This window comes from uncultured Paraglaciecola sp. (assembly GCF_943787955.1).
In the GTDB taxonomy this organism is placed as follows: Bacteria; Pseudomonadota; Gammaproteobacteria; order Enterobacterales; family Alteromonadaceae; genus Paraglaciecola.
The window spans coordinates 461,374-670,248 of record NZ_CALSOK010000002.1; the positions used below are offsets into that span (position 1 = coordinate 461,374).

A 208,875-nucleotide genomic window follows, 5' to 3' on the forward strand; every position below is an offset into this window, starting at 1 on the left:
GTAATAGTGGCGTAGCGGTTCCACGGGCAAATAAGTTGACAGTCATCACAACCATAGACACGGTTACCAATTAAACTCCGATATTGCTCAGGAATAGCACCTTTTTGTTCTATAGTCAGATATGAAATACAGCGCCTAGCGTCAACAACATAAGGTTCTACTATTGCTTGAGTGGGGCAAATAGTCATGCAAGCGGAACAATTACCGCAGTTTTCCTCTACCGCCTTATCCACAGGTAAGGGAATATCCACAAACAGCTCACCTAAAAAAAACCAAGAACCGGCTTCATTGTTGATAGTGAGTGAATGCTTACCTGTCCAACCGATACCGGCTTTTTCGGCAAGTGCGTGTTCGAGAACTGGGGCTGAATCAACAAAAGGTCTGAAATTTAATTCTTTACATTCTGTTTTGATTTTTTCGCCCAGTTTTTTCAAACGAACACGTAACAACTTGTGATAGTCGCGGCCCAGAGCATATCGGCTAATATAAGCTTGATGTTTATTTTTTAAGGTATGAGCAAATTTTGCATTGGGGGGCAGATAATCCATTCTGACACTGATAACGCGCATCGTACCGGGCATCAACTCAGCGGGTCTAGCCCTTTTCATACCGTACTCTAGCATATAGTTCATTTCGCCAGCATAGCCTTTTTCCAGCCACGATTGCAGGTGAGATTCATGCTGTTGTAGATCAACATCACAAATACCCACTTGCTGAAAACCTAGCACTTTACCCCAAGCCTTGATATTTTCAGCTAATAATAACAATTCAGAAGTGTTTAAAGATGACATTGACAAACCTGTTAACCCAGCAAGCGGTTGCAATTCTAGCACATAAAATTGTGCGTTCAGAACAAGTCAGAACAATAGAGCCCAAGGCAGCCCAGATCGCTGGGTGTACTATGTTTGAATTGATGCAACGAGCAGGCGAAGCTGCGTTTAACGTGTTAAAACGAGAATGGCCTGAAGTACAAAGTATTATAGTGGTTGCTGGTAACGGTAATAATGCGGGTGATGGTTATATATTGGCTAAACTTGCCAAACAGCAAGGTATCAATGTTGTCATTACTTGTGAGCAGCCTAAAAGAGAATTAATCGGTGATGCCAAACAAGCCCAACTTGAGTGGCTAAAACTGGGGGCTAAAACACTGCAGTTTTCTGAAGTGGATTTTACTGAATTTGATGTATTGGTAGATGCATTATTAGGCACGGGGGTAACGGGCGAAGTCAAATCGGCCTTTCAAGATGTTATCCAACAAATAAATCAAACCGATATTCCAGTACTCAGTATTGATTTACCATCTGGAATGCAGGCTAACACAGGGCAAGCTCTACCTGTTTGTATCAAAGCGAATGTGACTGTCACTTTTGTTGCCACCAAGCCAGGATTAGTGAGCGGTATTGGAAAAGCATTTTGTGGGAAACTCACTTTTGCTGATTTAAAAATTGGTGCAGAATTTTTTGGTATCACCCACAGTGAAGCACAGTTAGTCGACTGGTCTATGTTGCAACGGCTGCAAGCTAGACCTGAGCATAGCAATAAGGGCTCTTTTGGAAAATTATTGTGTATAGGAGGTAACCAAGGTATGGCAGGGGCAATTCGACTCAGTGCCGAGTCAGCTTTGCGCTGTGGCGTAGGTTTAGTGAAAGTCTATTGTCATGAGTCAAGTAGCATCGGTATCTCTGCTGGTCGTCCAGAAATAATGCTGATGCACAAAAACCTTGAGACAGCCCTAGATTGGTGTAGCTGCATAGTTATAGGGCCTGGATTAGGCCAAGATGATTGGGCTCATCAGCAATTCTCCCGTTTATTTGAATACCTAAAACACCATCCAAAGCCATTGGTGATTGATGCTGACGGTTTAAATTTGTTAGCCTCTGTGGCAGATGATTCAAACATACAGAATACTTTGGCAGGTTTACCCTCACTAGTAATAACACCTCATCCAGGTGAAGCGAGTCAATTATTGAACTGCACAATTGCTAAAATTGAAAACGATAGATACTTGGCTAGCCAAAATATTGCTCAAAAATATCAGTCTACTTGCGTTCTAAAAGGTGCGGGCACTGTTATTCAAATGGATGGATCACATCAAGAGCCTCAATGCTTTGTATGCAAAGGGGGTAATCCAGGTATGGCAACAGCAGGTATGGGCGACTTACTCACCGGTGTTATTGGCGCTTTTTTGGCACAAGGATTCACCTCACAAAAAGCCGCTGTATATGGTGTATGTGCTCATGCTGAAGCAGGAGATAGAGTTGCCATACAGTATGGTCAACGTGGTATGATTGCCTCTGATTTATTGCAACCTTTACGAGCTATAGTTAACGGATTATGAGTTTTTCTTTGATTACCCCCATATTTGATTTATCCCCAACCCAGTATAACTTAGCAGATGAAGTAGCCACAGTCGCTTTAGCTAGAAAACTTGCTCAGAACTGTCATCAGGGTATGGTGATATATCTTGAAGGGGATTTAGGGGCGGGTAAAACCACTTTTAGTCGAGGTTTTATTCAAGGATTAGGGCATATAGGTCATGTCAAAAGCCCTACCTATACCTTAGTTGAACCTTATGAAATAGCTGACTGGCGGGTGTTTCACTTTGACTTATATCGTTTATCTGATCCTGAAGAATTAGAATTTATGGGTATTCGCGATTATTTCGATGCTGATTGTATTTGTTTGATTGAATGGCCAGACAAAGGTGCTGGCCTCTTGGCATCTGCGGATTTACACATTAGTATTGAGTACAAACAAACGGGACGTGTCTTTACAATGCAGGCCAAATCTGCAAAAGGCTCGGATTTGCTTAAGCAATTAAACTAGAAAAATATTAATGCAAACGTTTTGGTCCAAACAACTGAATGTAATACTTACCAGTTTTTTACTGATGGCTTTTACTACAGCAAGTTTTGCTAACAATACCATCGAAGGACTGCGTATTTGGCCTTCTCCAAACACGACACGTTTAGTTTTCGATTTAGCTGATACACCTACATATACTTACTTCACATTAAAAAATCCGCAACGATTAGTGATCGATATAGAAAACACACCCAGGAATTTCGATTTTAAAAAGGTTGCGAATGAAAGCAAGCTAGTCAAAAAAGTACGCTACAGCACAGCCAAAAACCCTCAATCCGTTCGAGTAGTTATTGAGTTAAATAAAAAACTTAAAAAAAATATTTTTGCTTTACCTCCCACCGCACCCTATGGCAATAGATTAGTCATTGATCTAAACGACTCAGACTCTGCAGCACAAAAAATTGTGTTGAATTCAAAATCTACGACAGACAGGGACATCGTGATTGTTATAGACGCGGGTCACGGTGGAGAAGATCCGGGCTCAATTGGTCCAAGTGGTAGTTATGAGAAAGATGTCACTTTAGGTATAGCTAAAAGATTAGAATCTCTAATTGGCAAAGAAAAAGGTATGAAAGCGGTGATGACACGTGCCGGTGATTACTATATTTCACCGAATAAGCGGCCTCAACTTGCTAGAAAACACAAAGCAGATATGTTTGTATCAATCCACGCAGATGCTTTTACCACACCTGTTCCTAGAGGAGCGTCTGTGTGGGTTTTATCAATGAAAAGAGCGAACACTGAACTGGGTCGCTGGCTGGAGAATACCGAACGGCATTCTGAATTATTAGGCGGAGCCGCTGAAATTATTCAAGATACTGCAAATGAACGTTATTTAGCTCAAACGTTTCTCGATATGTCTATGGACCACTCTTTGACCACTAGTTATGACGTGAGTCGTGATATGCTTAAACACTTAAAGAATGTAACATCATTACATAAAGATAAGCCACAAGGGGCTAGTTTTGCGGTGTTAACCTCACCAGACATTCCGTCGATTTTAGTAGAAATGGGCTTTATCTCTAACCCTCAAGAAGAGAAGAATCTGAATTGGTCTAAGTATAGGCAGAAAATGGCTCAATCATTATTTAACGGGCTTAAACAACATTTTAAAGGTTCCCCACCGGACGGTTCTTTGTGGGCGAAATGGAAGCAAGAAAACCGCACCCATAGAGTGCGCAGTGGTGAATCATTATCTTTGCTGGCTCAGCGTTATAATGTACAAATCAGTACTCTGAAAAAAGCCAATAATCTAAATACTGATGTGGTGCGTATCGGACAAGTACTGACGATCCCCAGCACCTAACTTACTCATTTAGCATTTACACCAAGGTCATTGTTTTGCCAATTCAAATTCTTCCATCAAGATTAGCCAACCAAATTGCCGCTGGGGAAGTCGTTGAACGCCCTGCTTCTGTGGTAAAGGAAATAGTTGAAAATAGTCTTGATTCGGGGGCTAGTTCGATTGAAATTGATATTGAAAAGGGCGGGCACAAACGTATATTAATCCGTGATAACGGTAGTGGCATTCCCCATGACGAACTTGCGTTAGCCCTTAGCCGCCATGCCACTAGTAAGATAGCCAAGTTAGACGATTTAGAAGCCATTTGTAGTTTAGGGTTTCGTGGTGAAGCCTTGGCTAGTATTAGCTCAGTTGCACGCTTAAGTTTAAGCTCAAAGCCCAAAGATCAAACGCAAGCCTGGCAAGCTCACTGCGAAGGCCGTGATATGCAAGTACAACTCAATCCAGTTGCACACCCCGATGGCACTAGTGTTGATGTCGTCGATTTGTTTTTTAATACACCCGCCAGACGCAAATTTTTACGTACCGAAAAAACCGAGTTCGCACATATTGACGAAGTAGTCAGGCGCATTGCACTGAGTCGTTTTGATGTGAGCTTTAGCCTTAAACATAATGGCAAGTTACTGCGTAAATACCCAGCAGTGAAGGCACAAGACACTGAGTTAAAACGTATCGGGGCTATATGCGGCAAAGAATTTTCTGCGCAAAATATTGAATTAAATAGTCAATATCAACAATTTGAGTTAAAGGGTTGGTTGGCCCAACCAGAACAAGCCAAAACCCAAGGCGACTTTCAATATTTTTATGTAAATGGCCGTATGATGCGTGATAAGTTAATCAATCATGCGGTTCGCCAAGCGTTTGAAGGGCTTATCGATGCCGATTTATATCCAACTTATGTGCTGTATTTGACCCTTGAGCCAAACCAAGTCGATGTAAATGTTCACCCCGCCAAACATGAAGTGAGATTTCATCAAGCACGTTTAGTGCATGATTTTATATATAGAGCACTAACGGATTCGCTGAATCAATATTTTCAACAAGGACAGCAGTCAAATCCTGAAGTAAACGTATTGCCACAAGCACAGCCCAATCATGATTATATTCAACCTCTGCAAAGACCAAAATCTGAGACTGTTGACGAAAATTTGCCCAACTATACGGGAATAGGTTCTCACTCTTCTGATGTTACCGGCTTTCTGGCAAACAAAAGCATGTCTGAACACCTAGTCAACTCTTCACAAGTTATCAATCAATCTTCAAAAAACTATCAACAATTGATGACCCCAACAGCACCTGTTAATTCATTGTCCAGTTCTGTAGAACGTTCAACTATATTGACTGGGCAATGGCTCCAAGTAACAGATAAGAAAATTTTGCTCAAAATAGAGCAACAATTTTATTTACTCGAGACAAGGGCATTACATCTTAGCGTGATATCAAAACTCTACTCAGAAGCGATGCCAGTTAGCCAACCTTTATTGATGCCTATCTCGATAAAAGCCACAACTGATTTACTGACGCAAGCCAAAATACTCTATCAGCCACTTTTGGAAAACAGCGTAGAAATTGGCTGGACACCCAATCGGATTATTTTACGTAAAGTACCTGCAGGGTTAAGACAGTTTCGATGGGTCGAGTATCTAGAGGATATTTTGAGATGTATAGAAACAGACAATAAAAAAGTACGTGAACACTTGTTAGCTAGTATAGTTTCAAGTGAAGAAATATCTCTTAGTCAAGTGCAAGAATTGTGGCAACAATTTGTTCTTTCATCTGATAACTTAGAACATGATATTGCTCTGATAGGTAAACAAGTGCATTTAGATGATTGGCTCAATGCAAATGCATGAACATAAGATCATAGGCCCCGCCCCTAATTCTTTGCCACCTGCGTTATTTTTGATGGGACCTACCGCGTCTGGAAAAACAGGCCTAGCAATTGAGCTTTGCGAAAACCTGCCGTGTGAAATAATAAGTGTTGATTCTGCATTGATCTATCGTGACATGGATATAGGTACGGCTAAACCTAGTGCAGCTGAATTAATAAAAGCCCCTCACAAATTAATCAATATTTTAGACCCTTCACAACGTTATTCAGTGGTCGAATTTCGTAAAGATGCTCTATTGGCCATGCAAGACATCACAGCAAGAGGAAAGATCCCACTATTAGTGGGCGGCACGATGATGTATTACAAAGCCTTGATTGACGGACTTTCACCATTACCAGAATCAGATCAAAGTGTGAGAAAGGCTATAGAAGCAAAAGCTGATGAATTAGGTTGGGATAAATTACATCAACAATTAGCCCAAATAGATCCTACTTCAGCTAAACGTATCCACCCCAATGATCCTCAACGCTTAATCAGGGCTATCGAAGTATATCAACTTACTGATCGCTCTATGACTGAGTGGATGTCAACCAAGTCTGAACCTATACCCTATAACATAAAACAATTTTGTATTGCTCCAAACGATCGCAAAGAATTACATCAACGTATAACTCAGCGTTTTCAACTAATGCTCGATACAGGGTTTCAGGCCGAAGTAGAAAAATTAAAAAATAGAGGTGATCTACATTTAAACCTAACCTCTATTAGATGTGTCGGCTATAAACAAATGTGGCAGTATCTTGATGGCGATTATGATTTTAACGAAATGTTCGAAAAGTCTGTTGCAGCCACTCGACAGCTAGCCAAAAGACAGTTAACTTGGCTAAGAGGTTGGGAAAATATTCACAAATTAGATACGTTTTCGCCAGACAACCTGATGGAAGTCATTAAACTGAGTGAGTTTCAATCCCAAGGCGGTCTATACAGCTATATGTTTTAATGTATAATCTTGCATAGATTAGAAAAATAATATTAATAAATAAAGGATTAATCATGGCTAAAGGGCAATCATTACAAGACCCCTTCCTTAATGTGCTTCGTAAAGAACGTATCCCTGTATCTATTTACTTAGTCAATGGTATTAAACTTCAAGGGCAAGTAGAGTCATTCGATCAATTTGTGATCTTACTTAAAAATACTGTAAGCCAAATGGTTTATAAACACGCAATTTCTACTGTGGTTCCATCACGCGTAATTCCGATGCCTACTTCAGGTCAAACGGAAGCAGACGAAGAGTAATATGGTTTTAGGAGAGCGGCTTGTTTGACCGTTATGAAGCAGGTGAACAGGCTGTTTTAGTACATGTTGATTTTGCTGATGAAAATAGCAAAGAAGATTTATTAGAATTACAGCTCCTTGTGTCTTCTGCTGGAGTTAATGCTATAGACATTGTCACAGGTTCTCGGCAAGCTCCACAGGCACGTTATTTTGTGGGTAGTGGCAAAGCCGATGAAATTGCTAGTGCAGTCAAAGCCCAGCAAGCTGATGTGGTAATTTTCAACCACAGTTTATCCCCCTCACAAGAACGTAATTTAGAACAATTGTGTCAATGTAGAGTCCTCGATCGCACAGGACTCATCTTAGATATTTTCGCCCAACGCGCCCGTACTCACGAAGGCAAGTTACAAGTAGAACTGGCTCAGCTTCGCCATATCAGCACTCGGTTGATTCGTGGGTGGACTCACCTAGATAAACAAAAAGGCGGCATTGGTCTTCGTGGCCCTGGTGAAAGTCAACTTGAAACTGATAGACGATTGCTCAGAGCAAGGATAAAGGCGATTCAGCGACGTCTGGATAAAGTACAAAAACAACGTGAACAGGGACGACGCTCCAGAATTCGTGCAGAAATTCCTACAGTGTCTTTGGTGGGCTATACAAACGCTGGAAAATCCACTTTATTTAACACTATGACACAATCTGCAGTGTATGCAGCAGACCAACTATTTGCCACACTTGACCCAACACTTAGAAAGATTCAGTTACAAGATGTCGGCTCAGCAATTCTTGCTGATACGGTTGGTTTTATTCGTCATCTACCCCATGATCTAATAGCTGCATTTAAGGCTACATTGCAAGAAACTCAGCAGGCAAACCTATTATTGCATGTTGTAGATTATTCTGATGAGCAGTTTCGAGATAACATTGGACAAGTAGAAGAAGTCCTTGAAGAGATAAAAGCTAACGAAATTCCACAATTGATGGTGTGTAATAAAATTGATCGAATGGATGGGGTCGAACCGAAAATAGTCAGAAACGAAACAGGTACGCCAATTCGTGTTTGGTTATCTGCTCAGCAAGGAGTGGGGATTGATTTACTGCTTAGCGCAATTACTGAATGTTTATCAAAAAACATGGTACAACATAGTTTATTGATACCTCCGCAGAAAAGTATTTTACGTGGTGTGTTTTTTGAGATGAATTGCATTGCTGCAGAAAGTTATGCCGAAAATGGTGATTGGCAAGTTAATGTTCGCATGGAACAAAGAGATTGGAACAGATTAGTGAAACGTGTAGACGTTGATTTAGAGTCATATATAGTAAAATAGAAGCAACAAGTAACAAGTAACAGATCAAAAATTTAAAAAAACTCGTAAAGGTCTACAGACCTATTTATTGAATTAACTAGTTGGAGAGACATAATGGCTTGGAATGAGCCCGGTGGAAATAATAATGATCCTTGGAAGAACAAGGGTGGTCGAGATCAAGGCCCGCCTGATTTAGACGAGGTGTTTAAAAACTTGATGAGTAAACTCGGCAAGTTCGGTGGTGATGGCGGCTCTTCGGGTGGTAAAAGCCTGGGTGGCATAGGTGTAGCTGTTATCTTTGGAATATTGGTTATTGGTTGGGTGTTTAGTGGTTTTTATACTATTCGCGAAGCCGAACGTGGAGTCGTGTTGCGTTTTGGTGAGTTTAGCCATTTTGTTGACCCCGGCTTGCAGTGGAAGCCGACTTTGATAGATGTTGTTATACCGGTAGATGTGAAGACAATCCGCTCTATGCCATCTTCGGGTTCGATGTTAACTGAAGACGAAAACGTAGTTCGTGTTGAAATGGAGGTTCAATATCGTATCCTTGAACCTTATAAATATAGCTTCGCCGTAACCAGTCCTGAAGAGAGTTTAAGTCAAGCGTTTGATAGTGCCATTCGTTATGTTGTAGGTCATTCAAAAATGGATGATATATTAACAAGCGGCCGTGAAGTAGCGAGACAAAGCGTCAGGGATGAATTAACGGGTATCATTGAATCATACGATATGGGCATAGCTGTTCTCGATATGAACTTCAAAGATGCAAGGCCACCAGAGGAAGTAAAAGAAGCTTTTGATGATGCCATTGCAGCGCAAGAAGATGAACAACGTTTTATTAACGAAGCAGAAGCTTATTCTCGAGAATTAGAGCCTCGCGCCCGTGGACAAGTCAACCGTATGGCACAAGAAGCTCAGGCTTACAAAGAGCGTGTAACGTTGGAAGCACAAGGTGCAATCGCAAGGTTTGAAGAATTATTACCACAATACATGGCTGCACCAGAAGTGACTCGTAGTCGTATTTATCTTGAAACTATGGAAGAAGTGTACGGTAATACTAGTAAGATATTGGTGGACACAGAAGGCACCGGAAACATGATGTATCTGCCCCTGGACAAAATACTAGGTAATCAATCTGGGCCCACTATCCCAGCGAATATCCGCAGTACTTTAGAAGGTTTACGTAATCAGGAAGCTGATCCACAGCCTGTCAGCAGCAACTCCAGAAACAGCCGTAGTAACGGCGTTCGTAGTGGGAGGAACTAAGCTATGAAAAATTTTATTACCTTAATAATAGTAGCCTTAGGCTTGCTTACCTTTAGTTCTTTGTTCGTAGTTGAGGAAGGTAACAAAGCCATCGTCATCCAGTTTGGTAAAGTCCAAAGAGATAGCGAAACAGGTGACACCACAGTCTTTGAACCAGGTTTACATTTTAAACTTCCTTTCTTTGACCGTGTGGTAACACTCGATGCACGTATTCAAACACTGGATGAAGCACCCGATCGATTTGTGACCTCAGAGAAAAAGGATTTGATTGTTGACTTATATGTTAAGTGGAAAATTGAAGACTTTGCTAAGTATTACCTAGCCACTGGTGGGATCAAATCTAGTGCGGAAATACTGTTACAACAAAAAGTGAATAACGGACTGCGATCTGAATTTGGTACCCGTACTATTCAACAAATTGTATCAGGTGAACGTTCTGAATTGATGGATGAAGCCATGGCACAAGCCTCCACTAGTTCAGATGAATTGGGTATAGAAATAATTGATGTGCGTGTTAAACAAATTAACTTACCACTTGAGGTTCGGAACTTTATTTTCCAACGTATGCGGACAGAGCGTGAAGCAGTTGCTAGAGAGCATCGCTCTGAAGGTAAAGAAAAAGCTGAGTTTATCAAAGCCGATATCGATGCCAAAATCACTGTTATGTTAGCTGATGCTGAACGTAACTTGCGCAAACTTCAAGGTGAAGGTGAAGCACAAGCAGCGCAGATTTATGCCGAAACTTACACAAAGGATGCTGATTTTTATAGGTTCTTACGTAGTATGGATGCTTACAGGAAGAGCTTCAGTAGCAAGCAGGACGTCTTGGTTGTCGAGCCAGACAGTGACTTCTTTCGTTACATGAAAAATCCATCTGGAAAATAACCAGATATTCCAATATCATTTGAAAGCGCCTTATGGCGCTTTTTTTTGATAAACTATTTGCTCATAGGTTGGTGATTAATTAAAACAGCAGTATTAACATCATCCATTGCAACTCAAGTCAATTTACCACACTATAAAAAATCATATTTACAACAAAGCATTCTAGGTATTAAAATATATGAAGTTTTTTGCGGGTTTTATGACTTTTTTAGTCGCACTCTTGCATCTTGGTATAATGGTGTTAGAAATATTTTTCTGGAATCATCCTGTTGGAAAAAAAATATTCTCTATGACAGCAGAGGTAGCACAATCTTCAGAAGTATTGGCTATGAACCATGGTTTATATAATAGTTTTTTTGGTTTTGGTTTACTTTGGGGCTTAATCAGCAGTAATCAAAGTTTAAAAGTGTTTTTACTCATATGTATCACTATTGCTGGAATTTTTGGAGGACTCACAACTGCGATCAGTGTTTTATATATACAAGCATTGCCTGGCTTCATTACACTTTTGTTAGTCATAAAATCTAAAAGACGCCACGCCGGTGAAGCACATCTGTTCTCTTAGAATGAGCGAAACAAGAACCTCTTTCAATGCATCGATTACTAGCGGAATCGCCATGAAAGGTATGTCAGTATAAGAAGAAAAACTATATTTCCCAATATGGCATGTATTAAAGTCTGGATGGCTTCACAGAGCCTAGTTTTTATTGATTAAAGAGCAATGAGTAAGTTATAGCTTTGTAATTATCAGGCTTGGCAATGTTACTCGGGCCTTGAACAGTTTGACTTTCCTTTGGAAGCAAACACCTTAAACCAGAAGAAACTATCAGATATACTGACTGAAGTTTGTATTACTTTATTGGCTTGCCTGCAAGCAGTTAGATTGTTAAATACCACTCTACTTTTCTCATAAACAAAATTTTTGTCCAATAAGTAAGATATCTAATAAGCCTTGAGCTGCGTATATAACTCGTTATATACGCAGCTCAAGGCAACAATATCATTTTGTAAGAGCATCATGTGACACACTAAAAAGCAGTACCATACTTGTGCTGATACCCATGGGATACAATCAGTTATCTTGTCCAAGCCCCATCAGCTTTACGGGAGCTTTATTTACACCCGGTTACAATCAAAAAGGCCACAGTGTGTGACCTTTTAATAATCATTATTATCTTAACTTCAACTAAATAAACTTAGTCTCTTAATAAAAATGGGGGTATAAAGTGCGCTATTCGATATCAAAGTCAGCTCTTAGTTTTGCTGCTCTAGTAATAGATATCTTTTGTTTCAATTCTCGCTGGTCAAGTTTGCGTTTAGCTAAAAATTTATTTTCTGCCAATAACAGCGCTTCAACGTAATTCAGATAAATTTCCTCATTTTGCATAGCATCGGTTATCGCTCGATCATATAAATTTAACGCCTCTTTATAGTCTTTTTCCGCCACATATATTTGCGCTAAGGTATCTAACGCAGCCGGATTATTTGGTTTAAGTGCAACGGCTTTTTCCCCGTAAGGCATAGCCTTATCAATATCACCTTTTTGCAAATACAAATATGCTAAGTTATTACTGGCAATGTAATTATCTGGATTTTGTTGCAAAGCCACCTCATAAGTCGTCATTGCAGCTGTTGCATCGCCTACCATCTGCCTTTCTGCCAGTAACATCTTGGCGCCCAAATCTGTAGATTGTTTCTCAACATGCTTTTTAAGCAACTCCATACTCTCGTCAGTCTGCTCTAATAAGTCGTAAGTAAATACCAGAAGTCTTAGGTTTCTATTATTTGGCGAAGCATTATAAGCAACCAAAGCGTTTTCCAATGCTAATTCCGGTTGTTTATTGTTTAACTGAAAGCGAGCCATAAAACTTTTGGCTAAAGGTAACCCAAGTAAATTTACTGGCAATGCATCATAGGCCTTTTGGGCATCTGAATAATTCCCTTGCATAAGTAAAAAGTGGACTTTCAACAATTGCATCTGCACATCGTCACGATTGTTAAGATATCCTTGAGTTAATAATGATGCCTCTGCAAACTTATTCTGACTGTCGAGTAATAATAATTTGCCTACTACAGCGTCTTTATTATTTGGTTCTATTGCAAGCCATGCATCATAGTGCGAAGTCGCGGGCCGCAGTTGGTTAGATTTAATGAAACTTTGTCCCAATATTTTCCAATAAGCAGTTGGTAAATCATTTTGATCTTTTACTTCAGTCAACAAATCAATAGCAACTTGGTAATCACTTTCAACCACCTGAATGCGCGCTAAAAGTAAGCGTATAGCAATGTTTGAGGGCTCAAGGTTAAAAGCGGATTGAATTTTTTCAATACCTGATGATTGTTTATTGACTTGTTTATTGACCAAGTAATAGGTCGCTAACGTGGGTATATTATTTGGAAAATCGAACAGTAGTTGTTCTAATAAAAGAAGAGCCTGTGACATTTCTTTTTGTGCCACTGCCACATTAACCAATGCTAATCTTGCTGAGGGTCTTTTGCTGTCTTTCGCTATTGCTTTTTCAAATTCTAATTTTGCTTCAGTAAATTTCTGTTGTCTTGCATACACATCGCCAGCTAACAAATAGGGGATTGGATCATTAGGACTATTTTTTTTCCAGCTACTTGCCAGTTCCAAAGCTTTACCATATTGCTTAGTAACCAAGTATGCTTTTCCAAGAGTAGTTTGTGCACTCACTAACTCAGGTGACTTACTCACCGCTTCCTCTAAATTGACGATGCCATCAAGGTTGTTAAGAGAAAGTTGTAATAACCCTAAGCGGGTTAAATCTTCAGCGGTACGGCTAATATCTGTAGATTTTTCAATTAATACTTTGGCTTCTTTTTCAAAACCATCACGTAATAGTTCATAACTTGCCTTGGAAAATAAAGCGGCATCTTCGTCTGTCAATTGGTCTAGTCTCTCTAACACGTCACCTGCTTCTGAACTGAGTCCTAATTGAAGTTGACTTGCAGCAAGCAACCTGATACCAAGGTGATTATCAGGCAACATTCCAGCTATATATGACAAATGACGATTTGCACTTGTGTAGTCTTGTATCTGATAGCTGGCATACCCTGCGACCAAGCGCAGAGATAGCGTATCTATACCCCCTGTAATAGCTATTTCTGCTCGTTCTAGAGCATTTTCATAATCACCTTTGTGCGCATAAGTAGCAGACTTTAATTGATTCAATATTGGGTTTAGGTCATTAATCAAAAGAAGCTCATCGATGTAAGGTTCAGCATCAGTTAATTCGCCTACATCTACTAACAACTTTGCCAATACAAAGGTTGTTTGTTTATCTTCAGGATAAAACTGGACATAGTCTTTAAATATTTCAGCGGCTTCGCCTGGTTTACCAAGGGATAATTTCAACTGAGCTAATAACTTCAGTACTTCAGCATTTTGCGGAGCTTGTTCACGCAACTCAGATACTGCTGTGGCAGCGGTTTCATAATCTTTATTTAACACCTGCATATAAGCTGCAGTCAGACCTTTGAAAACTGAGCTTGTATCAATTTCCTTCAATGCTTCAATCAATACACGGGCATCATCTATTTTATTTAATCGGGCTAATGCAACCACTTTGAAATAGCCTATTTCAGCTCTTTCGACAGCGGTTAATCCTTTTTGCTCATGCTCTAATTTACTGATGGCTGAGTAGGCGCCGGTATGCTGGTAAGCTTGGGTTAATAGTGGTAATACTTTTGAGGGTTCAAATCCATATTCCAACGCACGATTAAGCTCTTTCTCAGCACTTTCAAACTGTTTTTGTTGAATATAAAACAGTCCAAGTTCAAATCTAGCTTGGGCTGACTTTGGCGCAAGTTGCGCCGCAATTTTTAGTGCTACAATAGCAGCGTCAGGATTATTTTCTGCAACATATTGGTTAGCTTCTTGAATATATTCATCGCTAGTTTGTTTACTGCAACCAGATAAAATGCATAATGCAACAAAATTCAATGTATATTTTAAAAATGTTGAATTCAAAACTTCCATATTGATTATTCCTTGTATAAATAATTTAGACATATTTTACGTTATGCGATCAGCGTTCACGGTATATTTGCAGATTAACACCCACTCTGACAATAGATTTTAAAAAATCAAATACTCCCTCCCACTGAGCATCAAGATCTTCTTTTGCCGCGCTTATGAGTAATTAGTGTATTGACCGTCATTAGAAACATCAATACAAAATCACTCTAATTCAGCTAAGGCATCGGCGATATTATAATCAATCTGAAATTAAAATTGTCAAATGTGTACCAGTTAAGGTGTAACAACTCAGATCAAAAGGTACGTAACTGTCCTTTTATTCCAAAAAAATTTGAAATATTACAAAATGTAAGGCAACTACTATCAGCTGAGAAGACGTTTTGAATGCACCAGGTTGATAAGCATATAAACCACCATCACATAAACAAATTGAAATTAAATCTTTTTTTTCTCAATCGGAAATAGTTATCATTTTTGATAGCTTGCTGGATAAGGTGTGTAAATTTTAAATTTAATTTAATAAAAAGTTTTTTAAAATGAATAAGACAATCTTTTTATGTTAATAAATAAACAAATAGATAACAAATTAGACGCATTGGTTACAATAAAGTACAAAGATTAGCATCGAAAAATGGCATTTTTAATAATAATGCAATTAAACATAGCATTACATGGAGTAAATGTTGGATATCGAATATAATTTCTACTTTGAAACCGTGCCGGCTTCGCCTTAAATAATTGTTTTACTGATTTTAGAAATTGTATTACCGATTCAAATAACGCTGTGCCTGCCTGTACCCTGGGAAAATTGATGACAACCACCACATCTGAAATAACATTTAGAGATTTAAACCTACCCGAAGAACTGCTGCAAGCATTAGATAAAGTCGGCTATGAAAAACCAACACCTATTCAAGCAGAATGTATTCCACTTATTTTACAAGGCCATGACCTTTTAGGTACAGCACAAACAGGTACCGGTAAAACCGCTGCTTTCGCTTTACCCATGTTAGCGAATATTGATCCTGACGATAAAAACACACAACTATTGGTATTAGCTCCAACTCGTGAACTTGCTATTCAAGTAGCAGAAGCCTTCCAAGTGTATGCTGGTTTCTCCAAGAAAATTAACGTATTGCCTATTTACGGTGGTTCATCTTACGATAACCAAATTCGCCAACTTAGACGTGGCACACAAGTTGTTGTAGGCACACCTGGCCGTGTGATTGACCACATCAAAAAAGGCACACTTAAGCTCGACAAACTGAAATTTTTGGTACTAGACGAAGCTGATGAAATGTTGCGTATGGGTTTCATCGACGATGTAACTTGGATATTAGGTCATGCACCTGCAGAGCGCCAAACAGCTCTTTTCTCTGCGACAATGCCTGACCCCATTCGCAAAATAACTAAGCGTTATTTAAATGATCCTAAGTCAGTCAAAATCGAATCAAAGGTGGCTACAGCCAGCACGATCCGTCAACGTTACTGCCAAGTAGCTGGTCACCATAAATTAGAAGCCTTGACTCGTATTTTAGAAGTCGAAAGCTTCGATGGCGTCATTATTTTTGTTCGTACCAAAACAGCCACCATGGAGTTAGCTGAAAAGCTTTCTGCTCGAGGTTATGCGGTTGAACCACTTAACGGCGATATTCCACAAAACTCACGTGAACGAACTGTTGACCGTTTGAAGAAAGGCAAAATCGATATTTTAGTTGCCACAGATGTCGTCGCCCGTGGCCTTGATGTTGAACGTGTTAGTCATGTCATCAACTTTGACGTTCCTTACGATACAGAATCATATGTTCACCGCATCGGCCGTACTGGTCGTGCTGGTCGTGAAGGTGATGCAATATTGTTTATCTCACATCGTGAAAAACGTATGCTGTTTTCTATTGAACGTGCCACAAGACAGACAATCGATGCGATGACTATCCCATCCATTTCACAATTAAACGAAACACGCTTATCTCGTTTTAAAAGCAGTGTCATCGAAGCGATAAGTGATGCATCAATTGAGACACTTATTCCTATCGTCGAGTCAATTCAAGCAGAGACTGAAGCTGCACCTGAAGTGATCATGGCGGCATTGGCTAAAATCGCTCAAGGTGATGAACCCCTAATTCTTAGAGACAGTGATCGTCCCGATTTAAATGCAGCTCCTCCAAGAAATGATCGCAGCGACAGAAATGACCGTGCACCAAGAGATCGCGGCGCTCGTCCTGAACGTGGCGGTGGTGAACGTGTAAAACGCGAACGCAAATCTGGTCCACCCAGTGAAGGGATGCAGCGCTATCGTATTGAAGTAGGTCATACTCATGGTGCCAAACCTGGCAATATAGTAGGCGCGATTGCTAACGAAGCTAATATCAGTAGTAAAAATATTGGTTCTATCGAAATTTATGATAATTTCAGCACTGTAGATTTACCTAAAGATATGCCCAAAGCAACTCACGACACCTTGCAAAAAACGCGTGTTGCAGGCCGCAGTTTAGGTATGCGCGAATGGTCAGAACAACCACCCAAAAAGCGTGGTAACCCGGCTAATCGTGATTGAGCTCAAAGCTTAAATAATAAAAAAGGGGCTTTATTGCCCCTTTTTTATGCACCTGACATTATTTTAATTGCTTATTAATAACCTAATGGAATATCAATTCTGTTTTAATTGGTTTTCACTTCCAGTCTGAAAGGGCACACTAAACATTCAGACCTAACGAGTAATAACACATGCAATACTTCCCGATATTTTTAGATACCACAGACTTAACCTGTTTGGTTGTGGGCGCTGGAGAGGTAGCCGCACGTAAAGTGGAATTACTGTTAAAAACTTCTGCACATATTACAGTCGTAGCACCTTGGGTGTGCGATACAGTCCATCGATTTGCCAAAGAAGACAAGATCCAGCTTTTCGAAAGGCCTTATAGCGAGACAGACCTGACCGATAAACAAATGGTCTTTGTGGCCACAGACAACAGCAAATTAAATGAACAAATACACAATCAAGCACGTGTACAAAAAATATTAGTCAACGTGGTAGACAACACCCCCCTTTGCCAATTTATTACCCCATCTATTGTTGACCGCTCACCTATCATTATAGCGATGAGTAGTGGTGGCGTAGCGCCAGTATTACTTAGATATCTAAGACAAAAACTCGAATCTGTGATCCCCCAGAAAGTCAGTTTATTAGGACTGTTTTCTGAGAAATTCAGAGAGTCTGTGAAAAAACGTTTTAAATCTGTGACCGAACGACGCTATTTTTGGGAAGACGTATTAGACGGAGACATAGCTGAAAACGTATTACAAGGTAACGAAAAAGTCGCTGAAAAAAAGTTTTTAGAAAAGTTAAACGCGCCCGATGCAAGTAAAGCTATAGGTGAAGTGTATCTAGTAGGCGCTGGCCCCGGCGATCCAGACTTATTAACATTTAGAGCCTTACGTTTAATGCAAAAGGCAGATGTGGTGGTTTATGATCGCTTAGTCTCTCCGGAAATACTTGAGCTGGTAAGGCGTGATGCCGAAAAAATTTATGTAGGCAAAGCGAAAAGTAAACATACCATTCCGCAAGATGAAATCAATTCGCTTTTGGCCAAAGAAGCCTTAGCAGGTAACCGCGTAGTGAGATTAAAAGGCGGTGACCCATTTATTTTTGGTAGAGGCGGTGAAGAGCTTGAAACCTTAGTAGAACATGGTATTGATTTTCAGGTAGTACCCGGTATTACTGCTGCTAGCGGCGCAGCCAGTTATGCAGGCATACCCCTCACCCATAGAGATCACGCAAAATCAGTTGTCTTTGCCACAGGTCATTTAAAAGACAATAGTATCGAGTTAAACTGGCAAGGATTAGCACAGCCAGACCAAACCATAGTGTTTTATATGGGACTAACTGGTTTACCCATTATCTGCGAGCAACTCGTAAAGCATGGACTAGCACCCACTACTCCGATCGCCATGGTGCAATCTGCCACTACTTCACAACAAAAAGTCGTGATTGGCACCCTAGAAAATATTCAGCAAAAAGCTGAATTAGCAAACATCAAACCACCAGCTTTGATCATTGTTGGCTCGGTGGTGAGTTTGCATCAGAAGTTGAATTGGTTTGGTAAAGGTAGCGATTAATATCCAAACTTTTAAGAATATAAAGTTAAGACTTAAGATCAATGGTATGAGCTGTTAGCACCAATTTCCAGGTCACCCAATTTTAACTAATCTCCTCAGTAAAAGTGTAAGAATTTGACGAATAGCAATGTTAATATTCAAAGCTTAAACTTTTGGAGAGAGCTCATGGAAAAAGCCACCAGTAAACATGCCGCCTTTAGCGATATGTCACAAAGTACCGCTGAAGATTGGGCCATTATTATAAAAGAACAGACCCCATTTGCGTCAAACGGGGGTCAGCGAGTACTTGAGCATTTACGCCTACTGAAAGGCGATTATGGCGGTTTTCCAGTCGACCGACTGAGTCATTGTTTGCAAACTGCCACTCGAGCATACCGCGACGGTAGAGCAGCTGATTATGTGGTCATGGCTTTGCTCCATGATATTGGTGATACCTTGGGGCATATAATCATCCGGATATTGCTGCTGCCATTATCAAGCCTTTTGTTTCAGAGAAGTTGCACTGGATTGTGCAGCATCACGGCATTTTTCAGGGTAAAAATTTCTTCCATCACATTGGACTAGACCCTGACATGCGCGAACAATTTCGAGCACATAAATATTTTGCCGCTACCGAGGAATTTATAGATAAATATGACTGCCCGGCTTTTGACCCGGAATATGACACATTGGCAATAGAATTCTTTGAACCCATGGTCATGGAACTCTTCGCGCGACCGCTGGACAGCATCTACAAAGCAGCGATAGTCAAAACTTAAAGCCGCCCCCACATACATCAAAGTTCATCATTATCAACACAATGTAAATTGGCTATTGATAAAGTGAGCACCCTCAATATTTCCGTCAGGCAGAAGGCTTAAACTACCAATAACGCTCCAAGGATATCTGCCCCGGCGAACGCCTGAGGTGTTTAGATAAGCCCAATTCACCCAAGGTTTGCGTGGCTTCTTCGATCATGGCTGGGTTGCCACATAACATCACTTGGCTGTGAGTGGCATGAATATTTAAGCCTACTTGTTGTTGAATAGATAATGTTTTCAGTAATGTGGGGATACGCCCGTGTAATCTATCAGCCTTATGTTCACGGCTTACGATTGGCACAAAGTGAAACTTACTCGCATATTGCTCAGACCAGCTTTCAATCAGTGGTATATAGGCTAGGTCCTGCTCATAACGTGCACCATAGACGAGTACTATATTTTCATAACTCTGCCAAACCTGTTCTGTGGCTAACATAGATAAGAAAGGCCCCACACCGGTACCCGTTGCCATTAACCATAAATCTCGGCTTTTGGGTACTTCGTCAAGGGTCAAGAAGCCTGTTGCGGGTGACATGATTTTTAAAGAGTCACCAATTTTTAATGTGTGGAGCTTGGGAGACAACAAACCATGCTCAACAGGGACAGCAATAATCTCTAGCTCATTATCATCAGGTCCACTGACGAGTGAATACGGGCGAGAGAGTATTTTGCCATTTTGATCAACCCCTAGTTTAGTGAACTGCCCTGCCTTAAATTTAGGAAAGTCAGCACAAGAAAAACGTAAACTAAACAAATGATCATTCCAGTCTGTTCTACTCACCACTTTTGCATCTAACCACTGTGCCATACAATTATCCACGTTTGGTATATAAGTTCATATCACAATATCATATGCACGTTTGAATAAAAGTGAGTGTGAATGCGAAACAGTCAACGATAGACAATATACTGACCATTAAAATGCATAAACATTGGGTAGCGCGCAGATACTAAATCCAAACACGCATTGTGACTTTAACTTATGTTATTTCTCTTAAATCAATTTCCAGCCTATCTAGTTTATCTAGTTTATCTAAAAAATCATCGTTCAAAAAAATGCTAATCATGAGCCCATGAGTGAAAATGATCAACAATATGAAATTGAGAACAATCAGGAAAGGTGCAAGTGACGTGATACACCGCATATTGTTCGTTTTTGCTCAATTTGTTACTGCCCCAACTATCTACGAAGAGCTCTTGGCTTATAAAAGTTTAGATGCATGTTTATTTAATTTTTTCAGCGCTAAAAATATGCAAATTTGGTGGTGCTGACACTAGTGTTCTCACTTCTGCAACAAAAGCCTGAGAACTAGGTAAAACAAAATGAGCGTCAATGGCAGCCTGATCTGCCCATTGTTCATAAAAAAACAAACGTAAAGCATTCTCAGGATCTTGGTACACGGCATGACTGATGCAGCCAGGCTCAGTGCGTGAGTGAGCAACATGCTTTTGCGACGCTTGTATGGCTTGCAGCATATGGCCACCTTTTATTAGCAAATCACCGGTAATAATAATCATAACTAACCTTCCCCCTTTTAAAATAATAATCAGTATAAGTTGATAGATTAAAGCATAGGGTCTGGCATAATCATAATGAAGGCACTCAACTACATATCTGATGAATCAAGACTCACATATATCCTACAAAAACTGGCAATTCTGGATTGATCGCGGCGGCACTTTCACCGATATCGTTGCAAGGCATCCCGATGGCACACTAATGTGCAGAAAGTATTTATCTGAAAACACAGAAGCCTATGCCGATGCTGCCGTTTACGGCATTAAATCCATTTTAGATATTCATCCATCTGATCCTGTACCTGATGGTCTTATAGACAAAATTAAAATGGGCACCACAGTAGCGACTAATGCCTTGTTAGAACGCAAGGGTGACTCAGTTTTATTGGCTATCACTCAGGGCTTTAAGGATGCACTTGAAATTGGCTATCAAGCGCGACCCGATACGTTTGCCTTAAAAATTGAAAAGCCCGATATTCTCTACACTCAGGTCATCGAGATAAACGAACGAGTCACAGCTAAAGGTGAAGTTGTGCAAGCCCTAGATATTGAACTCAGTAAAAAGGCATTGGAAACAGCTTACAGCCAAGGTCTAACAGCCATTGCTATAGTCTTAATGCATGGCTATCAACACACCCAACACGAAAAACAATTGATGCAATTAGCTAAGAAAATTGGTTTTAGCCAAATTTCAGCTAGCCATGAAGTCAGCCCTTTGCAAAAGCTCATTTCCAGAGGTGAAACCACCTTAGTCGATGCTTATCTCACCCCCATATTATTGCAATATATACAAAATATTAGCCAAGGTTTAAACCAACACACCCCCGCCCAATTGTTATTTATGCAATCATCTGGCGGCCTGACTAACGCTGACACATTTCGTGGCCGAGATGCCATATTATCTGGCCCCGCTGGCGGCATAGTCGGTGCTGTACACACCGCCAAACTAGCCGGTTTTGATAAGATCATTGGTTTTGATATGGGCGGCACCTCAACTGATGTGTCGCACTATGCAGGCGAATTTGAAAAAGCCTACGAAACCAAAGTTGCTGGGGTACGTATGCGTGTGCCTATGCTGCACATTCATACCGTGGCGGCCGGTGGAGGATCAATTTTACGTTACCTAGATGGGCGTTTTCGGGTGGGTCCTGAATCTGCTGGCGCTATGCCGGGTCCTGTTTGTTATCGGCGTAATGGTGAACTGGCGGTAACTGATATTAATTTATGTTTAGGCAAAATTCAGGCTGATTTTTTCCCCAGTATATTTGGTCCAGAGCAAAACCTACCTCTAGATAAAACGAGCTCCGTAAAAGCTTTTACTGACATTGCGCATAATATTGGTGATGGACGAAGTGCTGAAGATGTTGCCGAAGGTTTTCTAGCCATAGCGATTGAACACATGGCACAAGCCATTAAAAAGATATCCATCGCGCGGGGTTACGACGTGTCTAAATATGTGCTGAATTGTTTTGGCGGCGCAGGTGGGCAACATGCTTGTTTAGTGGCTGAAAAACTCGGTATAAAAACTGTATTTTTACACAGTTACTCGGGTATTTTGTCAGCTTACGGTATGGGTTTGGCCGATATAAAAGTAGAACGTCAAAAAGTCGCGTGCCCACTGATTCAAAGCGGTGATGCCTCGGCAATGCAAGTTGCTATTGAAAATCTTAAACAAGCCAATATTGAAGACTTAACCAGCCAAGGTTTAAGTAACAGCCAAATTCATCATCAAAGTACCGCGTTGATCAAATACTTAAATACCGATACCAGTTTACACATTCCATTAGACTCATATTCGGCGATGGAAAAAAAACTTTATCCGCCAACATGAACAACAGTTTGGTTTCAGTGGGACCGCCTCCGGTGCCGACAAACCCATAGTGATTGATACCTTAATTGTTGCATCCTATGGCGGCGCTGAAAAAGTGGTAGAAGCCACACACTCACTGGCCAAAGACTTATCAATCAAAATACACAGTGTTAGACAAATTTATACTCAGGGTCAATGGTTAGAAGCGCAGGTCATACACTTATCATCGCTGACATTTGGCCATGAAGTATTAGGCCCAGCGATAATAGTTGAACCAACCGGCACCATCATTGTTGAAAATAACTGGCGAGCAAAAGTGAATGTCAATGGGCATTTGGTGCTTCACTTTGAACCACTTAAAACAGCCTTACGTTCAGATCAGATTATAGAAGAAAGCGCCCAAACCAAGGCAGATCCTGTCACCTTAGAATTATTTAACAGTGCTTTTATGAGTATCGCCCAGCAAATGGGCATAGTGTTACGTAATACCTCTCAGTCGGTCAATGTGAAAGAACGATTGGACTTTTCCTGCGCCATTTTTGACGCCACTGGCAACTTAATTGCTAACGCTCCACATGTGCCAGTGCACTTAGGCTCGATGGATGCCAGTGTTAAAGTGATTATCCATGGTACACAATCTATTAATTCAGGTGATGTGTTTGTACAAAACAACCCATATAACGGTGGCTCCCATCTCCCCGACATTACGGTTATTACCCCTGTATTTGACGCGGCTAATACTCACATTTTATTTTATGTGGCCAGCCGCGCCCATCATGAAGACGTAGGCGGTATTGCACCGGGCTCCATGTCTTCTTTAGCGACTGACATTCATCAAGAAGGCATCCTACTCGACAGTGTGAAACTGGTTGAACAAGGGCAATTTCAAACCGCTAATATCGAAAACTTATTTTCTTCAGGTGATTATCCTGCAAGAAATGTCGCACAAAACATGGCTGATTTAATGGCGCAAACGGCGGCCAATAAAACAGGTGTGAATGAACTACTAAAACTAGTCGACCAACACGGACTTAAAACCGTGTATGCCTACATGCAACATATCCAAGACAGCGCAAAAACATCAGTGCAAAAAGTGCTAGCTAGATTAGAAGATGGAGAGTTTAGCTATCCGCTAGAATCCAGTTCAACCATAAAGGTCAAAATTAGCATTGATAAGATTAATTTGCGGGCATGTATTGATTTTACTGGCACCAGCGCACAACAAAACAACAATCTGAATGCACCCAAAGCTATTACCCAAGCCGCTGTGATGTATGTGTTTAGATGTTTAGTGAACGATGATGTCCCCCTTAACGCTGGCTGTATGCAAGCACTGGACATTATTGTGCCCCAGGGCTCGTTGCTTAATCCGCGATTCCCTGCTGCAGTGGTAGCGGGTAATGTTGAAACCAGCCAAGCAGTGACCAATGCTTTATTTGCTGCCTTAGGTATGTTGGGTTCAAGTCAAGGCACTATGAATAACCTCACCTTTGGAAATCAACGTTATCAGTATTACGAAACCATCTGTTCTGGCAGCCCAGCGGGAGTCGACGCTCAAGGCAATGGTTTTAATGGTGTAGCCGCAGTGCATACCCATATGACGAACACACGTATGACCGACCCCGAAATTTTAGAGCAGCGATATCCAGTGATGCTCAAGGAATTTGTTATTGATCGTGATTCAGGTGGTAAAGGCAAATGGCATGCCGGTGATGGTATTACGCGCACGATTACTTTTTTAGAAGACATGCAATGCTCTATTTTGTCAGGACATCGAATCTCCCCGCCCTATGGCCTAAGAGGCGGTGAAGCCGGAAGGATTGGGCGTAATTGGTTAACTAAAGCCAACGGTGAGCAACAAGAACTCGCCGGATGTGACTTTACGACAGTGGCAGACGGAGACAGTATCTCTATTCAATCACCCACAGGAGGCGGGTTTGGAAAAGCTAATGAATGATGTAACCCAGTATCTCAGAGTCAGTGAAAACCTATGTTAAAACGTATTAAAAACATCGGCCCAGGTGCCTTAATCGCGGCTGCCTTTATTGGTCCAGGCACCGTTACTGCTTGCACCTTAGCTGGCGCAAATTATGGCTACACTCTGCTATGGGCTTTACTTTTTGCTACTGTTGCCACTATTGTTTTGCAAGAAATGTCAGCTCGGTTAGGCTTAGTCACTCAACAAGGTCTAGGCGAAACATTACGTATTATGCTGAGTCAGTCTATCTGGAAATGGCCGTTGTTTGGCTTAATTATGGTGGCCTTGTATCTGGGAAATGCTGCATACGAAGCGGGTAACTTATCAGGTGCGGCATTAGGAATTGAAGCATTAACAGACCAGAGCCAATCTGTTTATCGTATCTCTGTATTACTTATTTCACTTTTAGCCGGTATTTTATTGTGGCGCGGATCATATAAACACATTGAACGTATATTACTGATGTTAGTGGCACTTATGGCACTCGCCTTCATAGGTACTTTTATCTCAGTAGGACCAGACCTAGGTGCTATTTTTAATGGGCTCAGCTCACCCAAAATCCCAGACGGTAGCCTATTAACCGTGATCGCACTGATTGGCACAACAGTCGTACCCTACAACCTTTTTTTGCACGCATCGGCGGTAAAAGCCAAGTGGTCATCGGTTAACGATTTAAATCACGCTAGAGCAGACACCGCCACCACGATTGGGTTAGGTGGGGTAATTACCATATTGATAGCCTCCACGGCCGCTGCCAGCATTTTTGGTAGCGGGTTAAATATATCTGGGGCGGGAGACATGGCAACCCAACTAGAACCACTGTTCGGTTCATTTGCAAAAACCATGTTAGGCGTAGGTTTCTTTGCAGCGGGTCTAAGCAGTTCAATCACCGCGCCTTTAGCGACCGCCTATGCCATGACGGAAATATTAGGGATCAAAGGCGGCACTTCATCACGAATCTTCAAGCTGATTGCCCTTAGTGTGATTTTAAGTGGTGCAGGATTGGCTTTAACGGATATCAAACCCATTAGCATTATTTTAGCCGCGCAATTTTCTAATGGATTATTGTTGCCTATTATTGCAATATTTTTACTGGTGGTAATGAACCAGAAGAAACAATTAGGTCAATATGTCAATAAATGGTTAGGCAATACGCTGGGAGGTATTGTGGTGATTATCACCGCAGGCTTAGGCATTCGGCTGATAATGAACGCAACGGGGATACTTTAATCCTGTTTCACGAATCCGAAGTTGAGCGCTATAAGTAATCATTAACTTCATGCTTTATTGGTCATGAGTGGCGTAGTTTATGACATAGATAACGAAGCCACGGATGAAAACACATCCAAAGCATAACTATCTTAAAATAGACGCGGTCTCTTTTATTTTTACTCTTATCTAGAAATAAATACCGTAATTGACGGTCTAGTTATACATAATTTATAAAAAGAGGCATCTTATGAACCGCAGAAAATTTATCACGTCAACTATTGCAGTGACCGCAAGCCTGGGATTAGGCAGCACCATGTTTTCGGCTTTTAGTGAGCCCGCATTTAAAAAAAGTAGAACTGCACTCGCAATAGAGCAACAATGGCGCAAGTTTCTACCTAAAAGCTACAGTGGCAGCTTAGTGTTGACACCTCTGAAACTGAGTAAACAAGAATGGCAACAGCGACTTAGTTCGGCTGCTTTTAGAGTGCTTCGAGAAGAACAAACGGAGCGCCCTGGATCTTCCATCTTAAATGAACAGCATGGTAAGGGCATATATGCCTGTGAAGGTTGTGATTTGCCGTTATTTACGTCAGCGATGAAGTTTGAAAGCGGCACAGGATGGCCCAGTTTTACTACCCATATCCCTGGGCATTTAGCGACCAAAAAAGATTATAAAATGATTTGGCCACGCACCGAGTATCATTGTATCCGCTGTGGTGGACATCAGGGCCATGTGTTCAATGATGGTCCTAAACCCACCGGTCAACGCTGGTGCAATAACGGCGTGGCACTGAAGTTTGTAGCGATGAACCCCAGCTAAGTATAATTGATTGAACTAAAACTAGGTTTTTACAAGCGAATACCGTGGCATTAGCTTATTGAAAACGTTACCCGAACGATACTAAAATGAACAGTGTCGGTAAATAAACCCTTTAAACATTGCAAAAATGATGTTCGGGTCATCTACATGTTACTGACGTAAAACCGGTCACGTGATTAATCAAACACCACGCACCGATCATCGGTAAGTGGGGCAATTAGTCTATCATAAAGCTATGAACTTATTAATATTACTTAAGATAGGGGGATATTTATATTTTCTTAGAAATATGATGAGGTGGATATAAACAGTGCTGCTGAGAACTATTTATATCCTCAAGGTGAGGTTTAATGCTATCTCATCGAGATGAGGTAGCATTAATGAGTATGGTTAGCTGCAAATAATCAGCAATTTAATTTTTGTATCTGGCTATGAACAGCTTACCACCCACACTGACGGTCAGCGTTTTGCTCATCTAACCACACTTTCAGAGGGGCAAAATACGCCTCAATAGTGGATGCATCCATATCTCGGCCACCCGTCATTGTTTGCATAGCCTCTTGCCAAGGCTGACTCTTACCCATTTCAAGCATGTCATTTAAGGCTGTTCCGGCCTCTTTACTGCCCACAATTGAACAGCGATGCAATGGCTCTTCACTGCCAGCAATATCGCACAATGCTTTATGAAATTGGAATTGTAGGATATGTGCTAAAAAATAGCGTGTGTAAGACACGTTGGCCGGTACATGATATTTAGCACCGGGATCAAAAGCATCAGCATCTCTGCTCACAGGTGCAGCTACACCCTGATAGGTTTCACGCAGTTCCCACCACAATTCGTTGTATTTATCTGGCGTGATGTCCCCTGCTAAAACCTGCCAGCGCCATTGATCAACCATTAAGCCAAAAGGAATAAACGCAATTTTATCAAGCGCTACTTTTAATAACATACCTATGTCGTTTGACGCGTCAGGAATGTCATCGATTAATCCGAGTCCTTTTAAATACGTAGGAGTCATCGACAAAGCAATAGTGTCACCAATCGCTTCGTGGAAACCGCTATTGGCAGAGCCACGATAAAGAATGGGGAGGTCTTTATATGCCCGTTGATAATAATTATGACCTAACTCGTGGTGAATAACGTTAAATTCTTCACCGGTAATTTGAATACACATCTTAATACGCAAATCTTCTTTACTGTCTATGTTCCAGGCAGATGCGTGACATTGCACATCGCGGCCGGGTGGCTTTTGAAACATTGAACGTTCCCAGAACGTTTCGGGCAATGATGTAAAACCTAAGGATGAGAAAAACGCTTCCGCTTCTTTGACCATTCTAATTTCATCATAGCCTTGGTCAGCCATTGCTTTTGTCACATCAGGGACATTCATTTCTTGTTCTGGTTTCACAATGTCGTAAATATTACCCCAGCTTTGTGCCCACATATTTCCTAAAAGATGTGCCGGTATAGGCTGGTCTAACGGCACAGTCTCTTCACCATAATGCTCAGATAACTCAGCTCGTACATGGCATTGCAAGGCTGCATAAAAAGGTTTTACCTGGCCCCAAAGTCGGTCCAATTCTTTTGGGAATTCAGCGGCGGGCATGTCATATTTAGCGCGCCATAGTTCAGAAGTATTTACAAAACCTAGCTCTTTAGCACCTTCATTCGCAATCAGCACTTGCTCCGCATAAACGTCTTTCATGGGCTTTGAAATTTCGCGCCACCCTTGCCAATATTCTTGCAGTAATTCAGGATCACGACTTGTTGCCATTTCAGCGCTCATTTGCACTAAAGACAAACAAGTCCCATCTTCTCTACAATACTCACCCGCTCCATAAATGCTGGTCATTTGGGAACCAATGGCAGCCAGTCGTTCGGCTTTTGCAGGATCTGCAGGTGGTGCTATTTCAAGCGAGGCTTTTAAGAGCTCTAATTGACGTCTAGTATCCGCGCCTACTTCTATATCATTAAATTTGGCTGCTGCAACGGCATACCGAGCGCTCAAAACCGATGTTTGCTCGTTAAAATATGCGTTGACTTTGCCAGTATCGAAATTGATGTAGGTTGCATAAGCCCATGAAGCATGAGCTGCAGGTGTTTCTATCTTTTCCATTTCACTGGCATATTGCTCTAAAAATTCATTTGCGTCTGCAGCCGTTAAGGTCACAGCGCTGGTAGCTGTATCAAGCTTGTTTGCCGGCGCGCAAGCAACGCAAGCAGCCAAAACGGCTACAGATAGTAGGGTTTGTTTTATTATTTGCATTATTTTCCCTGTCGTTTTTTATAGTCATTAGATATTAACAAAACAGAAAGGACAATCAATGAAACCCTACTTGGTAAGCGTCGCATTGATGGTTTCTGTTACTAACAATTTCCCAGTCATTGTTGAACAAAGACTGCAAATGGGTCAAGTCATTTGATCATTAAAACTATTCAAAAAACCTTAAAGATATTGATGTGTTCTGAATTTAAAGCAGTGGAATTAAAGATTGCATAGGCAATGTAAATAATAGTTTTCTCGCCAATCTGCGAGATTTTAAGAGAAGTTAAAATTGATATTGCTCAAATTAGATATCAGGTAATATTTGTCGTTAAACAACCGCTAGCAAGTGATACCGATGAACTCAATCAGCGATCTAGCACATGTTTTTTTGTCGAAATGTCCATACGTTTCAATCTTGCAAAAACCCTGACCGTGGGCAGTAATTTAAAAGAGCTGAGCGTTGCATTGACCGTTTGATCTCACAGCCATAATTGGTCATTGGGCACCTTTGATTGTTACTTTGGCTATATGCCCTTAGCGGACGTAAAGAAATAGACAGAACTGACTATAAGACTTAAGTTAACCCTGACCCTGAGGGATCCCCACGAATATTCAATCATTAGAATTGCCTGCAATCATAGTTCTGAGATTTAATACCGCTGTTTCAAATTGCTCGCAGAGCAATTTGAAACGCTTATCTACGAAGCCCCGCAATCCTAAATAGTGAAACGATAATACTCGTCTAACCTTAACTGTGTTTGCTTGATAACGACGGTGCAAACCGCCCATGAACATGGCCAAACCTATAATGTTAGCTAGAATACTGGCAAGTGTGGCGATGAGGATAAGTACTGCAATGCGGTGTACACATCGGCTTTTATGATGTTCAAACCCCAACCCAAATAAGCTACTTTTGATATCTCTAAACTCTTCTTCAATTTGCATGCGCAGCCGATAAATAGCGACTATCTTTTTACCTAAACTCTTGGTTCGAGGAAGTGAAGTAGCAATCAACCAAGGGTCTGTAGCGCCTCTTGCATGGTCCTTTGAACACTTAGATTGTCGGGTAAGGTTGTGTCGCGTTAAACTATGTCGCCCTTTGTTTTTGCCTTTAAATAACACCAAGGTGCATGCTAAAGGTTGGCTGCGACAAATATGGCTAGTAAACCCTATAGGTTGACTGGTAGCTCGTTTATATAGCTCAGAGGTATGCTCCCAGTCTTCTTTCTGATTAACATACATCATTGGCTTTCGGACTCTTCCTGCAAAGTCCCACCCCAGAGCAATGACTTCTCTAAACCAGGTCGTTTTATAGCCTGCATCTGTCACAATTATCGGTTTAACATCGTCATCGATAATTGTATTTAACTTTGCTAAGAACGCCTTATGTGTACACCGTTTCTCTTTCGTGTTCATACCATGAACTTCTTGATAAATAGCTACTCCTCGACCATTAAAAGCCACTGAAGCCCTTAGCAAAAAGCAGCCTTTATGTGTATCTAAATCCGACCAGTCAATCAGAATAATAGGACGTAACGAAGCATTCGCATATTGCGTGTAGATTGCTTGATAGATAGGTAATTGTTCGTTAATAATATGTTTATTAGATAACAATCGGTCGGCTTGTTTGATGCGATGCTTTTCATATGCTGAAGATGATATGCCGCGTCCTATACCAGTTACAGTGGCTTTGGCTCCATTTAGCAAACTGCTCACACAGCTGGTTAATGACGCACGTCTAACTTTATGCATTTTAGGCGTGACAGTTGTAAGGAACTTCTTCAAAATAACAATTGCATTCATGGTATTTACCGGTTAGAGATGTTTGGCGATTGATCTGATCACCAAATACCGTGAATGTTCCAAACTCTTTTAAAATTACTTACCGTTTATTTCGTGGGGATACCTCAGACCCTGACCCCAGTTTTACAAAGATAAATGGATTGAGAATACCGTGCGGTGCGTCAGCAACAGGCACAGGTGAATCCAGCGGTGTACTAATGAAGAATGAAAGTGACTTTAGCGACAACCAAAATAACTGACGACCTAATTGAGTTAAACTTAACCGATAAGCTTGGTCTTAACCCGCCGTACAAACTGACCGCAGTCTTGGCTAAATAAGCGCAAGGTCAGTGCTGATGAGGTCATTTTATGCAACAGCGGGTAACGCTGCTGTGGTATTGGACCTTCGTTGAAATAACGTTGATCGCCAAAACCTAAAATACGCTCTTGCTCTTTGGTTAAGTCTTTTAAAAACGCGGCGTTAAGCAACAGTGGGGCATAACGGTCGTATTCAACGTCAGTCGCTTGAATAGGCGCTGATGGGTCGTGAAAGTTATACAAAATTGCTCTGCGCGGATCTAACACTGGAGAGTTTTGACGGTGAATACCCGATGTATCAAAGATAAACATGCTGCCCGCTTTGGCCATAACATGATTAACCTTCATTCCCATGGCTTCGACCTGCTCCATATTCCAATGATCTGGCTTAAGCTTTTGGCTGTGCGACTTTTCGACATAACAAAACTCACCGGACTCAACATCAGTTAGGTAAACTCCAAGTTTAAGCTGTGATGGTGGCTCGGCGCATTTATCAACGTCATACCAACCATCGTTATGATAACCGTGGAAATTACGATTAGTCTTAATGGTTTCCCAGCCACGAGCTTCGGTCATTTGAAAGCCATCACCAATATATTCTCGAAATACCGACATTAAATCGTCGTTTAATACCGGATATAAAAATGCTGGCGACAGAGTGAGCAAGTCTTCAATCAATAAGCGCCATTTTTCATTTTGTTGGTAACCGCTCCAAGTATTAAACTGGGGGTGAGCCAATTGACGCTCAAAGGTTTGTTGCATTTGACTGAGCACTTCGGCTGGCAATTGATTTTCGAGTAGCACAATGCCTTTTTCGTCGAGTTCCTGTTTAAGCTGTTTAACGTTCACTGTCGTCCTCCCTTAATTGTCTGATCACCTTGGCAGGGATACCACCAGCCAATACATTAGGGGGTAAATCTTTGGTTACTACACTGCCACTGGCGACCACGGTGCCTTTACCGATACGCACTCCAGACATAACATTCACACCGGTGGCTAACCACACATCATTTTCTAAAATAATGTCGCCCACCTGATGGTCGTCTTCTGGCTCACCGGCGGCGCGGCGTTTGGCGTCGAGTGGATGTCCGGGGTAACCGGCCAAGGTACTGCGACCTGCCAAACGGACGTTGTCACCGATGATCACCCGGCTGCCCACCGAAATACCAGTTTGCCAACCGATATCACAGTTTTTGCCAATTTTAAGCAATGGAGTGGTTTTGGCCGCTGAACGACCTGAAAATGTCGTCGCACCCGAGATGCGACTGTCTTCGTCAATTTCAATATCTAGCTTACCCATGATCATTGGCATACCACCATACAGCAGCAATTGCTTGGGGATTTGCTTGAGTTGGCTCTTAAACATTGGGGTGTAATAAAATATCCGTACCAGTTCATGCCAAATGGTTTTTATATTTTGGTGTATATGCCACACCACCCGATATAACCAAAGCATATTGGGGCCATTAAAATACATAATCGCCTTGCCAATACGAAATAGTTTTTGTGCTATAGGATTATCGCTGTTCTTGAGTTTGTTCTTTAAACTCATTGACGAGTCGCTCCGTGTTGAATCAATTTCCCTGATTTGTCAGACTCGCTACAGTTAAAAGATGATTTTGAGAACAAGTCTTGATAGTGATCAAAAGTTTTACTGACCATGGTATTTAGAGAAAAATTTTCCAATGCGTATTGACGGCCATTAATACCCATTTGTCGGCGTTTCTTGTCGTCTTGCAATAAAGTACGCAGCGCTTGTTCGAGTTTGTCTTGGTTACCAGGAGTGACTAATAAACCTGAATGGTCGTGGCGGATAACCTCAGGAATACCACCAATGTTATTGGCAATAACTGGTACACCTGAAGCGCTGGCTTCAGCGGCGATATAACCAAAGGCTTCTGTCCAAAGTGATGGCATTAACAGCACTTCGGTAATACGCAAAATTTCGTTAACGTCAGAGCGGCGGCCAACATAATGGACATAATCTTTAAATGGCGTGTCGGCGCAGTATTGTTCAACATCTGCACGGGCTGGGCCATCACCGATGATCACAAAATGACATTTAATTTGTTCGCTTAACATTTTGTACATTACCTTCATGCACATTCGAATGCCTTTTTCTTCTATTAATTGGCCAACATAAATCACTATGGGACGGTCGTCGTTTACCCCGAGCAAGCCAGTTTTAATTCGGACTTTATCTTCATAGTTGGCCGCAGGATGAAAGCGATCGGTGTCGATACCGTTGTATAACAGTTTGACTTTTTTGCCAGCGACAGGGATATTGCCAATAATACGTCTTTTAACAAATTCTGAAACAGGTAGATATAAGTCAACGCAATAACTAAAACCTGAACGCTTGGTGTTGCGGAAGGCGCTTTTGATGAAATTGCCTGGGGCTTGTTCGATTAGATCGCCAGAGCTATGATCGGTGAACACAATTTTACCCTTCCAAAAGCATCTACACAGTAACAGCACAAAATCTGTGGGACCAGCAAAGTGGGTATGTAAAATATCAAACTTATTCGTTCGTAACAGGTTAACCAAATGCCATGGGGCATCGGCTTGTTTTTTGGTCATTTTAAGCACTTCACAACCTTCGTCGAGTAGTCGTTGGTGCAGTTCGTCTTGAATTGGATCGATAATGCAAATGACATAGTGCCAGTTGCGCTTTTTGGCTTCTTGGCACATGTGCCACAAATAGTCTTCGTAAGAACCTTTTTTGTTCGGACTAATTAATGCACAACAAAGAACACTTATTTTAGATTGATTATTTTGAGTACTCAGTTGACTGCTCACTTTTATTTAGTATATGCCTATATCAATGCCGCCTATATTTCAAGCAAAAACCATGCCTAAAGTTAATTGAAGACCTGTCTATAGTAATTCCCGCTGATGCTGTGCTTTATATGCAAATCTTACCGGCTAAATTTAGCCGCTTGTTTTATTTGCAAGGCAAATTGCGAATTCTTATTTTGCGACACATAATCAAACGTTGCAAAGGTATAAAATGGTTTTGAGTATAGGACAAATAAACGCCCATTTTTGTGCATCACTGATACTAAGACAGCTGGTTTTACCTGCGCTACCCAATCAAAACACCACCGGTGACCGTCGCAGTCATAATAGGTCATTGGGCACCTTTGATTGTTACTTTGGCAATAAGCCTTTAGTGGACGTAAAGAAATAGACAGAACTGACTATAAGACTTAAGTTAATCCTGACCTCAGTTTTAAAACGTTTATGAACAATGAGAATATTTAGTATGTGATGCTTATTCGGAGTTCAGGACAACTATACATTTTCACTAACTAAAATGTTTTCAATTTTAGTTTAGCTTGTAGCACAAAAGATATTCTTACGTTTTATCAACGGTTTTTCAATAAAATAAAAGGAAAAACAAGCAAAAAGAAACGTTAATATCAAATTGGTTGGCCAACTCGAATTCCACTTAGTCACCCATGAATTGAGGAATGGTTCCTGCCATAGATAAAGTGAATAGCTCATCCCGCCTAACCAAATAGCTGGCTTTGAATTAAGTACTTTAAACGAGAGCCCTTCACAAACAGACATGTAACGCAGTACATAATCGCTGCAGTTAAATTAATGTAGCTTTTTCCAATGGTGTAAAATAAACCATTGTCAATTTTATATAGTGCACTCGGTAAAATAATCATTGAGATGGGTACAAGAATAAAAAGCCATGAGCCACACCACTCAGGTAGTTTAAATCCTTCTTGGTATAAATATGCCAATAGGCAGCCTGTCGCTAAAGCATCCGCGGTAGCTTCAAATTGTCTAGTCTTTCCTGGTGGTGATACGTCAAATACATACCACATAATAAACCCAACGACGGGGATAATTAAGATCGCCGCGATAGCGATATTTTTGGCGCGTAACATGCCAACAAGACAGATCAAGCTAGGCAAAATTAAATAAAATTGCTCTTCTACTGCAAGTGACCAAGTATGATTTATTAACCACCACGACCTTTCTTCATGATAATTCATAGTATAGGTCGCCGCATGTAACAAATCACCAGAAAATAAGGATAACCCCCAACCTATCAGTCAATGCCATGCACAAAATATAAAAGTAAAAAGCAGGAAATAAACGTATGCTTCGGCGAATATAGAATTGTTTTAAATCAATACTCCCTGTGCGACTATTTTCTTGTAGTAGTAATAAAGTAATCAAAAAACCGGAAATAACAAAGAATATTTTAACTCCAAAATTACCAATTTTATGTAGAGGCAACAAAAATTCAGGAAAATTAACAGTACCCGCTAAGTGCCCTATACATACAAGAAAAATTGAAACAGCCCGAAGGCTGTCGAGCGAATGAATCCTTGCTGATTTTTTTAATATTTAAAGCAGTCAGCTCTTGCTTCCTTATTTTTTACAAATAGTGCCACGGAGACCGATAATGCAAGTAAGGTATAAAATGGCCATGTAAACCCTTGAGTCAGAAAGGTACCTGATACACAAAAGGTCAGCAGACCTGAAACGTTATCTTCAAATATAGCACGGACAATGCTCGGATAATTATTTTCGCTAAAATTAACAATTTTAAGGTGTTGTGTGAAGCTTTAGTCGTAATAGTCACCATGGTTAAAAGCACCCCCAAACCTAAAAATCTAGTCTCTCCTAAAACACCAAACAAGCGCTTGTTCTAAATTCTGAATTATGTGAAAACAGTTGATTAATAGACGAAGAATAACCGACTCTCATTCCCTTAAGAATATAAATTAGGTGTCAATATGGAAAATATAAGGCATCATGAACTTTGTGTTCAGGAAAAAAGATGTTTTTTTACCTAAACTCTATAGTTTTTATCTGTATCAAGAGCTGGTTTCAATGCACTCAAGGCTGCAACTCTATATTCTGTTTTTACTGTTTTTATCGCCCAGCCTCGCTGCGAGGGCGTCGATCGATTTTATCGATGCCGTCAACATTGGCGATGATGTGCCAATTTACGCCCACACCTATTTTCACTGGGAAAAAGACCACCGTTTAAAAATCGATGAAGTCATATCTTCGCTAGAAAACGGTAAGGATAGAGATTCCAGCGAGGGTGAATTTTGGCATAGTTTTGACACTCACCAAGCTCGCCCATTCGCTCAAACCCCAATGTGGGCCTTCTTTCGAGTAAGAAATTCAAGCGCCAAAAGCGTAAGTTTATTAGTACAGACCAAATACACGATCACATCAGAGGTACAATACTACCTATCTAGCACTCATTCTGAGCTACAACTATTTACGGTGGGATCCGGTCACCCCTATTCAACCAGGCCCATCGCTAACCGCAACTTCCTTATACCACTCGAAATGCCACCTCAGAGCGAGACGACAGTCTTTCTACGTAGCAATCAATCGCCGGGCGTGACCGTTAGAATGTCGTCGGTTATTTCACCTGCTAAGCTGCAATTTATCGGTAGCAAAGCCGTTCTATTGGATGGAATCTATATAGGCGCTATCGCTCTGCTGGGCCTTATAGTGCTGTTACTTCGTATTAGAGTGGCCGATAGTAGTCTGGTCTTCTATGCGCTGAATTCCTTTGGCATGGTCGTTGCCTGGCTGTGTGCAAAAGGTTATGGGTACGAACTTATTTGGGGGGAATGGCCCTGGTTTGGCGAGCGTGCATTTTATCTGGCTTTGTTGCTGTTTCCGGTAGCCCAGTCACTATTTGCTAATAGCTTTCTGGACCTGAACAAGAATCTATATAGATTATATCAGTTTAATATATTCATCGCCATAATCACTGGAGTTGTAATTCTTATTGTACTTTTTACGCCAATAGAATTTGCCTTCAAGCTCACTCATTACACATTCGTGGCGTATTTTCCAGTCCTCATCGTTAATCTAATGTCAGCTTTAAAACTGTTTGTAAATAGCGATGTTCGCGCGGGGCATTATGTGTTGGCGTGGGGGGTGTATTTTGCAATGTTAATCAAATCCCTCTATATGATTTCCATATCTTCTATAGATGTAGATTTTAGCCCAGTGTTCAACAGCTATTTGATTGTTGCTGCCGTGTTATTTTTCGCTATTCTCGGGAGGCTGAATAATCTGCGCAAAGATCGCGAACGAGCGTTAGCTGAAAGCAAGGCTAAAAGCGACTTCCTTGCCAAAATGAGCCATGAAATTCGCACGCCCATGGGTGGTGTGCTCGGCATGACAGAGCTGTTGACCGATACGGATCTCGATCAAACCCAAAGGGACTACTTAAATATTATTCAGCGCTCCGGTGAAAACTTACTTAGAGTCATCAATGAAATCCTCGATCATTCCAAGATTGCCGCTGGCAAGATGCAATTGGACAACATAGATTTTGATATCCACAAGCTGGCACAGGACTGCGTTAGTCTGTTTAGTGGAAATACCCGTGAAAAGGGTGTTGAGCTGATTTGTCGAGTAGATCCCAATTTAGTTCGGGTGTGGCATGGCGATGAGAAGCGTATCCGGCAAATACTGATCAACCTTCTGGGAAACGCTTTTAAATTTACTGATTCGGGTGAGATTAGTATCAATATAGAGTACAACGACAATCGACAGGCTCTCGAGTTTTCCGTGCGTGATACGGGCATAGGAATCAAAGAGGAAGACTTTGAAAGACTGTTCGAGGAATTTAATCAAGCCGACGAGTCTACTTCCCGCCATTACGGAGGGACGGGATTAGGGCTCACGATATCGAAACAGCTTGCTCAGTTAATGGGAGGCTCGATTGAGGTCAAGAGTCACCTTGGGATTGGATCCGAATTTAAACTAAGCTTACCTCTCGAGGAAGGGGTTCAATCGGTACAGATTGCAGAAATTGACCAAATAGTTTATGGGCTGGCTGGCATTTCTATCTTACTCGTTGAAGATAACATGACCTACCAGAAGGTCGTTTATGAGTTTATGGTAAAGCTAGGTGCAATAATTGAAACAGCCAATGACGGCCAGATTGCCCTGGAAAAAATCAAGACTCAAGAGCGGCTGGGCAACTATTTCGACCTGATATCGGTTGATCTGGACATGCCCGTGATGGACGGCATGAGCCTGGTTAAGAATCTCCACGAGCAAGGTTATACAGAATACTCGAAAGTTATAATCTTATCTTCTACGAGCAGCTTACCGCAACGCGAACAATGTCGGCAATGGGGAGTTGAGCTTGCAGCGCAAAAACCTGCCCTAGCTGCCAGAATCGACAGTATATTTGCTCGAGCACTTGGCCTGCATATTGAACCACAGCGAAAGATAAAAGGCTTAGGCAATAATGTTGAGGCGCCTGTCAATGAGCAAATTATCCTAGTTGCTGAAGACAACGATGTGACCTATCAAGTCGTTTCGATAATGCTAGGGAAAAATGGCTACGATGTCAAAAGAGCCAAAAACGGATTAGAGGTTCTAGAGCAATATAAACGGCATAACATCAACAGCCATCGACGCAGTTTTGCGCTGATATTGATGGATTGTGAAATGCCTACAATGGATGGCTTTACCGCTACCAGCGCATTGCGTAAAATAGAGGAAGAACTTAGTTTGAGGCGTGTGCCCGTTGTTGCGATCACCGCACATGTAGTCGAGGAGTACCGGGTTCAATGCGCTGATTCAGGCATGGACGATATCATTACCAAACCCTTTACAATGAAAAAGTTAAATGACGTTATTGATCAACTTATTCTTTGAGTTCTACCTACCATTTTCTCTATTCAAATTGCTTACAGTTTAAAAAAATGTTGGTACCGGAAGTCGGATTTAACGGGGGCGCCTAGCTCGGCACTCCATTGCTGAAGATGGATTTTGTTCGTATTGGTCGAGATGAGGGGAATGGTTACAGCAAGATAGTCCATAGCTAGCCTCGCTGTCGCTCAGCATTTTCAAAGTGCAAAACATTTTTCGCTAAAAGCACTTTAAAAATTCTACCAATTTTGCAGCACTCTGACGTGGTTGAATAGATACGACCGCCCTAGTTAAGACATAATAGCCTTAACTGGAGATAGATAATGACAGCGCGTAAGACATATTCAAAGGAATTCAGACTAGATGCCGTCGCCTTGGTGGTAAAGCAAAAATATAGTCGAGCAGAGGCGGCTAAGAATTTAGGGCTGAGGGCTGAGACCTCAGATACTCTGTCGTTGGCTCAAAGAGGCCGAAGATGACGATGTTCATGCTTTTCGAGGTAATGGCACACTGACACCTGAGCAAGCTTTGGAGGCTTACCATTGGGTCCAAAAGCTGGTGACGCCCGGTAAGCCCCAGCTTTATTGGTTTAATTCAATACTGCTACTGCTCGCGTTGCTGTCACTTTTAGTTGCTGGAGTTGATAACCAATTCTTTCGTAAATAATGACGTGCAGGGTTTTCCACCAATTTAAAAAACATAGTCCCAGCGATAAGCGATGCACTAATATAAACGAAATAGAAGCTGATGAGATAAAAAAGACTGGCTTCACTATTATCCATCAGTCGCGACATCACCTGATTAACCACCATAAGAAACGTGGCATGGATCAGATAGACTGAATACGACACTCTACCAAGAAACATCATCAATTGAGTTGATACTAATCGCTCGTAAATACCTTGTGCTTTACTCAAGAATAAAATTAAAAAGGCAAAACATATCACCACTAAGCCATCATAAATGGATGATAATGGCAGTATGCACACTGCAATAATAATTAAGGTGGTGATCATAGCCAAGACATCAAATGCTTTATGTACAGTCATCTTTTCGTGGATATTAAACAGTGCGCAACCCACTAAAAATGCAGAAAAGACTCGGAATAATGTAAATTGTTCTAGCGGATTATACTGCAGAAAATTATTGCTCAAAGCCGCTAGCGTAAACATTCCCATGAAAACCACAATAATAATCAACACGAAATTGCCTATCGATTTTATTCGACTTAAACCAAAAGCAATGAATGGGAAGCAAAGATAGGCAAACCACTCAGAGCCTACTGACCACGAAGCGACATTCCAACCACTACTATTGAGTATTCCTCAACCATGGGTTAAAATTAAACTATGTAATAAAGGCCAAAGACTATAATGCTCTGACATATGTTAGGGCGAGCTTAATTGGTAAAACATATTTCAAAGTGATAAGTTTTTTACTTCCTCGCTTATACAATTCTATTAATTTAAATTTTTTACGTTCGGTTGGTTTTTCTTCTACTTGTCCGTTGTATTTCTTCTCATTATTACCTGCCTGATATTTTTTGGAATATCAAAAATAACTTAATCAAACAGGGTTAGTAAATAAAATTTACCGACCGTATGTGTTATGTGTTCGTTTTACACACAATAAATATTTTTACATATGGATCATTTTAATAGACATAAAACAACTAAAAAGAAACAAAAGTCATGGACGAAGTAATTCCAAGTACAATGATATTCGTAAGTGTTTCAATAGGCATGAATCGATGATCCGTAGCGATTAAAATCATAACCGGAACAGGAAGGATTACACAACGAACCTTAGAGGGGTCAGGAAGCTTTGGATGGGCTGGAAGACGATCCGATGTTGCAAATTCACGGGTATTCAATAACCTACCGTATCGCTACAGGCAAACAGCAAGGACGAAAGGTCTTTACCTTGCAAACCATTGCACCTATGGCAGAGCAGGGGTTTGCGTCAGGCTGTAACGCAAATGTGGTAGGTCTAAGTCTCCGTCATGAGCAGCTCACAGAATAGGGGTAAACTCGAAAGGCTGTACCGTTGCTTATTGTGAAGAGAGTCCCGCTCTGGGGTATCAGAAAAAAGGTTGGCAATAACGACTTACCCTAAGGTGCGTTACAAACTAAAAACACCCTACTGTGACGGCACCACCGTTGACCGGCGCAGTCATGTGCTCTTTGAGCCGCTGGATTTTATTGCCCGTTTAGCAGCCTTGGTACCCAAACCCCGCATAAATCTGAAGCGCTTAGATGAGAAACGCTCCTGTTTTTCACCCTACGGGCAACCTCTGGTTGGCTTAATTCATTCCCGATGAATTAGTCATGGTGTATTTGTGCGGGGTGGCCCTCCACGGGGTGGCCCTCCACCAAACAGTCGGCACCGCGTGACAATAACGCCGTCTTTCCGAAATAAGACTAAACAAGCCTTGCCGACAGGGCAGGAAAAAACACGGGCACAAAAACACCAATCGATGACCTGGGCGCAAAGACTTAAACGGGTTTTTAACATCAACATTGAAACCTGTGAGCAATGCGGTAGTGTGGCTCAAGATCCTCCTCTCGAGCCTGCGCTGCCAGCACATCGTGACGCATGGATGTGTAGAGCACTCTTAATGTACGCCTTATAAATAAGTCTTAAAAGTCCTGAGGCGGATATATAAAGCCATTAAGGTCTAACGACATAACGACCTCTCTTTAGTTTTAGCGACATTTAACTGGCCAACAAAGTTTGTTCTCAATTTAATGGATTATTTTACGTTGTCGTTAATAAGGTGAACGAGTACTTAAATTCGCAATTTGCAGCTATGGTGATTTACTGTTGCGATTTGCAGCTATTTTTGGCTATTGGCTAGGATAAACCACGTAAAACACGGCAGGCATTGATCTTGCATTGTACATAATAATACTAATACGCTTTGCTAAGGAGCTGAACCTGTGGAAAGAATCAATAGTCCACTGTGGCTTTTATTAGATAGTCGACATTCAGGTGGCATTGAAACTCATGTGCTAGAGCTGGCCGCTGGGTTAAAACAATACAATATCAATGTCCAAGTTGTTTTCTTAAATAACTATGGAACCCACCCTTTAAGAGTCGCCTTACAAGACAAGCAGATTAAAACTATTTCACTTGATGGTTCGATACGTTTACTATGGAATGAAATCCGTAAAGTATCTCCCGTGTTGATCCATACTCATGGTTATAAAGCAGGAATATTCGGTCGGCTATGCGCACGATTAACCTCGACTCCAGTTGTATCAACTTATCATTCGGGTGAACGCCTTTATGGCAAGCTAGCGTTATCCAATCTTCTAGATCGATACAGTGCTGGCCTAGCAAATAAAGTGTATGTTGTTAGCCCTCAAATAGGACAGCGTTTGAAGGTTGATGCAGATATCGTCAAAAACTTTATTGCGACTAAAACGTTGGAAATATCTAAAGGTAAGCAAGTGGCCTTTGTTGGCCGGTTAAGCCATGAAAAAGGACCCGATATTTATCTACAATTAGCTCGTTGCTTTCCTAACGAATCCTTTCATATTTATGGCACTGGCACGTTAGAACCAGTATTAAAAAAATCAGCATCAAACAATGTTCACTTTCACGGACAACAAGATAACATGACCTCAGTTTGGTCTGAGATCGGACTGTTAGTTATGCCTTCTCGTTTCGAAGGGTTGCCTATGGCCGCACTAGAAGCCATGGGCCGAGGCATACCCGTTATGGCCTTTGATGTTGGCGCCTTGAGTCACTTAATAAAATCCAATGAAAATGGATGGCTTGTAGAGCCGACAAGAATTGAACCGTTATCACAATATTTTCAACAATGGCTAGAGATGAATTCAAGCAAAAAAGAGCAATGCAAACACGCAGCGCAAAGTACGATTAAGCAAAGATTCTCTACGCAAGTGGTCATGCCTGAATTAATTCACTCATACCAAAAAATCTCCAAACTTGAGATAAGTCATAACGCAGATCTAGACATTTAATGAACACGTAAATAACAGCAGAATTATCGCTATGATCAGTCGATTACCTAGAGGACTAAAACATACATTAATGTATGGGTTCAGCATTGCGTTAATGAAAGGCGTTTCATTAATTATGCTGCCAATTTTCACTTATTTTCTTACAGCAGATGACTTTGGTCGACTTGAAATTATTAGTAGCCTAGCAGTCATTGGCAGTGTTTTGGTTGGCATGGGCTTAGAAGCAACCCTGTTTCGTTTTGTGAGCGGATCAGAGGACCCTAACGAACGTAAACGTATAGCTGCAAATATTTTTAGCCTAGCTATTTTTATTGGTCTCTGTGCGGCTTTATGTGGATGGCATTTAGCCAGCATAGTGGCGAATTATCTACCGGGCAATCCGAGTGTTTACGAAATACAATTAACTTTTTTAGTCCTTTCTTTAGAAGGCTGTATTGCCATCCCACTAGGATGGCTAAGACTGCATGATCGTGTCTATAAATTTTCAGCTATCACCTTAGGTAGAGCCTTGTTACAAGCACTCTTGGTCGCATATATGTTGTGGCTAGGTGGCGGTGTAACAGAAATTTTAGAATCGACACTTGTTGCTGCTGTTCTAACTGCTGGGATCCTTATTTATTTACAAATAAAAGATACCCGACTCAATGTGAACTTAAAAAATATTTATCAACTCTTAATCTATAGCACGCCATTAGTTGCTAGCGGCATTGTCGCGTTTGGATTTAATGGATTAGATCGTTGGATCCTAGCTGATCACGCCACATTAACCGATGTCGCTCATTTCAGTGTCGCGGCAAAATTCTCTATAGCCTTAGTATTGCTATTACAGCCTTTTAACATGTGGTGGTCGCCTCGACGCTTTATTGTGATTAAGCAGCAAGATGGTCCACATGAAGTGGCTAAATTTGTCACTATAGGCATCTCATTAACGCTCATCCTTTCTGTCCTTGTTGGCTTGTCATCACCATTATTAATTGCTTGGCTGTTGCCCGACACCTATGCCATTTCAGCACACTATGTAGTGGGTCTTGTTATTGCAATGGCATGCAAAGAAATCGCTGAATTAGTTAATATTGGTTGCTTTACCGGTGAGACAACCTCGTCTCAATTGGTGATCAATATTATTGCTGCCAGCATTGGTATTTCAATGATGCTGTTATTGACACCCAATCATGCGGTATGGGGCATCATTTATGGATTGCTCGCGGCACAAATAACACGCCTTCTATTGTTTTTTTACACCAGTCAATATTTTCTACCGCTGCCCTATCCTAAATTACCTTTATTACTTTTGAGCTGTTTGAGCATTGCAGTCATTGTCTTGGGCTCAATGACATCAGAGTTTTTCTTGCAAATAATATACTTACTCACCGGCACATTAATAGTCGGCTTAGCGGCCTTCCTACTCAAATTACTTTCCCTTAAAATGAGCGCGCAATGATTCAGATTAACGTTAAAGACCAGCTTCGACAGCCTCTAATAATAATTCTAACAGCGTGTATTCCTCTTGCTATCACCTGGGTTTTTCTCCCTCATCCGGCGATTGCTATTGCAGTGGGAGCTTTGCCTTTAGTCATTTTATTTGTTTTGAAGCAACCGTTTTTAATGGTGCTATTATTTGTATTATTTTCCTTCTTTCGGCTTCATGAAGTCTTTCCTCAATTGGAGCCATTCAGGATACCTCTCTTACTATCCATTGCATCCTTAACGGCCTTAATCTGGCAAGTAGCAGTCACCAAGAAACTAACAATCTATTGGACACCTGAGCTTAAAAAAGCATCGCTGTTTTTTGTTTTCGTTATACTGGGCATCGCTTTAGCGACAAATAGACCACTGGCTTTAGATTATTTCACCAGCACCTACTGGAAAATTATTGTCATGACATTTGCTATAGTGTGGCTAACACGTACAGCACGTGATTTCTCACTGTCATTGCATTTGGTCACATTCTCAGGATTACTCGTTGGCCTAGCCGCCCTTTACAATAAGTTCTATAGCATTGGTCTTGTTGAAGGAACACGAGTCACGATTGGTCGGGATTTCGGATCTGTTTTAGGCGACCCCAATGATCTTTCACTGGTGCTGTTATTTCCTTTTTCATTTGCGTTAGCTTTAATATTATCTCCCGGCCTATCAAAACCTCAGCGTCTATTTGGCGTTGTAACCGCTATCGTGCTTATTCTTGCCATTATTGCAACCCAAAGCCGTGGTGGTTTACTTGGTGTTGCCGCTGTTATCACTGTATTTGTTTGGCGAAGAGTCGCATCAAAAACACTGCTAATAATATGTGGCGCGCTCGTATTAGCTTCACTGTTTTTGTTTGCAGGTATCAGTGACCGTCAATCAGGTGGTGCTGCCGAAGTTGGGATTGATGAATCGGCAATGGGAAGACTATACGCTTGGGAAGCCGCATTCGATATGGCCCTCGACAACCCAATAAGTGGTGTTGGCATCGATAATTTTCACCCTAATTATTTTTTCTATAGCAACTATTGGGATGGGCTTAATCATGCGGTTCACAGCACCTGGTTTGGAGTGTTAGCAGAAACTGGATTCATAGGCTTATATCTATTCCTGGTATTGGTAGTTGCCGTCATACGCTGTGCTAGTAAAGCATTACACACCATTAAGGATAATCCTGATAAATTTCCACCGACCATATTAGCCATTGCCGAAGGTAACCTTATTGGCTTAGTGGGATTTTGTGTTACCGGCAGCTTTCTTACCCAGACCTTCACTTGGCCTTTATATATTTTGCTGGCCTTTACCGTGGCCATCGGTCATTTTATATCAACCAATAACAACCAAAAAAGCAAATGAATATGCAATTTAAGAAATATTATCGAGCTCTTATTTTATTATGCAGCATTTCAAAAAAATAATATTTTATAGCCTTTTGGCTATACTCGTGTATTTCTTGTTTAAAGTAGGCGGAGGCCAAGAACAGCATCGTTTAATAAAAGATATGTGGAATTTAGGTCATATTATTTTATTTATGCTTCTGAGTATTATTATTTTAAATATGAAGCCTCTTTATAATAAAAGCCTTATTTTTAAGTTTTTTATTATCACACTAGTCAGCTTAATATTAGGGCCGGCAACTGAAGCTATCCAGTTATTAGTGCGACGTGAGTTTTCTATTCACGATATTGCTAATGATTTTATAGGCGCCTACCTAGGCTTATTAATTTATATTATTAGCAATAAAACGAAGACAACGACTACTCGTTTTGGCGCAGGTATGCTGGCCTTATTTCTTCTCAGTATTGGTTTTCGTGACATTGCTCCAACGATTGTTGATGAAATAGCTATTTATGATAGCTTTCCCGTTTTAGCGGGCTTTGAGAGTGACGCCGAAATAAATCGCTGGGAACTTGTAAACGTACGCACTGTGCGCGATGAGCAACACCCTATCTCAGGAAGCCACTCTCTTAAGGCTGAATATTTGCCAGCCACATATTCATCATTATCTTTACTGCACATGAAGTCTGATTGGCGTGGTCATGAGCAATTACTTTTTTCGATATACAGTGTTAATCAACAAAATATTCCGTTTGAAATAAAAGTGCATGACCAATATCACTCGCGGACTGGAGGGGGCTATGGTGACCGATTTAATAAAAGTATTATATTAAAGCAGGGCTGGAATTTTATTAACATTCCTCTAGATCCAAATCGCTGCATCTCCTAATGGACGCATTATGGATATGAGTAAAATAAATAAACTCAGCTTATTTACCTATAAACTATTAAAACCAACGACGTTTTATATTGATGATATTCGCCTACTATAATTTAGCCGCTGCGCGGGTTTGAAACATCAGAGCGTGAACTTGCAGTACAAGCAACGCTGAATCATCCCTTACCCGTCCTTCAACAAGACTTTTAAATAACAGATACAGAGTGGTTCGCTTATTAAGCCTGCCATTGTCTGCATAGATGCCATCCCTCTCACTATTTTATAGATTGACCTTTTCTAACACTAAAAACCATGTCTTTTAGTGTGTTGCAATATGCAAAGCGATTTGCAATATGTACTTTATTGCAAGCGGAAAAATAGGTATAGAAAAACCATAACCTACTGATTTTACTCTAATTAAAATGTGGCCCGTTTCATGCTTATTCTTGTTCAATTCAACTTGCAAGTGTGATAAGTATGTTCGGGATATTTACAATTCATAATATTACTAGCGTAAAAGACAATCTGTTAGAGGGACTTAATGCGTTGTCATATCGCCACTGCGACTCTGTGCCTAATGAAAACCATAGACTCAACAATCCATTAAACCCCCTACTCCCTATGTCAACGCTGCAATCATTGGTCTATCACATCGCCACTTTAAAAGTCTCCAATGTCGACCAGACTCGTCACTCAGTCAATTCAGTGATTGGGGAATGACCATAGGAAGTCTTAATTTAAATCAGCTTAAACAAGTGGTTAATAAACAGTGAGCACCCGATAGCTCGCAGCACTTTCAAAATACTAAGAGCCCTACTTGGCTTTTCTTTACCTGCCCCTCGCCTGATCACAACACCACTTTATTATGCTTACTGCGGCACACAGAATTTTATTTCAACATTAATGCGTGTTTTTTGGTGGACACCTCTACTTAAGGGACGCTTAGAGCATGTTGGTTTCAATCTTTATTTATATGGCGGCCTTCCTTTGATCAGTGGGCCAGTTCAAATAGAAATCGGAAGCGATTGTCGCGTCTCAGGCCAAACAACATTCACTGGTCGCACTTGCGCACCCTCTCCGCCTAAATTAATTGTCGGTGACAATGTTGATATTGGATGGATGACAACCATAGCCATCGGTAAAAAAGTGGTGCTTGGTAATAATGTTCGCATTGCCGGCCGTACTTTATTAGCAGGCTATCCTGGCCACCCACTGGATGCTGAATCTCGCGCTGCAGGTTTACCAGAAACAGATGAGCAAGTAGGCGATATAGTGCTTGAGGATAATGTTTGGTTAGCCACCGGCGTCTCAGTAATGGCTGGCGTTCATATTGGTTGTAATACTGTCGTTGCCGCAGGAAGCGTTGTCACTCACGATTTACCTGCTAATGTTTTATGTGGTGGGACACCCGCAAAGGTTATTTACGCATTGGATGTAATGTCGAAAAAACACATGACTGATGCCAATGATGAACAATAATATGACTCGCGACCTTTTAGTGTTCGGCGAAGACTGGGGCGCTTTACCCAGTAGCACACAACACCTTATTCTTCATTTATCAAGCGCAAATAAAACGGTTTGGGTAAACTCAATTGGCCTGCGTCGACCTCGAGTATCTCTGCATGACATCAAGCGTATATGGCATAAAATAAATTCTGATACGCATAGTATTTCTCATCAATCCGGCTTACCTAATGATAATTTCCATATAGTAAATCCAAAAACTATTCCAGCACCGCATTACAAACTAGAACGTAAAATTGCACGTGAGCTTATAACTGCGCAAGTTAAACCGGTAATAAAAAAAGCTAAACTGCACGCACCTATTTTATGGATGTCATTACCCACAGCCATTGATGTGGCTGACAATATTGAGCATTCGGCACTGATTTATTATTGCGGCGATGATTTTTCAAGTCTTGCTGGCGTTGACTATAAAAGCGTCCGTCAACATGAAAAAAAACTTGTAGAAAAAGCTGATTTAATTATTGCCGCTAGCGAAACCTTAGCGGCTCACTTTCCAGCTGAAAAAACCAAAATACTCCCTCATGGCGTTGACTACCCCTTATTTTCTACACCTACCGAGCGAGCTAAAGACTTAGTTGATGATGGGCGGCCTATTGCCGGCTTTTATGGCAGCATATCAAAATGGTTAGACCTAGCGCTATTAACTCAAGCAATTGCTAGGCTCCCCCATTGGCATTTTGTCTTTATTGGCGCTGCAGTCATTGATATAACTGAGCTTGAAGGATTCGACAACGTCACTTTTTTAGGGCCAAAACCTCACCACCTGCTTCCCAGTTATGTTCAGCATTGGACAGCCTGTTTATTGCCTTTTATAAAAAATCAGCAAATTGAACACTGTAACCCATTAAAGCTTCGTGAGTACCTTGCTTCAGGGCGCCCGGTTATCAGTACAGATTTTCCAGCAATATCACCCTATTTAGAATTTGTTACTGCAGTCAAAACTGCAGAAGAATTGGTGCTAGCGTTAACCAATTCAATACCTAAAGACATCAACCCTCATCAACAACTAGCCGTTAGCGACCAAACATGGTCGTCGCAAGCGGATCAAGTATCAAAATGGATAGATCTTTTATGAACCCAATTACCCACATAGTATTTAACATTTTAACAGGCGCCTGGCGTCACCGTTATGTGATTGCATTACCTATACTGATTTTGCCTCTATTGGGTCTTGCGGTGGGCACTCTAAGCCCCAGGCATTACTCATCTCATACCAGTATGTTGATTCAAGAAACCGCCAATATGAATCCTTTTTTAGAAGACTTAGCCGTGTCATCTAAGCTGAAAGAGCGAATGAATGGCTTACAAACACTATTACATAGTCGACGTATTCTAGGGGCAGTTGCTGAAGAGCGTGGCTATATTGCTGCTGACGCACCAACAAAGGAATACGACAAAGCTATTGTCGAATTATCAAAAGACCTTTCCATAGAGTTAGCAGGCAAGGACTTGATTCGTATTGAGTTGAAATCTCAACAACCTGATGGCATGAAAGAAACGTTAGATACTGTGAGTCGTCATTTTATTGAACAGCTACTAGCACCTGAACGCTCATCAATGAAAAGCTCAAGCTTATTCCTTTCTGAACAGTTAGAGACTCGCCGCCTAGCGCTTGATAAATCCGAGTTCGCACTTGCCGAATTTAAAGATAACAACAGTGACGACTTACCTGAAGCGCATATCGCCAATATAGCTAGACGCGCCCAATTAGAACAGAGACTTTCTGAAAGACAAGCTGAATTAGCAGGTGCCACAAAAATCCTTAGCACTTTGGCTAACCAACTCTCTAAAACCAATCCTATTGTTGGAAACATTGAAGATAAAATTATCAAAATCCGTAGTGATTTAGCATTATGGAAAACTCGCTACACTGATTCACATAGCAAAATACAAGGCGCTATGAGAGATCTCCGTCGTGTAGAGAGCGAACGTCAACAGACTTTGGATAGCACAAAAGGTCTCATCAATACTGATCAATTATGGGATATAGCTACAAACGCGTCAGTGAACCAAGATAATGAAAATCAAACATTACTCATCTCACAACTCACCAATTTACAACTGGCACAAAGCAAAGATGAATCACTTAAAGCCGAGATTGTTAGCCTTCAGGGCATGATCGATAAATTAAAACAGCAAACTCAAGATTTTGGTGACCACGAACGTAAATTTAATAAATTAGAGCGTGATCTGGACGTGAACCGTGCACTCTATAAAGAACTGTTACAGCGTCATGAAATGGCACGCGTTACAGGCTCTTTAAGCATGTTCCAACAAGAAAAACGCGTCCAAATTGTTGATATACCTTATACCCCTGTTTATTCATCTAACCTGCCTCTTTTCTTTTTTATTATTGCTGGATTAATAGGTGGAGTATTTTTGGGCAGCGGTTTTGCCATCTTGCTTGAGGTTACCGATACACGCTTACGTCGATGCGATCAGCTACAGTCATTAACCAACGTACAAGTCATCAGCCGCATCCCTGGTGTATTGATACCTAAGAATCCTGCATTGTGACAACAGTCGTTCATGTCGTTCAACACTTAAAGCCAGGTGGAATTGAAACCATGGCCTTAGATTTGATTGATTTCGGCGGCGTAAATGAGCGTACTTATATTATTAGCTTAGAAGGCAAAAAAGTGCATGCTATAGAGCAATGGCCACGCTTAAAACCGTATGCTGAAAATATTATATTTTTTAATAAACAGCCTGGTATAACACCGTTATTAATTGTCAAGTTGGCGCGTTTATTAAATAAGTTAAAAGCAAATGTTGTGCATACCCACCATATTGGTCCATTACTCTACGGTGGTTTAGCAGCAAAACTGGCAACAACAAACTGCCTTATTCATACCGAACATGATGCTTGGCATTTAAATGACTCGCGTCGCTGCTCTGTACAAAAAACCTTATTACGGTTGATACAACCGATATTGGTAGCCGATGCTCAAACTGTCGCCGAAACTATTCGACGAAAGCTGAACATTGATGCCATAAAAATCATACCTAATGGCATTGATACTAGTAAGTTTATACTCGGTAATAAAATTAAGGCACGCCAAGAACTGCAGCTACCAACACAGATAAAATTAATTGGCTGTAGCGGACGCTTAGAGCATGTAAAGGGTCAACACATACTGATTGATGCATTGCATGAGCTTTCAAGTGAGGTCCATTTAGTCCTTGCAGGTTCTGGCACCATGGAAGCTAACTTACATCAACAAGTGTCTCAGCTTAAGTTAAATGAACGTGTCCATTTTCTTGGCCGCATTGACAATATGCCGACTTTTTATCAATCGTTAGATCTATTTTGTCTTCCCTCGTTAAATGAAGGCTTTCCGCTCTCGCCTTTAGAAGCACAATCCTGTGGTATCCCCAGTTTAGTGAGCGACGTCGGTGGCGCACGAGAAACTTTATGCGTTGAATGCAGTGAATACGTGCCCTCTAATAATGCGACGTTAATGGCCAAGTCCTTATTCACCATGCTGAATAAGCATTACTCCACTAGCCCAAGAGATTTCATTCTGAAGCATGGGGATGTTCGATTAATGGCGGAACGTTATGCCGCTCTTAGACCCGTTGGTAATCAAGTATGATTAACCTTCTCCTTAGCGGCATAATCATTATCTGTGTTGTGTTAATTATTTATCATCACATAGGCTACCCTTTGTTTTTAAAGTGGGCTCAGCCCGCTCAGCCCGACAATGTCACCCCTATAGAACCTAGGCAATACACTAGTCGATTATCAGACCAGGCATTACCGACCATTACCTTAATTATTCCCGCCTATAACGAACAACAATGGATTACAGATAAGCTACTTAATTGTGCCGCTTTAGATTACCCGTCAGAAAAGCTCAACGTTATTGTGGCTGTAGACGGCTGCAAAGATAACACACTCGTGTTAGCGCAGCAGATGACTCAAGAAAAATCATGTTTAGGCTTGAATCTAGAGATCCGTGAATTCAAAAAAAATCGCGGAAAAGTAGCCGTATTGAATGATGTAATCAATACGGTTGATACAGAGCTGGTTGCACTTAGCGATGTCTCTGCACTTATTTCACTTGATGCATTACTGATTGCTGCTGCCCAGTTCACCAACCAACGACTTGGCGTATTGAATAGTCATTACTGCTTACTCGAACCCGGCTCAGAAGGTGAAGCAAGCTATTGGCAATATCAAAGTAAGATTAAAATAGCGGAATCATCATTTGGTTCAACGCTAGGCGCCCATGGGGCGTTCTATCTCTTTAGACGCAAGTTATTTCAGCCGCTTGCCGGTGATACGATTAACGATGATTTTATTTTACCTATGCAAATTGTAGCTAACGGATATATAGCTAAACAAGACAACCGCATTGTCTCGCTAGAGCTTGAACAGGCAAACAACTCAATGGACTGGCAACGCAGAGTCCGTATTGCAGCGGGTAATATGCAACAAGTATTACGCTTAAAAAGAATGCTTCACCCGCACTTTAAAGGTATTGCATTTACCTTTGCATCCGGTAAAGCCCTTCGCGTGGCAATGCCATTTTTAATGTTAATCGCTTTAATCGGCTCGATCTCGCTTGCAACCTACTCCTTGGTATTTTTATTATTAGCTGTCGCCCAAGGCTCGCTCTACTTGCTTGCTTTGATACAACTCGTTTTAAAATTCGATAACAAATTACTGAATGTTTTAATCTACCTAGTCAGCGGTCATGTAGCCGGGATAATTGGCGCTCTAACTTATTTATTAAATAGTAGTAAAAAGCCTTGGCAACCTGTTAAGTCAATTACCTCATTAAAAGAAAGTAACCATGAAAAATAGTTTCGAAATCGACCCTTTCACCAGCCGCGCAAAACGTCTATTTGATATAGTCTTTGCAACCATCCTATTATTGTCTGGCGCACTGGTATTCCCTTTTATTTCGATCGCTATAAAATTGAATTCTACTGGGCCGGTTTTCTATCAACAGCTACGTGTCGGTCGAACATGTCCCAACTATACCCGACTATTTAAAATGATAAAATTTCGCACCATGAATAATGATGCTGAAGCTAAAACAGGGGCTGTATTAGCAAAAGATAATGATCCGCGTATAACCAGTGTCGGTCGATGTTTACGTAAAACGCGCCTTGACGAATTACCACAATTGATCAATGTCTTAAAGGGAGAGATGTCATTAATTGGTCCGAGACCTGAGCGACCTGCTTTCTATAAAAGCTATGAAAGTGATATTCCATTTTTCACAGAGCGCACCTTCGGTGTTTCTCCAGGTATTACAGGGTTCGCACAAGTTAAACAGGGCTATGACAGCAGCATAGAAGATGTTCGTAACAAGGTCGGTTATGACCATTCTTATGCACTGGCGCTATCGAAGCCTTCCACTTGGTTAAAAATGGATCTATACATAATTCTGGCCACCATTGCAGTTATTTTCAAATGTAAAGGGCAGTAGATTGAATATCTAACCTGAGATCTGCTTAAGCGATAACCTTAGAGTTCAACTCTACATTAGTTAAATTAAGGCTTGGTTTATTTTCCTTTAAACAGTAAGCGACCAATCCCGCGAGTAAATTTAGCATAAAGCCTTTCATACTCCGATGCCTTGAGTGTTCGATATAAGAAATATTCTTAAGTGGGTCGTTTATTGTTTCAATTATATAGCGCCTTGAAAGCATGGTCCTATCCCAAAACGATATAGCTTTTGCTTTTATATTTTTGCGAACGGTTGTGACGAGACTTACACCTTTGTCTAATAAATCCGCTTCCAAAGCTTTACTCAAATAGCCTCTGTCTCCATACAATTTATCAGTCAAACTTCCTGCTAATTCACGCACGGGTTGGGTGTCATGTACATTGCCGGTCGTGACTTTCGCAGTAACAATTTCACCGTGATGATTGATGACTAAGTATTCGGATGTTATGACATACCTTGATGCTTGTAGAGTCAATGAATTCAAGTCCTGTGGGCATTCCTTTAAGCGATGTGAGGTAGGCACACATGGGCACGATAACCCTAGGCATGGCCGCTAGAAATCGCGAGTAACTCAATATAATTAGAAACGCATTTTGCTAGACAAGAGATACATACCCAAGATAGTAGTTTTTGAAATTACGGTAATGTGACATATGAAAACTGACGACAATTGTCATAATTTCACTGGTTGTCATTTGTCCTTCTCTTTGACGTTTTCGCATCCCGTCTTCGAGCAGTTTTTTACGCCATTGAAGGATGAATACTTTGCAAAATCATCGAAATCACAAAACAACTCAACTAATTTACTCATGCCTGTTCCTCTATAGATTCATCTCTTTAAATCGAAAGATCGGCTCTTGGAACAGGCATTTAGTCCAATTTCTTAAACAGGAATCAGGTTATCTAATTTAATGAATAGAACTTGCTAAAGGCGCATTGCTACTTTTATCCATACCAGCTGCCTTGCATTTTGCAAGGCAGCTTGCAAAATGCCAAAAGACTCACCTAAATATAATTAAAATTTACTCAATATATCTATAGCTTATTGATCCATATGAGATTATGTTAATAAAAATATTTGGCACACTCCATGCATATCCTGATCAATATCATTTTTTCAAAACAATGCGGTAAATATCATGAACGTGATGAATGTTGAATATATCGATAATAAAAATAGTGGCTTCTATATTATGATTACTGGTGAGATGGATGCTAGTGGTTGTAGTGCTAGCCAAATTGCCGATGATCTCGAAAACCTACTGACACCAGAAACGGAACAACATATCTCACTTGATATTGGTAACGTCACCTTTCTTGATTCATCAGGTATCGGTATTATCGTATTTCTATTTAAACGCCTCAAATCATCAGGCGGCTCGTTAGAAATCATTAACGCTAACGGTCAGCCTAAAGATCTTATCAATTTGCTCCGAGTAGATAATGTTATTTCCGTTAAATTTAATTAAACATTCGACAGCAAAAATTAGGATAGTTGACTCACACTAAAATGATAAAATGTTATTCTCAAGCCATTGGTATCCGCCCTCACCTTTTTGATATCAAGGCTATGTCTACCGGTAGTTCTATCGCTGAACAGTATGTAATAGCTAATAAACACATTCAACGTAGGTTTACCTTCGAATCTTTTGAGCAAGACACGCCCGTGACATATACAGGAAATTAACATCATGTTATTAAGAAACTTTAAGTGCCTTATTTTATTAATATTACTTTGCATATCAAGCAATAGTTTTTCAGCTGACGAGCAAGTTGAGTCAGGTGATTTAATTCAGGTATCGCTGCCTGGGGAGGATTCACTTATAGAGCCCTTCTCAGTCAATCGCTTGGGTCAAATAACACTACCGGAAGTCGGTGAAGTTTATGTAGCCGGTTTAACGGAAGATCAATTGGCAACTCATATTACTGAAAAACTCAGGATTGCTTATCGTGACTTAACGGACATAAATGTTTATATCTCTAAAAAGCAATTACTTGTTTCTGTACAGGGTTACGTGAAAGAACCTGGAGAATATATCCTCCCCTCTAATGCGTCTGTTCAGATGGCTTTACAGGCGGCTGGAGGCCTCCGTAAAGATGCACAGTTAAATAAAATGCAACTCGAACGTAATGAAAATCTTACTCTATTTAATTACAAACATTATCTAGACAGTGGCAAAATGTCTATACTGCCGCCGCTACTCACGCTTGATAAAATTTTTGTGCCCGCATCTCCGAGTACCGGTAATAATGACGATAACGTGCAGTGGGTGAGTTCATCATCTGAAAAATCAATTTATGTTTTAGGTCAAGTTGGTTCACCCGGTCGATATATGTTTACCGATAAAATGCGGTTCCTAGATGTTTTATCTGCAGCTGATGGCCCTAATATGAAAGCCGATCTTAAAAACGTACGTGTCACCCATCGTAATGGCGGTAATGAAAAGGTTAGCAAATTAGATCTAGCGCTCTATTTTGAAACGGGGGATGAAAATCTTCTACCCGAGGTAAAAGATGGAGACACTATTTTCATTCCCAATAAAGATGATAGTACAGTAGCAAAAATCCGCGAAGGACTTCGCGATGTCTTTCAACTGCTAACAATAGCATCAGTATTATTGGTTCTCTAATGCATATTCAAAAAACCATTGTAGAGATTGAACGTATCCATTCTCTACTGTCAGAACAAAATATTCGCAGTATCGCAATCACATCTTCAAATTCCGGCGAAGGTGTTACTTCAATAGCCATGGCGCTAGCTCAACATAGCCTGCTGGGCGGCTATTCAACATTGCTGATTGATCTAAATATGTATCGCCCTAGCATTAAGACTGCGCTTAAGCTCGATGACGACACATTAAAACCAAGCCTATTCAATGCTCCTGATCTAGTGTGTTTAGAAGACACTTCCATTGTTGTCACTGGCATCACGGCACCTACCGAGCGAGCTACCGCCATGAAAATTCGACAGCACGGTGTATTTGAACAATATATTCAAGAATGGCAAAAATCTTTTGATAGAATTATTATTGACACCTCGCCTATCAATAGAGTTAATGCCAATAATATCCCGGCCGAACGTGTTGCTGCAGCCTGTGATGGATGCTTAATCGTTGTACTTGCCGGTAGTACAACAGAGTCAATGATTATCAGTGCAACAGATAAACTCAAGAATACATCTGCACGCATCATTGGGACTGTATTTAATGACCGAGATAATCCAAACTTAAAAAATCAATTGCTTAGTGCCATAAAACGGTTGAGTCCACGTTTTAAGTCGCAGGCGAAACGTTTAGAAGTCTGGGTCCGTAATAATAGGTTCCTAGACTTAGAAATATAGTTCATTATGTATCGACTAATTTTTGAAACAGATATTCCCGCTACACTTGCAAAAGTAAGTGAGTCACGCTTTTTACTTGAGTCCGTTCTCAGCTATTGCATCCATAGTAATAAATTACAACAAACCATTTCAATCTGCTCGTCTGAATCATTAACAAACCTCGTCCAACATAACAGTACAAACGCAATAACAATACGCTTTAGCAAAGATAATCAACGCTGGTTTTTAGAGGTCATCGATAATGGCTTCCCATGGGATCCAAGCATCAAATCATCAATAGATATTAATACGATGACATTAGATGAAGGTGGTAGAGGCATTCCATTGATGCAATCCTTGTGTCAGCATATAAGTTACGAATCAAATAACATTAAGAACACTTTAACATTAAGCTGGCCAAGACCTAACAGCGCAACAAAGCCAACCGTCCTTATTGTCGAAGATGATGCTAGCCTTGGCCGACTATATCGGTCATATTTGTCTCAAGATTTTAATATTAAAATGGCAATTAATGGGTTGGAAGCATTAAATCTACTAAAACATGATAACATTCATTTAGTAATTTCAGATATCAATATGCCAGTTATGGATGGATTCGCTTTAAGAGAAAAATTATCTCAACAACGAAAAAACTCTTTAATTCCTTTCATATTTTTAACTTCAAACCATAACCCTCTCATGCTAAAACAGGCTACAGATGTGGGGATTGATGATTATTTAAAAAAACCGATTAATAAAACTCAGTTAACTCAATGTATTAAGCGTGTTATAAAACGATCGCAACAAGTTCATCAGCAAGTAACTGATAGAATTGACGAAGGTATATCATCTATATTAAAACCCGAGTTATCTGATTTATCGGAAGATTGGAAATTAGTCGTTGCGTCGAGAAACGCCGGGGTTGGAGGTGGAGATTTATTGCTTCACAAGACCAGTGATGAAAATACAATCCTGATGCTAATTGACATTATTGGCCATGACGACAGTGCAAAGTTTTTTTCTTATGCATATATGGGTTATCTGCACGGTCTTTTACAAGGTACTAAGCAGGAATTGACACCAGCAAATTTTCTTGAAGAGCTGTCAGAAAATGCATTACAGGGAAAGCTACTCTCCAAAACACTGTTAACTTGTTGTGTAGCAAAAATTTCAAAATCGGGCAGTATAGTACTTGCCAGTGGTGGCCACCCTAATCCTTTGCATATTACCGAATCGGGCTTAAAGCGTCTTGACGTCGGGGGTATGTTACCTGGCCTAATATCCAAAACACGCTATCAAGAACTCAACATAACGATACAACAAGGTGAGCGAGTAGCATTTTATACCGATGGTTTGTTTGAGTCGGCTAATGATCAGGAAAGTCGAAACAGACTTGAGCAAGGGTTATGCGACCTTCTCTTATCGACATTAAAAGAACCTATTGATGTTGCACTTGCAATCGTTATGGAGCGGTTCGATCAACTTACCGCCTATACAGCCAAAGATGATGTCACGCTGATATTGTTAGAACCAATAACTATTTTAAAAGAGCAGCAGAAGTCACATAGCATAGATACGATCTTATAACGTTTGAACGCTGTTTTGATTAGGCATTATAATGATTGAGTGTTTTATTTACCGTAACTGGTTATCCTTAAATAGCATAAGAATAAAAAAATAAACTATGAGTTTCTCACAAAAAAAATATTTCAGACATTGGCCGTTATGGTGGCAAATTTTTGCATCACTATTAACTACACTTGTGCTCACCTCCCTCCTCACAACCCATTTCACACGGCAAATAGTCATTGACAGAGAGCTAAGCCACATATCCGATCAAGTAGAAAACTCTTATACTTTACTGTCAGCATTAGCTGAAGATGCCGTTATCAGCGAAGATCTTCTTTTCTTATCCAGCTTTGCTAAAAAGACATTGCAACACTCCCGCAACATGCAAGGAATTTCCATAAAAAATGAGCACGCTGAATTACTCACTCAACATTTACGCGTCCACGATATACCCTCAAAATTTCTTCACAGCTTCAAGCATTCCTTTGTTATCGAAGATGAATCATTGGGCTCAATCGAAATATTATGGGATAGTCAAGAAATGGAAGAGGAAATCGATCAGAATTTCCAACAAATAAAACAAATTTTACATACTATTTTACTGACCTTTACTGCGCTGTCCTTAATACTCATTCATCGGATAGCAGTGAAACCCCTCAAACGAATCACCGAACACCTTACACAATTATCAATCAATGATAATCGACCAATGCTTATCAATTTGTCAAACAACACTAATCCAGAAATGTTACTTTTATCCAATGCCGCCAATGCTCTAAGCCAATTAATGCAAGAGCAAATCATCTATTCTGCCAAATTAAAAAACACTATCGAGGATTACCATACTAGCCAAGCAAAAAATAATGCCATCCTTTCTTCATCACTCGATAGCATTATTACAATTGATATTAATGGCTTCGTTATTGATTATAACAAGCTAGCTTATAAAACTTTTGGTTGGGCACCTGAAGAAGTCATAGGTAGGCCTATAGTAGACTTTATTATTCCTCATGAAATGCGAACCTCACATACAGAAGGTATACAGAAATGCATGCTTACAGGTGATGGTTCGGTTCTGGGCCAGCGAATGGAGCTCACGGCATTACGCAAGAATGGTGATACTTTTCCTATTGAAATTATTATTTCAGAAATAAATACCAGCAGTAATATTATTTTTTCAGCATTTATACGTGATATATCCGATCAAAAAAAATATGAGTTGATTTTAGAAAAAGCAAAACAAGTTGCCGAATCAGCTAACAAGTCTACATCAAGTTTTCTTGCAACTATGAGTCACGAAATGCGTACGCCTTTAAATGCAATCATAGGCGTTTTAGAACTACTATCACACACACCTATGATTCCTGAGCAAAAGCAGCTGGTTAAAACCGGACGTAATTCGAGTGAGCTACTTCTCATTGTCATTAATGATATTCTCGACTTTTCCAAAATGGAGGTCGGTAAGGTCACGTTAGATGACATATGCTTCGACCTTCATTATTTACTCAGAGATACTCTAGAAATACTGCAAGCGCTTATCGGTGAAAAAAGCCTTACTATTAAACTCAATATCGACCCCGCACTGCCAGATTTTGTCATGGGAGACCCTGATCGATTCCGTCAAATACTGACCAATTTAATCCATAACGCTATTAAATTTACCCTAGAAGGCTCGATTACAATACAAGCAAGTGGAATACACATAGAAAATGAGTTTTTCGATTTTAAATGCGTCATTCAAGATACCGGCATCGGCATTTCTCGAGAAAACCAATCAATACTCTTTGAGCCATTTACGATGGTAGACCAGACTCACTCACGCTCTTTTAAGGGGACAGGACTCGGCTTGGCAATATGCCAACGACTAAGCTCACTGATGGGTGGCATTATCAATGTTGATAGTGAGATTGGAAAAGGCAGTACTTTCACTTTTATGGTTCGCTTAAAAGAAGGCATAAAAGAAGACTGCTTATACCGAAATGAATCAAACAATAATATGAGAATTCCAAAAAAGAATACTCGTATTTTACTCGCCGAGGATAACTGGGCTAATCAAATCGTCATCAAAAAGATACTTGAGCTTGCCAATCAAAAGGTTGATATTGCTAACGATGGTTTAGAAGCGTTAGAGTCGGTCTCCAACAACGATTACGACCTGATTTTGATGGATATCTCGATGCCTAAAATGGATGGTATAGAATGTGTACGTAGAATAAAGCAATTACCCGAAAAAAATAAAATTCCAATCATTGCTCTTACCGCGCACGCCTTAGAAGGCGACCGAGAGCGTTTTCTAGCTACCGGCATGGATAATTATTTAACCAAGCCCATTCAGCGAGCTTCGCTACTCGACAGTGTTGCACGCTTAACAACGCCTGAAAAAACAAAAAACAAAGAAATTGAGGGTGACTCTCAGCTCAAACTAACTGATAATGAAACACAAGATGAATTTGTTGACGAGCTAATACTACAACAATTACTAAAAGACACTTCAGCAGAAGTTATGCCACAGCTCCTACTTTCCTATATTTCGGATGCCAAGGTGAGACTGGACAAGATTCAACAGGCCGTTAAACACTCTGATGCCAAAGCACTAGGATTTGAAGCACATACGTTCAGCGGCAGCGCTATTACCTATGGTAACCGCAAATTATACACACAACTCCTCAAGCTCGAACGTGTGCGTAATGACATGAATATTGAACAAGCATCTTTGCTTGTAATCCCGCTGCTAGAAATAGCTGAAGCCTCTTTTTTAATGTTAGAAAAAAGAGTAATAAAAGGATTTGATTGAAAACTTAGAAAAGAGCTTAAAATGACAACAAAACTGAGCGTTTTATTAGTAGAGGACTCAAAGCCTTTAGCAGTTCTTTATCAACAATATCTTAAAGATGTAGAAATCAATTTAGTCTGTGTCCACTCTGGAGAAGAAGCAAAAACCTTCATTGCAAATAATATTCCTAACCTTGTATTGTTAGATCTAAATTTACCCGACCTGCAAGGCAGTGAAATCCTGCAATGGATTTGTGACAAAGAATTCCCCACGTCAGTTATCGTTGTAACAGCAAGCAACTCCATTAATATTGCGGTTGATATGATGAAGATTGGGGCTATTGATTTTCTAACCAAACCGATTGATGCCCACCGCTTACAAACAACTGTACTTAATATTCTCGAAACTAATCGATTAAAGTACATAGTTGAAGAGTATCATCAAACATTTGACAGAGAGCATTATTATGGGTTTATTGGCGCTAGCCTCCCCATGCAAGCTGTTTACCGTATTATTGACGCTGTTGCTCATAGTAGAGCCTCTATATTTATAACCGGAAAAAGTGGCACAGGAAAAGACGTCTGCGCACAAGCCATTCACAAACATGGCTCTCGCTCTGAAGAACCTTTTATTGCTTTAAACTGTGGTGCAATCCCTCATCATCTAATGGAAAGTGAAATTTTTGGGCACGCTAAAGGGGCATTTACCGGTGCCACTTCTGACCGAAAAGGTGCCGCGAGCCTAGCCGACGGCGGCACTTTGTTTTTAGATGAAATTGCTGAAATGGATTTAGATTTACAAACTAAATTACTGCGCTTTGTACAAACAGGTAAATTTCGAAAAGTGGGTGGCAATAAAGAAGAAGCTGTTGATATCCGTTTTATTTGTGCAACCAACCAGGATCCGCAAAAGGCAGTGGACGCTGGGACTTTTAGAGAAGACCTTTATTATCGCTTGCATGTTGTGCCCATACATCTTCCCGCGCTCAATGAACACAGCGACGACATTCTAGCTATCGCAAAACACTTTCTTTTGACCTATGCCGATGAAGAGAATAAAAGTTTTAAACACTTTTCAAATGAAGTGAAAGTTGTATTGATGAATTATGCTTGGCCAGGAAATGTCCGCCAACTTCAAAATGTCATCCGTAATATTGTTGTGCTTAATGAAGATGAGACCGTTAAGATTAGCCATCTACCGCCACCGCTAGACGCGGAATTAAATGGGTTGTCTAATACTTCATTCGAAAGTGCTAGCCTCAATATTTCAGACAACACGCTTTATAATAATGCAGACATAAGACCTTTATCACAGGTTGAACAAGAAGTTATTGAACATGCTATTGCTATTTGTGGTGATAACATTACAAAGGCTGCAGCGCTTCTCAAAATTAACCCTTCCACTATTTATAGAAAAAAACAAACGTGGGAACTAGACTAAACGCTTGAGATCATTATCGTAGGCTAAAAGAGCTGACACTGAATGCTTAAAATCAGACTCTATTTTATTTAAAAAACCAAAAGGCTCAAGCTAACAAACAGCTTGAGTCTTTTTTCTTTAACCTTTCGTCTGTTCTAACTCAACACCCTAGGTTTCATAAACATAAACAAAACAAAGATAGCTGAAATAGCGGCGCTTAATGCGTAAAAACCATAGGCACCGCCTAAGCCAACCTTCGCCAGTAATATCGGGAACGTCATAGTAATCGGTAAGCGTCCGGCAATCCCACCTAGTCTTTAGCAAATCGCCATGGTAGCAGTGGCTCGATATCGGTGTTTTGAACCGAGACTTGTTCAAGTAAATGCATCATATAGTCGAACGGCGTTAGTCCGTTTGCCTTTGCAGTTTCTATAATGCTGTACAGTATGGCACTGGCCTTAGCGCCTTTGGCCGTTTGACTAAACAACCAGTTCTTTCTGCCTATGACGAAGGGTTTTATCGCGCGCTCAGCGCGGTTATTATCGATGTTCAGGTGACCATATTGGGTGTAAGTGTTGAGTTTACTCCACTGATTTAAGCAGTAGGTGATGGCTTCGCCTAATTTGCTTTTTGCCAATACCTGCGACTCTGATTTTATCAGCCACGCTTCGAACTGTTTGAGCAATATAGTGCTCTTTTCCTGCCTTACTTTCCGCCTGTTATCAGGTGCACTCGCTTTTATTTGCGTTTCAATACGATACAGCTTTTGAATATGGTTAAGTGCCCAATCGGCTCTGCCGCTAGATTTTTTGCCCTGTGCGGTTTTGGCTTCAACGAATTTACGTCTCGCATGGGCCCAACAGCCTGCGAGTGTCGCTTGGGTTTTGTGGTAACCCGCATAGCCATCCACTTGTAGATACCCGTTGTAACCCTGTAAATAATCCACGGCACATTGACCCGCGCGACTCGATTGATAGTCGTACAGCACGATATTTGGGATGTCAGTATTGGGTAATTTCCCTTCAGGTGAGTCGGCGCCTGAGGTATACACCCACATATAGCATTTCGCTTTATCTTCGCTGACGACTTTTAAGGTGGTTTCATCAGCGGCAATGACGCCTTGCTTAAGTATCAATTCGTGTAAATGGTCATATAGCGGTGTGAGCAAGTCAGCGCACCTCAACATCCAATCGGCCATAGTTTTGCGGCTCAGTTCAATACCGTATTGTTTGAACATCGCTTCTTGACGATACAGTGGCAACCCAAATTGATATTTACTGGTGATTACCTGACTAAGTAAGCTTGGTGTCGCATAACCTTTAGGGATAACTGAAGGTGGCACCGGTGCTTGTTTGATGTGATTGCTAATGCCGTCCTTTTCACATACACGACACGCATACTTAGGACGAACATGCTCTATCACTTTAACTTGAGCAGGGATGAATTCAAGCTTTTCAGTCTTGTCTTCACCTATCTTGTGCAATTCATTGTTACAGCAAGCACAGACTTTATCTTCCTGTGCAATATCATGGATAACCACTTCACGAGGTAATGTTTTTGGTAATGGTTTACGCTTAGGTTTATTGCGTGTGTAGCTGATGTCTTCTTTTTCGACAGGTGTTTCAGCAACCAGCTCTTCTGCTTCATTAAACAATTCACCTTGACCAGGGTGACCTTCGCTACTCGCCCCAAATTGTTTTTGTTGGGCAAGACGAAACTGCTCTTCAAGAAACTGATTGCGACTTTCTAATCGTTCAACTTGCTTGCTAAGCTCGGCTATTTGTTGGCGTAGTTGGGCTTTATTCATGTCACTTATTATAACCCTAAGTGACTGTTTTCAATTAGATTAAAACGTGATCGTTAAATGCTACTTATGATCGTACGTTATAACCCAGAGGCCGTGTAATCCAAGCTGCGATGTCCAACGACATCATAGCCACCGAGCAACCATGTTAACTGCTGCTCACTCAAATTAGTGTGTTTGAGTTGGCCACACTTAGGCCATTTGAAGCGTTGTTTCTCCAACCGTTTGTACCATAATGCAAACCCGGTTTTATCCCAGTATAAGAGTTTGAGTTTGTCTTGTTTTTTGTTACAGAAGATAAATAATGCACCGGAGAATGCGTTTAATGTTAATTCACTTTCGATAATCGCCAGCAAGCCATTAATCGACTTTCTAAAATCAACATGCTCAAGGTGCAAATAAATGTCATCTGGCTCAACGAACATTCTCATGATTGCAGTGCCTTAACGAAACTTGCCAACCAAACAGGCTCGCAAGACGTCGAAAAAGATAACGAAACCTCGCCCAATCTGACAGATACTGATGGTTGAATAGTCGCGTCGATAGCAGACTTGCTAGCTTTTACAAAACGAGGCGGGTTAACTTGCTGTTGTAATCGCCCACGAAATTTATAAAAACTTGATGTGCTAACTCTGTGCTCTTTACAGAAATCAACAATGGCTAACCCACTCGTTTGTTGTTGGCTTATCAATTTCTGCCATTCATCTAGTGTTTTATGCTTCATAATACCTCCCATTACAGTGAGGAAGTATTTTCGAATGAATAATGGATGACTGCTAGGCGTGGATCACCGGACGCTTACAGTAATCGCAAAGTTAGCCGACCACTGAAACAATCCAGTAACCGCCAGACCCGAACCACGAATTTAATTTGGAAAAATTTCGTCCAACATAACCTACATCAATGTGCCCCATGACATATTGAAAGTAAAGACATAGGCATTGGCCGCAATCAACGCCAACGGCCCCCACTCTCCGGCATTAAGATCACCAGTTGGGCCAACATCGGCATTAACGAATGCAAGCACCATTAAAGCGAGTGATACTGCCATGCCTATAGAGCCCCATTGAAGCAGCGGCTTACGTCCGATTTTGTCGACCAATAAAACCGTTATGATACAAGCGATAATACTGACAGCACCACTGATCACATTAATCAATAAAGCATCAGCGATGCCAGAAGAGAAGGGACGGTAAAGTATCAACGTCATAAAACAGAGCAGACACTTCTTTTCAAATTATTGAAAAACATTACCCACAGTTTCTGACCCTCATGGGGCATCAAGATAAAGGTTTACCCAAATATGTGCGGTCAGAATTTGAAGCGTACCTCAAGTGCGGTCGTTTGGATTATGGGTTTTTACGAATACGTCCAAGGAATTTGTGCATCCTACACATCACCATGCAGAAGATTTTGGTCTCGAGCGGCCAATTCTTCGGTGCGCGGCGAATAGAAAAAGCATTCCACTTGTGAGAAAAATAGAGTGATAAATATTGATTTAGTAAGGAATTTTAAGAACAACTAAAAAATTAAATCAATCGTTTGGTAACACTATAAGCGACTGTACTATTTGCTAAAATTTTAACAAGGATGAATTAAAATATTTAACAAGACATATATCATAATAAGCAGCTTATTGATGTGACCCCATTAATGCTCATTTCCCACCGCAGCTTTAATCCTACAAAATTGCAGTTTTACCAAGTCATATATGACGCGGTAAATTTTCTGAAGCTACACCATAAAACGGCTGTCGTTACTCACCGGTTCTTTACTTCTCAATGAGATGTACTAGCCTAAATATGTTGTATTTTGGCAAAGTTCTTACTCATTAAGGAAAAAGAGATGAAACTAATAATCAATGTAATGCTTTAGCGGTGCTCACCGGGAGTGTTAGCAGTGCCCCAAAAAGTAAAGCCCCACGGGGGCTAAATCAAGAAGCCATGGAGGAGCTGCATGATTCTGGAGTGGATAAATATATTGGTCAGTATACCCCTGTATCCTCCACGGACGTGGGTGATGGGTGGACCAAACACACCTTCGACCCCTATGGAGGTAACGGGCCTATCTGCGTCGCTGGCACCCCCTACTCTGTATTCACAAGACCAGGAATTCCTTCTAAGCTACTAATTTTAGAGCAAGGAGGAGGTGCTTGTTGGCAGGACTTCTACAACTGTAATGTGCTTTCTGAGGCGCAGGAGCCCCCTGCACCTGATGTTGGGATCTGGGATTTCAATTCCAAAGATAACCCGTTTGCTGATTACTCTGTGGTTTACATGCCTTACTGCGACGGGTCAGTCTTTTCGGGTGACAACGACGTATTCGACCCAGCCTTTGGGCCGGCGATTGGAGTGCCTACTGCCGTAGTCCGCTTTCACCGCGGTTTGCGTAATCAAACGGCGGGTATGGACATAGCTAAAGCCACATTCCCAAATGCCAGCAAGATCACAGTTGCAGGCTCCAGTGCTGGCGGCGTAGGGGCAACCGGATTTGCGCCGTTTCTGGTGAGAGTGCTCTATGGAAACCAGACTTATCTCATTGTATTTAACGATGCGGGGCCAGTGACGGTCAACCTGAACGCTACGGATGACATTAACGCACGAGCTGCAGACTGGCAAATTGGGCAGTTTTATCCTGCGAGTTGCACCGATTGCGATGACTTGGGGCAGACCACGCCTCTCATAATGTGGCGCCTCGACAACGACTCTACAATACGAGAAGCATTCTAAGAAACGGATATGGATCTTACTAACCGCTTTTTCATGGATCTTCTTGCAGATCCGTTGGGCTTTAGGGATCTTATTGTTACTGAACATGGCATTCTGAACGAAGCCCATCCGAATCGTTACAAACGCTTCATCGTAAATGGCGACATTTCTCACACGGCGCTGCAATCCCCGCTGTTTTATAGCCAGGATGCGAATGGTGAACTACTCAACGAATGGACCGACGACTTTATTTCGAACAGGCCGTTCTGGAAAGATATTGTCGAAGATATTACGCAACCACTGTCTCGGTAATCCTATTCTTGGATGGATCCCCGCGGGTACTTATACCCGCGGGGATTGATGTGCAGAATATCAATATCATCAAAACAACTTTAATGAAGTAAGAGCTCAGATTGAAGCGTGATAAAAAATACCAGAACATCCAAAATAAGATACCTGTTAATAACAGCAAATCGCCCCACCTTTGAGCGACTGAATTTCATACTTATGAGGCAGTAAACCTATTTTTTTCTTATCAATGGCCCTCTGATTTAGTCAGAATTTGACAAGATTATTTGATTTACTGGGTTCGCAGATGAGACTCGCCACCCTCATTGAAGTGTTGGGATTTGAATCGTTATTTAGGCTTGTGTTGTTTGTCTTTCCTCGCTTATATCAGCCCTAGTAAGCATTAGACCCTCTCACACTAGATAAGTCATCTAGGTAAATAAGAACTGAGCATCAAAATGCTCTGTTCTTAAGTAGTATTGTTACTCTCCCTGCCAACTTTTCAAAAGTTGCTCATAAGCTACTGTCTGGCCTTGGGGTTTTTCATTGGCCAATTTGGCTTTTGGAGAGCCGGGTTGCGCTAACCAATATTCGGGGTCTCTTGGTTTATTCAATTTGGGACCACACTCGCCTTGCACCTTGGCTCGCTCCAATCGTTGCATCACTTTATCTTGGGCAGCGGCTAGCCCGTCTAAGCCTTTTTGTGCTGAACTCTCACCACTGGCAACTTCAGAAATATACTTCCACCATAGTTGGGCGAGTTTGGGATAATCTGGCACGTTAGTGCCAGTGGGTGTCCACTGTTTACGTGCTGGGCTGCGATAAAACTCAACTAAGCCACCCAGCATTGGCGCCACATCGGTCATTTGTTGTGAGTTAATATCCGACTCACGGAATGGCGTTAAACCGATTAAAGTCTTTTTCAGCGATACCGTTTTAGAAACAGTAAATTGTGCATACAACCAAGCGGCCAAACGACGTTTGGCTGGTGTTGAATTTAAGAAGGTCCAAGCACCTGTGTCTTGGTAGCCCAGTTTCATACCTTCTTCCCAATAAGGTCCTTTAGGAGAAGGCGCCATACGCCACTTAGGTGTGCCGTCGGCATTCACTACCGGTAACCCTGGCACATTCATACTGGCAGTGAAGGCGGTGTACCAAAAAATTTGTTGCGCAATCGCACCTTGTGCCGGTACTGGGCCTGATTCAGAAAAGGTCATGCCCTGTGCTTCTGGCGGTGCGTATTGGCGTAACCAATCCACATATTTTTGGGTGGCATACACGGCGGCAGGACCATTGGTGGCGCCGCCTCTGGATACACTAGAGCCTACAGGTTGGCAGCCTTCTACGCGAATACCCCATTCATCTACTGGTAATCCGTTAGGTATGCCTACATCGCCTGCACCCGCCATTGAAAACCATGCATCGGTGAATCTCCACCCAAGGGATGGGTCTTTTTTACCGTAATCCATATGACCATAAACAGGCTGACCATCAAGCACTTTGACTTTTTCACTAAAGAACTCAGCTATATCTTCGTAGGCAGACCAATTAACTGGCACGCCTAATTCATACCCATATATTTCTTTGAATCTACTTTTTAGATCTTCACGCTCAAACCAATCGGCTCTAAACCAATACAGGTTGGCAAATTGTTGGCTGGGTAGCTGATAGATTTTTCCATCTGGGCCTGTGGTAAAACTTAAACCAATAAAGTCATCTAAGTCTAACGTGGGCAAAGTGAAGTCTTTGCCATCACCGGCTATCATATCGGATATAGGCACTACTTTTCCGTAACGAAAATGGGTACCAATTAAGTCAGAATCATTCACGTAAGCATCATAAATATTTCGACCCGATTGCATTTGGGTCTGAAGTTTTTCGACTACATCACCCTCTTGGATCAAATCATGAGTAATATTGATGCCGGTAATTTCACTGAATGCCTTGGCTAATACCTTGGCTTCGTATTCATGCGTCGCGATAGTCTCTGAAGCAACATTGATGCTCATACCGGCAAAAGGTTTAGATGCCTCGATAAACCAACGCATCTCCAGTAACTGCTGGTCTTGAGTCAAGGTAGAGTCAGTAAATTCACTCTTTAACCAACGCTTTGCCGCATCTTCATCGGCCTTAACAGGTTGCACTGATATGCCAATGGTTAACATCAAACTGGCTAGTTGTATTTTTTTTTGCATACTATCCCCTAGATTCCATTTTTACGATTGACCAGCTTAGTGGCAATACATAGATTGAATAAACGATAACACTGAGGTCAACCCCAGCGAAGTAAAGTCGCCATAAGTAATACCGAAATACCCAAGGCTACCCACAAAGTTACATCAGTTAAGCCCAAAAAAAGTAAGTGCACAAATGCACTGCTTAATAGACCGATAAATAATCTGTCACCACGAGTAGTGGATATAGGCAGCCAACCTTTGCGTTCAACACATGGCTTACGGATTTCCAAAACAGTCATGACCAACAATAAACTGGCAATACCAAGAAAAAACAAAGCACTGGGCATAGTCCATGCCATCCAGCTCAACATGTTTTTTCTCTGTATTTTAGATGAAAATTCATTTATACCCTCCCCAAAGCAAACCCTTTGGCAACATGGTTACGCACAAACCAAATAACCAATATGCCCGGTAAAATAGTCAGCACCCCGGCAGCAGCTAACACCCCCCAATCGATTCCTGCAGCGCCAACAGTGCGTGTCATAATCGCAGAAATGGGCTTGGCATCGACCGACGTTAACGTGCGTGCCAACAATAGTTCTACCCAAGAAAACATAAAGGTAAAAAAGGCGGTGACACCGATGCCAGAGCGGATCATCGGGATAAATATTTTGATAAAAAAGCGCCCAAAACTGTAACCGTCTATATAGGCAGTTTCGTCAATTTCCCGAGGTACACCAGACATAAAACCTTCCAAAATCCATACCGCTAAGGGGATAGTAAACAAACAGTGTGCTAACGCTACCGCTAGGTGTGTGTCGAAAAGCCCTACTGATGAATACAATTGAAAAAACGGCAATAGAAACACTGCGGGTGGCGCCATACGGTTACTCAACAACCAAAAAAACAAATGTTTATCACCCACAAATTTGTAACGGCTAAAGGCATATGCCGCTGGTAGTGACACCAGCAAGGTGATCACCAAATTCATTGCCACGTATGTCATGGAATTCACATATCCCATATACCAGCTAGCATCAGTAAAGATGGTGATGTAGTTATTAAGCGTAAAGTCTGTTGGCCATAATGTTAACTGCCCCAAGATTTCATCATTGGTTTTAAACGACATATTTAACAACCAATAAATAGGCAGCAGTACAAAGATGAGATACATGAGCATGCCTAAGTTGCGTTTACTTATCATGTTTGTTGCCATTATCAGATCTTTCCATATGTGTGATAGTGGTAAAAAATACCCAAGACACCAGCAACACAATTAAGAAATACACCAGAGAAAATGCCGCAGCGGGACCAATATCAAACTGACCTATGGCCATCTGGGTAAGGGTTTGACTTAAGAAGGTGGTAGAGGTGCCTGGGCCGCCACCAGTTAACACAAAGGGTTCAGTGTAAATCATAAAACTGTCCATAAAGCGCAACAACACGCCTATCACCAACACATTTTTTAAGCGTGGTAACTGGATATAACGAAACACTGCCCAAGGTGAGGCGCGGTCTATTTTAGCCGCTTGATAATAAGCATCAGGGATAGCCCGTAGCCCTGAATAACATAACAAGGCTACCAGCGAGGTCCAATGCCATACATCCATTAATAACACCGTTAACCAAGCATCTAAGGGGTTAGAGGTGTAGTTATAATCAATGCCCAAATTGTTTAAGGTCCAGCCAAATAAGCCTATGTCACCCCGAGCAAAGACTTGCCAAATGGTGCCCACTACATTCCATGGAATAAGCAATGGCAAGGCCAATAAAATAAGCACAGCAGATGCTTGCCAACCGCGCGTAGGCATCATTAGTGCCACAGCAATACCCAGGGGAATTTCAATAATGAGTACTGAAAACGAAAAACCAAACTGACGCAATAAAGAATCATGTAAACGTGTGTTACGTAACGTTTCTTGGTACCACTCAACCCCCACGAAATAAACAGTGTTTTGGTCAAAAATATCTTGTAGTGAATAATTCACCACTGTCATCAGGGGAATAATAGCCGAAAATGCCACCAGCAAAAACATCGGCAACACTAACCACCACGCTTTGTTGTTGGGTATCTTATTCATGGTTGTCACCCTTGTCTTCGCGCTTACTTTCCCACTGTGTTTCATGCCCGTTTTCAAGAACGGGCTCACCCACCAAATACTCATCTATATACAGTTTTAACCATTGGCTAGGGAAAACCAAATACACGTTAGTACCAGTAAACTGCATTTTTTCTGGCACACGCACTTGGAGTTCTAGTCCTGCAAAGTCTACTAGCACAAGTTGATAACTACCTAGATGTTGCACTGATAAAACATTAGCAGCAAAACTATTAGGTGTAGACGTTTCACTCAACTCAATAAATTCTGGCCGAATACCTAGTTTAAGATTAGCCGAATGACTGAATTGCAAAGCAGCTTGCTGTAATTCGCTGATAGCCAAGTAAATGTCCTGATAACACACTCCCTCACCACTCTTTTCAATCGGAATAAAATTCATGCCAGGGCTACCAATAAAATATCCAACAAAAGTGTGATTGGGCTGCTCAAATAATGCTTGTGGGCTACCAAACTGCACAATTTTTCCTTGGTACATCAGGGCTATTTCATCAGCAAAAGTGGCAGCTTCTAGCTGATCATGTGTGACGTACAGCATGGTGATATTTAACTGCTCGTGGATTTGTTTGAGCTTGCGTCTTAACTTCCACTTTAGATTGGGATCAATCACAGTAAGAGGCTCGTCAAACAATATGGCAGATACATTTTCACGCACCAGGCCTCTTGCCATTGATACCTTTTGTTTCTGATCCGCACTTAAGTTTTTAGCTTTTTTATCAAGGAAGTCTGTCAGTTCCAACAAGTCGGCAATTTCCCGCACCTTGATGTTTATTTGCGCTTTGGGCATCTTTATATTTTTAAGGGGAAACGCCAAGTTTCCTGCCACTGTCATGGCATCGTACACAACTGGAAATTGAAACACCTGAGCAATATTGCGTTTTTCAGGACTAAGAGTGTTTACTACTCGGTCGTCAAATAATACTTCGCCTTCAGACGGACTGAGCAAACCTGACATTATATTTAGCAGTGTCGACTTGCCGCAACCAGAAGGGCCCAACAACGCATAAGCCCCCCCTTGTTTCCACACATGGTCTATGGCTTGAATAGCATAATCTTGAGGGTGCATTTGTACATTACGGGGCTGTGCCAAATAACTATGAGCCAAACCTTTGAGTGTAATTGTGGCCATTACAATACCGTCACAGAATGTGTGGCTGGCCAGCGAATGGCGTTACCTTCTATGTCAAACACAAAAAGATCTTCTAAGGGTAAAAAAATGTCAAGATCACTGCCGGTGCGAAAGCTCATAATCGACAGTATATGCACAATCCAGCTCAAGCTTATTTGCTCTGAATCGACACTAGTTTTGACATGTAAGTAGGTTTCAGAGGCGCTAATTTCAGCTAATGCAACTTTAGTTTTTAAGGCAATATTCGTGGCACTGATTGTGTGCAAAGCAATATGATTAGGGCGGATTGCAAACTGATACTGACCGTTTGGCAAATCCGCTAAATGTGCGGTACTCGCCAAATTAATCGGGTTTTGAATTTGCAGTACGCCATTGCTCACGTAGGCAGAAAAAACGTTTAAAGGTGGCTCATTGTATAAGTCAGCGGCAAACAAATTTATTGGCTTAGCAAACTGTTGTTGCGCCCCGCCAGTCTGCAATACTCGTCCTTGGTGGAGTAAAGTTGTGGTGCCACCCAAAGCCAAGGCTTCATGGGCCTCGGTTGTGGCATAAATAGCAATGGTTTCTCGGGTTTTAAATAGGGCTTTTAATTCACTTCGAAGCTCTTCTCTAAGTTTGTAATCTAAATTCACCAACGGTTCGTCGAACAATATTATACCTGCATCTTTCACCAATGCTCTGGCCATAGCACAACGTTGTTGCTGACCTCCCGAAAGCTCCAACGGCAGACGTTGCATATATTCTCCAATATGCAACATTTCGGAAATCTTTTTTACGCGTTTGTTTATTTCGCCAGAGGATACTTTTGCAAGCTGTAAAGGAGAGGCAATGTTTTCCCACACAGTCAAATGAGGATAATTAATAAACTGCTGATACACCATGGACAGACCACGTTTTTGAACGGCAACACCTGTTACATTCTGATCGTTATAAAATACCCGTCCGCGACTGGGTTTATCTAAACCAGCAAGCACTCTAAGCAGAGATGTCTTTCCAGCCAATGTCCGGCCTAATAGTACATTGAAAGATCCCGCTTCAAATTTAAGAGAAACGTCGTTGAGGTAAGATTGCTCTTCCACTAGCAAACTGACATTTTGTAATTCTAACGCCAACAGACACTCCTTAACCTCAACTTATCTAACAAAAAATAACATAATCCATACGCCAACAAGATGTTTTTTATTGATAGATATTTATATCATGTCTATGAAGGCATCGACAAAACGTTGCGGAGACTCGGGGTCCATATTGAAATATAACGAAGGCTCAATCAGCTCTATTTCCATTACCGCAAACTCATTTTTGTGTCGCACTAAGTCTATCCTGGCATACAAAACATCTGCAGGTAACGCCGCTAAGCAGTGTCTTGCAGTCGTCAGCATCTCTTCGTTTGGTTGAATGGATTTGAGTTGCCCACCATGTTCTTCTTGTACTCGAAAATCACCTGCTCTGGGCTGTTTTAAAATACTGTGGCTATAATGCCCAGCAAAATAAAACAGTGAGTACTCACCTTCATCTACAATTCCAGGTAAAAATGGCTGTAGCATAAATTCACGGTGAGCAAAAACGTCTTTTAGTCCGTCAGCTTGAACTTTTAGGTTTTCTGGCGTCAATCTATAGGTATGGTCTGCGTTAGCACTAACCAAGGGTTTTAGAACTATTTCTGATGTATCAAAATGACTGAATCCGGCCTGCAATTCAGTCAACACAAAAGCCTTAAACCAAAGTGTAGGCACAATATTGATACCTTGGTTTTGTAAATCACTTAAATAGCGTTTACTAATATTCCATTCGACAATTTTCAAGCCATTTTGTAATTGAGCTGACGAGGCTTGAATGCGTTGCAAACATGCCATAAACGCCTCAACATCATCCTGATAATCCCACGTTGTGCGGACCACCACCACATCGTATACATTCCAATCAACATCCATTTTTCGCCAGGACACTTCTTCAGCTAACCAACCCACCGCTTTCAATGGTTCAAATAACATTTGGTCGTAAGCAAAAAAGTCTTCTAGACTGTCCATGGATAAAAATGCACAACGTTTCATAGGTCTCTTCATTGTTAAATAATTCAGTAATTAGTCACTATAATCAATCCAGTATTTTTTATACACTACAGCGTGTGACACTTTCATAAAATGTCGGGATAAAATCACACATTTTTACAAATGAACTTATGGTATCTTGGTTTTTGTCAGTTATTATTAAGAATGAAATTGCAGTTGAGGAAAAGCAGAATGAAACAGAAGTGGTTTAAAGGAATATTACCCTTAGTAATACTGGCGATAGGTTTTGGTGGCATGAGTGCTATAAAGGCTTCTGGCGAAAAAGATGTAGATAAAGAGCCCGTAGACGTTCGTCCCACGGTAAAAATTGAAACAGCCATAGCTGAAGATTACCAAGTTAGAATAACGAGCTACGGGGAAGTAAGTCCTTTAGAAAGTACCATGATTTCTGCCCAAGTATCCGGCGAAGTACTCACATGGCATCCTAACTTCGTGCCTGGCGGTTTAGTTTTGCGTGGTGACACCCTGTTTACCATTGAACTTGACACTTATGAAGCGGCCTTATTGCAAGCCGAAGCTGACCTTAGTTTGGCTAAGGCAAACCTCATTGAAGAACAAGCTAAAGCAGTTGTCGCAAAACGTGAAGCAAAGGGAAGGAAGGTATCTGACTTATATTTACGTAAACCACAAATGTTAGGTGCCCAAGCCTCTGTAAAATCATCTCAATCAAGATTAAAAATAGCCCAACGCGACTTAGATAATTGTGCCATCAAAGCGCCATACGACGCTTTAGTTATCAGCCGTGATTTGGGTGTTGGACAATACGTGAATAAGGGGTCTCAAGTAGGTGAGCTTTATAATATTGAAACTGCAGAAGTCTCTTTTCCTATTGCAGGTTTTGACAGAGAATTTTTACCCACTGACATAACCCAACAAATAGCCACTATTAGCACCAAAGGATACAACACTATTGTTCGTAAGGGTATTGTGAGCCGTGATTTAGGCATTATTGACCAAAGTACCCGTATGAGTCAGCTAGTAGTGAGAATAGAAGACCCATACGCTTTAAAGTCTTCTCTTCCAGTATTAAAGTTTGGTCATTATGTGGAAGTGAGTTTTGCCGGAAGAACGCTAAACCAGGTATATCGTTTACCCCAAGAATTAGTTAACAATAGAATCATTTGGTTGTTAGATGAAAACCAAGAAATGCAGCCTCAACGAGTTGAAATCTTGCGTGAAGAAGGTGCTTACTTTTTAATTAGTGAAGGCCTAAACAATCAAGACACATTGATTTTGACCTTACCTGAATACCCACAAAAAGGCATGAAAGTGAAAATTGCTGAGCCTGCTGAAGATTTAGTAATAAAGCAATCACTATAAGGTTTTAACTATGTCCAGTAAAAATGAAAATATCCTTGTAGAGCCAAAACAAACAGGTTTAATTGCTTTTTTTGCCAACAATTCTGTTGCCGCCAACTTAATGATGATGTTTATTATTATTATGGGGCTGTGGAGTTATAAAACCATTCAAAGACAAATGTTTCCTAATTTTGAAATTAATTACATCAATGTTAGTGCCGTTTATCGGGGTGCTTCGCCCCAAGAGATTGAACAAAGCATTATCATTAAAATGGAGGAAGCACTCAAAGATATTACTGAGATTAAAGAAAGTACTTCCCGAGTCCGGCGCGGTAGCGGTTCAATTTCACTAGAGATAGACCCTGGTAAAGACTTGTCTGAGGTGTTAGATAAAGTGAAAGCTAGAATAGATAGTATTGCTAACTTTCCTGCTGACATGGAACCTCCTAATATATCTCAAATTGAATTTCAGCAAGACGTGATTGCAATGGCTCTAGTAGGTGACCTGCCCATCAATGAGTTGAAGCCTCTTGCTAAACAAATTGAAGATGAATTGAGGGCACTGCAAAACGTATCTTTGGTCGAATTAGAGGCGCCTGATGATGAAATTGCCATAGAAATTAATCCGGAAACATTACGTAAATATAATTTATCTATTGCCGATGTAACCCAAGCGATCAGACGTTTTTCTACCGATATCTCCGCAGGACAGTTACGAACAGATTCAGGCATTGTTGCTGTGAGAGTAGAAAACCAGCTCTACAGTGGCGATGAATTTAGAAAGATACCCGTCAAAATTGGTAAAAACGGTAGCAAAGTATTACTTGAAGATGTTGCAGATATTAAAGATGGTTTTACCGAAGGTGAGCGATATTTTAAATATTCTGGCGTCAATGCTATGTCTCTGGACGTCAAAGCCACCAAAGATCAAAGCACTGTGCCCATTGCTGAGTCGGTGCAATCCTACGTAGAAGCACGCAACAAAACGTTGCCTCAAGGCCTTGAATTAAAAATTTTGGTGGACATGACGTTTTATTTGAATTCACGTCTGGACATGATGCTCAAAAATTTGTTTCAAGGTGCGCTTTTAGTGGCTTTGATGCTAACTATATTCTTACGCTTCAGATTAGCATTTTGGGTGATGTTGGGCCTGCCTGTGTGTTTCCTAGGCGCCATAATGATGATGCCAGTATTCGGTGTAACCATTAATGTTTTATCTTTATTCGCTTTTATTATGGTTCTGGGCATAGTAGTTGACGACGCTATTGTAATAGGCGAAGCCGCTTATACCGAAATTGAAGAAAAAGGGGGGGGCGTAGAAAGCGTGGTTCGGGGCGCCAAAAAAGTCGCCACACCTGCTACCTTTGGCGTGTTGACCACCATTGCTGTATTTACTCCGACTTTATTTGCATCAGGTCCACAAGCCGCATTTTTTACTAATATCTCAATAATAGTGATTTTATGTTTGGTCTTTAGTTTGATCGAGTCTAAGTGGATTTTACCTGCCCATTTGGCCCACATGAAATTTACGCCAATCAAAGAAACGAGTTGGCGTGCACGATTTAATAAACGTTTTTTTGGGTTTGTAAACGGCCCCTACAAAAATTTTATCACTCGTTGTATTGAATGGCGCTGGTTCGTATTTGCTACTTTTATAGCGATTTTGGTATTGAGTACTGGTTTAATTCAAGGGGATTACGTCAGAACAGTTCTGACGCCAAAAGTCGCCAGCGATTTCCCCGGCATCAATATTAAAATGAATGATAATGTCTCTGACGAAACAACATTAAACGCGCTCAAAACTATAGAAGCTATGGTTTATGATGTGGATGAAAATATTGTGACTGAATATGGTAGCAGTTTAATGAAAGACATTATGGTGTTTAACCAGGGTCGTACTGCAGGGCGAATTTTAGTGTCTTTAGTAGACGAAGAAAAACGACACTTTGATGCGTTTGAGCTAGCCCGAAGATGGCGCGCAGATATGCCTGTTATTCCGGGTATGAAGTCTATTACCATTCAGGATAATCTCATGGGTGGAGGAGGTGGTGGTGGTGGTGGTGATGGTGAATTTGGTTTCATGCTGTTTGGCGCAGACATTGAATTACTAAATGCTGCCGGACGTGAATTCATCTCTATGTTACAACAGCAAGAAGGGTTATTTGACATCAGCTCAAGCATCGACCCAGCCAGTAAAGAAATTCAAATCGATTTGTTACCTGTTGCTTATGATTTAGGCTTAGACTTATCCAACATCGCCAATCAAGTTGGTGCTAGCTTTTTTGGCGGCGAAGCTCAAAGGATAATCCGTGACGGAGAAGAAGTCAGGGTGATGGTGCGCTATCCTAAACTTACCCGTGAACGTTTTTCCGAATTAAAATATGCAGTCATTACCACCCCCCAAGGCCAAGAAGTCATGCTTGGCGACGTAGTCACGCTAACGGAAACACCGGGTATTAACTATATACGTCGAGAAGAAGGTTACAGAAGTGTTTATATATATGGGTCAATTGACGAAGAAGTGGTGGAGCCTAATACTATTATTAAACAAGTAGAAGAAAACCTGTTGCCACAACTAAAATCTAATTTCCCCGGCGTAAAATCTGAATTAGGTGGGTCTATTGAAGAAGAGCAAGCTCAAGAAAGTGAGTTTGTCACATTCTTGATTGCCGGTTTATTAATGATTTATATATTACTGGCTATACCCTTAAAAAGTTATGGTCAACCGTTAATCATTATGTCAGTCATCCCCTTCAGTTTAACTGGAGCGATATGGGGACATTTTATCTTCGACATAGATTTAAGCATATTATCTCTGTTTGGATTGATTGCAGCGGCAGGGGTAGTCATTAACGACAGTTTGGTGATGACAGACTTTATTAATCAAAGAAGAAAACAGGGGCATGCTATATTAGCTGCCGTTACAGAAGCTGGGTGCGCTCGTTTTAGGGCTATCACGTTAACCTCAATTACTACTTTTGTGGGTGTTTTACCCATTATGTTTGAAACCAGCACCCAAGCTAAAATTGTTATACCAATGGCAGTCGCTCTAGGTTTTGCCATACTTTACGCCACATTTGTGACTCTGATATTAGTGCCTTGTTTGTATATGATACTAGAAGACCTTAAAGCCAAATTTGTATGGCTCTTTGGCTTATTTGGAAAACTTTTCAAACGAAACGAGACCAGATCTATAGAGACATCACCAACAAAAGCCTAGGTTTTCTAATGATGTTCAAAAGCGCCAATTGAGGCGCTTTTTTCGTTTAAGTGATGCCAATGTATCGCTAAGTATTATGAGTGTTCCACGCCTTGAGATGTCATCCATATCAAGCATCACCTTTTATGTGGTATTGACTCTTTTTCAGTAGGATTTCTGTGTTTTAAATTAGGTCCGTCTTTATCGAATAACTGTATACAGATAGTGCCATAATCGAATAACGTTATTTTGATAGCATCTTAGGCGAAATTGATTTGTAGCGGATAATATATTGACTGTTGCCTAGATTACTTTACAGGTTTTGAACATATTGCCCCCACTTAAAATGACAAGTCTAAAAGTATAGCCAGTGAGAGTAGCTTTAGGTCCGAGTGTTTGCTAACTAACTTAGAGAATGTATATGAAGATTGCTGCTGATTTTAGTCGACGAGAAGTAAAGCATAGTGCCACTATGCTATGGGCTGACTCACCTATGCCCGGTGTGGCAAGAAGACCATTAGACCGAGTGGGAAACGAAGTGGCACGGGCGACTACAGTTGTGCGCTATGCACCGGGCAGTCATTTTTCAGCACATGCACATGCAGGTGGAGAAGAATTTATAGTGCTTGAGGGGGTATTTCAAGACGAACATGGTGACTATCCAGTAGGCTCATATGTCCGCAATCCACCTCAATCTAGCCATACTCCGGGCTCAGAGGCGGGGTGTGTCATTCTAGTTAAATTGTGGCAATTTCAACCTGAGGATAGAACGCCTGTGCGGTTAAATATTAATGAGTTGGAGTCTTTACCTCACACCAGCAAAAAAGGCGTATCAGTTACCCCCCTTTTTGAAGATAAACACGAACAGGTCTGTGTTATTGATCTTCTACCAAACACCTTTCTTGAAATTTATCCCGAAGGCGGAGCAGAACTATTTATTTTACAAGGTAGCGTGAAAGAACAGCAGGATACATTGGTAAAACATACTTGGTTACGTGCCCCTATAGGTTATCCATTATCTCTAAAAACAGATGAGGTAAGGGCTAAAATTTGGGTGAAAAGCGGACATTTATCCGATGTGGATCAGCAAATTCAAAGGGTAAAAGAAGCGACTAGATAAAATTGAGTAAGATTTCATAGTTTTCACCAAACTAACATTTCAAACTTGGGCATCGATCCTTACCGATGCCCAACGACGTGGTTGTGTCTTTATGCGTTCTTTTTGCTTTGAAAAGTGAGGGAATAATTATATTGCTTGTTCTCAAGCAAATATTTTTTATGGGTACTCGGACTCCAAGAGTCATCACCACCTACCCCCATATGTTGATGGTCTATGTGCACATGAACCATCGCATCGACAACTAATTCGTTAGTGTGTTTAGCGAGTGCTAACTGGCTTTGCGAATATTCGCTAGCTGCAAATGAAAACTTTCCCTGTACCCGTAACTCACCAATTTCAAGCAATTGACAATCACTGCGCTGACCGTTATCGGTAGGGAAAATATAAGGAGTATGTATCTCATTTAAGCGCAAATCATACTCACCAAAACGTGCTGCCGATTTACGATCTGCGTAGTTTTCAAATGGTCCCAACCCTAACCATTTAACCTGTAAATCATCTTGTTTTTCTACTCCGAAACTGATCCCTACGCGCGGCAGTGGTGGTAAGTTTTCATTTAAAAGTACCTCAACATTAACGTTGACTTCACCACTATTGTTGATGGTATAGGTCCATTGAGTTTGCGCGCACAGCTCGCCCTCATATTCATAATCAAAGACACAAGTAATACGCACGTCTTGGTTTGATGCTATGGCATTCGTCTGGTAACACTTTCGTTGCCATTTACCAACGCCTGCTTTTATCCAGCGTGCTTCCCAGGCATTGGGATCAGGGCTATCTACCTCACTTACGCCAATATCATTGTCAAGTGGGGCACGATAAAAATTATCAACTAGTGGACTCACTATGATGTGTTTATCATGTTGCTGCCAATTCTCAATCAGTCCTGTTTTGCCATTAAATATGAGCGTTAAGCCTGCTCCTTGAACAGTAATAGCATCATTATTTTCATACACGCTAAGGCACTCTTGACCACTTTTATTAGCAAAAGTAGTACTCAATAAACTTTGGCTATTTACCAATGAAAATTGCTCGGTAGCCATGACATGCCCAGCTGATGCGAAACAGCAATCGTCAACAAGTTCGACGTCTATGTTGACATAATATTGAGCGCCAGGTAAAAATTGTGTAGTAGGTGAGATAAGGATCTTGACTGAGCTTTGCGGTGCAATATTCAGGGTTAAATCGCCTTGTTCAACCTCAACACCATTTTGCATCAGCCGCCACACTAGTTTTTCGTTGTCTGTGGCCCTAAACACATAGTCACTAAAAATAGACAGTGAATAGTCATTTGGGATGGGCTGTGTTGCTTTTAACTTTGAAGACACAGGTTTGGAGATTGGCTCTAGTGTAAATGACAAATGTTGTTGGCAATATTTAGCTTCAAACAAACTGGGGTGAGCACTACGGTCAGGAAATAATAGCCCGTTGATACAAAACTGTCGGTCGTTTTGCGTATCACCAAAGTCTCCGCCATATGCCCAATAATGCAATCCGTTTTCATCTGTTTTTGATAAACCTTGGTCAACCCAGTCCCAAATAAACCCACCCTGCAAGCGAGGGTATTCTTTAAAAGCTTGCCAGTAATCATCAAAATTACCCAAGCTATTCCCCATCGCATGGGCATACTCACATAAGATAAGGGGACGGGTTTCGCCTGGTAAACTGAGCCATTTTTTAATGGAATATTTAGGCACGGCTTCGTCTTCAATATCATAGTCAACTCGCGCATACATGGGACAAATAATATCCGTGGCTGTGGTATTAGCGCCGCCACCCTCATATTGTACTGGCCTTGACGGATCGAAACTTTTTGACCAACCGTACATAGCATCGTGATTGGCACCATGACCACACTCATTTCCCAATGACCAAATAATAATACAAGCATGATTTTTATCCCGCTCTACCATTTGTGTATAACGCGACATGAATGCACCAGCCCATTGTGGATCAGCCGCTAATCGTCCCATGGGAAACATACCGTGCGTTTCTATATTGGCTTCATCCACCACATATAGCCCAAACTCGTCACATAGCTCGTACCAGCGAGGATGATTCGGATAATGGGCTGTGCGCACCGCATTAAAGTTATTTTGTTTCATCAGCTTAATATCAGCAATCATGTCTGATTCGGCGACCACATGGCCATTTTCTGGATGATGTTCGTGTCGATTAACCCCACGTATCAGCAGTGGTTTACCGTTTACACATAATTGCCCGTCGATAATTTCGACCTTTCTAAAGCCAACGTCGTACCCTTCTACATCCACAGTATTGCCTTGCTCATCCTGCAGACTCACCACACAACGATAAAGGTTAGGGGTCTCAGCGGTCCACTTTCGAGGATTCTCAATCGAAATATTTTGAAAAACCACATCATCCCAACCCCCTTTCTCATCAGCTCGTTTGTTATTGGCACTTTGCGTTTGGGGTTCACTGATGGCGGTGTCACCATCAAATACTTGCACCCTAACCTTGTAATTGTTGGGTGCATGAATGGTCGTTTTAATGGCCAGCGTGGCATCGCGATAACAGGCGTCTAAATTAGGCGTGATAAATACGTCGCAAATTTGCTGTTGCGGCTTGGTGAGTAGTATCACATCGCGAAATATACCGCTTAACCACCACATATCCTGATCTTCAAGATAGCTGCCATCACTCCAACGTATTACCATCACTGCTATTCTGTTTTTACCTGCCACTAAAAATGGTTGTAAATCAAACTCGCTGGGTAAACGACTGTCTTGTGAATATCCTACCCACTGGCCGTTACACCACAAGTGAAAGGCTGAGTTGACACCTTCAAAAATAATATGATTACGCAGCACTAATTGCTCTTGGGTCACTTCGAATTCAGTTCGGTAACAACCGGTTGGATTATCACTGGGAACAAAAGGTGGATTGACCGCAAAAGGATATTTTACGTTGCAATAAATGGGTTTATCAACGCCCTGAAGTTGCCAATTTGAAGGAACGATGATGGTTTGCCAATTTTCTTTAGTGTGTTCGTTAAGAAAAGAGACATCAACTGCTTCTGGTTTATCAAATAGCCTAAATTCCCAATTACCGTTTAATAATTGCCTTTGTGGCTGTTGTTTTTGACGAGCATCAGCAAGGTTTTTGTAACCATTAAGTGGGCTATGCCCTGGCACTGTATTTATGTGCGTAGTGAGTGGCGTTTCCCAATCGCGGCGTAAAATAATGTGATCTAATGACGTCATGGTATTTCTCGTAGGCATATCAATGCATATTATGTGTATTACTGATGCTACACAATATAGCTAAAACGTACTCTTTATATTATGCTTTAAACTATCAAATACTTATCCAAAGCTATCATTTAACCCATGAAAAATCATATCAATGATATGTTAGACATCGGTCCCAATTGTTCTGAACGCTTCATAGATGCTGATGTATTAGCCAAAATGAATAATCTGGATATCACGTTAGCTGGATGCTCTAACCTATCAGGGCGATATTGCGTAGCGCGCACCGCGCCCCTTGAACATACCTTATTTTATACCCTTAGAGGACAAGGCAAGTTAACCACTATAAGCAAAGAATACCCACTCGTTGCAAATACTCTGGCTATTTTGCCAACCAAACAGAGTTTTGAGGTAAGTATTGCTTCACAGCAGTGGGATGTTATTTGGCTAAACCTCGCCAATACAAAACGTTGGCAACACCTTGCCATGGAAAAAGCCTTTATAATTGAGGACCAAAAACTTGAACCATTACATCTTGCCATGGAGCTTTTGTATAGTGAGCCAGATGCGACTTTACGGGAAGGTATCATACCAATACTAAGCTATTATCTGAATGCTACTTTGCGTGGTGACAATCAAAATAAAACAAATAATCGACTGCATAACTTATTTCAAGACATTGAAAAGCGTCTCCAGTATGACTGGACGATAGAGGCTATGTGTCACCAATTGCACTACTCTCCTCCCCACTTGCATCGCCTGTGCCAAGCCCAATTTGGCAAAAGTCCCATACAAAAACTCATTCATTTGCGTATAGAGCGCGCCAAAAGTTTATTACTCAATACCCGCTGGCCGGTGCAACATATCGCTACTTATGTTGGGTACACAAATATTTTTAATTTTTCAAAAAGTTTTAAAAAATTAGCAGGTGTTTCACCCAGTAAATTTAGACGCGGTCAAAATTAGAGCTAAATCAACACACTCTAAATCAACACACTAAGCGTGTAACAAGGAATTGGCTATCCTCCCACCCACAGTACCTTCACTTACACCTGCAGATAATAATCGAAATGTAATTAAGATTGGGGATGTCAGCTGTTGAAAGGTCAAACCGCGTTCAGCAAATTGCGATCTAAAATACCGATGAGGAATATTATCAGTGCTACTTTTAGGTCAACGTAAGTGCATTAAATGTTGAAGCAAAGACGCTGTCACTCGCAATAGTATTTGTTGGCTGTGCAGCAATAGTTAGTTTTGGCCAAGATTAACAGGTGAAAGGACTGTCCTCAAAGCCTTCAATAACCCTATCATCTGCTACATTGAGTCCCTTTAAGCGAACCGCAAATACCCCTACGGCTATTTCATCATGATAGGTAAATTATCCCAGTAGGAGGCACGCCTGCAGATTCAGCAACATCTTTCATAGTGGTTTTTGTTTTCATTTTTTATCCAGTAACATTTTATGTTCAGTCACCAATACTCAACCCAAATATTAAAATTAAGTTTAAGTTTAAGTTTAACTCATTCAATTTCAGTGACTTAGATAGACTTTCATTCCTTATTTTTATGGACAAAAATAAGCGGTGGATTGATTGAACAGATACCTTGTCTGATGTTTATTTTGCAAAAGATGTTGTAAAGTGAACTGATTTAAATTTAGATTCATTTAAAATGACAGCGCTGTTACTTACTTTAGTTGAACATCACTTACGCTGTCATTTATCTATCATAAGTTTAACGTAGTGCTAAAAATGGGGATTATTTTTGACTTATGCAACAGACGTTTATCTGGGTATAGATGGCGGTGGCACAAAATGCAAAGCGCGCTTAGAAGATGCACAGGGAAATCTTTTGGCAGAAGCTATCGCTGGTCCAGCTAATGCCGCACGTAATCTAACAGGTTCAGTCAAGGCTGTACTTGAAGCCAGTGAAAAAGCCATCGCCAAAGCGAATATTAAAGGATTAACGCTAAACCAGATCCATGCAGGTATTGGCTTGGCAGGTATTAATATTCCTCAAGTGAAACAAGCCTTTCTAAAACAGTCCCTGCCCTTTGCTAGCTGGCACATAACCACTGATTTACATATTGCTTGTCTCGGTGCCCATTTAGGTCAAGACGGTGCCATTGTAATAGTCGGAACTGGGTCATCTGGCGTCGCCATTCATAATGATCAACAGTTTGAAATGGGAGGTCATGGTTTTGTAGTCGGCGACAAAGGCAGTGGCGCTTGGCTGGGCAAAATGGCGATCAGTCATTGCCTTGAAACACTAGACGGTATTACCCCTAACAACCTACTCAGCAAACAAGTAATCAACCTACTTGATTGTGACAGTGCATACGACCTAGTTAATTTAACCTTAGAAGCAAAACCGGTACTGTTCGCCTCAGTTGCACCACTTATATTCCAGTTAGCGGCAAATCAGCAAGAAGATGCATTATTACTGGTTAATCAGGCTGCCACTTATATCAACAAAATTTGCCACCGATTATTAAGCGGTAACCTACATCGCTTGTCTTTGATTGGCGGCATTACGCAACCTTTGACGCCTTATTTGGATAGCCAACTACAGGCTATTATTCGTCCCGCCCAAGCGACGCCAGAGCAAGGGGCAATTCTATATTCCAAAATAAAGTTAGCTGGTAGTGTTTTATTATGAACATCACATGATTGCGCAAGAAGTGTTAAAAATAGGGGATATGATTTCACACAAAATAAGGCGACAACCTAATAAATCACAGACTTTTAAAACAATCATCAACACATTATAGAGGCACAGATGCAGCGTTTTTTTGCAAAAAAATTATGTGATGGAAACACCATTAAACACAATCAAATGATGACTGTTGATGATGGCAAAATACACTCAATTGAATCTGCGCAGTTTCCAGGTGACGCTATTCAGTTGTCTGGGTTAGTCGCACCCGGTTTGATTGATGTTCAAGTCAATGGTGGTGGCGGAGTATTATTTAATAATCAGCCAAACCTCGACACTTTGATCACAATGAGCCGTGCCCATCAACAATATGGCAGTACTGCCATCATGCCTACGCTTATCACCGATGACTTAGTGACGATGCAATTGGCAGCTGATGCAGTGGCGTCTGCCATCGCTCAAAATGTAAAAGGCATAATAGGTATTCATTTTGAAGGGCCTCATTTAAGTCAGCCTAAAAAAGGGATTCACCCGACTCAACATATTCGACAAATTAGCCCTGAAGAGATGGCACTGTTCACACGAAAAGATCTTGGCGTGGTCTGTGTAACCTTAGCCCCTGAGAATGTACCTGTCGAAATAATACAGGAGTTAGTGCAAGCTAATGTAAAAGTCTGTTTAGGTCACTCTAATGCAAGTGACACCCAAACGTTTGCAGCACTGCAAGCGGGTGCACAAGGTTTTACCCATTTATTCAATGCCATGTCGCCTTTGCAAAGTAGAGAAGCGGGCATGGTGGGAGCGGCATTATTCGACGCATCCAGCTATTGTGGGTTGATTGTTGATCATGAACATGTGGATATGACCAGTTGCAAATTGGCGATTAAATGTAAAACCCACAGCCGTATCATGCTGGTTACTGATGCTATGTCACACGTAGGAAGCGAGCAGATTGAATTACAATTTGCAGGCATGCAAATTAGTCGAAAAGATAATAAATTAACCATTGAAGGCGGCAGATTAGCTGGCTCAGCACTTGATATGGCCAGTGCCGTTCGTAACTGCATAGTAGATCTACAGTGCACTATTCAAGAAGCCATATATATGGCTTCAAGTACTCCAGCTACATTCCTAGGCTTGCAGCAACAAAAGGGCTATTTGGCTCCAGGGTGCGATGCAGACTGGGTGGTATTCACCGACCAGTATTATGTCAATGCGACTTATATAGCTGGCGAGCAAGTATCCGCTCAAACCATACCCAACATTCAAAACAATTAGAAGGTGACCATGCAAACTATTAATACCCAGCAACCTAACCCAAGTGCACTTCTACCTATGTTGATTATAGGTATGTTGTTCTTCGTGTTTGGTTTTGTCACCTGGCTTAACGGCGCCCTTATCCCATTTTTACAAATAGTCTGTGATTTAACTGAGTCACAAGCGTTACTCGTCGCCTTTTCCTTTTATATTGCCTATGTTGTTATGGCTCTACCTATGTCTTGGGTGTTAGACAAAGTAGGTTACAAACATGCCATGTGTTTAGGCTTAGTAGGCATAGCCTTAGGATGTTTACTGTTTATCCCAGCGGCATACTCTCAAGAATTTGTCGTGTTTCTTTTTGCTCAGTTTATTGTGGGTACGGGACTCACTATTCTGCAAACCGCATCCAACCCCTATATTGTAAAAATTGGTCCACAGGAAACCGCAGCCGTGCGTATCTCTATAATGGGTTTATTGAATAAATTTGCCGGTTTTCTTGCGCCAATAGTTTTTACCGCATTAGTGCTAGGTGAATTTACAGGTGTAAGTGCTCAATCAGTAGCGTTATTATCAGAAGCAGATAGAGTGACCCAAATTACCGCTTTGTCCAATGGATTAGTCTTGCCTTATATCTATATGGCTATGGCTTTATTAGCATTAGCTATTTTATTGAAATTTTCTTCACTACCCGATTTAGTCTTTAAAAAGCCAGAATTCGCTGGGGCAGAAACAGACAGCTTAAAGGCCTATCCACAATTAATACTAGGCGTAGTAGTGCTATTTTTATATGTAGGCGTCGAGGTAATAGCAGCAGATACGATTGGCTTGTTTGGTTCGCATTTAGGTGTAGCCAATGCCACGTCTCTCACCTCTTATACTATGGCCTTTATGGTGCTAGGCTATTTAATAGGTTTAATGCTGATCCCACGTTTTATGGATCAGGCTCAGGCATTAGCAGGCTCTGCCATTTTAGGTTTAGTATTGAGTCTGGCGGTGGTTCTTGCCGATGTGCAATCCACATCAATCTCCGTATTCTTATGGGGATGGATGGGTATAGCTGAACTACCCAACGCCATTACCCTTATTGCAATATTGGGTTTGGCGAATGCTATGGTATGGCCAGCAGTTTGGCCTCTAGCCTTAAAGGGTTTAGATAGCTTAACCGCTCGCGGTTCAGCATGGTTGATTATGGGCATATCTGGCGGCGCTGTTTTACCACTTTGTTACGGTTTCTTGGCTGACCATTTTGATAACCAGTCTGCCTACTGGATGATGCTCCCTTGTTACAGTTTCATCCTATTTTATGCCCTCAAGGGACATAAAATTAGGCAATGGTCTTAATACTTTTTGCAAATAATTGAGCCTAAGGTGAATGACTTTAGGTATGTTCATCGTATAATTATGAATGTATGACAATACAATCAATCACCCCTTTAACTGGAAGTATTCATGACTAAAATGCTCTATCCCGTGCCAGAACACGCCAAGCAAGATTCTTTCTTAAGTCCCGAAAAATACCAAACCATGTATCGTCAATCGATTGAGTCTCCCGATGTATTTTGGCAGCAGCAATCAACTATTGTGGACTGGTATAAGGCCCCCACTATCATCAAAAATACCCATTTTGATAAAGACGATCTGCGGATTAAATGGTTTGAAGACGGCCAGTTAAATGTTAGCTACAACTGTATCGATAGACATTTAGTCAAACAGGCACAACAAACCGCGATTATTTGGGAAGGCGACGCTCCTGACATTAGCCAAGATATCAGCTATCAACAATTACATGATGAGGTGTGCCGCTTAGCCAATGGCTTAAAAAAGCTCGGGGTCACTAAAGGGGATCGTGTAGCTATCTATATGCCGATGGTGCCCGAAGCAGCTTATGCGATGTTGGCTTGTACTAGAATTGGGGCGGTTCACTCTATAGTCTTCGCTGGTTTTTCACCTAATGCCATAGCTGACCGTATCAACGACTGCGATGCAAAAGTAGTGATCACCGCAGACGAAGGGCGTCGTGGTGGCAAAACTATTCCCTTAAAAGTCAATGTAGATGAAGCCCTAAAAGATAACCGTTGTCCAAGTATTAAACACAGCATAGTGTTTCAAAATACCCGTGGTGAGGTAGCAGTTAATCCACAAGACCAGTGGTGGCATGAATTGGTTGCAGATTGTGCATCAGAGTGTATCCCTACTGTCATGGATGCTGAAGACCCATTATTTATTCTCTACACCTCTGGCTCTACAGGCACACCCAAGGGTGTGGTGCATACCACCGGGGGATATCTAGTATATGCAGCGCTGTCTCACAAATACGTTTTCGACTACCATCCCGGCGAAATATACTGGTGTGCAGCAGATGTAGGCTGGATCACTGGCCACAGTTATATGGTATATGGACCATTAGCCAATGGTGCCACTACATTATTATTTGAAGGGGTGCCCACTTACCCTGATGTTAGACGAATTTGCCAAATAGTAGACAAACATCAGGTCAATGTTCTTTACACAGCGCCTACCGCAATTCGCGCATTAATGGCTCACGGAGATTATCCCGCCCAAGGTACCCACTGTAATTCACTGCGTCTATTAGGCTCGGTAGGCGAACCGATTAATCCCCAGGCTTGGCAGTGGTACTATGAAACCATAGGCAAAAGTCGCTGCCCCATTGTGGACACTTGGTGGCAGACCGAAACCGGGGGCATCATGATCACCCCGTTACCAGGAGTCACCGCTTTAAAACCTGGCGCCGCCAGCATGCCATTTTTTGGTATCCAACCTGCCATAGTCGACAAACACGGCCAAGAGTTATTATTAGCTGCTGAAGGTAACTTGGTGATCCGCGATAGTTGGCCAGGCCAAGCTAGAACAGTTTATGGTGACCATGCCCGTTTTATCCAAACCTACTTTAGTACCTATGAAAATCAATATTTCACAGGCGATGGCTGTCGCAGAGATGACGATGGGTACTATTGGATCACCGGTCGAGTGGATGATGTACTCAACGTATCGGGTCATCGTTTGGGCACCGCCGAAATAGAAAGTGCGCTGGTATCCCACCCTGCTGTTGCCGAGGCGGCAGTTGTGGGTTACGCTCACGACATAAAAGGCCAAGGCATTTATGTTTTTGTTAGCCCTGTTGCAGGACAAAGCGTTAATGATGAACTCACTAACGAACTTAAAAAGTGGGTACGTAAAGAGTTAAGCCCTATTGCGACCCCTGATATTATTCAATGGACACGAGATCTGCCTAAAACCCGCTCGGGTAAAATTATGCGCAGAATATTACGTAAAATTGCCGCCAATGAATATGAGCAGCTAGGCGATATCTCGACCTTGGCCGATCCGAGTGTGGTTGAAAGTTTGATAGCCAACAGGTTGAATCGCTAAGATCATTAAACTACCGGTCGAGGCGCTTCGACCGGTAGCTTAATGAGGCCAAGTCAAATGTATAGCGCCCTCACCTTCAGTGTTATTAATGCGATATTAAAATCTCTGACGCTTTTAATATTTTTTGACTCTGACAATTTTAGACTGATTAGCTTCATATAATACAAAGGTATAGCCACTTCGCCCAAGAATATTCTAATCCATAACAATACTGAGGCGATATTCGTGTCTGATAATAAAGTCATATTTGAATTTGAAAAACAGAACAAAAATAGTATTCGATACAAAGAAGTACCAGAAGATGGCATGCCACCAGTCATAGGCAGTATCTATGTCCAAAAATGGTTTGCAGGCAATAGTAAAAATATTGAAATCACTATTAGCAAAAAGGATTAAAACTCGGTAACTCCGACCTTAATGGGCTCTGTGATTATTTACTGGGAAGGTTAATCAATAATTACTCTGCTAGCAGCAATGTATTCACTCCACGTTTTGGTGTTTTGGAGAGTGTTTGGATTAATCTAAAGGGTACGTCTTGTGCTGTGATTATTTGAGAAATGTCGTCCAGCATAGTCATCCACAATTTTGCAGTCATTTCTGAGTCGAATAAGGCTCTATGAAACCCCCCACCCGATGGAATATTTTTGTAGGTAATTAACGCACCTAATTTATGACTAGGAGCGTCTTGATATAAACGTCTTGCGACAAGTAAAGAACAAGCAAAATCACCATGATACGACTTATAAATTCGACCTAATTCAGCATCTAAAAAACGTTTATCGAATGACGCATTATGAGCAACCAGGTTGTGGTCACCCATAAAGTCAGCAAACTGCTCCATCACTTCATCACAGGGAGCAGCGTGGCTTAACATACGGTTAGTGATCCCAGTATAATTTTCAATAAAAGAACTAACGCGTTTTCCTGGATTCATTAATGCTTGAAAACGCTCAACCACACGTCCTTTTTCAAGACGAACCGCCCCTATCTCTATGGCTCTGTCTCCCATGTCGGGTGACAGCCCAGTGGTTTCAAAATCAAGTACAACAAGGGAGTCGGCGCAGGTTGGTGTCATATTTAAATTACCTGTGTGGTATCAACAAGGTTTTTTAACAAACAAACAAACAAATACGCATTAGCCGAAGACGTATTGGGTAAATAAAACACTTATCGACAGCCTTGACGTTATGCCAGAAAAAAAGCGTCGTGAATATTGAGAGAAACCTGAGTAAACAGCATGCATGACGAGACATTGAGTTTGCACCCATTAGTCTAAGCTGAGTTGGGTATGACTCAAAAAGTGTCTTACTTGTTGTGTCACAGGGTCAATAAAACGCAATTGTTGTGCTAACAGTTGCAGCGGTTGGCTGTAATCATCTGGCTTACTCGGCTGTAACTCAGGATAGTAAGTATCATTTAATAGCGGCCAGCCAAGGCTTTGCATATGCACACGTAATTGGTGAGTTTTGCCTGTTATGGGATTCAGCTCAAATAAGGCTTTGTCGGCCGTATATTGCAGGCAACGGATCCGCGAATGACTGTTAGCCAGTCCTGGGACAATTCGCATCAAAAATCTCGGTTCAGATTTTTCTAATCGATTTTTAATTTCCCATTGCTGGTTGTCCATTGGGATACGTTGATTAATACAGGCAATAGCCTGATAGGTTTTAGTAACTTGATGGGTTTCAAACAGACCATGATAATATTGACGTGAGTGGGGGTTAACCGAAAATAATACCAAGCCCGCTGTGCCATTATCAATGCGATGCACGGCTTGTAATTGCTGATTACCTGTTTTACGACGCAAACGATTTTGTAGGCATTCTTCAACATATTTTCCACCAGGCATGACCGGTAAAAAATGCGGCTTATGTGCCACCAAAATTAACTCATCTTCAAACACAATTTCCTCTGCAAAAGGGATCACAGGCTCACGTGCTACTTCACGATAATAATACACCCGCTGCTGAGCCGCATAAGGAGTAAGTGCATGTATTAAGCTTCCGTCATGCCAATGCACCTTGCCATCCAGCATACGTTGTTGCCACACATCAGCCGAGATGTTTGGAAACTGACGAATAAGAAATGCTAGGACAGTCGTTACACCAGGATTATGCTGGGGTAAGCTGAATTTAGACGGGGTAATTGCTATCGCCATAATGGCACTCGTAGTTGATATTATAAGGCGCTTAAAGATCTCAATTGAAAAAAGAAAAGCATGGTGTACTCGAACGCCAAATAAACAGTGCATTCATTTATTCTAAAGCGATGTCAGCCTCAGAGGATTCAAATAACCACTAAAATCCCCACTCACCGCTTCTTGGCATCAACCTAATCAGGCTTTAAATAAGCGATATCTTCTTGATCGTCTAGGCCAAAATCGTAGCACCCCTCAAAATCATCATTCAATTCGTTGGTGACATTGACTGAGAGCTCTAAAATCTCTGGGATATACACAGCCATGTTTTTTTGTGAGGTGATGATGGTCTTAAATTCATGAAAATCCAATAAAGACGACTCTTCAAGAAAATTTCTTATGCTCATTGACTGATTTTCAGAAAAGGTTGACACACATACCGCAAATTTTTCGAGCGCAAGCTCCACATCTGTAGTACACAGATAAGTTATCAGTTGAGTGTAGCGCTCATGATTAAAAGTATTCTGCTGGGAATCGATTAGCAGCAGTGCCACAGCTGAATTAAGCAGTTTTTGCAGCTCAAATTTTAGGTAGTCTTCATCTGTTTCATGTATGACTACATTGGCAGCATATTTTGACGAAATACTTCTGTACAAGTTTAATAGCTTTAAGCTGTCTTGGCCTTTTTTGACTAAATCTGCATGTATGCTTGTGATATCAGAAGTGTCGTTGGCTGCTAATGCGTAAGTAGAAAGTTTAATTTGTTTAAAATATTCAGCTGAAATATCTTTTATGCCAGCATATTTTGCCCAACCCGCTCTAAAACAATACACAATACCTTGGGTCTTGATAATTTCTTTTGCTTTTTCGGTACTATTATCACAATGACTTAACAGCCCTAGATTGATGATCCCTAGGACTATTTCACAGGCTTTTTTAATGTGATCAGCATAAATAATAGATAAATTGTCAGAAGCGATCCGTAGCGACATATCTGACAATTGTTGCTTAGTCTTATGCACAAATGCTTCAGAAAAATAGCCCTCAGCCAGTCCGTCTTTTAGCACCAACAGGATGAAGGGTTTGTTCCTCAACTCTGCTATTTTCATGATATTGTCCTTATCATCTTATAGAGGGGCAAACATATCGTCTGTGTCCATTTCCACAGCCGTCACTCTTTGTTTATTAGCATTGTTTTTTAAGGCCGCTTCTATATTGTCCAAAGTGCCATTAGTGCTCACAGTCATCACTTCACAGTACGATTCTTCATCAAGATTTTTTATTTTCAGAAGCAACTCTTCAATGCTGCCAGACACAGGTTCTTCATCGTATTCGAGCTCAGAAAAATCATGACCGATAAAAGGCAGTGATAAATACAACAAGCCAAAATCATCTCCAACAATAGCCTTGAGGATTTCTCGTTGTTTTTCATCATCTTCATAAGACAGAAATATTTGTGCGAGCAAACTGTGGGCTTCGGTTTGTGCACAAAATAACGACTCTTCATCCAAATTTTGCCAATATGAAGGTTCGACATTTAATAATTTTTTAATGGAATCCGCATCCATCAGCCAAGTCGCAATAGAGGGTATAGTCGCATCATGCTCGCGCACAATTTTAGCCACGGTTAAGATATCCATTTCAGCAAATACCGCTAACATCGCGTTATCGCCCTGCTCAGATGCAATTTGTTCTAAGGAGGTACCCGCACGTCTGCCGCTTTGTTGGGCTTGTTCCGTAATATCGGTGGCGAGAATCAGTGCTTTACTAGTCAATTGGAATTCCTCAAAAATAATTTAATATTATTCATCATAGCCGTAGGTTGCGTAGGGTTGTTCTGTGTCATCGTCAGCTTCCACGTCCTGGGGTAAAGCAGGTAAAGGGGTGGCATCATAAGTATTATAAAAATGAATGATCAGCACTGCCGTTTTCAACTCATCCTGTGAATGATTCATTAATTCTGTAATCGTGGCTCTGGCATCAGCATGTACACCCACAAAAGGTTTAACGTCATCCCATGCGGGTTGCTGAGAGACATCTAACTTAGCGAGATTTTTTGAATCTATTCTGACGCTGCGGGTAATGGCCATGGCCAATTGGTCGACTAGGCCATTAAAAACCGAGCTGTTTGAAGTTAATTGAGCTGACAAAACCTTTAAATAATTACTCAACAGTTCAGGGTTTTCTGGGTCAGTCAACGACTCCATATTTTCTAAATACATAGAAAAGTCATCAGATAGATAAGAAGGTATGGGTGTTTCAAATGACATTTAATGGCTTCCTATAGCAAGGCATTGTGCCAAAAAGAATCTGCGATTTCTCTTGGGTCGGTGATAATAGTGTAATGGCTCTTAATGTATAAAGAGCGCTTTTGAGGATCGACAATGACTTCGTACGCCTTTTGGATTAATTGAAACTGTTCTTTTGCCTCTGCTGCATCATTTCTATCGGGATGATATTGATTGGCCAGTTTTCGATACGATTTTTTAATTTCGGTGGTCGAGGAGGCTCTGGTGACCCCCAATAGCTCAAAATGGTCCATAAAATATAAAGTTAACCTTGTGCATACAATTCAACTAGACGTTGCCTGTGTTTTTCTGTTTGTCATTTTACCTTTACCGTTGTTTTTTAACAATGCCGGAAGGGGGATTTATCACATCGGTGCCTTGTTCCTAAAAATAGAGCTAATACAACGCTTTGCTCAATAACTTAACCAGACATCTAACTTGAAAATCTGCTTAATATATTTTTCGTAACAAGATAAAATTATTTAGAACCAAATAATTAGAAAAGTGGTGCACCCGGCGCGATTCGAACGCGCGACCCTCGGCTTCGGAGGCCGATACTCTATCCAACTGAGCTACGGGTGCATATAAAATCGTGTCTGCCTTTAAAAGACTGCGCTTTTTATAGCTGTTATAGGGATCCCTTCGGTCTGTTTAGCTGCATCAACGCGCCGACTGCTCAACTCGGCAAAGGTGTCAAGTTGGGGTACCCATCATCATGGATGATGTTTGTGACCAGTCAACATCAGACGCCACGTTTGAAACACCCACTAAGCTTGAATAAGCGAGGGCTGATTTTAAAGAATTATGTCACTTTTGCCACTGTTATTTGCTTTTATTATGGGCTTGCCTGATAAAACCAAGCTAACATCAGCGTCCTATATCTCTCATCATTTAATACTTAAAACTTAATTAAAATAATCCCGGATGTTTTTAACATCTGAATTATTTCATTTTTTAATAACATATTGAAAATAATATACTTACCTCAATTAAAATATGATTCTTTGTCCCTGTTTTGCCAGTATAAAGTTGAAGCCTAACGTATTGCCTTGTTGCAGCTCTTGTTGAATTTTATCTCTAGGATCAAGACCACTTTTTAGACTGTATTTAATATGGCTGATGATGACTTGAATATTCTGAAATTGTTGTTTGTTGTCAACCAACGAATAAAAGTAAGTAAGTTCTGACATTAACCATTTTGGTGTAAGGTGACCAAATAGTAGATTATCAGTTTGCCGATTATCGAATGACACTTCTATCACTAATCCTTTAAGCTTTTTCGTTTGCATTTGCTTGGCTAGATAACGCCAAACCGTCGCGAGTTTCCCTTGTTCCTCAACTTCATCTGGGCCTGTGTCGCCAAAGTAAACAAACAAATTATCTTGGTATTCAATTACAAACGCGGTGGACTCAAGAGGATGGCTTAGGCTGAATGCTGTCACTTGTAGCTGGGTATTTTTCAAACGTAAACTTTTCTGGGGTGCTAAGTCAATGACTTGGTATTTATTTAAAAGTGGTGGTGTGCCTCTATCTGTGAAATTCGCCCAGGCTTGCCAATTGAAGTAGGTATCGCTCATAGTTTGATTGACGGACTTGAGCGCATAAATGGGTTTTTCATTGTCATCAGGTGAAGCAATCAATAGGCCTGCCACGTGGTCGAGGTGACCATGGCTAATCAAATAACCTTTGATGTGGTGATGTAAAATGTTACCAGGGGCAGATAAAGTTTTATCTGTTATGACTGGCAAGGCTTCGAAAGCGTTATTGGACAAAGCAACGTTGATACCATTGACTAAGGTGCCAGCATCTAAGGCAATATAATTGGGTTCTGATAAGGCACGTAATAAAAAAGCACTCAGATTACCATCTTGAATACCACCAGCATCACCTAACGTGACCAGCTCAAACACAGGTGACGTGTCAGGTGGTGTTAACGTTTCAGGTGATGTTATAGGTTGCGCACTATGTAACCGACACGATAGGACAAATAAAAATACACAACTGCATATTTTTTTAAGCTGAGTACCAGCAAAAGTATATTTATTTAACTGCAACAATTTAACCATCGGTTAATCTTCATTAGCTTGCATACTCTGCTTATACAACTGCAGCGCTTGTTGTGGAAAGTCTTGCGACTCTTTTATGTTTGCCATTAAAACTAAATCTTCTTGTCGATTACCTAACTTAATTGCCTTAGCTAACGCTTTTTCTGCTAACAATTTGTCGTTTGCGTTAAACGCAATATGCCCTAAAGCGGAGAGTAGTTCGACATTTAAACCATCTTGTTTCAGCCAGTTTTCTAGTATTTTAATGGCTGGTGTGGGGTTGGGCAATGTAAGTAATTTGAACATAGGGATCAGGAGTGGATGAGGTGCAGATTTTTGGTATTCCACCAGAGCAAGCTCCGCATCCTCATGCATGCCTTGGTCAATAAGTTGCTGTATATAAGCGGCTTGCTGCGCAGGATCTTGACGGGTGTTTCGGGGTAACGATTTCCAGTTTTGTTTTAGCTGACCAGCCCCTTCTTTACTGGCAATTTCTGCAAAGTGTCCTTTTGACGCCTGCTGCATTAAGGGTTCGTAATCATTGCCTAACGCTTTTTTCCAGCCTTTTAACTTATCTTTTAACTCTTGCCATTTACCTGCTTGGCTCAGTGCTTGTGCCCACAGTTTTAATACAACTGTTTGGGCTTGCTGTTTCTCATTTAGGCTTTGTATAAGTGTGATTGCTTCATGTGACTGATAGTGTTGCAACGCATCACGAATTAAACACAAGTTAGCTGCCAAGATAGATTTTTCATAGGTTGCAGCCAAACGCCAATAACGTTTAGCCAGTAAAGGTTGCCCCAGTTGCATTTCAGCTTCTGCTGCGGCTAACAAATTAATCCCATCGAAATCTTCATTTTCAATCTTCTGGAAATTTTTTCTGGCCATCAGATAATTTTTTTCAGCCAAGGCTATCAAACCAGCAGTAAAAGCGTTTTGCTTTTTACGGTTACCCCATTGACCTAACCAACTTTTCGATCCAGAAGCCGCAACCAAAGAGGCTTTAACCAATAAGTTGGTTAGCATTAAACCGACAAATATTACAATGAACGATAAGCTAAGTGACCAGACATTCATCTCCACTACCCAGCCATTGAATTCGACCATGACATAACCACTATCGTCGAAAATCATTGCGGCAATGACGACGCCAATCAGCAAGATAACCAGGACCAAAAAAATTCTAATTAGATGACTCATAGTTAGTTATTTCCGTTTATAAAACGGCTATTTAAGCGTTGTTCTATGATATCTTGCAGTAAAGGAGTGACAGTAAACTGATTAGGATACGCGCTTTCAAAGTCAGTCCTTTGTAAGTTGCTTAAGCTGTCAGTAAATTGAGCAACACTGTCTTTTTCAGTGTCAAATGATTCAATTAATATTCCAAAAGCGGTTTGTAGTGACTGCTGATAAAGTGTTGAATTTTCTTGTAGCACTGCAATTTTCGCTTGATGCAACGCAAACTTGAGCTGCTCTTTGGATAACCATTGTTGTTGCTCAGACATAAAAGGTTTGATGTCGGTCGTCACCTTTTTAAAACTAAAAAAGTGTTGCGTGGCCTGTTGCCAGTTGCGTGCTAAGTTTGAGCGCCAATCATCAATAGACTCTGTGACGGTTTCATCCATTGCTTCAACTTCAGGCTTTTTAAAGAAAGCTAAGGGTAGGTTATCTACTTGTTTTAGCATGGCACCTAAGGCTAATGCGATAGAGCTAGTTGATACTGGATTAATTTGCTGCAGGGCTTGTAAGTCCTCTGCGAGTTTTGCACGTAAAGGTAACAAACTAGGGTCGTCTAAATCTTGAATACGACTATCAGCAGATTGCAACATCATAATGGCAGTTTTGACATCATGCTCTAACCAGAGTTTGCGCCCTGCCATACGTATCAGGAAATCAGCCTCGGCCAATAACCAATCCGCAGGTCTACGACCCGATACATCGGCCAAGTTACGCTGATTGGTTTTCACTTGTGCACTGGTAAGTTGAAGTTGTTCAATCACACTTTGGATACTGGCTTGTAATGCTTGGTTTTGTTGTTCTAGACCAGCTTTTTCCAGTTGGTTGGAGGCAATAGATTCAGAAATCTTCATTTGCTGTTGAACCATACGCGTTTGCTGCTCAGCTATACTCGTATCCTGTGCAGCTAAGGCATCAGTGTGTTGTTGGCTTTGTGTTTGCCACCCAAGCCATGCCCAGTAACCCGCGCCAATAATGGCGGCCAGTAATAATAAGTTAATCATAGTGAAAAACCACAATACCCCGGTTTTCACTTTAGATTCAGTAGCGGGCCTACGTGGACTCAAAGACGCAGTACTTTTACTGCTTTGATAGCTTGTTTCTTTGTTTAATAAATCAGCAGGTGTTGTTGACTGTTCCTCAACATTTTTGTGGCCTGTTGCTGAGGCATGCTTTTTTTTTGTTAAGGGACTAACCGCCTTTTCTTTAGCTAATGATTTTTCCAACTCTGCTAGCTTTGCCACATCTGACGGGGTTAATTTGTCCTGACTGTCTGCCATTTAATACTCCGAAGAATGTCTTGCGCGGGTAACCCACTGCTGTGCGCATTGAATAAGTGCCTGATCACTAGCATCACGGCTAACGTCAATCTGGGTTACACCCAGTTGCGATGCAATGTCTGCGGTTCGTTGGCTAACGACTATCCAGTTTACGGTCTGAAGCCAACTCGCTTCAAAATATTCAAAAGCCGCTTGAATAACCTCACCACTAGTAGCAATAATGCAACGAATTTGCTTTGTACGCCAGTCTTGTGTGAAAACGGGGGAGTCGAGTTTGACGCGTTTATACACTTCCCACTCTGCCACTTTTGCACCCCGGTTGATCAAAACGTCGCGCAGTAATTCTCTGCCGCCAAAACCTTTCATAATAATAATACTTTGATTCACAACTTGGGTAAGTTGAGGGAGGGCAAGCAGTCCTTCAGTTCTGGCTTCCTTAGGAACCGTAACCGCAAGGCCTGCTTTTTGTAATATATTTCCAGTACTGGCTCCCACAGCAAAAAAACACACGTTTTGTGGCCATTGGTTTTTCATCAACACACATTGCTCAGCAGCCACTGTACTGGTTACTATCACATAAATCTTTTCACCATCATGGCTATGCAAACCAGCTATTTTGGTAGGTAATTGGCCAATTGCATCATCATCCACAACAGTATCAATTAACCCGCAAGCAACTGCAGATAATCCTGCATAACTAAATGCTTGTGCACTGGCTTGGCATTTAGCTTGAGGCCTAAGGAGTAAAAATGTCACAGACTAATCGGCTTGCAAAGCACTGAGGATCTCCTCTGCCCCTTGGGCAAGCAACAATTCTGCGACATATTCGCCCAGCTTCTCAGCATTGTCTAGCACGTCAGTGTGCTGAGCATACAACATCACTTTACCATCCACCGACCCTACCAAACCCCGTAACGTAATATATTGACCATCTAACTCGGCAAAACTACCAATAGGCACTTGGCAACCACCATTTAATTTGGCGTTCATAGCTCTTTCAGCCTTGACCCTAATGAATGTTTCAAAGTGATTCAAGGGGGCTAGTAGCGCAATCAAGTCTGCATCATCATTGCGACATTCAATACCCACTGCCCCCTGCCCCACAGCGGGAAGTGATAATTCAGCCTGCATCTCAGATTGGATCCGCTCACGCATACCCAATCGGATCAAGCCTGCCGCAGCCAACACAATGGCGTCATATTCGCCTGCATCTAGCTTCGCCAATCGGGTATTCACATTACCCCGTAAATCTTTGATCACCAAATCAGGTCTGACTTTACGTAATTGACACTGACGTCTCAAACTGGATGTGCCTACCACTGCATTAAGTGGTAACGCTTCGAGTGAATTGAAGTGATTAGACACAAAGGCATCAAAAGGATTTTCACGTTCACAAATAGCGTGAAGGCCAAACCCGTCAGGAAAAGCAACAGGTACGTCTTTCATAGAATGCACAGCAATATCCGCACGACCTTCAGTCATTGCGACTTCTAGCTCTTTAATAAACAAACCTTTGCCACCGATTTTAGCCAAAGGGGTGTCTAAAATCTTGTCGCCCTGAGTACTCATAGGCACAAGATCAACCTGCAAATTATTATGGGCGTTAAGTAACGCCGCTTTAACGAACTCTGCTTGCCATAACGCTAAGGCACTTTTGCGCGTGGCGATACGGATAATGCGTTTTGACATGAAATTTCCTGAACAAATAATGACACTGACTATGTTATCAGAAACATAAGTCGTGTGAGAGCTTGGCTATAGACATATTTCGAGTAAAGGTAAAAAATGCCACAATTCCAAACAATTTTTTAGCACAGCGTTAATTCACTCAACACCGACACTTTTTTCAGCGATACAAAAGGTCTAGCGTGCTTATTGCTCATATTTAATTTAGATAGCCCACTTCAAAGTGCTGACTAATTTGTTCATGAGTTAATACGGTGATTTACATCAAAAAATAAATACGTTTCACTTTGTTATTTTGACCCTGCACAAAACCTTTAAGGATATCGGTGGGCGTTTGTTTTCTATACTGCGGCTCTGTTGACTACGTTCAACTTGTGCAGATAAAAATTGGCTCAACAAACCTAACGTTAAAATAATCAATAGTTGAGTGAGTTTTTTCATGGTGTTGCCCAGTTGTTCTATTGAATGCTTTAGGTACTTACTTTGGACATTTATGCAGGCAAAAAAAAGCTAGGGTTAACGGGCTTCTAGCTTTAAAAGCACCGCTAATTACTTTGGAATTTGCTTGCGTCAGTAATGTCAGGATAGCTTTTATTGGCTTGAAAAGCGCCATAGAAATTGAAAGGCCTTTACATCTACTCACATAATTTTTCTTGTAACCAAGCTGAAATATCATTTAACTGTTGCATACACACGTTATGTTGCATCGCATATTCATGCCAAGTAGCTTGATAACCGTTACTTTTTAACACTTTAAACGCAGTATTGCCCATAAAGATAGGCACAACATCGTCATGGGTACCATGGGCAACAAAAATCGGCGTATTTTTATTTGCTGAGTGCCCCTCGTCAATGAGTTTTTCTGACTCACTCATATAGCTAGACATAGACATCACACCGGCCAAGGTTTTTTCGTAACGAGTGCCCAGATGCAAGGCAATCACTCCACCTTGAGAAAAACCCGCTAAGACAATTTTATTTGCTGGTATACCTTGAGAAATTTCTTTTTCAATTAGATTGGCGACCAGTTCCGATGATTCTTTTACACCTTGGCTATCTGCCCTGTTATTAAAATCTAAGCTGGTAATATCATACCAAGCACGCATCAACATACCATTATTGATGGTGACAGGACGTGTAGGAGCATGGGGGAAAACAAACCTAATACCTAGTTCATCAGGTAATTTTAGATCAGGTACAATGGGGGCAAAACCATTACCAGAGTCGCCTAAGCCATGGAGCCAGATGACTGTGGCTCTTGCTTTACTTTTAGGATTGACTTCAACATAAGGTAAAGTTTGTTCGCTCATTGACATTATCTCGCTGGGTTATATGGGCTTATTTTTTTAGGGCTATTTTTTGAGAGTAATGGCTTGTTCAGCTTGCTTGGAAACCGCGTTATCTAAAAACGACCAAAACTCTACACCTGTGCGTTCATCTATCCATTGCTCATCTTGAAAGTTAAAATGATGGCCATTAAACTTAGTCGCTACCCATAATTGCTGTAAAGGTGGCTGTTTATTGATGATGATTTTGGTACCGTTCAGAAAAATCATGGTTAATATACTGCTGGCTGACTCATAATCGATATCGACTTCACACTCGTCGAGCATTTCTTCAATGTTAATTAACAAGTCATCACTCATTTGATGATATTGGCTATCTTTCATGTTGCTTCACCTATTTGATAATCTGGCTGTGGAATTTAATGATTGTTTTATTACCAATACACTGCGCCATATTGCATACAATTAGAATATGCTAACATTGCAAATCGATCGCAACATAATAATTAATTATTAAAAGATAAAAAAATGCCTCAAACTCTTGGAAATTTATTTATTTTGGCGGCGCCATCTGGAGCCGGAAAATCTAGCTTAATTAAAGCCCTATTAGAAAGACACCTATCTACAGATGACCATAATAATGCTATGCAAGTATCTGTTTCTCATACCACAAGGGCACCACGCCCCAGAGAAATTGACGGTGTGCATTATCATTTTGTTGACCACACAGAATTCGAATCATTGATTGAGCAAGGTGCTTTTTTCGAACATGCGGAAGTGTTTGGCCATTATTATGGTACTTCTAAGGTCGTCATAGAAAACACTTTGCGACAAGGCATAGATGTTTTCCTGGATATTGATTGGCAAGGAGCAAGGCAGGTCAAAGCACAAATACCCGATACCGCGACCATTTTTGTTGCACCACCTTCAAAAGATGAACTAAAAAGACGTTTAACACAGCGGGGACAAGACTCACCTGAGGTTATTGAGCAACGCATGATCAAAGCTGTTACTGAAATTTCCCATTATCATGAGTTTGATTTTGTGGTTGTGAATGATAATTTTACTGCGGCATTGTCTGAGCTAGACGCGATAGTGACCACTCGCCGTTTACGCAAAGAAAAACAAATTATTCGCCATCAGCAATTATTTAATAATTTATTAGGATCGTAATTGCTATTCATATAAGTATTGATGGATATTATTGCTTTTAAACTGCTGTATTAACCAGTATACTACGCGACCTATTTTTTCATATTACACCCGACGGAGATCATCATGGCCCGCGTAACAGTTGAAGATGCTGTAGATAAAATTGGCAACCGATTTGATTTGGTTTTAGTTGCTGCTCGTCGTGCACGCCAAATTGCTATTGAAGGTAAAGAACCCTTAGTAGAACGTGGCACAGATAAGCCTACAGTAATTGCATTACGGGAAATAGAACTAGGTTTAGTGAATGCTGATACGTTAGAAGCTGAAGGTATTCGCGATCAACAAGCACATGATCAGGCTGAATTTGCTTCTGTAGCAAACATTCTGCAAGAGCAATAAAACGCTCAATTTAAGCGGCTTTTCATCAATCTGATGTTTAGCCGTTGGCTTCCCGCTAAATTCCCCGTATTCTTAGTTTATTATTTATTTTATAAGCGTTTAGTGTGTATCTTTTTGAAGGTTTAAAACAAAAGCTAGAAGCATATCTACCGCCTAATAAGGTGGCTGACACTCAGCGTGCATTTATTGTTGCCAGAGATGCACACAGTGGACAAATGCGTTCAAGTGGTGACCCCTACATTACCCATCCTGTTGCTGTAGCTGGCATCTTAGCTGACATGCGCCTTGACCATGAAACCTTAATGGCGGCTTTACTACATGACGTGATAGAAGATACTCATCACAACAAAGAAGATTTGAGTGAACAGTTTGGTGAAACAGTAGGCGATCTGGTTGAAGGGGTTAGTAAGCTAGAAAAAATTCACTTCAGTAGCACTCAAGAAGCCCAAGCAGAAAATTTTCGTAAAATGATGATGGCCATGGTCCAAGATATTCGTGTCATTCTCATCAAACTGGCCGATCGCACTCATAACATGCGCACCTTGGGTTCATTACGCCCAGATAAACGTCGTCGTATTGCCCGCGAAACATTAGAAATATATGCGCCGATAGCCCACCGCTTAGGTATTCACCAGGTTAAAAATGAGCTAGAAGACTTAGGTTTTCAAGCGATGTACCCAATGCGTCATCGCGCATTAGGCAGCGCTGTGAAACAAGCCCGTGGTAACCGCAAAGAAGTCATCGAAAATACCCGCAAAGAAGTTGAAACACGTTTGGCTGCCGTTAAAATAAATGCCACTGTCACCGGGCGCGAAAAACATCTGTACTCGATTTATCGTAAGATGAAAAATAAAGAATTGATGTTCAACGAAGTCATGGATATTTATGCTTTTCGGGTGGTAGTAGACTCGATAGATCACTGTTATCGGGCATTAGGTGCTATGCATGGCTTATACAAACCTATCGAGAGTCGTTTTAAAGATTATATCGCTATCCCTAGAACTAATGGCTATCAATCATTGCACACATCCTTAATTGGTCCGCACGGTATTCCGGTAGAAATTCAGATCCGTACCAACGACATGGATCATATGGCTGATAAGGGTGTGGCCGCTCACTGGGTCTATAAAGACTCCAAAGACAGCAGTGATACCGCTGCACAAGTCCGTGCCCGGAAATGGATGCAGTCTCTGATTGAGTTACAACATAGCGCCAGTTCTTCTTTTGAATTCATAGAGAATGTGAAAACAGATCTATTTCCAGACGAAATTTATGTTTTTACACCAGATGGTAGGATCATTGAGTTACCTCTTGGCGCAACAGCAGTCGATTTTGCCTATGCGGTACATACTGATGTGGGCAACTCTTGTGTGGGGGTAAAAGTAGAAAGGCGTACATTTTCACTGAGTAAACCATTGGAAAATGGCCAAACAGTTGAAATCATCACCTCTCCCAGAGCCAAACCCAATGCTAATTGGTTAAATTTTGTCGTCAGCGCCAAAGCACGTTCACGTATACGACATTATTTGAAAAATCAACGATTTGAAGAAGCGGAAGTCATGGGTAATCGCTTACTCAGGCATGCTTTAGGCAAAGTGAAACTAGATACACTCTTGCAAGCAGATATTGATCGCGTTGTGCTCGAAACCAAACATAGTAGTTTTGCTGAACTACTGGCAAACATTGGCCTAGGAAATGAACTTAGCGCAATTGTAGCAAGACGATTATTAGGTGAAAATACAGATTTATCTGATAAACAAAGTAAGATTGCGATCCGTGGCACCGAAGGTTTATTGGTTTCCTACTCGCGCTGCTGTCATCCTATCCCTGACGATGAAATTGTTGCCGTATTAAGTCCAGGAAAAGGCATGACTATTCATCAAACTGGTTGCAGTAACATTCGCAAACTCAGTCGAGAAGAGCCTCATCGAGTTTTAGTCATGCAATGGGGAAATGATGTGCACGGTAATTTTCACGCTGCGCTGCGCATTGAGCTAATTAATCATCAAGGTACCTTAGCAACATTAACCAGCACTGTTGCGAGTTGTGGTTCAAATATTGTTGGATTACAAACCGAAGAGAAAGAAAGTAACGTTTATTATATTGATATTGAGCTAACCATTAAAAATCGTCTGCAATTAGCCAACGTTATGCGTAAAATCCGTATCATGCCAGAAGTACAGCGAGTATCCAGGCATAGTCAAGCCAAGCAGAATTAGGGCAACCCTTAATTCAATCACCCATCTACCAATAGAAAAGGTCACTATATATGTCTAAGTCCGTTATTTATACCGACAAGGCCCCACAAGCTATCGGCACTTATAGCCAAGCGATTAAGAGCGGCACCACAGTCTATCTTTCTGGGCAAATTCCCTTAGTACCAGAAACTATGTTAGTCATATCTGAAGATTTTACCGAACAAGCCCATCAAGTATTCAAAAATGTGCAAGCTGTATGCAATGCTGCTGGCGGCACAACCGATCATCTTGCAAAAGTGAATATATTCCTCACCGATTTATCTAATTTTGCTACCGTAAATGAAATCATGAGTCAGTATTTCAAACAGCCTTATCCTGCTAGAGCTGCTGTGCAAGTCAGCGCTTTACCTAAGGGCGTACAAATTGAAATAGACGGTGTGATGGAGCTGCCTGAGTAAATATTTACCTAACATTTATACAGGATTTATAATGTCAGCAGAAGCCTTTATGTCCCCTGAGCGTTATGCTCGGATCAGGGATTTTCTCAGTTTGCGTCAACCTAGTTTAACGTTGTGTTTAGAACAGCTCCACAAACCGCACAATGTCTCTGCCATTGTGCGCAGCTGTGATGCTGTAGGTGTGTATGAAGTGCATGCCGTGTGGGATAAAAAACCAGACATCCGCAAAAGTACGGCTATGGGCAGCGAAAACTGGGTGTATACCAAAGAACATTTATGTATTGAGGACGCGGTAAGCCATTTAAAAACACAAAAAATGCAGGTGCTGGTAACAAACTTATCTGAAAATGCAGTAGATTTTCGTGACATCGACTACACCTTGCCTACTGCCATCATTCTGGGCCAAGAAAAATATGGCGCAACACAAGAAGCCATAGCAGCCGCTGACCAAGATATCATTATTCCTATGGTAGGCATGGTGCAATCACTGAATGTGTCAGTGGCGGCAGCACTTATCTTGTATGAAGCCCAGCGACAAAGGCAATTGGCGGGTATGTATAATGTCCAGCAATTAACAGAAAAAGCCTGCCAAAAGATGCTGTTTGAAGGTGGTTTCCCTAAATTACGAGAAGTATGTGACCGAAAAGGGTTACCTTATCCGCATATCGACACAAACGGCCATATTGACGCAGATAAAATATGGTGGAAAAAAATACAGTTAGCGGATATTAGCATTTAAAAATTATCCTAGGGCTATTTGTTATCGGGTCGATGCCATTCGACTCGCTAAACCTTGCGTAATGTTGTTAAATCTTCGAGTATACTCAACCCTATGAACTTGTTATGACCCGGACCTATATTTGTTAGCTATTGTGACTACACCTTTCTATAAGTATGACTTAACACATCTGGGGTCTTGGTTATGAAAGGTCTAGCCCAAACATCAGTCACTGAATTAAAAGGTGTGGGCGCCAAAGCTGCAGAAAAGCTAGCGAAGCTGGCCATTGTTTCTGTGCAAGACTTGCTGTTTCACTTACCTCATAGATACGAAGACCGCACTCGCATTTATCCAATATCAGATTTACAACCTCACTTACATACCAGTATTCAAGGTGAGGTCATGTCGTGTGATATCCAGTTTGGTCGCAAACGAATGTTAGTTTTGCGGCTCAGCGATGGAACGGGGACTGTCACTTTACGTTTTTTCCATTTTTCAGCCGCGCAAAAAAACAATCTTGAAATAGGCACCACCATTCGCTGTTTTGGTGAAGTCAAAGCGGGTAAATATGGTCTTGAGATCATACACCCAGAATATAAATCGATTAATCTCGATAATCCCCAGGCCATGCAAGAATCACTCACGCCGGTTTATCCTGCCACTGAAGGCATCAAACAAATCACACTACGAAATTTAACTGAGCAAGCACTTAAGTTATTGAACAAAGGCGGGTTAGCGGAACTCTTACCAGAAGGCTTATATCAACAACAAATTTCGTTAGTTGATGCGTTACATCTTGTCCACAGACCCCCCTCCGACGTAACACTGTCATTATTTGAAGAAGGTAAACACCCCGCTCAACAACGTTTGATTATGGAAGAGCTACTAGCCCACCACCTAAGTGTATTGAAAGTCCGCCAGCAAAGTAAGCAGCAAGCGACGTATCCAATCAAACCTAGTACTGACTTGCTTAACCAGTTTTTAAAAAACTTACCCTTTAAACCTACAGGCGCACAACAGCGTGTAGTAGCGGATATACAAAACGATATGCAACAACATTGCCCTATGATGCGCTTGGTACAAGGCGATGTAGGATCGGGTAAAACTCTAGTAGCCGCCATGGCGGCATTGTCTGCCATTGGCGCAGGTTATCAGGTGGGACTGATGGCACCCACTGAGCTATTAGCCGAGCAACATTTTAATAATTTTCGACAGTGGTTTGAACCATTAGGCATCGAAGTAGGTTGGTTAGCAGGGAAATTAAAAGGAAAAGTCAGAGAAAAGGTGTTAGCTCAATTAGCCAATAATGAAGTGAAAATGTTGGTAGGCACTCATGCTATTTTTCAAGAAGCGGTCACGTTCTCTTCTTTAGCCTTGGTAATAGTGGATGAACAGCACCGCTTTGGAGTGCACCAACGTTTAGCGCTGCGTGAAAAGGGTGAATCTCAAGGAGCATTTCCCCATCAATTAATTATGACCGCCACCCCGATTCCTCGTACCTTGGCTATGACCGCCTACGCTGATTTAGACACCTCAGTCATTGATGAGTTACCGCCTGGCAGAACACCTGTCAAAACGGTTGTTTTACCAGATACTCGCCGCGATGAAGTCATTACAAGAGTGCGTAATGTCAGCGTTGAGCAAGGTAGGCAAACCTACTGGGTCTGTACTTTAATTGACGAATCTGAATTTTTGCAAAGCCAAGCTGCCGAGGATACCGCGATTTTATTGCGAACAGCACTACCAGAACTTAAGGTTGGCTTAGTGCATGGCAGACTTAAATCCAATGAAAAACAACAAATAATGGCAGACTTTAAAGCCGGTGAGCTGGACTTATTAGTAGCAACCACTGTGATTGAAGTGGGTGTCGATGTGCCTAATGCTAGCCTGATGATTATCGAAAATCCAGAACGTTTAGGGCTAGCACAATTGCACCAATTACGCGGGCGCGTAGGACGCGGCTCAGTAGAAAGCCATTGTGTCTTGATGTATCAAAATCCCCTATCTAAAACGGCTAACAAGCGTTTAGCCGTGCTCAGAGAGTCTAACGATGGCTTTTATATTGCCCAACAAGATCTGGAAATTCGTGGCCCGGGTGAGTTGCTAGGCACCAAACAAAAGGGTTTAGCCGATTTAAAAATAGCTGACTTGATCCGTGATGCGGAGCTTATCCCCCAAATACAGAATATTGCTAACCACCTTTGGCTGCAATACCCATCAAACGCCCAAGCCATAGTGAATCGATGGTTAAGTAATAAAGAGCATTTTGGTCATGCATAAGCCTGTTTTGGATAGTCCTTTCTTGCATAACACCCCAGTCACTGTGCCCCCAAACGCAACGCCTGAATTAATCATACTCGCCCAACAAACCGCTGCAAAATGGGGACTCGTTTATTGTGAAAGCACCGGCTCAGGTTTAGCGTTGCTACAGCAAGCGTATCACTTAGAATTACGCCAATTAGACGAACCCAAAGTTGGCGCCATTGTAGTCGATTTCACTTCAGATGCGCTGACGTTCAGACGTTTACATGGCGGCGGTAAAAAAGAAGCCATTGCCAAAGCGATTGGCTTAAAAGGTAAAAACAGCTTGCACGTACTTGATGCCACAGCAGGTTTGGGACGAGATGCTTTTGTGTTAGCTAGTTTAGGTTGTGTGGTTGATATGATCGAACGCTCTCCCGTTGTTGCTGCGTTACTTCAAGATGGCCTAGACCGAGCTTCGTCTGATGAGGAACTAGGTGCTTGGGTACCAAACCACATGTGCTTGTTTCATGGAGCAGCACTGAATCTGTTGCAAAGTTGGCAAGATACAAATCCACCTGTGGCACGTCCAGATGTGGTGTACCTTGATCCTATGTTTCCTCATCGAAAAAGAAATGCAGCCGTCAAAAAAGAGATGCGATTATTTCAACAGTTACTTGGCCCAGACGAAGATGCCGACCTATTACTGGCACCGGCTTTGGCATTGGCGAAAAGTCGGGTGGTGGTTAAACGTCCAACTGGCGCACCATTTTTGGCAAGTAAAAAACCACAGATTGAAATGTTAGGTAAAGCCAATCGCTTTGATGTTTACCTGACGCAAATAATAAACAACTGAAAACATTTTCAGTTGACTAACACTGCTCAGCGACCAGAGATGACACTAAGATTAATGGTAAGGTTTGTGACGCATAGTTACAAAAGCAAAGCCGCACTTAGACGGCTTCAATCAACAAGATTAATGTGCGCTGATATGCTAGTGGTTAATAGAAAGCCTGAATATCAGTGATGGCGCGGCCTAAAATGAGGGCATGAACATCATGAGTACCTTCATAGGTATTCACGGCTTCTAAATTCATGACATGGCGTATCACGCCATATTCATCACTGATACCGTTGCCACCATGCATATCACGTGAAACACGGGCAATATCCAGAGACTTTCCACAGTTATTTCGCTTCATGAGAGAAATTAATTCAACTGGGCATTGATTTGCATCCATCAAACGTCCCATTTGTAAGCAGCCCTGTAAACCAAGCGTTATTTCAGTTGCCATATCAGCCAATTTCTTTTGAATTAACTGATTGGCAGCCAAAGGACGACCAAATTGTTCACGATCTAAAGTATAAGTTCTAGCAGCATTAAAACAAAATTCTGCCGCGCCTATAGAGCCCCAAGCAATACCATAACGGGCTTTATTTAAACAGCCAAAAGGCCCAGCTAACCCTTTAACTTCCGGGAATATATTGGCATCTGGCACAAAAACATTATCCATAACAATTTCTCCCGTTATCGAAGCACGTAAAGAAAATTTACCTTCAATTTTCGGTGCAGATAAACCCAGCATACCTTTTTCAAGCACAAAACCACGAATTTTACCTTCGAGTTTGCCCCACACAACAAACACATCAGCGATGGGTGAATTAGTGATCCACATCTTATTGCCGGTTAATGTATAACCACCGTCGACTTTTTTGGCATGGGTGGTCATGGATGCTGGATCACTACCTGAATTAGGCTCAGTCAAACCAAAACACCCCACCCATTCACCAGAAGCCAGTTTAGGCAAATACTTCATACGTTGTGCTTCAGTGCCGTAAGTATATATTGGGTGCATCACCAGTGACGATTGCACACTCATGGCGCTGCGATAACCACTATCAACACGCTCTACCTCACGCGCAACCAACCCATAACTGACATAATTAACATCACTGCCTCCGTATTGTGAAGGTAAGGTAGCGCCCAACAGTCCTAATTGCCCAAGTTCATTCATTATTTCGCGATCGAAGTGTTCATGTCTATTGGCTTCGAGTACACGAGGAAGTAATTTTTGTTGGCAATAATCATGAGCGGTATCACGGATCATGCGCTCTTCTTCAGTGAGTTGGCCATCAAGAAACATCGGATCTTGCCAGTTGAAAGGGGTTAATGTTTGGCTCATTAATTGGCTCCGTTTTTATATTTTTTTAGGTAATAACCTAACTGATAGGATTACTCTATGCTTAAAACAAGAATAAATATAATATATAGTTTTTATATTTTTCATAACTTTTTATTATTAAGTGTTTTGCATGAATTTGAAACGTCTTGAATATTTCTGTCAATTGGCTGTTTTAGGTAACTTTACTCGGGCTGCCCAGGCAGTAGGCATTGCACAACCGGCTTTAACCGTTGCTATTCAAAAGCTAGAGCAAGAAGTGGGGTTAAAATTAATTAATCGTGCTGACAAAAACTCACTACTAACCGCTGAAGGTGGAGTGTTATACAAACTGGCTACTCAACTATTAAGCCAAGCCAAACAAGTTGAATTAGAGCTAGAAGAACTAAAAGAGCTAGAGAGAGGCACGATTCGCTTTGGTGTGTCCTCTATGATGGGCTCTTATTACTTTCCCAAAATATTGACCAAATTTCAGCAAAAATATCCAAAAATAAAAATCCACTTAGTTGATCAAGGCACTGCAGCCCTTGAGAAAATGTTACTGAATAGTGAATTGGATTTAGCTTTAGTACGTGGTGATTTAGAAAATCCACAACTGCGATACACTGAACTGATAAATGAAGAAGTCGTTGCTGGCATGGTTAGCTCACATCACCTAGCCACTGAACAAACCATATCACTCGCACAATTTTGCCAGCAGCCTCTAGTGTTATTTCATGAAGGGTATTTTTTACGAGAAGTTGTTAGTCAATATGCAAAAAAATATCACTTATCATTAGATATTCGAATGGAAACGAATCTTATCGAATTACAAAAGTCATTAGTTAGAAATGAGGTAGGCATTACCACCTGTCTATCGCGTATTTTAGAAAACGAAAAGCAAATGACATCCACTCCCTTTGATCCGAAGATTGAATTTAAACTGAGCTTGGCATGGAAAAAAAATCATTACCTATCTAAAGCCAGCAAAGTATTCATGACGTACTTAAGCTCAACAGTTAAGTCTAGTGACTAAGTTTATTGCCGCCTGAGCAAACCCAGTTTTTGCTCTGTATAGGGTTTTAGGAACAGCCATAGATAAAATAATCAGGTTATTATTTTTAAATAACATATCGGCAATTACAACAAGTCAATACGCCTAAGGTGATAAACAATTGAGTCGTTTATTATGAATACACTGACTGGTTTACCAAGAGATAAAAAAGACGAAGTAAACCGTAAGTTTTCCGAAGCCCTTACCATAGGACTGAATATATTAAGAGCATATGATCCGATAGACTTACTTTTTGGCAAAAAAAGAAATTGCGCAACGCACCGGATTGAATATGATTGATGTTGAACACTGATCTAAAAGACATCATCACTTTCAACAAAGAGATCGGTGATAAAATTTCAATAGCCACTTCAGTAGCTGGTCGAGCTTATTAAGTGGTTTTATCAGAAGAAGAATGAAAATTCTTTGTGCGGCATTTTAAAGAAAAAATTGGGGGAATAACTGTGATGCTGTTAAAGGGGGTGTCGGTCAAGCGTTGGATACCTACAAAAAATTGGTTATTGCTATTCGTGGGGTGATTAGGTCTGGGTATGCCTTTATTCTAAGCGACAGCCTTTATTTTCAGCAACCGCGAATATTAAACCTTACTATGCGAACGAATGGATGTATGAACGAATGGATGTGTGAACGAATATGTGAACGAACGAATGTTTAAAACTCAGACCATGCTGGTAGGCTAACTATCTGAAATGAACCCAAGCACAGAGCCAAGGCTTTTTACCCATTTGGCGCTTTGGGCCGTTGCACTGCCTATCCATTATCCTATAATTTTGACCTGCTGCTTTTTATTAACTCATCACACTTTTATTATTCTTCATCACGGCTCAAAAACCGTAGCTGCTGAGCAAGCATTTTAGCAAGTTTCATGTTTGCACCCGATAGCGCAGCTCGGTCGATCATCGATTGGTATATAGCATGAATTTCTAAGGGTCGATTGTGTGCATAGTCTACTTTCATACTGGGCGAGTAATCCTGCATATTTGTCTCGGTATTTACGAGCATTGACTCAGCCAGTGAGGCACTAAGGGGCTGCCCACAAGTATTTGCAGCGGCAATCACTTCTAGCATGATAGCTTTAATTAATTCACGGGTGTCATGCTGACGTAGAAGTTCAGCCGTACCACTGTTGAGCACAACGGACAGTCCGTTAAAAGGTACATTCCAAACCAATTTTTGCCAGCGTAAAAAACACAAATTTTCAATGGGTTTTACATCAATACCACAAGCAAGGAAATCCTCAGTAACCAGCCCAAGCTCTGGAGTGATGCCGGCCGCAGATTCGTCCTTCTTATAATGCCCCAGATTAACCATCCCAAAATCACTATGGTTAATATGACCGGGGCCAATTTTCGTGCTACCAATAAAACACAAACCACCAATAATGCTCGCTCGGGGTAAAATGTCTGCGGCGACCTGCTCCACTCCAAGGCCGTTTTGCATGATCACGACAATCCCAGTCTGTTTTACGACCTGAGGCAGCAACACTTCAAGCAAATGATTATTCGTTGTTTTTAAAGCCACAATGGCAACATCGCACAGTGGTATATCTTCAGGCTTGGCATATGCGTCAACATTAACGTTGAAGTTACCGTTGATAGAATCTATCCGTAATCCCTGTTCATTGACGTGTTGATAATCACTGTGAAGCAAAAAATGCACATCCGTACCATGCTGGGCCAACATACCACCGTAATAACCACCAATAGCGCCAGTACCAATTACTGCATACTTCATAATATTCTCCACAGACAGGGTAAAAAATTGTGTAAGTGTGTTTAGGTGGGTTAATTTCTCGTTTACCCCATCGCGGCCTAAATTCGTATTTATAAGAATAAAAAGGGGCAGCTCCAAATGAAATCGATAATAATTGGTAGTTTCTGATCCCCATACATCTATTAAAATGATATCAAATTTTTGGTTTTAACTACGTATGCTGTGGCTTTTGTTACCCATTATTGTTGTTGACAACTTGCCGCATTCAATGTGTCCATGGTGGCACAAGAGTCAATCAATAGACTTATACTATTTGAAAGTGAGACCTAAGTCTTACTCGCTCAAAGCGAAAATAATGAACACAAACTCGAGCATTCCTTAAGGCGACTCCTTTCAGTTAAGAGTGTAATGGTGTTGTTAATAATGAGTGAAAAAACCAAACAAATCATAAAACAACAGCCCCTTGAAAGCCGGTTCATAATGCTGATGTAAGTTTCAAACATTAACATCCAGTTTCACACTTTAATCTATTCGGACACTTACATCATAATGTTAGGCAATAACAATGACAGTATTGGAAAAAGATAATCGCAATCAGTATTACAACATTCATTATTAAAAATCTTGCCACACCCATAAAACCGTCATATTACGCAACCGAAGGTTTATTGATACTGGCGTTAACAAACACATTTAATCCTACCGGCGGGATAATCAAGCTTATCTCAAGCAATTTTATAACTACCACCCCAAACCAGATCAAATCCGTAACCATCTAACATGGGTATGAAGTGGTCAAGTCATTTTGGCCACGGGTTTGTAGTATTTTCGATACCGATATTCCGATTCATTTGGTGTCAATCCACCATTATATGAATGCGGCCTAAACTCACTGTAATAGCCAATAATATAATCATTGATACCGTGCTTAGCTTCACTAAAACTACAATAGCCAGTTGTTGGTATCCATTCTGTTTTTAAGCTTCTAAAAAAGCGTTCCATTGGACTATTATCCCAGCAGTTTCCTCGTCGGCTCATACTTTGCGTTAATCGATATCGCCATACTAGCTGCCTAAATTGGCGACTTGTGTAGTGACTTCCTTGATCGCTATGGTACATCACCTCTTTAGGTCTTCCACGACTTTCAAATGCCATGGTCAACGCCTGACAGGTTAAATTACTATCAGGCGAATGACTCATCGCCCAACCAACGGGTTTTCTTGCAAATAAATCCATGACGACCGCTAAGTAAGCCCATCGGTTGCCTGTCCAAATATACGTCACATCGCCGCACCACAATTGATTAGGCTCAATGACGGCAAATTGCCTATCCAATATGTTCGGGATAGCCACATGCTCTTTAGTCGCCTTCTTGTAGGCATGTTGCGGTAGTTGGCAACTGACTAAATTCAACTTCTTCATGATATTACTGGCACGATAACGAGATAAAGGGAAACCATTGTCGGTTGCCATAATCGCTATCGTTCTTGCGCCCGCTGAGCCGTTGCTTTGCCGATGCACTTCTTTCACCTGGCCGTACAATTTAGCGACCTCTGGTGATAAGCGTCTATCTCGCCCAAGCCAATATTTGTAGGTGCTGCGGTGGACTCCAAATACCTCACATAGCACTTTTATCGAATAACGGCGTTCATCACTCTGACTCAGTTTCTCTACTAGAGAGAGTTGTTCATGGAGTCCGACATCAACAGAGCGGTAGCCTTTTTTAATATTTCCTTCTCAAGCTCAGCTCGCGCAAGCTTCTTCTTTAAATCCTTTATTTCTAGCTGGTCAGGCGTCATTGGGGTTTGCTCAACTCTCACGCCTTTACGTTCTTGTTGAAGTTGTTTTACCCACTTTCCTATCGTTGAAAAACCAACCCCCATTGCCTTAGCGGCTTCGTCGTGAGTGTAACTTTGATCAACAACCAGTTGTGCTGTTTCCAATCTAAATTCAGGACTAAAAGTCCGTCTTGTTCTTTTGCTCATCTTTGGCACCTAATCTTGCTATGCAAATAGCATAACATCTCTAGTTAGGTGGCCAAATTAACTATGCCACTTCAGTATTAAGAAAGGTAGGATAAGCATCATAATACCTAATGGATCAAGAAACATCCCCAACAACACATATACACCTGCAATCATAACCATTTATAGCCATAGAGATACATCTGCATCCTCGACAATTCCACCCAATGTGGGTGCCATGCCAGTTAATGGCACAAACCCAACAAAAATATTGGCAGATGCAGTAGTAAAGAAGATAGAAGTGGTTTGTGTAAAAATATCCTTAATGGATAAAGTAAAGTGCGACCAAGTAAGTCTTTTTTGTAAAGAACCAATAACGATGACTGCAAAAGCACTGATTGCTGCAGCTTTCCGGAGTTCTCCCTTTTCAAGTATGCTGTGATCGTCCTGTACAACTTCAATCCTGGGCAGTTCAAAGATAAATAATCGCGTATGTTACTTTTTAGAGACATCACATCTCGCTGTTTTTATTAGCTATTTAATTTATACCCGTTCGCACTGTCGGCTAGCACAGACAGCTAACCGGTAACATTTCACATTAAAGCAGCTTCAATTCGTGTTATTTATTTTACATTCTTGTTTTAAAAGGATTATTTTTTTCTGGCCCAGTTCTTGTAATTGCTATAACTACAATCCAACCATTAGGGGTGGGTGTTTCGTTAATCAGGAGGTGGTTACCTTGTCTATTACATTCGAACTATGCCGAGAAAGCATGCTGCTTGAGCAATATTACGACCTGCGTGAAAAATGTTTCCGAAAAGAACTGGGTTTACCAGACTTTGACGGTGGCGAAGATGAGCGCGACCTGCAGGGGGAAATAGTAATCGCCCGCCAAGGTGGTCGTTGCGTGGGCGGCGCCCGTATCGCTAATGGTTCTCCACTGGATGGCCAGTTGCGGGATCTAGCACTCAATCCAGGGGCCTCCTGTATGTGGGAACGTTTTGTGATTGACCCAGCTTTGCGCTCACTACAGTTAATACGAGACTTTGTGGGGCACCTGATTGAATATTCCCGAAAAGCGGGCTACCAATATGCGGCGATATTAAGTTCCCTGCGAAATGCCCGCTTCTACCGTCAGTGCCACTCGGCTCTGAAAGTCGACTTCAAGATACATGACCACGTACCAGATTTTTCCAAGGGCGCATTTTCCGGCCTTGAGCACTACCTTTCGGTATCATACCTGCTGGGTAGTCAGAAAATGAGAATAGCGGCCTAAACGCGACATCATTCTTTCCAGCCTTGATTGCTGTCAATCCTTTTTAAAACGCACTTCATTGGAAGCTCGCATCTACATCTTTTCCCATCGTTTTTATGAGGCTTCATTTTTTGGGATATTTATTACTACTCCCTGAAAGACACTACAACCCGATCGAGTGTTACATAATTAACAACAAAATGACGCAGTAACAATAATAGAATATATTTTTTCTGCGATGAGACTCATGCTTGTTGTCCAGGAAGCATGGGCGACCTGATTCTGGGTCTAAGAGTGTAGGTAAAATAAAACGTCACTTTTCATATATCTCCTTCTTTTATAAACTTGAAGACGAGAAAGTCATACAATATTACTTAACTTTTCTAACAAAATTTAAAATAGAGACAAACGCCTTTTGCTGTTGTAGAGCCAGCTCTATAGGCTGTTGATTTATGACGATAAACGTATTTATTCAAACCGACTTATATTTGGCTGATACCACTAATTAACACTTATATAGCCTTTAAAATGACTACACTTCTTATAGGTGCATGTTCACTGTGTTTCTGTCTGTTAACATTAATGCTTTATTGTCTATATCTAAATACTCCTTATACACAAGCTATCACTTTAACAATGGCATAGAGTTTGTTGGACTGTGCTTGTCCTAAAAATTGATGTTTAACCATAACGTCAGAGCTTTTCTATATTCAATCTGGCATCACTATATGCATAAGGTGTCATTTTGGTGCTTATATTTTTTTTCTTGCGATTTGTGACTCTTCGCTTTGCAGTAACTCAGAAAAAATCACTAACTCATCTTCAATAATTTGACCAAGAAGTGTCTGTTGCGGTGCTTTTAGTAATCTTTTAGTGGTTCGCAACGCATTTTGAGGCTTAAGTGCCAATACTTTTGCTTTAGATAAGGCAAACTCAAATACTTCAGATTTGTCTATTTGCTGGTTGACAATACCCATATTAATAGCTGATTGCGTATTGAAAGCATCACCCAGCATTAATACTTCTGCGGCTTTACGATGACCTGCCAACAAGGGAATAAGCAGACTTGAGCCGCCTTCAGGGCAAGCACCTAAATCGACAAAAGGCATTTTAAAAGACGTGTCTGATGCATAAACCAAGTCAAAGTGCAGCAGCATAGTGACGCCTATGCCAACAGCTACGCCAGATACCGCCCCGACAATTGGCTTAGGAAAGTGATTTAGTTCACGTAATAAAATGGATGCCGGTGAGGGTTGATCAAAATCACGAGTGTTAAAATCGTTTAAATCGTTTCCCGCTGAGAACGCATCTTGAGTGCCGTGGATCAACACCACTTTAACACTGTCATCGGACACACTGTCTTTTAGTGCTTTAGCCATAGCAAGATACATTGAGCGGGTTAACGCATTTTTTTTCTTGGGACGATGAATCCCAATATGCAAAACACCACTATCAGTGTATATGAGTACGTTTTCTTCAGATTCCATATTTGTTGTGCCTATCTATTGCACTAGTTAATTACAAGTGCTGACTGCACTTATTGATTATTCAGACCATTTAAACGGGATAATGCTAGGTCGTATTCTGTTTTGAAGCGGGCTACAATAGTAGCCACATCAGTAATATCCACAATTCTACCTAGTCCTTGACCTGCACCCCAAATATCTTTCCAAGCCTTAGACTTACTGCCGCCTTCAGAGCCAAATTTCATTTTGTTTTTATCACCCTGTTTTAAATCATCAGGATCCAGGCCTGCATTACTGATGCTGGGTTTAAGATAATTGCCATGCACACCCGTAAATAATGAACTATACACAATATCTTTAGCGCTACTTTCAACCAACATAGTTTTATATGCTTGCTCGGCATTGGCTTCTTTGCTGGCAATAAAGCGCGTGCCAATATACGCAAAATCAGCACCTAAGGCTTGTGCTGACAAGATAGCGGCACCATTAGCAATCGAGCCTGATAACGCAATAGGGCCATCAAAAAATTGTTTAATTTCACTCACTAAAGCAAAAGGACTTAACGTTCCCGCATGACCACCAGCACCAGCGCACACCAACACTAAACCATCAACTCCGACTTCTATGGCTTTTTGGGCATGACGCACATTAATAACATCATGAAAGATGATGCCACCGTAAGCATGAATACGTTCAACCAAATTAGGATCTAAGGCGCGCAAGCTGGTAATAATAATCGGCACCTTGAATTCGATGCAGGTGTTCACATCATCCTCTAAACGGTCATTGCTCTTATGCACAATTAAATTAACCGCATAGGGTGAAACGATAGCCTTAGGATTGGCTGCCTGATATGCGCCTAACTCAGTTATGATGGTTGTAAGCCACTTACCAAGTAATGATTTTGGGCGAGCATTGAGTGCGGGAAAAGAACCGACTATACCGGCTTTACATTGTGCAATAACTAATTCTGGTCCCGAAATAATAAACATCGGCGCACTGATGATAGGCAAAGATAATGTATTTTGTAATGTCTTTGGAATTGACATATTTGTCCTCTAAAAGGTATTCGATGTAATCAACAAAAAATACGTTATATCATAAGACCAACATAACGCATTTTAAACTTATTTAGTCATTGGCCCACTGAGTTAAGATTTTCCTTCTATGAAAAGGTGCTTTAATAAAAAAGTGGGTTCCCAAAATTGTTCACCGCAGGTGTCGCCAAATTCACTGATGGTACTAACATTTCTTCCTAATCCAATGCTATCCGCATAATACATGGGCCCTCCTCGGTAGGCTGGGAATCTATAACCAAAAGCGTAAACCACCCACCTTCGACCCATGTACCCGCATTATCACTTCCATTCAGATAGCCTTCAAAAATATTAGGTTCTTTCACCAAAATAATGCCCGATTCAACCAATACACAAACACGGCTAATTTGGTAGCCAAAAGTTTGCTGCAATCACGCGGGTGTTTGCTATACCTTTACCCACGGCGAACTCCACAATCTCAGAGACAGGTAATACTTTAGCAATCAAACAAGGAAACTCAGTCATGCCATAACCATTAGTCACATTGCAATTAAATCGACGTCGAAAAGATAATTTCAACTCAAGGGGTTAATATGCTGATCCACAAGCCGCATATTCAAAACAACTGAAATCAATTTCTTCATCCGGCTGCAGCAGTAAAACAGACGTGATGGTAGGGATAGTAGGGAACCAACACACCTGATATTTATTCACAAAATACCACCAGTTCTTCACTGTATTAGAGTTTCTAAACCCTTCTGGGGTCATAATCACCACAGTACGACCTGCAATGAACATGGCCAAACTAGCGGCAATCACACCAAATACAAGGAATAATGGTAATGCATTTAATATTGCAGATTTACCATGGTAAGTATTAAACCCTACATACACCTGCACCACAAAGCTTATCTAGGCTTGTCACCAATACCTGCTCGAATTGAGCTGACTTAAAAGTTTGCTCTGTTATCAAAGCTTTCAATGATGACCCACTCAATGAATTGTGAGCAGTTTTATATCTAATACTATTAACATTGCCCTGTTCTGATTAATTTTCTCAATATATTCTATGCCTATATTTTACTTAGTTCGTCAGCTTAACACTGCGGACAATATGCATTTATCCTATAATGTCTAAAAAGTGACACGTTTATTTATAAGTGAGAAATTTTGTTAGCATTTGAGTACAACAAATTCAACGGTATCATAATCAACAGCGATCAAATTCCTGAAGACATAGAGGTTTTTTTACCACAGTTAGACGCTTTACTGAGCCATGCCAAGCAACAGAATAAGGCGGTTATCTGGTTAACCTTACCCATTGATTTAGCTCATTTGATAACAATAGCCACCACCCAGGGCTTCACTTTTCATAATTGTTTACCCAACGAAGTCACCCTGACATTTAAATCTCAACCACAAGATTTTGTGCCTTTTGTTCCCACACATTCACTTGGGGCGGGTGGTTTAGTGCAAAATTCACAGGGTGAAATATTGGTGATCCGCGAACGCGGCGCCACAACTTATAAGTTACCCGGTGGCCATATTGAATTAGGTGAAACCATTGAAGATGCCGTGATCAGGGAAGTACTAGAAGAAACAGGCATTCAGACCACCTTTAGTTCTATATTAGGGATGGCCAGTACCCACCCTTACCGATTTGGAAAATCCAACATATACATAGTGTGTAAACTTGACCCGCTAACCACCCAAATCAATATTCAAGATACCCACGAAATTAACGATGCAAAATGGGAATTACCCCAAAATTACTTGGCAGATAACCACAACAGTGTATTCAACAAGTATTTAATTAAAAAATTACTTAACGCCACAGGATTAGATAAATCAACGCTAGACCTCAGTCAATTTTCCAAGCTCAAACATGAGGTTTTTTTGGCCAATAATGATCCTGAATAAATATTGTTCCATGCTAGGTTATTAGCCCAAAACGCTTTTTTATTTTTCTAATAAGCCCAGTGCCTATTTTATGTGGGTATGATAAATGGGTTTGTTGATTTAAAATGATGTGTCAATGAATTGTGAGTGATAGTCTGAACAGGCGTTAAACCTACTCAACAAATGGGCAGTGGGTAACGACTGACTGTAGTAGATGAACAACCGCAGACTTTAACCTTGTTTTTAAGATATCGGTGAGATTAGAAATTTGTAATTATATCGATATCTGCCTTACAATAGACTATATTTGACTTCACCAAGACGCTAAAATGACCAGTCCACTTGCATCCCCTATTTCCTTACCAAATGGCAGCGTACTTCCAAATCGTTTATGTAAAAGTGCCATGACAGAGGGTCTTGCTGACAAGTTTGACCTACCCACGCCTGCACTTATACAACTTTATAAAACTTGGTCACAAGGTGGAACAGGCTTGCATATCACAGGCAATGTGATGGTTGACCGACGTTACCTCGAACGGGCTGGAAATGTTGTGTTAGAAGATGATAAAAACTTGGATCTATTTCGCACCTGGGCCAAACAAGGCACCACAGGAGGTAACCATCTGTGGGTGCAGCTTAATCATCCCGGTCGTCAATGCCCCAAAATGGTATCTACAGAACCTTTATCCCCTTCAGATGTACAGTTAGCTATGCTTGGAAATTTTGCTAGGCCGCGCCCTATGGATCAAAGTGATATAGAACAGGTAGTTGAGCGTTTTATAACATCGGCTCGACTAGTAAAAGAAGCGGGCTTTACCGGTGTGCAAATTCATTGCGCCCACGGCTATTTACTCAGTCAGTTTTTATCACCTAAAATTAATCAACGTCAGGATCAATGGGGGGGCTCTCTTGAAAACAGAGCACGGATTATTCGCCGTATTATTGTCGGTGTGCGCGCAGCCGTAGGTGCTGACTTTCCCATAGGTGTAAAACTCAACTCAGCAGATTTTCAAAAAGGCGGTTTCAGCCTTGAAGATTGTATCACCGTCGCTAGCTGGCTGGGTGAAGATGGGGTCGATTTACTAGAAATATCAGGTGGCACCTATGAACAGTTAAGCTTAATAGGAGTTGAACCCACAGACGTGCGAGAAAGCACTCGCAAACGTGAAGCCTACTTTATCGAATATGCTGAACGTATCAAACAGTCCGCGCAAATTCCTGTGATGATCACAGGAGGTTTTCGTAGCCGTGATGTCATGGAACGGGCAATTGAAAGTGGCGAAGTAGACGTCATTGGACTGGCGAGGCCGCTGTGTACCCAACCTGATTGCTCAGCAAAGCTTATCCAACAGACGATTCAGAGTATCGACTGTTATGAGGATAAATTGGTTTTAGGTACCGGCTTTTGGGGTAATAACAGCTCTTCAAATCTGATAAAAGCCATCAATAGTTTTGGTCAGGTAGGGTTTTATTATTGGCAAATTATTCGGTTATCCAAAGGGTTAACCCCCGAGCCTCGATTAAGCACATTTAAGGCGTTTTTGAGGCATATGACAAATGATTTCAAACTTAATATGAAAAGAAAATTTGGCTAAATGCATCCTACTTTGTAGTAGAAAAAATAATGCAGTTTAAATGCGGTTTTTGAATTATCCATGCGAATTTTTAAGGCCGCAGTAGATCTTTTTCAATACCAGCTGACCCACATATAATAGATGACAACCATGGCTCAAACACGATATTTTACTCACTATTATTAGCATTTAACTCTAATTCCAGTGGGGATATCAAGAATAGCGATGCATTCACCATTGCAACTCAAGGCACTCAGCCTACAGAAAGCTTGGGTGACCACCCTTTTTTGTAATAAATTGACACGATTTATGGGATTTGTATCAAGATTACCCTCCTGAGCCCTGGATGAAACAAAAATTAACCCAGTAATACAGGTGAAGTATTGCTATTTTCTTGCTGAAGGGTAATTACGGAGAAGATATTCAATTTCCTGTTAAAAAACATTCAATATATACCAGTTTTCAAAACTATAAAATTTTTAGACACCCCCATTTTTGCCTTGATAGTACTTGGGCTGCGTTATGGCTACAGATTAGATTTTTATGCTAAGAGGGATGCTGATTGATTTGCCTTATTTAAGGCCGGCCATATTTAGTTACCTTCGACACCTTAGTCTCCTTAGTCACCTTAGTCACACCCGTCTATACAGTTTGCTATACCTCGTATAGACGCCCTTATTGTCGACTTGAACATTTACTGTCTGATCGCGAAGCAGATGCAAACCATGAACTAATACTCTCGTATTCGCATGCGGGCAACCCATTAAGCTCTGTCCGTTTTGGACTTACCACTACCTATACTCATTGCTATGCATAGTGATACTGTGGTCACTTTTTTTGTTCTCGCTTGGCAATGGGACAACTAATTCCCTAATTTGGTGAGCAATATTTGGCTCTCACGTTGTAATTTTTGTTCCGCCTCGGAGTTATTATTTTTTTGCGATAGTATTTGTTTCAACAACATTCTGGCTGTTGCTTTATCGCCACCTTGCGCCGTGGCCTGTGCCAGATAATATTTGGTCTCAAGGTTATCAGGCATTTTTTTATTGGCCAGTCTCAGCATCAACTTAGATCTTTCATACTCGCCTTGGTCAAGCAATATTTGTCCCAAAGTATCGACTATCATTGGCGAATCAGGGAAGGCTTCATAAGCCAGTTCTGCATGGATCTGAGCTTGAGAAATATCTCCCTCTTTATATAGCAACCAAGCAAGATTGTTTTGAGCCAATGGGTTTTCAGGGCTTAACTCTGATATGACGGTAAAATATGCCTTAGCTTCGGGCAGTTGGTTCCGGTTCAGGTATTCGTTGGCCAACACGTTAAGTACCAGCAAATCATTGGGATACTTTTTAAGCCAGCCGCCCAGTTGCTCTAGAGCTTTTTCATCTTGCCCACTGATAACCAACGCATTAGCCCACTGGACTAAAACAAAGTTAGTTTCATGGCGCTCGAAAAGTGAGCTAAATAAGGATGCGGCTTTTGCATATTCGCCGTTTTGCAATGCATACTTTGCCTTTAGTTCCTCAACAACGACATCTTCGGGAAAGTTTGCCATAAGTTTATCTATTATTGGCTTCGCGACGTCAAGGTTGTCACTTTTCAATGATAAACGCACCACCATGATTTGAATTAGCTTGTCTTCGGGTAGGATCTTTAACGCTTTATTGGCAGCGACAAGAGCTTTGTTGGTATCCCCCTCCTTTTCAAGTACCAATGCCGTCCAAAAATGATTGGTTGGATCTTTTGGTGATAATTCTCCAGCTTGGGTGAATTGCCTCAAGGCAGATTCAGCATTACCGGCTAAATAATAAGCTTGTCCAAGAAGAAGGCGTATTTTAAGCACATTGCCTAAGTCTTTTTCTACTGGTTTGAGCAATCGAACTGCGGAGAGGTAGTCCTTCTCGAGAATGTAGTGCTCTGCCAAACCTATATTGACAGCAACGTCGTTTGGATTTACCTCAGCTGCTTTTTCTAACCAATATATTGACTGAAGATCATTACCCAGCTTTTTTTCCAACAACCACATCTGCTTCATTGCCCGTAGATTGTCCGGTTTGGCCACTAATATTTTCTCATAACGAGATTTTGCTGAAACAAAATCATTGTTAACAATATCTATGATTGCTAGATTGTGATTGGCATTTTCCTCATTTGGATTTAGCCTTAGCGCTCTTTCGAAAGAAGCAACAGCCGATTTTGTGTTGTTCTGATTGAGGTATAATAATCCCTGAAGCGCATATCCATCAGGTTTGGTATCATCACTGGCTATTAATTCTTTGATAGCAGTTTCAGCCTTTTCCAATTGATTATTTCTTATGTAACTTGATATTAGCGCGGCCTTAAAAACCAATGAGTCAGGCTCATTTTCTAGTGCATCCGATAAATATTGATTACCCTCTTCACCATTCCCTAGAGAATAGGAAGTGACTGCTAATCCCCATCTACTCGTAGTGTCTGTTGGATCTGCATCGGCGGCCCGCAGATACAGTTGTTTTCGAGCTAATAGGTCTTTTGTATCTGATAGCATATTGGCTGCCGCAACAAAAAGCGAAGCGTCCTTCTCATCTAACTTCTCATTATTGATCCTGCCCAGTGTCGCTGCTGCATCTTGGTGTTGTTTGAGTTTAAGCTGGTTTGCCGCCAATAATTTTAATATGGAATTGTCCCTAGGATAGGCATTGGCTAATTTTTTGGTAAAACGAAGGGAAGTTTCAAATTGCTTTAAAAAATATGCCGCCTGTGCTGCAATATAGATTGATTCATCATGACCTGGGATAAGTTTTAGGACTTTTTTTGCATAAATTAGCGCTGATTCATAATCTTTACTTTGCAATTTTACAAACGCGTAATAATAATTTGCTTCATGAAATAAAGGGGCGCGACTTACCACCTCACGTAGAATTTTTTCTGCCTGTGAAAATTCTTGTTTCCCAATTAGTGCTTGTACAAGCTTGATTTTAAGACGGAGGTTGGACTGCTGTATATCAACCGATTTCTGATAATAGGACAGTGCATTATCGTAGTCGTTAGCTATATAAAATAGGTCCCCTTGAAGTAATAATCCTTCGAGATGGTTTGGCTTTTCTTCCAATAACACTGCGACCCATTTCTGGGAATTCTGAAGTTGATTGTCTACCCGATAGAATAAGGCCCTTGCATAGATAACTTCCGCCTCTTTCCCCTCCATAAACTGAGGTGTGTTAACTATTTTTTTAGCAGCTTCCTCTTTATTTTGTTTGATATAGGATAATAATCGAATACTTAGCACCAGATTTTTTTCAGTTTCATTCCAATTTTCTTTGCTCTTCAATACGTCTTTCAACTGCTTAAAACTATCAAGTCGCAGCAATGTATTTGCATAGGATAATATTATCTCTGCGTTTAAAGTGTCCAATCGGTGTGCTCGTTCCAGTTCTTTTTCGGCGTCTAAAAACTTTCCTTGTTGGAAATAAATATCGCCTAAAAGCTTTCGTGCTGCAACGTTGTTTTGATCGACCTTTGAAACATTTTTCAATTCAATTATCGCACTTGAAAATTCTCCAGCTTCATAATGCTGACGGGCTTTATTTAAATAGGCCGCACTATTATCGGAAGGTTTATTGCATCCCCCCAATAAGCCGCCGACAAGTATAAATACAGCAACAAACTTTAGTTTTTCTCGAGTCAATATATTAGGTGCCATTTCCGCACGCTCCTTATGTCAATTTATTATCCATACAACCAGTCACGCATCCTCATAAAAATAAAATTTAATGAGAAAGCATGTGTTCTACTCGTTACTCTATACCATAGCGCCCTGGTGACACAATACTATTAGGGTCGAGTTGTTTTTTTACCGCTGTTATTAAATTTTGGTGTTCCGGAGAGAGTTGTTGATAAAATAAATCCCAATGTGCATTGGCCACACGGTAGGGAGGAAAGCCGTCATCAATGCAGTTTTGTAATGCCATTGCAGTACATTTTTGCGCTCTTGATATTTCATTATCGTTAGTTACGTCAAATATTGGATTACATATAATCGCAATTGAACGGTCATTTATAAAAGAAAGGGTCGCATACAAATGAAAGCCTTGGGCTTCAAATGTCTCTTTCAACATGGACAATAACTGATTAACGCTCTGTCTGTTTGCTGAGCTTGTAGGTGATACCCAAATAAGTCCGCACCCATCCTTTGCAATATTCAACTTTTCATCAAAGGTGTTAGGAAACCCTTTTGGGTGGAGATGGTAGCAGCTTTTTAAAAAAATATTGGTCGGCTTCCCGGTGTGTATGTCTATCAAGCCCTGTGCAAATTCGAGTTGACTCTTGAGAGTTATTAGCAAGTTTCTTGGTAACCGATTTAGCAAAGCCGATACCTTCTTTATCAACTGCGGCTCTAGAAAATTTATTTTCACGTCGCCACTGGCTTTGAGTTGTTTTATCAGCTCTTTTTTATACACCTTAACCATGGCGCGGGTGCCATACAAGGCACCGGACATTACCCATTGGCCGATGCCTAATTTTGTAAGTTGCATATTGATTTCTTCTTCTGGCACGATACCCGTAATTCCTTGCCAGCTAACATTAGAAGATAAAATTCGCATGCTGTTGCCAATATGTATGGTGCTATTAGCAACGCCAAGTGATTTCAAGCGCGATATGGGTTCAATCGCACTGAGAAAGTCCTCGTAACTTTTAAATAGGGCAATGAAAGGAAGAACTTTTTGAGGTCGTGGCATTAACCAAATACACAACTTACTTACGATACCGAAGTTTGATTGGCTAAATAAGCCTTCGATCATGGGACCCGCTGTTCTCTGAGTATGACAGGTGTCAGGTTTATGGACATTGAGTTGATTGTAGGCCAAGGAACCGGTCTGTAATATCGTACCATTCCCCAGTATTATTTCATAAGAACATGAATGGCCGAAGCGATCACCGAACGGACTATAGCCAAAGCCGCGTTCAAGAATGTTACCCACTACGCTAGAGTTTGTAGACGATCCGGTGCAGTCCATAAATAGTTGTGTATTGGCTAGCGCTTCGCTCAGTTGTTTTTGTGTTACCCCAGGTTCGATAATGGCAAATTTATTGATTTCGTCAATCTGCAATATTTTATTTTTCTTAGATAAATCTATAACAACACTATTATCACAGGAAGGTGTCGCATCGGTGTATCCCCAATTTTTACCACAACTAATGGGCTGTAAGGGTACAGAATATTTATTTGCCTGCTGCACGATAAATTGTATTTGTTTGGTGCTGATTGGGAACAATCTAGCGACGACTGACTTACTAACGCCGGTCGTAGTGGTAGAAAACGTCCCCTGACCATCGGCACTACAATCTATTGTATACCCTTCTTGTTTGGCATGAATTTCAATCGTCTTGTAAAAGCTGATAAAATCACTGACCTTTTTCATCATAGAAATGTCTCCTTATATTTCTGTTTTAGCAGCAGTGACATTGCTTAACGAACAGCAGGGTCTGCAAGCCTAGACGTTTCTTTAAAACGCCCTCTAGATAACTTCTGCAGACCAAACGTTTGTACTTTTAGACTATCCACGCAGTGCACTTCGAAAGGTTTTACTTTTGCAAATTCATAGAGAGGAGGAGTGACGACAGGGACACAACGGGCATAGGTTTCACTGACCTTGTGTTCCAGCACACAATGATAAGCAGGCTCAGAAAAATCATCAGCTTCGATTTGTTTGCTTATCATATCTTCCCACCCTAACTCATTGCAATAGACCTTATGTCTAATCTTGCAAGCATGTCGACGAAGGGCTTTACTATTAGCAAACTGTAAACGGAAATATCGATGAAAATTTTCAGATGATGAGGTAGATGTCGGTTTTTTTGACTGGCTTTGCCGATCATTACTTTTCTTAGTGCTGGCCATAGGGGATCCACTTATAACAAATATTCATGATTTCGAAGATAAATATCAATAATAGTTATTTACAGTAGTGACCACTGTATTGGACTGCTTTGTTAACAAAACCCCCCAACACACACCAAATTATTTACATCTCCATATACAAGATATAATATATCAAGTTCTAACATTAAAAGATGAAAGAATAAATTGCAAGCCCCCCATCGGTTCAAGCACAGCAATTCTCGGTGAAATAAATCAATGGCCTGTCGTCAGCTTTTTACCTCTGCGTTCTTAGCGCCTCTGCGAAAGGAAAAAGATAACCGAATTTCGGCGCCTCTGCGAGAGAAAAAGTTAGTCTATTCATTTCACTGGTATAATTAAAAAAAATCTCGCAGAGGCACAATAACGTAGAGAAAACATAACGTAGCGGCTATTTCATTAAGACTCACTCACCCCCTTCACTTAACACACCATGCTTCTAATCTAAGAAAACTCCCTCATTATAGGGATGTAAGATCCAGTATCGACACACTAAAAGCGCAAATTTACAGGGCCTATTGCGGTGAGTGATAGTTAAATTCTCTACTGGATCGTCAAAAAACTTTACACATTAAGTTAGCCAAAAATAGTTGAATCATTCAAATAATATATATTTATTTATTAATCAATCACTTAATCAAATATAGGAGTTTTTTGGCATGAACTGTGCTTATAATTTTACGTAGGTTAGTAGTCGTAGGGGTAATAATACTGCCGCAGCTTTTGTAGGTCAGTAGTAGGTGTAATAATAATGACCCGGCTTTTAAAATTTTAGTTTTCGGAGATTTAAAAAATGAAAAAATTTGCAAGAAATTCACTGACGTTAGCGACGCTGGCAGTGATGGCTTCGGGGTTCGCTGGTGTGGCACAAGCAGGCTCACTGGCTTACTCTAACCTAAACGTACTAGGCCTCAAATTTGTTGACTCAAATGGGGTTATATTTGATGCTACGCCAGGTAGTGGGAACATCATTGTGGGAGGTATCCTGCTCGGCACAACTAATGATGCAAATTTGTTTAGCGTCCCGGGCAGCAATATCAACAACACTTTCGGCGTGCAAGCTTGTCAAGGTCCTGCTTGTGGTGGGGTGAGTGGTTATACTGAACAAGCGCCTATTGGCACACAGCACTTCGCTCGCGCGCTTTCCGACCTAAGCGGTACCATAGTAGATGGGCTTGGTCAGGGTGCAGGTGGTGCGACGGCGCAAACAGTGGGTGAAACCCAGTTAATTAAAAACGACCAAGCTATTGCCAATTCCAACATTCAATTGAATGCGGGTTTCGACTTCACACTGGCAGGCGCTGGGGTCGTTGGTTTTACATTCGATACTACTGGTGGCTTGCATGCAATGCAAAATCCAGAAAACAATGTGCCACCATCTAACGCCCAGGCGTCAGTGAACCTTACCATCACCATTATCGATAATGACAACAATGGTGATATAGTATTCTCTTGGTCTCCTGACGGTAAAATTAATAATGCTACGTTTGCCAATGATAGTGTGGATGGCGCTAACCTAAACGATACCTTGCCCGCTACATTTGCAGGTAACGACTTCACACGAAATTTAGGAGGTGCTTTCAGTGCCACAAGTTTAGGCGCGCTGACTGCCGGCGTAAGCTACAGCTTAGCTATCAACCACACCAGTGATGTTCAGGCAGTAAAAGAGGTACCAGAGCCAGGTTCACTTGCCTTGCTTGGACTAGGATTACTCGGTTTGGGTGCTAGAAAATTTCGCCGCTCCTAATATGCACGTTATATCCTGTCTATGTAACTGAGGTCATAAGTTGTTAAACTCTGTAAAGTAGAGTTAATTTGAACGAGTTGAATAAGTTGGATGTGTGTAGTCGACTTATTCATTATTAAAGGATATGGAGGTTAAGGATTTTGAAATACCTTGTCGTGCCTCCGCTGTCACTTGCAAACTCTCCTGCAGGCCTTATTAGCACCAATAAACAAGCAATACCGACTGTAAAAAGTTCATCGCAGTGCATTTTGTTATGCCCTACGACCTATGATGCGCAGCTCTGAATTTGATGCAAGCGACTTCATAGATGCCTTTGTGTGCACTACACATCATCTAAAAACTCTACTAAACGGCATCAGAACTACTGCTCAATGTGTAGTATGAAGGGAGTGATGGAATGATATTGGCCAAACGCAAAGTGTTGTTTGAAGCGGCTAAAACGGTAAACGCCTTACGATGCTCAAAAGAAGTAAAAAACTGCCACCCAATCGCCCCGATCACTCTATACCCAAAAGCATTGGAAATGCAGGTAGGCGGTAAGTACGCGAGCCCCCTTGAGCATAGATCCACTTTGTGATTGGGGCGAGCGAACGCAGCCAACAAAGCTGCAGTTTCAAGGATAACGGGTATAAATCTAGATGGTGTGCGGAAGAAGGCGGCATAAAACTAACTAAGGGGTACAACTATCTTGAAAAACATCGGCAGTATCAATAATGTGTCGATATTTTTTACAGTTAGTATGTCGACGTCGACAATGATTATTAACGGGCTTGTACCTGAAAATAAAGTTGAAAATCGTGTCAATATGCCTTTGGTGACTGTTACGAAGAGAAGTGGCTGACTATCGCTCTTTCATTGAAATGAAAAAGAGGTGAAATAGAAAACTTTAGCTAAATAATATATTAGAATTTATGTAAAATTATATTCTGTATTACCTATACTCATTAATGACAATTGATAACGACATTATGGCAGAAAAAATTAGCACACAAGCTAAATTTTATTTTGGCAGAGCTTAAAAGAGTTCAACCAAAAGCTTGAATTATACGGCTCGAATGTCAAAGGTAGTCGATTGTTAAACATAGGACTTTAGGCAAAAGGGATTTGTTCTTGGCTTAGGGAAGCCATTGTGTTGCCCTTAAGATTAGACGCATATGTCACATTGAAAAGGTGAAACTATGAACTTAAAAATCGATATAATTCCCTATACAGAATTTGATTATGATGAATATTTAACCAAGTACATTCATACTTCGACGCCCGTTGTGATTAGAGGTGTATTCACCTTTGATGAAGAAAAAGTCACGCCTGAGTATGTTAAGAAGAAATTTTCAGATGTAAATAAGAAAGAAATTGGCTGGTTTGATTCGAACTTAGTAGACGATGACATTATCGCGATCCCCGACTTTGTTAAAAAAATAATGAATCGAGATGAATTTGCAGTAAGAGAGACACCTATGCGAGTATTCATGCAACCTGGTGGACATATTACCTTACCTCACTATGACGGGAATAGTTTACATGGTCTAAACCAGCAGCTACTTGGCGAAAAACGCTGGATTATCACCTCTCCTAATACGCCTCTGCCCTGCACACCTTTTATGTTCACAGCCCTTGTTGGAACAGATTTTCATTATGATCCTGAACAATATGACTTTTATGATTTTGTCACTAAACCCGGAGATATTGTATTTGTCCCCAGATACAATATGCATGAAGTCCATTCACTCGGTAAGGTAAACTGTAACGCTAATTGGGTATTCACCCCTAAAATACCTGATGAGTCGACAATTTTAGGTAAACGTGAAGTTGAAATCGTTAAGCTACGAAAGTCATGGCCTATTGTGAACAAAGCCTTTTTCCCAGATGAATTTTCTAATTATGGTGGCCAAGGAGAAGAGCTTATCGCTGCTTATAGTGATAACGTTAGTATGTTTAGAATGATAAAGCGCTTCTTAATAGAACTGACTGGCTACCCTCGATTATTCATGCTTGGGCCGCAACTTAAAAAGCGTGTTAATGAGTTTTCCAAAAATAACTTCAATGTCTGAGTGTAAAATTTTACTTGGAATGTAGACAAGTTAAGTTTTGTGGTGAGGCTTGATAGCGGTTGCATTCGTCGAAAGGCGATTAATCACCTATTGAATATGAACATTCCTTTAGAAAAGTGTCAGGTTGGACTTGAAGTGTCTGCTTTGAACGAACTCGTCCCTGCACTTCATTACTGGCACTATTTGATAGTTCAATTGTAAGCGTCCGGCAATCCCACCTAGTCTTTAGCAAATCGCCATGGTAGCAGTGGCTCGATATCGGTGTTTTGAACCGAGACTTGTTCAAGTAAATGCATCATATAGTCGAACGGCGTTAGTCCGTTTGCCTTTGCAGTTTCTATAATGCTGTACAGTATGGCACTGGCCTTAGCGCCTTTGGCCGTTTGACTAAACAACCAGTTCTTTCTGCCTATGACGAAGGGTTTTATCGCGCGCTCAGCGCGGTTATTATCGATGTTCAGGTGACCATATTGGGTGTAAGTGTTGAGTTTACTCCACTGATTTAAGCAGTAGGTGATGGCTTCGCCTAATTTGCTTTTTGCCAATACCTGCGACTCTGATTTTATCAGCCACGCTTCGAACTGTTTGAGCAATATAGTGCTCTTTTCCTGCCTTACTTTCCGCCTGTTATCAGGTGCACTCGCTTTTATTTGCGTTTCAATACGATACAGCTTTTGAATATGGTTAAGTGCCCAATCGGCTCTGCCGCTAGATTTTTTGCCCTGTGCGGTTTTGGCTTCAACGAATTTACGTCTCGCATGGGCCCAACAGCCTGCGAGTGTCGCTTGGGTTTTGTGGTAACCCGCATAGCCATCCACTTGTAGATACCCGTTGTAACCCTGTAAATAATCCACGGCACATTGACCCGCGCGACTCGATTGATAGTCGTACAGCACGATATTTGGGATGTCAGTATTGGGTAATTTCCCTTCAGGTGAGTCGGCGCCTGAGGTATACACCCACATATAGCATTTCGCTTTATCTTCGCTGACGACTTTTAAGGTGGTTTCATCAGCGGCAATGACGCCTTGCTTAAGTATCAATTCGTGTAAATGGTCATATAGCGGTGTGAGCAAGTCAGCGCACCTCAACATCCAATCGGCCATAGTTTTGCGGCTCAGTTCAATACCGTATTGTTTGAACATCGCTTCTTGACGATACAGTGGCAACCCAAATTGATATTTACTGGTGATTACCTGACTAAGTAAGCTTGGTGTCGCATAACCTTTAGGGATAACTGAAGGTGGCACCGGTGCTTGTTTGATGTGATTGCTAATGCCGTCCTTTTCACATACACGACACGCATACTTAGGACGAACATGCTCTATCACTTTAACTTGAGCAGGGATGAATTCAAGCTTTTCAGTCTTGTCTTCACCTATCTTGTGCAATTCATTGTTACAGCAAGCACAGACTTTATCTTCCTGTGCAATATCATGGATAACCACTTCACGAGGTAATGTTTTTGGTAATGGTTTACGCTTAGGTTTATTGCGTGTGTAGCTGATGTCTTCTTTTTCGACAGGTGTTTCAGCAACCAGCTCTTCTGCTTCATTAAACAATTCACCTTGACCAGGGTGACCTTCGCTACTCGCCCCAAATTGTTTTTGTTGGGCAAGACGAAACTGCTCTTCAAGAAACTGATTGCGACTTTCTAATCGTTCAACTTGCTTGCTAAGCTCGGCTATTTGTTGGCGTAGTTGGGCTTTATTCATGTCACTTATTATAACCCTAAGTGACTGTTTTCAATTAGATTAAAACGTGATCGTTAAATGCTACTTATGATCGTACGTTATAACCCAGAGGCCGTGTAATCCAAGCTGCGATGTCCAACGACATCATAGCCACCGAGCAACCATGTTAACTGCTGCTCACTCAAATTAGTGTGTTTGAGTTGGCCACACTTAGGCCATTTGAAGCGTTGTTTCTCCAACCGTTTGTACCATAATGCAAACCCGGTTTTATCCCAGTATAAGAGTTTGAGTTTGTCTTGTTTTTTGTTACAGAAGATAAATAATGCACCGGAGAATGCGTTTAATGTTAATTCACTTTCGATAATCGCCAGCAAGCCATTAATCGACTTTCTAAAATCAACATGCTCAAGGTGCAAATAAATGTCATCTGGCTCAACGAACATTCTCATGATTGCAGTGCCTTAACGAAACTTGCCAACCAAACAGGCTCGCAAGACGTCGAAAAAGATAACGAAACCTCGCCCAATCTGACAGATACTGATGGTTGAATAGTCGCGTCGATAGCAGACTTGCTAGCTTTTACAAAACGAGGCGGGTTAACTTGCTGTTGTAATCGCCCACGAAATTTATAAAAACTTGATGTGCTAACTCTGTGCTCTTTACAGAAATCAACAATGGCTAACCCACTCGTTTGTTGTTGGCTTATCAATTTCTGCCATTCATCTAGTGTTTTATGCTTCATAATACCTCCCATTACAGTGAGGAAGTATTTTCGAATGAATAATGGATGACTGCTAGGCGTGGATCACCGGACGCTTACGTTCAATTGTGGCACTTTTAAGCTTGTTTGCAAATGAAAGGGCTGTGTGTGTAGCCTCTTTTCCTACTGTAATTTGCACCTTTTCTATCCACTTTTTAAGCATGATTGTTTCCCATTTTTTAGTATGCTCAGAATAAAAAAGCCTCCCATGTTGCAACAACTCGCAAACCATCTTAATTCAGCCAAAAACCTTTGCACCCTGGCTGTATTGTTTGCCATGCAAAGTCTTGTTTATTAGGTTCAACTCGTTGTTTAACCCACTTAAGCGTCTCAGGTACGCGAGTTATCTAGATAGTAGGTTGCATCGAGCAACGTATCTTGCACATAAATGCTGAATCTGCGATCACTACTATATATGAGCTTTCTTCTAGCGTTCCTCTAAATAGAATGATCCGGGCTAAGGTTTAATGAAAAATAGTTTTATCCTAACTATTACCATTGAGACTTCTAACCAAGTGAGTTAGCTGGGCCATTGACAGTAAGGGATAGCATTATTTGCTTTAAGTTATGACAATGCTATTTTGAATGTCCATTCATAGGCAATGGGGGCAACTTTTCATTGTTACTGTCATTATCTTTAACGTCATAATCATCACTGAGTTTCGACTTGAGGATTAATATCAGCTAAAAAATTACTAATAACATCTATTTTTGCACGCCCAACCGTTGACATCATCGCACCAACTTGGCGATTGAATTTCTCAATACCAAACTCCTCAAAGCCCATAAAATGAAGTTTTCCAAAGCCCAGCCATGGTCTGTGAGAGAATTCCTGCGACTCCTTCACATCCGGCGATATCGACTTCTTTGCTTGTTAATGTGACTTATTCAGTAGACTAGCCTGTGTTCCGTGAAAAATTCTTGTTGTAGTCAAATTTTTCAGTCATAGGATACTTCTGTTGATTACTGGCTGTTAATATTTAGTATATAAATTGTTCAAACTAAACGGGGTTTGCTTGTGGCGGTGGTTTACAGAGCTAGTATTAATAAGGGTAAAGTACTAACTGTTGCGCTAACTGCTTTTCAAGTAATTGGTACAACTCAAGCACTTCGGGGTTTAAATTTCCGGTAAAATCTTTGCGTTCCAGAAAAAATAGGGCACGTACTCCGTGATAGTCCATGTCTTCGCCACATTGTTGAAAATGTAAACCTAGACGCCTTAGCCGTTTGTTGAGCCGGGGCTCTACCACCACAAACATATGGCTGTGATTACACATATTCACCATGGCAATAACGCCTAAATATAAACCAATCGCTATATTGGGAAAATTTCGTCTTTCTTGTTCGGAAAATATATCGCCTCCCAAAGATTCATTTAAGACAAAGGGTTGGTTATTTTCACTTACACGGCGTCTAAACTGGTTTGGCACAGATAGTCTGGAAATTTCACTGAAACTGCCCCGTTTGATAGTATCAGGATCAACAATGTCCCGATTTAAGCTTTCTGCGCAATGCAATTCAAATGGTAGTTTGCTGTCGGGCTTTGAGCTGGGTGGGATGACCAGCCTTGCGGTTCCAGCAAACTTTCCAGTTCTTTTATGCACAAGCAATATAGAGAAGGCATAGGGATCGCATTCATCAATCTCCATTCCATTTGGACTGATGGGTTCCCATCCTAACTCTTGTGCATAAACAGTATGGCGAATTTTGTATGATTCATTTTTTAAGTCTTGTGTATCTGCTAACTTAATCTCAAAAAACTCGTCGAAATTTTCAGCCAATGATGCCGCCATTACTCCCTTCTCCAATATATTACTTGTGTAACAATGAACACGATAACTTCTGACGAACAGAACATCACCACTTTTTTACTGTCAAATATAACGATATTGTTCATTGTTTTAACTATAGCGTGAGCAGTATTGTGCGTGCCATTCTCTTATTTACTTTCACTTTCACTTTAACCTTAGTTGAGTTTGATAAAGCCGTCTAGACTCCTAGGTACAAACTGCCATGTTGTATTAGCCTGCCCAGTAGAAGCCTTCTTTTTGTCGGATAATGATATTGAAGACAACAGGTGACGAATTGGTCATATCCACCACAACAGTGTTGCCAGTTATTTTGCATGAAACAGCTCACGAGACATGTGCATCCACAGATGTGCTTATAAAGATAATCACATATTGCACTAAGGAGTCGATTTTTTATGGTTCTTTCAGGGGCAGAGACGTTCATTTACCAAAAAAGAAACAGATCATCTCAACACTTTTGAGACAAAAATATGACCACTAAACCAGGTATTCAGTCAGCATTCACTCGAAGACTAGGCTTTGACATGGGTGACGTGGGTCATATCTTAAAGCGTTTAACCACCCTTAATTTTTTTGGTAACATTAATACACATACAACACGGCTTGCATCTTTGTAATTTTTTACATATTAAAGAATGGGCAAAACTTTACTTCGCCCTTTAAAACCTTTCCGCTCTGAACATCATAATCTATTCAATTGCTTTACCAAACTTAACTTTATTACCTACATTTTGTAAACATTCAACGATATATTTAAAGACAATTCACCCTAGCACTTATTAAGAACACGTTTATACCCTATAATTCAGCGCTCAAAATAGGGTGTAGTAGCAAACGGGCGATAAAGTGAAAAACGTAGATGTAATAGTATTAGGCGCCGGTGCTGCTGGCTTATTTTGCGCAGCTCAAGCAGGTAAACGTGGCCGTAAAGTGGTGGTGCTCGACCATGCAAAACGCTTAGGGGGAAAGATCCTAATGTCTGGCGGAGGTCGCTGTAACTTCACTAACATGTACGCCAGTCATGAAAATTTTCTATGCGACAATCCGCATTTCTGCAAATCTGCTTTAAGCCGTTATACCCAGTGGGACTTTATTGGTTTGGTTGCCGAATACGGTATTGCTTATCATGAAAAAACCCTAGGCCAGTTGTTCTGTGACGACAGCGCCAAAGACATCTTAAACATGCTGCTATCCGAGTGCGATAAGTCAGGTGTTACTGTGACGAATCAGTGCGAAATACTCTCCGTTAAAAAAACTGACTCTGGATATGTACTGGATACAGCAAAAGGTGAATATCAATGCGAGTCCCTCGTCATAGCCACAGGTGGGTTGTCTATGCCGAAACTTGGGGCAAGCCCTTTTGGATACAAAGTGGCAGAGCAGTTTGGCTTAAGTGTCAGACCTACACGAGCAGGCTTAGTGCCCTTCACTTTGCACGAACAAGATAAAAAGGTGTTAGCTGAGCTGAGTGGCATTTCGTTAGTTGCGAACGCTAGCTGCAACAATACTCACTTTAACGAAAGTATCCTGTTTACGCATCGCGGCTTAAGTGGCCCAGCAGTATTACAAATATCTTCATTTTGGGAGCCAGGCCAAGCGGTTGAATTCGACTTATTTCCCAATGGCGATTTATTGGCTGATTTAGAGCAAGCGTTACAAAGTCAGCCAGATGTACAGCTAAGCACAGCCCTAGCTAATCATTACCCTAAACGTTATGTACTAGCGGCGCTGCCTTACTTGGGCATTGAAAATAAGCCCCTCAAACAATACCAAGGTAAACAACTAGAACAAGCAGCTCAGGCTTTTCACCAGTGGCAACTTAAACCCAATGGCACCGAAGGTTATCGCACAGCAGAAGTGACCCTAGGCGGCGTAGACACCGACCAACTCTCATCCAAAACCATGATGGCAAAAGAGGTTGAAGGGCTGTATTTTATTGGTGAAGTCGTAGATGTGACAGGTTGGTTAGGCGGCTATAATTTTCAATGGGCTTGGTCAAGCGGCTGGGTAGCTGGGCAGGTGGTGTAATTTGTTTTATTGGATGGTAAATGGAGACAATTTGATACACACATACCCTTTTTACCCGCAAGATAACTGAATATATTTTTGAACATAAATGGAGACAATTGGACTTCTCTTAGTCTTATAGACAAAGTATATTTGAATTTTCTTCTTCGAGCGTTGGTTTTAGTTTAATGCTTTCACAATGTTTTTATACACAGGAATCACCTGCACTAGTAATTGACTGGACTTATTGATTTTCAAAATAAAAAGCTTTGTCAATTTCGACCAAATCATAATCTGCAAATTCCAACTGATCTTCCCCCAATTTTATAGACACTTAGCTTGCCTGTGAATACATGATTTCATATTCATCTGGAGACACATGGCCAAGATGGCTATGCAGTCGAGTTCGATTGTAAAACACTTCTATGTAATCAAACAAATCTGCTTTGGCTTCACTTCGGGTTGCGTACACTTTTCGCTTTACACGTTCAGTCTTAATAGAGTGAAAAAAGCTTTCTGCCACAGCGTTATCTAGACAATGTCCTCGTCTGCTCATACTCGGAGTCAGATTATGCGCTTTTAGGAAATCTCGATAATCACCGCTTGCATATTGGCTCCCTTGATCGCTATGAACAATCACCTGTGTTGCTTTGGGTCGTCGCCATACGGCCATCAGCAGTGCTTTAATCACAATATCTGATGTCATAGTCGGTTGCATTGACCAACCAATCACTTTGCGTGAGAACAAGTCCAATACGACAGCCAGATATAACCAGCCCTCTTAGGTTTTGATGTAGGTAATATCTCCAACCCAAGCGGTATCAGGCTCGCACACCACAAATTGCTGCTATAGATGGTTATCTGCTGCAATATGAGGCGTAGAAGGCTTAAAGTAGCGCCGTTTATAACCAATATTAGCTCTGAGTTTGGCTTGCTTCATCAACTTAGCCACACGGTTTTCACCGCATGTTTCACCCGAACGACGCAGCTCATGTGTGATGCGTGGACTGCCATACACACCGCCACTTTGAACATAACTGGCTTTAATCCGTTCAAGCAATCGTACATTGTCTTTTTCTGCATCAGATTGAGGCTCTTTCAACCAAGCGTAAAAACCGCTGCGGTGGACATTTAACACCTTGCACATGGTGTTAACGCGATAAACATGGTGTTAACGCGATAAACATGGAGTCGTGATTTTATGAACGTGTACTTTTCTTTGACTCGCTTGCAAAGTACACGGCGGCCTCCTTTAGGATGTTACGCTCTTCTGTCATGCGTTTGACCTCTGCCTTAAGCTGGCGTATTTCTGCTTGCTCTGCGGATTGACTAGCAGGTACTTTCGCCTTACTCACCCAGTAGTAGAGTGACTTATCGGATATACCTAAACGCTTAGAAACGTCAGGTACGGAATAGCCTTTTTCAACCACTTGGCGAACGGCTTCTTGTTTAAATTCATCGGGATATTTTTTATTCATAACACTTTTTACCTTACTTCGGTTTCTAAGTAAAAAGTGTCTACAGTTTCAGGGGAAGATCATCGGACTTTCTAACGTCAACAACTGGATACTGCTCCTTAATATCAACGACAAGCGGGTCGTGCAGTAACTCCATAAGGGTAAATGTTTCGTTTGTCGAAAGCGTATGGTAAACGCGCCCCGGTGAGTGCGGGCAAGGCACTCTGGCTTTCACGCCAGAAGAGGTGACGTCTTGCGTTCTATAAAAAGGTTCGTAACGACCTTGCGCTTCTTTTTCCAAAAACTCTTTAATCCATTTGTCCCGAATTTCTTTGGTTGCTCTTACCCGAGTCTTTCCCATCCCCATATTTAAGTTACCCCGTTTAGTCAATATGTGAGCCCAATATCTGTGGGCTATTAATGCCCACTAAGCTAGTGGGTATTAATTATAGATCAACTTTTTTAGGATTTTTTTTCGTGCATGTGAATTAACCCACTTTGATAGTGGGTTGTGATATTATTTTTTGATAACTAATTTTACGATGTTTATGAATCTATCTACTTTAGTAACCATTCGCTCGGGTAATACCTTTAAAAATGGGATACAACCATCTTCGCATCCGACCCATTCGGTAGTTCAGTTGCGGGATGTGGACAGGAATGACGACATTTTGCCCATTAACTGGGATGATTTGTATTGGACAGAGTTATCACCACGCTTCGAGGAAGCGACATTAATGCATGGCGATGTCATCATTGTTGCGAAAGGCCAAGTTAAAAAAGCTTTTTATCTTGATCACGTACCATTTCCCACAGTGGTAAATCAGCATTTTTTTGTATTGAAAGTTAAAGATAACGAAGTTTTGCAACCAGAATTTTTAGCGCACTATCTCAATAGCAAAAACGCGCAAGACTGGATGAGTAGTAATAGCAACGGCAGCTACCAAAGCATAGTGAGTAAGAAAATATTGTCTGGAATATCGATACCAAATATCCCAATTGAGCAGCAAAAACGCATTACTGAATCAATTAATAAGGCGAAACACGAGATTCGAATATATAGGCGTTCTATTATTGATTACGAGCGAAAAATAGAGTCCCTGATAGAAGTTTGAGCAACGCATTACTAACGAGCTGCGTTTTGGTAGCCAATGCATAAACACAATCGCAATGAAAAGATTTGGCTTTAACTAACGCTCTTGATGCAGAACCGGAAAAGTAAAGTAAGACGGCTCAAAATGCGCCAATTTAGCAACCCGCGTTTCTTCGGCCAAGAGCCCCCTTAGTGCCCAGACTGTGTAAAAACTATTTTTAAACCAACATTTGAACAAATATTCATGTGAATCTGTGCTCTACATTAAAATCTGACCAAGTTTTCTAGCCAATCGATTTTATCCACTCTATTCCCAAAATACTGCGCCCCCTCGAGAGTATGATGGCCATAATCATAAAAATATTTTTCGAAATCATTGTTCATAGAAAAACATCGTTTATTTTTTCGATCACATACATAGTCCATACGATCTAAAATTTGAACATGATGCTCCATAGCTATTTTTTCTAGTGTATTGTTTATCCGATGGCTTTTGCTTTCTTGGTATTCCTCGATATAATTTTCAAAATACGCCCTATCTATCTTATCCTTAATCTCAATGGAATTATTTTTGTCACAAGAGTTTGAACACAGTTTCGATAATTGAAAATCTGCAAGGTTTTTAAAATTAATGATATTGTATTGAAAATCAAAAATCCTTTTTACAATAAAAACTGACTTCCCATCAGCTTGTAGCTTATTGATAATAACAGGCAAACTAATTACGTCTCTAAGACTAAAACGAGTTGCCAGTAATATTACTTCACTCTCGAGATAATTATTTGAAGAATAAAAGCCGTGAGCACGTCTATCTAAATCCTTTATTTGCACACCATAACGTGCAAGTTGATAACGTTTACTAGCTGTTTTCGAGTTATATAAAACATTGAATATATCTTTTGAATGCGAATTGCCAACGACCAACAAACGTTGCTTTGTTGGCCTCAAATCAAACCAAAGTTCACTATCATAATCATTAGAGTCTACCTTATATTCTGTATTTTCAGATCTGTCTCTCAGAATATCCCAACTTTGTTGTCCTAGTTTACGATTATCAAATTCATATGACAAAAGGTTACTAAACCAAAATTGTCTCTCATCAAAGCCATTTTTGAAATGCCCTAAACTTCCAATAATTATGAAAAATAATGAACCTAGTACCGAAAACGCAAAAATTTTGTTCCTATCAATCTTCTTTTTATTTCTAAATGGTTTTTCTATAAACTTCCAACTTAGGTAAGCAAGAACGAATGTAGTAAAAAGTAACAAGAGTATCTCTGAAATATTTTGAGACTCGATACTTCTATGCTTCGAAAAAACAAGAATAGGTTGGTGCCACAAATATAAACTATAGCTAATTAATCCAACACCTACCAGGGGCTGAAAGCCTAAGAGTTTTCCTATTACCGTAGCTTTGGTTGAAAACAAAATAACGAGGACAACACCAAAAACTGGCACAACAGTATACAAAGAAGGCAAAGACATCGATTCGTTATAAAAAATCAGGCTTAATAAAATTAATCCCAACCCTAATCCGCCAAGTAACTCACTGAGTAAACGGTTTTTCTCTACTAACTCATTGTTATTCCTTCCATAAAGAAGATAAAAAGCTACTAAAGCACCTGCCATTAATTCCCACGCACGTTGTTGTGGTTGAATTAACCGGACACTTCAATAAAGGATTATAATCCTGTTAATTGAGGTGAATATGACTAAACGAACAAATAAACATTATCCCGAAGAATTTAAACAAGAAGCGGTCGCTCTGGTAATAGAGCAAGACTATCCAATCTTACAAGCTGCTGCATCTTTGGGTGTGACAGACAAACTACTTTACAACTGGGTAGCCAAGCATAAAAAAGAGGCACTAGGTGACGTGTTGTCTGGCGATGAACGAGCAGAGTTAATTCAACTCAGGAAGGATAATAAACGTCTACAAATGGAGCGTGAAATCCTAAAAAAGGCAAGTGCCTTCTTCGCGAAAGAAATGAAGTAAGATATTCTTTTATAAGTGAGCTTGATGCTAAGTATCCTGTGTCAGTCGCTTGTAAAGTGATGGAAGTGAGTTCGTCAGCATATTACGCATGGCTAAAAAAACCTGGTGAACTCATTAGCGCTCAAACGCTTAGACTGTATCGACGAGCAAAAGTATTATTCAAGGCAAGTCGAAACAGTTTAGGCAGCAGAGAGCTTGCTAAAGCACTACGCAAAGAAGGCTTTGAAATAACGCGGTATCGCGCCATTAAGTTAATGGAACGGCTTAAATTAGTTGTGACTCAGCGAATAGCTTATAAAGTGACAACCAAGCGCAAACACAGTGATGCTGTTGCTGACAACTTGCTAAATATGAATTTCAATCCTGTTGGACCCAATCAAATTTGGGCGGGTGATGTGTCCTATTTAAAGACTGGTGAGGGCTGGTTGTACTTAGCCATTGTCATGGATTTGTATTCACGCCGGATTGTAGGTTGGCATATATCAAAACGCATGACGCGTGATTTGGTCGAGCAAGCACTGACAAAGGCTCATAATTTACGCAAGCCAGGCAAAGGTTTGGTGTTTCACAGTGACAGAGGCTCTCAGTACACGAGTAAAGGCTTTAGAAACCTACTGTCGCGATTAGGTTGTCGAGCTAGTATGGGTGACGTTGGAGCTTGCTGGGATAATGCTGTTGTAGAACGCTTCTTTGGAAGTTTAAAGTATGATTGGTTGTTTAAAGTACCGCAGCCCACTCGAACACATATGCGAGAAGATGTTGCTAGGTACATGAAATATTATAATGTTGAGCGACTGCATTCAGCCAATTTGGATCAATCGCCAATTGAATTTGAAAACTCCTTTAGGAAAGTGTCCGGTTGGAGTTGACCAGAACACGTGTCGGCAACATATAAAAATTGAAATTCGGTGCATAATGCGCCGCCCATTGAGCAAGAAGTAAACTAACTAAACCTAATATTATTATTGCACCGAATATCCATCTCTTTCTTAGTGTCCAAACAGCCATCAGAAATAACGGAAAGAGAATATAGTATTGCTCTTCGACAGCCAAACTCCAAGTATGTAACAGAGGCTTCATTTCTGCCGCAGCATCGAAATAACCACTTTCTAACCAAAAGATTATGTTGGAAGAGAAAAAAGACACGGAAACAATACTTTGAGAAAAATTTTTAAAATCACTTGGAAGTAACCACAACCAAGCAAATGGCAGACTGTTCTGGTCAAGTCCAACCGGACACTTTTCTAAAGGAGTTTTCAAATTCAATTGGCGATTGATCCAAATTAGCTGAATGTAGTCGCTCAACATTATAATATTTCATGTACCTAGCAACATCTTCTCGCATATGTGTTCGAGTGGGCTGCGGTACTTTAAACAACCAATCATGCTTTAAACTTCCAAAGAAGCGCTCCACAACAGCATTATCCCAGCAAGCTCCAACATCTCCCATACTAGCTCGACACTCTAATCGCGACAGTAGATTTCTAAAGCCTTTACTCGTGTACTGAGAGCCTCTGTCACTGTGAAACACCAAACCTTTTGGTGGTTTGCGTAAATTATGAGCCTTTGTCAGTGCTTGCTCGACCAAATCACGCGTCATGCGTTTTGATATATGCCAACCTACAATCCGGCGTGAATACAAATCCATGACAATGGCTAAGTACAACCAGCCCTCACCAGTCTTTAAATAGGACACATCACCCGCCCAAATTTGATTGGGTCCAACAGGATTGAAATTCATATTTAGCAAGTTGTCAGCCACAGCATCACTGTGTTTGCGCTTGGTTGTCACTTTATAAGCTATTCGCTGAGTCACAACTAATTTAAGCCGTTCCATTAACTTAATGGCGCGATACCGCGTTATTTCAAAGCCTTCTTTGCGTAGTGCTTTAGCAAGCTCTCTGCTGCCTAAACTGTTTCGACTTGCCTTGAATAATGCTTTGGCTCGTCGATACAGTCTTAGCATTTGAGCGCTAATGAGTTCACCAGGTTTTTTTAGCCATGCGTAGTATGCTGACGAACTCACTTCCATCACTTTACAAGCGACTGACACAGGATACTTAGCATCAAGCTCACTTATAAAAGAATATCTTACTTCATTTCTTTCGCGAAGAAGGCACTTGCCTTTTTTAGGATTTCACGCTCCATTTGTAGACGTTTACTATCTTTCCTGAGTTGAATTAACTCTGCTCGTTCATCGCCAGACAACACGTCACCTAGTGCCTGTTTCTTATGCTTAGCTACCCAGTTGTAAAGTAGTTTGTCTGTCACACCTAAAGATGCAGCAGCTTGTACGATTGGATAGTCTTGCTCTATTACCAGAGCGACCGCTTCTTGTTTAAATTCTGCGGGATAATGTTTATTTGTTCGTTTAGTCATATTCACCTCAATTAACAGGATTATAATCCTTTATTGAAGTGTCCGGTTAATTCAACCACAACAGACTTACTAGCATTACAAAAAACAGTGCGGGAAGAATTCTGCGCGCTCTTCGCTCATAAAAAGTGAGTAAAGAAAACCTTCCTTCTTCTTTCTCTGCAAGAATGATGGTTGTTATTAGATATCCACTGATTACAAAGAAGACATCAACACCAAGAAAACCGCCACTTAAATGATCAAAACCTGTTCTGGTCAAGTCCAACCGGACACTTTTCTAAAGGAGTTTTCAAATTCAATTGGCGATTGATCCAAATTAGCTGAATGTAGTCGCTCAACATTATAATATTTCATGTACCTAGCAACATCTTCTCGCATATGTGTTCGAGTGGGCTGCGGTACTTTAAACAACCAATCATGCTTTAAACTTCCAAAGAAGCGCTCCACAACAGCATTATCCCAGCAAGCTCCAACATCTCCCATACTAGCTCGACACTCTAATCGCGACAGTAGATTTCTAAAGCCTTTACTCGTGTACTGAGAGCCACTGTCACTGTGAAACACCAAACCTTTGCCTGGCTTGCGTAAATTATGAGCCTTTGTCAGTGCTTGCTCGACCAAATCACGCGTCATGCGTTTTGATATATGCCAACCTACAATCCGGCGTGAATACAAATCCATGACAATGGCTAAGTACAACCAGCCCTCACCAGTCTTTAAATAGGACACATCACCCGCCCAAATTTGATTGGGTCCAACAGGATTGAAATTCATATTTAGCAAGTTGTCAGCCACAGCATCACTGTGTTTGCGCTTGGTTGTCACTTTATAAGCTATTCGCTGAGTCACAACTAATTTAAGCCGTTCCATTAACTTAATGGCGCGATACCGCGTTATTTCAAAGCCTTCTTTGCGTAGTGCTTTAGCAAGCTCTCTGCTGCCTAAACTGTTTCGACTTGCCTTGAATAATGCTTTGGCTCGTCGATACAGTCTTAGCATTTGAGCGCTAATGAGTTCACCAGGTTTTTTTAGCCATGCGTAGTATGCTGACGAACTCACTTCCATCACTTTACAAGCAACTGACACCGGATACTTAGCATCAAGCTCACTTATAAAAGAATATCTTACTTCATTTCTTTCGCGAAGAAGGCACTGGCCTTTTTTAGGATTTCACGCTCCATTTGTAGACGTTTACTATCTTTCCTGAGCTGAATTAACTCTGCCCGTTCATCACCAGATAATGCATCACCTAGTGCCTGTTTCTTATGCTTAGCTACCCAGTTGTAAAGTAGTTTGTCTGTCACACCTAAAGATGCAGCAGCTTGTACGATTGGATAGTCTTGCTCTATTACCAGAGCGACCGCTTCTTGTTTAAATTCTGCGGGATAATGTTTATTTGTTCGTTTAGTCATATTCACCTCAATTAACAGGATTATAATCCTTTATTGAAGTGTCCGGTTAATTCAACCACAACAACCAGCATGAAACAAAATGACTGGGATTACTGCGATGGCTCTTAATCCATCAATTTCAGGACGATACTTCATTTGCTTCCTCAATATTGCTAACGGTCATTATCCAGCATCTCCTATATGCAATTGCTCGGCTTGTTATTTATTTACGTAGTTCCCTGTCTTTATATTTATATTTATATTTAATTAGGTGTTTTTAACTTTCGTTCCCTCAATGTAAATTCCGATTCAAAATGAAGTGGCATAGTTAATTTGGCCACCTAACTAGAGATGTTATGCTATTTGCATAGCAAGATTAGGTGCCAAAGATGAGCAAAAGAACAAGACGGACTTTTAGTCCTGAATTTAGATTGGAAACAGCACAACTGGTTGTTGATCAAAGTTACACTCACGACGAAGCCGCTAAGGCAATGGGGGTTGGTTTTTCAACGATAGGAAAGTGGGTAAAACAACTTCAACAAGAACGTAAAGGCGTGAGAGTTGAGCAAACCCCAATGACGCCTGACCAGCTAGAAATAAAGGATTTAAAGAAGAAGCTTGCGCGAGCTGAGCTTGAGAAGGAAATATTAAAAAAGGCTACCGCTCTGTTGATGTCGGACTCCATGAACAACTCTCTCTAGTAGAGAAACTGAGTCAGAGTGATGAACGCCGTTATTCGATAAAAGTGCTATGTGAGGTATTTGGAGTCCACCGCAGCACCTACAAATATTGGCTTGGGCGAGATAGACGCTTATCACCAGAGGTCGCTAAATTGTACGGCCAGGTGAAAGAAGTGCATCGGCAAAGCAACGGCTCAGCGGGCGCAAGAACGATAGCGATTATGGCAACCGACAATGGTTTCCCTTTATCTCGTTATCGTGCCAGTAATATCATGAAGAAGTTGAATTTAGTCAGTTGCCAACTACCGCAACATGCCTACAAGAAGGCGACTAAAGAGCATGTGGCTATCCCGAACATATTGGATAGGCAATTTGCCGTCATTGAGCCTAATCAATTGTGGTGCGGCGATGTGACGTATATTTGGACAGGCAACCGATGGGCTTACTTAGCGGTCGTCATGGATTTATTTGCAAGAAAACCCGTTGGTTGGGCGATGAGTCATTCGCCTGATAGTAATTTAACCTGTCAGGCGTTGACCATGGCATTTGAAAGTCGTGGAAGACCTAAAGAGGTGATGTACCATAGCGATCAAGGAAGTCACTACACAAGTCGCCAATTTAGGCAGCTAGTATGGCGATATCGATTAACGCAAAGTATGAGCCGACGAGGAAACTGCTGGGATAATAGTCCAATGGAACGCTTTTTTAGAAGCTTAAAAACAGAATGGATACCAACAACTGGCTATTGTAGTTTTAGTGAAGCTAAGCACGGTATCAATGATTATATTATTGGCTATTACAGTGAGTTTAGGCCGCATTCATATAATGGTGGATTGACACCAAATGAATCGGAATATCGGTATCGAAAATACTACAAACCCGTGGCCAAAATGACTTGACCACTTCAAAAAGCACAGCCTGACTTTAACGACCCTTTCATGCTTCCTATTTAAAACTATGTGAAGAATATTTTCCACAATTAAAGAATGACTTAGCGATTTTAAAGCAAACAAAAAGAGGCCCGCGAAATATACATAAGTAGGAAGCGAAATGGACGTTTTTTATAAAACATTATTATACTTTAATTTATATACAGTATTTTGTGAGGGAGGTTAATTTCTTATCCTGCCAATCCTGTGACTGCTTTGTGGAGGAATGTGCGGACCTTATTAAACAAAAACAAAACTCGGGCTTTATGACTGCAAAGATGAGCGAATTATAGTCATACGATTGAAACAAACGCGACTGGCAGGTGAGACATACAAATCAGTCAGTGATCTAGCACAGATTTTTCGACGAAATATCCATGAGTCAAATTTGTGCAAAGAAACCCGACAGTGAATATTCGCTTTAATTAAGGTTTGTCTCCATTTACCATCCAATGAAAGAAATTTAGTAAGGCGACAATAAAGTTAAATGTCACTGATTGAAACAAGAGTGCAACGACACAACAATCGTTTTTTTTCAACACCTTCTCATTAGCCTTTTAAAAACCTTGGATCCAACCAAATCCTTTTAATTTATAATTAATGCCAATACCCAAGCTTTAAAGCAGATTTGTAAAGCCCGCTCAAAATTATATTATTAGTTAATTATGCATGTAGCAAGATTGACGTCGTCAATAAATGACAAGCGTCAACTCAACATTACTGCCTGTTGAGTTGATGTCAAAAGTTTTGATTTAACACAGCAGACATTAATCTTGCACAGGCAGCGTTTTTTCAGCTTTATTTTTTTTGGGAGGCAAAGACTGCCAATAATCATGAATACCTATGGTTTCCCATGCCCACTTAATCCAGCTTAATATGGATGTGCTCAACCAAATTACCCACACCAACATGATGGCTTTGTAGAACCACACCGAAATACTCAAGATAGTAACAGTAGGTAACTGACCATCAGCTTTATCGGCAAACCAAGTAAGCGTATTGCCATAAGATTGATAACCTTTAATGCCCATGCTGGGGCTACTCAGCAAACTAATGGGTACAACAGCAATCAGAGAAATTATTGCCACAGCTGAAAAGGCATACAAAAAGAGTTGTGACAGGTTGAACAAGCCTCTTTGGATTCCTTTTGGTCTATATTGGCTGGCTGTGATTGAGGAAAACCAAAGTGCAATCAACACCAAAACGCCCCAGTTATTTAAACTTAGTCCCAACCCAAGTATTAACCATTGCACTGTACTAAGAGGTGAAAACTTCACACGAGCAACCAATAAGGCGATAAGAACAAAAGCCAATAATTCACCCCAGTACAGTATCGCAGGGCCTAAAAGTGGACCTTTAGCCCATAATATCCAGTGCTGGTTACTGACATTCACTTTAGTAGTGATGTTGCTTGATGGTGCATTTAGATTAATTTTGGGCGGTGAAAACACCCGTGAATTTTCAACATTAGAACGCATGGTGATCTGAATATTGTGTGTGCCAGGCGAAATAGGAATAGCCAATTGGCCAGACTCAGGTTGTAGATTAATTAACTTTCCATCTGTTTTAACTTCTTTTAGTTGAAAATTGACCGGCAAATCAATGTCATGCTCACCACCTCGGGTACTGCGATAATTAAAGGCCAGTTCAAGCTTTGATGTACGAGTGCCTTGGTCAATATGTAGATTGACGCTATCTATCGCTAAGGCTTCTCCTTTAACTGCACTTGGGCGAGTGATAGCAAGGTTTAACGATTCGCCTGAGTAGGGATAAAATGAATAGCTGAAATAATCCAAGGCATTCTGTTGTTCCAGAATCATGGGTAACCCCTCTAAGCCCAAATGCCAAGAAGGGCTAATAACAATTTGCCACCTTTCGATTAAATGTTTGTTGTCGGGAGCCATGAGCTGCATGGTGTGATTGCGATCTAATGTCGACGTCCAATTAAATACGCTTTCACCCGCTGAAATAGTGACGGCAACTTGATTGTTTTCAACTGTAATGTCATCACTGATAACATGTTCACCAGGAAGTGTTGGGATCATGAGATTGAGTGATCCCATATTAGGTGCGATGCGTTGCACCTCGGTTTTCACTGTCCACATTTTGTCGATGGTCAACACCCTAGTCACTTTTACAAAAGGTTGTTGTTTAAAACGAGTGGATACTGATGAATCCAATTGACTGGTATTTACTTTTGCCAAAAACTCCAGGGTATTACCTGTCAAAACGTTAGCTTGTGTCCCAACAATTTCCCAATTTCCGAACTTTTCGATATCGATGCGTTTAGGTTTGTCTTTAAACCTAAGCTGGAAGTTATCGACGGAAATTAAGCGGCCAGTGATAACTAAAGTCGAAATACCTTTAGAAACCGGCACGTATAACCAGCTATTTTGACGGTACACACCTAACAAAGGTTTATTATTCAAGATAAATGATTGCCCTTGCCAAAACTGGGAGCGGGGCAAAGCAACTGCGCTTTGACTATTGGCATGAATGGTCAGTTTGAGAGTTAAGACATTACTGTCAGCAGATACTTGCATCGAATTGATTGATGCACAGACTGGCGCGCAATCTGGCGCTTCGAGTAATCTAGTCTTCAATTCTTCAAGCATCGCTTGGCTGGGGAAACTATTGGCTTGTGCAGTTGGTGTATAAACGGGCATCAAGAATACGGCTGCTAGTAACGCAACTGTTGATGTATGTTTGAATCTATTAATGACCGGTTTTATAGCGTCTTTTAGCAAAAAATATAACCAAAGTAGCATCAAGGCAATGCCTGTTAATTTCAAAATTTTGTAAGTGGTTTTGGATAAAACAATCAGTTCAAACGTTTGTCCCTCAGCAACCGGACTGTTCCAAGTAAGAGAATACCGATGCCAACTCCAGTTTGGCATGCCGGAGCCTGCTTGCAGTAATGCATCAGACTGATAACGTTCCATAAAAGAATCCGCTTTTCTTATTCTTGCGCCATTGGCTGTTACCATTTCAACATCCGCCTCCTCTTGAAGAATGCTGAGTTTTTGCCTTGGTTGTGCAGAACGCATCTCAGTACTTCTATTTGCCACACCATTATCTGCGCTTTGGTGATATATATTTGTGTTGCCAGTTTCCAACTGAGGATAGATCACGTTACGGAGTTGTGTGGCACTAAAGAATAAAATTGAACCCAACGCCATTGCCGCGCTTGCGGCCCAATACATTTTTGCAGTTGCTTTAAGTTTGTCGAATGGCTGATGCTTTCTAACGGCAATAGCCACTAATAAATTGAGCATAACAATCACCGGCGCGCTATTTTCTTGATAAACGGCCAATAACATTAACGCTGTCATTATCCCAGCAACTAAACCAGATAAACGATATGCAGCCAGTGAAGCCAATAATACAATGAAACTAGCCCAAATTGACCAACTACTCCACCAGCTATCCGATACGCTATCTGCTCCAAAAACGGCAAAGAGCTTATTACCCGGAGGTAAATTTAAAGTCATGGTTACGCGTTCAAAATCACTTTCCCAACCTGCTACCGGCAGGGTAGATGTCGCATTAACTATACCGCTAGCGTTAATATCAACTTGAGAATAACGGTTTTCTATACCCCTTTCCTCTTCAGCTATGCTGGTGATGAGCACTGCGCCATCTTGATCTTCGGCTGATTCAAGAATAAAAGGCGCAGACACACTTAAGCGCCAACCTTCAACCATGCTGCCCGTCACCTTGTCTTTAAATGAATAAAGGGCATTGTCGAAAGATACCCATAATGTGCGATCTAACGTCAATTGATTTTCCAAATGCAAGGGTTTACCTCTATGCTGGATGTCATAACGCAGCGAGTTATTTTCAGACAGTAAATAGGCTGGATAGTTGTACCAAGCTTCAGGCATATCTACTTGGCCACTGTCAATAATGTTAGCGCCACTAAGCTTACCAAAGCGTAATTTCTCATTGGTTTCGAATGCCCAAACCTCATTTTTTGGCCAATGGTGTGATTGAGCTGGGCGTTGCCATTCTAGGTTAGTTGGAAGTGAATAAGCGTCAACCACAATTTTCCAACTGCCTGGCTTTAATTTTGCGTGCAGAACACCATCGGCGTCTAAGAAAGCAGGTGTTTCACTTTGGATACCTACGAGGTCAAAGTTTTTAGGTAGCACTTGACCAAGGGCAACTTCGCGCATTTTTCCAGAGACATCCACAGAAATAAGCGTTTTGAGCTTTATGTAAGGGCCGTCACTAATTTTTCTTACTACCCGCACACTGAGAGTCTCTTGTGTAGCCTGACCTTGGGTTGATTCTTGAAACCATAACTGGTTATTTTGAATTTTCGGAAAGCTAATTTCCTGGCCATAAATAGACAGATTCACTTGGGCAATTTGTCCAGGTAATGAAATACTGCTTGGCATTTCTTGCCAACTTAATCTACCTTCAATGACGTATTGACCTTTTTCTAATTCAATAAAAGGTTGGTTTTTGTGACTCAGAATTGGCGTTTTTTTGCCATTGACCTTTAATTCAATTGGCCAATATTTGTTATTTCCCAACAATGGGACAATACTTTTACTCAGCACTTCCCATGAGTGTTGAAATTCGGCTCCCTGCTGATCAACGTTTATATTTAATACGTTAGGCCATGCGCAAATGTGGTTGTTTATGTTGCTATATTCACTTTGGTTGATAAAAGGGCAGCTCAGGCTTTTGCTATCTTTGAGTACCCATGCCTCCCAGTTTTTCAATTGCTCGGGAACAAATTCCTCAGCAAAAGATGAAAATGAGGTTAGAAGAAAAAAGATAAACAGATTGCGCAGAGCATTGATTTTGACCACGGATATTGCCTTATGTGCTTTTATCGAGTGTGCTGGTTTAGCACAAGGCAAATAAATTGGCTTTGATAGACATCAAAAATACTGTTTATGTTTGCAGATGATGAAACATTCATGCACAGGTGAGGTAATATCGGTTTTTAGATTGATGAGAGATTTTCTGTGAGTTGGGTTTTCTTTACACTAAGTGCGGTGGTATTGCAGACGTTTCGTAACGCTTTGCAAAGTAAGCTAAGTGCTAATATGAGTACCTCGGGTGTGACCTTGGCTCGCTTTTTATTTGCGCCGCCCATTGCTCTGATATACCTGTTGCTGCTTTACATCTTTTCAAATCAAGACATCCCTGAGTTCTCCCTTAAATTTGTACTCCTTGTTTTACTCGCCTCTGTAATGCAAATTTCTGCTACTTCATTAATGGTCATTTTGTTTAAACAAAAGAATTTTTCTGTCGGCGCGGGGCTGGCCAAAAGCGAGGCTTTAGTGGCCGGTGTATTAGGGACTGTATTTTTTGGCAGTCAACTGAGTCTATTTGGTTGGATAGGCATCTTAGTGGGTGCGGCGGCGATATTTGTGCTCTCAGGTGGCGGTAGAAAAGGTCAGTTAAGCATTAAAACAGTGATAATAGGTTTGGCTTGTGGCACCTGTTTTGCGTTGACATCATTATTTGTCAGGGAAGCGAGTCATTTACTCAATGTGCCATTCCCTCACAGTGCTGCTTGGGTGTTGGTATGGGTGTTATGTATTCAAACTACCTTACTTGTGAGTTATATCGCGGTCAAAAACAGAAGCACTTTTATCGCATTAAAAAATAATGTAAAGATGACCTTAGCCACAAGTATTATCAGCTGTTTTGGTACCATATGCTGGTTTAGTGCGGTGTCATTACATCATGTTGCTTATGTGAAAACATTAGGCCAAGTTGAAGTATTATTAACCATGCTGGTCGCCATTTTTTGGTTGAAAAACAAAGTACAAAAACATGAAATCCTAGGTTTATTACTTATCGCTGCAGCTGCCATTCTAGTGATGTGGGCCTAATGTTTTGACATTAGCAAGCTATCAAGTCCCAGCAAAAGAATGCCAGATTGAGCAAGAAGTGAAGCGCAGCAAATTTCTAGGCTTTGTTGCGCCTGCTACCAGCCGCCAAGAAGCAGACGATTTCATCCGAACTATACGTAAACAACACCCTCACGCTAATCATGTGTGCTGGGCTTATATAGCGGGTGCACCCAATACGACTATTCGTTCCATGAGTGATGACGGCGAACCTAATGGAACAGCAGGCATGCCGATGTTAAAAGTACTCGAATACAGTGGTTACGGTGATATTATGGTGGTCGTAGTTCGCTACTTTGGTGGCACTAAGCTTGGCACTGGCGGGTTACAACGGGCCTATTCTGATGCTGTATCGCAAGTGCTAACAGATTTACCCATGAAGCTTAAGGTGGCACGTACTACCGTTCTATTAACCTTCGACTATACCCATGATGGCAACATATCTCGATTACTAACACGTTATGATGTCCAGGATATTGAACCTGATTATGCTCAGCAAGTGACACTAAGTATTGCAATTGCCACAAGCGAACTAAGCACGTTTAAGGCTGAACTCATCAATATCACAGCAGGTAACGTTGAGGTTTTGCTTCCGGACTCAGATTGATTTATTGTTTTGCCCATATACCCAAAGCCATTGGAGTTTCAGCTAGGCGGCAGAGGAACTCAGTCCCGTAAGCTTAGTTACACACTAGGTGCAACGTCGGTTACCGATTGGGGTGAGTGAGAGCAGATAACAACGCTGTAGTTTAAGGGGCACAGGTATAAATCACATTTCAACAATTAATCCGGCTTCAGGGTTAACCTTACCTTCACACACATTTAGATAATCTTCGGTTAAACCATGTGACCCGTTAAGCTGAGTCAACTTCAACCAACTGGCATTTCTGCGGATAGTAGACTGCATAAAAGCCGTAGTTTTTTGCTCGAATACTTCTGGTCCCAAGTCTTTGAGACGCTTTTGAATATGAGAGGGAGCGAAAAACATTTCGCTACGCTGTTGAATAAAATCAGCGCCCATACCGCCATCTTCCCAGTGGGTGAAACCAACATTTGAACAAAACTTCATGTTGTCGCCAAGGTGTTTATGCGATCTACTTAACCCCAGATCTGCTTAAGCAACGATCATAGCGTTAAGCTCTACGTCAGTTAAATTAAGGGATGGCTTATCTTTCTTTAAGCAATAAGCTACTAATCCTGCCAGTAAATTGAGCATAAATCCGTTCATACTGCGATGTCTTGAATGTTCTATGTAAGAAATGTTCTTGAGTTGGTCATTTATTGTCTCAATTATGAAACGTTTTGAAAGCATGGCTCTATCCCATAAAGACATCACTTTGGCCTTCATGTTTTTACGAACGGTCGTAACCAGTGTCACGCCTTTTTCGAATAAATTAGCGGCTAACGCTTTACTTAGATAGCCTTTATCTCCATAAAGCTTATCCGTCAAACCTTGTGCGAGTTCTTCGACCGGTTGAGTGTCATGAACATTGCCGGTGGTGACTTTAGCCGCCACAATTTCACCATGATGATTGACGATGAGGTGGAGCTTGAAGCCATAAAACCAGCCCATAGTACCTTTCCCTCTTTGCGCTATATTTTTGAAAGTTTTATGTCTTGGAATACGAATGGCGTGGCACACTTTTATACATGTAGAGTCAATGAATTCGATACCTGTAGGCTTGCCTTTTAGTATGGTGAAGTATGCACACATAGGAGCAATCACCCTAGGCATGACAGCCAGAAATCGCGTATAACTCAGTAAAGTTGGAAAGGCATCTTTGTAGAAAGGTGAGATATGGCCGAGATAATAGTTTTTGAAATCGCGATAGTGCGACATATGAAATCCAACAACAATTGTCATTATTTCACTGGTGGTCATCTGTCCTTTTCGTTGACGCTTATTCGTGCCGTCCTCTAGCAATTGTTTTTGCCATTGCGGAATAAATACTTTGCAAAAGTCATCGACATCGCAATACAACTCAACTAAATTCTTCATGCCTGTTCCTTGTTTAAATCAGATGTTTTTTGGTCGAAAGATCTGATCTTGGAACAGGCATTTAGTTCCATTGCTTAAACAGGATTGAGGTTACTTAACACATCGCCATTTCCGGACATATCCACTATTACGGTTGGCTTAGACCCATCGATTTCTGTCAGATTGTCATAAGTCACTGTGCTGTTATATATGTTTAAACCTTTGACCATTTCTAAGTTACGGTTAGATGTCATGCCAATGCTTTTAGGCGCACTTTCATCATCTGCCAAGGCATAACCTAAACCAATACTGGTTTTACTTGAGGCACTAATAACCACTACTTGTTCAGCGCCGAACCAGTTGTTATCTAATAAATTATCGTACAAACAATAAGACGTAATATGCAGCGGAAACAACAACATCCGAAAATCATCCGTCGCCTTATTGTAATTAGGTTCAGCCAATACTCTGCGATAGGAGTTGTAGCCTGAGGGCAAAGTTGCGCGATGCGCAGCGCCATCAACCCAACGCAGATCATTAATATGAGTTGGGGTCATTTTAAGATAATTGGCAGGAGGAAAATACCCAAATAATCGCTCGCCAACTGGCACCCCTTCAGCATTAGAAACAACCACATCAGCAAACCCCCAAACTGGTAAGATACCCCATTCATTAACATCGCTAGCGGTTGGGGGAAAAAACTGCCAATATCCAAATTGATCACCTACCACTGCATAGGTAATGTTGTTAGTGGTAAATGCAAACCGGTCGATTTTTACTAAGACTTCGCCTTCACCGATATCACTCTCAGATAAGTCAGTATCGACTATTCGATTGGTCAGGTAGTTATCTTTACGGATTTGAAATTCACTCATAAAATTTTCCTCAAACAGCCTTTTCTTGGGCTTGAACTTGGGCTAAATATTGTTGAAGTTTACCCATAGCAGGTTGTGCATTTGCCCGCAAACGTTTCACTATAGCTTGTTTTTCAATGTCGTCTTCTTTAACACTACGCATCAACTGGCTAAAGCCATCTAGTCGATTGCCTAGTAGCCATTTACGTAAATTTTCATCCTGTGACCAGATATATTGATTCATCATAAAGGCGGCGGTTAAGCGTAACCAATCAATGAGTGTATTGGGTAATCGAACCACATTACAGATTTTGTTTTTGGCCTGTTCTGGGTAGGCCAATTCGATATGGGCAATAAAAGCGGCGCTAAAAACAGGTTGATATGAACGCACAGTTTGCGGCGTGATAACGTCACCGTCAAAGATAGGTTTGATGGTCAAGTTGGTTAATGCACTAGCTGAACAATCAATATGTAAATGTTCTGTGCTGGTAGGAATTGTGCCCTGTTCTAACACTATCTGATTGTTTTCAATGCTGGTCACGCGACCCAAACGTACCATATTTTTAACTTTACGCAGCGCTTCTATTTCCATTTGCGAAGCCTGATCCTCAATAGCATCTGCAAAGAACTCTTCGCTAGGCTGAGTATTTTTGCGGTCAATCAACCAAGCATCACGGGGCATTACCCATTGAATATCATCAGGGTTAACGTCTTTCTCAAGCAACCACAAAATTGCGTCAATGCCAGTTTTTCCGCCTCCTATAACCACATAACCAGCAGGTGGTTGAGTCACTTTTGGCAAATCATTTAACGGCATAAATTGAATGTCAGCGGCAATACTAAAGTTTGGAGTGTGCGTTGAAGGAACAGTAGTATTTAAGTAGGTAGCATCCACCGTTTTTTTATTCACCTTAACTTGATGAGTTTCACCTGTGAGTGACGAAACAAATTTTCCCTCACCTTTATAATCACACATAGGGAAGTACTTCACTCTTCCTGTAGGTAAAAACTGTTCGCGTATTACATCATCAAAATAGGCGCAAACCTCGACACCAGAGGCTAATTCATTCAAGCCTTTGTTTAAACCCACTTGAGCAATACAACCTTTACTCAACTCACGAGAACTTACACCATAAAAAGAAGACGGCTGATGCAGTGTGACAAAAGGATAGGCTTCGTTCCAATGATCACCAGGTTTATGGAAACGGTCAACAATAACGATATTCGCATCACTTTCTGTTAATAAAATATCGGCAAATGCCATACCTACTGCGCCGCTACCAACAATTAGATAATCTGTTTGGTGTATGTGTGTTGTCATGTTTTTATCCCGCTGTAAATGAATGACGATAGTGCTAAAAATATTGCTCAAGTGAAAAACAAAAAATCACATTGCACATAACAGTGTTATAGCTATTCATAACGCTGTTATGCAAGTCAACTATTACTTTTTTATTGGTTAAATATTCATCATTATGAGCGTCGCAAAAAATACTATTTTACAAGCCGCAACAGAATTATTCCTCGAGGGGGGGGTGTCTGCACTCAGCGTTAGAGTAATATCTAAGCGTGCTGGTGTATCGACTATTGGCATTTATAGTCATTTTAATGGCAAGCAGGGGAACCTCGACCAGTTGTATATCGAGGGGCTCGAAAAGATTTTTTCAATTATGGATATTGTTGATACCAGCGCACCGCCGCGAGAAGTAATTTTGAATGGAGTAAAAGGTTACTTAGCAATAGCCGACCAATATGAAGCCCATTACCGACTGATTTTTGGCGAAAGTGATGGGGGTTATTCGCCTTCGGAAGAAGCTCGAACCATGTCTGAAAAAGCCTTTAACAAGCTGGTTGAAATCAGCTCTCTCATCCTACCATAAGAGACCACAGTTAGTAAAAAGCAACGTACAGCCCTAGAGATATGGGCCTTTGTGCATGGTTATGTCAGTTTAAAACACCATGCCATATCTACATTAATCAAACCTGTTGAATGGAATAGTTTGGCACTGAGTGCATTAGCGACACATATTGATGCCATCATTGCCAAACACGCTATACAAATTCCACAATAAATATAACAGCAGTATGAGTACGTATCACGGGACATATATCCGTACCATCTTAAAATGACGGATTATGAATACCATCCACGGTATTCACCATAGGCTAACCTGCGGTTGTTAAAATGTGTTCCATACACATTTTTCAGCGGGCGTTTAAAACTTTTTGGGTATGGCTTCTTGGGTAGGGCTGCTTAGGCACGGCCCCCTAGGCAAGGCGTCTATTTGTAGACGCCCTAAGTTTAAAAGTAGAGAGGTCTAAGTCAAAAATTGTCAGCGCAGCGCCCGGCATAAATTGCTTTAAAACCCGTCCACAGGAAGCGTCTGGGGTACTCCACTTCTTCGTTACGCCAATTCAGAATGTGGTTGAAATTCAGTCATTGACCCGCCTTCTACTGCAAAGATTTAGGAGTTATAGCAATGCAGGGAGCTATTGCCGAGAATTGCAGTCCCCCAGTCGCTCTGAAACGTGTATTTTGAGGTGGCACGGGTATACACGGGTATAGATGATAAAAAATCGCCTTGAACTCACTGTCTTTAGTTAACTGCAAATTATTATCCTAAAATCTAACCAAAATTTTACGGTGATTGATGTTGATTTTTAGCTATATATTTGGTGATTTTGTATCACAACAACCTATCCATATGAGTATTTTGTGAAAGAAGTCAAACACATGTTACAGTTCGCAAATAACCTGTTATGCTCACAATTATTATTCCGCAGTCCTATGTTACAAGATTAACGTATGCAGCCTTTTGAATTTCAATCAGTTTTATTCAACTTCCATGATCTGATCCTCTTGATGACCGCAATGCAATGCCTTTTCTTTGGTATTTTGCTTTTTGCTACTAATACGCAGCGTTTAAAGAGTACCCTTTTCCTAGCGGCCTTTCTATTTGCTCACGCGCTGATCCCTCTCAACGAGTTAATAATGTGGGGGGCTGCGTTTAAAGCACAGGTTCGGGAGTCATGGCCGAGTATATATTTCATTCCAGCTGTTGCTTATTATATAGATGGGGCACTTTTATATTTTTGCATTAAATCATTAATATTTAAGGATTTTTCACTTAAAAAATTCGATTTATTACACCTTCTCCCCTTACTGATTTATGTCTTTGTTATGGTGGCAACATTCTATAGTCACTCTTATGACCAACGACTGTTAATGATCAGTTCCGAGTCATTTGTTTATGGTGCCAGTTATGTAAGTATGGAATTTTTCAGCAAATGGGTACGGGTATTTTACGCAGTTGCTTGTTTTATACTGATTAGCCGGTATAAAAATTTATTGCGAGATAATGTTTCGAATATGATTACCGTGCATATAACCTGGCTAAGGGCCCTTGTTCTTGGATTTTTGGTAGTCATGACAGCAGAAACAATTTTGGTTGGATCTAAGGTCGTGAATCTTTTTGAGCACTTTAGTACCAATTTTGTGTTTTTTACGCTAGGGCTTACAGGTAATTACCTGTCTTTTATATTAGTGAATCTTTTAGTGTTTACCGCTATTCGGCATTTCTGGATATTTGAGAAAGTGACAGGAGAAGAGCCTGCTGAAAAACCCATAGACGAACAATTTGTTAATCCGGAAATGGCAGCTGAAGTCGATGCTTCAATACGTAAAAATAAAACCTATATGGACCCGGAAATTACCCTCGACACATTAGCTGAATCGCTTGTTATTACGCCACGTGATCTATCCATGCTAATCAATCGCCATTTTGGTGTTAATTTTTATGAATTTATAAATCGTTACCGTATAGAAGAGGCAAAACATATGCTGGTGTCAGAAAAATTTAAAAAAACCACGATAACCGATATTTATCTGGCAGTAGGTTTTAACAGCAAATCTGTTTTTTATACTTTTTTTAAAAAGTTTGAAGGGGTTACACCTTCTAAGTTTCGCGAATCAGAGGCCCAATAGTCCTTTATCTCTGTTACTTGCATATTGTTGTGGTTGAATTAACCGGACACTTCAATAAAGGATTATAATCCTGTTAATTGAGGTGAATATGACTAAACGAACAAATAAGCATTATCCAGCAGAATTTAAACAAGAAGCGGTCGCTCTGGTAATAGAGCAAGACTATCCAATCGTACAAGCTGCTGCATCTTTGGGTGTGACAGACAAACTACTTTACAACTGGGTAGCCAAGCATAAAAAAGAGGCACTAGGTGACGTGTTGTCTGGCGATGAACGAGCAGAGTTAATTCAACTCAGGAAGGATAATAAACGTCTACAAATGGAGCGTGAAATCCTAAAAAAGGCAAGTGCCTTCTTCGCGAAAGAAATGAAGTAAGATATTCTTTTATAAGTGAACTTGATGCTAAGTATCCTGTGTCAGTCGCTTGTAAAGTGATGGAAGTGAGTTCGTCAGCATACTACGCATGGCTAAAAAAACCTGGTGAACTCATTAGCGCTTAAACGCTTAGACTGTATCGACGAGCAAAAGCATTATTCAAGGCAAGTCGAAACAGTTTAGGCAGCAGAGAGCTTGCTAAAGCACTACGCAAAGAAGGCTTTGAAATAACGCGGTATCGCGCCATTAAGTTAATGGAACGGCTTACATTAGTTGTGACTCAGCGAATAGCTTATAAAGTGACAACCAAGCGCAAACACAGTGATGCTGTTGCTGACAACTTGCTAAATATGAATTTCAATCCTGTTGGACCCAATCAAATTTGGGCGGGTGATGTGTCCTATTTAAAGACTGGTGAGGGCTGGTTGTACTTAGCCATTGTCATGGATTTGTATTCACGCCGGATTGTAGGTTGGCATATATCAAAACGCATGACGCGTGATTTGGTCGAGCAAGCACTGACAAAGGCTCATAATTTACGCAAGCCAGGCAAAGGTTTGGTGTTTCACAGTGACAGAGGCTCTCAGTACACGAGTAAAGGCTTTAGAAATCTACTGTCGCGATTAGAGTGTCGAGCTAGTATGGGTGACGTTGGAGCTTGCTGGGATAATGCTGTTGTTGAACGCTTCTTTGGAGGTTTAAAGTATGATTGGTTGTTTAAAGTACCGCAGCCCACTCGAACACATATGCGAGAAGATGTTGCTAGGTACATGAAATATTATAATGTTGAGCGACTGCATTCAGCCAATTTGGATCAATCGCCAATTGAATTTGAAAACTCCTTTAGGAAAGTGTCCGGTTGGAGTTGACCAGAACATATAAAGACACCAGAAAAAACAACCCTAGGGCAGTCGGAGAAAAAGGTAAGCTATGGAGGGGTAATGTTCTTGTAATTACCTCCATAGATTAATGGCATGACTCCTAAATCATCCCTTGTGAAATCAGTTTTATGTCATTGGGAATAACTAAACACGCTCGGTATTAGCTATTTCTTTATCAAGATTGCTTCTAATTCTTCCAGGGATTTTCCTTTAGTTTCCGGCAAGTACCTTAATATAACTGCCAGTCCAATCATTGCGAATACCCCATATAAGGCAAAGGTAATGGTTGTGCCTATATTGGCTAATTGCCATGGAAAAACTAATTGAACAGTAAAACTGACCCCAGAGTTAATTAAACCCACAAAAGAGATGGCAACCCCCCTTATACTATTGGGGAATAATTCTGAAAACAGCACCCACATAACGGGCCCCAATGACACGGCAAAACAGGCGACAAAGCCCAGTAGACTGACCAATATCAAGGTTTGATTCATCTTGATAGCACTGGATACAAAGGTTGACTCATGTTGAACTAATGCTTCTGATCCTAATAGGCTTTCGATAGAAGCTTTAAAGCTCAGGTCATCATTAAAGGTTTGATCCTGCAGCAACACCAGTGCACTCTTGTCAATTGTATTGGGTAGGGCCTGAATAGATTCTGCGGTTAAGGTATAAGTGGCTGAGTTAAAACCATAGGACAGACTAAACATACAAACGGCACTGCCCGCCACACCCGCGACTAATAAAACTTTTCGACCAATTTTATCAATCAACATGATGGCTAGAATTGTAAAACAAACGTTGATCAAACCCACATATATGGCCTGCATAAAAGAGGCGTCTGTACCTAGACCAGACTGTTCAAAGATCATAGGCGCGTAAAAGAATACGGCATTTATTCCAGTAATTTGTTGTAAGATCGCAACAGAAACTCCTATGATCATGACTAAGCGCATTGCCGGTTTAAACAAGTGTGAAATAGGTACTTTGCTGTCTGTGGTTGATGAAGACATAGAGGCTTTGATAAGTGCAATATCTTTCTGCGCTTCCTCAACTGATTTGGTCTTGGCCATTATGCTTAATGCTTCATCATCTCTGTTTTTCATCAACAACCAGCGTGGACTCTCTGGTACCAAAAATAAACAACCAAAATAGAGCACGGCTGGCAGAGTTTCTAAACCCAACATCCACCTCCAGTTCCATAGATCAAAATGTAAACTTTGGGCCCACCCAGCCTGAGAATCACTCAGGTTCAAAATCATGTAGTTAGTGAAAAATGCAACGGTAATACCCAATACAATATTAAGTTGGTTTAGGGAAACCATGCGACCACGGTATTTAGCGGGTCCTATTTCAGCAATGTACATAGGTGCAATAATTAGCGCAGCGCCTACACCTAAACCACCTAACATTCTGGCGATAACCAACACTAAAAAACTAGGCGCAAACGCGGAAGCGACGGCTGAAATCGAAAAAAGAACGGCGGCAATTTTTAGTATTGTTCTGCGACCATATTTATCGCTCAATGGGCCTGCAATCATCATTGAGAAGGTTGCAGTAAGAGAAAGTGAAGCCACTGCCCAGCCCAATTCTATTTTGCTCAAATTAAATTCTGGCTCAATAAACTTGATCACACCCGAAATAACGGAAGCATCAAACCCCATTAAAAAACCACCTAATGAAACGATTAGTGCTACATAAGCAGTATAAAAAATGGAATTATTTTTTGTCATTCGTGTTGCTCCGTATTATTATATGTTTCCCGACCCCAGAACTTTGTTCTTTTCTTAAACAGAAAGAATTCAAGCTGTGATCATCTTAAAAATTGATTTTTATATGTTACAAATAAAGTTACAGCCTTTTAGCGAGATACCATATCTTGCAGAAATTTTAGGCGTATATACGTAAGACAGGCTGGACATATTAATAAATGATGTTGAAGAAACTGAACTATGTAGTCTCTTCAACATTTTAGTTATTTACTTCCAGTATTCGTGTTTTACCCAATCAACTTCCATTACCCATTCACCCGTCATTGGGGAGTCAGTAATTTTAGCGAAATTCAATATGGCAAACATGGCTTCTGGATAGGTATCGCCTTGTCCTGCATTGCGATATACCTCAACACCATCCACACGGTATATCAAATCGCTACCGGCCCATTCAACAGAATAATCGTGGTACTCATCCAGAGTGGCTTCTACGCCAGTTCTTAGAGTCCACCAGTCTCCTTTATCACAACTGCCCAGATTTTTAATCGCACCAGTAGTAAAGTGGTCAGCATGGTGGTCACCGTGATGTTCAAAAATATCAATTTCACCTGAGCCCGTCATTGGCCAACACACATTTTCATCAGCTTCCTGTACGGGCGGTTCGTTATTTTCGGCACCGAGCAACCACCATGCAGGAAACATACTAGCTTGACCATTATCCGGAACCCTGAGTCTGGCGGTCCACTTGCCCTTGACATACTCCTGAAGGTTTTTAGAAATAATACGACCAGCCATGTATTGGGTATCAGGATGTTGTTTATCAAATTTGTCTAAATTAGTGCAAGTTTGTTTCTCGCCCACATTGACTACTTTGAGTTTCAATGTGCCGTCGCTCACTTCTCGTGTGCCAAATTGGCCATCTGGCACATAACACTGTTCTTCATTATTCACCCAGATCATTTGGTCTTGCCAATTGTTGGTATTGAAGGTATAAAAATCGTCGAAAAAGCTGGTGTGCCAGCCCTCTGTGACTCCTTTATTTTTGCCTGGTTCTTGCAAAGAACACGCGGATATCATTAATGCCAAGGGTATGAGGGGTAAAAAAAACTTCATGTCATCTCCAAAGAGTATGTGAGTAATAAGTTAATAAATAGTCTGAGTTTTATGTGCATAACACCGCTAATAAACCAAGGTTTGCATTGCCCGTGCAGGAATGCTTAAAGTAGTTTGTTGTTTGCCAACATAAAAATGGTAGTCAATTTTGTTGTCTGTTTGATTCATCACAATAGTCGCCATCTTGTCATCGGTATTGATGAAAGACGTGGCTAATAAAACACTGCGACTACTACTAGTACTGACCCGTTGTGCATCGGGTTGCACGAACTTAGAAAAATGGCCAATATAATAATAAGTGGGGGTATAAATTAACTGCCCTGTGCGTGTATCGGCATGTATGGGAGAGAAACAATAATTCCCTACATGGTTAGGTCCACCATTATGATCAAGCAAAATATTCCAATCAGTCCAGCCCACTGTGCCCGCGTTAAAGTCTTTAATCATTGAGTGACCGTAACGTTCTGCATTCGGCCAATATTGGTAACGATCGGCTCTAAAACCTTCTACTGTGCCCTCAGTGAAAAGTAACTTTTTGGTGGGATATGACTCGTTTATCAAAGCTAGATTGTCGTGCATGGATTCGCCACCAGCCCACGTTTCATACCAGTGGAAACCAATTCCCCAGGCATATTTGGCTGCCTCAGGATCATCAAAAATGGTATTGGCTCTATTGGTGATTAAGTCGCGATTGTGGTCCCAAACAACAATCTTTTTATCACCTAACCCGGCCTTTTCCATAGTAGGGCCAAGGTGATTTTTAAGAAAGTCACGTTCTTCTTCAGCGGTGTAAATCATCGACTCCCAGCGCTGCACGGCCATAGGTTCGTTTTGTACCGTGACACCCCAAATCGGCATGCCTTCAGCTTCATACGCATGAATGAATTTTGTAAAATACTGGGCCCAAGCATCAAAATATTCGGGTAATAATTTGCCACCCTGTAACATGTTATTATTACTTTTCATAAAAGCGGGGGCACTCCAGGGACTGGCATACAGGGTTAAGCTGCCACCGGCGGCGGCTGTTGCTCTTTTAATCAGCGGGATACGTAATTTACGGTCTGGTTCGATGTTAAAAGTGGATAATTTTTTATCCCCTTCTTCAATATAGGTATGACTACCACTGCCAAAATCTGAACTATGAATAGGCGTTCGCGCTAGTGAATAGCCGATGCCTACCTCTTTATCATAATAGGCTTTTAACATTTCACTTTGTTTATCCGCCGGCAATTTCGCAAAGACTTCTGCACTGGCGTCGGTAATGGCCCCACCTATGCCTAATACTTTCTGGAAACGTTTGTTCGGGTTAACAAAAATGGATATTTCGCCCTCCGTAGCTTGTTTGCCGGGCTTAAAAGTCGACTCTTGAGTTAATGTCAGGCGTTTATTGGTATCTTTGGCTGTTGTGTAAACTTTAACGTTTTTAGGACTCAACGGAGCCGCTTGAAGAAGAGGTGTGACCAAACAAACAACCAAATGGCCTAACAACACTGGTGTTATAAGTTTTCTTCGATTCATTAGTAAATCTCTATTATATGACTTCTTGTAATATGAGACACAAACATCAAATGAGTTTAGGGAAAACCAATTCAATGTTGTGTATACAAGAAATAATCTACTGAGCGACAGCGCTGACTAATAAAATTCAGCGCTGTCTTATATGACCAAACGGTCTCGCCGTCACTCTGATGCTGTCAAAGACCAATTATCTAATACTGCACCGGCCGAACCAAGGGTTTCGCCGCCAGATCTAAAGTGCAAATAATAGGTACCCGCTTCGGTTATATCGAACCGTCCATTATTATCAGTGTCACAACCAGATGCTGTTGCAGCACCTGAATAAGCATCACTGCCACAGTCCCAAAAGTGATAGGCCTTAAGAACACGCTGGTCACCATTATATTCCTCGCCGTCAACCGGTTCAGTTAAACCAATGTATAACTCGCCCCACACATTAGTGATGTCGTCGCCATGGGTTATATCCATCTCAAACTGATAGCTACCTACCGATAACTCAACTGCAGTATAAATACCCGCTTGTTGCCATGGGTCGTTGATAGTCTCACTAAACGTTACCACTCCATCTGCAATGGCCACCATGTCAGCGCCTACAAGTGTGTCTGCATTCTGACTAACAACAGTCCAGCCTGTGTCATCCGCAAAGTTGCCGTTGCTGATAAGGTTCACTGGTTCTGGTTCTGGCTCTGGTGCTGGTTCTGGTTCTGGATTAATCTCTCTCAACGACCAGTTATCTAATACTGCACCGGCCGAACCAAGGGTTTCGCCGCCAGATCTAAAGTGCAAGTAATAGGTACCCGCTTCGGTTATATCGAACCGTCCATTGTTGTCAATGTCACAACCAGATGCTGTTGCAGCACCTGAATAAGCATCACTGCCACAGTCCCAAAAGTGATAGGCCTTAAGAACACGCTGGTCACCATTATATTCCTCGCCGTCAACCGGTTCAGTTAAACCAATGTATAACTCGCCCCACACATTAGTGATGTCGTCGCCATGGGTTATATCCATCTCAAACTGATAGCTACCTACCGATAACTCAACTGCAGTATAAATACCCGCTTGTTGCCATGGGTCGTTGATAGTCTCACTAAACGTAACCACTCCACCGGCAATGGTTACCATGTCAGCGCCGACAAGTGTGTCGGCATTCTGACTGACAACAGTCCAACCAGTAGCATCCTCAAAAGTATCGTTAGTAATTAAATTTTCACCATAAGTGGTGACACCACACTCACTAGCGTCGGCCTGATTAAACTCGAACCAATTAACATTTTGAGCCCCACCTAGTGCATCGAAACGCATAGTTTGCAAACCAGAAGTTAATTCAAATGTACTGCTAAGGCTTACCCAACTCTGCCAACCGCCAGTTGATGGTACTATTACAGTGTCAGTTAACACCCCATCAAAACTTAATGTAAAACCTTCACTGCCTGATTCACTCGCAACGCGGTAACTTGCGATATAACACCCGTTTTCAGGAAGCTCAACGCTATATTCCATCCAGTCACCGGCATCGATAAAACCAACGTTTTGGTTACCACTAACATCGGTAGTGGTTTCTAACTGAACTTCGCCTTCTGGCAGCTCAATCACAGCACTCCAATCTTCAGCTTCAACTCGCAGATCAGCCGGTACTTCTGGCATCCACTGGCAACCTTCACCAAAAGCAGTACTGCCATTGCCGCCAGACTGGATATCCATATTCATAAAGTTCATACCACCACCACTGACAACACGCAGCTTTTGAATACCTGCCTCAAGGGTGATATCAACAGTCATATCCTGCCAAGTATCCCAACCCTCTGTGTTGGGTGTCGAAACACTTCCGGTTAAATCAACACAATTAGATTCGATGCTGAGACTACCGCCTCCGCCACCGGATGCTGTGCGCAAAGTAACAATATAATTTCCCGCAGTTGCAACATCTATACTATATTCCAGCCACTCTTCATTATCGAAAAATCCAACCGAGGTATAACCTTCAGAGGCCGGTTCAACATCAACACCTTCATCAAAACGGTAAGCATCACCTTTATTTATTGCATCGTTATCGTGATAAGCGACGGCTTCACCACCAAAATCAAAATCTGCGGCCCATAAACGGCCATTGGGCGCAGCAGCATTAAATGGATGCTCTCCTGCTCCGTTAGTAGGAATTGGAGTAGCACTGTCGAAGAACGGACCTGGTGCAGGTGCAATTGGAGCTTCCAAAGGTGCAAGAGGAGCGGCAGTAAACGTGGTTACTACTCGATAGGTATTGTCACCGTTAAGTAGTGCACCATCTCCTACTGGACCAGTGAAACCTTCATCCAATCCTTCACCTGCAGGGATGCTACCAATCAAATGACCGGAGCCGGCCCAAGGGCGCAAAGCAATATCACCGCTAGGTAGTTCAAGCCACTTAAGCTTTTCATTAGTTCCAATATCATCAGCTGTGGCGGTCATTGCAATACCATAGTCGTCAACACTCAGGTATTTACCATTAGCAGCGCGTATTGCTACATAACCGTCATCACCTGCATCTACAACCACAAAAGTATCATTGCCTTCACCGTCGTAATCACTGTCACCAGCAATCACCTTGTCTGCCTCATCCAGATTAAGGAATACGTCATCCGCACGGCTGTATAGACCAATATCATCACCAAAAGGAACAATCGGCGAGCCGTTAGTCGGCCAAGTGGCATCAGCTGCTTCTGGACGCCAAACGGTACCAAACTCGTTAAGACTGTTTTTAATGTTGCCTAGATCCAAATCGTTAGCATTGAGCCACTCAAACTGCGTCCAGCCAATATTGTGAGTCTCAAATGCTTCGTTATAACCGTTTTTAGTATCTCCCGGCCAGAATTCGGTATTCATTAGCGCCGGATAGTCGGTGCTGGCCTTAAATGCGTTTATGGTGTCTTCGACTCCAGGCAGATCCCAGTATGCATGGAACGCAAATCCAGCATTATCCCAAATATCCGGGAATTGGGCTTTCAAGCCATCAGCACCGGCAATCGCTTCTGCTCCGCCGAAAAACGACATAAATGAGCCTAGTAAGATCATGCTATCGGGGGCCGCAGTACGAATGGTTTCGTACATCTGGGCTTGTTTTTCCCAATCTTCTGCAGTCCAATTTTGATTAATTAAGGATACTGGCTCGTTGTGAGCTTCATAGATTACGTGGGTTTCATCTTTATATTTAGCCCCGTAGAGATCCCAGAAAGCTAAGGTTTTTTCAATGCTATGGATGGCACCATTTTCACCATTATTGGCAATAGTGATCATTAAGTACATTTTTGCGTCACGTGTTCTTTCAACCAATAGGTCTGCTAGAGCTTCGTTGATACCGACAGGATCAGGGTTTTGTGCAGCATCACCTTCTAGATAGACATGTACGGTATTAAAGCCATAGTCATTAACAAGAGATTCTAATTGCTCTGGACTTGGCATTTTTTTGATTTGGTTTGCATCATAAGGATCACCACCATCGAAGGAAATACTCACACCGCGCAGGGGAGTATTTAAGTCTGAAAGAATGACGTTATAACCCAGTGAATTATCAATATGCGGACGCTCTCGAACCGTGATGTCGGCTAAAGTGCGATCAGGAATTTCCACCACGGGCTCGGGATCAGGAGTGGGGTCAGGTATGGGATCCGTTACAGGAACATCTGTGATAGGGGTCGCACCTTCAATAGTTGCGTTGTCGCTATCGACACCAAAACAACCGGACAATGTCAGCGCACTGGTACCCAACAGCGCTATCAATGCGAGTCTGGTAAAGTGAGAGTTTTTCGTTTTAATGCGATTAACCGGCATTAATTTTTCCTCCAAATGATTATTATAAAAGCGTCTTTGGCGCCAAGGCTCTTAATCACACTAATACTGCGCAATATGAACCCTCAGTTTCCTGTCACTGCAAATGGCATTTCCATTTGCTAATGAAATGTTAAAAAATATCGTACAACTCGTCGTCCTGATGACGTATTCGAACCTAAAAAAATCATCTTTTATTCAGTTTGAATAAAGCTAATTCAGCCGAACCCTAAGAACCTAAAGGAATTGGGCGTAGTGGGGGATTATTGAACCCGCTAGGGCGTTGCCTAAAACTAGACAATAGGGAAATTAAATCAAATATGCATTGTGGGCTTTACCAATACTCACAGGTTTAGTTGAGTACTGCTGAGTCATTGGCCATCAAACCCAACTACTACCTATGGCAAATTTTTTAGTATCGGTTAAACATTAAGAAATCAGCATGCCTGAGTACTAGCTGTAATCTAATACCTTCTAACACGATAAATTCGCATTAAAAGGTATGTATTTCTAATTAACCTCAATCCTGTTTAAGCAATGGAACTAAATGCCTGTTCCAAGATCAGATCTTTCGACCAAAAAACATCTGATTTAAACAAGGAACAGGCATGAAGAATTTAGTTGAGTTGTATTGCGATGTCGATGACTTTTGCAAAGTATTTATTCCGCAATGGCAAAAACAATTGCTAGAGGACGGCACGAATAAGCGTCAACGAAAAGGACAGATGACCACCAGTGAAATAATGACAATTGTTGTTGGATTTCATATGTCGCACTATCGCGATTTCAAAAACTATTATCTCGGCCATATCTCACCTTTCTACAAAGATGCCTTTCCAACTTTACTGAGTTATACGCGATTTCTGGCTGTCATGCCTAGGGTGATTGCTCCTATGTGTGCATACTTCACCATACTAAAAGGCAAGCCTACAGGTATCGAATTCATTGACTCTACATGTATAAAAGTGTGCCACGCCATTCGTATTCCAAGACATAAAACTTTCAAAAATATAGCGCAAAGAGGGAAAGGTACTATGGGCTGGTTTTATGGCTTCAAGCTCCACCTCATCGTCAATCATCATGGTGAAATTGTGGCGGCTAAAGTCACCACCGGCAATGTTCATGACACTCAACCGGTCGAAGAACTCGCACAAGGTTTGACGGATAAGCTTTATGGAGATAAAGGCTATCTAAGTAAAGCGTTAGCCGCTAATTTATTCGAAAAAGGCGTGACACTGGTTACGACCGTTCGTAAAAACATGAAGGCCAAAGTGATGTCTTTATGGGATAGAGCCATGCTTTCAAAACGTTTCATAATTGAGACAATAAATGACCAACTCAAGAACATTTCTTACATAGAACATTCAAGACATCGCAGTATGAACGGATTTATGCTCAATTTACTGGCAGGATTAGTAGCTTATTGCTTAAAGAAAGATAAGCCATCCCTTAATTTAACTGACGTAGAGCTTAACGCTATGATCGTTGCTTAAGCAGATCTGGGGTTAGTTAATACATCTCCGGTTGTATTGAGCCAGACCACAACAGAATACTGGCTAAGATTAGTTGCATTAAACTGACTACTGTCTTCAGTAAAGTCGATTTCCCAGCCATTTTCGTTGGCGATCGATGACAACATAGTTTGGCCGTCTGAAATCGACTCATGCCTAAATCCAGCGGTCTCACTGAACACTAATATACCTCCATTCTCTGGCGTTGGCGTTGGTGTTGGTGTTGGTGTTTGCGGTGGAGTTGGAGTTGGAGTGTCAGAACTACCACCACCACATGCAGATAAAATAAAAACGCTGAGTGAAAGTAACAAAAGTTTAGTTTTTGACATTTTTTTCACTTCTTTAACTCTCTAGATTGATATTTGCTGTTGAATCCTATTTGGCATGTAACCTATTCACTCATGCCCAATCCTATTTTTTGAAACGCCGATTTTAGTTGGGATTCATTCTATCTTACTAAGAGAGAACGTTAATAGATGGTGAAAAAGAAGTCGTCCTGATGAATGACTCGAACGTTAAATTTATGTCAATTTTTTAGTTCGAGTATCTGTAAGTTAGCCGAACCCCCCATTGACAAGCCATACAGAGTAGTAGGTTGAGTGAACAGGTATTTTAATCCGTTTTACAGTAACGCTGTATATATTGGTGATGTAAAGGCATGGCATCAAGCGCCTGCTTAATGGGTGTTCGAATATTATCCAAAAACGCCTTGAGTTCGTTAGCACTCATTAAGTCAACTATAGGGTGGTAACTTCTGGGCATGATCCCTTGGCCAAGCATAACCTGAGTCCAGGAAAATTCTCCAAATAACTCATCTCCTTCATGAAAAAATCGCCCGCCTTCCTTGAATAATTCAATTCTGTGAGCCAGTGTGTCTGGTATTGACATATCGCGACAATAACGCCAGAAGCGACTATCTTGCCTTTCGTTCACATGGTAATGCAAAATTATAAAATCTCGAATGGACTGCGTTTCCAAATTAGTCTGACGATTAAATTCTTCGCTATCGGCGGCATTAATACCATTAGTTGGAAATAGTTGAATTAAACGCAAAATACCGCGCTGAATAAGGTGAATACTGGTTGACTCAAGAGGCTCGATGAATCCAGCTGAAAGCCCCAATGCCACACAATTTTTGCTCCAATGTTTGCGCCTTTGGCCAGTACGAAACTTTATGTGTAGAGGGTCTGTAAGTGTATCGCCGTCTATGTTTTCTAACAGACTCTGCGTCGCTTGTTGTTCTGAGTAATAACGACTGCAATACACCAAACCATTACCCACTCTTGATTGCAAGGGGATACGCCATTGCCAGCCGGCTTTATGGGCAATAGAACGGGTATAAGGAATGGGATCACTGGTGGCTTTTGTTTGCACAGCCACAGCAGAGTCGCAGGGTAACCAGTGGGACCAGTCTTCGTAACCTGCATGTAAGTTTTGTTCGATCAATAAACCACGGAATCCGGTGCAATCGATAAATAAGTCACCCTGTATTTGCTGGCCTGAAGCTAATTCAAGGGATTCAATCATGCCGCTGTGATCATTGTTTTCTATCTTTTCTATTTTACCTTCAATACGCTTAACCCCGAGTTTTTCACTGAATTGGCGTAAAAACTTGGCATATAAGGTGGCATTAATATGATAGGCATATCGCACAACAGGTTGCTTTAGGTGGGCGAATTTATTGGCCTTGGCCGCTTCAAGTTCTAGACAGTACTGACCATAGTCACCACTTATGCCTAAGTCATGACCCTTACGCCAAAAATGTTGAAAACCGCAAGCCCAACAGTCACGTCCAACGGCACCAAAGGAATGTATGTACTTGTCCTGACCATTACGCCAGTTTTCAAATTCGATACCTAACTTAAAAGTGGCTTGGGTGGCCAGCATAAAATCTTGCTCTTTTATGCCCAATAACTTGTGAAAGGTTAATAAGGGCGGAATGGTGGCTTCACCCACTCCTATAGTTGAAATTTCATCAGACTCGACTAAGGTGATATCAAGATTTTTGCCCAGTAGTTTACTCAAAGCGGCCGCCGCCATCCAACCAGCTGTGCCACCACCTGCTATTACCACTTTTTTAACCTGACTGGTATTCACCAAATATTCCCCTAGCGATTTAATTTATTGAGTAACAATGCGCGTAATTTTCTGGCCATATCTTCATCAATGGGAGCCAGAAAACCTTGGCTATTTTTGGGTATATGAGCATTGGTATGTTCGTCGGCATTAAACACATAATGCTCGAAAATATCCTGCCAGGCTTGTTTTTGATCAGGGGGTAAATCTCGAATAGTCAGTAACGCATGATATAACGTATTCATGGGTGTGCTCATGTAGGAGGGAGACTGGCGCCACCAATAATTAACCAACACATTAAAGGCATCAAGACTTTCCACATGATGCCACCACATGCTCGGAATGAATATCGCGTCTCCAGGCTCAAGTTCGGCTACTTGCGCAGCTGCCAACGCCTGACGGAATTTCGGGAATTTCGCATAATCAGGTTGATGAAAATCCACCAAACTAATGGGTACACCACCAGGCGCCACATCCAATGGTCCGGAGTACAAATTACCGAGTTGTTCTGGAGGAAATAAAGTAAATCTTCGCCGGCCCACCACATTACACGCCATATTATCTGGCAGGTCATAATGAGCGCCAATTCGACTGCGGTTACCCATCCAAATACTCACTAAAGGGTTTGGATCGCTGAGGGTTATATCGTTAGCGGCTCTGAAACCAGGTAACCAAGTGTCGACTAATGTTGACGCCACATAAATAGTCGGAGATGCAGTGTCATTTTGATGCTGACATATTTTATCCAACAGACTATTGAGGTTGGTACTATGAGACTGATAGTTAAATCCGCTCAGGTCGTCGTTGTAAAAAATACGTCCTTTATTCTCAGGTGCGCCTACTGCCGCTGTGACCGGTTTGTTCTGATAAAACTGAGTTAAATAATCGGCGGCATTTCGCACCGACTTTGCACCAGCCTGAACTATGGGCCAATGGGCCACTAGGCCCTTTAACACCAAAGGTTCGGTTGCTGTTAAAATATGCTCAGGAATATCATTTGCTGAACAGCCTGTGATTTCCTTGATTTTTTTATCTATGGTCAACATAGAGATTGAACATTAGCTAAGATCATTCGATTAGACACTGGCTATTGACGAAACAGTGCACTGACGATTTTTGCGTTCTATAAGGGCTCGAAAATTCGCCGTAGATGCAATCACCATATAAATAGACCCCAACCAGCCGTTTACCATAAGTTTACTGAGTATCTCACTAGGCAAGGCTGAGAGTTTATCTTCGTTAATAGTATAAAAACCGGTTAACTTATTATTTGAACCATCATCTAATTTTATCTCTAGGGTAAAAGGCTCCATCAACTCATAGTTGAGCAGGATATCAAAAAAGACACGGCTTTCTTCCTGTCCGGCATACAGCGCCTCTAGAATGGAACTGATACTTTGTAGATAGTCTGAATTACCCCCATGTTGCAAAAATACGCTTTGTCCTTGAGTCGTGCTGACCCTAGGGTTATGCATATCAAGATGCACCATTAACTGACTGGATTCGCCGTTAGATTGTCGACTCTGGGGCAAGCCGACTAAAAAAGGCTGACGCTGGATCATTAAGGGAATATAACTGGCGTCCCAAACATCGCCATCTAAGAATAAGTTTTCGTTATCTTCAAAACCCATCAACGCTATAGCATGAAATTTTTCTGTGCTCGGGTCTTGACTGAAACAAATAGGGTAATGGGTTTGAATATCTTTAAATTCAGAGGGAAAGGTAAGTACAGACGGAATATTATCGCCATATTTTGCCCCTCGTTGTGTAATGATTTTTAAATCTTTATGGGTCACATTATCGAGTAATACATGTTTGGTCATATGACTCCTTAACCTACATTAATTCAATTTTACGACCACTCATGGTTATGAGTGTGTAGTTGTAGTGTAAAAATTTGTGTTAAAAAAAGCCACTGAATTCAGTGGCTTTTTTGATCTCATTGCAGCTTAAAAATCTAACTGGCTAATCAGAAAACGTATCTTGCACCAATATTATACCTGGCGTGACCAACAGAGTACTGTCGCACCTGATAACTTGATCGACCATGTATACGTTGGTCTTCTTCTGTTAAATTAATGCCCTCAACAAACACCGCTAAATTATCGTTGATTTCATAACTAACGTTGAAATCCCATTGGAAATATTCTTCAATAAATCGCGGACTTTGAGCGGCAGATTGTAGATATTTCTCACGCCAGTTATACGCTATTCGCGCCTGCAAACCATCTTTTTCATAGAATGCTACCAGATTGGCGGTATCACTCATGCCCGGCACCACCCACTGCTCTTCATTGAGGTTAATGTCGTATTCCAAGTCCCCATCAACGATCGTGTAATTCGCTTGAAAACCAAAACCTGAATCAAAGGTATGCTGGACCACCATTTCCCAGCCCTTCACTTTGGTACTTCTCTCGTTAACCGGGATGGTTACATCAAATAGTGCCACCGGATCAGCCCCTAAACCTATAATGGTCGCTTCTGCGTCTTCTCCTTCACCGACAATTTCTACATTGGGTTCATCGGCAAAATTTTCTACAAAATAGGCATTAACATCTGCATTGTCAAAATCGAATTGAGGATCGCCACCTGTAATCGCTTCAACAGCTTTATTATATAAATTCCCTTCAAACGGTGTATTAAGATCGGTAAACAGTGGCTGTTCTTCAAAGGTTCGACTGTTGATGAAATTTTCTACGTCTTTAGTCCAGTATCCAATCGAGGCATAACTCGCATCGCCGTAATACCACTCTAACGATAAATCGATATTCGATGATTCCATGGGTAAGAGTTGTGGATTACCCCTGCGACCGCCTCCACCATCTGATCCTAAATAATCGATGATTAAGGCACCTTTAAGATCATTATATACAGGTCGTGTAATCGTAAGACTGTATGACGCTCTGAAAATGACATCTTCCAATACTTCAATATCGAAATCCACACTGGGCAGAAGCATGTCATAACTACCGTCAATCTCTGAGAAGCCGGTGATAGTATTATCGTCCGCGTCTTTTTGGAAAAAGAGGTTAAACCTGTTGTCAATGATACTCCACTCTACCCTATCGTAAAGAGGAACCAGAGCCTCAGAGTGCACTTCTGTTTCTTCATAACGCAAGCCGACGAAAAGGTTTGCTGTCATATCTTGGAAGTCAGCTATAAAGTGTGTCTGAATATAAATTGAATTGGATTTTTCAGTGGTAACTTCATCCAGATCAAAATTATAAGAAGGGCAGAAACCGGTTAAACAGGGGCCACCGTCTCCAGACACATCGCCGTGAGAACCATCGCGCAACAATTGTTCACCGCGCTCAATCATGTCTTCAAAGTTCCAGGTGAAGAATTCGGTTACCTGACGAGGATCACCACTGCCTTCAATGCCATCAAAGACGCCATCAATAGTTTCGACTCGCAACAAGTCGGCAATGTCGCCGGGAGTGCCGACACCGCTCCAGCTGTTACGTTGAACAGAAGTAGATTGCCCACGATTAGTGACTTCTACGCTGGCGATACCAAAATCGATGCTATGACCTGCTTCAAATTCATATTTGCCCTCAAACTGGATTTGATCAACGTCCATGCGGTTGTTGAAACTACCAAAACCACTGCCGGAAAGTTGCATATCATTGACGTCAATCTGGTCAATACGACTAATTTGATTATAAGAGTTTCGCTCACCCAGTTGCACCTCCAGTATAGGCATGCCATTTGGGGTAAAATAACCGGTCGTGGTAATTCTATTCAATGCGGCCACTGCCATAGAGCCACTTGAGCCGTGTTTACTGTTTGGTCCCGATTCTCCACTAGAATCATGATAATCCAAAGAAAAGCTTAGGCTTTCAGAAGCTGTCCATGCGAGGTTAAAACCCAAAGACTTATTTTCATTAACGGTTGCAAACAAACCTACACCTTGCAGATTATCTGCCGCACAACCCACTTGTGTATAACTGGTGGGTGACCATATATTGCCTTCCTGCACCCATTCACTTTCACGGGTACTACAACCGGGGTCAAACCAAGCTGAAAGATCTTGATGTTGCGTATCAATCTGGTTTTCAGCATAAGTATAATCCATTGTCGCCGTTAAGGATTCTATTGGCCGCCACTGTAAGGTCAACTGACCATTAAGCCGTTTACGGTTAAAGTCATCAAGGTTGTATTGAATATTGGTAGGGAACGCATAAATACCGTCATTTACTTCAGAGGGAAAGTTAGTAGCAGAAGGGTCACCTACGGCTATTGCACCCCAGCCTGTGTCTATATCGTCATTGTCAATATCTTCCTGAGTGTAAAAATCACTGCTAATAAAATCTTGCGTAGTAGCAGACTGTGAGCCGCCTTCACGCTCTTGGTAACTCATAGACAAAGAGACACCAAAGGTATCATCAGCAAAGGTGTCACTGAGTAAACTGGCAAATTCAGGGGTAAAACTGCTACCGTCACGGGTGCCAGGATCGTGCACACCCTTACCACTAAATACTGCCTTTCTGCCACCTATAGCTAAGGGTTTGGTGGTCTTGACGTTGACCACGGCACCAATTCCGCCAGTAGGAACACTCGCACGACCCGATTTATAAACTTCAACGGCCGAAATGCCCTCGGACGCAATATTACCAAAGTCAAAAGAACGCCCACCACTAGTTGGCATTTGCCGACTGTTAAAAGTGACGATATTAAAATCAGGGCCAAAACCCCGCACGGTGATTTTTGAACCTTCACCTCGGTCACGTTCAATCGCGACACCCGTTATACGTTGTAATGATTCTGCCAGATTGGTATCAGGAAATTTGCCAATATCTTCGGCTGAAATTCCGTCTACTACACCCATGGATTCCCGTTTTAGGTCCATCGAACGCATCAAACTTCCGCGTATGCCTTTTACTTCAATTACCTCAGCAAAATCTTCTTCTTGAACAGGAGATTGGTCTTGGGCATATGTACTAGTCGCCAGTATGGTAGCAATACTGGCTGCCAGTAGTTGTGGCTTAAATGTCTTTTTATACATGATAATTAACCCCTAATAGAGCTGTCATTTTATAAATATTAATGTCTTAGTATTCGCAAGTATCAGGCTCTTTTTCTTATCTAAGGCTGCAATAGCCTGTGCTGTGAAAAAGAGCCTATCAACGGATTAATTCTTAATTAATTTTATCCAATTGATGTTGACTTGACCGCCGATAAAATCTAAACGCATGGTTTGCTCACCCGCGACGAGTGTTACTTCACCAGTCTGAGTGACCCATGTCTGCCAACCACCTGTTGGGGGCATTAGCTGGGTATCAACAAGCACACCGCCTATGGATGTTTCAAAGCCATCGCTGTCATTCTGACCAGCAAGACGGTATTGAATTGTGTAGGCACCATCGCTAGGAATATTAACCGTGTATTTTAAAAAGTCGCCAGGGTCGGTAAATCCAACGTTTTCACCACCGCCTTCATCTGTTGTGGCTTCTAATTGAGTACCACTTTCAGCATCATAATCTTCAGCTTCGATAAATATCTCGGAGACAGGTGCGAACAGTTCAAACCAGTTAAGATTGATTGCGCCACCTACGAAATCAAAACGCACAATATGGGAACCGACTTCCAGCACAAACTCTACAGAAGATTGAGTGACCCATTCTTGCCAGCCACCTGTGTCCACTAGTGTTTGGGTATCAACTAAGACGCCGTCAATGGAAAGCTCAAAGCCGTCACTGCCACCAGAACTAGCCAAGCGATAATCAATGCTATAGCTTCCTGCACTAGGTGCTGAAATGGTATATTCTAGGAAGTCACCTGGGTCGATATAGCCAACATTCTCGCCGCCGTCTTCATCTGCTGTGGCTTCTAACTGAGTACCACTTTCAGAATCATAATCTTCAGCTTCATACCTTACTGCCGTAGCACCTCCGGTCACTTCTTCAGCCTGAACGGCGAGTGGTGCTTGAACACAAGTATCAGAGGAAGTACAACTTAGAAAAATTTCATCTAGTTGAAAGTGTGTAGCACCGTTAAATTCAATCGTCAGCAAAGAACCAACATCAGTTGGATCCAGAGGCAAAAGATCACCTTCCTGGCCTCCTTCAACACAGCAACCAATCCAATCAGGGGCAACGAAAGGGTTTGCCACAAAATCGCTTATTGGGATGGAATACGCAACCCAAGTATCAAGCTCTAACTCGGCAACATTCCAAGTAAATACGCCCATATAAGGCCAGGCAGTTTCCATTCTAATTTGAAGCGTTTCACTCAAGGTGTTGGCACTATCGATATACATAGCAAAATTCAAGACTGCATCATGACCTATCAGTTCAATGCCCGGCGCGGTAATCGACATGTTTGCATCTGCCGTCGGATTTCCTTCAGCATTCAATTCAGGCTGAGTGACATCGATAACTAAACCACGCTCGCCTTCAGTAGCCAAAATTTCAATGCTAGGATTGTTATTATTGCCAATAGCAAGTTCAACAATCTCATCCGTATCGTGCCAAGAAAATGGATAAAGATTGCTAATTTCTTCGCCGTCTAAAGTATAGCTTTCAGCAAAAATTGGCGTGAGAAGGGAGCCTACCGTTTCAATCCTGTCAGACGCGGCCTTGTTAATTTTAGATTTAACATTGGAACCGCATTCGGCAGTAGTAGGTGATACAGCTGCATCACATGACCACACTTTGATGTAGTCAACCATCATAATTGCCGGCAACTCACCGCCATTGGCGTCAAGTTTTAACATTATCTGCATGTCTTGGTTATAAGGACCTGCATTATCCACAACGACGTCATCTCCAGACAAGTTATAGGCCCAGGTATTGAGAGGGTCGACTGTGTGAACATGTGCACCATCAATATACCAACGTATTTGTGCTTCACCCCATTCGATTGCATAGGTATGAAACTCACTTGAAGCGCCATCTACAGTGGAACTATTAGCACTCACTCCACTGGTCAGCCCTAAGCCATAATGTGCTGCGGCGATTAGGCCATCAGAGTCTGCTTGCAACGCGATTAGTGAATTAACGCCATCATACATATCGGCCATAGGCAAAAGACCAAAGGCTGAAGAAAGGTCGGCACCTGAAGGTAATTGAATACTGGCCTCGACCCGGCCGTACTTTATGCTATTAACTGCAAGCAAAGAGGAAGTCATATCTTCTTGAGCAGCAATGAGAAGATTGCCTCCTGCGACACTGACATTTTCACCCGTCCACAAGCTGTCATTTAGGCTGTCTGTGTCAAACTCATCACTCCAACTCAAGCCCCAGCCATATTCTTCTAGTAATTCAAAATCGTTTTCAACTTTAATCGTCAATAACGCTGTATCTGTTTGTCCTGTGGCGGTGTGAGTCACTACATAACTTACACTGTCGGTGCCAAAAAAATCCGCAGAGGGTGTGTAAATAAAACTACCATCCGCATTAAATACCAAGGTGCCATTGGCCGTTGTACTGCCATCAGCAAGAGCGTAGGTTAAGCCTTCGCCTTGATCATTTTTACTTACGTCACCTTCGATGGGTCCATCATCTTCTGTACCCTCAATGACTTCCCCAACAGCAAATAAATCCCGTACTACGTTCTGATCGGCGTTGCCACCACCACAGGCCGTTAAGCAGGTTGCCGCTGTCACAGACAGAGCGAGAAGTAGTTTATTTTTTATCATCGTAAACACCATATCCCATATAATTTAACTGGCTGGGCATTGCCATTCGCGTTTGCTGCTGTAGCTCATGCCCTTAACCCTCGACAAATACAACTCTAAAAACAAGGCAGGTTAGCCTGGTGAGTTATATAACAAAATCTTTACATCGACGTAACGAACCTGTCGTTCGGTTAAATTACTCGAACAATATAAATGTTAACAATCTGGGTTCGAGTAAATAATACTGTAAAGGACCTAATGTATTTAAAGGGGTGTAGGGGGATTCTATGTTTTTTATATTGTTAAAAAATTAACAATAAATTATCTATTGGAAACTCTTTTAGCACACTAAAAGTTATCTTATTTTTTAAATTACCCTACAAAAACTTAGAAAATCTTGCTTGATAGTTTCATTGGTTTATCGATCTTAATTTCAATAACCAGAGCCAAATAGAGTGTTGCCACAACTAATTTTTTTCAACTGATAAGAAAAAGCCAGTAACGATTTACTGGCTTTAATTTACCGCAACAATGATTTAATGGGACAAGGTTGTTATTAGTTAAAGTGGTTATCTGTCTGGATGAGGAATAACTAAGAACTGATCCACTGCGACGTTTTCCATTTCAGTGATGTCTCCTCCCAAACCCGGCCACTCTATGCGCACACTTTCAATTTGTTGTGCTGAACCTACACCAAAATGTGCCTCCACAGGATTTTGAGACAGATAATTGTTGCCCAGTTGTAGCTCAATCATTCTTTCTTCATCGACTACTGTTATATACACACGTGCGCCCACTGCCTGAGGATTAGTGGCAAGACCTTGCAGACGAATATTTAAAAAATGCTGCCCTTGGGCAAAGTGGTTGTTACGCAAAATAGTCGGTGCGGCGCCACTGTTAGCAATGAACATATCTTGGTCACCATCCCGGTCATAATCAAAACAGGCTAACCCTCGACCCATCTGGGTATGTACTGCTCCCAACTCTGTCGCACGTTCTGTAAAAGTGTTATCTCCATTATTAATGTAAAGCACGGCTGGATTGTCATTAAAAATGGTATAGATACCTCTTGCTGAATCTTCTTCACTCAAGCCATCATAACCATTGACCACAAACAAATCTTGGTAACCATCATTATTAAAATCGGCAAAACAGCTTCCCCAGCCCCAATAGGCTTGTCTGACCCCAGCTTCATTAGTCGCATCGATAAAGTCGCCCATACCTTGATTTTGGTATAATCGATTGCCACTGTAAGCTGCAAATTCAACGTTATTGGCTATAGGATCACCAATGGCAGAAACAAACCAATCAAGATCGCCGTCGTTATCATAATCAGCCACTGCCGCGCCCATACCGGCTTTGTCAGTGAATACGTCTGTCGTCATATCAACAAACCCCACACCGTTGTTGTTGACCAATATCTGGCTTGAATTAAAATCACCGGTCAGTAACATATCTGGGTAACGGTCATTGTTTATATCAGCGAATATCGGGGTAAACGAATATTCCATTTCGGCCGCGCGATTTTCAGCCAGAAAAGTGCCTTTTATAGTACGTATTTCTAATGTTTGGCTGTCATCAATAAAACTCGAATCTCCCTGGTTTTGCCACAGATATTCCAAGGGATTATCTGTGTTGTTGGTCAGCCAGTGGGCAAAAAACAGATCCAAATCACCATCGAGATCGTAGTCACCTGCAGCAACAGAAAAAGCCGGCTTTGTCAGATTGATACCTGTGGACTGGGTGATGTCAGTAAAGCTACCATCACCATTATTAGCAAAAATTTGTAACCAATTCGGACCGTCCTGGGTACTGATAAGGTCGGGCCAGCCATCTAGATTAATATCCATAAAAGCGGCACCACGAGAGATAGATGTGGAAGCAATGCCAGCTTGTTCGGTCAGTTCGACAAATCGATGATCGCTGGTTTGTCTAAACAGCCGACCGTGGCCGTCACGCCCATGACTGACATAAAAATCCAACAGGCCGTCCCCGTTATAATCACTGACGGCGATGCCTCCAGCCATACGAGAAGTGGGGCTGTCTATATTACTTGAAGAAGGGGTGTAACATAATCCTGCGCTGCGGCTTACGTCGCTAAAGGCAGCGGATGATGATTCATTAATATTGTCACAGTTGACTGGTTGGACGACCACTATTGCGACAGGCACTGGTAATGTGACCGATTGGGATTGAGATGAACCGCCACCGCCACCGCAACCGGTGAGATTGCTTGTTACTATCAACGTTATTGCAAGACGTAAGGTATGTTCCATCAAGTAAACCCCATAATTTGTGATTGATTAGGCTGCCACATCATAATATTAACAATTAAGTAACACTTAAATCGTCTGACTAATTTACTCGAACTCAACTAAATCAATTTTTTAGCTGTCCGAATAGATATTCTTACCACAAACTAATGTATAACCCTTTGTATTAACTTCGGTTTTAAAGGATGTGTAGGCCAATCAAAGACGCGATTTTTATTAGCCAATAATAGGTCCCAAAATTATTGGAAGCTGAATAATATGGAAATTTTCGGTGATGACAAATAACTATGCCTGTTCAAAAATTGAAAAGACGATCAGTCCTGTTTATAAGATTTTGTGGTCAGGCTGGGATTTATCGGCTAAACCTTAAACTGCTAGACAGAGTGTGGGAGTCTACCGATAATAACGTATTTGATGAAAGTCGACAGTGAGAAAGGCTGATTTAACTATCAAACTTAACTCACTCTTTTCTGTTTTCATGTTAATGGCCTATAACTTAGCCAAAAATTCCTGACCATTGACGGTACTTCTTTGAGCCATGTATTTAGCTGCTCTTACAGAATCGTTGGCCAAAGCAAAACTTACTGGATCAACACCATTACACACTAAATTGTTGGCAATTGTTCTGATACTAACACCGCTGTCTCTTACTGAAACCTTCACTTTAAGTAGACTGTCACTTTTTATGGCTTCACATACTTTGACTAATTTGCTTTCAAGTACCGGGTCAATATCGATTGCTTGTGCGTTGCCAGTTAAAAGAATGCCTGCGGTTAGGATAGTGCTAATAATTACTTTTTTCATGATAAGTCTCTCTATGTTTGTTGTGTGTGATTTTGAGTACACCCATAGAGAAGGGATGAATTTAGATGTTGAAGGAGTGAAAGTGGTAAATAACGGTAAAACACGATGAAGCGTTTAAACATATAAATACAGCGATAAACCAGCGCTTATCATCGGGTTTTCGTCGTATTTTTTGAAGTTTTGTTACATTGACTGTATTAACCCCACTATTAGATACCTTACTCGTTTAGTCAATCAGCCTCATGTGAGGCCATTTTTTGTTAGAATGTCAGAGGGAGTGAGTAATACAAACTGGTCACAAAGATAAGATATGAGCACATAAATCTTTAGCGGGCATCACCACCGCATATTTGGCATGCATATCATGCAGACTGGCTTGATGAGCGCTTAGGTTTCTATCGCCACATGCTTCAGGTACGACAAAAACAGGGTAGTTATGTTGCAGGCCATCCACCACCGTAGCTCGAACACAGCCACTGGTTGTTAAGCCCACAACCACGATGGAGTCTACTGCGTTTTTTTCTAAGTGTGTTGCTAATTGCGTCTTAAAGAAGGCGCTTGGCCATTGTTTTTCAATGATCAGTTCATCGGATTGTTTATTGATTTTGCTGTTGATTTTCACCCACTGGCTGGACGTTTGAAGGATATCTAAATCAGGTAAACGGCGACGAAACACACTAGCAGTGGTTTCATCGTGATATACCACCGAAGTAAAATAAACGGGCAGCTTTTTAGCTCTGAAAGTATCTAACAACCCGTTTATCTGTGAGATTTGACTGTCAAAATTTCCTCCAAGTGGACTAGCTGGTTCGCTAAACCCATTGGACAAGTCAACCACAATAAGTGCTGGGCATACGCCCAGATCTAATGTGCCAATGGCTAAATCATGATCCTGCGGTGTATTTGACATAGTCTAATTATTTCACTTCAGGTCAGGCTCGAGACTTAACAAAACTAGGCGTTTGTGGTGCAGGCAAACCTGTTTCTTCGAGGCATCTAGCTTTGATCTCTTCAATCGTGCCACCAAAATCAAATAACTGTGTAGCACCACGCTTCTCAGACAACGCAGCACGTAATGCAGTGGTTTGTTGCTCTTCAACCGCACCATCCACTATCACCACACCGTAACGTATTGCTCCCTCAATAGAGACTAAACCTCGATTAACGTCGTCAAGTACACTATCGCAATCACGCAAGAATGGGTCTCCCCAACCACCGCCACCCCATGTATTGAAGTACAACAGGTCACCTGTTTTCACTTCAACACCATCACATTTAGCTGGCAAGATTTGTTGTGTACCATCTGCACGTTTTAATATTTTAGTGGACCTTTGTCCTGGTGTGCCACCGTTTACACCCCAAGGATAAGTTAGCCATCTTTCATCATGAATGGCGATATTACCATCGTTAAGAAAACGATAAGCTACCGATAATCCATTACCACCACGGTGCTTTCCTGCGCCACCAGAGTCAGTAATGGTTTCGTATTGTTCTACCCGTAATGGAAAGTAGGCTTCAATAAATTCGTTGGGAACATTAGTAAATCCTGGCCACAAAGAGTGTCCATCAGGTCCATCACCAACTGGGCGACCTGGTATGCCACCAAAACCAATTTGGAATAATTGGAACCATTCTCCTTTTTCATCGTAACCTGAATAAAATAAATGAGGTGAATCAGAAAATCCAGCCGCATTCATGGCTTCTGGGGCACCTTGTCCTAACAGTCCTCCCATCACATCAAAAATACGCCCTAATGCATGTGTCCGCCCTGACAGAGCAGCGGGGAAATTAGGCTTGAGCAAACTGCCTGCGGGTATATGCACATCGACTAAATCATAAAAACCATCGTTAAATACAATTTGTGGATCCACAAGGTTGATAGTAAATGAACCAAAAAACATCTTAAACATGTCTTCATTCAGGTAAAAGTTAATCGAGCTATTAGCTTGAGGATCGGTACCTTCAAAATCAAATATCGCCCGATTACCTTCTCGCCACATTTTACATTGTATTTTATAAGGACCCATACCAACGCCATCATCACAGACATAGTCCACAAACGTACGCGGCTCTTCAGGCACCAACATATTAATAATGGCTTCCATTGCCACATAATTCCGTTCTAACATGATTTCCATGGTGGAATAAAATATATCATCACCAAAACGTTCAGAGAATTCGACACATCTTTTAGCCGCAGTATTACAAGCGGCAACCAAGGCATTTAAGTCAAATCTATTCCATTGTGGGGTGCGCACATTGTGCAAAATTAAATCAAGAAGGTCGCTTTGCAACACACCTTTTTTATATAACTTAGTGGGAGGAATACGGATCCCTTCTTGGAAGATGCTTTCTGCTTTAATGGGGATAGAGCCCGGCACCATACCGCCATTATCTGACATATGACCAAACATGGCAGACCAAGCGATATGCCGGCCTTCTTTAAAAATAGGCACGAGCACAATCCAATCTGGTAGATGGGATACAGCAGCATTGGTCATATAAGGGTCGTTCGTTAATATGACGTCCCCTTCTTCTAACTGCCCTGTGTATGCTTCTAAAAAGCCATGAATAAATGAGCCAAACTGACCCACTACCATCTTGCCGTCTTTATTAGCGATCATCGGAAAACAATCACCTTGCTCCCGAATTCCAGGGCTCATGGCGGTCCTAAACAACACAGCATCCATTTCTTCTCGCGCATTGCTCAGAGCGTTTTCAATAATGTCTACCGTGACGGTGTCCACCTCGACTCTTTTCAAAGGTGACGTATTCGTTTGTAAAATTTTATTATTCATTGTCATCTCCAATTACTTCGCTGGGTTAATAAGAAGATTACCGACTGTATCAACCATTGCGTGATAACCAGGTAAAATAACGGTGGTAGAGTCCATTTCACTCACAATGGCGGGTCCTGGGATCTGTAAATCTGTTTGCATCTTATTTCGATCGTAAATAGGTGTAGGGTGATATTGTCCTTCGAAATAAATCTGACTATCTGCCAACTTACACTCATCTAGAGTATTAGCCGCATTGCCTTGTGGCATAGTGGGCAACTCATCACTGCTGGCGGTAGCAATAGCACGCACCATAACAATCTCATGACCTTCTTCTAGGGCAAACGTAAAGAGCTGTGTATGTTGTTTGTCGAACTGAGTTTTAAGTACCTCTAAACCCTGAGCTTGTAATTCGGCTAACGTAAATTCAATAGACAATTGAAAGGCTTGGCCGGTATATCGCACGTCTGCCTGATACGTCACTTCTTGATCCGATAAAGCAATACCATCAGTGATCAAGGTTGTACTGGCTTTATGTTTTAACTCATCTAATACTGTCGCCAGCTCTACTGCAGAAGCATTTTTAAGTAGTTTAACGAAGGTTTTTGATGCTTCATCACGCACCACAGTAGTCGCATCACCATAAGCACATAACACTCCAGGACCTGGAGGAATAATGGTTGGCCAAGCTTGAGTCAAAATTCCCAGTGCATTGGCATGCAGTGGGCCCGCGCCACCAAAACCAACCAGAGCAAAATCTCTTGGATCAAAACCTTGTTCTACAGATACCAATCGTAACGCACCAAACATGGCTTCGTTGACAATTTTGATAATACCTTCTGCAGCTTCTTCTACTGTTAAGTCCATGGTATCAGCGACTTTCTTCACTGCCGCTACTGCCTCATTTTTATCTATCGCCATTGCGCCACCAAGTTGCACATTAGAGGGCAAATAACCTAATACAACATTTGCATCACACACTGTAGGTTCAGTACCACCTTTCATATAGGCTGCAGGTCCGGGCTGAGCGCCGGCTGACTCGGGTCCAACACGCAACGCTTTGGTAAGTTCAGGTACAAAGGCTAATGAGCCGCCACCAGCACCCACTGTGCGTACATCAACCGATGGCGCGCGTACTGTCACATCGCCGACTCTGGTTTCACGTCGGACTCGTGCTTTGGCGTTTTGTATCAAGGCGACATCTGTGGATGTACCGCCCATATCAAAGGTTAAAATGTCGTTGAATCCAGCTTTTTTACAAAAATGCATGGCACCCGACACACCGCCTGCAGGGCCAGACATCAATAGATTAACTGGACTTTCAGCTGATGCTCTAGCAGATGCTAACCCCCCATCTGATCTCAAAATAGAAAGATGTAAGTCTTCACCCATAGTGGTTCTTAAAGAACGGTTTAAATTTTCCACATATCTTGCGACTTCTGGGCGCACATAACTATTCACAACAGTGGTTTCTGTGCGTTCATATTCCTGCATTTCAGGGACTAAATCACTGGATATTGAAATAGGAATATCCGTAAATATTTCTGCGGCGACTGCTTTAGCCTTCTGTTCGTGCGCACCATTTAAATAGGCATTAATAAAACAAATAGTCAGTGCTTCAACATGACCGGTGTTTTTTAAGATGGTTAACGATGTGCGAAGTGCAGCTTCGTCTAAGGTATCCACCGTCTCGCCATTTGCGCCCATTCTCTCATCGGCTTCAATCGTTAATTCCAGCGGGGCCAATAAAGGTTTCTTCACAAAACTCACCCAACCGCCTAGTCCACCCGGGCAGAACGAGCGAGCAACTTGTAAAACTTGCTTGTAACCTTTAGTTATCACTAACCCTACTTTTGCGCCTTTTCCTGTTAGGACTGCATTTGTGGCCACTGTGGTACCGTGCATCACACGACTAATTTTCTTAGGGTCTATTCCAGACTCTTGACAAATTCTATCGATGCCATTTAACACCCCAATAGAGGAATCCTCGGGAGTGGATGGCACTTTAGCCGTATGGGTTTGCCCATTCACTTCGTTAATAAGTAACAAGTCAGTGAACGTTCCACCCACATCAACACCTAATCTATAACTCATGTTTTACTCCAATATCCGGCGACGTTTATTACGCCGATTAATTAAGATAATAATTTTCAATCCAAGGTTTGGCGTTTCCGCCTGTAGCAGTACCAGTCAAATCCATAGCTAAGTCTGCCGCTTTAACTAAAAGTGCCATATCGATACCCGTAGAAAATCCCATTTGCTCTACCATCATAACGACATCTTCAGTGGCCACGTTACCACTGGCACCTGGTGCAAATGGACAGCCACCTAATCCAGCGATAGACGCATCAAATTTTCTTATACCTGCTGTTATCGCCGCATAAACATTGGCGAGACCCATGGCCCTGGTGTCATGGAAATGACAGGACAGCAAATCTAGATCAAAACGACTAGCCATTGCCTCTAGCAGCTGATTGACCTCTAAAGGGTTAGCAGCACCTATGGTATCTGCGATAACGATGCGTGAAGCACCGGCTTGCAGTAATTCATCGGTGACACTAAACACACTGTCCGCACTGATTTTTCCTTCAAAAGGACAGGCCCAAGCTGTGGCCACATAAGCTTGTACATTTGCCCCCTGTTCCTTGGCCGCTTTGAGTACATCTTTGCTAACCTTGATACTGTCCTGTGTCGACATACGAATGTTTTTCAGGTTCATCGTATCTGATGCAGCAACCACTAATGATATCAGCGGTACCTGCGCTGACATCGCCAACTCAAACCCCTTCATGTTAGGTATTAAGGTAGAAAATAAGCTTGTGGTGTTTTCAAGTGCCGCAAATAACTCAGCAGTACCGGCCATAGCTGGCACTGTTTTAGGGGAGACAAAAGCCCCCACTTCTATTTCAGGTACTTTGGCTGCTACCAATGCACTGATTAAACTGAGTCGTTGTTCTTTACTTAACAATTGAGGCTGATTTTGCAAGCCATCCCGAGGGCCAACATCGTTAATTGTGATATGTTCCAGGGCCATTAACTCACCACCTCTGCCGCTCTTAGAATGGCCACTTTTTCTGAGCTCATACCTAACAAATCATGTAATACTTGATCTGTGTGCTCACCTAATGCAGGCGCAGCACTAAAACTTTCTTCATTACTTCTAGAAAATTTAATAGGGTTACCAGGTCCTTTTGTTTTATGCCCCTGAGGGTCAGATAACTCCACTACCATATTACGATGTAATACTTGTGGATCACTCAGGGCTTGAGAAAACTTATTCACCGGAGCACAAGGAATACGTGCAGCCTCAAGCAATCCCAACCAGTGGCTAGAGCTTTGAACTGATAGAGTTTCGTTTAATGTGGCATTAATAAAATGCTGGTCTTTAAAACGACCAGGTTGAGTGTCGTATTCAGGCTTATCCAAACTTTTGACTTGTACCACTTGTTTCAGATTTTGCCAAAAATTATCGGTGATAACGGCGATGACAATTTGTCCATCGCAGGTATTGAATGTGTTGTAAGGCACATGTACAAAATGTGAATTACCAATTGGATAGGGATCTTTACCTGAGATAAAATGCATGGTTGCCATATAGTTTAATAACGATATTTGGCAATCCAGCATAGAAATATCCACATCTTGCCCCTCACCACTTTTCTCTCTTTCCAGCAATGCGGCTTGAATGCCCATAACAGCAAACATTCCCCCCCCTAAATCCCCAATAGGTATACCTGCTCTCACTTGCTGATCGGCATTGGCACCCGTAATGGACATCCCCCCCCCCATAGCTTGGGCAACCTGATCAAAAGCAGGCCTTTTAAAACCCGGGCCATCGTTACCAAAACCGGTGATAGAGCAGCTGATAATACGAGGATTCACTTGTTTTAAATGTGCATGATCAATTTTGAGACGTGCTGGTACTCCCGCGCCAAAATTGTTGATCACCACATCAGACTTTTTCACCAAGTCATAAAATAACTCAAGACCTTTTTCTGATTTAAGATCAATACAAACGCTCTGTTTATTGCGGTTTAGGGTAATGAAGTACGCCCCCATACCATTGATTGAATTCTCCGGATCTGTGGCTAACAGTTTGCGAGTTCCTTCTCCCTTAAGTGGTTCAACTTTTATGGTTTCTGCACCTAAATCGGCTAATATCATGCCGCAATAAGGTCCAGATAACATATGCGTTAAATCAAGAATACGTGTGCCCGATAACGGCTTATTAGTCACTGTACATTACTCCAATAAAAAAACAGAGGAGCCTTGCGGCTCCCAATAACTAGAAGCGATATGTAAAGTCGATACCGTAAGAATCACGTGCTGAAGGTTGGATGAAAGAACCACCAAACTCAGGAGTAGGAATAACTTCTTGCAAATATTCCTCGTCTGTTAAGTTTTTAGCCCATATAGCCAAGTTCCAATTTTCAGCATCAAAGCTGACTCTTAGGTTAACTGTGCTGTATGCATCACGTGTTGCGTTGTCAAAGTTAACGGGGTGGGGTCCAGGAGGCACACCGCCACCCAAAGTGCCAAAGAAGTCCCAGATAGTAGGTAAACTTTGTGCCGTTTCTTCAGGCCCTGTTCCTTGCAATGTATGGAAGTTGGTTTCGCCTACATACTGCCAATCTAATCGCGTGGTCATAAATACATCAGCCGTGATAGAGTAATCCCAGCTTCCCCCAAAGGTGAAGGTTTCATCAGCTGCTTGGGGAGCCTTGTTACCGACAGACAATGGACGGTTGCGGTTTTCTTTAATTTCACTGTCCAATAAACCCATACCACCAAATATCATGATGTCTTCAGTCACCTGAGCACTAATATCTAATTCAAAACCTTGAATAGCCAACTCTTCGATAGTGGTCACAGAGCGCAATAGGCCAAATGGGCCCGCGAAAAATTCAAAGAACTGGTTATCATCAACAGTGGTTGTGAACACAGCGGCATTTAATTTCACTTTGTTGTTCATCATCTTTGATTTGAAACCCAGCTCGATATTAGTGGTGACTTCCTTTTCATACTCGTCTTTAACAATGAGCTGTGCATTCACCGCATCACCAGGTGTGCCATTACCATTGGCATTAAACCAAAAGTCTAAGGTCGCTTCGGTTCCGATAGAGTTAAAGCCACCACTTCTGAAACCGACACCATAACTGGCATACCAATTAAGGTTGTCACTTGCCGCATAACCTAAAGTCACTTTAGGTTGCAACTGGCTAAATGAGCGGTTTCGGTTAGGAATGCCATTCGGGTTAGCATTAAAGGCTGGATTGATTGGGCCCAACACACCGTTAACGTAAGTGTTCACATTCAGTCCTGAGGCGGTCACATTCGGTACGTTATTACTGACTTCTCTGTCTTCGTAATCATAACGAAGTGCGATGGCTAATTCCCATTGCTCGTTCAGATCATATTCAAGTTGACCAAAAGCTGACATTACTGAGGTATCAAATGTATCAGAAAATAATAAGTCAGTTGGGTTGGGGCCTGTTGCTGGCACGTAGGCTTGGCGCAAGAATCCTTGACCTTGATCAGCACCATAAGCCACCACTACATCACGCTCGATTTGAGCAAAATAGACACCACCAATCCATCTTAGGTCGGCATTGTTGTCATCTGATGTGAAACGTAATTCACCACTGAGATCAGATTGACTTCGCTCTTGGTATTGATAACCATCGCATGATAATGGTGTGAAAGGTCCGTAAACTCCAGTGAACTCAACTCCAGGAGGAAAAACACCAAAGGGTGAGAAAAAGTTACCAAACAAGTCTGTTCTATCTGCCCCACCTAATGCACCAGGTGTGTTGTTTAGGGTAGCACGGTCAGTTTGACACTGAGGGGTTAATTCATAACCATAGAAAGTCGCACTGGTACCATCAGACAGTAGGTCTTCTTCTAAATCGTTATAAGCTAAAACGGCGGTCACATCCATACCATCTAAGTCCCAGTCGGCTTTTAAAGAAAGCTCAGTGGTGTCTTGTTTATTCACGCCTGGAACATTAAATGCAAAGTTAATATCAACATCATTCACGTCCTTGTTAAAAGCGGCATCAAATCCATTGGCCACAAATGACGGTAACGCAAACACCGCATTATAGTTAATTGCCCCTCCCTCTACCTTGCCCATGCTGGCACGAAAGTCTAAGGTTAAATCATCACTCGCATCCCAAATCAAACGCCCACGGATATTGGTGTCTTCCAGATAATCAACCGAATCATCTGCGCCGGTAAACGTGTTTTCATAAAAACCATCTGTAGTTTTATAACTAGCGCTTAAGCGACCGCGAACATTTTCTGATAATGGCCCGCTGATCACGCCATTTATTCTTTGGCTATTGTTATTTCCTAAGCCTAAGGTAACCCTGCCCTCTAATTCATCTGCAGGCATTTTGGTGGTGACTAATATCGCACCCGACACAGCATTTCGACCATACAAGGCACCTTGTGGACCTTTAAGTACCTCGATTTGAGACACATCTAATAATTCTTCGTTGAAACTGTTTGGGTTAGTCATCAACACACCATCTACCACATAAGCAAACGTACCTTCAGCATCACGAGTCGATACAATGCCGCGAATGGTTACTTGCGTGTCACCCACGTTTGCTGCATCAACCATAGTCACGTTAGGAATAAGCCCAATGAAGTCCCCTGGTCGTTCAATACCAGCACTTTCAATCATCTTTTCAGAGATAGCAGTGACTGCAATAGGTACTTCTTGCAGACTTTCTGGTCGTTTTCGAGAAATACTAATGATTTCTAAATTGTCTTCTTGAACTACAGTCTCTTGCGCTACCGCTTGATTGATTCCAACTAAACTATTTGCGAACAGAGCGACAAAAATACTTGTTGCAAGTGCGCTTTTACGGAGTGTTACCATTGTGTTTCTCCAATTGTTTTATTTTAGATTTATGTGTTTTAGTCTTCGCCATAAGGTTGTTTGACTCAACCCAAGATAATCGGCGACCTGTTGCTTATCACCTTGGAATCTATGCATTGCGTTCAATACAAGTTCCAACTCTTTTTTTCTGACCAAAGCTTGGCCGGTTTTAAATACTGTTACTAAGAATAGTTCAGGGGAAATATCGCGCAATATCTGTTTAATCTTTGAAAGGTCTTCTGCCATCTGTATAGATGCAATAACCCGTTCAAGAACATTTTCTAATTCACGTACATTGCCCGGCCACGCATAACTGACTAAGTCGTCTAAGATTTCAGTGAGTATTTCGTTAACCGTAAATTGCGATTGATAGCTGGTGATAAGGCGAAGAAGTTTTTGCTCTGCAATACTAGAAATATCCTCGGGACGATCACGTAGAGGTGGGATATGAATATTAAATACATTGAGTCGAAAAAATAAATCTTCCCGAAACTTGCCTTCTACAACTAGCTGCTTCAGCTCTTTATTGGATGCAGCGACCACTTTTAAGTAAGCAGGTTTTTCTTCATTAGATCCTAAAGGTCTATAATGACGTTCTTGTAAGAATCGCAGTAACTTTGATTGTTGATCAAGTGCCAACTCACTGATTTCATCAAGGAACAACACCCCATATTGCGCTTCTTCAATGAGTCCTTTTCTTCCACCTCGTTTGGCGCCGGTATAAGCACCGTCGCGATGTCCAAAGAGTTCCCCTTCAAACAATTCAGTAGGAATTGATGAGCAATTAAGGGCGACAAAATGTCCTTCTGAAAAGGGACTGGCTTCATGTACCGATCGAGCAATGAGTTCTTTACCTGTCCCAGATTCACCATAAATCAATACATTACTGGGTGAGGAAGAAAATGCCTTCACTTGCTGTACCACTTTTTGTATAGCGGATGATTCAAACACTAATTTGTGACGTGAAGAGACTTTCACTTTTTTAGGTTTGGGTTTTTTTCTATATAATTGATAGATATAAAGCGGTTTTCCTTGTGTCATTACGCAGTCTTGATGAAACCACCAGTCAATACCTTGAATACGGCACTCGCCATCTGTAGGACGGGTTATTTCTTCAGAGTGAATGAGACTTTCTAAATCTGAGCAGTTGCCATTATCGACACCTAAATCACGTCTCGCGGCTTGATTAAAAATTATGGATTGACCATCTTCGTCAGTCATAAAAATGGGAGTTTTTGATTGTTTCAACAACCAATTAGTTAAGGCAACGCCTTGATTAGTGACTAACTGTTCATTGGCTATTTGAATGGCAGTAGAAATGGTTTTGCGACAGGAATCAGCACTGTATAATAAAAAAGAAGGGATACCATGTTGGGTAGCCAAACCACATACCAAACTAGCGCCTACAAAAGCAATGTTGGGCTGCTGACGTGTTAATTGAAATAATTCACGGGCTTGTTCGGCAGTAGTATAAATTTCCTCTTGCACAGTGACATTCAATGCAGCTTCTAAGACGGGCACAACAGGTGACGCTTCAGCAAAATTAATCATCACTATTTTGCGTGATACTTGAGCAGCACGCTGTAATGCTGAAATAATATCTGTGGCACTGCAATCTAATGATACAACGGGCAAATCTAAGGCTGATCTTAAGTAAGCAGCATTAGAGCCAGCACTGACGATCACATCGGGTAAAAAATTATTAATATGTTCATCTATTTCCGCCACACTTCCAACTATTGCATCAAATAATTTAAATTTGGCCTGCCCCCCAAATTCGGGCAACACACTTGTCATCAGCTGACTAAATTCTTTATGACCAAATATTAGAATCCTGACTGCTTGGGATTTTGTATTCACTTTATTCACGATACTTTCTCCAGATCCTGCGGACTGACAACTAGAGGTTGTATAAAAGTGAACAAAAGCTGATGCAAAATAATTGGCTAACTTTCAAGTTGAATAAAAGATAACTCTGAATAGCATTAGTTATGCCATTTTCATAAATTTTTAGTTGGCAGCCTATTTTTAAAGGCGCTCAATATTAGTTTGCAAATTTTGATGCATATTAATAGAAGATTTTAAGGTGGCTTTTATTTCAATATGAAAAACAATATTTCATATTGAAATAAAAACCACAAAGATTTACCTTTATGAAATCAGCTGACAGAGTTGTAAAATAGGCCCTAATGCATTGGGGCAATCAAGATCTTGAACCCTCCAATTACCTAATCCCTCTCGTTTACCTTTGTTATCAGAATTAATGCCCTGCAGAGATAACTTTTCTAAAGACGCGTCCAAAGAGTCTACGTTCAATGATAATAAAAATAGTCCTTCCCCACGTTCGGCCAAAATTTGGGCAACTTCACCTTCTGTTGATAACGGTTGCACAAGAACAAGCCATACGCCTGACAAACAAAAGCGGGCTGTTTTAACTTGTCTGTTGGGTAGGTCTTCGATGATAGGCTCAGACTGCAATAAAATGCGTAAATACTCAATCTGAGGGGCTAATTCTCGCACCACAAAGTTTATGTGGTGAATTGAATTGACTGTAGACATGACTTTGACCCCTCTTAGTTGCAAATGATATTTCTAAGCAAAATTTCATTTCGAGTGAAAAGCTGCTATTGATACCAAAATTTACTAACAAGCAACATTGGGACCATATAACTTTTTTATATATTTACTCCTGCATATAACCTATGGGTAGCGCACTAATGGCTGACACTCCAGAATCTATGGCGGCTTGAGCTACTGCCCGTGCCACACGTTTCAAGAGTCTAGGATCCATGGGTTTAGGGATAATGTAATCCTTACCAAAACTAAGACTATCTATATTGCTAGCAGTCAGCACTTCTTTTAACACGTCTTCTTTAGCAATGCTGCGAATGGCATCCACCGCAGCAATTTTCATCTCATCGTTAATCTTAGAGGCACGCACATCCAACGCGCCACGGAAAATAAACGGGAAGCACAGCACATTATTGACTTGGTTAGGATAATCAGAGCGTCCTGTTGCCATAATTAAGTCATCCCTTACTTGATGAGCTAATTCAGGTTTGATTTCAGGATCGGGGTTTGAGCAGGCAAACACGATCGGATTAGGTGCCATTAACTTCAAAGCCTCTGGTGGCAATAAGTTGGGTCCAGATACGCCAACAAATACGTCGGCGCAGTCTAGCGCATCCTCTAACGTTCGCTTATCAGTGTTATTGGCAAATAACTTTTTGTGGCTGGTGAGATCTTCACGATGAGTATGGATCACACCTTTTCTATCAAGCATATAAATATGTTCGCGTTTAGCACCACATTTAATCAACAGCTGCATGCAAGCGGTGGCTGCGGCACCGGCGCCTAAACACACTATTATGGCCTCTTCTATACTTTTACTTTGAATTTCCAACGCGTTCAACATTCCCGCTGCGGTGACTATAGCAGTACCGTGTTGATCATCATGAAAAATAGGTATGGCACAGCGTTTAATTAATTCCTGCTCTATTTCAAAACATTCAGGGGCTTTAATATCTTCAAGGTTAATCCCACCGAAGGTATCTGCAATACATGCGACTGTGTTGATAAACTCTTCTGTCGTAGTATGCTTCACCTCAATATCAATAGAGTCAATGTTGGCAAAACGTTTAAACAACAAAGCCTTTCCTTCCATAACAGGTTTTGACGCAAGAGGACCTAAATTACCTAAGCCTAAAATGGCCGTACCGTTAGAAATCACCGCCACTAGATTGCCTTTGCCGGTGTATTTATAAGCAGTATCGGGGTCGGCTGCAATTTCTCGAACGGGCTCAGCCACGCCAGGGCTATACGCTAGCGCTAAGTCGGTGACACTTTCGGCCGGCTTAGTGAGTGCAATGCTGATTTTCCCCGGTACAGGTTTGGAATGGTAGTCAAGTGCTTGTTGGCGAAAATCAGACATTATATTGTCAGTCCTTTTAGAAATAGAAATGATTACAGTAAATTTAAACGTTAATTGTTGCTCTTATAAATTGATGTACCTATAAAAATTTTTGATCAACATTCTGCAAATAAATGTAACACAGTATGAATTAATCCACATGCATGATCAGATTGCTATTTTATAGATAGCCATTATAAATAGTATAGATATTTTGAATTTTGCTCGTTGCACGCAAAACTTAAGATGCTTTAAAATAGGGGTAGCACAACCTAATGGCGATTATTAATATTTACCCATACCAAGATCAAAATCAGGGGATGTTTACTTCTACTAAAAAAAGGACACAAAAAAAGCGCTAAACAAGCGCTTTTTTTGATGTCTTTTCAGACCACAAACAATTTTAGCTTTTCTTAAGACCAGCAAAACGTTTGTTGAATTTGTCAACACGACCACCAGTATCAACGTTACGTTGCTTACCAGTGTAGAAAGGATGGCAAGACGAACATACGTCTAAGTTGATGTCTTTTTTCAAAGTAGAACGTACTTTGATAATGTTTCCGCAAGAACAGTTTGCAGTCATTATTTGATAATCAGGATGGATATCTTGTTTCATGGGTTACCTCTTCGTCAGGCCGCATCGCTATTCAACCCGAAGTTGAACACCATACGAAAATTAAATTAAAAAGCTTTGTGGCTTGCCGCAAAGTGGCGCGCATATTAATGTAACGGGCCGGGGCGATCAAGGGTTTTGTTGATTTTATACCCAAACCACCCCATTTATTAAAGGTTATGTAGTAAAAATGGCAATACTAAGTGTCGCGCTTCCTATTCCGAAGCGTCAATTGTTCGATTATTTATATAAAGGTACCGCGTTATCTGTGGGTGTGCGTGTGCGTGTTTCTTTTGGCCCTCGCAAATTAATAGGTGTGGTTTGGGGAATAAACGAAAAGTCAGATTGGGACATCAGCAAACTCAAATCCATTGAAACGGTAATAGATGAATCACCGATATTCAATCCAGGCTTAGTGAAGCTATGCAGCTGGTTGGCCCAATATTATAAACATCCCATTGGTGATGTAGTGCAAACAGCCATGCCAGTAGCACTGCGAAAAGGTGAGTCGAGCCAAGCAAAACCTATTCAATATTGGACGTTAAGCGATACTGGCCAATCTGCGGATTTAAGCAGTTTATCGCGCGCGCCAAAACAGCGCCATTTACTAGAATCATTACGCAGCCAAGATATTATTAAGTCAAAGGCCAAAGCTGATTTTAGCGCTGCTGCTATTAAATCGTTAGTCGAAAAAGGTTACATCAAACCCATCGAAAAAGCCCCATCTAATACATCATCATGGCAACAAGATTTAAGCATCCAAGATAAGCCAATGGCTAATGTAGAGCAGGCCATCGCTATAAGCTGTATTGAAGCAAGGCTCGAGCAATATAGCTGTTTTTTATTAGACGGTATTACCGGTAGCGGAAAAACAGAGGTGTATCTCCAAGCTATAGAGCAGGTTCTCAAACAGGGTAATCAGGTACTGATTTTAGTGCCGGAAATTGGGCTTACCCCACAAACAGTGCATAGATTTAAATATCGCTTCGGTATTGATGTAGGAATATTACACTCAGGGCTCAACAATAATGAACGCCTACAAGTATGGCAACAAAGTGCAAGTGCACAGTTAGGTATCATTATAGGGACTCGCTCCGCAATATTTACACCCATGCTTAAGCCTGGCCTGCTAATTGTTGATGAAGAACATGATTCTTCGTATAAACAACAAGATGGCTTACGTTACCATGCAAGAGATCTTGCTGTGATGCGGGCCCGTGAAGAAAACATTCCTCTGATACTGGGATCGGCCACCCCTGGGTTAGAAACACTAAACAATGCGCTAACCGGTAAATATCAACACCTTAAGTTACATGAGCGTGCTGGTAATGCATCACTGGCGACTCAACACATTTTTGACATTCGCCAGCAGCCTCTAAAATTTGGTGTTGCCCAGGGCATGTTAGAGCGCATGAGTCAGCATTTGCAGCAAGGCAGTCAGGTGATGTTATTTATCAATCGCAGGGGTTATGCACCGGCCCTGATGTGTCATCAATGTGGCTTTGTTGAACACTGTAAACGATGTGACAAACCCTATACTGTGCACAAACAGCTTCACAAATTACAATGTCACCACTGTGCTAGTGCTAAATCAATCCCTAAAAGCTGCCAACAATGCCAGTCCAATGAGCTTACGTCTATGGGGGTCGGTACAGAACAATTGGAGCAAGGACTGGCTGCTTATTTTCCACAGTACAGCAGCATTCGAATAGACAGTGATAGCGCAAGAGGAAAAAACAAACTAGATAACATGCTCAACAGCATCAACAACAACGAGCATCAAATTCTAATTGGTACACAAATTTTGTCTAAAGGTCACCACTTTCCCAATGTCACACTGGTGCTTATTCTAGATGTTGACGGCGCGCTGTTTAGTGCCGACTATCGTGCAGCAGAACATTTGGCACAACTTATTACCCAACTCGCAGGACGTTCGGGACGTGCAAAAAAACCCGGTGAAATGTGGTTGCAGACTCACGACCCAGGTCATCCATTATTACAAGATTTGATCAATAATGGCTACGCGGATTTTGCCCAATATGCTCTGCTTGAGAGACAGCATGCGAATTTGCCACCCTGTACGTTTCAAGCATTATTCAAAGCACAGGCATTAAGCGCTCGTGATGCTTTTGATTTTTTACAACAAATTGCCCAACTATTTAAAACTGCTATCGGTGTGGATTGTGTGGGTCCCATTCCTGCTTTAATGGAAAAACGACAAGGCCAATACCGCATGCAATTATTATTACAAAGCCCGCAGCGGAGCATCTTACAAAAAGCCATTGGGCAAAAAATCAAACAGATTGAAACCTTAAACTTGACCCATAAAATTCGCTGGTCGTTAGATATCGATCCTCAGGATTTTAGTTAAATACAATAATAATGTAAATTCTGATTGAGGATCCTGTGATCCTAGGTAACATCATGCACCTTATTACTTAGCAAAATTTTTATAACATGGCTCACAAAGATTACGTGGCTCGTGGACGCAGCAAAAAACAGGCTCCACCACCACCCCAAACTTCACTACCATGGTTACGGATCGTCATCACCCTCTCATTGGTGACCGGTTTTAGCTATTTTTTGTGGAGTATCAAGGGTATCGCCCCCGAAAATATAGCTCACAATAATGCAACCACTGAGCAAGCCCAAAGCGAAAAAAACACCATGCCTGATATCCCAGAGGAAGAATGGGAATTTATAAAAAGCTTGCCTGAATTCACAGTTAAAATAGAACAAAAGGAGCAAGACGCACCGACAGTGCGTCGCCTAATACAATGTGGATCGTTTAGGAAGAATGAACAAGCTCAAGAGCTTAAAGCAAATATAGCCTTTCAAGGTTTAGAAGCACAAGTGAGGTCAAGTCAAGGTTCGTCAGGTGTGTGGTACCGAGTCATCCTTGGCCCTTATGACAGCAAACGCTTAGCCGAAAAACACCGCCATACTTTGCAGCGTGCAAAAATTAATGGCTGTAAAATTTGGAACTGGAACCTTTAATAAAAGCAGACACTGAACATTCCAAGTCGTGAGCACCTGCTCGCGGCTTGAAAAAAAAAGAATACTCCCCACATCTAGTTCATCCGGCATCGTTCCTCTGATAAAGAAGACAATAGCCCACCCTTAGCCCTGACAACCTTAGTGTATCCCTAGTGTAAATCTGTGTGTTTACCGCTATTGTTGTCCTTGGACATTGAAGGAAATTTCGTGACTACAATTGTATCAGTACGGCGCAATAATCAAGTGGTAATAGCAGGTGATGGTCAAGTTTCACTTGGCAATACCGTTATGAAAGGCAACGCAAAAAAAGTGCGACGCTTATATAATAATAAAGTCTTGGCTGGCTTTGCTGGCGGCACAGCAGATGCGTTTACTTTATTTGAACGATTTGAGTCTAAGCTTGAAATACATCAAGGAAACTTAACCCGCGCAGCGGTTGAACTAGCAAAAGATTGGCGTAGCGACCGAATGTTACGCAAATTAGAGGCTATCCTGGCTGTCGCAGACGAAACGGCTTCCTTTATCATAACTGGAAATGGCGATGTAGTTCAGCCAGAGAATGACATAATTGCCATAGGCTCTGGAGGCAACTTTGCACAATCTTCTGCCATGGCCTTGTTGGAAAACACCGAATTATCAGCCAAAGAAATTGCCGAAAAAAGTTTGACCATAGCCGGCAATATTTGTGTATTTACGAATCATAGCCAAACAATTGAAACAATCGATTATTAACCATATCGGCTAAGACACTCTACCTGACTGGCGTTGCTTACATTGAGCACCAGTTAATTACCCAGCTTAAAAGGTTTTATTTATGTCAGAAATGACCCCAAGAGAAATCGTCCATGAGTTGGACAGTCATATTATCGGTCAACAGGACGCTAAACGGGCAGTGTCTATTGCCCTTCGGAATCGCTGGCGCAGAATGCAGCTTGGATTAGAGCTGCGCCAAGAAGTGACACCTAAAAATATCCTCATGATTGGCCCAACAGGTGTGGGTAAAACCGAAATTGCCCGGCGCTTAGCCAGGTTAGCCAACGCGCCTTTTATTAAAGTCGAGGCCACAAAATTTACAGAAGTCGGTTATGTAGGTAAAGAAGTCGAAACTATTATTCGTGACTTAGCTGATATCGCCATAAAAATGACCAAAGAGCAGGCCAAAAGTAAGGTGAAATTCCGCGCTGAAGAAGCGGCAGAAGAACGTCTTTTAGATGCATTATTACCCCCACCAGAAAATGCCTTTGGTGATAAGGAAGAGCATCAGGATAAAGGCACCAGACAGATTTTTCGCAAAAAACTCCGCGAAGGGCAATTAGACGATAAAGAAATTGAGCTAGACGTTGCTGCGCCTCAGGTTGGCGTAGAAATAATGGCACCTCCAGGTATGGAAGAAATGACCAATCAACTACAAGGCATGTTTCAAAATTTGTCAGGTAGTCAAAAGAAAAAGAAAAAGCTTAAAGTCAAAGAAGCGTTTAAATTATTAATCGACGAAGAAGCTAGTAAGTTAATTAATCATGAAGATCTGAAGCAAACAGCGATAGACTCACTTGAACAAAACGGCATAGTGTTTATTGATGAAATTGACAAAATATGTAAGCGGGAAGGCTCTACCAGCGGAGGAGACGTATCACGTGAAGGCGTGCAACGTGACTTGTTGCCATTAGTGGAAGGTTCAACCGTGTCGACTAAACATGGTACCGTAAAAACCGATCATATTTTGTTTATTGCTTCTGGTGCGTTTCAAATGTGCAAACCTTCAGACTTAATTCCTGAACTACAAGGTCGATTGCCTATCCGTGTTGAACTTTCCGCGTTGACTGCCCACGACTTTGTACGTATTTTGACTGAGCCAAATGCATCGCTTACCGAGCAATACGTAGCTTTGCTTAAAACGGAAGGTGTAGATGTCTCATTTACTGAAGAAGGTATAGAGCGTATCGCTCAGGCCGCATGGAAAGTGAATGAACGTACCGAAAAACATCGGAGCCAGACGCTTGCATACCGTGATGGAAAAACTGATGGAAGACATTTCTTACGATGCCTCTGAAAAAAATGGCGAGTCGTTAATTGTCGATGCTAAATACGTTGACGACCACTTAGAAATGTTAGTAGATGACGAAGATTTAAGTCGCTTTATTCTGTAATCTATCTTTGTGAATACAAAAAAACCGCTAGGTTTAGCGGTTTTTTTGTATCCAGGTTTTCTTCGGTTTGGCATGAAAATACCAGTAGCTTTGTCCCTCTAATCAGTTATTGGCCTTAAAATTTCTGGAACATGGAAACGAGTTTTTTACTAACACCGATGTATTTCTTGAGCCTGTTGTTCGCTTGTTTGGATCATAAAAGGTATCAACCATTTGAAAAGAGGCTTTTCGCATCATCCCTGCGGAAACTAAGTTCTCTTCGTGGCGTGCAATATAGACCTTTTTCACATTGTGCTTTTTGAGCCAATTCGATTGGCCTTGAGTAGTAACCTGCTTCCAATTTCCTTTACCACTATAATGCATCTTAACTACCACATCATTAATATATGCCATGGTTGATAAATCGGAATATTGACTGAGTTGTGAAGGACATGCGTCTTTAAAAATTAAAATCGCGAACCCTGTAATTTCACATTCTTCTGCTAAAACAGCCAGCGCCTTCCCATCACGTATTTGCTGAAACTGTTGCTCGATGCTTTCATCTGTAATGTAGTTCCATTCATTTAAACCATCTCGAAATAAAATGTTTTTTCATGTGTTCAAAATCAGCTACTTTAAGTGGCCTTGAATGTACTTTCATATTCCACCTCTATTTGGCACATAACGCCTTGTAACGCCCAGCATGAATGTGAAGCACATGCTTTTAACGGTCCAGCACTTTGTGCAATTGTTAAGAAACCTGTTAGGTGTGCGTAGACACATTGTTGATAGACATTCTCCAATGACAAATACCCAGTGTTAAGCCGGCAACACAACGCTGACACTAAGAAAAACAGTCATTTGCCCCCCCAAAAGCTCGACACCATTTTGCCTGCTATCTGTTTAGGAGGCACCCCTGACGATTGAGTGACGCCTGGCGGGATTGTTACTCCAACGGCTTTCTCGCTTGTCCAAATATGTACCTGTGGCTCAAATTTAAAGGTCGAAATCTGCTTTGCTATGACGGCCAAAGCCCCATTAAGCGCAGCTACGGTCACATAGAGCGGTGTTTGACAAGATGCACAGGAATGATGAGTCTTGTCTGAGCCGGTGCCGCCCTTCATTACTGTAGAATAGTTTTGTCCATGGGCACTGCACCTATCGGGCTGAAAAAACGCCAGTGCAGTATATGGCATAGCCGTAAACACTCTACAATCGCTACAATGACATACCAATTGCACAACGGGTGCTTCATTGATGCGAAGTGTCAGTACGCCACATTCACAGCGTGCAGATGTCCTCGTTGTTCCAATCATATTTCTCTCTCTAGGTGTCTGCTATCCACAAGCATTCGCCCAACTTACATCAGTTAAGGGGATCAGTAAGCTTATTAAAATATGCAACAAAGTGGAAACCAGTAAACGTTCCGTGTCCCAACTTAAGTCGCTTGCTATGTATTTTGCGTAACATGACATGTGTGAATGACCGTTTTATTTAAATACTGCCAGCCACTTTTTAATTTATTCATGATTAAGCCATACCCTTTAAAATTTAACTTATAACAGGCACAACCCAAGCCAAAGAATCATTACAAAAAATCAGTTTGTTCTCATCATTAAAGAGATATAGCGAATATGAAACTGGCTAATGAATTAAAAAACGGGTTAAACATGTGTATAAAAATGTAAAGAAAACACCCATCTCACAATATTATTTACGCTTCTTATTTGGGCTTAATCAAGACAGAAGCCAACTCACGTCGCTCTCCTTAAAGTGTATCAACAAGCCAAGTCACGGTGTGTGCTAACACCCGCTCACTGAATTTAGCCGTGGGGTTAAAAGCGTCGAAAATATGATCGGCACCACTGATATGACGATATTCTTCAAGCTCACTTGATGCCGTATCAATGATTTTGCGATCAATATCAGGGATCGTATCCTCAGTTCCCCGTATACAAAGCAAAGCGCCAGAATATGCTCTAAATGGGGTGAAAATATCATAACCCATTAAGCCTAAAAAATGCTGTTTGGTTATCGTTATGGCTTCCCAATCTTGAAATACTACCGAGCCTGTTGCCAATACTTGGCGGCGTTGCTCTGCGGAAAGCAAATTTTCAGCAACGGTATCTGGATTACCAGCCGCAGACCACAAAACCATACTATTAAGTTGCTTGGGATAATGGCCTGCTAATGCGATAGCCGTTGACGCTCCTAAACTAAAACCTACCACCCCTTTCGGGAGATCGGGATAGGTATCGTGCAAAAAATCAAGTCCCGTTTTCGCATCGATAACGCGAGATTCAAAGGTACTGGTCATGGTATAATTTGTTGCTTCGCGTTCACTTTCGCCACGTATATTAATTCGAATAGACGCAATACCTTGGTCGGAGAGTCTCTGTGCTAAGTGCTTGTACATATCGCCCACTTCGTCCATCTGCCCTGCCCAACCATGTATCATTAATACCGCAGATTTGGCTGTACCAGCAGCAGAGTGGTGGGATGCGACCATGTCATTTGCTAAGACGATCCGAGTGTCTTGCGCGGCTGAAAATTGAGCAAATGCGAACAGAATGGCAAGTGTCGTCACTCGCGTGCAGTGGTATTGTAATTTAGATATCATAAGGCCTTCCTTTTTGTAGGTTGAGTACCGTTGAGTCATACACGACATATTACCGATTTTCGCCCCATCAGGGATATAAAAGAGAGGGTAATATGAGACAAGATATATTTTTATTTTACGAGAAGTGACGATTTCACCTACACCTGACAATCTTATACAAGTGCATATTCCATATCTGAAAATGGCACAGATGCACCAACGATAACCCACTGTTTTTAGCC

At 41.4% G+C, this 208,875-nt stretch carries 165 protein-coding genes, 1 tRNA gene and 7 pseudogenes (1 of these 173 only partly in view); 80 read left to right on the plus strand and 93 right to left on the minus strand.

Translation table 11 applies throughout. From position 1 onward, the window contains the following. On the minus strand, positions 1–791 hold the 5' portion of the coding sequence (gene queG, locus Q0Y52_RS02735) for a tRNA epoxyqueuosine(34) reductase QueG (RefSeq protein WP_297817649.1). The gene continues 355 nt to the left of window position 1, outside the view; the window shows 791 of its 1,146 coding nt (coding positions 1–791); its start codon is at positions 789–791; its stop codon lies beyond the left edge, outside the window. Here queG and Q0Y52_RS02740 point away from each other — a divergent pair. The 10 genes from Q0Y52_RS02740 (at position 785) to Q0Y52_RS02785 (ending at position 11,301) form a co-directional block, all read left to right on the plus strand. Further along, positions 785–2,338 (plus strand): NAD(P)H-hydrate dehydratase, encoded by a 1,554-nt coding sequence (locus tag Q0Y52_RS02740; protein WP_297817651.1) that lies wholly within the window; start codon positions 785–787, stop codon positions 2,336–2,338. The two genes, queG and Q0Y52_RS02740, sit on opposite strands and share 7 nt — an antisense overlap. After that, positions 2,335–2,826 carry a tRNA (adenosine(37)-N6)-threonylcarbamoyltransferase complex ATPase subunit type 1 TsaE gene (gene tsaE / locus Q0Y52_RS02745; protein ID WP_297817654.1) on the plus strand — a complete coding sequence of 164 codons (492 nt, stop codon included), beginning with the start codon at positions 2,335–2,337 and terminating at the stop codon, positions 2,824–2,826. The genes Q0Y52_RS02740 and tsaE overlap by 4 nt, the downstream gene beginning before the upstream one ends. 10 nt (positions 2,827–2,836) lie before the next feature. Continuing rightward, positions 2,837–4,171: an N-acetylmuramoyl-L-alanine amidase gene (locus tag Q0Y52_RS02750; RefSeq protein WP_297817657.1), complete on the plus strand. Its 1,335-nt coding sequence runs from the start codon at positions 2,837–2,839 to the stop codon at positions 4,169–4,171. 35 nt (positions 4,172–4,206) lie between these two features. Then, positions 4,207–6,021, plus strand: a complete 1,815-nt coding sequence (mutL, locus tag Q0Y52_RS02755) for a DNA mismatch repair endonuclease MutL (RefSeq protein ID WP_297817660.1) — start codon at positions 4,207–4,209, stop codon at positions 6,019–6,021. After that, positions 6,014–7,000: a tRNA (adenosine(37)-N6)-dimethylallyltransferase MiaA gene (miaA, locus tag Q0Y52_RS02760; RefSeq protein ID WP_297817663.1), complete on the plus strand. Its 987-nt coding sequence runs from the start codon at positions 6,014–6,016 to the stop codon at positions 6,998–7,000. Before mutL ends, miaA begins: the two co-directional genes overlap by 8 nt. Before the next feature lie 53 nt (positions 7,001–7,053). Continuing rightward, positions 7,054–7,299 (plus strand): RNA chaperone Hfq, encoded by a 246-nt coding sequence (hfq, locus tag Q0Y52_RS02765; protein WP_297817666.1) that lies wholly within the window; start codon positions 7,054–7,056, stop codon positions 7,297–7,299. 20 nt (positions 7,300–7,319) lie between these two features. Then, positions 7,320–8,606, plus strand: coding sequence for a ribosome rescue GTPase HflX (gene hflX / locus Q0Y52_RS02770; protein WP_297817669.1), 1,287 nt, complete (start codon positions 7,320–7,322; stop codon positions 8,604–8,606). 93 nt (positions 8,607–8,699) lie between these two features. Next, the gene (gene hflK, locus Q0Y52_RS02775; RefSeq protein ID WP_297817672.1) at positions 8,700–9,851 is read left to right on the plus strand and encodes an FtsH protease activity modulator HflK; all 1,152 of its coding nucleotides are present in this window, start codon (positions 8,700–8,702) and stop codon (positions 9,849–9,851) included. A gap of 3 nt (positions 9,852–9,854) precedes the next feature. Further along, positions 9,855–10,736 carry a protease modulator HflC gene (hflC, locus tag Q0Y52_RS02780; protein ID WP_297817675.1) on the plus strand — a complete coding sequence of 294 codons (882 nt, stop codon included), beginning with the start codon at positions 9,855–9,857 and terminating at the stop codon, positions 10,734–10,736. Between the two features lie 178 nt (positions 10,737–10,914). After that, on the plus strand, positions 10,915–11,301 hold the full coding sequence (locus Q0Y52_RS02785; RefSeq protein ID WP_297817678.1) for a DUF1304 domain-containing protein: 387 nt from the start codon (positions 10,915–10,917) through the stop codon (positions 11,299–11,301). A 666-nt stretch (positions 11,302–11,967) separates the two neighbouring features. Here the strand turns inward: Q0Y52_RS02785 and prsT (Q0Y52_RS02790) are convergent. After that, a complete protein-coding gene (gene prsT, locus Q0Y52_RS02790; protein WP_297817681.1) occupies positions 11,968–14,736 on the minus strand; it encodes an XrtA/PEP-CTERM system TPR-repeat protein PrsT in 2,769 nt (922 codons plus the stop codon). Positions 14,737–15,547: 811 nt separating this feature from the next. Here prsT (Q0Y52_RS02790) and Q0Y52_RS02795 point away from each other — a divergent pair. The 4 genes from Q0Y52_RS02795 (at position 15,548) to Q0Y52_RS02810 (ending at position 19,613) form a co-directional block, all read left to right on the plus strand. Next, positions 15,548–17,293 carry a DEAD/DEAH box helicase gene (locus Q0Y52_RS02795; RefSeq protein WP_297817684.1) on the plus strand — a complete coding sequence of 582 codons (1,746 nt, stop codon included), beginning with the start codon at positions 15,548–15,550 and terminating at the stop codon, positions 17,291–17,293. Positions 17,294–17,463: 170 nt separating this feature from the next. Beyond that, a complete protein-coding gene (gene cysG, locus Q0Y52_RS02800; RefSeq protein ID WP_297817687.1) occupies positions 17,464–18,855 on the plus strand; it encodes a siroheme synthase CysG in 1,392 nt (463 codons plus the stop codon). 165 nt (positions 18,856–19,020) lie between these two features. Then, positions 19,021–19,419 carry a hypothetical protein gene (locus Q0Y52_RS02805; protein WP_297817690.1) on the plus strand — a complete coding sequence of 133 codons (399 nt, stop codon included), beginning with the start codon at positions 19,021–19,023 and terminating at the stop codon, positions 19,417–19,419. An 8-nt stretch (positions 19,420–19,427) separates the two neighbouring features. Next, positions 19,428–19,613 carry a hypothetical protein gene (locus Q0Y52_RS02810; RefSeq protein WP_297817693.1) on the plus strand — a complete coding sequence of 62 codons (186 nt, stop codon included), beginning with the start codon at positions 19,428–19,430 and terminating at the stop codon, positions 19,611–19,613. 103 nt (positions 19,614–19,716) lie between these two features. Here the strand turns inward: Q0Y52_RS02810 and Q0Y52_RS02815 are convergent, their stop codons facing one another. Next, a complete protein-coding gene (locus tag Q0Y52_RS02815; protein ID WP_297817696.1) occupies positions 19,717–20,463 on the minus strand; it encodes a ferredoxin--NADP reductase in 747 nt (248 codons plus the stop codon). 416 nt (positions 20,464–20,879) lie between these two features. Next, positions 20,880–21,173 carry a putative quinol monooxygenase gene (locus tag Q0Y52_RS02820; RefSeq protein WP_297817699.1) on the minus strand — a complete coding sequence of 98 codons (294 nt, stop codon included), beginning with the start codon at positions 21,171–21,173 and terminating at the stop codon, positions 20,880–20,882. Between the two features lie 100 nt (positions 21,174–21,273). On the opposite strand from Q0Y52_RS02820, the gene Q0Y52_RS02825 reads away from it, so the two are divergent. From Q0Y52_RS02825 to msrB, 4 genes are all read left to right on the plus strand, one after another. Further along, positions 21,274–23,004 carry a hydantoinase/oxoprolinase family protein gene (locus tag Q0Y52_RS02825; RefSeq protein ID WP_297817702.1) on the plus strand — a complete coding sequence of 577 codons (1,731 nt, stop codon included), beginning with the start codon at positions 21,274–21,276 and terminating at the stop codon, positions 23,002–23,004. Positions 23,005–23,053: 49 nt separating this feature from the next. Further along, positions 23,054–24,940: a hydantoinase B/oxoprolinase family protein gene (locus Q0Y52_RS02830; RefSeq protein ID WP_297817705.1), complete on the plus strand. Its 1,887-nt coding sequence runs from the start codon at positions 23,054–23,056 to the stop codon at positions 24,938–24,940. Positions 24,941–24,973: 33 nt separating this feature from the next. Continuing rightward, a complete protein-coding gene (locus Q0Y52_RS02835; protein ID WP_297817708.1) occupies positions 24,974–26,191 on the plus strand; it encodes an Nramp family divalent metal transporter in 1,218 nt (405 codons plus the stop codon). A gap of 229 nt (positions 26,192–26,420) precedes the next feature. Next, positions 26,421–26,993, plus strand: coding sequence for a peptide-methionine (R)-S-oxide reductase MsrB (msrB, locus tag Q0Y52_RS02840; RefSeq protein ID WP_297817711.1), 573 nt, complete (start codon positions 26,421–26,423; stop codon positions 26,991–26,993). A 440-nt stretch (positions 26,994–27,433) separates the two neighbouring features. Here msrB and Q0Y52_RS02845 read toward each other — a convergent pair whose 3' ends face one another. The 5 genes from Q0Y52_RS02845 to Q0Y52_RS02865 form a co-directional block, all read right to left on the minus strand. Next, positions 27,434–29,260, minus strand: a complete 1,827-nt coding sequence (locus Q0Y52_RS02845; RefSeq protein WP_297817714.1) for a M2 family metallopeptidase — start codon at positions 29,258–29,260, stop codon at positions 27,434–27,436. Between the two features lie 612 nt (positions 29,261–29,872). Beyond that, positions 29,873–31,063 (minus strand): IS4 family transposase, encoded by a 1,191-nt coding sequence (locus Q0Y52_RS02850; protein WP_297817716.1) that lies wholly within the window; start codon positions 31,061–31,063, stop codon positions 29,873–29,875. Positions 31,064–31,321: 258 nt separating this feature from the next. Continuing rightward, positions 31,322–32,209 carry a phytanoyl-CoA dioxygenase family protein gene (locus tag Q0Y52_RS02855; protein WP_297817719.1) on the minus strand — a complete coding sequence of 296 codons (888 nt, stop codon included), beginning with the start codon at positions 32,207–32,209 and terminating at the stop codon, positions 31,322–31,324. Further along, positions 32,199–32,912, minus strand: a complete 714-nt coding sequence (locus tag Q0Y52_RS02860) for an acyltransferase (protein WP_297817722.1) — start codon at positions 32,910–32,912, stop codon at positions 32,199–32,201. Before Q0Y52_RS02860 ends, Q0Y52_RS02855 begins: the two co-directional genes overlap by 11 nt. Next, positions 32,909–34,159 (minus strand): glycosyltransferase family 4 protein, encoded by a 1,251-nt coding sequence (locus Q0Y52_RS02865; protein WP_297817725.1) that lies wholly within the window; start codon positions 34,157–34,159, stop codon positions 32,909–32,911. The genes Q0Y52_RS02860 and Q0Y52_RS02865 overlap by 4 nt, the downstream gene beginning before the upstream one ends. Before the next feature lie 211 nt (positions 34,160–34,370). Here Q0Y52_RS02865 and Q0Y52_RS02870 point away from each other — a divergent pair, with 211 nt between their 5' ends. Beyond that, complete coding sequence (locus Q0Y52_RS02870) at positions 34,371–34,550, plus strand: hypothetical protein (protein WP_297817728.1); 180 nt, start codon at positions 34,371–34,373, stop codon at positions 34,548–34,550. Positions 34,551–34,872: 322 nt separating this feature from the next. On the opposite strand, the gene Q0Y52_RS02875 is transcribed toward Q0Y52_RS02870, so the two are convergent. Together Q0Y52_RS02875 and Q0Y52_RS19375 are read right to left on the minus strand one after the other, a co-directional pair. Further along, positions 34,873–35,370 (minus strand): hypothetical protein, encoded by a 498-nt coding sequence (locus Q0Y52_RS02875; RefSeq protein ID WP_297817730.1) that lies wholly within the window; start codon positions 35,368–35,370, stop codon positions 34,873–34,875. Between the two features lie 25 nt (positions 35,371–35,395). Next, positions 35,396–35,728 carry an acyltransferase family protein gene (locus Q0Y52_RS19375; RefSeq protein ID WP_366939229.1) on the minus strand — a complete coding sequence of 111 codons (333 nt, stop codon included), beginning with the start codon at positions 35,726–35,728 and terminating at the stop codon, positions 35,396–35,398. Positions 35,729–36,139: 411 nt separating this feature from the next. On the opposite strand from Q0Y52_RS19375, the gene Q0Y52_RS02880 reads away from it, so the two are divergent. Continuing rightward, positions 36,140–39,031, plus strand: a complete 2,892-nt coding sequence (locus Q0Y52_RS02880) for a hybrid sensor histidine kinase/response regulator (protein WP_297817733.1) — start codon at positions 36,140–36,142, stop codon at positions 39,029–39,031. Positions 39,032–39,348: 317 nt separating this feature from the next. Next, positions 39,349–39,550, plus strand: a pseudogene (locus Q0Y52_RS02885) (transposase); the annotation flags it as partial. A 56-nt stretch (positions 39,551–39,606) separates the two neighbouring features. Here the strand turns inward: Q0Y52_RS02885 and Q0Y52_RS02890 are convergent. Next, a complete protein-coding gene (locus Q0Y52_RS02890; RefSeq protein ID WP_297818127.1) occupies positions 39,607–40,347 on the minus strand; it encodes an acyltransferase in 741 nt (246 codons plus the stop codon). 499 nt (positions 40,348–40,846) lie between these two features. Here Q0Y52_RS02890 and Q0Y52_RS02895 point away from each other — a divergent pair. From Q0Y52_RS02895 to Q0Y52_RS02945, 11 genes and pseudogenes are all read left to right on the plus strand, one after another. Then, positions 40,847–41,657 (plus strand): annotated as a pseudogene (locus tag Q0Y52_RS02895) (transposase); the annotation flags it as partial. Between the two features lie 307 nt (positions 41,658–41,964). Next, complete coding sequence (locus Q0Y52_RS02900; protein WP_297817735.1) at positions 41,965–43,014, plus strand: glycosyltransferase family 4 protein; 1,050 nt, start codon at positions 41,965–41,967, stop codon at positions 43,012–43,014. 31 nt (positions 43,015–43,045) lie between these two features. After that, a complete protein-coding gene (locus tag Q0Y52_RS02905; RefSeq protein WP_297817738.1) occupies positions 43,046–44,455 on the plus strand; it encodes an oligosaccharide flippase family protein in 1,410 nt (469 codons plus the stop codon). After that, on the plus strand, positions 44,452–45,834 hold the full coding sequence (locus Q0Y52_RS02910) for an O-antigen ligase family protein (RefSeq protein WP_297817741.1): 1,383 nt from the start codon (positions 44,452–44,454) through the stop codon (positions 45,832–45,834). Before Q0Y52_RS02905 ends, Q0Y52_RS02910 begins: the two co-directional genes overlap by 4 nt. 88 nt (positions 45,835–45,922) lie before the next feature. Further along, on the plus strand, positions 45,923–46,705 hold the full coding sequence (locus Q0Y52_RS02915; protein WP_297817744.1) for a VanZ family protein: 783 nt from the start codon (positions 45,923–45,925) through the stop codon (positions 46,703–46,705). A gap of 891 nt (positions 46,706–47,596) precedes the next feature. After that, the gene (locus Q0Y52_RS02920; protein ID WP_297817747.1) at positions 47,597–48,172 is read left to right on the plus strand and encodes an acyltransferase; all 576 of its coding nucleotides are present in this window, start codon (positions 47,597–47,599) and stop codon (positions 48,170–48,172) included. Position 48,173: 1 nt separating this feature from the next. After that, entirely contained in the window at positions 48,174–49,295 is a 1,122-nt protein-coding gene (locus tag Q0Y52_RS02925) for a glycosyltransferase (RefSeq protein ID WP_297817750.1), read from the plus strand. Further along, on the plus strand, positions 49,292–50,737 hold the full coding sequence (locus Q0Y52_RS02930) for a chain-length determining protein (protein ID WP_297817753.1): 1,446 nt from the start codon (positions 49,292–49,294) through the stop codon (positions 50,735–50,737). The genes Q0Y52_RS02925 and Q0Y52_RS02930 overlap by 4 nt, the downstream gene beginning before the upstream one ends. After that, complete coding sequence (locus Q0Y52_RS02935; RefSeq protein ID WP_297817754.1) at positions 50,734–51,816, plus strand: glycosyltransferase; 1,083 nt, start codon at positions 50,734–50,736, stop codon at positions 51,814–51,816. Before Q0Y52_RS02930 ends, Q0Y52_RS02935 begins: the two co-directional genes overlap by 4 nt. Beyond that, positions 51,813–53,030 (plus strand): glycosyltransferase family 2 protein, encoded by a 1,218-nt coding sequence (locus Q0Y52_RS02940; protein ID WP_297817757.1) that lies wholly within the window; start codon positions 51,813–51,815, stop codon positions 53,028–53,030. Before Q0Y52_RS02935 ends, Q0Y52_RS02940 begins: the two co-directional genes overlap by 4 nt. Next, positions 53,020–53,661: a sugar transferase gene (locus tag Q0Y52_RS02945; RefSeq protein WP_297817760.1), complete on the plus strand. Its 642-nt coding sequence runs from the start codon at positions 53,020–53,022 to the stop codon at positions 53,659–53,661. The genes Q0Y52_RS02940 and Q0Y52_RS02945 overlap by 11 nt, the downstream gene beginning before the upstream one ends. Before the next feature lie 25 nt (positions 53,662–53,686). Here the strand turns inward: Q0Y52_RS02945 and Q0Y52_RS02950 are convergent. After that, a pseudogene (locus Q0Y52_RS02950) lies at positions 53,687–54,493 on the minus strand (IS982 family transposase). A gap of 328 nt (positions 54,494–54,821) precedes the next feature. Between Q0Y52_RS02950 and Q0Y52_RS02955 the strand changes: the two are divergent. From Q0Y52_RS02955 to Q0Y52_RS02980, 6 genes are all read left to right on the plus strand, one after another. Further along, positions 54,822–55,151 (plus strand): STAS domain-containing protein, encoded by a 330-nt coding sequence (locus Q0Y52_RS02955; protein ID WP_297817763.1) that lies wholly within the window; start codon positions 54,822–54,824, stop codon positions 55,149–55,151. 222 nt (positions 55,152–55,373) lie between these two features. Further along, on the plus strand, positions 55,374–56,312 hold the full coding sequence (locus tag Q0Y52_RS02960) for an SLBB domain-containing protein (protein ID WP_297817766.1): 939 nt from the start codon (positions 55,374–55,376) through the stop codon (positions 56,310–56,312). Next, entirely contained in the window at positions 56,312–57,022 is a 711-nt protein-coding gene (locus Q0Y52_RS02965; protein ID WP_297817769.1) for a CpsD/CapB family tyrosine-protein kinase, read from the plus strand. Before Q0Y52_RS02960 ends, Q0Y52_RS02965 begins: the two co-directional genes overlap by 1 nt. Before the next feature lie 6 nt (positions 57,023–57,028). After that, on the plus strand, positions 57,029–58,588 hold the full coding sequence (locus Q0Y52_RS02970) for a SpoIIE family protein phosphatase (RefSeq protein ID WP_297817772.1): 1,560 nt from the start codon (positions 57,029–57,031) through the stop codon (positions 58,586–58,588). Positions 58,589–58,685: 97 nt separating this feature from the next. Beyond that, positions 58,686–61,364, plus strand: a complete 2,679-nt coding sequence (locus Q0Y52_RS02975) for a response regulator (RefSeq protein ID WP_297817775.1) — start codon at positions 58,686–58,688, stop codon at positions 61,362–61,364. A 21-nt stretch (positions 61,365–61,385) separates the two neighbouring features. Beyond that, a complete protein-coding gene (locus Q0Y52_RS02980) occupies positions 61,386–62,783 on the plus strand; it encodes a sigma-54 dependent transcriptional regulator (protein WP_297817778.1) in 1,398 nt (465 codons plus the stop codon). 289 nt (positions 62,784–63,072) lie between these two features. Here Q0Y52_RS02980 and Q0Y52_RS02985 read toward each other — a convergent pair whose 3' ends face one another. From Q0Y52_RS02985 to Q0Y52_RS03000, 4 genes and pseudogenes are all read right to left on the minus strand, one after another. Next, positions 63,073–64,569 (minus strand): IS66 family transposase, encoded by a 1,497-nt coding sequence (locus Q0Y52_RS02985; protein ID WP_297816919.1) that lies wholly within the window; start codon positions 64,567–64,569, stop codon positions 63,073–63,075. A 77-nt stretch (positions 64,570–64,646) separates the two neighbouring features. Then, positions 64,647–64,997 (minus strand): IS66 family insertion sequence element accessory protein TnpB, encoded by a 351-nt coding sequence (gene tnpB / locus Q0Y52_RS02990; protein WP_297816922.1) that lies wholly within the window; start codon positions 64,995–64,997, stop codon positions 64,647–64,649. Continuing rightward, on the minus strand, positions 64,994–65,290 hold the full coding sequence (locus tag Q0Y52_RS02995; protein WP_297816924.1) for a hypothetical protein: 297 nt from the start codon (positions 65,288–65,290) through the stop codon (positions 64,994–64,996). Before Q0Y52_RS02995 ends, tnpB (Q0Y52_RS02990) begins: the two co-directional genes overlap by 4 nt. Positions 65,291–65,365: 75 nt before the next feature. Beyond that, a pseudogene (locus Q0Y52_RS03000) lies at positions 65,366–65,737 on the minus strand (MFS transporter); the annotation flags it as partial. A 706-nt stretch (positions 65,738–66,443) separates the two neighbouring features. Between Q0Y52_RS03000 and Q0Y52_RS03005 the strand changes: the two are divergent. Both Q0Y52_RS03005 and Q0Y52_RS03010 read left to right on the plus strand, forming a co-directional pair. Beyond that, on the plus strand, positions 66,444–67,295 hold the full coding sequence (locus tag Q0Y52_RS03005) for a pectin acetylesterase-family hydrolase (protein WP_297817781.1): 852 nt from the start codon (positions 66,444–66,446) through the stop codon (positions 67,293–67,295). A gap of 9 nt (positions 67,296–67,304) precedes the next feature. Then, complete coding sequence (locus Q0Y52_RS03010; protein ID WP_297817784.1) at positions 67,305–67,586, plus strand: hypothetical protein; 282 nt, start codon at positions 67,305–67,307, stop codon at positions 67,584–67,586. A gap of 458 nt (positions 67,587–68,044) precedes the next feature. Here Q0Y52_RS03010 and Q0Y52_RS03015 read toward each other — a convergent pair whose 3' ends face one another. From Q0Y52_RS03015 to Q0Y52_RS03045, 7 genes are all read right to left on the minus strand, one after another. Beyond that, complete coding sequence (locus Q0Y52_RS03015) at positions 68,045–69,757, minus strand: ABC transporter substrate-binding protein (RefSeq protein ID WP_297817786.1); 1,713 nt, start codon at positions 69,755–69,757, stop codon at positions 68,045–68,047. A gap of 77 nt (positions 69,758–69,834) precedes the next feature. Then, positions 69,835–70,110: a DUF2160 domain-containing protein gene (locus Q0Y52_RS03020; RefSeq protein ID WP_297817789.1), complete on the minus strand. Its 276-nt coding sequence runs from the start codon at positions 70,108–70,110 to the stop codon at positions 69,835–69,837. Between the two features lie 32 nt (positions 70,111–70,142). Further along, the gene (locus Q0Y52_RS03025) at positions 70,143–70,940 is read right to left on the minus strand and encodes a carbohydrate ABC transporter permease (protein ID WP_366939230.1); all 798 of its coding nucleotides are present in this window, start codon (positions 70,938–70,940) and stop codon (positions 70,143–70,145) included. After that, positions 70,933–71,820 (minus strand): carbohydrate ABC transporter permease, encoded by an 888-nt coding sequence (locus Q0Y52_RS03030; protein WP_297817796.1) that lies wholly within the window; start codon positions 71,818–71,820, stop codon positions 70,933–70,935. Before Q0Y52_RS03030 ends, Q0Y52_RS03025 begins: the two co-directional genes overlap by 8 nt. Then, positions 71,813–72,985 (minus strand): ABC transporter ATP-binding protein, encoded by a 1,173-nt coding sequence (locus tag Q0Y52_RS03035; protein WP_297817798.1) that lies wholly within the window; start codon positions 72,983–72,985, stop codon positions 71,813–71,815. The genes Q0Y52_RS03030 and Q0Y52_RS03035 overlap by 8 nt, the downstream gene beginning before the upstream one ends. Further along, positions 72,985–74,097 carry an ABC transporter ATP-binding protein gene (locus tag Q0Y52_RS03040; RefSeq protein ID WP_297817801.1) on the minus strand — a complete coding sequence of 371 codons (1,113 nt, stop codon included), beginning with the start codon at positions 74,095–74,097 and terminating at the stop codon, positions 72,985–72,987. The genes Q0Y52_RS03035 and Q0Y52_RS03040 overlap by 1 nt, the downstream gene beginning before the upstream one ends. An 81-nt stretch (positions 74,098–74,178) precedes the next feature. After that, a complete protein-coding gene (locus Q0Y52_RS03045) occupies positions 74,179–75,039 on the minus strand; it encodes a hypothetical protein (RefSeq protein ID WP_297817804.1) in 861 nt (286 codons plus the stop codon). A gap of 189 nt (positions 75,040–75,228) precedes the next feature. Here Q0Y52_RS03045 and Q0Y52_RS03050 point away from each other — a divergent pair, with 189 nt between their 5' ends. From Q0Y52_RS03050 to Q0Y52_RS03060, 3 genes are all read left to right on the plus strand, one after another. After that, a complete protein-coding gene (locus Q0Y52_RS03050; RefSeq protein WP_297817806.1) occupies positions 75,229–76,377 on the plus strand; it encodes an efflux RND transporter periplasmic adaptor subunit in 1,149 nt (382 codons plus the stop codon). Between the two features lie 10 nt (positions 76,378–76,387). Next, positions 76,388–79,576, plus strand: a complete 3,189-nt coding sequence (locus Q0Y52_RS03055; protein WP_297817809.1) for an efflux RND transporter permease subunit — start codon at positions 76,388–76,390, stop codon at positions 79,574–79,576. A gap of 400 nt (positions 79,577–79,976) precedes the next feature. Next, the gene (locus Q0Y52_RS03060) at positions 79,977–80,675 is read left to right on the plus strand and encodes a cupin domain-containing protein (RefSeq protein ID WP_297817811.1); all 699 of its coding nucleotides are present in this window, start codon (positions 79,977–79,979) and stop codon (positions 80,673–80,675) included. Positions 80,676–80,764: 89 nt separating this feature from the next. On the opposite strand, the gene Q0Y52_RS03065 is transcribed toward Q0Y52_RS03060, so the two are convergent. Next, positions 80,765–83,899 carry a beta-galactosidase gene (locus Q0Y52_RS03065; protein WP_297818129.1) on the minus strand — a complete coding sequence of 1,045 codons (3,135 nt, stop codon included), beginning with the start codon at positions 83,897–83,899 and terminating at the stop codon, positions 80,765–80,767. 126 nt (positions 83,900–84,025) lie between these two features. Between Q0Y52_RS03065 and Q0Y52_RS03070 the strand changes: the two genes are divergently transcribed. The 6 genes from Q0Y52_RS03070 (at position 84,026) to Q0Y52_RS03095 (ending at position 91,588) form a co-directional block, all read left to right on the plus strand. Beyond that, complete coding sequence (locus Q0Y52_RS03070; RefSeq protein WP_297817814.1) at positions 84,026–84,853, plus strand: AraC family transcriptional regulator; 828 nt, start codon at positions 84,026–84,028, stop codon at positions 84,851–84,853. A gap of 798 nt (positions 84,854–85,651) precedes the next feature. After that, positions 85,652–86,545, plus strand: coding sequence for a BadF/BadG/BcrA/BcrD ATPase family protein (locus tag Q0Y52_RS03075; RefSeq protein ID WP_297817817.1), 894 nt, complete (start codon positions 85,652–85,654; stop codon positions 86,543–86,545). Positions 86,546–86,665: 120 nt separating this feature from the next. Beyond that, entirely contained in the window at positions 86,666–87,820 is a 1,155-nt protein-coding gene (nagA, locus tag Q0Y52_RS03080; RefSeq protein WP_297817820.1) for an N-acetylglucosamine-6-phosphate deacetylase, read from the plus strand. A 9-nt stretch (positions 87,821–87,829) separates the two neighbouring features. Next, on the plus strand, positions 87,830–89,143 hold the full coding sequence (gene gluP, locus Q0Y52_RS03085; RefSeq protein ID WP_297817823.1) for a glucose/galactose MFS transporter: 1,314 nt from the start codon (positions 87,830–87,832) through the stop codon (positions 89,141–89,143). A 108-nt stretch (positions 89,144–89,251) separates the two neighbouring features. Beyond that, positions 89,252–91,192, plus strand: a complete 1,941-nt coding sequence (gene acs, locus Q0Y52_RS03090) for an acetate--CoA ligase (RefSeq protein WP_297817826.1) — start codon at positions 89,252–89,254, stop codon at positions 91,190–91,192. A gap of 225 nt (positions 91,193–91,417) precedes the next feature. Continuing rightward, complete coding sequence (locus Q0Y52_RS03095) at positions 91,418–91,588, plus strand: hypothetical protein (RefSeq protein WP_297817829.1); 171 nt, start codon at positions 91,418–91,420, stop codon at positions 91,586–91,588. A 61-nt stretch (positions 91,589–91,649) separates the two neighbouring features. Here Q0Y52_RS03095 and Q0Y52_RS03100 read toward each other — a convergent pair whose 3' ends face one another. The 15 genes from Q0Y52_RS03100 to cyaY form a co-directional block, all read right to left on the minus strand. Further along, positions 91,650–92,267, minus strand: coding sequence for a 3'-5' exonuclease (locus tag Q0Y52_RS03100; RefSeq protein WP_297817832.1), 618 nt, complete (start codon positions 92,265–92,267; stop codon positions 91,650–91,652). Positions 92,268–92,459: 192 nt separating this feature from the next. Beyond that, positions 92,460–93,350 (minus strand): pseudouridine synthase, encoded by an 891-nt coding sequence (locus tag Q0Y52_RS03105; protein WP_297817835.1) that lies wholly within the window; start codon positions 93,348–93,350, stop codon positions 92,460–92,462. A 173-nt stretch (positions 93,351–93,523) separates the two neighbouring features. Next, entirely contained in the window at positions 93,524–94,438 is a 915-nt protein-coding gene (locus tag Q0Y52_RS03110; RefSeq protein ID WP_297817837.1) for a hypothetical protein, read from the minus strand. An 18-nt stretch (positions 94,439–94,456) separates the two neighbouring features. Next, positions 94,457–95,104 carry a hypothetical protein gene (locus tag Q0Y52_RS03115; protein ID WP_297817839.1) on the minus strand — a complete coding sequence of 216 codons (648 nt, stop codon included), beginning with the start codon at positions 95,102–95,104 and terminating at the stop codon, positions 94,457–94,459. Between the two features lie 27 nt (positions 95,105–95,131). Beyond that, positions 95,132–95,599, minus strand: coding sequence for a hypothetical protein (locus Q0Y52_RS03120; protein ID WP_297817842.1), 468 nt, complete (start codon positions 95,597–95,599; stop codon positions 95,132–95,134). An 11-nt stretch (positions 95,600–95,610) separates the two neighbouring features. Next, entirely contained in the window at positions 95,611–95,871 is a 261-nt protein-coding gene (locus tag Q0Y52_RS03125) for a DnaJ domain-containing protein (RefSeq protein WP_297817844.1), read from the minus strand. A gap of 251 nt (positions 95,872–96,122) precedes the next feature. Continuing rightward, positions 96,123–96,199: transfer RNA gene (locus Q0Y52_RS03130), tRNA-Arg, on the minus strand. A gap of 407 nt (positions 96,200–96,606) precedes the next feature. Beyond that, complete coding sequence (locus Q0Y52_RS03135; protein ID WP_297817847.1) at positions 96,607–97,683, minus strand: 3',5'-cyclic-nucleotide phosphodiesterase; 1,077 nt, start codon at positions 97,681–97,683, stop codon at positions 96,607–96,609. Positions 97,684–97,686: 3 nt separating this feature from the next. Beyond that, positions 97,687–98,862 (minus strand): heme biosynthesis HemY N-terminal domain-containing protein, encoded by a 1,176-nt coding sequence (locus Q0Y52_RS03140; RefSeq protein ID WP_297817849.1) that lies wholly within the window; start codon positions 98,860–98,862, stop codon positions 97,687–97,689. Positions 98,863–98,864: 2 nt separating this feature from the next. Continuing rightward, positions 98,865–100,178 (minus strand): uroporphyrinogen-III C-methyltransferase, encoded by a 1,314-nt coding sequence (locus Q0Y52_RS03145; protein ID WP_297817852.1) that lies wholly within the window; start codon positions 100,176–100,178, stop codon positions 98,865–98,867. Further along, positions 100,179–100,934: a uroporphyrinogen-III synthase gene (locus Q0Y52_RS03150; RefSeq protein ID WP_297817854.1), complete on the minus strand. Its 756-nt coding sequence runs from the start codon at positions 100,932–100,934 to the stop codon at positions 100,179–100,181. 3 nt (positions 100,935–100,937) lie between these two features. Continuing rightward, entirely contained in the window at positions 100,938–101,867 is a 930-nt protein-coding gene (gene hemC / locus Q0Y52_RS03155) for a hydroxymethylbilane synthase (RefSeq protein WP_297817857.1), read from the minus strand. 279 nt (positions 101,868–102,146) lie between these two features. Then, positions 102,147–102,305 carry a hypothetical protein gene (locus Q0Y52_RS03160; protein ID WP_297817860.1) on the minus strand — a complete coding sequence of 53 codons (159 nt, stop codon included), beginning with the start codon at positions 102,303–102,305 and terminating at the stop codon, positions 102,147–102,149. A 194-nt stretch (positions 102,306–102,499) separates the two neighbouring features. Next, entirely contained in the window at positions 102,500–103,174 is a 675-nt protein-coding gene (locus Q0Y52_RS03165; RefSeq protein ID WP_297817863.1) for an alpha/beta hydrolase-fold protein, read from the minus strand. A gap of 42 nt (positions 103,175–103,216) precedes the next feature. Further along, entirely contained in the window at positions 103,217–103,534 is a 318-nt protein-coding gene (gene cyaY / locus Q0Y52_RS03170) for an iron donor protein CyaY (protein WP_297817866.1), read from the minus strand. 144 nt (positions 103,535–103,678) lie between these two features. Here cyaY and gmk point away from each other — a divergent pair, with 144 nt between their 5' ends. The 7 genes from gmk (at position 103,679) to Q0Y52_RS03205 (ending at position 111,172) form a co-directional block, all read left to right on the plus strand. Beyond that, positions 103,679–104,323 (plus strand): guanylate kinase, encoded by a 645-nt coding sequence (gene gmk, locus Q0Y52_RS03175; protein ID WP_297817869.1) that lies wholly within the window; start codon positions 103,679–103,681, stop codon positions 104,321–104,323. 105 nt (positions 104,324–104,428) lie between these two features. Further along, the gene (gene rpoZ, locus Q0Y52_RS03180) at positions 104,429–104,701 is read left to right on the plus strand and encodes a DNA-directed RNA polymerase subunit omega (protein WP_297817872.1); all 273 of its coding nucleotides are present in this window, start codon (positions 104,429–104,431) and stop codon (positions 104,699–104,701) included. 104 nt (positions 104,702–104,805) lie between these two features. Then, entirely contained in the window at positions 104,806–106,920 is a 2,115-nt protein-coding gene (gene spoT / locus Q0Y52_RS03185) for a bifunctional GTP diphosphokinase/guanosine-3',5'-bis pyrophosphate 3'-pyrophosphohydrolase (RefSeq protein ID WP_297817875.1), read from the plus strand. Between the two features lie 50 nt (positions 106,921–106,970). Then, on the plus strand, positions 106,971–107,357 hold the full coding sequence (locus tag Q0Y52_RS03190) for a RidA family protein (RefSeq protein WP_297817878.1): 387 nt from the start codon (positions 106,971–106,973) through the stop codon (positions 107,355–107,357). A gap of 49 nt (positions 107,358–107,406) precedes the next feature. Beyond that, positions 107,407–108,096, plus strand: coding sequence for a tRNA (guanosine(18)-2'-O)-methyltransferase TrmH (trmH, locus tag Q0Y52_RS03195; RefSeq protein WP_297818132.1), 690 nt, complete (start codon positions 107,407–107,409; stop codon positions 108,094–108,096). 183 nt (positions 108,097–108,279) lie between these two features. Further along, a complete protein-coding gene (recG, locus tag Q0Y52_RS03200; protein WP_297817881.1) occupies positions 108,280–110,355 on the plus strand; it encodes an ATP-dependent DNA helicase RecG in 2,076 nt (691 codons plus the stop codon). Then, positions 110,348–111,172 carry a class I SAM-dependent methyltransferase gene (locus tag Q0Y52_RS03205; RefSeq protein WP_297817884.1) on the plus strand — a complete coding sequence of 275 codons (825 nt, stop codon included), beginning with the start codon at positions 110,348–110,350 and terminating at the stop codon, positions 111,170–111,172. Before recG ends, Q0Y52_RS03205 begins: the two co-directional genes overlap by 8 nt. Before the next feature lie 145 nt (positions 111,173–111,317). Here Q0Y52_RS03205 and Q0Y52_RS03210 read toward each other — a convergent pair whose 3' ends face one another. Then, on the minus strand, positions 111,318–112,499 hold the full coding sequence (locus Q0Y52_RS03210) for an acyl-CoA dehydrogenase (protein WP_297817887.1): 1,182 nt from the start codon (positions 112,497–112,499) through the stop codon (positions 111,318–111,320). Positions 112,500–112,629: 130 nt separating this feature from the next. Here Q0Y52_RS03210 and Q0Y52_RS03215 point away from each other — a divergent pair, with 130 nt between their 5' ends. After that, the gene (locus Q0Y52_RS03215; protein ID WP_297817889.1) at positions 112,630–113,511 is read left to right on the plus strand and encodes a LysR family transcriptional regulator; all 882 of its coding nucleotides are present in this window, start codon (positions 112,630–112,632) and stop codon (positions 113,509–113,511) included. 153 nt (positions 113,512–113,664) lie between these two features. After that, positions 113,665–113,829: a hypothetical protein gene (locus Q0Y52_RS03220; protein ID WP_297817891.1), complete on the plus strand. Its 165-nt coding sequence runs from the start codon at positions 113,665–113,667 to the stop codon at positions 113,827–113,829. Positions 113,830–114,357: 528 nt separating this feature from the next. Here Q0Y52_RS03220 and Q0Y52_RS03225 read toward each other — a convergent pair. From Q0Y52_RS03225 to Q0Y52_RS19385, 4 genes are all read right to left on the minus strand, one after another. After that, positions 114,358–115,284, minus strand: a complete 927-nt coding sequence (locus Q0Y52_RS03225; protein WP_297817894.1) for a putative 2-dehydropantoate 2-reductase — start codon at positions 115,282–115,284, stop codon at positions 114,358–114,360. Positions 115,285–115,912: 628 nt separating this feature from the next. Next, positions 115,913–116,038, minus strand: coding sequence for a TRAP transporter large permease subunit (locus tag Q0Y52_RS19380; protein WP_366939221.1), 126 nt, complete (start codon positions 116,036–116,038; stop codon positions 115,913–115,915). 20 nt (positions 116,039–116,058) lie between these two features. Further along, positions 116,059–117,248 (minus strand): IS3 family transposase gene (locus tag Q0Y52_RS03230; RefSeq protein WP_297817896.1). Its coding sequence is split into 2 segments (ribosomal slippage): positions 116,059–116,990 and positions 116,990–117,248, totalling 1,191 coding nucleotides; the frame shifts between segments, so codons are not numbered across the junction. Positions 117,249–117,410: 162 nt separating this feature from the next. After that, entirely contained in the window at positions 117,411–117,707 is a 297-nt protein-coding gene (locus tag Q0Y52_RS19385; RefSeq protein WP_366939231.1) for a TRAP transporter large permease subunit, read from the minus strand. Between the two features lie 259 nt (positions 117,708–117,966). Here Q0Y52_RS19385 and Q0Y52_RS03240 point away from each other — a divergent pair, with 259 nt between their 5' ends. Further along, entirely contained in the window at positions 117,967–118,503 is a 537-nt protein-coding gene (locus tag Q0Y52_RS03240) for a GNAT family N-acetyltransferase (protein WP_297817898.1), read from the plus strand. A gap of 731 nt (positions 118,504–119,234) precedes the next feature. Here Q0Y52_RS03240 and Q0Y52_RS03245 read toward each other — a convergent pair. The 4 genes from Q0Y52_RS03245 to Q0Y52_RS03260 all read right to left on the minus strand — a co-directional run bounded on the left by Q0Y52_RS03245 (position 119,235) and on the right by Q0Y52_RS03260 (position 121,885). Beyond that, positions 119,235–119,969 carry an enoyl-CoA hydratase-related protein gene (locus Q0Y52_RS03245; protein ID WP_297817901.1) on the minus strand — a complete coding sequence of 245 codons (735 nt, stop codon included), beginning with the start codon at positions 119,967–119,969 and terminating at the stop codon, positions 119,235–119,237. Between the two features lie 50 nt (positions 119,970–120,019). Beyond that, entirely contained in the window at positions 120,020–120,997 is a 978-nt protein-coding gene (locus Q0Y52_RS03250) for a nitronate monooxygenase family protein (protein WP_297817904.1), read from the minus strand. Between the two features lie 390 nt (positions 120,998–121,387). Further along, positions 121,388–121,510 carry a hypothetical protein gene (locus Q0Y52_RS03255; RefSeq protein WP_297817907.1) on the minus strand — a complete coding sequence of 41 codons (123 nt, stop codon included), beginning with the start codon at positions 121,508–121,510 and terminating at the stop codon, positions 121,388–121,390. A gap of 63 nt (positions 121,511–121,573) precedes the next feature. Then, positions 121,574–121,885, minus strand: coding sequence for an AMP-binding protein (locus tag Q0Y52_RS03260; protein WP_297817910.1), 312 nt, complete (start codon positions 121,883–121,885; stop codon positions 121,574–121,576). 270 nt (positions 121,886–122,155) lie between these two features. Between Q0Y52_RS03260 and Q0Y52_RS03265 the strand changes: the two genes are divergently transcribed. Together Q0Y52_RS03265 and Q0Y52_RS03270 are read left to right on the plus strand one after the other, a co-directional pair. Further along, the gene (locus Q0Y52_RS03265) at positions 122,156–122,905 is read left to right on the plus strand and encodes an NUDIX domain-containing protein (RefSeq protein WP_297817913.1); all 750 of its coding nucleotides are present in this window, start codon (positions 122,156–122,158) and stop codon (positions 122,903–122,905) included. Positions 122,906–123,213: 308 nt separating this feature from the next. Then, positions 123,214–124,479: an NADH:flavin oxidoreductase/NADH oxidase family protein gene (locus tag Q0Y52_RS03270; protein ID WP_297817915.1), complete on the plus strand. Its 1,266-nt coding sequence runs from the start codon at positions 123,214–123,216 to the stop codon at positions 124,477–124,479. A gap of 841 nt (positions 124,480–125,320) precedes the next feature. Here Q0Y52_RS03270 and prsT (Q0Y52_RS03275) read toward each other — a convergent pair. From prsT (Q0Y52_RS03275) to Q0Y52_RS03285, 3 genes are all read right to left on the minus strand, one after another. Further along, positions 125,321–128,125, minus strand: a complete 2,805-nt coding sequence (prsT, locus tag Q0Y52_RS03275; RefSeq protein ID WP_297817918.1) for an XrtA/PEP-CTERM system TPR-repeat protein PrsT — start codon at positions 128,123–128,125, stop codon at positions 125,321–125,323. A 109-nt stretch (positions 128,126–128,234) separates the two neighbouring features. After that, complete coding sequence (locus Q0Y52_RS03280) at positions 128,235–129,863, minus strand: FAD-dependent oxidoreductase (RefSeq protein WP_297817922.1); 1,629 nt, start codon at positions 129,861–129,863, stop codon at positions 128,235–128,237. A gap of 44 nt (positions 129,864–129,907) precedes the next feature. Then, complete coding sequence (locus Q0Y52_RS03285; RefSeq protein WP_297817925.1) at positions 129,908–130,159, minus strand: hypothetical protein; 252 nt, start codon at positions 130,157–130,159, stop codon at positions 129,908–129,910. Between the two features lie 991 nt (positions 130,160–131,150). On the opposite strand from Q0Y52_RS03285, the gene Q0Y52_RS03290 reads away from it, so the two are divergent. The 3 genes from Q0Y52_RS03290 to Q0Y52_RS03300 all read left to right on the plus strand — a co-directional run bounded on the left by Q0Y52_RS03290 (position 131,151) and on the right by Q0Y52_RS03300 (position 134,155). Then, positions 131,151–132,104 carry an EDSAP-1 family PEP-CTERM protein gene (locus Q0Y52_RS03290; protein WP_297817928.1) on the plus strand — a complete coding sequence of 318 codons (954 nt, stop codon included), beginning with the start codon at positions 131,151–131,153 and terminating at the stop codon, positions 132,102–132,104. A 397-nt stretch (positions 132,105–132,501) separates the two neighbouring features. After that, entirely contained in the window at positions 132,502–132,681 is a 180-nt protein-coding gene (locus Q0Y52_RS03295; RefSeq protein ID WP_297817930.1) for a hypothetical protein, read from the plus strand. A gap of 601 nt (positions 132,682–133,282) precedes the next feature. Continuing rightward, positions 133,283–134,155 (plus strand): cupin domain-containing protein, encoded by an 873-nt coding sequence (locus Q0Y52_RS03300; protein ID WP_297817933.1) that lies wholly within the window; start codon positions 133,283–133,285, stop codon positions 134,153–134,155. A gap of 218 nt (positions 134,156–134,373) precedes the next feature. Here the strand turns inward: Q0Y52_RS03300 and Q0Y52_RS03305 are convergent, their stop codons facing one another. From Q0Y52_RS03305 to Q0Y52_RS03325, 5 genes are all read right to left on the minus strand, one after another. Beyond that, positions 134,374–135,870 carry an IS66 family transposase gene (locus tag Q0Y52_RS03305; RefSeq protein WP_297816919.1) on the minus strand — a complete coding sequence of 499 codons (1,497 nt, stop codon included), beginning with the start codon at positions 135,868–135,870 and terminating at the stop codon, positions 134,374–134,376. Positions 135,871–135,947: 77 nt separating this feature from the next. Then, on the minus strand, positions 135,948–136,298 hold the full coding sequence (gene tnpB, locus Q0Y52_RS03310; RefSeq protein WP_297816922.1) for an IS66 family insertion sequence element accessory protein TnpB: 351 nt from the start codon (positions 136,296–136,298) through the stop codon (positions 135,948–135,950). Then, complete coding sequence (locus tag Q0Y52_RS03315) at positions 136,295–136,591, minus strand: hypothetical protein (protein WP_297816924.1); 297 nt, start codon at positions 136,589–136,591, stop codon at positions 136,295–136,297. Before Q0Y52_RS03315 ends, tnpB (Q0Y52_RS03310) begins: the two co-directional genes overlap by 4 nt. Before the next feature lie 670 nt (positions 136,592–137,261). Then, positions 137,262–137,456 carry a hypothetical protein gene (locus Q0Y52_RS03320; protein WP_297817936.1) on the minus strand — a complete coding sequence of 65 codons (195 nt, stop codon included), beginning with the start codon at positions 137,454–137,456 and terminating at the stop codon, positions 137,262–137,264. 196 nt (positions 137,457–137,652) lie between these two features. Continuing rightward, a complete protein-coding gene (locus Q0Y52_RS03325) occupies positions 137,653–138,402 on the minus strand; it encodes a PEP-CTERM/exosortase system-associated acyltransferase (protein WP_297817939.1) in 750 nt (249 codons plus the stop codon). Between the two features lie 488 nt (positions 138,403–138,890). Between Q0Y52_RS03325 and Q0Y52_RS03330 the strand changes: the two genes are divergently transcribed. Both Q0Y52_RS03330 and Q0Y52_RS03335 read left to right on the plus strand, forming a co-directional pair. Beyond that, positions 138,891–139,037 carry a hypothetical protein gene (locus Q0Y52_RS03330; RefSeq protein ID WP_297817941.1) on the plus strand — a complete coding sequence of 49 codons (147 nt, stop codon included), beginning with the start codon at positions 138,891–138,893 and terminating at the stop codon, positions 139,035–139,037. Positions 139,038–139,266: 229 nt separating this feature from the next. Continuing rightward, entirely contained in the window at positions 139,267–140,448 is a 1,182-nt protein-coding gene (locus Q0Y52_RS03335; protein WP_297817944.1) for an NAD(P)/FAD-dependent oxidoreductase, read from the plus strand. Between the two features lie 313 nt (positions 140,449–140,761). Here Q0Y52_RS03335 and Q0Y52_RS03340 read toward each other — a convergent pair. Then, positions 140,762–141,905: pseudogene (locus Q0Y52_RS03340) on the minus strand (IS3 family transposase). A gap of 40 nt (positions 141,906–141,945) precedes the next feature. Then, positions 141,946–142,275 (minus strand): hypothetical protein, encoded by a 330-nt coding sequence (locus Q0Y52_RS03345; RefSeq protein ID WP_297817946.1) that lies wholly within the window; start codon positions 142,273–142,275, stop codon positions 141,946–141,948. Between the two features lie 157 nt (positions 142,276–142,432). On the opposite strand from Q0Y52_RS03345, the gene Q0Y52_RS03350 reads away from it, so the two are divergent. Beyond that, a complete protein-coding gene (locus Q0Y52_RS03350; protein ID WP_297817949.1) occupies positions 142,433–142,999 on the plus strand; it encodes a restriction endonuclease subunit S in 567 nt (188 codons plus the stop codon). A 242-nt stretch (positions 143,000–143,241) separates the two neighbouring features. On the opposite strand, the gene Q0Y52_RS03355 is transcribed toward Q0Y52_RS03350, so the two are convergent. Beyond that, a complete protein-coding gene (locus Q0Y52_RS03355) occupies positions 143,242–144,606 on the minus strand; it encodes an SGNH hydrolase domain-containing protein (protein WP_297817952.1) in 1,365 nt (454 codons plus the stop codon). Positions 144,607–144,685: 79 nt separating this feature from the next. Between Q0Y52_RS03355 and Q0Y52_RS03360 the strand changes: the two genes are divergently transcribed. Continuing rightward, positions 144,686–145,842 (plus strand): IS3 family transposase gene (locus Q0Y52_RS03360; protein WP_297817955.1). Its coding sequence is split into 2 segments (ribosomal slippage): positions 144,686–144,932 and positions 144,932–145,842, totalling 1,158 coding nucleotides; the frame shifts between segments, so codons are not numbered across the junction. Here the strand turns inward: Q0Y52_RS03360 and Q0Y52_RS03365 are convergent. The 4 genes from Q0Y52_RS03365 to Q0Y52_RS03380 all read right to left on the minus strand — a co-directional run bounded on the left by Q0Y52_RS03365 (position 145,817) and on the right by Q0Y52_RS03380 (position 148,761). Then, on the minus strand, positions 145,817–146,239 hold the full coding sequence (locus Q0Y52_RS03365; RefSeq protein WP_297817958.1) for a hypothetical protein: 423 nt from the start codon (positions 146,237–146,239) through the stop codon (positions 145,817–145,819). The two genes, Q0Y52_RS03360 and Q0Y52_RS03365, sit on opposite strands and share 26 nt — an antisense overlap. Then, a protein-coding gene (locus Q0Y52_RS03370) for an IS3 family transposase (protein ID WP_297817961.1) occupies positions 146,196–147,352 on the minus strand; the annotation gives its coding sequence in 2 pieces (ribosomal slippage) (positions 146,196–147,106 and positions 147,106–147,352; 1,158 coding nt in all). Before Q0Y52_RS03370 ends, Q0Y52_RS03365 begins: the two co-directional genes overlap by 44 nt. 46 nt (positions 147,353–147,398) lie before the next feature. Further along, positions 147,399–147,608: an acyltransferase family protein gene (locus Q0Y52_RS03375; RefSeq protein WP_297817964.1), complete on the minus strand. Its 210-nt coding sequence runs from the start codon at positions 147,606–147,608 to the stop codon at positions 147,399–147,401. Further along, positions 147,605–148,761 (minus strand): IS3 family transposase gene (locus Q0Y52_RS03380; RefSeq protein ID WP_297817967.1). Its coding sequence is split into 2 segments (ribosomal slippage): positions 147,605–148,515 and positions 148,515–148,761, totalling 1,158 coding nucleotides; the frame shifts between segments, so codons are not numbered across the junction. Before Q0Y52_RS03380 ends, Q0Y52_RS03375 begins: the two co-directional genes overlap by 4 nt. A 368-nt stretch (positions 148,762–149,129) precedes the next feature. Between Q0Y52_RS03380 and Q0Y52_RS03385 the strand changes: the two genes are divergently transcribed. Then, positions 149,130–150,319, plus strand: a protein-coding gene (locus Q0Y52_RS03385) for an IS3 family transposase (RefSeq protein WP_297817896.1) whose coding sequence is annotated in 2 segments (ribosomal slippage) — positions 149,130–149,388 and positions 149,388–150,319 — 1,191 coding nt in all. Because the reading frame shifts where the segments join, the coding sequence is not laid out codon by codon here. A gap of 797 nt (positions 150,320–151,116) precedes the next feature. Here the strand turns inward: Q0Y52_RS03385 and Q0Y52_RS03390 are convergent. Beyond that, a complete protein-coding gene (locus Q0Y52_RS03390; protein WP_297817970.1) occupies positions 151,117–155,169 on the minus strand; it encodes a hypothetical protein in 4,053 nt (1,350 codons plus the stop codon). 159 nt (positions 155,170–155,328) lie between these two features. On the opposite strand from Q0Y52_RS03390, the gene Q0Y52_RS03395 reads away from it, so the two are divergent. Both Q0Y52_RS03395 and Q0Y52_RS03400 read left to right on the plus strand, forming a co-directional pair. After that, positions 155,329–156,204: an EamA family transporter gene (locus Q0Y52_RS03395; RefSeq protein ID WP_297817973.1), complete on the plus strand. Its 876-nt coding sequence runs from the start codon at positions 155,329–155,331 to the stop codon at positions 156,202–156,204. A gap of 4 nt (positions 156,205–156,208) precedes the next feature. Beyond that, positions 156,209–156,829, plus strand: coding sequence for a YigZ family protein (locus tag Q0Y52_RS03400; RefSeq protein WP_297817976.1), 621 nt, complete (start codon positions 156,209–156,211; stop codon positions 156,827–156,829). A 162-nt stretch (positions 156,830–156,991) separates the two neighbouring features. Here Q0Y52_RS03400 and Q0Y52_RS03405 read toward each other — a convergent pair whose 3' ends face one another. The 4 genes from Q0Y52_RS03405 to Q0Y52_RS03420 all read right to left on the minus strand — a co-directional run bounded on the left by Q0Y52_RS03405 (position 156,992) and on the right by Q0Y52_RS03420 (position 160,375). After that, the gene (locus Q0Y52_RS03405) at positions 156,992–157,330 is read right to left on the minus strand and encodes a DUF2855 family protein (RefSeq protein ID WP_297818138.1); all 339 of its coding nucleotides are present in this window, start codon (positions 157,328–157,330) and stop codon (positions 156,992–156,994) included. Positions 157,331–157,336: 6 nt separating this feature from the next. Continuing rightward, positions 157,337–158,221, minus strand: coding sequence for an IS982 family transposase (locus Q0Y52_RS03410; RefSeq protein WP_297817980.1), 885 nt, complete (start codon positions 158,219–158,221; stop codon positions 157,337–157,339). 74 nt (positions 158,222–158,295) lie between these two features. Next, positions 158,296–159,075 carry a DUF2855 family protein gene (locus Q0Y52_RS03415; protein ID WP_297817983.1) on the minus strand — a complete coding sequence of 260 codons (780 nt, stop codon included), beginning with the start codon at positions 159,073–159,075 and terminating at the stop codon, positions 158,296–158,298. A gap of 10 nt (positions 159,076–159,085) precedes the next feature. Next, entirely contained in the window at positions 159,086–160,375 is a 1,290-nt protein-coding gene (locus tag Q0Y52_RS03420) for an NAD(P)/FAD-dependent oxidoreductase (RefSeq protein WP_297817986.1), read from the minus strand. Between the two features lie 154 nt (positions 160,376–160,529). Between Q0Y52_RS03420 and Q0Y52_RS03425 the strand changes: the two genes are divergently transcribed. The 4 genes and pseudogenes from Q0Y52_RS03425 (at position 160,530) to Q0Y52_RS03440 (ending at position 164,284) form a co-directional block, all read left to right on the plus strand. Beyond that, on the plus strand, positions 160,530–160,934 hold the full coding sequence (locus Q0Y52_RS03425) for a TetR/AcrR family transcriptional regulator (RefSeq protein ID WP_297817989.1): 405 nt from the start codon (positions 160,530–160,532) through the stop codon (positions 160,932–160,934). Between the two features lie 51 nt (positions 160,935–160,985). After that, positions 160,986–161,126, plus strand: coding sequence for a hypothetical protein (locus Q0Y52_RS03430; protein ID WP_297817991.1), 141 nt, complete (start codon positions 160,986–160,988; stop codon positions 161,124–161,126). A 734-nt stretch (positions 161,127–161,860) separates the two neighbouring features. Continuing rightward, complete coding sequence (locus tag Q0Y52_RS03435) at positions 161,861–163,039, plus strand: helix-turn-helix domain-containing protein (RefSeq protein ID WP_297817994.1); 1,179 nt, start codon at positions 161,861–161,863, stop codon at positions 163,037–163,039. An 88-nt stretch (positions 163,040–163,127) separates the two neighbouring features. Continuing rightward, positions 163,128–164,284, plus strand: a pseudogene (locus tag Q0Y52_RS03440) (IS3 family transposase). Positions 164,285–164,460: 176 nt separating this feature from the next. On the opposite strand, the gene Q0Y52_RS03445 reads toward Q0Y52_RS03440, so the two are convergent. The 4 genes from Q0Y52_RS03445 to Q0Y52_RS03460 form a co-directional block, all read right to left on the minus strand. Beyond that, entirely contained in the window at positions 164,461–166,029 is a 1,569-nt protein-coding gene (locus Q0Y52_RS03445; RefSeq protein WP_297817997.1) for a sugar porter family MFS transporter, read from the minus strand. Positions 166,030–166,275: 246 nt separating this feature from the next. Then, a complete protein-coding gene (locus tag Q0Y52_RS03450) occupies positions 166,276–167,121 on the minus strand; it encodes a family 16 glycosylhydrolase (protein WP_297818000.1) in 846 nt (281 codons plus the stop codon). Between the two features lie 66 nt (positions 167,122–167,187). Continuing rightward, the gene (locus Q0Y52_RS03455) at positions 167,188–168,639 is read right to left on the minus strand and encodes a glycoside hydrolase family 30 protein (protein WP_297818003.1); all 1,452 of its coding nucleotides are present in this window, start codon (positions 168,637–168,639) and stop codon (positions 167,188–167,190) included. Positions 168,640–168,801: 162 nt separating this feature from the next. After that, positions 168,802–172,446: a carbohydrate-binding protein gene (locus tag Q0Y52_RS03460; RefSeq protein ID WP_297818006.1), complete on the minus strand. Its 3,645-nt coding sequence runs from the start codon at positions 172,444–172,446 to the stop codon at positions 168,802–168,804. A gap of 605 nt (positions 172,447–173,051) precedes the next feature. On the opposite strand from Q0Y52_RS03460, the gene Q0Y52_RS03465 reads away from it, so the two are divergent. Beyond that, positions 173,052–173,936, plus strand: coding sequence for an IS982 family transposase (locus Q0Y52_RS03465; RefSeq protein ID WP_297817980.1), 885 nt, complete (start codon positions 173,052–173,054; stop codon positions 173,934–173,936). On the opposite strand, the gene Q0Y52_RS03470 is transcribed toward Q0Y52_RS03465, so the two are convergent. From Q0Y52_RS03470 to rpmE, 18 genes are all read right to left on the minus strand, one after another. After that, on the minus strand, positions 173,933–174,283 hold the full coding sequence (locus Q0Y52_RS03470) for a ThuA domain-containing protein (protein ID WP_297818009.1): 351 nt from the start codon (positions 174,281–174,283) through the stop codon (positions 173,933–173,935). The genes Q0Y52_RS03465 and Q0Y52_RS03470 overlap by 4 nt on opposite strands. Before the next feature lie 283 nt (positions 174,284–174,566). Beyond that, positions 174,567–176,051 (minus strand): tryptophan halogenase family protein, encoded by a 1,485-nt coding sequence (locus tag Q0Y52_RS03475; RefSeq protein WP_297818011.1) that lies wholly within the window; start codon positions 176,049–176,051, stop codon positions 174,567–174,569. 11 nt (positions 176,052–176,062) lie between these two features. Further along, positions 176,063–177,076, minus strand: coding sequence for a cupin-like domain-containing protein (locus Q0Y52_RS03480; RefSeq protein WP_297818014.1), 1,014 nt, complete (start codon positions 177,074–177,076; stop codon positions 176,063–176,065). A 30-nt stretch (positions 177,077–177,106) separates the two neighbouring features. Then, the gene (locus Q0Y52_RS03485; protein ID WP_297818016.1) at positions 177,107–177,853 is read right to left on the minus strand and encodes a SapC family protein; all 747 of its coding nucleotides are present in this window, start codon (positions 177,851–177,853) and stop codon (positions 177,107–177,109) included. Positions 177,854–177,999: 146 nt separating this feature from the next. Beyond that, positions 178,000–181,035 carry a TonB-dependent receptor gene (locus Q0Y52_RS03490; protein ID WP_297818019.1) on the minus strand — a complete coding sequence of 1,012 codons (3,036 nt, stop codon included), beginning with the start codon at positions 181,033–181,035 and terminating at the stop codon, positions 178,000–178,002. Positions 181,036–181,161: 126 nt separating this feature from the next. Next, positions 181,162–183,669, minus strand: a complete 2,508-nt coding sequence (locus tag Q0Y52_RS03495) for a carbohydrate-binding protein (RefSeq protein WP_297818022.1) — start codon at positions 183,667–183,669, stop codon at positions 181,162–181,164. A 548-nt stretch (positions 183,670–184,217) separates the two neighbouring features. Beyond that, positions 184,218–185,924, minus strand: coding sequence for a CRTAC1 family protein (locus Q0Y52_RS03500; RefSeq protein WP_297818024.1), 1,707 nt, complete (start codon positions 185,922–185,924; stop codon positions 184,218–184,220). 486 nt (positions 185,925–186,410) lie between these two features. Further along, complete coding sequence (locus tag Q0Y52_RS03505) at positions 186,411–186,725, minus strand: DUF3718 domain-containing protein (protein WP_297818027.1); 315 nt, start codon at positions 186,723–186,725, stop codon at positions 186,411–186,413. A 295-nt stretch (positions 186,726–187,020) separates the two neighbouring features. Next, on the minus strand, positions 187,021–187,635 hold the full coding sequence (locus Q0Y52_RS03510; RefSeq protein ID WP_297818030.1) for an isochorismatase family protein: 615 nt from the start codon (positions 187,633–187,635) through the stop codon (positions 187,021–187,023). Positions 187,636–187,657: 22 nt separating this feature from the next. Further along, positions 187,658–189,523 (minus strand): hydantoinase B/oxoprolinase family protein, encoded by a 1,866-nt coding sequence (locus tag Q0Y52_RS03515; protein WP_297818033.1) that lies wholly within the window; start codon positions 189,521–189,523, stop codon positions 187,658–187,660. A 12-nt stretch (positions 189,524–189,535) separates the two neighbouring features. Further along, positions 189,536–191,596, minus strand: a complete 2,061-nt coding sequence (locus Q0Y52_RS03520) for a hydantoinase/oxoprolinase family protein (RefSeq protein WP_297818036.1) — start codon at positions 191,594–191,596, stop codon at positions 189,536–189,538. A 37-nt stretch (positions 191,597–191,633) separates the two neighbouring features. Then, complete coding sequence (locus Q0Y52_RS03525; RefSeq protein WP_297818039.1) at positions 191,634–192,536, minus strand: hydroxymethylglutaryl-CoA lyase; 903 nt, start codon at positions 192,534–192,536, stop codon at positions 191,634–191,636. Next, complete coding sequence (locus tag Q0Y52_RS03530) at positions 192,536–193,738, minus strand: CoA transferase (RefSeq protein ID WP_297818041.1); 1,203 nt, start codon at positions 193,736–193,738, stop codon at positions 192,536–192,538. The genes Q0Y52_RS03525 and Q0Y52_RS03530 overlap by 1 nt, the downstream gene beginning before the upstream one ends. Before the next feature lie 49 nt (positions 193,739–193,787). Next, positions 193,788–196,388, minus strand: coding sequence for a TonB-dependent receptor (locus Q0Y52_RS03535; RefSeq protein ID WP_297818044.1), 2,601 nt, complete (start codon positions 196,386–196,388; stop codon positions 193,788–193,790). An 18-nt stretch (positions 196,389–196,406) separates the two neighbouring features. After that, positions 196,407–198,257 (minus strand): sigma 54-interacting transcriptional regulator, encoded by a 1,851-nt coding sequence (locus tag Q0Y52_RS03540; protein WP_297818047.1) that lies wholly within the window; start codon positions 198,255–198,257, stop codon positions 196,407–196,409. Between the two features lie 282 nt (positions 198,258–198,539). Next, entirely contained in the window at positions 198,540–198,947 is a 408-nt protein-coding gene (locus tag Q0Y52_RS03545; RefSeq protein WP_297818050.1) for a VOC family protein, read from the minus strand. A gap of 124 nt (positions 198,948–199,071) precedes the next feature. After that, on the minus strand, positions 199,072–200,319 hold the full coding sequence (locus Q0Y52_RS03550; RefSeq protein ID WP_297818052.1) for a malic enzyme-like NAD(P)-binding protein: 1,248 nt from the start codon (positions 200,317–200,319) through the stop codon (positions 199,072–199,074). Positions 200,320–200,701: 382 nt separating this feature from the next. After that, positions 200,702–200,914, minus strand: coding sequence for a 50S ribosomal protein L31 (rpmE, locus tag Q0Y52_RS03555; RefSeq protein ID WP_297818054.1), 213 nt, complete (start codon positions 200,912–200,914; stop codon positions 200,702–200,704). A 187-nt stretch (positions 200,915–201,101) separates the two neighbouring features. Between rpmE and priA the strand changes: the two genes are divergently transcribed. The 4 genes and pseudogenes from priA (at position 201,102) to hslU (ending at position 206,055) form a co-directional block, all read left to right on the plus strand. After that, on the plus strand, positions 201,102–203,282 hold the full coding sequence (gene priA / locus Q0Y52_RS03560) for a primosomal protein N' (RefSeq protein WP_297818057.1): 2,181 nt from the start codon (positions 201,102–201,104) through the stop codon (positions 203,280–203,282). 86 nt (positions 203,283–203,368) lie between these two features. Beyond that, positions 203,369–203,908 (plus strand): SPOR domain-containing protein, encoded by a 540-nt coding sequence (locus Q0Y52_RS03565; protein ID WP_297818059.1) that lies wholly within the window; start codon positions 203,369–203,371, stop codon positions 203,906–203,908. 207 nt (positions 203,909–204,115) lie between these two features. Then, a complete protein-coding gene (hslV, locus tag Q0Y52_RS03570) occupies positions 204,116–204,640 on the plus strand; it encodes an ATP-dependent protease subunit HslV (protein ID WP_297818061.1) in 525 nt (174 codons plus the stop codon). A gap of 82 nt (positions 204,641–204,722) precedes the next feature. After that, positions 204,723–206,055 (plus strand): annotated as a pseudogene (gene hslU / locus Q0Y52_RS03575) (HslU--HslV peptidase ATPase subunit). A gap of 836 nt (positions 206,056–206,891) precedes the next feature. Here hslU and Q0Y52_RS03580 read toward each other — a convergent pair. Further along, positions 206,892–207,350, minus strand: a complete 459-nt coding sequence (locus tag Q0Y52_RS03580; protein WP_297818064.1) for a GFA family protein — start codon at positions 207,348–207,350, stop codon at positions 206,892–206,894. 452 nt (positions 207,351–207,802) lie between these two features. After that, positions 207,803–208,654 carry an alpha/beta fold hydrolase gene (locus tag Q0Y52_RS03585; protein ID WP_297818066.1) on the minus strand — a complete coding sequence of 284 codons (852 nt, stop codon included), beginning with the start codon at positions 208,652–208,654 and terminating at the stop codon, positions 207,803–207,805. Positions 208,655–208,875: the final 221 nt, after the last annotated feature.

What these genes read in the sequence shown, in the direction of transcription:
- Q0Y52_RS03435 (WP_297817994.1), top strand. Translation starts at nt 161,861, where the DNA reads ATGCAGCCTTTTGAATTTCAATCAGTTTTATTCAACTTCCATGATCTG.
- hflK (WP_297817672.1), top strand. Translation starts at nt 8,700, where the DNA reads ATGGCTTGGAATGAGCCCGGTGGAAATAATAATGATCCTTGGAAGAAC.
- Q0Y52_RS03515 (WP_297818033.1), bottom strand. Translation starts at nt 189,523, where the DNA reads ATGAATAATAAAATTTTACAAACGAATACGTCACCTTTGAAAAGAGTC.
- Q0Y52_RS03125 (WP_297817844.1), bottom strand. Translation starts at nt 95,871, where the DNA reads ATGGACCATTTTGAGCTATTGGGGGTCACCAGAGCCTCCTCGACCACC.
- Q0Y52_RS03500 (WP_297818024.1), bottom strand. Translation starts at nt 185,924, where the DNA reads ATGGAACATACCTTACGTCTTGCAATAACGTTGATAGTAACAAGCAAT.
- Q0Y52_RS02850 (WP_297817716.1), bottom strand. Translation starts at nt 31,063, where the DNA reads ATGAATGCAATTGTTATTTTGAAGAAGTTCCTTACAACTGTCACGCCT.
- Q0Y52_RS02870 (WP_297817728.1), top strand. Translation starts at nt 34,371, where the DNA reads ATGGTTTTGAGTATAGGACAAATAAACGCCCATTTTTGTGCATCACTG.
- Q0Y52_RS02880 (WP_297817733.1), top strand. Translation starts at nt 36,140, where the DNA reads ATGAACTTTGTGTTCAGGAAAAAAGATGTTTTTTTACCTAAACTCTAT.
- Q0Y52_RS02835 (WP_297817708.1), top strand. Translation starts at nt 24,974, where the DNA reads ATGTTAAAACGTATTAAAAACATCGGCCCAGGTGCCTTAATCGCGGCT.
- Q0Y52_RS03535 (WP_297818044.1), bottom strand. Translation starts at nt 196,388, where the DNA reads ATGGTAACACTCCGTAAAAGCGCACTTGCAACAAGTATTTTTGTCGCT.
- cysG (WP_297817687.1), top strand. Translation starts at nt 17,464, where the DNA reads ATGCAATACTTCCCGATATTTTTAGATACCACAGACTTAACCTGTTTG.
- gluP (WP_297817823.1), top strand. Translation starts at nt 87,830, where the DNA reads ATGCAAACTATTAATACCCAGCAACCTAACCCAAGTGCACTTCTACCT.
- Q0Y52_RS02795 (WP_297817684.1), top strand. Translation starts at nt 15,548, where the DNA reads ATGACAACCACCACATCTGAAATAACATTTAGAGATTTAAACCTACCC.
- hfq (WP_297817666.1), top strand. Translation starts at nt 7,054, where the DNA reads ATGGCTAAAGGGCAATCATTACAAGACCCCTTCCTTAATGTGCTTCGT.
- Q0Y52_RS02785 (WP_297817678.1), top strand. Translation starts at nt 10,915, where the DNA reads ATGAAGTTTTTTGCGGGTTTTATGACTTTTTTAGTCGCACTCTTGCAT.
- Q0Y52_RS02955 (WP_297817763.1), top strand. Translation starts at nt 54,822, where the DNA reads ATGAACGTGATGAATGTTGAATATATCGATAATAAAAATAGTGGCTTC.
- priA (WP_297818057.1), top strand. Translation starts at nt 201,102, where the DNA reads ATGGCAATACTAAGTGTCGCGCTTCCTATTCCGAAGCGTCAATTGTTC.
- Q0Y52_RS02820 (WP_297817699.1), bottom strand. Translation starts at nt 21,173, where the DNA reads ATGATTATTATTACCGGTGATTTGCTAATAAAAGGTGGCCATATGCTG.
- gmk (WP_297817869.1), top strand. Translation starts at nt 103,679, where the DNA reads ATGCCTCAAACTCTTGGAAATTTATTTATTTTGGCGGCGCCATCTGGA.
- Q0Y52_RS03215 (WP_297817889.1), top strand. Translation starts at nt 112,630, where the DNA reads ATGAATTTGAAACGTCTTGAATATTTCTGTCAATTGGCTGTTTTAGGT.
- Q0Y52_RS03050 (WP_297817806.1), top strand. Translation starts at nt 75,229, where the DNA reads ATGAAACAGAAGTGGTTTAAAGGAATATTACCCTTAGTAATACTGGCG.
- Q0Y52_RS02930 (WP_297817753.1), top strand. Translation starts at nt 49,292, where the DNA reads ATGAACCCAATTACCCACATAGTATTTAACATTTTAACAGGCGCCTGG.
- Q0Y52_RS03420 (WP_297817986.1), bottom strand. Translation starts at nt 160,375, where the DNA reads ATGACAACACACATACACCAAACAGATTATCTAATTGTTGGTAGCGGC.
- Q0Y52_RS03445 (WP_297817997.1), bottom strand. Translation starts at nt 166,029, where the DNA reads ATGACAAAAAATAATTCCATTTTTTATACTGCTTATGTAGCACTAATC.
- Q0Y52_RS03165 (WP_297817863.1), bottom strand. Translation starts at nt 103,174, where the DNA reads ATGAGCGAACAAACTTTACCTTATGTTGAAGTCAATCCTAAAAGTAAA.
- Q0Y52_RS03525 (WP_297818039.1), bottom strand. Translation starts at nt 192,536, where the DNA reads ATGGCCCTGGAACATATCACAATTAACGATGTTGGCCCTCGGGATGGC.
- Q0Y52_RS03410 (WP_297817980.1), bottom strand. Translation starts at nt 158,221, where the DNA reads ATGAAGAATTTAGTTGAGTTGTATTGCGATGTCGATGACTTTTGCAAA.
- Q0Y52_RS03270 (WP_297817915.1), top strand. Translation starts at nt 123,214, where the DNA reads ATGACCAGTCCACTTGCATCCCCTATTTCCTTACCAAATGGCAGCGTA.
- Q0Y52_RS03520 (WP_297818036.1), bottom strand. Translation starts at nt 191,596, where the DNA reads ATGAGTTATAGATTAGGTGTTGATGTGGGTGGAACGTTCACTGACTTG.
- miaA (WP_297817663.1), top strand. Translation starts at nt 6,014, where the DNA reads ATGCATGAACATAAGATCATAGGCCCCGCCCCTAATTCTTTGCCACCT.
- tsaE (WP_297817654.1), top strand. Translation starts at nt 2,335, where the DNA reads ATGAGTTTTTCTTTGATTACCCCCATATTTGATTTATCCCCAACCCAG.
- Q0Y52_RS03495 (WP_297818022.1), bottom strand. Translation starts at nt 183,669, where the DNA reads ATGATAAAAAATAAACTACTTCTCGCTCTGTCTGTGACAGCGGCAACC.
- Q0Y52_RS03470 (WP_297818009.1), bottom strand. Translation starts at nt 174,283, where the DNA reads ATGTCAAAAACTAAACTTTTGTTACTTTCACTCAGCGTTTTTATTTTA.
- Q0Y52_RS03355 (WP_297817952.1), bottom strand. Translation starts at nt 144,606, where the DNA reads ATGGCAGGTGCTTTAGTAGCTTTTTATCTTCTTTATGGAAGGAATAAC.
- Q0Y52_RS02905 (WP_297817738.1), top strand. Translation starts at nt 43,046, where the DNA reads ATGATCAGTCGATTACCTAGAGGACTAAAACATACATTAATGTATGGG.
- rpoZ (WP_297817872.1), top strand. Translation starts at nt 104,429, where the DNA reads ATGGCCCGCGTAACAGTTGAAGATGCTGTAGATAAAATTGGCAACCGA.
- Q0Y52_RS03325 (WP_297817939.1), bottom strand. Translation starts at nt 138,402, where the DNA reads ATGGCGGCATCATTGGCTGAAAATTTCGACGAGTTTTTTGAGATTAAG.
- Q0Y52_RS03425 (WP_297817989.1), top strand. Translation starts at nt 160,530, where the DNA reads ATGAGCGTCGCAAAAAATACTATTTTACAAGCCGCAACAGAATTATTC.
- Q0Y52_RS03120 (WP_297817842.1), bottom strand. Translation starts at nt 95,599, where the DNA reads ATGTCATTTGAAACACCCATACCTTCTTATCTATCTGATGACTTTTCT.
- Q0Y52_RS03205 (WP_297817884.1), top strand. Translation starts at nt 110,348, where the DNA reads ATGCATAAGCCTGTTTTGGATAGTCCTTTCTTGCATAACACCCCAGTC.
- Q0Y52_RS03330 (WP_297817941.1), top strand. Translation starts at nt 138,891, where the DNA reads ATGACCACTAAACCAGGTATTCAGTCAGCATTCACTCGAAGACTAGGC.
- Q0Y52_RS02960 (WP_297817766.1), top strand. Translation starts at nt 55,374, where the DNA reads ATGTTATTAAGAAACTTTAAGTGCCTTATTTTATTAATATTACTTTGC.
- Q0Y52_RS02945 (WP_297817760.1), top strand. Translation starts at nt 53,020, where the DNA reads ATGAAAAATAGTTTCGAAATCGACCCTTTCACCAGCCGCGCAAAACGT.
- Q0Y52_RS02980 (WP_297817778.1), top strand. Translation starts at nt 61,386, where the DNA reads ATGACAACAAAACTGAGCGTTTTATTAGTAGAGGACTCAAAGCCTTTA.
- Q0Y52_RS02805 (WP_297817690.1), top strand. Translation starts at nt 19,021, where the DNA reads ATGGAAAAAGCCACCAGTAAACATGCCGCCTTTAGCGATATGTCACAA.
- Q0Y52_RS02925 (WP_297817750.1), top strand. Translation starts at nt 48,174, where the DNA reads ATGACTCGCGACCTTTTAGTGTTCGGCGAAGACTGGGGCGCTTTACCC.
- Q0Y52_RS02740 (WP_297817651.1), top strand. Translation starts at nt 785, where the DNA reads ATGACATTGACAAACCTGTTAACCCAGCAAGCGGTTGCAATTCTAGCA.
- Q0Y52_RS02750 (WP_297817657.1), top strand. Translation starts at nt 2,837, where the DNA reads ATGCAAACGTTTTGGTCCAAACAACTGAATGTAATACTTACCAGTTTT.
- Q0Y52_RS03565 (WP_297818059.1), top strand. Translation starts at nt 203,369, where the DNA reads ATGGCTCACAAAGATTACGTGGCTCGTGGACGCAGCAAAAAACAGGCT.
- Q0Y52_RS03065 (WP_297818129.1), bottom strand. Translation starts at nt 83,899, where the DNA reads ATGACGTCATTAGATCACATTATTTTACGCCGCGATTGGGAAACGCCA.
- Q0Y52_RS02860 (WP_297817722.1), bottom strand. Translation starts at nt 32,912, where the DNA reads ATGAGTTTAAAGAACAAACTCAAGAACAGCGATAATCCTATAGCACAA.
- Q0Y52_RS03210 (WP_297817887.1), bottom strand. Translation starts at nt 112,499, where the DNA reads ATGAGCCAAACATTAACCCCTTTCAACTGGCAAGATCCGATGTTTCTT.
- Q0Y52_RS03010 (WP_297817784.1), top strand. Translation starts at nt 67,305, where the DNA reads ATGGATCTTACTAACCGCTTTTTCATGGATCTTCTTGCAGATCCGTTG.
- Q0Y52_RS03160 (WP_297817860.1), bottom strand. Translation starts at nt 102,305, where the DNA reads ATGAAAAAACTCACTCAACTATTGATTATTTTAACGTTAGGTTTGTTG.
- Q0Y52_RS03545 (WP_297818050.1), bottom strand. Translation starts at nt 198,947, where the DNA reads ATGTCTACAGTCAATTCAATTCACCACATAAACTTTGTGGTGCGAGAA.
- Q0Y52_RS02985 (WP_297816919.1), bottom strand. Translation starts at nt 64,569, where the DNA reads ATGAATAAAGCCCAACTACGCCAACAAATAGCCGAGCTTAGCAAGCAA.
- Q0Y52_RS02920 (WP_297817747.1), top strand. Translation starts at nt 47,597, where the DNA reads ATGCGTGTTTTTTGGTGGACACCTCTACTTAAGGGACGCTTAGAGCAT.
- Q0Y52_RS03580 (WP_297818064.1), bottom strand. Translation starts at nt 207,350, where the DNA reads ATGATTGGAACAACGAGGACATCTGCACGCTGTGAATGTGGCGTACTG.
- hemC (WP_297817857.1), bottom strand. Translation starts at nt 101,867, where the DNA reads ATGTCAAAACGCATTATCCGTATCGCCACGCGCAAAAGTGCCTTAGCG.
- Q0Y52_RS03060 (WP_297817811.1), top strand. Translation starts at nt 79,977, where the DNA reads ATGAAGATTGCTGCTGATTTTAGTCGACGAGAAGTAAAGCATAGTGCC.
- Q0Y52_RS03225 (WP_297817894.1), bottom strand. Translation starts at nt 115,284, where the DNA reads ATGAAGTATGCAGTAATTGGTACTGGCGCTATTGGTGGTTATTACGGT.
- Q0Y52_RS03140 (WP_297817849.1), bottom strand. Translation starts at nt 98,862, where the DNA reads ATGAGTCATCTAATTAGAATTTTTTTGGTCCTGGTTATCTTGCTGATT.
- Q0Y52_RS03100 (WP_297817832.1), bottom strand. Translation starts at nt 92,267, where the DNA reads ATGACACCAACCTGCGCCGACTCCCTTGTTGTACTTGATTTTGAAACC.
- Q0Y52_RS03250 (WP_297817904.1), bottom strand. Translation starts at nt 120,997, where the DNA reads ATGTCAATTCCAAAGACATTACAAAATACATTATCTTTGCCTATCATC.
- Q0Y52_RS03255 (WP_297817907.1), bottom strand. Translation starts at nt 121,510, where the DNA reads ATGACTGAGTTTCCTTGTTTGATTGCTAAAGTATTACCTGTCTCTGAG.
- Q0Y52_RS02825 (WP_297817702.1), top strand. Translation starts at nt 21,274, where the DNA reads ATGAATCAAGACTCACATATATCCTACAAAAACTGGCAATTCTGGATT.
- Q0Y52_RS03415 (WP_297817983.1), bottom strand. Translation starts at nt 159,075, where the DNA reads ATGAGTGAATTTCAAATCCGTAAAGATAACTACCTGACCAATCGAATA.
- Q0Y52_RS03105 (WP_297817835.1), bottom strand. Translation starts at nt 93,350, where the DNA reads ATGGCGATAGCAATTACCCCGTCTAAATTCAGCTTACCCCAGCATAAT.
- Q0Y52_RS02910 (WP_297817741.1), top strand. Translation starts at nt 44,452, where the DNA reads ATGATTCAGATTAACGTTAAAGACCAGCTTCGACAGCCTCTAATAATA.
- acs (WP_297817826.1), top strand. Translation starts at nt 89,252, where the DNA reads ATGACTAAAATGCTCTATCCCGTGCCAGAACACGCCAAGCAAGATTCT.
- msrB (WP_297817711.1), top strand. Translation starts at nt 26,421, where the DNA reads ATGAACCGCAGAAAATTTATCACGTCAACTATTGCAGTGACCGCAAGC.
- Q0Y52_RS03055 (WP_297817809.1), top strand. Translation starts at nt 76,388, where the DNA reads ATGTCCAGTAAAAATGAAAATATCCTTGTAGAGCCAAAACAAACAGGT.
- Q0Y52_RS03460 (WP_297818006.1), bottom strand. Translation starts at nt 172,446, where the DNA reads ATGCCGGTTAATCGCATTAAAACGAAAAACTCTCACTTTACCAGACTC.
- Q0Y52_RS03465 (WP_297817980.1), top strand. Translation starts at nt 173,052, where the DNA reads ATGAAGAATTTAGTTGAGTTGTATTGCGATGTCGATGACTTTTGCAAA.
- Q0Y52_RS03280 (WP_297817922.1), bottom strand. Translation starts at nt 129,863, where the DNA reads ATGATGAAAAAGGTCAGTGATTTTATCAGCTTTTACAAGACGATTGAA.
- Q0Y52_RS03285 (WP_297817925.1), bottom strand. Translation starts at nt 130,159, where the DNA reads ATGATAAGCAAACAAATCGAAGCTGATGATTTTTCTGAGCCTGCTTAT.
- recG (WP_297817881.1), top strand. Translation starts at nt 108,280, where the DNA reads ATGAAAGGTCTAGCCCAAACATCAGTCACTGAATTAAAAGGTGTGGGC.
- Q0Y52_RS03135 (WP_297817847.1), bottom strand. Translation starts at nt 97,683, where the DNA reads ATGGTTAAATTGTTGCAGTTAAATAAATATACTTTTGCTGGTACTCAG.
- Q0Y52_RS03490 (WP_297818019.1), bottom strand. Translation starts at nt 181,035, where the DNA reads ATGTATAAAAAGACATTTAAGCCACAACTACTGGCAGCCAGTATTGCT.
- Q0Y52_RS03020 (WP_297817789.1), bottom strand. Translation starts at nt 70,110, where the DNA reads ATGTTGAGCTGGATGGCATGGACTATGCCCAGTGCTTTGTTTTTTCTT.
- Q0Y52_RS02975 (WP_297817775.1), top strand. Translation starts at nt 58,686, where the DNA reads ATGAGTTTCTCACAAAAAAAATATTTCAGACATTGGCCGTTATGGTGG.
- Q0Y52_RS03290 (WP_297817928.1), top strand. Translation starts at nt 131,151, where the DNA reads ATGAAAAAATTTGCAAGAAATTCACTGACGTTAGCGACGCTGGCAGTG.
- Q0Y52_RS03485 (WP_297818016.1), bottom strand. Translation starts at nt 177,853, where the DNA reads ATGACCAAACATGTATTACTCGATAATGTGACCCATAAAGATTTAAAA.
- hflC (WP_297817675.1), top strand. Translation starts at nt 9,855, where the DNA reads ATGAAAAATTTTATTACCTTAATAATAGTAGCCTTAGGCTTGCTTACC.
- Q0Y52_RS03510 (WP_297818030.1), bottom strand. Translation starts at nt 187,635, where the DNA reads ATGTCAAATACACCGCAGGATCATGATTTAGCCATTGGCACATTAGAT.
- Q0Y52_RS02845 (WP_297817714.1), bottom strand. Translation starts at nt 29,260, where the DNA reads ATGCAAATAATAAAACAAACCCTACTATCTGTAGCCGTTTTGGCTGCT.
- Q0Y52_RS03450 (WP_297818000.1), bottom strand. Translation starts at nt 167,121, where the DNA reads ATGAAGTTTTTTTTACCCCTCATACCCTTGGCATTAATGATATCCGCG.
- Q0Y52_RS03070 (WP_297817814.1), top strand. Translation starts at nt 84,026, where the DNA reads ATGAAAAATCATATCAATGATATGTTAGACATCGGTCCCAATTGTTCT.
- cyaY (WP_297817866.1), bottom strand. Translation starts at nt 103,534, where the DNA reads ATGAAAGATAGCCAATATCATCAAATGAGTGATGACTTGTTAATTAAC.
- Q0Y52_RS03245 (WP_297817901.1), bottom strand. Translation starts at nt 119,969, where the DNA reads ATGGAATCTGAAGAAAACGTACTCATATACACTGATAGTGGTGTTTTG.
- Q0Y52_RS03315 (WP_297816924.1), bottom strand. Translation starts at nt 136,591, where the DNA reads ATGAAGCATAAAACACTAGATGAATGGCAGAAATTGATAAGCCAACAA.
- rpmE (WP_297818054.1), bottom strand. Translation starts at nt 200,914, where the DNA reads ATGAAACAAGATATCCATCCTGATTATCAAATAATGACTGCAAACTGT.
- prsT (WP_297817681.1), bottom strand. Translation starts at nt 14,736, where the DNA reads ATGGAAGTTTTGAATTCAACATTTTTAAAATATACATTGAATTTTGTT.
- Q0Y52_RS03300 (WP_297817933.1), top strand. Translation starts at nt 133,283, where the DNA reads ATGAACTTAAAAATCGATATAATTCCCTATACAGAATTTGATTATGAT.
- Q0Y52_RS02875 (WP_297817730.1), bottom strand. Translation starts at nt 35,370, where the DNA reads ATGAATTATCATGAAGAAAGGTCGTGGTGGTTAATAAATCATACTTGG.
- Q0Y52_RS02810 (WP_297817693.1), top strand. Translation starts at nt 19,428, where the DNA reads ATGCGCGAACAATTTCGAGCACATAAATATTTTGCCGCTACCGAGGAA.
- Q0Y52_RS02940 (WP_297817757.1), top strand. Translation starts at nt 51,813, where the DNA reads ATGATTAACCTTCTCCTTAGCGGCATAATCATTATCTGTGTTGTGTTA.
- Q0Y52_RS03110 (WP_297817837.1), bottom strand. Translation starts at nt 94,438, where the DNA reads ATGAAAATAGCAGAGTTGAGGAACAAACCCTTCATCCTGTTGGTGCTA.
- Q0Y52_RS03295 (WP_297817930.1), top strand. Translation starts at nt 132,502, where the DNA reads ATGATATTGGCCAAACGCAAAGTGTTGTTTGAAGCGGCTAAAACGGTA.
- Q0Y52_RS02995 (WP_297816924.1), bottom strand. Translation starts at nt 65,290, where the DNA reads ATGAAGCATAAAACACTAGATGAATGGCAGAAATTGATAAGCCAACAA.
- trmH (WP_297818132.1), top strand. Translation starts at nt 107,407, where the DNA reads ATGTCCCCTGAGCGTTATGCTCGGATCAGGGATTTTCTCAGTTTGCGT.
- tnpB (WP_297816922.1), bottom strand. Translation starts at nt 136,298, where the DNA reads ATGAGAATGTTCGTTGAGCCAGATGACATTTATTTGCACCTTGAGCAT.
- Q0Y52_RS02965 (WP_297817769.1), top strand. Translation starts at nt 56,312, where the DNA reads ATGCATATTCAAAAAACCATTGTAGAGATTGAACGTATCCATTCTCTA.
- Q0Y52_RS03030 (WP_297817796.1), bottom strand. Translation starts at nt 71,820, where the DNA reads ATGAATAAGATACCCAACAACAAAGCGTGGTGGTTAGTGTTGCCGATG.
- Q0Y52_RS03190 (WP_297817878.1), top strand. Translation starts at nt 106,971, where the DNA reads ATGTCTAAGTCCGTTATTTATACCGACAAGGCCCCACAAGCTATCGGC.
- Q0Y52_RS03350 (WP_297817949.1), top strand. Translation starts at nt 142,433, where the DNA reads ATGAATCTATCTACTTTAGTAACCATTCGCTCGGGTAATACCTTTAAA.
- Q0Y52_RS03505 (WP_297818027.1), bottom strand. Translation starts at nt 186,725, where the DNA reads ATGAAAAAAGTAATTATTAGCACTATCCTAACCGCAGGCATTCTTTTA.
- Q0Y52_RS03035 (WP_297817798.1), bottom strand. Translation starts at nt 72,985, where the DNA reads ATGGCCACAATTACACTCAAAGGTTTGGCTCATAGTTATTTGGCACAG.
- Q0Y52_RS19380 (WP_366939221.1), bottom strand. Translation starts at nt 116,038, where the DNA reads ATGGTTACGGATTTGATCTGGTTTGGGGTGGTAGTTATAAAATTGCTT.
- nagA (WP_297817820.1), top strand. Translation starts at nt 86,666, where the DNA reads ATGCAGCGTTTTTTTGCAAAAAAATTATGTGATGGAAACACCATTAAA.
- Q0Y52_RS02815 (WP_297817696.1), bottom strand. Translation starts at nt 20,463, where the DNA reads ATGGCACAGTGGTTAGATGCAAAAGTGGTGAGTAGAACAGACTGGAAT.
- Q0Y52_RS03145 (WP_297817852.1), bottom strand. Translation starts at nt 100,178, where the DNA reads ATGGCAGACAGTCAGGACAAATTAACCCCGTCAGATGTGGCAAAGCTA.
- Q0Y52_RS03455 (WP_297818003.1), bottom strand. Translation starts at nt 168,639, where the DNA reads ATGAATCGAAGAAAACTTATAACACCAGTGTTGTTAGGCCATTTGGTT.
- Q0Y52_RS03550 (WP_297818052.1), bottom strand. Translation starts at nt 200,319, where the DNA reads ATGTCTGATTTTCGCCAACAAGCACTTGACTACCATTCCAAACCTGTA.
- tnpB (WP_297816922.1), bottom strand. Translation starts at nt 64,997, where the DNA reads ATGAGAATGTTCGTTGAGCCAGATGACATTTATTTGCACCTTGAGCAT.
- Q0Y52_RS03045 (WP_297817804.1), bottom strand. Translation starts at nt 75,039, where the DNA reads ATGAAACGTTGTGCATTTTTATCCATGGACAGTCTAGAAGACTTTTTT.
- Q0Y52_RS03480 (WP_297818014.1), bottom strand. Translation starts at nt 177,076, where the DNA reads ATGTTGACCATAGATAAAAAAATCAAGGAAATCACAGGCTGTTCAGCA.
- Q0Y52_RS03015 (WP_297817786.1), bottom strand. Translation starts at nt 69,757, where the DNA reads ATGCAAAAAAAAATACAACTAGCCAGTTTGATGTTAACCATTGGCATA.
- Q0Y52_RS03220 (WP_297817891.1), top strand. Translation starts at nt 113,665, where the DNA reads ATGAATACACTGACTGGTTTACCAAGAGATAAAAAAGACGAAGTAAAC.
- Q0Y52_RS02970 (WP_297817772.1), top strand. Translation starts at nt 57,029, where the DNA reads ATGTATCGACTAATTTTTGAAACAGATATTCCCGCTACACTTGCAAAA.
- Q0Y52_RS03585 (WP_297818066.1), bottom strand. Translation starts at nt 208,654, where the DNA reads ATGATATCTAAATTACAATACCACTGCACGCGAGTGACGACACTTGCC.
- Q0Y52_RS03305 (WP_297816919.1), bottom strand. Translation starts at nt 135,870, where the DNA reads ATGAATAAAGCCCAACTACGCCAACAAATAGCCGAGCTTAGCAAGCAA.